The organism is Ruegeria sp. ANG10 (assembly GCF_040705255.1).
Lineage (GTDB): Bacteria > Pseudomonadota > Alphaproteobacteria > Rhodobacterales > Rhodobacteraceae > Ruegeria.
In genome coordinates, this window is sequence record NZ_JBFCVU010000003.1 from 342070 (window position 1) to 572203 (window position 230134).

Annotated in this window: 217 protein-coding genes, 4 tRNA genes, 3 pseudogenes and 1 riboswitch (1 of these 225 cut by a window edge); of the genes and pseudogenes, 95 read left to right on the top strand and 129 right to left on the bottom strand. The window is 56.1% G+C overall.

Annotated features, from left to right (window positions below; translation table 11 throughout):
* Window positions 1-20 precede the first annotated feature (20 nt).
* Entirely contained in the window at window positions 21-962 is a 942-nt protein-coding gene (locus tag AB1A64_RS08780; protein ID WP_366551062.1) for a response regulator, read from the bottom strand.
* 557 nt (window positions 963-1519) lie between these two features.
* Here AB1A64_RS08780 and AB1A64_RS08785 point away from each other — a divergent pair.
* Both AB1A64_RS08785 and AB1A64_RS08790 read left to right on the top strand, forming a co-directional pair.
* Entirely contained in the window at window positions 1520-2260 is a 741-nt protein-coding gene (locus tag AB1A64_RS08785) for an acyl-homoserine-lactone synthase (RefSeq protein WP_366551063.1), read from the top strand.
* 403 nt (window positions 2261-2663) lie between these two features.
* The gene (locus AB1A64_RS08790; protein ID WP_366551064.1) at window positions 2664-3800 is read left to right on the top strand and encodes a response regulator; all 1137 of its coding nucleotides are present in this window, start codon (window positions 2664-2666) and stop codon (window positions 3798-3800) included.
* Window positions 3801-3863: 63 nt separating this feature from the next.
* Here the strand turns inward: AB1A64_RS08790 and AB1A64_RS08795 are convergent, their stop codons facing one another.
* Window positions 3864-5228 carry a cytochrome P450 gene (locus AB1A64_RS08795; RefSeq protein ID WP_170409423.1) on the bottom strand — a complete coding sequence of 455 codons (1365 nt, stop codon included), beginning with the start codon at window positions 5226-5228 and terminating at the stop codon, window positions 3864-3866.
* Between the two features lie 270 nt (window positions 5229-5498).
* Here AB1A64_RS08795 and AB1A64_RS08800 point away from each other — a divergent pair, with 270 nt between their 5' ends.
* Window positions 5499-6932: a HAMP domain-containing sensor histidine kinase gene (locus tag AB1A64_RS08800; RefSeq protein ID WP_366551065.1), complete on the top strand. Its 1434-nt coding sequence runs from the start codon at window positions 5499-5501 to the stop codon at window positions 6930-6932.
* A 990-nt stretch (window positions 6933-7922) separates the two neighbouring features.
* Window positions 7923-8192 (top strand): Arm DNA-binding domain-containing protein, encoded by a 270-nt coding sequence (locus AB1A64_RS08805; RefSeq protein WP_366551066.1) that lies wholly within the window; start codon window positions 7923-7925, stop codon window positions 8190-8192.
* A gap of 424 nt (window positions 8193-8616) precedes the next feature.
* Here AB1A64_RS08805 and AB1A64_RS08810 read toward each other — a convergent pair.
* A tRNA-Leu gene (locus AB1A64_RS08810) sits at window positions 8617-8703 on the bottom strand.
* A gap of 142 nt (window positions 8704-8845) precedes the next feature.
* On the opposite strand from AB1A64_RS08810, the gene AB1A64_RS08815 reads away from it, so the two are divergent.
* Both AB1A64_RS08815 and lipB read left to right on the top strand, forming a co-directional pair.
* Window positions 8846-9505, top strand: coding sequence for a DsbA family oxidoreductase (locus AB1A64_RS08815; RefSeq protein WP_366551067.1), 660 nt, complete (start codon window positions 8846-8848; stop codon window positions 9503-9505).
* A 39-nt stretch (window positions 9506-9544) separates the two neighbouring features.
* Window positions 9545-10201, top strand: a complete 657-nt coding sequence (gene lipB / locus AB1A64_RS08820) for a lipoyl(octanoyl) transferase LipB (protein WP_366551068.1) — start codon at window positions 9545-9547, stop codon at window positions 10199-10201.
* Between the two features lie 288 nt (window positions 10202-10489).
* Here lipB and AB1A64_RS08825 read toward each other — a convergent pair whose 3' ends face one another.
* A complete protein-coding gene (locus AB1A64_RS08825) occupies window positions 10490-11434 on the bottom strand; it encodes a cation diffusion facilitator family transporter (RefSeq protein ID WP_366551069.1) in 945 nt (314 codons plus the stop codon).
* A gap of 83 nt (window positions 11435-11517) precedes the next feature.
* Between AB1A64_RS08825 and AB1A64_RS08830 the strand changes: the two genes are divergently transcribed.
* Entirely contained in the window at window positions 11518-11943 is a 426-nt protein-coding gene (locus AB1A64_RS08830; protein ID WP_366551070.1) for a helix-turn-helix domain-containing protein, read from the top strand.
* Here the strand turns inward: AB1A64_RS08830 and AB1A64_RS08835 are convergent, their stop codons facing one another.
* Window positions 11944-12363, bottom strand: coding sequence for an HIT family protein (locus tag AB1A64_RS08835; protein ID WP_366551071.1), 420 nt, complete (start codon window positions 12361-12363; stop codon window positions 11944-11946).
* Window positions 12364-12667: 304 nt separating this feature from the next.
* Between AB1A64_RS08835 and ctaD the strand changes: the two genes are divergently transcribed.
* The 4 genes from ctaD (at window position 12668) to AB1A64_RS08855 (ending at window position 16756) form a co-directional block, all read left to right on the top strand.
* On the top strand, window positions 12668-14326 hold the full coding sequence (ctaD, locus tag AB1A64_RS08840) for a cytochrome c oxidase subunit I (protein WP_366551072.1): 1659 nt from the start codon (window positions 12668-12670) through the stop codon (window positions 14324-14326).
* A 160-nt stretch (window positions 14327-14486) separates the two neighbouring features.
* Complete coding sequence (locus AB1A64_RS08845; protein WP_366551073.1) at window positions 14487-15515, top strand: bestrophin family ion channel; 1029 nt, start codon at window positions 14487-14489, stop codon at window positions 15513-15515.
* Window positions 15516-15620: 105 nt separating this feature from the next.
* Window positions 15621-16220, top strand: a complete 600-nt coding sequence (locus AB1A64_RS08850) for a DsbA family protein (protein ID WP_366551074.1) — start codon at window positions 15621-15623, stop codon at window positions 16218-16220.
* 44 nt (window positions 16221-16264) lie between these two features.
* A complete protein-coding gene (locus AB1A64_RS08855; protein WP_366551075.1) occupies window positions 16265-16756 on the top strand; it encodes a DUF2244 domain-containing protein in 492 nt (163 codons plus the stop codon).
* Window positions 16757-16781: 25 nt separating this feature from the next.
* Here AB1A64_RS08855 and AB1A64_RS08860 read toward each other — a convergent pair whose 3' ends face one another.
* Window positions 16782-17267 (bottom strand): GatB/YqeY domain-containing protein, encoded by a 486-nt coding sequence (locus AB1A64_RS08860; protein WP_366551076.1) that lies wholly within the window; start codon window positions 17265-17267, stop codon window positions 16782-16784.
* Window positions 17268-17450: 183 nt separating this feature from the next.
* On the opposite strand from AB1A64_RS08860, the gene carA reads away from it, so the two are divergent.
* Both carA and AB1A64_RS08870 read left to right on the top strand, forming a co-directional pair.
* Window positions 17451-18617, top strand: coding sequence for a glutamine-hydrolyzing carbamoyl-phosphate synthase small subunit (gene carA, locus AB1A64_RS08865; RefSeq protein ID WP_366551077.1), 1167 nt, complete (start codon window positions 17451-17453; stop codon window positions 18615-18617).
* Window positions 18618-18701: 84 nt separating this feature from the next.
* The gene (locus AB1A64_RS08870; RefSeq protein ID WP_366551078.1) at window positions 18702-20579 is read left to right on the top strand and encodes a glycosyltransferase; all 1878 of its coding nucleotides are present in this window, start codon (window positions 18702-18704) and stop codon (window positions 20577-20579) included.
* On the opposite strand, the gene AB1A64_RS08875 is transcribed toward AB1A64_RS08870, so the two are convergent.
* Entirely contained in the window at window positions 20580-21227 is a 648-nt protein-coding gene (locus tag AB1A64_RS08875; RefSeq protein WP_170348346.1) for a GntR family transcriptional regulator, read from the bottom strand.
* Between the two features lie 100 nt (window positions 21228-21327).
* Here AB1A64_RS08875 and AB1A64_RS08880 point away from each other — a divergent pair, with 100 nt between their 5' ends.
* The 3 genes from AB1A64_RS08880 to AB1A64_RS08890 all read left to right on the top strand — a co-directional run bounded on the left by AB1A64_RS08880 (window position 21328) and on the right by AB1A64_RS08890 (window position 23580).
* On the top strand, window positions 21328-21972 hold the full coding sequence (locus tag AB1A64_RS08880) for a pyrimidine 5'-nucleotidase (protein WP_366551079.1): 645 nt from the start codon (window positions 21328-21330) through the stop codon (window positions 21970-21972).
* Window positions 21973-22058: 86 nt separating this feature from the next.
* Entirely contained in the window at window positions 22059-22307 is a 249-nt protein-coding gene (locus tag AB1A64_RS08885; RefSeq protein WP_058280926.1) for a hypothetical protein, read from the top strand.
* A 76-nt stretch (window positions 22308-22383) separates the two neighbouring features.
* The gene (locus AB1A64_RS08890) at window positions 22384-23580 is read left to right on the top strand and encodes a UbiH/UbiF family hydroxylase (protein ID WP_366551080.1); all 1197 of its coding nucleotides are present in this window, start codon (window positions 22384-22386) and stop codon (window positions 23578-23580) included.
* Window positions 23581-23590: 10 nt separating this feature from the next.
* Here AB1A64_RS08890 and AB1A64_RS08895 read toward each other — a convergent pair whose 3' ends face one another.
* Window positions 23591-24718: an aminotransferase class V-fold PLP-dependent enzyme gene (locus AB1A64_RS08895; RefSeq protein ID WP_366551081.1), complete on the bottom strand. Its 1128-nt coding sequence runs from the start codon at window positions 24716-24718 to the stop codon at window positions 23591-23593.
* Between the two features lie 233 nt (window positions 24719-24951).
* On the opposite strand from AB1A64_RS08895, the gene AB1A64_RS08900 reads away from it, so the two are divergent.
* Window positions 24952-25653, top strand: a complete 702-nt coding sequence (locus AB1A64_RS08900; RefSeq protein ID WP_366551082.1) for a GntR family transcriptional regulator — start codon at window positions 24952-24954, stop codon at window positions 25651-25653.
* A gap of 6 nt (window positions 25654-25659) precedes the next feature.
* Here the strand turns inward: AB1A64_RS08900 and AB1A64_RS08905 are convergent, their stop codons facing one another.
* The gene (locus AB1A64_RS08905; RefSeq protein ID WP_366551083.1) at window positions 25660-26118 is read right to left on the bottom strand and encodes an Lrp/AsnC family transcriptional regulator; all 459 of its coding nucleotides are present in this window, start codon (window positions 26116-26118) and stop codon (window positions 25660-25662) included.
* Window positions 26115-26570 carry an Lrp/AsnC family transcriptional regulator gene (locus AB1A64_RS08910; protein ID WP_366551084.1) on the bottom strand — a complete coding sequence of 152 codons (456 nt, stop codon included), beginning with the start codon at window positions 26568-26570 and terminating at the stop codon, window positions 26115-26117. Before AB1A64_RS08910 ends, AB1A64_RS08905 begins: the two co-directional genes overlap by 4 nt.
* A gap of 92 nt (window positions 26571-26662) precedes the next feature.
* On the opposite strand from AB1A64_RS08910, the gene ilvC reads away from it, so the two are divergent.
* Entirely contained in the window at window positions 26663-27724 is a 1062-nt protein-coding gene (gene ilvC / locus AB1A64_RS08915; protein ID WP_170349375.1) for a ketol-acid reductoisomerase, read from the top strand.
* A gap of 78 nt (window positions 27725-27802) precedes the next feature.
* Window positions 27803-28705, top strand: coding sequence for a DMT family transporter (locus AB1A64_RS08920; RefSeq protein WP_366551085.1), 903 nt, complete (start codon window positions 27803-27805; stop codon window positions 28703-28705).
* On the opposite strand, the gene glmM is transcribed toward AB1A64_RS08920, so the two are convergent.
* The 9 genes from glmM to AB1A64_RS08965 form a co-directional block, all read right to left on the bottom strand.
* A complete protein-coding gene (glmM, locus tag AB1A64_RS08925; RefSeq protein ID WP_366551086.1) occupies window positions 28702-30045 on the bottom strand; it encodes a phosphoglucosamine mutase in 1344 nt (447 codons plus the stop codon). The two genes, AB1A64_RS08920 and glmM, sit on opposite strands and share 4 nt — an antisense overlap.
* 34 nt (window positions 30046-30079) lie before the next feature.
* Complete coding sequence (gene folP, locus AB1A64_RS08930) at window positions 30080-31078, bottom strand: dihydropteroate synthase (RefSeq protein ID WP_366551087.1); 999 nt, start codon at window positions 31076-31078, stop codon at window positions 30080-30082.
* Window positions 31075-31995, bottom strand: a complete 921-nt coding sequence (locus tag AB1A64_RS08935; RefSeq protein ID WP_366551088.1) for a dihydroneopterin aldolase — start codon at window positions 31993-31995, stop codon at window positions 31075-31077. The genes folP and AB1A64_RS08935 overlap by 4 nt, the downstream gene beginning before the upstream one ends.
* A gap of 102 nt (window positions 31996-32097) precedes the next feature.
* Entirely contained in the window at window positions 32098-33471 is a 1374-nt protein-coding gene (locus tag AB1A64_RS08940; RefSeq protein ID WP_366551089.1) for a multicopper oxidase domain-containing protein, read from the bottom strand.
* A 73-nt stretch (window positions 33472-33544) separates the two neighbouring features.
* The gene (locus AB1A64_RS08945) at window positions 33545-34186 is read right to left on the bottom strand and encodes a cell wall hydrolase (protein ID WP_366551090.1); all 642 of its coding nucleotides are present in this window, start codon (window positions 34184-34186) and stop codon (window positions 33545-33547) included.
* Window positions 34187-34372: 186 nt separating this feature from the next.
* Complete coding sequence (locus AB1A64_RS08950) at window positions 34373-36934, bottom strand: putative PEP-binding protein (protein WP_366551091.1); 2562 nt, start codon at window positions 36932-36934, stop codon at window positions 34373-34375.
* 43 nt (window positions 36935-36977) lie between these two features.
* Window positions 36978-39179: a glycine--tRNA ligase subunit beta gene (glyS, locus tag AB1A64_RS08955; protein WP_366551092.1), complete on the bottom strand. Its 2202-nt coding sequence runs from the start codon at window positions 39177-39179 to the stop codon at window positions 36978-36980.
* A 9-nt stretch (window positions 39180-39188) separates the two neighbouring features.
* Complete coding sequence (gene gltS / locus AB1A64_RS08960) at window positions 39189-40403, bottom strand: sodium/glutamate symporter (RefSeq protein WP_366551093.1); 1215 nt, start codon at window positions 40401-40403, stop codon at window positions 39189-39191.
* 7 nt (window positions 40404-40410) lie between these two features.
* Window positions 40411-40932, bottom strand: coding sequence for a DUF6446 family protein (locus tag AB1A64_RS08965; RefSeq protein WP_366551094.1), 522 nt, complete (start codon window positions 40930-40932; stop codon window positions 40411-40413).
* A gap of 91 nt (window positions 40933-41023) precedes the next feature.
* Here AB1A64_RS08965 and AB1A64_RS08970 point away from each other — a divergent pair, with 91 nt between their 5' ends.
* Complete coding sequence (locus AB1A64_RS08970) at window positions 41024-41656, top strand: MarC family protein (protein WP_058280911.1); 633 nt, start codon at window positions 41024-41026, stop codon at window positions 41654-41656.
* 8 nt (window positions 41657-41664) lie between these two features.
* Here AB1A64_RS08970 and AB1A64_RS08975 read toward each other — a convergent pair whose 3' ends face one another.
* Entirely contained in the window at window positions 41665-42594 is a 930-nt protein-coding gene (locus AB1A64_RS08975) for a glycine--tRNA ligase subunit alpha (RefSeq protein ID WP_366551095.1), read from the bottom strand.
* 205 nt (window positions 42595-42799) lie between these two features.
* On the opposite strand from AB1A64_RS08975, the gene AB1A64_RS08980 reads away from it, so the two are divergent.
* Window positions 42800-44539 carry a serine protease gene (locus AB1A64_RS08980; protein WP_366551096.1) on the top strand — a complete coding sequence of 580 codons (1740 nt, stop codon included), beginning with the start codon at window positions 42800-42802 and terminating at the stop codon, window positions 44537-44539.
* Between the two features lie 50 nt (window positions 44540-44589).
* Here the strand turns inward: AB1A64_RS08980 and AB1A64_RS08985 are convergent, their stop codons facing one another.
* The 5 genes from AB1A64_RS08985 to metZ form a co-directional block, all read right to left on the bottom strand.
* Entirely contained in the window at window positions 44590-46164 is a 1575-nt protein-coding gene (locus AB1A64_RS08985) for a thiamine pyrophosphate-binding protein (protein WP_366551097.1), read from the bottom strand.
* The gene (locus tag AB1A64_RS08990) at window positions 46164-47612 is read right to left on the bottom strand and encodes a TrkH family potassium uptake protein (protein ID WP_366551098.1); all 1449 of its coding nucleotides are present in this window, start codon (window positions 47610-47612) and stop codon (window positions 46164-46166) included. Before AB1A64_RS08990 ends, AB1A64_RS08985 begins: the two co-directional genes overlap by 1 nt.
* A gap of 50 nt (window positions 47613-47662) precedes the next feature.
* On the bottom strand, window positions 47663-48340 hold the full coding sequence (locus AB1A64_RS08995; RefSeq protein WP_366551099.1) for a hypothetical protein: 678 nt from the start codon (window positions 48338-48340) through the stop codon (window positions 47663-47665).
* A 277-nt stretch (window positions 48341-48617) separates the two neighbouring features.
* Window positions 48618-49721, bottom strand: coding sequence for a GTP cyclohydrolase FolE2 (gene folE2 / locus AB1A64_RS09000; protein ID WP_366551100.1), 1104 nt, complete (start codon window positions 49719-49721; stop codon window positions 48618-48620).
* Window positions 49722-49868: 147 nt separating this feature from the next.
* A complete protein-coding gene (metZ, locus tag AB1A64_RS09005) occupies window positions 49869-51059 on the bottom strand; it encodes an O-succinylhomoserine sulfhydrylase (RefSeq protein ID WP_366551101.1) in 1191 nt (396 codons plus the stop codon).
* A gap of 70 nt (window positions 51060-51129) precedes the next feature.
* A riboswitch (SAM riboswitch) is annotated at window positions 51130-51207 on the bottom strand.
* Window positions 51208-51328: 121 nt separating this feature from the next.
* On the opposite strand from metZ, the gene AB1A64_RS09010 reads away from it, so the two are divergent.
* From AB1A64_RS09010 to AB1A64_RS09020, 3 genes are all read left to right on the top strand, one after another.
* Window positions 51329-52027 (top strand): glutathione S-transferase N-terminal domain-containing protein, encoded by a 699-nt coding sequence (locus AB1A64_RS09010; RefSeq protein ID WP_366551102.1) that lies wholly within the window; start codon window positions 51329-51331, stop codon window positions 52025-52027.
* 231 nt (window positions 52028-52258) lie between these two features.
* Complete coding sequence (locus AB1A64_RS09015; RefSeq protein WP_366551103.1) at window positions 52259-52912, top strand: hypothetical protein; 654 nt, start codon at window positions 52259-52261, stop codon at window positions 52910-52912.
* 366 nt (window positions 52913-53278) lie between these two features.
* Window positions 53279-54013 carry an extensin family protein gene (locus tag AB1A64_RS09020; RefSeq protein ID WP_366551104.1) on the top strand — a complete coding sequence of 245 codons (735 nt, stop codon included), beginning with the start codon at window positions 53279-53281 and terminating at the stop codon, window positions 54011-54013.
* Window positions 54014-54017: 4 nt separating this feature from the next.
* Here AB1A64_RS09020 and AB1A64_RS09025 read toward each other — a convergent pair whose 3' ends face one another.
* Complete coding sequence (locus tag AB1A64_RS09025; RefSeq protein WP_366551105.1) at window positions 54018-54389, bottom strand: OB-fold nucleic acid binding domain-containing protein; 372 nt, start codon at window positions 54387-54389, stop codon at window positions 54018-54020.
* Window positions 54390-54516: 127 nt separating this feature from the next.
* Here AB1A64_RS09025 and AB1A64_RS09030 point away from each other — a divergent pair, with 127 nt between their 5' ends.
* Window positions 54517-54840: a 2Fe-2S iron-sulfur cluster-binding protein gene (locus AB1A64_RS09030; protein WP_170348307.1), complete on the top strand. Its 324-nt coding sequence runs from the start codon at window positions 54517-54519 to the stop codon at window positions 54838-54840.
* On the top strand, window positions 54840-55628 hold the full coding sequence (locus AB1A64_RS09035) for a VCBS repeat-containing protein (RefSeq protein ID WP_366551106.1): 789 nt from the start codon (window positions 54840-54842) through the stop codon (window positions 55626-55628). Before AB1A64_RS09030 ends, AB1A64_RS09035 begins: the two co-directional genes overlap by 1 nt.
* Before the next feature lie 92 nt (window positions 55629-55720).
* On the opposite strand, the gene purD is transcribed toward AB1A64_RS09035, so the two are convergent.
* Window positions 55721-56983, bottom strand: coding sequence for a phosphoribosylamine--glycine ligase (gene purD / locus AB1A64_RS09040; RefSeq protein ID WP_366551107.1), 1263 nt, complete (start codon window positions 56981-56983; stop codon window positions 55721-55723).
* Between the two features lie 75 nt (window positions 56984-57058).
* On the opposite strand from purD, the gene xseA reads away from it, so the two are divergent.
* Window positions 57059-58552 carry an exodeoxyribonuclease VII large subunit gene (gene xseA / locus AB1A64_RS09045; RefSeq protein ID WP_366551108.1) on the top strand — a complete coding sequence of 498 codons (1494 nt, stop codon included), beginning with the start codon at window positions 57059-57061 and terminating at the stop codon, window positions 58550-58552.
* Window positions 58553-58559: 7 nt separating this feature from the next.
* On the opposite strand, the gene AB1A64_RS09050 is transcribed toward xseA, so the two are convergent.
* The gene (locus tag AB1A64_RS09050; RefSeq protein WP_366551109.1) at window positions 58560-58955 is read right to left on the bottom strand and encodes a hypothetical protein; all 396 of its coding nucleotides are present in this window, start codon (window positions 58953-58955) and stop codon (window positions 58560-58562) included.
* Window positions 58956-59079: 124 nt separating this feature from the next.
* Between AB1A64_RS09050 and AB1A64_RS09055 the strand changes: the two genes are divergently transcribed.
* The 5 genes from AB1A64_RS09055 (at window position 59080) to AB1A64_RS09075 (ending at window position 63361) form a co-directional block, all read left to right on the top strand.
* Complete coding sequence (locus AB1A64_RS09055; RefSeq protein ID WP_366551110.1) at window positions 59080-59718, top strand: lysoplasmalogenase; 639 nt, start codon at window positions 59080-59082, stop codon at window positions 59716-59718.
* Window positions 59719-59776: 58 nt separating this feature from the next.
* Window positions 59777-60940, top strand: a complete 1164-nt coding sequence (gene ftsY / locus AB1A64_RS09060) for a signal recognition particle-docking protein FtsY (RefSeq protein WP_366551111.1) — start codon at window positions 59777-59779, stop codon at window positions 60938-60940.
* A gap of 87 nt (window positions 60941-61027) precedes the next feature.
* Window positions 61028-61930 carry an EamA family transporter gene (locus AB1A64_RS09065; RefSeq protein ID WP_366551112.1) on the top strand — a complete coding sequence of 301 codons (903 nt, stop codon included), beginning with the start codon at window positions 61028-61030 and terminating at the stop codon, window positions 61928-61930.
* 16 nt (window positions 61931-61946) lie between these two features.
* The gene (locus tag AB1A64_RS09070; RefSeq protein WP_170357834.1) at window positions 61947-62552 is read left to right on the top strand and encodes an inner membrane-spanning protein YciB; all 606 of its coding nucleotides are present in this window, start codon (window positions 61947-61949) and stop codon (window positions 62550-62552) included.
* A gap of 140 nt (window positions 62553-62692) precedes the next feature.
* A complete protein-coding gene (locus tag AB1A64_RS09075) occupies window positions 62693-63361 on the top strand; it encodes a Crp/Fnr family transcriptional regulator (protein WP_366551113.1) in 669 nt (222 codons plus the stop codon).
* Window positions 63362-63578: 217 nt separating this feature from the next.
* Here AB1A64_RS09075 and AB1A64_RS09080 read toward each other — a convergent pair whose 3' ends face one another.
* From AB1A64_RS09080 to rpiA, 6 genes are all read right to left on the bottom strand, one after another.
* Window positions 63579-65015: a DegQ family serine endoprotease gene (locus AB1A64_RS09080; protein ID WP_366551260.1), complete on the bottom strand. Its 1437-nt coding sequence runs from the start codon at window positions 65013-65015 to the stop codon at window positions 63579-63581.
* 185 nt (window positions 65016-65200) lie between these two features.
* Window positions 65201-65395, bottom strand: coding sequence for a DUF2065 domain-containing protein (locus tag AB1A64_RS09085; RefSeq protein ID WP_366551114.1), 195 nt, complete (start codon window positions 65393-65395; stop codon window positions 65201-65203).
* Window positions 65395-66273, bottom strand: coding sequence for a protease modulator HflC (gene hflC, locus AB1A64_RS09090; RefSeq protein ID WP_366551115.1), 879 nt, complete (start codon window positions 66271-66273; stop codon window positions 65395-65397). The genes AB1A64_RS09085 and hflC overlap by 1 nt, the downstream gene beginning before the upstream one ends.
* The gene (gene hflK, locus AB1A64_RS09095; protein WP_170348294.1) at window positions 66273-67415 is read right to left on the bottom strand and encodes an FtsH protease activity modulator HflK; all 1143 of its coding nucleotides are present in this window, start codon (window positions 67413-67415) and stop codon (window positions 66273-66275) included. Before hflK ends, hflC begins: the two co-directional genes overlap by 1 nt.
* Window positions 67416-67487: 72 nt before the next feature.
* Complete coding sequence (gene gor, locus AB1A64_RS09100; protein ID WP_366551116.1) at window positions 67488-68846, bottom strand: glutathione-disulfide reductase; 1359 nt, start codon at window positions 68844-68846, stop codon at window positions 67488-67490.
* A gap of 270 nt (window positions 68847-69116) precedes the next feature.
* Window positions 69117-69902: a ribose-5-phosphate isomerase RpiA gene (rpiA, locus tag AB1A64_RS09105; RefSeq protein WP_366551117.1), complete on the bottom strand. Its 786-nt coding sequence runs from the start codon at window positions 69900-69902 to the stop codon at window positions 69117-69119.
* A 167-nt stretch (window positions 69903-70069) separates the two neighbouring features.
* Here rpiA and AB1A64_RS09110 point away from each other — a divergent pair, with 167 nt between their 5' ends.
* The 4 genes from AB1A64_RS09110 to AB1A64_RS09125 are packed head-to-tail and all read left to right on the top strand — an operon-like array spanning window position 70070 to window position 73534.
* Complete coding sequence (locus AB1A64_RS09110; protein WP_366551118.1) at window positions 70070-70771, top strand: glutathione S-transferase family protein; 702 nt, start codon at window positions 70070-70072, stop codon at window positions 70769-70771.
* A 1-nt stretch (window position 70772) separates the two neighbouring features.
* Complete coding sequence (locus AB1A64_RS09115; protein ID WP_366551119.1) at window positions 70773-72146, top strand: L-serine ammonia-lyase; 1374 nt, start codon at window positions 70773-70775, stop codon at window positions 72144-72146.
* 22 nt (window positions 72147-72168) lie between these two features.
* Entirely contained in the window at window positions 72169-72579 is a 411-nt protein-coding gene (locus tag AB1A64_RS09120; protein WP_366551120.1) for a GFA family protein, read from the top strand.
* A 40-nt stretch (window positions 72580-72619) separates the two neighbouring features.
* Window positions 72620-73534 (top strand): DMT family transporter, encoded by a 915-nt coding sequence (locus AB1A64_RS09125; RefSeq protein WP_366551121.1) that lies wholly within the window; start codon window positions 72620-72622, stop codon window positions 73532-73534.
* Here the strand turns inward: AB1A64_RS09125 and AB1A64_RS09130 are convergent.
* Entirely contained in the window at window positions 73479-74186 is a 708-nt protein-coding gene (locus AB1A64_RS09130; RefSeq protein ID WP_366551122.1) for a thiamine diphosphokinase, read from the bottom strand. The two genes, AB1A64_RS09125 and AB1A64_RS09130, sit on opposite strands and share 56 nt — an antisense overlap.
* A gap of 121 nt (window positions 74187-74307) precedes the next feature.
* Between AB1A64_RS09130 and AB1A64_RS09135 the strand changes: the two genes are divergently transcribed.
* Window positions 74308-75924, top strand: coding sequence for a hypothetical protein (locus AB1A64_RS09135; protein WP_366551123.1), 1617 nt, complete (start codon window positions 74308-74310; stop codon window positions 75922-75924).
* A 77-nt stretch (window positions 75925-76001) separates the two neighbouring features.
* Here the strand turns inward: AB1A64_RS09135 and AB1A64_RS09140 are convergent, their stop codons facing one another.
* The 5 genes from AB1A64_RS09140 to nthA form a co-directional block, all read right to left on the bottom strand.
* Window positions 76002-76244: a DUF2842 domain-containing protein gene (locus AB1A64_RS09140; protein WP_170513242.1), complete on the bottom strand. Its 243-nt coding sequence runs from the start codon at window positions 76242-76244 to the stop codon at window positions 76002-76004.
* The gene (locus AB1A64_RS09145; RefSeq protein WP_366551124.1) at window positions 76244-77539 is read right to left on the bottom strand and encodes an adenylosuccinate synthase; all 1296 of its coding nucleotides are present in this window, start codon (window positions 77537-77539) and stop codon (window positions 76244-76246) included. Before AB1A64_RS09145 ends, AB1A64_RS09140 begins: the two co-directional genes overlap by 1 nt.
* Before the next feature lie 187 nt (window positions 77540-77726).
* Window positions 77727-78065 carry a nitrile hydratase accessory protein gene (locus AB1A64_RS09150; protein WP_366551125.1) on the bottom strand — a complete coding sequence of 113 codons (339 nt, stop codon included), beginning with the start codon at window positions 78063-78065 and terminating at the stop codon, window positions 77727-77729.
* Window positions 78062-78739, bottom strand: a complete 678-nt coding sequence (gene nthB, locus AB1A64_RS09155) for a nitrile hydratase subunit beta (protein ID WP_366551126.1) — start codon at window positions 78737-78739, stop codon at window positions 78062-78064. The genes AB1A64_RS09150 and nthB overlap by 4 nt, the downstream gene beginning before the upstream one ends.
* Window positions 78736-79350 carry a nitrile hydratase subunit alpha gene (nthA, locus tag AB1A64_RS09160; protein WP_366551127.1) on the bottom strand — a complete coding sequence of 205 codons (615 nt, stop codon included), beginning with the start codon at window positions 79348-79350 and terminating at the stop codon, window positions 78736-78738. Before nthA ends, nthB begins: the two co-directional genes overlap by 4 nt.
* A gap of 150 nt (window positions 79351-79500) precedes the next feature.
* Between nthA and secG the strand changes: the two genes are divergently transcribed.
* The 10 genes from secG to AB1A64_RS09210 all read left to right on the top strand — a co-directional run bounded on the left by secG (window position 79501) and on the right by AB1A64_RS09210 (window position 87734).
* Window positions 79501-79866: a preprotein translocase subunit SecG gene (gene secG / locus AB1A64_RS09165; protein ID WP_058280875.1), complete on the top strand. Its 366-nt coding sequence runs from the start codon at window positions 79501-79503 to the stop codon at window positions 79864-79866.
* Window positions 79867-80025: 159 nt separating this feature from the next.
* A complete protein-coding gene (locus tag AB1A64_RS09170; RefSeq protein ID WP_170348279.1) occupies window positions 80026-81669 on the top strand; it encodes a CTP synthase in 1644 nt (547 codons plus the stop codon).
* Between the two features lie 101 nt (window positions 81670-81770).
* Window positions 81771-82544 carry an isocitrate lyase/phosphoenolpyruvate mutase family protein gene (locus tag AB1A64_RS09175; protein WP_366551128.1) on the top strand — a complete coding sequence of 258 codons (774 nt, stop codon included), beginning with the start codon at window positions 81771-81773 and terminating at the stop codon, window positions 82542-82544.
* Between the two features lie 121 nt (window positions 82545-82665).
* Window positions 82666-83115, top strand: a complete 450-nt coding sequence (locus tag AB1A64_RS09180) for a TerB family tellurite resistance protein (RefSeq protein ID WP_366551129.1) — start codon at window positions 82666-82668, stop codon at window positions 83113-83115.
* A 20-nt stretch (window positions 83116-83135) separates the two neighbouring features.
* Complete coding sequence (locus AB1A64_RS09185; RefSeq protein WP_170348276.1) at window positions 83136-83573, top strand: TerB family tellurite resistance protein; 438 nt, start codon at window positions 83136-83138, stop codon at window positions 83571-83573.
* A gap of 5 nt (window positions 83574-83578) precedes the next feature.
* The gene (locus AB1A64_RS09190; protein ID WP_366551261.1) at window positions 83579-84310 is read left to right on the top strand and encodes a PhnD/SsuA/transferrin family substrate-binding protein; all 732 of its coding nucleotides are present in this window, start codon (window positions 83579-83581) and stop codon (window positions 84308-84310) included.
* Between the two features lie 137 nt (window positions 84311-84447).
* Window positions 84448-85224: an ATP-binding cassette domain-containing protein gene (locus AB1A64_RS09195; RefSeq protein ID WP_366551130.1), complete on the top strand. Its 777-nt coding sequence runs from the start codon at window positions 84448-84450 to the stop codon at window positions 85222-85224.
* 33 nt (window positions 85225-85257) lie between these two features.
* Entirely contained in the window at window positions 85258-85971 is a 714-nt protein-coding gene (locus AB1A64_RS09200; RefSeq protein ID WP_366551131.1) for a transporter substrate-binding domain-containing protein, read from the top strand.
* A 72-nt stretch (window positions 85972-86043) separates the two neighbouring features.
* Window positions 86044-86931, top strand: coding sequence for an ABC transporter permease subunit (locus AB1A64_RS09205; RefSeq protein WP_366551262.1), 888 nt, complete (start codon window positions 86044-86046; stop codon window positions 86929-86931).
* A complete protein-coding gene (locus AB1A64_RS09210) occupies window positions 86928-87734 on the top strand; it encodes an ABC transporter permease subunit (protein WP_170348272.1) in 807 nt (268 codons plus the stop codon). Before AB1A64_RS09205 ends, AB1A64_RS09210 begins: the two co-directional genes overlap by 4 nt.
* 307 nt (window positions 87735-88041) lie before the next feature.
* On the opposite strand, the gene AB1A64_RS09215 is transcribed toward AB1A64_RS09210, so the two are convergent.
* The 5 genes from AB1A64_RS09215 to AB1A64_RS09235 all read right to left on the bottom strand — a co-directional run bounded on the left by AB1A64_RS09215 (window position 88042) and on the right by AB1A64_RS09235 (window position 90361).
* A complete protein-coding gene (locus AB1A64_RS09215; protein WP_366551132.1) occupies window positions 88042-88530 on the bottom strand; it encodes a hypothetical protein in 489 nt (162 codons plus the stop codon).
* Window positions 88531-88533: 3 nt separating this feature from the next.
* Window positions 88534-88941, bottom strand: a complete 408-nt coding sequence (locus AB1A64_RS09220; protein ID WP_366551133.1) for a helix-turn-helix domain-containing protein — start codon at window positions 88939-88941, stop codon at window positions 88534-88536.
* Window positions 88938-89330 (bottom strand): hypothetical protein, encoded by a 393-nt coding sequence (locus AB1A64_RS09225; RefSeq protein WP_366551134.1) that lies wholly within the window; start codon window positions 89328-89330, stop codon window positions 88938-88940. The genes AB1A64_RS09220 and AB1A64_RS09225 overlap by 4 nt, the downstream gene beginning before the upstream one ends.
* Before the next feature lie 424 nt (window positions 89331-89754).
* Window positions 89755-89831 (bottom strand) — tRNA-His (locus AB1A64_RS09230).
* A 47-nt stretch (window positions 89832-89878) separates the two neighbouring features.
* Complete coding sequence (locus AB1A64_RS09235) at window positions 89879-90361, bottom strand: GNAT family N-acetyltransferase (RefSeq protein WP_366551135.1); 483 nt, start codon at window positions 90359-90361, stop codon at window positions 89879-89881.
* A 77-nt stretch (window positions 90362-90438) separates the two neighbouring features.
* On the opposite strand from AB1A64_RS09235, the gene AB1A64_RS09240 reads away from it, so the two are divergent.
* Window positions 90439-90627, top strand: coding sequence for a DUF6324 family protein (locus AB1A64_RS09240; RefSeq protein ID WP_170348270.1), 189 nt, complete (start codon window positions 90439-90441; stop codon window positions 90625-90627).
* A 4-nt stretch (window positions 90628-90631) separates the two neighbouring features.
* On the opposite strand, the gene AB1A64_RS09245 is transcribed toward AB1A64_RS09240, so the two are convergent.
* Window positions 90632-91063 (bottom strand): MmcB family DNA repair protein, encoded by a 432-nt coding sequence (locus tag AB1A64_RS09245; protein ID WP_366551136.1) that lies wholly within the window; start codon window positions 91061-91063, stop codon window positions 90632-90634.
* 114 nt (window positions 91064-91177) lie between these two features.
* Here AB1A64_RS09245 and AB1A64_RS09250 point away from each other — a divergent pair, with 114 nt between their 5' ends.
* Window positions 91178-91498 carry a metalloregulator ArsR/SmtB family transcription factor gene (locus AB1A64_RS09250; RefSeq protein WP_366551137.1) on the top strand — a complete coding sequence of 107 codons (321 nt, stop codon included), beginning with the start codon at window positions 91178-91180 and terminating at the stop codon, window positions 91496-91498.
* Entirely contained in the window at window positions 91495-91920 is a 426-nt protein-coding gene (locus tag AB1A64_RS09255) for an SRPBCC domain-containing protein (RefSeq protein ID WP_366551138.1), read from the top strand. Before AB1A64_RS09250 ends, AB1A64_RS09255 begins: the two co-directional genes overlap by 4 nt.
* 216 nt (window positions 91921-92136) lie before the next feature.
* On the opposite strand, the gene AB1A64_RS09260 is transcribed toward AB1A64_RS09255, so the two are convergent.
* The 5 genes from AB1A64_RS09260 to AB1A64_RS09280 all read right to left on the bottom strand — a co-directional run bounded on the left by AB1A64_RS09260 (window position 92137) and on the right by AB1A64_RS09280 (window position 95346).
* Window positions 92137-92442 carry a hypothetical protein gene (locus tag AB1A64_RS09260; RefSeq protein WP_366551139.1) on the bottom strand — a complete coding sequence of 102 codons (306 nt, stop codon included), beginning with the start codon at window positions 92440-92442 and terminating at the stop codon, window positions 92137-92139.
* A gap of 59 nt (window positions 92443-92501) precedes the next feature.
* Window positions 92502-92984, bottom strand: a complete 483-nt coding sequence (nusB, locus tag AB1A64_RS09265; RefSeq protein WP_366551140.1) for a transcription antitermination factor NusB — start codon at window positions 92982-92984, stop codon at window positions 92502-92504.
* On the bottom strand, window positions 92981-93532 hold the full coding sequence (locus AB1A64_RS09270) for a 6,7-dimethyl-8-ribityllumazine synthase (protein WP_366551141.1): 552 nt from the start codon (window positions 93530-93532) through the stop codon (window positions 92981-92983). The genes nusB and AB1A64_RS09270 overlap by 4 nt, the downstream gene beginning before the upstream one ends.
* 2 nt (window positions 93533-93534) lie before the next feature.
* Complete coding sequence (gene ribB, locus AB1A64_RS09275) at window positions 93535-94656, bottom strand: 3,4-dihydroxy-2-butanone-4-phosphate synthase (protein ID WP_366551142.1); 1122 nt, start codon at window positions 94654-94656, stop codon at window positions 93535-93537.
* A gap of 102 nt (window positions 94657-94758) precedes the next feature.
* Entirely contained in the window at window positions 94759-95346 is a 588-nt protein-coding gene (locus AB1A64_RS09280; RefSeq protein WP_366551143.1) for a riboflavin synthase, read from the bottom strand.
* 138 nt (window positions 95347-95484) lie between these two features.
* Here AB1A64_RS09280 and AB1A64_RS09285 point away from each other — a divergent pair, with 138 nt between their 5' ends.
* The 3 genes from AB1A64_RS09285 (at window position 95485) to AB1A64_RS09295 (ending at window position 100006) form a co-directional block, all read left to right on the top strand.
* Window positions 95485-96783 carry a capsule biosynthesis protein CapA gene (locus AB1A64_RS09285; RefSeq protein ID WP_366551144.1) on the top strand — a complete coding sequence of 433 codons (1299 nt, stop codon included), beginning with the start codon at window positions 95485-95487 and terminating at the stop codon, window positions 96781-96783.
* A gap of 92 nt (window positions 96784-96875) precedes the next feature.
* The gene (locus tag AB1A64_RS09290) at window positions 96876-98006 is read left to right on the top strand and encodes a polysaccharide biosynthesis/export family protein (RefSeq protein ID WP_366551145.1); all 1131 of its coding nucleotides are present in this window, start codon (window positions 96876-96878) and stop codon (window positions 98004-98006) included.
* Window positions 98006-100006: a capsular polysaccharide biosynthesis protein gene (locus AB1A64_RS09295; RefSeq protein WP_366551146.1), complete on the top strand. Its 2001-nt coding sequence runs from the start codon at window positions 98006-98008 to the stop codon at window positions 100004-100006. Before AB1A64_RS09290 ends, AB1A64_RS09295 begins: the two co-directional genes overlap by 1 nt.
* On the opposite strand, the gene ribD is transcribed toward AB1A64_RS09295, so the two are convergent.
* The 6 genes from ribD to AB1A64_RS09325 form a co-directional block, all read right to left on the bottom strand.
* Window positions 100003-101103 carry a bifunctional diaminohydroxyphosphoribosylaminopyrimidine deaminase/5-amino-6-(5-phosphoribosylamino)uracil reductase RibD gene (gene ribD / locus AB1A64_RS09300; protein WP_366551147.1) on the bottom strand — a complete coding sequence of 367 codons (1101 nt, stop codon included), beginning with the start codon at window positions 101101-101103 and terminating at the stop codon, window positions 100003-100005. The two genes, AB1A64_RS09295 and ribD, sit on opposite strands and share 4 nt — an antisense overlap.
* Window positions 101100-101570 (bottom strand): transcriptional regulator NrdR, encoded by a 471-nt coding sequence (nrdR, locus tag AB1A64_RS09305; RefSeq protein ID WP_005983889.1) that lies wholly within the window; start codon window positions 101568-101570, stop codon window positions 101100-101102. Before nrdR ends, ribD begins: the two co-directional genes overlap by 4 nt.
* A 121-nt stretch (window positions 101571-101691) precedes the next feature.
* Window positions 101692-102105, bottom strand: a complete 414-nt coding sequence (locus AB1A64_RS09310; RefSeq protein ID WP_366551148.1) for a secondary thiamine-phosphate synthase enzyme YjbQ — start codon at window positions 102103-102105, stop codon at window positions 101692-101694.
* An 18-nt stretch (window positions 102106-102123) separates the two neighbouring features.
* Window positions 102124-102522 (bottom strand): hypothetical protein, encoded by a 399-nt coding sequence (locus AB1A64_RS09315; protein ID WP_366551149.1) that lies wholly within the window; start codon window positions 102520-102522, stop codon window positions 102124-102126.
* Window positions 102523-102600: 78 nt separating this feature from the next.
* Window positions 102601-103149, bottom strand: a complete 549-nt coding sequence (locus AB1A64_RS09320) for a DUF4166 domain-containing protein (RefSeq protein ID WP_366551150.1) — start codon at window positions 103147-103149, stop codon at window positions 102601-102603.
* Complete coding sequence (locus AB1A64_RS09325) at window positions 103150-103587, bottom strand: DCC1-like thiol-disulfide oxidoreductase family protein (protein ID WP_366551151.1); 438 nt, start codon at window positions 103585-103587, stop codon at window positions 103150-103152.
* 322 nt (window positions 103588-103909) lie between these two features.
* On the opposite strand from AB1A64_RS09325, the gene AB1A64_RS09330 reads away from it, so the two are divergent.
* On the top strand, window positions 103910-104914 hold the full coding sequence (locus AB1A64_RS09330; RefSeq protein WP_366551152.1) for an AraC family transcriptional regulator ligand-binding domain-containing protein: 1005 nt from the start codon (window positions 103910-103912) through the stop codon (window positions 104912-104914).
* Between the two features lie 202 nt (window positions 104915-105116).
* On the opposite strand, the gene rpoD is transcribed toward AB1A64_RS09330, so the two are convergent.
* The 4 genes from rpoD to AB1A64_RS09350 form a co-directional block, all read right to left on the bottom strand.
* Window positions 105117-107105: an RNA polymerase sigma factor RpoD gene (gene rpoD, locus AB1A64_RS09335; protein WP_366551153.1), complete on the bottom strand. Its 1989-nt coding sequence runs from the start codon at window positions 107103-107105 to the stop codon at window positions 105117-105119.
* 114 nt (window positions 107106-107219) lie between these two features.
* Window positions 107220-109169, bottom strand: a complete 1950-nt coding sequence (dnaG, locus tag AB1A64_RS09340; protein ID WP_366551154.1) for a DNA primase — start codon at window positions 109167-109169, stop codon at window positions 107220-107222.
* An 80-nt stretch (window positions 109170-109249) separates the two neighbouring features.
* The gene (locus AB1A64_RS09345; RefSeq protein ID WP_170513177.1) at window positions 109250-109546 is read right to left on the bottom strand and encodes a hypothetical protein; all 297 of its coding nucleotides are present in this window, start codon (window positions 109544-109546) and stop codon (window positions 109250-109252) included.
* A gap of 149 nt (window positions 109547-109695) precedes the next feature.
* A complete protein-coding gene (locus AB1A64_RS09350; protein ID WP_366551155.1) occupies window positions 109696-111126 on the bottom strand; it encodes a Glu/Leu/Phe/Val dehydrogenase in 1431 nt (476 codons plus the stop codon).
* A 327-nt stretch (window positions 111127-111453) separates the two neighbouring features.
* Here AB1A64_RS09350 and AB1A64_RS09355 point away from each other — a divergent pair, with 327 nt between their 5' ends.
* From AB1A64_RS09355 to AB1A64_RS09365, 3 genes are read left to right on the top strand one after another with little or no spacing between them, the layout of a single operon-like run.
* Entirely contained in the window at window positions 111454-113253 is a 1800-nt protein-coding gene (locus tag AB1A64_RS09355; RefSeq protein ID WP_366551156.1) for a TadE/TadG family type IV pilus assembly protein, read from the top strand.
* 8 nt (window positions 113254-113261) lie between these two features.
* A complete protein-coding gene (locus tag AB1A64_RS09360; RefSeq protein ID WP_366551157.1) occupies window positions 113262-113783 on the top strand; it encodes a TadE/TadG family type IV pilus assembly protein in 522 nt (173 codons plus the stop codon).
* On the top strand, window positions 113784-114389 hold the full coding sequence (locus tag AB1A64_RS09365; RefSeq protein WP_366551158.1) for a hypothetical protein: 606 nt from the start codon (window positions 113784-113786) through the stop codon (window positions 114387-114389).
* On the opposite strand, the gene AB1A64_RS09370 is transcribed toward AB1A64_RS09365, so the two are convergent.
* Window positions 114346-114843: a hypothetical protein gene (locus tag AB1A64_RS09370; protein WP_366551159.1), complete on the bottom strand. Its 498-nt coding sequence runs from the start codon at window positions 114841-114843 to the stop codon at window positions 114346-114348. The two genes, AB1A64_RS09365 and AB1A64_RS09370, sit on opposite strands and share 44 nt — an antisense overlap.
* A 147-nt stretch (window positions 114844-114990) precedes the next feature.
* Between AB1A64_RS09370 and AB1A64_RS09375 the strand changes: the two genes are divergently transcribed.
* Window positions 114991-115902: a pirin family protein gene (locus AB1A64_RS09375; RefSeq protein WP_366551160.1), complete on the top strand. Its 912-nt coding sequence runs from the start codon at window positions 114991-114993 to the stop codon at window positions 115900-115902.
* Here the strand turns inward: AB1A64_RS09375 and AB1A64_RS09380 are convergent.
* Entirely contained in the window at window positions 115899-116486 is a 588-nt protein-coding gene (locus tag AB1A64_RS09380) for a TetR/AcrR family transcriptional regulator (protein ID WP_366551161.1), read from the bottom strand. The two genes, AB1A64_RS09375 and AB1A64_RS09380, sit on opposite strands and share 4 nt — an antisense overlap.
* 114 nt (window positions 116487-116600) lie before the next feature.
* On the opposite strand from AB1A64_RS09380, the gene AB1A64_RS09385 reads away from it, so the two are divergent.
* The 6 genes from AB1A64_RS09385 (at window position 116601) to AB1A64_RS09410 (ending at window position 121411) form a co-directional block, all read left to right on the top strand.
* Complete coding sequence (locus AB1A64_RS09385; RefSeq protein WP_366551162.1) at window positions 116601-116834, top strand: hypothetical protein; 234 nt, start codon at window positions 116601-116603, stop codon at window positions 116832-116834.
* Window positions 116835-116962: 128 nt separating this feature from the next.
* Window positions 116963-118249: a homoserine dehydrogenase gene (locus AB1A64_RS09390; protein WP_366551163.1), complete on the top strand. Its 1287-nt coding sequence runs from the start codon at window positions 116963-116965 to the stop codon at window positions 118247-118249.
* A gap of 70 nt (window positions 118250-118319) precedes the next feature.
* Window positions 118320-119303, top strand: coding sequence for a class II fructose-bisphosphatase (glpX, locus tag AB1A64_RS09395; protein WP_366551164.1), 984 nt, complete (start codon window positions 118320-118322; stop codon window positions 119301-119303).
* Between the two features lie 93 nt (window positions 119304-119396).
* Window positions 119397-121139, top strand: a complete 1743-nt coding sequence (gene recJ, locus AB1A64_RS09400) for a single-stranded-DNA-specific exonuclease RecJ (protein ID WP_366551165.1) — start codon at window positions 119397-119399, stop codon at window positions 121137-121139.
* Window positions 121140-121237: 98 nt separating this feature from the next.
* Window positions 121238-121312: transfer RNA gene (locus AB1A64_RS09405), tRNA-Glu, on the top strand.
* A 24-nt stretch (window positions 121313-121336) separates the two neighbouring features.
* Window positions 121337-121411 (top strand) — tRNA-Glu (locus AB1A64_RS09410).
* A gap of 9 nt (window positions 121412-121420) precedes the next feature.
* Here AB1A64_RS09410 and AB1A64_RS09415 read toward each other — a convergent pair.
* From AB1A64_RS09415 to AB1A64_RS09445, 7 genes are read right to left on the bottom strand one after another with little or no spacing between them, the layout of a single operon-like run.
* Entirely contained in the window at window positions 121421-123262 is a 1842-nt protein-coding gene (locus AB1A64_RS09415; RefSeq protein WP_366551166.1) for a V-type ATP synthase subunit A, read from the bottom strand.
* Window positions 123259-123951, bottom strand: a complete 693-nt coding sequence (locus AB1A64_RS09420) for a hypothetical protein (RefSeq protein ID WP_366551167.1) — start codon at window positions 123949-123951, stop codon at window positions 123259-123261. Before AB1A64_RS09420 ends, AB1A64_RS09415 begins: the two co-directional genes overlap by 4 nt.
* Before the next feature lies 1 nt (window position 123952).
* Window positions 123953-124630, bottom strand: coding sequence for a hypothetical protein (locus AB1A64_RS09425; RefSeq protein ID WP_366551168.1), 678 nt, complete (start codon window positions 124628-124630; stop codon window positions 123953-123955).
* Window positions 124630-125073, bottom strand: coding sequence for an ATP synthase subunit C (locus AB1A64_RS09430; protein ID WP_170348235.1), 444 nt, complete (start codon window positions 125071-125073; stop codon window positions 124630-124632). The genes AB1A64_RS09425 and AB1A64_RS09430 overlap by 1 nt, the downstream gene beginning before the upstream one ends.
* Window positions 125070-126866 carry a V-type ATPase 116kDa subunit family protein gene (locus AB1A64_RS09435; RefSeq protein WP_366551169.1) on the bottom strand — a complete coding sequence of 599 codons (1797 nt, stop codon included), beginning with the start codon at window positions 126864-126866 and terminating at the stop codon, window positions 125070-125072. The genes AB1A64_RS09430 and AB1A64_RS09435 overlap by 4 nt, the downstream gene beginning before the upstream one ends.
* Window positions 126863-127468: a V-type ATP synthase subunit D gene (locus tag AB1A64_RS09440; protein WP_366551170.1), complete on the bottom strand. Its 606-nt coding sequence runs from the start codon at window positions 127466-127468 to the stop codon at window positions 126863-126865. The genes AB1A64_RS09435 and AB1A64_RS09440 overlap by 4 nt, the downstream gene beginning before the upstream one ends.
* The gene (locus AB1A64_RS09445; protein WP_366551171.1) at window positions 127446-128807 is read right to left on the bottom strand and encodes a V-type ATP synthase subunit B; all 1362 of its coding nucleotides are present in this window, start codon (window positions 128805-128807) and stop codon (window positions 127446-127448) included. The genes AB1A64_RS09440 and AB1A64_RS09445 overlap by 23 nt, the downstream gene beginning before the upstream one ends.
* A gap of 243 nt (window positions 128808-129050) precedes the next feature.
* On the opposite strand from AB1A64_RS09445, the gene AB1A64_RS09450 reads away from it, so the two are divergent.
* The 8 genes from AB1A64_RS09450 to AB1A64_RS09485 all read left to right on the top strand — a co-directional run bounded on the left by AB1A64_RS09450 (window position 129051) and on the right by AB1A64_RS09485 (window position 136616).
* On the top strand, window positions 129051-130790 hold the full coding sequence (locus AB1A64_RS09450) for an ABC transporter substrate-binding protein (protein ID WP_366551172.1): 1740 nt from the start codon (window positions 129051-129053) through the stop codon (window positions 130788-130790).
* Window positions 130791-130874: 84 nt separating this feature from the next.
* Window positions 130875-131924 carry an ABC transporter ATP-binding protein gene (locus tag AB1A64_RS09455; protein ID WP_366551173.1) on the top strand — a complete coding sequence of 350 codons (1050 nt, stop codon included), beginning with the start codon at window positions 130875-130877 and terminating at the stop codon, window positions 131922-131924.
* Window position 131925: 1 nt separating this feature from the next.
* Window positions 131926-132999, top strand: a complete 1074-nt coding sequence (locus AB1A64_RS09460; RefSeq protein WP_366551174.1) for an ABC transporter ATP-binding protein — start codon at window positions 131926-131928, stop codon at window positions 132997-132999.
* Window positions 132999-133862 carry a sugar ABC transporter permease gene (locus tag AB1A64_RS09465; RefSeq protein WP_170348228.1) on the top strand — a complete coding sequence of 288 codons (864 nt, stop codon included), beginning with the start codon at window positions 132999-133001 and terminating at the stop codon, window positions 133860-133862. Before AB1A64_RS09460 ends, AB1A64_RS09465 begins: the two co-directional genes overlap by 1 nt.
* Window positions 133859-134656, top strand: a complete 798-nt coding sequence (locus AB1A64_RS09470; RefSeq protein ID WP_366551175.1) for a carbohydrate ABC transporter permease — start codon at window positions 133859-133861, stop codon at window positions 134654-134656. The genes AB1A64_RS09465 and AB1A64_RS09470 overlap by 4 nt, the downstream gene beginning before the upstream one ends.
* 8 nt (window positions 134657-134664) lie before the next feature.
* Window positions 134665-135069 carry a DUF2160 domain-containing protein gene (locus AB1A64_RS09475; protein ID WP_366551176.1) on the top strand — a complete coding sequence of 135 codons (405 nt, stop codon included), beginning with the start codon at window positions 134665-134667 and terminating at the stop codon, window positions 135067-135069.
* Window positions 135070-135136: 67 nt separating this feature from the next.
* Complete coding sequence (locus tag AB1A64_RS09480) at window positions 135137-135532, top strand: BlaI/MecI/CopY family transcriptional regulator (RefSeq protein ID WP_170348226.1); 396 nt, start codon at window positions 135137-135139, stop codon at window positions 135530-135532.
* Complete coding sequence (locus AB1A64_RS09485; RefSeq protein WP_366551177.1) at window positions 135519-136616, top strand: M56 family metallopeptidase; 1098 nt, start codon at window positions 135519-135521, stop codon at window positions 136614-136616. The genes AB1A64_RS09480 and AB1A64_RS09485 overlap by 14 nt, the downstream gene beginning before the upstream one ends.
* 4 nt (window positions 136617-136620) lie before the next feature.
* Here AB1A64_RS09485 and AB1A64_RS09490 read toward each other — a convergent pair whose 3' ends face one another.
* Window positions 136621-138024, bottom strand: a complete 1404-nt coding sequence (locus tag AB1A64_RS09490) for an MATE family efflux transporter (RefSeq protein ID WP_366551178.1) — start codon at window positions 138022-138024, stop codon at window positions 136621-136623.
* Between the two features lie 311 nt (window positions 138025-138335).
* On the opposite strand from AB1A64_RS09490, the gene AB1A64_RS09495 reads away from it, so the two are divergent.
* Window positions 138336-138800 carry a putative molybdenum carrier protein gene (locus AB1A64_RS09495; protein WP_366551179.1) on the top strand — a complete coding sequence of 155 codons (465 nt, stop codon included), beginning with the start codon at window positions 138336-138338 and terminating at the stop codon, window positions 138798-138800.
* Between the two features lie 29 nt (window positions 138801-138829).
* Here AB1A64_RS09495 and AB1A64_RS09500 read toward each other — a convergent pair whose 3' ends face one another.
* The 3 genes from AB1A64_RS09500 to AB1A64_RS09510 are packed head-to-tail and all read right to left on the bottom strand — an operon-like array spanning window position 138830 to window position 141854.
* Window positions 138830-140365 carry a trimethylamine methyltransferase family protein gene (locus AB1A64_RS09500; protein WP_366551180.1) on the bottom strand — a complete coding sequence of 512 codons (1536 nt, stop codon included), beginning with the start codon at window positions 140363-140365 and terminating at the stop codon, window positions 138830-138832.
* Window positions 140362-141714, bottom strand: a complete 1353-nt coding sequence (locus tag AB1A64_RS09505; RefSeq protein ID WP_366551181.1) for an MmgE/PrpD family protein — start codon at window positions 141712-141714, stop codon at window positions 140362-140364. Before AB1A64_RS09505 ends, AB1A64_RS09500 begins: the two co-directional genes overlap by 4 nt.
* On the bottom strand, window positions 141711-141854 hold the full coding sequence (locus tag AB1A64_RS09510) for a hypothetical protein (protein WP_366551182.1): 144 nt from the start codon (window positions 141852-141854) through the stop codon (window positions 141711-141713). Before AB1A64_RS09510 ends, AB1A64_RS09505 begins: the two co-directional genes overlap by 4 nt.
* 108 nt (window positions 141855-141962) lie before the next feature.
* Between AB1A64_RS09510 and AB1A64_RS09515 the strand changes: the two genes are divergently transcribed.
* Window positions 141963-142841, top strand: coding sequence for a LysR substrate-binding domain-containing protein (locus tag AB1A64_RS09515; protein WP_366551183.1), 879 nt, complete (start codon window positions 141963-141965; stop codon window positions 142839-142841).
* Window positions 142842-142854: 13 nt separating this feature from the next.
* Here AB1A64_RS09515 and AB1A64_RS09520 read toward each other — a convergent pair whose 3' ends face one another.
* The 6 genes from AB1A64_RS09520 to AB1A64_RS09545 form a co-directional block, all read right to left on the bottom strand.
* Window positions 142855-143871, bottom strand: coding sequence for a D-cysteine desulfhydrase family protein (locus AB1A64_RS09520; RefSeq protein WP_366551184.1), 1017 nt, complete (start codon window positions 143869-143871; stop codon window positions 142855-142857).
* Between the two features lie 10 nt (window positions 143872-143881).
* The gene (locus AB1A64_RS09525) at window positions 143882-144616 is read right to left on the bottom strand and encodes a TSUP family transporter (protein WP_366551185.1); all 735 of its coding nucleotides are present in this window, start codon (window positions 144614-144616) and stop codon (window positions 143882-143884) included.
* A 110-nt stretch (window positions 144617-144726) separates the two neighbouring features.
* On the bottom strand, window positions 144727-145467 hold the full coding sequence (locus tag AB1A64_RS09530; RefSeq protein WP_366551186.1) for an aspartate/glutamate racemase family protein: 741 nt from the start codon (window positions 145465-145467) through the stop codon (window positions 144727-144729).
* A 37-nt stretch (window positions 145468-145504) separates the two neighbouring features.
* Window positions 145505-146743 carry an FAD-dependent oxidoreductase gene (locus AB1A64_RS09535; RefSeq protein ID WP_366551187.1) on the bottom strand — a complete coding sequence of 413 codons (1239 nt, stop codon included), beginning with the start codon at window positions 146741-146743 and terminating at the stop codon, window positions 145505-145507.
* Window positions 146744-146747: 4 nt separating this feature from the next.
* Window positions 146748-148961 (bottom strand): TRAP transporter fused permease subunit, encoded by a 2214-nt coding sequence (locus AB1A64_RS09540; protein ID WP_366551188.1) that lies wholly within the window; start codon window positions 148959-148961, stop codon window positions 146748-146750.
* Between the two features lie 81 nt (window positions 148962-149042).
* Window positions 149043-150050, bottom strand: coding sequence for a TAXI family TRAP transporter solute-binding subunit (locus AB1A64_RS09545; RefSeq protein ID WP_170348216.1), 1008 nt, complete (start codon window positions 150048-150050; stop codon window positions 149043-149045).
* Between the two features lie 127 nt (window positions 150051-150177).
* Between AB1A64_RS09545 and AB1A64_RS09550 the strand changes: the two genes are divergently transcribed.
* The gene (locus tag AB1A64_RS09550; RefSeq protein WP_366551189.1) at window positions 150178-151146 is read left to right on the top strand and encodes a LysR family transcriptional regulator; all 969 of its coding nucleotides are present in this window, start codon (window positions 150178-150180) and stop codon (window positions 151144-151146) included.
* Window positions 151147-151256: 110 nt separating this feature from the next.
* Here the strand turns inward: AB1A64_RS09550 and AB1A64_RS09555 are convergent, their stop codons facing one another.
* The 9 genes from AB1A64_RS09555 to AB1A64_RS09595 form a co-directional block, all read right to left on the bottom strand.
* Window positions 151257-152012, bottom strand: coding sequence for an ABC transporter ATP-binding protein (locus AB1A64_RS09555; protein WP_366551190.1), 756 nt, complete (start codon window positions 152010-152012; stop codon window positions 151257-151259).
* Window positions 152013-152021: 9 nt separating this feature from the next.
* A complete protein-coding gene (locus AB1A64_RS09560; protein WP_366551191.1) occupies window positions 152022-152777 on the bottom strand; it encodes an ABC transporter ATP-binding protein in 756 nt (251 codons plus the stop codon).
* 10 nt (window positions 152778-152787) lie between these two features.
* Window positions 152788-153993 (bottom strand): branched-chain amino acid ABC transporter permease, encoded by a 1206-nt coding sequence (locus tag AB1A64_RS09565; protein ID WP_366551192.1) that lies wholly within the window; start codon window positions 153991-153993, stop codon window positions 152788-152790.
* 4 nt (window positions 153994-153997) lie between these two features.
* On the bottom strand, window positions 153998-155029 hold the full coding sequence (locus AB1A64_RS09570; RefSeq protein ID WP_170357737.1) for a branched-chain amino acid ABC transporter permease: 1032 nt from the start codon (window positions 155027-155029) through the stop codon (window positions 153998-154000).
* 112 nt (window positions 155030-155141) lie between these two features.
* A complete protein-coding gene (locus AB1A64_RS09575) occupies window positions 155142-156488 on the bottom strand; it encodes a substrate-binding protein (protein ID WP_170348210.1) in 1347 nt (448 codons plus the stop codon).
* Between the two features lie 512 nt (window positions 156489-157000).
* Window positions 157001-157375: a nuclear transport factor 2 family protein gene (locus AB1A64_RS09580; protein WP_366551193.1), complete on the bottom strand. Its 375-nt coding sequence runs from the start codon at window positions 157373-157375 to the stop codon at window positions 157001-157003.
* On the bottom strand, window positions 157372-158268 hold the full coding sequence (locus tag AB1A64_RS09585) for an alpha/beta hydrolase (RefSeq protein WP_366551194.1): 897 nt from the start codon (window positions 158266-158268) through the stop codon (window positions 157372-157374). The genes AB1A64_RS09580 and AB1A64_RS09585 overlap by 4 nt, the downstream gene beginning before the upstream one ends.
* A gap of 247 nt (window positions 158269-158515) precedes the next feature.
* The gene (locus tag AB1A64_RS09590) at window positions 158516-159193 is read right to left on the bottom strand and encodes a glutathione S-transferase (protein WP_366551195.1); all 678 of its coding nucleotides are present in this window, start codon (window positions 159191-159193) and stop codon (window positions 158516-158518) included.
* A complete protein-coding gene (locus AB1A64_RS09595; protein WP_366551196.1) occupies window positions 159186-160376 on the bottom strand; it encodes an LLM class flavin-dependent oxidoreductase in 1191 nt (396 codons plus the stop codon). The genes AB1A64_RS09590 and AB1A64_RS09595 overlap by 8 nt, the downstream gene beginning before the upstream one ends.
* Window positions 160377-160477: 101 nt before the next feature.
* On the opposite strand from AB1A64_RS09595, the gene AB1A64_RS09600 reads away from it, so the two are divergent.
* Window positions 160478-161095 (top strand): XRE family transcriptional regulator, encoded by a 618-nt coding sequence (locus AB1A64_RS09600; RefSeq protein WP_366551197.1) that lies wholly within the window; start codon window positions 160478-160480, stop codon window positions 161093-161095.
* Window positions 161096-161260: 165 nt separating this feature from the next.
* On the opposite strand, the pseudogene AB1A64_RS09605 reads toward AB1A64_RS09600, so the two are convergent.
* Together AB1A64_RS09605 and AB1A64_RS09610 are read right to left on the bottom strand one after the other, a co-directional pair.
* Window positions 161261-161963 (bottom strand): annotated as a pseudogene (locus AB1A64_RS09605) (IS6 family transposase).
* A gap of 60 nt (window positions 161964-162023) precedes the next feature.
* Window positions 162024-162959: a serine hydrolase gene (locus AB1A64_RS09610; protein ID WP_366551198.1), complete on the bottom strand. Its 936-nt coding sequence runs from the start codon at window positions 162957-162959 to the stop codon at window positions 162024-162026.
* A gap of 280 nt (window positions 162960-163239) precedes the next feature.
* On the opposite strand from AB1A64_RS09610, the gene AB1A64_RS09615 reads away from it, so the two are divergent.
* The 6 genes from AB1A64_RS09615 to AB1A64_RS09640 all read left to right on the top strand — a co-directional run bounded on the left by AB1A64_RS09615 (window position 163240) and on the right by AB1A64_RS09640 (window position 174795).
* A complete protein-coding gene (locus AB1A64_RS09615) occupies window positions 163240-164184 on the top strand; it encodes a hypothetical protein (RefSeq protein WP_366551199.1) in 945 nt (314 codons plus the stop codon).
* A gap of 865 nt (window positions 164185-165049) precedes the next feature.
* A complete protein-coding gene (locus AB1A64_RS09620; protein ID WP_366551200.1) occupies window positions 165050-165946 on the top strand; it encodes a LysR family transcriptional regulator in 897 nt (298 codons plus the stop codon).
* Window positions 165947-166091: 145 nt separating this feature from the next.
* A complete protein-coding gene (locus AB1A64_RS09625; RefSeq protein WP_366551201.1) occupies window positions 166092-167291 on the top strand; it encodes an efflux RND transporter periplasmic adaptor subunit in 1200 nt (399 codons plus the stop codon).
* A gap of 31 nt (window positions 167292-167322) precedes the next feature.
* On the top strand, window positions 167323-170502 hold the full coding sequence (locus AB1A64_RS09630) for a multidrug efflux RND transporter permease subunit (RefSeq protein WP_366551202.1): 3180 nt from the start codon (window positions 167323-167325) through the stop codon (window positions 170500-170502).
* A gap of 932 nt (window positions 170503-171434) precedes the next feature.
* A complete protein-coding gene (locus AB1A64_RS09635) occupies window positions 171435-172829 on the top strand; it encodes an alpha/beta fold hydrolase (protein ID WP_366551203.1) in 1395 nt (464 codons plus the stop codon).
* A gap of 76 nt (window positions 172830-172905) precedes the next feature.
* Entirely contained in the window at window positions 172906-174795 is a 1890-nt protein-coding gene (locus AB1A64_RS09640; RefSeq protein ID WP_366551204.1) for an amidohydrolase, read from the top strand.
* Between the two features lie 53 nt (window positions 174796-174848).
* Here AB1A64_RS09640 and AB1A64_RS09645 read toward each other — a convergent pair.
* The 5 genes and pseudogenes from AB1A64_RS09645 to xylF all read right to left on the bottom strand — a co-directional run.
* Window positions 174849-175430 (bottom strand): annotated as a pseudogene (locus tag AB1A64_RS09645) (IS6 family transposase); the annotation flags it as partial.
* Between the two features lie 62 nt (window positions 175431-175492).
* Complete coding sequence (xylA, locus tag AB1A64_RS09650; protein ID WP_366551205.1) at window positions 175493-176800, bottom strand: xylose isomerase; 1308 nt, start codon at window positions 176798-176800, stop codon at window positions 175493-175495.
* Between the two features lie 8 nt (window positions 176801-176808).
* The gene (locus AB1A64_RS09655) at window positions 176809-177612 is read right to left on the bottom strand and encodes an ATP-binding cassette domain-containing protein (protein ID WP_366551206.1); all 804 of its coding nucleotides are present in this window, start codon (window positions 177610-177612) and stop codon (window positions 176809-176811) included.
* The gene (locus AB1A64_RS09660) at window positions 177612-178910 is read right to left on the bottom strand and encodes a sugar ABC transporter permease (RefSeq protein ID WP_366551207.1); all 1299 of its coding nucleotides are present in this window, start codon (window positions 178908-178910) and stop codon (window positions 177612-177614) included. Before AB1A64_RS09660 ends, AB1A64_RS09655 begins: the two co-directional genes overlap by 1 nt.
* 60 nt (window positions 178911-178970) lie before the next feature.
* Window positions 178971-179990 carry a D-xylose ABC transporter substrate-binding protein gene (gene xylF / locus AB1A64_RS09665; RefSeq protein ID WP_366551208.1) on the bottom strand — a complete coding sequence of 340 codons (1020 nt, stop codon included), beginning with the start codon at window positions 179988-179990 and terminating at the stop codon, window positions 178971-178973.
* A gap of 151 nt (window positions 179991-180141) precedes the next feature.
* On the opposite strand from xylF, the gene AB1A64_RS09670 reads away from it, so the two are divergent.
* The gene (locus AB1A64_RS09670; RefSeq protein ID WP_366551209.1) at window positions 180142-181359 is read left to right on the top strand and encodes an ROK family transcriptional regulator; all 1218 of its coding nucleotides are present in this window, start codon (window positions 180142-180144) and stop codon (window positions 181357-181359) included.
* Window positions 181349-182857: a CRTAC1 family protein gene (locus AB1A64_RS09675; protein WP_366551210.1), complete on the top strand. Its 1509-nt coding sequence runs from the start codon at window positions 181349-181351 to the stop codon at window positions 182855-182857. The genes AB1A64_RS09670 and AB1A64_RS09675 overlap by 11 nt, the downstream gene beginning before the upstream one ends.
* On the opposite strand, the gene AB1A64_RS09680 is transcribed toward AB1A64_RS09675, so the two are convergent.
* The 13 genes from AB1A64_RS09680 to AB1A64_RS09740 all read right to left on the bottom strand — a co-directional run bounded on the left by AB1A64_RS09680 (window position 182858) and on the right by AB1A64_RS09740 (window position 197126).
* Window positions 182858-184156, bottom strand: a complete 1299-nt coding sequence (locus AB1A64_RS09680; protein WP_366551211.1) for a cytochrome c peroxidase — start codon at window positions 184154-184156, stop codon at window positions 182858-182860.
* The gene (locus AB1A64_RS09685; RefSeq protein WP_366551212.1) at window positions 184146-185105 is read right to left on the bottom strand and encodes an aldose epimerase family protein; all 960 of its coding nucleotides are present in this window, start codon (window positions 185103-185105) and stop codon (window positions 184146-184148) included. The genes AB1A64_RS09680 and AB1A64_RS09685 overlap by 11 nt, the downstream gene beginning before the upstream one ends.
* Window positions 185102-186559: a xylulokinase gene (gene xylB / locus AB1A64_RS09690; RefSeq protein WP_366551213.1), complete on the bottom strand. Its 1458-nt coding sequence runs from the start codon at window positions 186557-186559 to the stop codon at window positions 185102-185104. The genes AB1A64_RS09685 and xylB overlap by 4 nt, the downstream gene beginning before the upstream one ends.
* 77 nt (window positions 186560-186636) lie before the next feature.
* Entirely contained in the window at window positions 186637-187791 is a 1155-nt protein-coding gene (locus AB1A64_RS09695) for a Gfo/Idh/MocA family oxidoreductase (RefSeq protein ID WP_366551214.1), read from the bottom strand.
* Window positions 187791-188846: a sugar phosphate isomerase/epimerase gene (locus AB1A64_RS09700; protein ID WP_366551215.1), complete on the bottom strand. Its 1056-nt coding sequence runs from the start codon at window positions 188844-188846 to the stop codon at window positions 187791-187793. The genes AB1A64_RS09695 and AB1A64_RS09700 overlap by 1 nt, the downstream gene beginning before the upstream one ends.
* A 28-nt stretch (window positions 188847-188874) precedes the next feature.
* Entirely contained in the window at window positions 188875-189933 is a 1059-nt protein-coding gene (locus tag AB1A64_RS09705) for a LacI family DNA-binding transcriptional regulator (RefSeq protein WP_366551216.1), read from the bottom strand.
* Between the two features lie 7 nt (window positions 189934-189940).
* Window positions 189941-191563 carry a dihydroxyacetone kinase subunit DhaK gene (locus AB1A64_RS09710; RefSeq protein ID WP_366551217.1) on the bottom strand — a complete coding sequence of 541 codons (1623 nt, stop codon included), beginning with the start codon at window positions 191561-191563 and terminating at the stop codon, window positions 189941-189943.
* A gap of 11 nt (window positions 191564-191574) precedes the next feature.
* Window positions 191575-192567 (bottom strand): ABC transporter ATP-binding protein, encoded by a 993-nt coding sequence (locus tag AB1A64_RS09715; RefSeq protein WP_366551218.1) that lies wholly within the window; start codon window positions 192565-192567, stop codon window positions 191575-191577.
* The gene (locus tag AB1A64_RS09720; RefSeq protein WP_366551219.1) at window positions 192560-193657 is read right to left on the bottom strand and encodes an ABC transporter ATP-binding protein; all 1098 of its coding nucleotides are present in this window, start codon (window positions 193655-193657) and stop codon (window positions 192560-192562) included. Before AB1A64_RS09720 ends, AB1A64_RS09715 begins: the two co-directional genes overlap by 8 nt.
* A 2-nt stretch (window positions 193658-193659) precedes the next feature.
* Complete coding sequence (locus AB1A64_RS09725) at window positions 193660-193848, bottom strand: hypothetical protein (protein WP_366551220.1); 189 nt, start codon at window positions 193846-193848, stop codon at window positions 193660-193662.
* Window positions 193845-194783, bottom strand: coding sequence for a carbohydrate ABC transporter permease (locus tag AB1A64_RS09730; protein WP_366551221.1), 939 nt, complete (start codon window positions 194781-194783; stop codon window positions 193845-193847). Before AB1A64_RS09730 ends, AB1A64_RS09725 begins: the two co-directional genes overlap by 4 nt.
* A complete protein-coding gene (locus AB1A64_RS09735) occupies window positions 194780-195727 on the bottom strand; it encodes a carbohydrate ABC transporter permease (RefSeq protein WP_039524930.1) in 948 nt (315 codons plus the stop codon). The genes AB1A64_RS09730 and AB1A64_RS09735 overlap by 4 nt, the downstream gene beginning before the upstream one ends.
* 79 nt (window positions 195728-195806) lie before the next feature.
* Window positions 195807-197126 (bottom strand): extracellular solute-binding protein, encoded by a 1320-nt coding sequence (locus AB1A64_RS09740; protein ID WP_366551222.1) that lies wholly within the window; start codon window positions 197124-197126, stop codon window positions 195807-195809.
* Window positions 197127-197527: 401 nt separating this feature from the next.
* Here AB1A64_RS09740 and AB1A64_RS09745 point away from each other — a divergent pair, with 401 nt between their 5' ends.
* The gene (locus AB1A64_RS09745; protein WP_366551223.1) at window positions 197528-198307 is read left to right on the top strand and encodes an MOSC domain-containing protein; all 780 of its coding nucleotides are present in this window, start codon (window positions 197528-197530) and stop codon (window positions 198305-198307) included.
* A 547-nt stretch (window positions 198308-198854) separates the two neighbouring features.
* Here the strand turns inward: AB1A64_RS09745 and AB1A64_RS09750 are convergent.
* The 6 genes from AB1A64_RS09750 to gcvA all read right to left on the bottom strand — a co-directional run bounded on the left by AB1A64_RS09750 (window position 198855) and on the right by gcvA (window position 204989).
* On the bottom strand, window positions 198855-199514 hold the full coding sequence (locus AB1A64_RS09750) for an NAD(P)H-dependent oxidoreductase (RefSeq protein WP_366551224.1): 660 nt from the start codon (window positions 199512-199514) through the stop codon (window positions 198855-198857).
* 95 nt (window positions 199515-199609) lie between these two features.
* Window positions 199610-200881: an amidase family protein gene (locus tag AB1A64_RS09755; protein ID WP_366551225.1), complete on the bottom strand. Its 1272-nt coding sequence runs from the start codon at window positions 200879-200881 to the stop codon at window positions 199610-199612.
* On the bottom strand, window positions 200878-201765 hold the full coding sequence (locus AB1A64_RS09760; RefSeq protein WP_366551226.1) for a polysaccharide deacetylase: 888 nt from the start codon (window positions 201763-201765) through the stop codon (window positions 200878-200880). Before AB1A64_RS09760 ends, AB1A64_RS09755 begins: the two co-directional genes overlap by 4 nt.
* A gap of 15 nt (window positions 201766-201780) precedes the next feature.
* Complete coding sequence (locus tag AB1A64_RS09765; protein WP_366551227.1) at window positions 201781-203292, bottom strand: amidohydrolase family protein; 1512 nt, start codon at window positions 203290-203292, stop codon at window positions 201781-201783.
* Entirely contained in the window at window positions 203282-203965 is a 684-nt protein-coding gene (locus AB1A64_RS09770) for an urea carboxylase-associated family protein (protein ID WP_366551228.1), read from the bottom strand. Before AB1A64_RS09770 ends, AB1A64_RS09765 begins: the two co-directional genes overlap by 11 nt.
* 97 nt (window positions 203966-204062) lie before the next feature.
* Window positions 204063-204989, bottom strand: a complete 927-nt coding sequence (gene gcvA, locus AB1A64_RS09775) for a transcriptional regulator GcvA (RefSeq protein ID WP_366551229.1) — start codon at window positions 204987-204989, stop codon at window positions 204063-204065.
* Window positions 204990-205122: 133 nt separating this feature from the next.
* Between gcvA and AB1A64_RS09780 the strand changes: the two genes are divergently transcribed.
* The 4 genes from AB1A64_RS09780 (at window position 205123) to AB1A64_RS09795 (ending at window position 209743) form a co-directional block, all read left to right on the top strand.
* The gene (locus tag AB1A64_RS09780) at window positions 205123-206682 is read left to right on the top strand and encodes an ABC transporter ATP-binding protein (protein ID WP_366551230.1); all 1560 of its coding nucleotides are present in this window, start codon (window positions 205123-205125) and stop codon (window positions 206680-206682) included.
* On the top strand, window positions 206679-207764 hold the full coding sequence (locus tag AB1A64_RS09785) for an ABC transporter permease (RefSeq protein ID WP_366551231.1): 1086 nt from the start codon (window positions 206679-206681) through the stop codon (window positions 207762-207764). The genes AB1A64_RS09780 and AB1A64_RS09785 overlap by 4 nt, the downstream gene beginning before the upstream one ends.
* Window positions 207765-207767: 3 nt before the next feature.
* Window positions 207768-208700 carry an ABC transporter permease gene (locus AB1A64_RS09790; RefSeq protein ID WP_366551232.1) on the top strand — a complete coding sequence of 311 codons (933 nt, stop codon included), beginning with the start codon at window positions 207768-207770 and terminating at the stop codon, window positions 208698-208700.
* An 89-nt stretch (window positions 208701-208789) separates the two neighbouring features.
* A complete protein-coding gene (locus AB1A64_RS09795) occupies window positions 208790-209743 on the top strand; it encodes a BMP family protein (protein ID WP_366551233.1) in 954 nt (317 codons plus the stop codon).
* Between the two features lie 607 nt (window positions 209744-210350).
* Here AB1A64_RS09795 and AB1A64_RS09800 read toward each other — a convergent pair.
* From AB1A64_RS09800 to AB1A64_RS09835, 8 genes and pseudogenes are all read right to left on the bottom strand, one after another.
* Entirely contained in the window at window positions 210351-211361 is a 1011-nt protein-coding gene (locus tag AB1A64_RS09800) for a DUF2955 domain-containing protein (RefSeq protein WP_366551234.1), read from the bottom strand.
* Entirely contained in the window at window positions 211351-212307 is a 957-nt protein-coding gene (locus AB1A64_RS09805) for an HlyD family secretion protein (RefSeq protein ID WP_366551235.1), read from the bottom strand. The genes AB1A64_RS09800 and AB1A64_RS09805 overlap by 11 nt, the downstream gene beginning before the upstream one ends.
* Window positions 212308-212411: 104 nt before the next feature.
* Entirely contained in the window at window positions 212412-213491 is a 1080-nt protein-coding gene (locus AB1A64_RS09810) for an AI-2E family transporter (protein WP_366551236.1), read from the bottom strand.
* 177 nt (window positions 213492-213668) lie between these two features.
* Complete coding sequence (locus AB1A64_RS09815) at window positions 213669-213938, bottom strand: potassium channel family protein (RefSeq protein ID WP_366551237.1); 270 nt, start codon at window positions 213936-213938, stop codon at window positions 213669-213671.
* Window positions 213939-214111: 173 nt separating this feature from the next.
* A pseudogene (locus AB1A64_RS09820) lies at window positions 214112-214820 on the bottom strand (IS6 family transposase).
* Between the two features lie 144 nt (window positions 214821-214964).
* Window positions 214965-215441, bottom strand: coding sequence for a RidA family protein (locus AB1A64_RS09825; RefSeq protein ID WP_366551238.1), 477 nt, complete (start codon window positions 215439-215441; stop codon window positions 214965-214967).
* A 22-nt stretch (window positions 215442-215463) separates the two neighbouring features.
* Window positions 215464-216366 (bottom strand): RNA polymerase sigma factor SigJ, encoded by a 903-nt coding sequence (sigJ, locus tag AB1A64_RS09830; protein WP_366551239.1) that lies wholly within the window; start codon window positions 216364-216366, stop codon window positions 215464-215466.
* On the bottom strand, window positions 216350-216781 hold the full coding sequence (locus tag AB1A64_RS09835; protein WP_366551240.1) for a carboxymuconolactone decarboxylase family protein: 432 nt from the start codon (window positions 216779-216781) through the stop codon (window positions 216350-216352). The genes sigJ and AB1A64_RS09835 overlap by 17 nt, the downstream gene beginning before the upstream one ends.
* Window positions 216782-217056: 275 nt before the next feature.
* Between AB1A64_RS09835 and AB1A64_RS09840 the strand changes: the two genes are divergently transcribed.
* On the top strand, window positions 217057-217809 hold the full coding sequence (locus AB1A64_RS09840) for an SDR family oxidoreductase (RefSeq protein ID WP_366551241.1): 753 nt from the start codon (window positions 217057-217059) through the stop codon (window positions 217807-217809).
* Between the two features lie 107 nt (window positions 217810-217916).
* On the opposite strand, the gene AB1A64_RS09845 is transcribed toward AB1A64_RS09840, so the two are convergent.
* The 5 genes from AB1A64_RS09845 to AB1A64_RS09865 all read right to left on the bottom strand — a co-directional run bounded on the left by AB1A64_RS09845 (window position 217917) and on the right by AB1A64_RS09865 (window position 223197).
* On the bottom strand, window positions 217917-218666 hold the full coding sequence (locus AB1A64_RS09845) for a peptidase (RefSeq protein WP_366551242.1): 750 nt from the start codon (window positions 218664-218666) through the stop codon (window positions 217917-217919).
* An 11-nt stretch (window positions 218667-218677) separates the two neighbouring features.
* Window positions 218678-219475, bottom strand: a complete 798-nt coding sequence (locus AB1A64_RS09850; protein ID WP_366551243.1) for a transglutaminase family protein — start codon at window positions 219473-219475, stop codon at window positions 218678-218680.
* A gap of 3 nt (window positions 219476-219478) precedes the next feature.
* Complete coding sequence (locus AB1A64_RS09855) at window positions 219479-220420, bottom strand: alpha-E domain-containing protein (RefSeq protein WP_366551244.1); 942 nt, start codon at window positions 220418-220420, stop codon at window positions 219479-219481.
* A gap of 2 nt (window positions 220421-220422) precedes the next feature.
* Window positions 220423-221841: a circularly permuted type 2 ATP-grasp protein gene (locus AB1A64_RS09860; RefSeq protein WP_366551245.1), complete on the bottom strand. Its 1419-nt coding sequence runs from the start codon at window positions 221839-221841 to the stop codon at window positions 220423-220425.
* 477 nt (window positions 221842-222318) lie between these two features.
* A complete protein-coding gene (locus AB1A64_RS09865) occupies window positions 222319-223197 on the bottom strand; it encodes a LysR family transcriptional regulator (RefSeq protein WP_366551246.1) in 879 nt (292 codons plus the stop codon).
* Window positions 223198-223272: 75 nt separating this feature from the next.
* On the opposite strand from AB1A64_RS09865, the gene AB1A64_RS09870 reads away from it, so the two are divergent.
* Window positions 223273-224190: a DMT family transporter gene (locus AB1A64_RS09870; RefSeq protein ID WP_366551247.1), complete on the top strand. Its 918-nt coding sequence runs from the start codon at window positions 223273-223275 to the stop codon at window positions 224188-224190.
* 446 nt (window positions 224191-224636) lie between these two features.
* Window positions 224637-224990 carry a glyoxalase superfamily protein gene (locus AB1A64_RS09875; protein ID WP_366551248.1) on the top strand — a complete coding sequence of 118 codons (354 nt, stop codon included), beginning with the start codon at window positions 224637-224639 and terminating at the stop codon, window positions 224988-224990.
* A gap of 57 nt (window positions 224991-225047) precedes the next feature.
* On the opposite strand, the gene AB1A64_RS09880 is transcribed toward AB1A64_RS09875, so the two are convergent.
* Window positions 225048-225944: a LysR family transcriptional regulator gene (locus AB1A64_RS09880; RefSeq protein ID WP_366551249.1), complete on the bottom strand. Its 897-nt coding sequence runs from the start codon at window positions 225942-225944 to the stop codon at window positions 225048-225050.
* 85 nt (window positions 225945-226029) lie between these two features.
* Between AB1A64_RS09880 and AB1A64_RS09885 the strand changes: the two genes are divergently transcribed.
* The 3 genes from AB1A64_RS09885 to AB1A64_RS09895 form a co-directional block, all read left to right on the top strand.
* Complete coding sequence (locus AB1A64_RS09885; RefSeq protein ID WP_366551250.1) at window positions 226030-226473, top strand: PACE efflux transporter; 444 nt, start codon at window positions 226030-226032, stop codon at window positions 226471-226473.
* A gap of 638 nt (window positions 226474-227111) precedes the next feature.
* Window positions 227112-229046, top strand: coding sequence for a PrkA family serine protein kinase (locus AB1A64_RS09890; protein ID WP_366551251.1), 1935 nt, complete (start codon window positions 227112-227114; stop codon window positions 229044-229046).
* Between the two features lie 15 nt (window positions 229047-229061).
* Window positions 229062-230134: the 5' portion of a YeaH/YhbH family protein gene (locus AB1A64_RS09895; RefSeq protein WP_366551252.1), read on the top strand. The gene runs 250 nt beyond the window's last position; the window shows 1073 of its 1323 coding nt (coding positions 1-1073); it begins with the start codon at window positions 229062-229064; the stop codon falls past the right edge of the window.

The following is a 230134-nucleotide window of genomic DNA, read 5'->3' on the forward strand; positions in this document are numbered from 1 at the left end:
CCATCCATATATGCAGTTTTTCAACCGATATTCGCCGCTCGACCTTCCGACATTTCAGCCATTTCGACGGCCTTGTCTATCAAGAACAACGCCTCCATCTTGGTTTTGGCTTTAAGCATAACTTCTTCGCTAACTTGGAAGCCAATTGGCCGACCTGAAGTGGTGTCACCGGAAATTTCTTTCAATGCCTCCGGAAGCGGAGCTCCCAACTGGTCCTCGCTCAAATTAATTTGATTGTCGCAGATCACCAAGAACACGCCATTTCCCCAATAGGTCGCCACTTTACGCCCTTCCTGACTAGCTGACAGAACCGCTTTACCAGCTAAAGTCATGGCACTACGGAATTCACTGACCGTGCTCGTCTCATAGATTTGTTCGGCGCCTATACATTTCACCGCCACAAGCTTTGCAGCCATGGAGTGCATCGTTGAAAGCTGAATTACGTAGTTCTCAAATTCAGCTAACCCAATGAAACCGGGCAAATCTCCGAAGCATTGCGGATCACTTAAGCGAACGTCCGGACTATTGCCAAAACACAACTCAAAATCCGCTTCAGCTTCCAGCACTTCGATTGCGGCTCTGCGTTCCGCTGCCATTCTATAGGCGTCAGACAACCTCTGCTTCAGATCAGAGAACTCAAAAGGCTTTGTAACGTAGTCCGTCGCCCCAACTTCGAATGCTTCGTCGATGTACTCTTTTTGCACCATGGCGGTCACCATGATAATAGGCGTGTAAGTGTACTCTGGTAATTTTCGCACTTCTTCGCAAAGAGTTATGCCGTTCATTTGCGGCATCTGCACATCCAGTAGCAAGCAGTCGAACGCTTCGTTAGGTCGTGACAGTATTTCAATGGCCTCTAGCCCACTTCTGGCGGTGACGACGTCTTTATAACCGAACGCGTCTAGAACTCTATCTAGCAACTCCAGGATGCTAGGATCGTCGTCTACAGCAAGTATACGCATAACTTTTCACCAACCTTTTACACCTCACCAAACGTTGGGCATTGCAGACTTCAGGCAACGGTTGGCTCGCGCATGATACACTCAGGGTTTTCTCATCCTCTCTTACGAAGGCGGCAAAACGGTGACACAAGGTGGGCTTCCTTATGTCTGTGCATTTTTTTTAACTTGCGCAATTCTTCCCGTGCGAGAGCGCATACTGAAAAGCAAATCCCTCCAATTCTTGATGCCAATTTAACTTTGCTCCTATCAGCCGTCACGACTGCCTCGAAATACTATCGGATAGCGAAACCGCGCCTGATCCATCGAGAATTTGAAAGGAATACATAAGAGAAGCTGTATTTTTTCAAAATGTTGCCAGACAAGGGGAAAGAAGTGGAACCTGCGGGAGAAAATAGAAGCCAAGAACTTTCTAAAGTTTTTGGTCAATCAGCGAAGGTAACCAAAGGAAGGGAGGAGATTTAGACACACCTATCCATCTATTCGGGCAACTACCGCATAGGGTTGTGGACTTGCTGAGTTGAATCTTGCCATAAGTGTGTCAGAAATATGAGTAAAATATGGACCAACCACTCAGGTATAAGCAGACATACCCGGTCCCGGAGGGGCTTCCGGAACTGACACCTGCTAACGGCACTTCAGGCGCACCAAATACTTTGGCGCGACTAGAAATTTTTGCTGCCAATAGCAGTCCGCCAATGCCACGTGGCAACATTGGCCATATTCGCGCGACTACACTTAATTTTCGCAATATTTCCGAGCATGGCACCCTTCTGACAAAATACCTTGAAACCAGAAAATCAATTTTCATTGACCAGTTAAAGTGGCAAGTTGGTGAAGCTGACGGGATGGAATTTGACCAATACGACACGCCAGCCTGTCGATGGGTTGTGTTGCATGAATTCGGTGAGGTCTTAGGAGGTGTGCGACTTCTGCCCACGACTGCAGAGTGCGGGGTATACAGTTATATGCTGCGCGACGCGCAAAGAGGTATCCTTAAAGGAATACCAACTGACGTTCTATTTATTGACGCCCCGGTAAAGCGCTCTGTTTGGGAAGCATCCCGTTTCTTCGTGGCAAAGGATGTTGCATCGTCACGCAGGCTTCCGGTTCAACAGGAGTTGTTTCACCAGATGACTACTGTCGCGATGGAAGGTGGTGCAACCAGCATCCTGGGCATCGTCCCCTCAGTCTGGGCACGGTGGTCACGGCGACTGGGCATCAATGCCTCGCCTGTCGGCGCAAAGTTTTCCATCGATGGCACCATCAGTCAGTCGGTTTTATTCAACATCCACAAGTAAATGGAACACCTCACCCACTAGATTGTCTTATTTACTCTTGGACGCCCGACGCATATTTCATTGCAACTAAGGTTGATTTTAAGACTATTGGGAAAACTCGGTTGTATTGCATTTTCGTGGGGTTTCCAGAGTCGATGCTTAGACTTCCAACCGTTGTTCTATTCCGTAGTTTTGCGATCGTAGACTGCCCTTTAGCGCCAACAGATTGCCGAAAAAATAACGTTAAGAGAAAGCGACGCTAGTTCACAACAATAACTGGCAATTCGTTATTGAGGCCGTTGGCGCCAAATAAAGGTCAAGAAAAAGCCCCTTTCTACAAAGACTTTCTCCATTTTTGCCGCTGTTTCGACCCACTCTCCTCATAAGTTTATCCCGTTATGAGGATATCGACGGTTCACCAGTTATGAGACATTCCACATTTGGCAGTGATCGGTTCCAAAGAATTTTAGAGCATCGAGCGCAAAGAAAGACCGCACTTACTGTACTGGCGGTTGATGATGATCCTGACATTTTGAAATTGCTCCAGTCAGCACTTCCTGAATTCGAAAACTGCAATGTGGCTGCTGCCAGTTCAGCTGATGAAGCGCTTGGGATGATAGAAGCAGCAGAATCCCCGTTCGACTGTCTGCTTGTTGACATTCAGATGCCTGGAACCTCAGGGATAGAGTTGCTTTCACAAATCCGAAACCTGCCGGAAAATCTGGAAACACCTGTCATAATGCTGACTGCACTGGATGACAGGCACAACATCGAGAAGGCATTTTTAGAAGGCGCGTTTGATTATGTAACTAAACCCTTCGACTTCTTTGAATTGCGCAGCCGTATGAACGCTGCTCACCTTCTGATGATGGAAAGAAAGAAAACCCAATCCTCATCGGCGTCGATAGAAAATCTTCGCAGTGCATTGGATTTCAACCAGAAATTCAATTTCAAGGATCCTTTATCTATCGACGAGCAGGAACAATGTTTGGGGTATGTCGAATTCGATAACTATGTCGAGCAGCTTTCACGGAGGCGTCGATTTGACACCTGGGTCACCGCAATCAAATTTCGTGACGCCGAGTATCACTTTGATCTGAAGAATTTTGGTGATTTTCGGCGATCTGTTTCCGACATTGGATTCTGCATTGAAAGAACAACACAGGCTGCTGGAGGAATCTATTCCTATCGCGGGAGTGGCGCATTTCTCGTTGTTACACATGGGCGGGAACGCACCCAGAATATTCCGACCGAAGCTTTCCTAAACCAAGAACTAGGGACTGTTCTCAGCAACCGCTGCGCATCTGTCCATCTTAAAGTGGTGAAAGGTACACCGGTATCGCTTCGTTCTTTTACGAAGGTTGGAGCATTCGCCTCTTTGGACATGGCTATCAAAAAAGTGAATCATCGTGAGGCCAATCTCAGAAAGGGTCTGGTTACAACCTCTTCCACATTTTCAGAGCCCACACCGCATCGCAAAGAAATGGTCAACGATAGATTGTTTGATGTAGTCTTGCGTGAACTGTACGGCGATAACACTTACCTCACTCGCCGGCAGTAAGCTAATTCTATCGCCAGGCCTGACGTCGATCAAAGGTCAGGCACTGGAGTTTAGATATCAACTTTATTCGCGAACCCGTTCGGCATTGAGGATGAGTGGGCCACTGGTACGCATGGTGAATGTCAAAACTGGTTCCGGTAATTCAGACTCTGTAATCGAAAAATTTATTCGACGGAGCACCGAAGCCATAAGTACCATGATTTCGGTTTCAGCGTACTGAGCACCAATGCAGATCCTGGGACCATCTCCAAATGGAATGTACTGACCTCTAGGTAGTGTAGATCCCAAGAACCGTTCCGGTCGATAGTGGTCAGGAGCATCCCATAATTTTTCGTTTCTGTGCAAAGAGTAAACTGGGAAGAACAGTGCGTCACCATTTGCAATCTTTACCCCTTTGATTTCAAGGTCGGCAGTTGCGTCTCTAGCAAAGAACGCGGCTGAAGGGTAAAGCCGCAGCGTCTCTTTTACATGGGCGCGCAGGAGTGGCATTGCCTCCAGGTCAGAAAACTCCATTGGACCTTTGGGGCGAACCGACCGAATTTCTTGTCTAACCTTAGCTTGCATATCTTGGTGCAACGCCAGCAGATAATACCCCCAGGCCAGAGCGTTGGCGGAAGTTTCATGACCAGCGACGACAAAGGTTAAAAGGTTGTCAACGGTTGTCGCTTCATCCTCGAAATCTGTTTTCAACGCCTCAATCATGAAATCGAGGAAATCCTGTGGCTCGCTGCGGCATTCGGAGCGACGCTGATCAATAACCTGTCTGGCAAGGTTCCGCATATTAGTCACCGGGGCCAGGCTGCGTAGCCAATTCTTGCGCGGCACCCACTTTGGCAAACCCATTAAATCGAAAAGAGACAAATCAGAAATGTACTCAAAATACTTGATCAGCCCCACGCGTATTTGCTCTGAACTGACTTTCTTGTTACCCGAAAAAATCACCCTGGAAATATTCGTCAACGTTGATGCAGGCGCAATTTGTGCAACATCTACGGGGCCTTCGTGTTCCGCTAATGAATCTGCAATCTCGACACCAGTCTCTGCAAAATGCCGAGCCAGAACCGGGAGGTTCCTGGCGGCGAATAGTGGAGAATACCTACGCCGCTGCTGACGCCATTTTTCCCCTTCAGAGAGTATCAACCCGTTGCCTACAGCCGATCCAATAATGTCTTTAGTGAACTTGGCTTTGGGAAACGAACGGCCCTGCCCGACAAGTAACTCGGTTATTATTTCAGGATCGCAGATATAGTGTATGTTTAAAGGCCCACGAACATAAGTTTCACGCAGAGTTTCGGCCGGGATGACTTCAAACATGTTTCGACCAGCGGACCTTGCAAACTGAAGCAGTGTCACCGGCTTTTTTGCAAGCCTAGCCGAAACAGGAGCGACAGCGCCCTGCCCCAACTTCGTAAATTCAACTGCAGTCAAACCCCAACCCTTTTAGATTTTCTCCTTCTTTATGGCACATTAAGATAAAAAAAATTGCACTTAGCAACGAGATCGTCAATTCTGGGCGCCCCACACTGCATTTGCGCAACAAAATTTTTCAACCTCTCACATCAGAATCTTGCGTGAAACGCCAACAATCACGGTGGCCTTCAAAGGATTAGCGCCAAACTGTGAACCCAATTCAGACCAACTAAGTCCTCATTATGCCGCTAATGGTACTGTCCAAGCGCGAAAAACGAAGACATCTAGATGACAGCCATCGACGCCAATCTGCCGGACCGGGATTCTGGTGAAACGGAAAACCGGCTTCTGCAAAACATAATAGATTATACTGCCATGAGCTTTGCGCTTCTGTGGCAGCGGCAGGCTATTTATCTGGCCACGACCATTTTGACTGCGTTCTTCTTCGATCCCGTTAACGCCATGCTGTTCTATGGGACAATCCTCATATGCGAAGCGCAAGATTTATTGCTGGCCAAACGCGTACCGCGCTTAAAGCCAGATCAGCACAAAGCAATTAGTATGATGGTTGCTTGGATTCTGTTGAACACGATCCTCAGCTCAACTGCAATCTGCCTGTATGCTGTTTCAGTTGCTTTCGCACAACCCGCCGGCGGTCACTTTACTCCAATGTTCTTCTTGTTTGCTGCGGCGTTGTTTGCTGCAATGAACAACCATCAGTTTCTGTGGGCAATGATTATCCGTCTGACCATGTACGGCGTATCGTTCATGTTGATTGTCGTCAAAGATATCTGGACCGAACGCCCCGAGCTTTCATCTGAACTCTGGCTGCACTTCTTCACCGTTATCTTTGTAATGTACTTTCTGATTGACTGTTCGATGGTGTTTCTGAAGCTCTACCGCAGGAATTTGGAACAACTCGAAAAGCTCAAAGCAGAGCACGAAAGAACAAAAGCGGCCTACATTGCGAAAACTCAGTTCATATCGACAGTTAGCCACGAACTGCGTACGCCTCTCACTTCGATCAAGGGATCACTTGACCTAATCAACACAGGCGCATTGGGTGAAGCTCCAGAATCAATGCAAAGCCTCATTCATTTAGCAGGTAAAAACTGCGAACGGCTCGCATCCCTAATCAATGATGTGCTGGACATTCAAAAAATGGAAGCGGGCGAGATGAACTACCGTGAAGGAACTGTTGATGTACATGCGCTGATTCAGGAAGCGATTGCCTGTAACATGGGATACACCAGTGCTCACAACGTAGAAATTGTAGAAGACTTAAGGGGAAACAAGGATCTGTACGTTAAAGGTGATGCCTCCCGCCTTCTTCAGGTGTTGGCCAACATTATCTCCAACGCAGCTAAATTCTCCCTTGATGGAGGCGAGATAACCGTCGGATGCGAGAAAGTAGGCGGGAATATTCGTCTCTTCGTCAAAGACCATGGCATCGGGATACCTGAGGGGTTCCATGACAAAGTTTTCGATCGCTTTTCCCAGATAGACTCCTCCGATGAACGTCACGCAGGCGGTACCGGACTCGGAATGCACATTTCAAAGGAAATTGTTGAGCATTTTGGCGGTACAATAGACTACAGAAGCAAACTTGGTGAAGGCACAGAGTTCTTTGTTATGTTCCCCGCGATAAGCGGGCACGAGGTAGGTTCCGCCGGAGCCGAGCACACCTCACCAACCTGCGCCGTGCAATCCAAGCAACTTTAGCCGAATCCCACTAAGCAGGTCACCATGCTTTTTCGAAGGAATCCCATGGTTTCAGAGCGGATTATTCGCAGTAAAGTTAACGCCAAAACTACATGACCTCATGACAAGCTCGAAACCGCCTGCGGTAAAATGAGGGAGCCTGCATATTGCCAATGCAACTCCAAAAAAAGAAAATGCTGTTCCGGTCATGAGATCGGAACAGCAAACTCGTTACCAGGTACATTTCCGAAGATGCAGTAGATTCACAACTTTCGGCAAATAGGCCTACTACTTGCAGGCCGCGATATTTCAACGAACATCATAAGGGATGAGCTGTCCAAGCACCGAGATTTTCTCGTGTTTTGTTCGTTTCAGTTGTTCTAATTGATGTAAACCGGAAACAAAGAAGCCAATGACCGCCGGACTGTCAACATATTCAGTTTCTTCATCGATTCCGCGCACTCTATTTGAACTAATTCACTCAAGTTTTGACACCCAACTCAGATTGTATGGTCGTCACAGTTCTTAAGCCCGTATTGCACGTTTATCTCAATACTCGCGGCTGATCAGCCTTCACATGTGCGGCAGCTAATTTCGTTGACGCACTCATACAGCCTTTTAACCAGCAGTGGAGATTCATCCTCGATAAACAGTAGTTGGTGGAAGCCATTTATGTACTTGATCGGTTGTCGGGCACTCTACTCGACGATCGGAGGCATCAGCGCACGCGTGCAGAAGCAGCGAAAGCGACTACGTTGCGCTGATAACCAAATCACAAGCCTTTAGGTGGACCAAGATCGTTTACCCCAACATGATAAATTGAAATTACACAACGAAATGAATTATGTGACGCGGTCGAGATGTATTGAAGACCTGAACACGCATATTTCCAACCAGTTCATATTTCCCCAAGAATTCGGCTAAGACACTGCTTTACATAAAAATGTTTTCCATATGCATCAGATTGGTTCACAGTACCTCACTGTACAAGATGGTCCAGAGGGTGGACCAATGCCAGCACTCAACAAACTATCATCATTGCAGGTAAAGAATGCCCAACCCGGTAAATACTCGGACGGCGGGGGCCTCTGGTTGCACAAAAAAGATGGTGATGGCGGCAAGTGGTTCCTTCGGGTTCATGTGCACGGGCGTCGTAGAGAGATGGGATTGGGTGCCTTGTCGCCCGTCTCACTGAAAGAAGCCCGCGAAGAGGCCGAGAAATGGCGGGCCGTAGCCCGTCAGGGCAAAGACCCGATCAAAGAACGGGAACGGATACGCTGAGAAGCTGCGAAAGCTGATCACACACTAACATTAGTCGCGAAGGAAACCTTTGCGGCTCGTCAGGCCGAGTTAAAGTACGACGGCAAGGCTGGACGCTGGTTCTCACCGCTTCAGCTTCACGTCCTCCCAAACTTGGCAATGTGCCGATTGAAGAGATTGACCAACAGGACATAAAAAACACCCTCGCCCCTATTTGGCATTCCAAAGGTGAGACCGCGAAGAAGGCTATGGACCGTTTGGGCATCGTTTTCCGGCACGGTGCAGCGATGGGACTGGATGTGGACCTACAAGCTACGATGAACCCAAAACCCCCCTCTGATTAACAAAATTCCAGAAGTGCTGGCTATAGGGTGGGCTGCAGGGTGGTTCGAATTTTACATAGAGCGTTCAAGCAATTGCAAATAAACAGATTTTTGCTCATTATTGGTGCGGTCGAGAAGACTCGAACTTCCACGGGTGTTACCCCACAGCGACCTCAACGCTGCGCGTCTACCAATTCCGCCACGACCGCACTGCCAGTGACTTGGTAGAGGGGCGTATAGACGCAGATGATCAGGATGTGAAGAGACAAAAACACGCCAGTTTGAATTCCCCGCCTGCATTCATATCTGTATCGGCAACGTATCCTTCATCTTCCGCTCAGGAGTTTGAACATGACTGCCCTAGATCCCCGCCCCGTCCTTCAGATCGACATCATTTCAGACGTCGTCTGCCCCTGGTGTATCGTCGGATTTCAACAGCTTGATCTGGCTCTGAAGCAGGAAAATGTTCTGACGCGTCTCAGATGGCATCCGTTTGAACTGAACCCCACCATGCCGCCCGAGGGTCAAAACCTGCGCGAGCATATCATGGAGAAATACGGCTCAACCGCTGAACAGAGCCAACTGAATCGGGATCGGCTGACGCAGCTTGGGGCCGAGCTGGGGTTTGCGTTCAATTTCAATGAAGACAGCCGAATGGTGAACACCTTTGCGGCCCACCAACTGTTGGACTGGGCCGAAGCTCAGGGCCGCCAGCATCCGCTGAAACTGGCCCTGTTCAAGGCGTATTTTATCGACCAGAAGGATGTGTCGAATGTTGATATGCTGCTTGAAGCGGTTGCAGAGGCCGGTCTGCCCATTGACGTGGCTCGATCTGCACTGGAATCCGGTGCGCATGTCGCAGCGGTACGTAAGAAGCAAGAGTTCTGGACCAGCCGGGGTATTTCCGGTGTCCCGTCAATCGTGTTCGGCGGCAAATATCTGGTGACCGGAGCGCAGGGCACCGACACCTATGCCCAGATTCTGCAAAGGTGCCTGGCCGAGGCCGCCTGACCCCTTCCCCTTGCCGCACCTGCGCGATATGGAACCGCCATGGAATGGAAGATCACCGACGGATTAACTGATTACACCGAAGCCGTCGCCTTTATGGAGGCGCGCGTCGCGGCCATCGCTGCGGGTGAGGCGGACGAGTGCGTCTGGCTGCTGGAACACCCGCCGCTCTATACGGCTGGAACCTCGGCCCGGTCCGAGGATCTGACGGATCCAGATCGCTTTCCCGTCTACGAAGCCAAGCGTGGTGGAGAGTATACATATCACGGCCCCGGCCAGCGTGTGGCCTACGTCATGCTGGACCTGAACAAACGCGGCAAGGATGTGCGGGGCTTTGTCAAAAAGCTTGAGAACTGGGTGATCGCAGCCTTGGCCGAATTCAACGTTAAAGGTGAAATCCGCGACGGCCGTGTCGGCGTATGGGTGCAACGTGATGACAAGCCGCTTACGGTGACCGGCCAGCCAGCCGAAGACAAGATCGCCGCCATCGGATTGCGCCTGCGCAAATGGGTCAGCTTTCACGGTATCTCAATCAATGTTGAACCTGATCTTGAGCATTTTTCCGGCATCGTCCCCTGTGGAATCAGCGAACATGGTGTGACGTCTCTGGTCGATCTAGGCTTGCCTGTAACGATGGCCGATGTGGACGCTGCCTTGCAAAAAACCTTTGCGGATAGTTTCGAAACGGCCATCGCGTAGCCTGAGTTCGAATCGCTAAACGCGGCAAGTCAGATTGACAATTACCCTTCAGAATTCCCTTTGTTTCCGAACCCGTGTGCAATCCGGCATTTAGCCCGTTAAATTTGAGTTTATTTGGCGGAATGCTCACTCAGAACGATACAAAATGCGCGTTAACAGGTAGTCTAACTTTACCGTTCTAGAGTGAGTGGTGTGTTAAACCGGTTATCCCGGAAGACCTGGGTGTCGGAAAAGTGTTTGTTTACGAGTCTGCCGTTCCGACCCCAAAATCGGAACGGCAATTCCTTTTCAGGACCCTTGCAAATTGTCATGTCCAAACCGGGGCAATGCTGCATGCGTTGGACCCGCGCGCTCCATCTCCAATGTGACATGCCCAATTCCGAACTGCGTTTTCAGGGTATTTTTCACGACCAGTCTAATGGTTTCCGCGTCTGTCCAGCTTTGGGCGTCGATCTCAAGATGCGCGGTCAGGGCTGGTTCCTTTTCCTGCATGCTCCAAAGGTGGATATGGTGGACGCCGGCCACGCCTTCGGTGGCTTCGATCGCAGTGGCTACATCTTCGGGCGACAGATTGGGCGGCGCGCCCAGCATCAGCACCCGGATCGTTTCTCCGATCTCAGATTTCACGTGCCACAGGATATAGACCGAGATCAGGATCGTCACCGCAGGGTCGACCCAGGTCCAGCCAAACAGTATGACGGCCGCACCTGCGACGATGACGGCAACCGACCCCAGAGCATCGGCGACATTGTGGATAAAAGCCGCACGGATGTTCATGCTGTCCTTTGACATCGAATAGGTCAGCGCAGCGGTGATAAGGTCGACGACCAGAGCAAGCGCGGCGATCCAGACAACCATCCAGCCGTTGACAGGCTCGGGCTGGAAAAACCGCATGACACCTTCGTACAACAGATACACCGACAACACGATCAGTGTGGTGTAATTGACCAGCGCTGCGACCACCTCAGCCCGGCCATAGCCATAACTCATACGCGGATCGGCAGGACGACGGGTGATCTTGCGCGCAAAAAAAGCGATGATCAGCGCGATGGCATCCGAAAAATTGTGCAATGCGTCTGCAATCAGTGCCAGAGACCCGGAAAGGATACCGCCGATGACTTGTGCCAGGGTCAGCAGCATGTTCACCCCTATCGCCCCTGCGACGCGCATATCGCCTGCGTCTGGGTCGATATGGTGATGGTTATGTCCCTCGTGGCCGTGATGATGTGCCATGATGCCGGTGTTCCTTGTTTTGGCTGCACAGCACATGTAATTCCTCTAGTCACTAGAGGTTCAAGAGAGGTAAGCCGAAAAATATGTACTCGATTGGAGAGCTTTCCCGGCGAACCGGCGTCAAAGTGCCGACAATCCGGTTCTACGAAGACAAAGGGTTGCTACCAAAGCCGGAACGAACGGCTGGAAATCAGCGCCGGTATGACACTGCCGCATTAAATCGGTTGCAGTTCATTCGCCACGGGCGAGACCTTGGCCTGCCCTTGAGCGATATTGAGGCACTGTTATCCCTGGAAGGCGCGCATGGCGATGATCTGAACCGGGCACATGAAATCGCCGAACGTCAATTGGCGGATGTGCGCGAGCGTATCGCCCAATTGGTCAGACTTGAGGCGGAACTGACCCGTATCGCCTCGGCTTGTGACGGTGGGCACGACCATGTTTGCGCCGTGCTCCACACGTTCGGCGACCACCGCGCCTGCCTTGGGCCGCACGACAGCAACGGGTGATCAGGCCAGCGCTGCTTTGATCTTGTCCGCATGCTGGGCGATCAGGTCGAAGTCACCCATCTTGCCCGGAGGCCGCATGGCAACTCCTTCCTGACGCGGCAGGATGTGGACATGCAGGTGAAACACCTCTTGTCCGCCTGCGGCCTCGTTGAATTGCTGAACGGTGACTCCGTCTGCGTCAAACGCCTTGACCACAGCGTTCGCCAGCTTTTGTACGGTTGCAGTCACGGCAGCCAGTTGCGCAGGTGATGCGTCCAGCAGGTTCCGGCAGGGTGTTTTGGGGATCACCAACAGATGCCCGTCGGACCGCGGCATGATATCCATGAAAGCCAGAGTATCGTCATCCTCATACACGCGGGTCGCGGGAATTTCCCCGCGCAGGATCTTGGCAAAGATGTTGTCGGGATCGTAGGCGGCCATATCTTGTCTCCGGTTTCGGGAATTGGGGATAGTTCTGCGACCGACACAACCGGGGGTCAAGGCGGAACTCTGCCAAGCCGCACGAATGGGCAGATGCGGGTTCTTGAAATTTTGACAGCCATCGCCAGATAGGGCGTGACCGAGACCAAGAATTCGCGGGATTTCCTCCTGCCCGCGACAATTATTCTTGATCCAGATCAAACTCGGCCATTGAAGGTGCCCCCTTCGCCCTCTAAAACCAGCAGGAATCCCGCGCGCCAGAGAGGTCTGGCTGCGCGGTGCAGTTGCAACAGGAGGCACCTAAATGGCAGACGCAGCCATTCATGGTCACGAGCATGAAGACAATCGCGGGTTTTTCACGCGCTGGTTCATGTCGACCAACCACAAGGACATTGGGATTCTGTACCTGGTCGTTTCGGCAATCGTCGGCCTGATCTCGGTTATGATGACCATCTATATGCGGCTCGAGCTGATGCACCCCGGTGTTCAGTATATGTGCCTCGAAGGGTTCATGGCCGACCCATGTACGCCAAACGGACATCTGTGGAACGTGATGATCACCTACCATGGTGTTCTGATGATGTTCTTCGTTGTTATTCCCGCGCTATTCGGCGGATTTGGCAACTATTTCATGCCGTTGCAGATCGGCGCGCCGGATATGGCGTTCCCGCGGATGAACAACTTGTCCTTCTGGCTGTATGTCGCCGGTACCTCTCTGGGTGTGGCCTCGCTGCTGTCTCCGGGTGGTAACGATCAGCTTGGGTCGGGCGTTGGCTGGGTTCTGTATCCGCCGCTGTCGACGACCGAAGGCGGCATGTCCATGGACCTTGCGATCTTTGCCGTACACGTATCGGGCGCCTCCTCGATTCTCGGCGCGATCAATATGATCACCACCTTCCTGAACATGCGTGCCCCAGGCATGACCCTGTTCAAGGTGCCGCTGTTCAGCTGGTCGATCTTTATCACCTCGTGGCTGATTCTTCTGTCGCTGCCAGTTCTGGCGGGTGCGATCACCATGTTGCTGATGGACCGCAACTTTGGTTTCACCTTCTTTGATCCAGCCGGTGGCGGAGACCCGATCCTGTATCAGCACATCCTGTGGTTCTTTGGCCACCCGGAAGTGTACATCGTGATCTTGCCTGGCTTTGGCCTCATCAGCCACGTGATCGCCACTTTTGCGCGCAAGCCAATCTTCGGTTACCTGCCGATGGTTTGGGCGCTGATTGCAATTGGTGTTCTAGGTTTTGTGGTATGGGCACACCACATGTACACCGTTGGCATGTCGCTGCGTCAGCAGGCCTACTTCATGCTGGCCACTATGGTCATCGCGGTTCCAACAGGCGTTAAGGTTTTCTCGTGGATCGCGACCATGTGGGGCGGCTCCATCGAGTTCAAGACGCCGATGCTGTTCGCCTTTGGCTTCCTGTTCCTGTTCACCGTTGGCGGTGTAACCGGTGTTGTGTTGTCGCAGGCTGGTATCGACCGTGCCTATCACGACACCTACTATGTGGTTGCGCACTTCCACTACGTTATGTCGCTGGGTGCTGTCTTTGCGATCTTTGCTGGCGTCTACTTCTACTTCTCCAAGATGACTGGTCGTCAGTACTCTGAGTTTTGGGGCAAGGTTCACTTCTGGCTGTTCTTCATCGGCGCCAACTTGACCTTCTTCCCACAGCACTTCCTGGGCCGTCAGGGCATGCCGCGCCGGTACATCGACTATCCTGAGGCATTCGCTCAGTGGAACTTTGTATCGTCGATCGGTGCGTTCATTTCCTTCGCTTCGTTCCTGCTGTTCTTCGGCATCGTGATCTACGCCTTGCTGCGTGGCGCGAAAGAGACCCGTCCGAACCCGTGGAACGAATACGCGGACACGCTGGAATGGACCCTGCCCTCGCCGCCGCCCGAGCATACGTTCGAGCAGCTGCCAAAGCAGGAAGACTGGGACAAAGGCCACGCGCACTGATCCCGCAGTCCGATAACCCCATTAAAGCCCCGCCTTGAGCGGGGCTTTTTTGTGTCCGGTCTCGGTCCCCTGTCCGGCACATGCATAGACACATCCAGCACCATGAGAATAGTATTCAAAAACAGGAATACAGGGCGCCCCGGCGGAAGACACGCAAACCATGATACTTCACGATGGCATTTCGATCAGAAAACTGCTCAAAGGTTCGGTCGGTTTTATCGGTATCGTTCTGGCCTGGATATTACTGGTTCAGGTGGTCGATGAACTGACGCCGATTGACCTGATCTCGAACCCCAGCCCACCAGTGGCGATGTTGGGCTTGGCAGTGGCGTTTTTTTTGGGCTTCAAGAACACTTCCACCTATGGCCGCTGGACCGAAGCCCGCGGGGTTTGGGGTGATATCGCCAATACAAGCCGGGACTGGGGCAATACGATCAGTACCCTGGTTCAACCAAATGGCTCAGTGATCGAAGAAGACCTGCGCGATGAACTGATCGAGCGGCACATCGCCTGGATAAACATGCTGGCCTATCAGCTGCGCCAACCTGCAACTACTGGTCGTAAACGCAGACCATGGATGTTCGGTCACAAGCCCGTATCAGACCGCGAAGACCTGCATCAAAAACCCGAAAGCTGGCGGAACAGTCAACTTGAAGCGGACTTGCCGCTATTAGAGGACAAGGCCAATCGCGCGGCCTGTCTTATCAACCTGCAGGCCCGGCGTTTGTCACATATGGCACAACAGGGAAAGATAGACCCCTTCTGGCACGTGGCGCTGATGGATCGTCTATCCCGGTTTACGACGGCGCAAGGCCAGTGCGAGCGGATCAAAAACACTCCGTTCCCGCGTCAGGTTGCAGAGGTGGGCCGCCTGTTCAGTTGGATATTCATTTTCCTTTTGCCTCTGGCTTTCAACGACGAACGTTCCATCATGATGGGCACCGATGCCTCGATGATAAGAACAGTCCTGTTCGACTGGATGACCTTTGCCCCGGTCGGCGCGCTGGTCTGCTGGATCTTCTTTGTGACCGAACGCGTCAGTGCCTCGATGGAGGATCCGTTCGAAGGGGATGTCACCGACGTGCCAATCTCGGCTCTGTGCCGAACAATCGAGATCGATATGCGCCAGGCGACCGGCTGCGGAGTTGCGCCCCAACCCGCGCAACCTGTCGAAAAAGCCCTGTTTTGAACAAAGTGCCACCACGCTGGTGAACCGCGTGTTTCAGGCAAAATTCGAAATTCCGACCATTTTAGGGTATGATACGAGAAGAAACTCTGAGATCGGAGTGATTACATGCCCGAAATTGATTTTTGGTATTCCATTGGCAGCACCTACAGCTTCCTGACGATCATGCGGCTGGATGATTGGTGCGACGAACATGACGTTGCGGTTACTTGGCGGCCCTTCAACGTACGCACAGTTATGGCCGATCAGAAGAATATTCCCTTTGCAGGCAAACCGGTGAAGTCCGCATACATGTGGCGCGATATCGAACGTCGGGCCGCAAAATACCACATCCACGCCAAGCTGCCCGCGCCCTACCCGATCTCGGACCTGGCGCTTGCCAATCAGGTTGCCTTGCTGGGCATGGGCGATGGCTGGGGCAAGAATTTCACGCTGGCCCTGTATCGCATCTGGTTCGAAGAAAACATCGAAGCCGGCAGTGAAACCGCGATCTCAGAAGCGCTGCACAGATGCCAGCAGGACCCGCGCTTGGTACTGTCCCGCGCCCGCAGCCCGGATACCGTGGCCGCACTTGAATCGGAAACCGAACAGGCCGCCAAGCTGGGTGTTTTCGGCGCCCCCAGCCTTGTCGTCCGCGGCGAGGTTTTCTGGGGAGATGACCGACTGGACGACGCCCTGTCCTGGGTACGCGTTGGCCACGTTGCGTAATCATTTCTCTTCGAAACGCCTCTGCATTGCGCTACATATCAGCCATGCCTTATCGATGGACAAAAACGTCTGAAACAGAACAGGAATTGCGCCTCTGGCCCCATAATTCATTGCCTCCACGTGGGGCGATGATCGTGATTCTGTCCGTGTTTTTGTTTGGACTGATCCCGCTGCTGGCTGTGCTTGGATCCGTCATCCTTTGGGGGCTGTTGCCTTTTCTGCTGCTGACCGTTCTGGGCCTGTGGCTGGCGATCCAGACCAACTATCGCGCGCGCAGCGCGTTCGAGATTCTGACCCTGACCGGCACACGGGCGCACCTCGTCCACCATGACCCGCGCAATGGTCAGCAGGAATGGACCTGCAACCGCTATTGGGCCCGCCCCGAAATGCACGAACGCGGTGGGCCTGTCCCGAACTACGTGACATTGACCGGAGATGGGCGCGAAGTTGAAATCGGGTCATTTCTGTCCGAGGAAGAACGCATCGCGCTATATGACGACCTGATACAAAAACTGCGCGAACCGGTCGCGCAGTAAATGCCGTTTCAGACTGAAAGAGGGTTCAGCAACCGCCGCCTGTTGCCGCGCAAAGCTGATCTTTGACCATCGGCCCGACTTTGCCAAAATCCATCTGGCCGGTGTAGCGGGTCTTAAGTTCACCCATCACTTTGCCCATATCGCGGATCGAACCCGCACCTGTCGCAGTGATTGCCGTTTGAATGGCCTTTGAAACCTCGTCCTCGTCCAACTGTTTGGGCAGGAATTCCTCAATGACCTCAACCTCGCGCAGCTCGCGCTCGGCCAAATCCAGCCGTCCGCCCTCTTCATAGGCGCGCGCGCTTTCCTTGCGCTGTTTGGTCATTTTACCAAGGATTTCAAGAACCTCGGCATCGCCGCAGCCCTTAGCCTCTTCGTTTTCAGCAGCCCGCGAGGCAATATCGCGGTCCTTGATCGCGGCATTGATCAAGCGCAGCGTCGACAGACGCTCGGCATTCTTGTCTTTCATTGCTTGCTTCAGGGCTGAGTTCACCCGTGATCGCATATCCATATGATCTGTCCATCCCCATGGAAAAGGAACCCTGACCATATCGAAACAAAAAGCGTGATACAACAGGGGGTGAATATCTCTAAGTAGTTGATTTTCCACAATAGCCCAAATTTTGAACAGACTTGACCCAGCGCCACAACCCCCTTAGGTATGCGCCGATTTACCCAGCAGGAGAGTCGCCCCATGGCCCAGAACGTCCCGTCCAAGCCCACCGCATGTCTGGCTTTGGCCGACGGAACATTGTTCTACGGGATGGGCTTTGGTGCCACCGGCCAAACGGTGGCCGAGTTGTGCTTTAACACTGCCATGACCGGATATCAGGAGATCATGACCGATCCCTCTTATGCCGGGCAAATCGTGACCTTCACTTTCCCCCATATCGGCAATGTCGGTGTGAACCCCGAGGATGACGAAACCGGAGACCCGGTTGCTGCCGGGATGGTGGTCAAATGGGACCCGACCGATGCGTCCAACTGGCGCGCAACCGAAGAGTTGAAAACCTGGCTGACCAGCCGTGGCCGCATCGCTATCGGTGGTGTGGACACCCGCCGCCTGACGCGCGCCATCCGGCAGCAGGGCGCGCCGCATGTGGCGCTAGCCCATGACCCCGAGGGCAATTTCGACATCGCTGCGCTGATTGCCGCCGCGCGAGGATTTGCTGGGCTTGAAGGCATGGATTTGGCCAAAGAGGTCACCTGCGCCCAAAGCTATCGCTGGGATGAGATGCGTTGGGCCTGGCCCGACGGATACACCCGTCAGGAAGCTCCTGCCCACAAGGTTGTCGCCATCGATTACGGCGCCAAGCGCAACATCCTGCGTTGCCTGGCGTCGGCTGGATGCGATGTAACCGTATTGCCCGCCACCGCGACCGCGGCCGAGGTACTGGCCCACAATCCCGACGGAGTGTTCCTGTCCAACGGCCCCGGCGACCCGGCTGCGACCGGCGAATACGCCGTACCGATGATCAAAGAGGTTCTGGACACCACCGAACTACCGCTCTTTGGCATCTGCCTTGGCCACCAAATGTTGGCGCTGGCGCTTGGCGGCCAGACCGTCAAGATGAACCACGGTCACCACGGCGCCAACCACCCGGTCAAGGACATGGACACTGGCAAGGTCGAGATCACCTCGATGAACCACGGCTTTGCGGTGGATGCGCAATCCTTGCCCGACGGCGTGGTGGAAACGCACCGCTCGCTATTTGACGGGTCGAACTGCGGTATCCGCATGACCGACCGTCCGGTTTATTCGGTACAGCACCACCCCGAGGCCTCGCCCGGCCCACAGGACAGTTATTATCTGTTTGAACGCTTTGCTGAGGCAATGGCGGCCCAGAAAGCACAGGCATAATCGCCAGTTCGATCATGGTTAACTTGCTGTTAACCTAAATTGCGCAACCTTGACGTCTGGTAACCGCGTCAGGGTTGTTTCTTTATGGTCGAATTAAACCTGCAGCATTTCGCGCGTGCCGCACCGATCCCTGCGCAGGACCGTAAGCCATTGGGGGCGTGTCTGATTGATCGAGGTCTGATCACCCGGTCTCAACTGGACGAGGCGTTGTTTCTGCAATCCTGGCAACGGGCGCCACTGGGTGAAATTCTGGTGGCTGAGGGCTGGGTCAATCGTCAGGATATTCTCTGCGCGCTGTCCGAACAGACCGGTTTACAGATTGCCGATCTCAACACCGCGCCCCCGCCCCTGGAACTGTGTCAAATTAAACCGGTTGAATTCTGGCTTAAACATAACGTCATTCCCTGGCGTCGTCTGGGCCCAATCCTGCTTGTGGCAACTGCGCGACCCGATCTGTTCCCCGCCCTGCGCAGCGGGTTGGAGGATGCCGGTTACACGGTCATGCCGGTACTCGCCGCTGCCGATCAGATCGACGACACCATCGCGCGCATTTATGCCTCTCCGCTTGCCCAATCGGCCGAGACGCGCGTGGATCTGGAACAAAGCTGCCGATCATGGACCCCGAAATCTCGTATTGGCCCTACCCTTGCCCTTACAGGGCTTGCGGGGCTGTTTGCTGCTTTCCCCACGACAGGACTGACTGTTCTGGTCGCCGCCGCCGTGATCAGCCTAATCCTGTTCTTTTGTCTGCGCCTTGCCGGGCTGCTGGCCTTTGTCTGGCATTCGGCAATTCACCGACCCAAGGCAAACCCAGCAGCCCCGCCACAAGCGTTACCGTGTGTGTCGATCATGGTGCCGCTTTATAAGGAACGTGAAATCGCCGATGCGCTTATTCATCGGTTGCGACGGCTTACTTATCCCAAGGCGCTATTGGACATTATTTTGGTGCTTGAGGAAACCGACGACGTAACACGCGCCACTCTTGCCCAGGTTGCTCTGCCCACCTGGATCAGAACCGTCGAAGTGCCCGAGCTGAACGGTCTGACCACTAAACCCCGCGCCTTGAACTATGCGCTGGATTTCTGCCGCGGCGATATTCTGGGCGTCTGGGATGCCGAGGACGCACCCCAGCCCGATCAGATCGAACGTGTCGTCCGCCATTTCGCGAATGCGGACGAGGATGTTGTCTGCTTGCAGGGTGTATTGGACTACTACAACCCCCGCACCAACTGGCGGTCTCGCTGTTTTACCATTGAATACAGCAGCTGGTTTCGTGTGGTCCTTCAGGGCGTCGCGCGGCTTGGGCTTGTTGTGCCCCTGGGTGGCACCACGTTCTTTTTCCGCCGCGACAAGCTGTTGGAGTTGGGCGGCTGGGATGCCCATAACGTCACCGAGGACGCCGATCTTGGTGTGCGCCTTTCGCGCGCGGGCTATCGCACCGAAATGGTGGACACCGCCACCTATGAAGAGGCCAATTTCCGCGCCTGGCCCTGGGTACGACAAAGATCACGGTGGCTAAAAGGGTTCATGGTGACCTACCTGGTTCACATGCGGGCCCCCACGCGGCTGCTTCAAGATCTGGGGCTATTTCGGTTTTTAGGCGTGCAGGCCTTTTTCCTGGGAACTGTCGGGCAATTCCTGCTGGCACCGGTTCTGTGGCTGTTCTGGCTGACAAGCTTTGGCCTGGCCAGCCCATTAGACCCTATTCTCTCTGACGCCGTTCTGGCAGCACTGATCGGCCTTTTTCTAAGCGCCGAGATCACCAATATTGCAGTTGGCACCATCGCCGTTTCAGCGCGTGAAAGACGGTTTCTATTGCCATGGGTGCCGACCATGCCGCTGTATTTCCCATTGGGTGTTCTGGCGGCCTATAAAGCCTTATGGGAATTGGTGCTGAACCCGTTCTTCTGGGACAAAACGCAACATGGGCAGGCCAGTGAAGAAAGCCTGCCGCCCGCGTGATCAGTTCTCGCGCAGAACCGCGTCCTGTTTCAGCCGCGTCATGAACGCCACAGAAATGTGATCCTTGAGCGCGCGTGCCGCGGCTTCTTCGTCGCGCGCTGCGATGGCTTCGACAATTCCCTTATGTTCGCTCTGCGCAATCTCACCGCGCCCCTGCACCGCCAGCGACGTCGTAGCCATTAGCGCCATGGTGCGATGCACAAGATCCAGCTGCTGCACCAGATAGCGGTTGTGCGAGGCCAGATGTATCTGTTCGTGAAATCGGCGGTTCGCCCGAGACAAAGCCTGAGGGTCGTCGACCAGCGCGTCATCCTCGGTCACCATTTCCTGCAGCACTTTGATTTCTTCTTCGGTGGCGTGCTTCGCGGCCAGCTTGGCGGCTAACCCCTCCAACTCGCGCCGTACGACGTACAGCTCGGCCATCTGGTTATGGTTCAGCGAGGCCACGATCAGTGACCGCCCGTCCCGCTCCAAAAGGGATTGCGTTTCAAGTCGCTGCAGAGCTTCGCGAATAGGTGTGCGTGACACGCCGAACCGTTCGGCAAGCTCGCTTTCGACCAGACGGTCGCCGGGCTTGTAAACGCCTACATCGATGGCTTCGAGAATTAGGCTATAGGCGTCTTTGGACGGCTGTCTGGACTGGGGCATATGATGGTTTGTCTCCTCGTTCGGATATGTCTATCCGTCACTTGCCCTGCGGATCAAGAGCAGCATTGAAAACCGTACCTTTGCGGCCTAAACAAACCCCATGGTCAAACCTGCTTTTGCTCACGTCACCCAATGGGTGTTCGACCTCGACAACACGCTCTACCCGCCGCATATGCGCCTGTTCGATCAGATCGAGGTGTTGATGACAGATTACGTGGTACAGGCCATCGGCGTTGACCGGGCCGAAGCGGATCGGTTGCGCTCACATTACTGGCGGCAATACGGCACAACATTGGCTGGGCTGATGGCCGAGCATGATCTGGACCCCGATCCCTATCTGGACGCTGTCCATCAGGTCGATATGAGCCACATGGACCCTGATGCCGAACTGGCCGATCACATCCAATCCCTGCCCGGTCGTCGGATCGTGTATACCAACGGCAGCGCGCCCTATGCGGAACGTGTACTTGAGGCACGCGGCCTCAACGGTCTGTTCGATGCGATTTACGGGGTCGAACACGCCGGTTATCGCCCCAAGCCCGAACAAGCCGCGTTCGAGGCAATCTTTGCACAAGACGGAATCGATGCTGCGCAGGCCGCCATGTTCGAGGATGACCCGCGCAATCTGGCTGCCCCACATGCAATGGGAATGCGCACTGTCCACGTCGCGCCCGAGCCGCACGAGGCCGACCATATCCACCATCACACAAACGATTTGACCGCCTTTCTGGCCCGCCTGCGATAGGCTGTCACACTGCGACGATCTGCACATTCTGCAGGTGCAAAATCGATCCTATATGCGCCTCAGCGACGAACAGAATCGGAGACCCCATGAGCGCGATCGAGATGCCTCGGCGCCTGCCTATTTGGCAGCGCCTGTTGTTTGCAATCCCCGTTTTCGGCTGGCTGGCCCGCGATGCCGCCAACGGTACGGCCGAGGATTGGTATTACACGGCTGGCGCAATTTTCAGCATGTGGGGATGTTCGGCGCTGCTCTTCGGCCTGCCAGGGCTATACATCCCGGCCGTCATGATGGTGCCGATGATGTTCATCCTGCTCATCCTGATCTCGCGCGGCTGACACACGGGACAGGATGTCACTTGGCACCGGCCTTGGAACCGAACTAGGTTCTGCCCAAGACTCGGAGACCAAGGCCATGACTGCAAGCTGTGACATCCTGATATCTGGCGGAGGCATCGCTGGGCTGACCGCCGCGGCGGTTTTTGGAACTGCCGGGTTCGACGTGGTTTGCGTCGACCCCGCGCCACCGATTACCGAACGAGATGTGGACGGATCCGACCTGCGGACCACCGCGTTTTTGCAACCGGCGCATAGTCTGTTAGAGCAATGTGGGCTTTGGCAACGGTTGGATGAATACGCCGCACCGCTTCAAATCATGCGAATCGTGGATGCGGGCGGTGATGTGTCCGAACCCCGCGTGGTGCGTGATTTCAACGCCGCCGATATCTCGGACCAACCCTTTGGCTGGAACCTGCCCAACTGGTTGCTGCGGCGCGAGATGGTGGCCCGCCTGGCCGAATTTCCCAATGTTGATTTCCGCCCCGGCACCGGCACCGTCAGCCTGTTTACGCGCACCGCCGAAGCCCGCGTGGGGCTGAGCGATGGCAGCCGTATACGCTGCAAGCTGGTGATCGCCGCGGACGGGCGCAATTCCCCAATGCGTGAGGCCGCTGGAATCAATGTTCACACCACACGTTACGGTCAGAAAGCGCTGGCTTTTGCCGTGACACACCCGATTCCGCACGACAATGTCTCGACCGAGATTCACCGTTCGGGTGGACCGTTCACTCTGGTCCCCCTACCCGACTGGCAGGGGCAGCCTTCCTCGGCGATTGTGTGGATGGAGCGCGGCCCTAGGGCCGTTGAACTACTGAATACCGACCCCGAAGCGTTCGAAGCACTGATGACCGAACGCTCGTGTGGGTTGTTCGGGCCGCTGAAACTGGCCTCACGTCGGACCATCTGGCCCATCATCAGCCAGTCGGTGGAACGGTTGTCGGGTGAAAGAGTTGCTCTGATGGCCGAGGCTGCCCATGTGGTGCCCCCCATCGGCGCGCAGGGGTTGAACATGTCGCTGGGTGATCTGCGCACCTTGCTGGATCTGGCACAAGCCCGCCCCGAAGGTCTGGGCGATGCACAGATGTTGGACGCTTATCACAAGGCCCGCCACACCGAAATCGAGATGCGCGTTAAAGGTATCGACCTGCTGAACCGCGCCTCGATGATCGAGGCGCGCCCGCTGCGGGATGCGCGCGCGATGGGGTTGAACGCGCTCTATTCCCTACCGCCCGTGCGTAAAACGTTGATGCAGATGGGCCTCGGCGTGCGCTGAGGCCCTGCAATCAAAGAACCTGGTCCAATACGCGCTTGAGCCGCGCGATTGTGCCATCAACGTCATAAAGCTTGTCCAATCCGAACAGCCCCAACCGGAACGTGCTGAACCCTTCGGGCTCATCACATTGCAGCGGAACACCTGCCGCGATCTGCATACCCAAAGCGGCGAATTTCTTGCCATTCTGAACTTCGGGGTCCGACGTGTAGGTGACCACAACCCCCGGCGCGCCGAACCCGTCTGCCGCGACCGAGATCAGCCCTTTGTCTTTCAGCATCGCCCGCACCCCGTTGCCCAAGGCCCACTGAGCGTCCCGCAGCTTTTCAAAACCGTAATCACGGGTTTCGACCATGGTGTCCCGGAACGCCTGCAGCGCGTCAGTTGGCATGGTCGCGTGATACGCGTGCCCACCGTTCTCATACGCCTGCATGATCTGCCGCCATTTCTTCAAATCCACAGCGAAACTGTCAGACGTTGTCTCTTCCAGCCGCGCTTCGGCCCGTTCGGACAGCATGACCAGACCGGCGCATGGTGACGCGCTCCACCCTTTCTGGGGGGCAGAAATCAGGACATCCACGCCGGTTGCCTTCATATCAATCCAGGCACAGCCCGAAGCGATGCAATCCAGCACCATCAATGCACCAACCTCATGCGCGGCCTCTGCCATGGCAGTCACATAATCGTTCGGCAAAATGAGGCCTGCGGAGGTTTCCACATGCGGTGCAAAAACCACATCGGGGCGTTGCTCGCGAATTGTTGACACCACCTCTTCAATCGGTGCCGGTGCAAATGGGGATGGGCTGGAGTTTCCGGTTTGCCGCGCCTTGAGTACAGTCGCCGACGCTGTCAAAGCCGCAGATTCGATTATCTGACTCCAACGATAGGAAAACCACCCGTTGCGCACGACCAGAACGTTGGCGTTGCGCGCGAATTGGCGCGCCACAGCTTCCATCCCATAAGTACCGCCACCCGGGATCACCGCCACGCCGTCGGCATTGTAAACACCACACAAGATAGACGAAATATCGCGCATGACAGTCTGAAACCGGGCTGACATGTGGTTTAGCGACCGATCCGTAAAAACAACCGAAAACTCTTCGAGCCCGTTCGGGTCGATACTTTCCAAAAGCGCGGGCATGATGTGTCCTTTCAAACTGTCCAACAGAACTTTGAGGCCTTTTCCGAGAATGGTACAGCCCCAGTCTCGTGCTGATAATTGACGCAACGGAAGTCAAAATCCTAACAAAAAATTAACCACGAAAAGCGCTAATTGAACAACTGGTTGACGCCAAATAGTGTCACCACCCCTTTACACCCAGAGGTGTTTCTGAACAGATACATACACTTTGTACAAGAAAGGTATTGCTTCTCGTGACTGCTCAAAAGCGGATCAGTTTTCAGGTTGTACGTGACGAAGTTAAACGGCGTATTGAAAGCCGGATTTGGCCACAAGGATCTCTGCTGCCGACAGAAACGCAGCTTGCTGAAGAATTCAATTGCGCGCGTGCAACGGTAAACCGCGCCCTGCGTGAGCTTGCCGAGCAAGGATTCGTTGAACGCAAACGCAAAAGCGGCACGCGGGTAAAAAAGGAGCCCAGCAAACACGCCAAGCTGGAGTTTTCCCTGACCCGTCAGTCGGTTGAGAATCAAAATTCAATCTATCGCTATGCACTTGTTGAACGGAATGTCGTATCCAGCCCCGGTTGGTTGGCCTCACAGCTCAGCGTCTCGCCCGATGCGCGGGTGCTGCATGTGATCTGCATGCACTATGCTGACAACCGCCCCTTTCAGCTAGAGGAGCGCTGGATTAACATCGACTCAGTACCTGACGTTGAACATGCGGATCTCAATACGCAGGGCCCCCACGAGTGGCTGCTGAACGTTGCCCCCTTTACCGAGGCTGAGATTGCATTCTGCGCGATTTCCGCTGACGGACGGCTGGCAGAATTCATGGGCACCACTGCTGGCACATCGATGATTCAATTGGAGCGTACTACGTGGAAAGATGGTGTTCCGATGACTTTTGCCCGGATGACGCATCACCCTGGCTATTGCATCCGCACCAAATATTGACCCGGCCTAGCCGATTGGGCCGGGCAAGCGTTCCTCGCTCAACAACACGTTTGCCTCAACCTCACCCGCGCCGGGTAAGGTCATGATCCGCCGTCGCAGCACCCGTTCGAAATCGGACAGATCACGTGCAACTACCCGCAAGCGATAGTCGTAAAGACCCAATACATGCTCGACCGTCTGCACCTCGGGGATGGCGCTGACGGCGCGTTCAAAGTCCTCAAGGCTTACCTGTCCCTTACGCGCCAGTTTGACGCCCAGAAACACGGTCACGCCGAACCCCAGCGCCTCGGCATTCAGACGCAGGCGACGCCCCTTGATGACCCCCGCTGTTTCCAGCCGGCGGATGCGCCGCCAGGTTGCAGGTTGGGACAACCTCAGCTTGCGCCCCAACGCCCCGGCGCTTTGCGTGGCATCCTGCACCAGCGCACGCAGGATTGTCCGGTCGGTTTCGTCCAGTTCGATCATACCGGCAACACCTCGTTCCGCTTGACCCGCGCGATATGCATCAGCGCTTCGATATCAGCTATGTGCGGCAGGGTCAGGATGCGATCACGGTAAATCTGTTGATAGTGGCTCATATCCCGTGCAATCACCGACAGCCGAACGTCCACACGGCCCAGAAAAGTTTGAATCTCAATAACTTCCGAAACACTCCGCGCGGCAACAGTGAATTCGTCAAACGCGCGCGGCTGGGTTTTGTCCAGCGTCACGCGCAGTGAAACCTCGACCGCATATCCCATCGCCGGCCAATCAATAACGACCTCTTGCCCTAGAATGACACCCGAGGCCTGCATCTTTTCAACCCGCCGCCAGCACACACCCTGACTGATCCCGCAACGCTCGGCCAATTCGGCCATGGTCAGGGTCGGTTCGGCCTGTAAGTGACGCAGAATGCGCCTGTCCATATCATCCAGCATGATTTTTCCGGTTAAGTCAGGTATCGCGCATAAATTTTCGCATTTTGCCTCAATAGTCGATTGTAAAGCGCTCGCCAATAGCTTTGGACCCTATTAGAACCGCAGCAACCGCAAATGAAAGGACCGAAAACATGCGCGTCTATTACGATCGCGATTGCGATATCAACCTGATCAAAGACAAAAAAGTGGCGATACTGGGCTATGGCTCGCAAGGTCACGCTCATGCGCTGAACCTGCGCGACTCGGGCGCCAAAAACCTGGTTGTCGCTCTGCGCGAAGGGTCGGCCTCGGCCAAGAAAGCAGAAGCCGAAGGCCTGACCGTCATGGGCATCGCCGAAGCGGCGGCCTGGTGTGACGTCATCATGTTCACCATGCCCGACGAACTGCAGGCCGAAACCTACAAGAAATACGTGCATGACAACATCAAACCGGGCTCGGCCATTGCCTTTGCCCACGGCCTGAACGTCCACTTTGGCCTGATTGAGCCGAAAGAAGGCGTCGACGTCATCATGATGGCCCCCAAAGGCCCCGGCCACACAGTGCGTGGCGAATACGTCAAAGGCGGCGGCGTGCCCTGCCTGGTGGCCGTGGACAGCGACGCAACCGGCAAGGCGCTGGAAATCGGCCTGTCCTACTGCTCGGCCATCGGTGGCGGCCGCTCAGGCATTATTGAGACCAACTTCCGTGAAGAATGCGAAACCGACCTGTTCGGTGAGCAGGCCGTTCTGTGCGGCGGTATCGTTGAGCTGATCCGCTGCGGTTTTGAGACTCTGGTCGAAGCAGGTTATGCACCTGAAATGGCCTATTTCGAGTGTCTGCACGAGACCAAGCTGATCGTTGATTTGATTTATGAAGGCGGCATCGCCAACATGGATTACTCGATCTCGAACACTGCGGAATATGGCCAGTACGTCACCGGCCCGCGCATTCTGCCCTATGAGCAGACCAAGAAGGCGATGAAAGAGACCCTGTCGGACATCCAAACCGGTAAGTTTGTGCGTGACTTCATGCTGGAAAACGCAGTTGGTCAGCCAACCATCAAAGCGGCCCGCCGCCACAATGACGAACACCAGATCGAGCAGGTTGGTAAGAAACTGCGTGATATGATGCCGTGGATTTCTGCTGGCAAGCTGGTCGATCAGGAAAAGAACTGATCCTTACTGTTCTAAGCGAAGGGGCGGCCAAGTGGCCGCCCTTTTTCGTCACAACCGCTTTTGACCCCAAGGCGCCACATGGTTGATCAACCCACATCCCGCGATTGGAGCGGCGTGATCGCTTTAGGCCTCATATGGGGCGGCACGTTCATGGTCGTCGCCATGGCGCTTGAGGGATACGGGCCGGTGACAGTTGCTACAGCGCGCACGACGCTGGGTGCCGTGACATTACTTGGGATGATGGCGTTGACCGGTCGCAAGCTGCCGACGGGCGATCTGAACCTGTGGGGGTTCATCGCCATTATCGGCCTACTGTCCACCGCCCTGCCCTTCATGTTGCTCAGTTGGGGGCAACAATATGTGGCCTCGGCCTTTGCCGGGCTGTCGATGGCGGCGATTCCGTTGATGGTGCTGCCCTTGGCCCATTTCTTTTCGGACGAGCCGCTGAACGCCCGCAGGTTCCTTGGAGTCTCACTGGGATTTTGCGGCGCTTTGGTGTTGATCGGACCGGGTTTAGCGCAGATCGGACAAGGGGCTGAGCCATTGGCCCAGCTGGCCTGCATCGGCGCGGCTTTGTGTTATTCCTGCGCATCGATCTTCACACGGCGTTGCCCGCCGATTGATCCTGTGGTGCTGGCCGCGCTGTCCTTGGTGGTGGGCGCCGTGCTTTTGTTGCCCATCATGCTGGTGACCGAGGGCCTTCCACGTTGGGAAGGTACACGCCCCGGTCTGGCCATTGTCGCGCTGGGGCTGGTACCGACGGCCTTTGCCACACTATTGCGCGTGTCGATCATTCGCAGCGCCGGTTCCGTCTTTCTGACGCTGGTCAATTATCAGGTGCCAATCTGGTCGATGGTCTTTGGCGCATGGATCTTGTCCGAGGCCCTGCCCCTGCGCTTTTACATCGCGCTGATCATGATCCTGACCGGGCTGGCCATCAGTCAGTGGTTCAGCTTGCGCAAGATGCTGATCGGGCGTTAACCAGCGACCGCCTCGACCTCGGCCACGATGCCGTCGACGACCTGCGCTAGCAGCGCATCATCCTCACATTCGGCCATCACGCGGATCAGCGGTTCTGTCCCCGACTTGCGGATCAACAGACGGCCCTGCCCATTCAGGCGTGCCTCGGCATCTGCAATGGCCGCTTTCACGGCACTGGTTTCCAGAGGGGTTTGCCCCTCGCCGTAGCGCACGTTTTTAAGCAATTGCGGAACGGTTTCGAATTGCACCGACAACTCGGACGCCTTGCGACCTGAATGCACCATCTCGGCCAGGAAATGCAGACCGGCCATTAGGCCGTCACCGGTGGTGGCATAATCGCTCATGACGATGTGACCTGACTGCTCACCGCCCAGGTTGAACCCGCCTTCGCGCATCCGTTCGACGACATACCGGTCGCCGACGGCTGTCCGTTCCAGACGCAGCCCCTGAGCGGCAAGGTGCCGTTCCAACCCAAGGTTCGACATGACCGTCGCAACCAGCGCGCCGCCTTCAAGACGATCCGCCTTGGCCCAACAGGTCGCCAGCAACGCCATCAGCTGATCCCCGTCAGCCACCTGCCCGTTTTCATCCACCATCACCACGCGGTCAGCGTCACCGTCCAGGCAGATGCCCACATCCGCGCCGTGCGCGACAACCGTTTCGGCCGCCAGCTGAGGTTTGGTCGAGCCACAATTCAGGTTGATATTCTTACCGTTGGGCGCGATTCCGACCGGAATGACATCTGCGCCAAGCTCCCACAATACCTCGGGTGCCGTGCGGTGGGCCGCGCCGTTGGCGCAATCGACCACCACCTTCAACCCGTCCAGACGCAGATCGCGGGACAATGAGGATTTTACCCGCTCACCATATCGGAACCGCGCATCATCCACCCGACGAGCGCGGCCAATGTTCTGAGCTTGCGCCGGTCTGACGCCCTCTTCGATCAGACGTTCAATCTCCAGCTCAGCCTGATCGGACAGCTTGTACCCGTCGGGGCCAAAGAACTTGATACCGTTATCCTCGGCCGGGTTATGACTGGCCGAGATCATCACCCCCAGATCCGCGCGCATCGAGCGGGTCATCAACCCCACCGCCGGCGTCGGTACCGGACCCAACAGCAGCACGTTCATCCCTGTCGAGGTCAGCCCTGCAGTCAGCGCGTTTTCCAGCATATACCCGGACAGGCGCGTATCCTTGCCGATCACCACCCGGTGCGCACCAGATTGATCGCGGCGAAAATACCGCCCCACGGCAGCCCCAATGCGCAGGGCCATTTCGGCCGTAATCGGATGAGTATTGGCGGTGCCTCGCACCCCATCGGTTCCGAACAGCTTGCGCATTGTCTAACTCCGTAGTTACTCGTCTAGGACGGGATTACCGGACGGCGGCCCACAGACGCAAGGCCTGAGCGGTATGAGCAACGTCATGAACACGCACGATCTGCACGCCTTGCGACAATCCGGCCAGTGCTACTGCGATTGAGCCCGGCGCACGGGCATCCTTGCGCGGCTCTCTCCCGATTTGCCCGATAAAGCCCTTGCGCGAGACGCCCAGCAGAATCGGGCATCCCAAGCCATGGAAAAGGCTGAGATTTTTCAACAAGGTCAAATTATGCGCCTGGGTTTTACCGAACCCGATACCCGGATCGACCAAGATCTGATCGCGGCTCAGCCCGGTCTGCTCCAGCTTTTCAACCTGACCTTCAAGGAAATCATAGACGTCCAGCAACACATCATCATATTGCGGGTCGTCCTGCATCACAGTTGGGTCGCCCTGCATATGCATCACACAGACGGGCGCGTTAACCTCAGCGCAGAAAGGCGCAAGCTGCTGGTCAAAGGTAAAGCCCGATACGTCATTGATCAGCCCCGCCCCCGCCTTCCAAGCGGCCCGCGCAACGCTGGCCTTGCGGGTATCGATGGAAATCAGGGCGCTCGTCTTGGCGCGAATGGCTTCGATCAGGGGTTGCGTGCGGGCGATTTCCTCATCCTCGGGCACGTAGGTAGCCCCCGGTCGGGTCGATTCACCGCCGATATCCAGAATGCTGGCACCATGCTCCACCATCTGCTCAGCAGCGGACACTGCCGTTTCAACCGAGTTGTGTACCCCGCCGTCCGAGAAGCTGTCCGGCGTGGCGTTGAGGATTCCCATGATCTGCGGGCGATCCATCGCCACACCAGCAATCTCGGCGCGTGGGCGCGTCAGACGGTTCAGCGCATCGGCTGGAATATCCTGCGCGGCGACAATCGTCGGCGCATCCGTGCGAGACAGCCGTTCTGCATGGGTGAACCACAATTCCTGCCCGGCAAGAGGAACCGCCCCGTCCGGGCGGGCCGACCCGTGCTGCACCAGCGGTCGAAAATACGCGGTCACAGTTGCGCCTGATCCACTGGAATAGCGCGCAGAGGCGTCTTTGGCGCGTTCGGCAAGGCGCCGCCGATCACCATCATCTCGCTGGCTTCAAAAGTGGCTGCAAACCAGGCTGCCAAGGCTACAGCGTCCGAAGGCGCCGCCGAAGGGCCATCAACTGCATCCAGCACAATCTTGGACGGGGCCCAGACGCAAATCTGCCCATTCTTCATTGCCCAGTCCAATTCCGTCCGCGTCGACACCACCACGCAGCGATGATCCCGTGCGGCCAGAACCCAGGCGTTTTGCTCGATCGCCAACAAATCAATCCGGCGTTGTGTCATCGCGTGACCAGTCTGTGGCACCGTCAGTTCCGACGCGCCGACACACAGGATCAACGGGCGCTGACGGTTCTCCAACTGATCAATCCAACCCGTCAGGTTGGAAGACGAAATGGCCTCGTTCGAGAGGAAAACCAACCGCGGATGGGGGCGTTCTTCTTCGACCACATCGTGGTGGAGCGTGTCCTTGCCGCGCACGATTTCGACACCCAGCGCGCCCGGTCCACGGTCAAGTTTTTCGATGCGAACAAAAGCTCTTACAGCTTGAGGTTCAAGCAAAATGCGCTCCGCGACACGATCCGCCAACGTCTCAAGCAGGTTCAGACGTTCAGCGGCCAGTTCATGGGCAATCGCCTCGGTCACACGGTCGTATGACAGGATACGATCAACATCATCGTCAATCGGATCGGTCAGCGGGCGCACCTCAACCACGATGTTGAAGCAGATACGCTGTGTGGTGCCACGTTCGGCCTGAAAGGCACCGATCTCAACTTCGACGGTATGATCCCTGAGCGAGATGCGATCCAGCGGGCCGCGCGTCGCGGTCGCTTCGGACCGTTCGGACGGGTGCGCAAAGGCAAGGCGGATTTCAGAGCTCATACGGCGAACCTTTTCGGGCTTGGTAAACTAATCTACCAAATTTATAGGATGCGCGCGCATATAGCATCGCAACAAACGCCATTCTAGTCGTTGATTGCGGCGTCAGGTCACGCGAAACCAGCTCATCATCCCGGATGCGGCGTGCCCCAGCATATGGCAATGCAATAGCCAGTCGCCCGGATTGTCGACCACTAGGGCAATTTCACGGGTTTGTCCGCGCTCCACCAGCACCGTATCGCGCCATGGGCCAAGGCTGCCGTCGGGCAGGATCAGCCGAAAATGGTGCCCATGCAGGTGCATAGCATGCGGGAAAGCGGTTTCGTTGACGAACTCGATCCGGTGGGTACTACCGCGCTGTGCATCCAGAAAAGGGTCCAAGGGGCGTTCAGCATACCCGTTCAAGGCCCAGAACCGGCCCAGTTGCGCCAATTCGCGGCCAGAAAGCTGTGTGTCGCCAAGCTGCGCGGATTCCAGCCACCGCATCGCACCGCCTTGCAACGTCATCCGATGCACCGGGGCGTCGTCCAAAACCACTTGAGGCAATGGATTCGCGGGCAAGGGCGCAACGCCTGACCGGGCAGTCGTTGCCGAAGTACCGGAAACCGGGAACCGTACCAGACCAAAGCCCCCGTCCCGCTCGCGACTGATCAGCCCGGCGATGGTGTCAGGTTCTGCTGTTACGTCCACAATCAAATCCGCGCGTTGAGCCGGGGCTAGTGGAAAGCCGTCCTCAACCTCTAACGGGGTTTCAAGCGGCATTCCGTCCAGCGCAACGATCCACCCCGCCACCCCGTCCAAGGCCAGATCGTAGATACGCGCGTTAGAGGCATTGATCAGCCGCAGGCGCAAACGCTCGTGGCGGCGCGCGGGAAAGACAGGATCAAACTGGCCGTTGACCGAGATCAGATTCCCCAACCGCCCGGCATGGCTTTGATCATGACCGTTGTCGAAATCTTCAACGATATGTCCGGTGTCTGGGTCCAGCCGCCAATCATCCAACATCAGTGTCAGGTCTTGGTCGATATCTGGCCCTGTAGCCTCTTCAACGATCAGTGGGCCGTATAGGCCGCGCGCCACCTGCTCGACCGAGCGATTATGCGCGTGATACCAATAGGTTCCCGCGTCTGGAACGACAAAGTCATAATCGAACCCCTCACCCGGTGCGACCACATCCTGCGTCAGGCCCGGCACACCGTCCATCGCATTGTCGATCCGGATGCCATGCCAATGCACTGTTGTTGGCTGAGGCAACTCGTTCGCCAACCTGCGCTGAACCCGCGCGCCCTGAGGCAACCGGATTTCGGCTCCAGGTACACCTCCGCCATAGGACCAGACAGGCGTTTGGGGAAAACCATCAGGGGCGATCTGCTGCATCGCCGTCTTTGCGATCAGATCAGAGCTTGATGCGCGGGCCGAGTGTGGCAGTACCGTCAGTGCGGCTGCTGATTGCAGAAATTGTCTGCGTGTAAAAATCATTGCGGGCCTCCTGGCCCGCAACATAGGTTATAAAACGCCCCGCGCCAGCAAGGTTCCAGCGCGGGTGCGTCAATCAGTTGCTCGCTGTTCGATAGTTGTGCCGGTAGAAAATGTGCACGCCGATCCGTGCGGTTTCCTTATACACACGCGACCAGGACGGACGGACCGCCGTGGTGTGGTAGTGCGTAGCACCTTCGGTCAGTTCTTTGGTGACACCGTCGATGGCCGCACGCGCAACTTTCGATACGCGCTCATACGCCTTCTTTTCGCGGATCACTTCCTTTTGGCCATCACAGGTGTAAGTGAACTGGCACTGGTATTTCTTACCGGTTCCCTGCTTGATTACGCCGCACAGCGAGTCCGGGAACCGGCCACTGTCCACGCGATTTAGGATAACCTCGGCCACGGCAAACTGCCCGCGCACGCTTTCACCACGTGCTTCAAAGTACAGCGCCTCGGCCAGACAATTGAAATTTTCGTCCCCGGTGGCCTTGGGCTGTTGATCCAGCCAATCCTTCGAGTACGATATTTTTTGGGGCTCAAGCTCTTTTCGGGGCTTGAACAGAGTCAGATAGTCGCGAAAATTCTGTCCGGGCACTTCGGTCCGGGTGACAAGTTCGCGTTCGGCAGTATCGGTGGCTTTCTTATCAGCGAAAGACACACTAGGCAGCATGGTTGCCGCCAACGTGGCAGCAGCCAGTATGTATCGTAGCATCAGATAACCTCGCACAGGCACATATCGCGCCGTACCCTCCCCCGGCGGGCGCGACGAGGCATTTAGCGCAGTCCGACGCAGACGTCCAGATCAGAAGAAAACGCAAGTGGAAAATCGCCCGTGGCGAAAATTAATTCTGCCACAAGGTTGCCTAAAAACCACTAATCCTAGGGCAAACACCCTGTGTCAACCCCCAAGTCTGGACGAAATCGCCAGCTGAGCGGAAGCCAGCCGAGCGACAGGCACCCGGAACGGAGAGCATGACACATAGTCAAACCCTAGGTCGCGGCAGATGGCGATTGATTCGGGGTTACCGCCATGCTCACCGCATACTGAAAGGGTAACATCCGGCTGGGCCTGACGTCCACGTTCCGCACCGAGTTTCAGCAATTCTCCGACCCCGTCTGGGTCAAGCACATGGAACGGATCCTCAATGAAGACGCCCTGCCGAACATAATCCGACATGAACCGGCCCGCGTCGTCGCGTGACAGCCCGTAAGTCATCTGGGTCAGGTCATTGGTACCGAAGCTCAGGAACGCGGTTTGAGGGGCTATTTCATCCGCCCGCAAACAGGCCCGAGGCGTTTCGACCATGACACCCAAACGGTATTCAAACTCTTCACCCCGTTCGCTTGCAACCGACGCGGCGACCGAGTCGATACGGGATTTGACCAGCTCAACCTCGCGCTTGGCCGAGACCAGCGGGATCATCACCTCAGGCACGACAGGCGCACCGTCCTTGCTGGCTTCAAGCGTCGCCTCAAAAATGGCGCGGGCCTGCATGTCATAAATCTCGGGTACGGTCACACCCAGACGCACGCCGCGCAGGCCCAGCATCGGGTTATATTCAGTCATCGCCGCAACCCGCCGTTCCACATCTGACACCGGCAGGTCCAGCGCCTCGGCCAGCTCGCGCTGTCCACCGCGCGTGGTCGGCAGGAATTCGTGCAAAGGTGGGTCAAACAAGCGGATACAGACGGGTTGACCTTCCATGATCCGGAACAGTTGAACGAAATCCTCACGCTGCATTGGCAGCAATCGCTCCAAAACCGCCGCGCGCCCTGATGGGGTTTGCGCAAAAATCATCTCGCGCATCACGATCAGACGTCCAGGATCAAAGAACATATGCTCAGTCCGACACAGGCCTATCCCCTGCGCCAAAAAGTTCCGAGCCGTCTGAGCATCGGCCGGTGTATCCGCGTTGGCGCGGATGGCAATGTCGCGCTCATCATCCGCCCAGCCCATAAGCGTTTGAAAACAATCGTCCAGAGCCGCCTCAAGCATCGCAGGCTGTCCGGCCAGAACCTGGCCCGAAGACCCGTCGATCGTCAAAACGTCACCCGTCTTGAACACCCGCCCGTCGGGGGCAGACAGCAGCCGTTTCTTGGTCTGAAACCGCATCTCGGACGCGCCGACGATACAAGGCAAACCCAACCCGCGACCGATCACGGCGGCGTGGCTGGTCATACCGCCCTTTTCGGTCAGCACGGCAACCGCCGCATGCATCCCGCGCACATCTTCGGGCGAGGTTTCACGGCGTATCAAAATACACGGCTCGCCGCGCGCGGCGCTGGCCTGCGCCTCGGCGGCGGTGAACACGATCTTGCCCGTTGCAGCCCCAGGGCTGGCGGCAATACCGGTGGTCAGTACATCCCGCTCTGCCTCGGGATGGACCTGACGGTGCAGCATTTCGTTTAAGGAATGCGGATCGACCCGCATCACCGCCTCTTGCGGCGGGATGATGCCGTCTTCGGCCAGGCGAACGGCAATCCGCATCGCCGCCCGTGCACTGCGCTGTACGCGTACACCGTCCAGAATATGCACATGGCCATTCTCGATCACGAACTCGACCTGCATCTCCTCGCGCAGCTTGGCGCGCATCAAGGCTGCGTGGGCCTTGAGTTCGGCAAATGCCTGTGGGGCGACCTCTTCCAGTGATTTACCGCGCGGGTCTTTTTCCAGATACAGCGCGGCCACATCCGCACCCAGCGCATCGCGGCCTTGGCTTTGACTGAGATACCGACCGGTGATTTGCGGCAATCCAGTTGCAGGATCAATCAGTTGCAAAACACCCGAGCCGCACTCGCCCTGCCCCACGCCGGGGATCATTTCCTGAATGACCAAGCCCAACCCCGCATCCGCCGGCGCTCCCTTGGCCTGTCGCAGCAACCGGGCCGAAGTTCCATCCCACGCCCGCGCCATTGACCGAAGGACGGCAATCAGTTGCTCGCCCCGGTCTTGGGGGAATGCCTCGTCCGTCTCATCCTCATAGGCGCGCAAAGATTGGCTCAGCCCTTCGCTGCCATCCGCGCTGATATCGTCGAAAACATCCGCGTCCAGACGGGCAACGTGAATTGCGTAGCTTTGGACAAAGCGCAAGTACAACGCGGCGGCGGCCTCGGCCCCCATCGAGTCCGACAGATCCACGTAGCGCGCGTCGTTCATACCGATATTCAAGATCGCACCGGGGCCGCCCCAATCGGGGTCTTCCGAGCTTGGCCGGACGCATAGCAACGCCGTCTGTTCAAACTGTTCCAGAACTGCGGCGATATCCGGCACCTGCCCTTCCGCAATCCGATGCACCGCGTCAAAGGACAGCGCCACCGTTCGGGGCACCGGAAGGTCCAAGCGGACCAGACGTTGCAGACATTTCGCCCGTCCGCCATGGGTGTTGGCAGCGACGGGCGCTTCGGTTGTGATCAGAGTGGTATGCGGATTATTCTGCACTGCAGCACCTTTTGGTTTCACCGCAGCATAAGCCCTTGCACCAATGGCGCAAGGGCGTTCTGGATTAACCTTCGATCTTGCTGAGGTCCGCCACGCTGGAACAGACTTGACGGATTTGGCTCAGCAGGTTCAGACGGTTGCGGCGCAGAATATCGCTGTCGGTATTGACCTGAACCTCGTCAAAAAACGCATCGACTGGGCCACGCAGTGCTGCCATTGTCGCCATCGCTTTTGGGAAATCCTCGGCCTTGAGCGCCGGTTCGATCTCGGCCTGCGCGCGATCCAAAGCGGCAAACAGAGCCTTTTCGCTTTCGGTCTCGGCGAATTTCACATCCGCGCCATAAGAGTATTCGACCCCGTCCTTTTCCTCGGCCTGCGTCAGAATATTGTTGGCGCGCTTGAAGCCCTGCACGAGGTTCTCGCCATCCTCGGTCGCGATCACCGCATTTAATGCACGGGCGCGTTTGACCAGCAGGTTCAGGTCATCATTGCCGCCCGTCGCGATACAGGCGTCGATGATGTCGTGACGGATACCCTCGTCGCGCAGGAAAACCTTGAGGCGGTCGTGGAAGAACGACAGCAAATCCGCGGGCACAGATGAGAAGACCGCGTTGGCTGCCTCGACCTGATGCGCCAGATCGTGGACGCGTTTGGCTGCGGCATCCTTTTCTTCGTCGCTTGCCTGTGCTTGCTCGGCTTTGGCACCCAAAAGGGCCGCTTGCCACTCGGGCACTTTCAACAGAACCATCAACGCGGTTTCCAATAGATCGGTCAGGGAAAGGCGCAGATTATTTTCCAGAACCAGCCGGGTAACCCCCAACGCCGCGCGCCGCAATGCAAACGGGTCTTTCGATCCGGTCGGTTTCTCATCAATCGCCCAAAACCCTGTCAGCGTGTCCAGCTTGTCGGCCAGCGCCACGGTTACGGACAGCGGCGCGGTCGGCACGTCATCCGACGGGCCCAACGGCGAGTAGTGTTCCTGTGCTACGGCAGCCACTGCGGCCTCTTCACCCGCCGCTTCGACATAGTAACGACCCATAAGCCCCTGAAGTTCGGGAAACTCATAAACCATCTCAGAGCTCAGATCGGCCTTGGCCAGACGGGCGGCTTTCTCTGCCTGATCCGCATCCGCCCCGGTCACCGAGGCCAGTTCGCGGGCCAGCGCGGCGATGCGCTCGATCCGCTCGGCCTGTGTACCCAATTGATTGTGGAAGGTCACATTCTCCAGCGCGCGGGTCCATTGGGCAATGTCCGACTTGGCCACGCGCAAATCGTTCTCCCAGAAGAACTTGGCATCGGCCAGACGGGCCGACAACACCTTCTGGTTGCCCGCCAGAATGGTCACCCCGTTGTCGGCGGTTTCACGGTTGGCAACGGTAATGAACCGCTCGATCCGGCCTGTCTTCGGATTGCGGACCGAGAAGAATTTCTGATGCTCTTTCATCGAAGTCTGCAGCACCTCGGGCGGCAGTTCCAGAAACTCCTCGTCGATCTTGCCCATCAGAACCACAGGCCATTCTACCAGGCCGGCGACCTCGGCCAGCAGGCCCTTGTCGTCGACCACTTCCAGACCGGCGGCAAAGGCCATGTTCTGGGCGTCGTTCCAGATATGTTCAGCCCGGTCAGCAGGGTTCAGCACGACAAACGCGCGCTTCAGTTTGGCGGCGTAGTCATCGAACGACGTGACCGAGAACCGATCCGGCGCCATAAAACGGTGGCCAGCGGTGGTGTCGCCGGAGGCAATGCCTTCGACCTCCAGCGGCACGACTTGCGCGCCCGTCTCATCGGACAGGATGCACAGGATCGAATGCAGCGGACGCACCCAGCGCAGGGAACCGCCACCCCAGCGCATCGACTTGGGCCAGGGAAAGTTGCGAATGGTTGCCTCAAGCACCTCGGCCACGATCTCGGACGCCGGGCGACCCGCTTTTTCGATGGTTGCAAAATAGACCGCACCTTTGGGTGTCTCGCGTTCTTCCAGTTGGTCGCGGGTCAGACCAGCGCCACGTAGGAACCCTTCGATGGCTTTGTCCGGTGCGCCGACCTTGGGGCCCTTGCGTTCTTCGCGGATCGTCGGGCTTTCGGCCAGCAAACCTTCGATCGCCAGCGTCAGGCGGCGCGGCGTGGTCAGGGCAGCGGCCCCGGCATAGGTCAGACCAGCCTCGACCAAACCGTCGGTAATCCGCTTTTTCAGGTCCTCGCCCGCGCGGGTCTGCATGCGGGCGGGGATTTCCTCGGAAAACAGTTCGATCAGCAGGTCGGGCATTTTCGGTCCTTAGAAATTGACGATCGTCTGAATGACGATGGCATTGGCGATATCCACAAAGAAGGCGGATACAAGGGGCAGCACGATAAAGGCAATAGGCGACGGGCCATATCGCTTGGTAACTGCGGTCATATTGGCGATGGCCGTCGGGGTCGCGCCCAATGCAAAACCGCCAAATCCCGCAGACAGCACGGCGGCGCGATAGTTGCCGCCCATCACCGGGAACAACACCCAAATCACAAAAGCCACTGTAAAAAGTGTCTGCGCGGTCAAGACGACTACGATGGCCAACCCCAGCTCGGCGATGGTCCAAAGCTGCAGGCTCATCAGCGACATGGCCAGAAACGCCCCCAGCGAGAATTCCGAGATCAGCGCAAGCGAAGGTGTGCGGGACACTGGCGGCGCTTTTGGCGCAAAGGCTGCGCGCAGGTTGGCAATGACGATCCCCATGATCAGACAGGGCACGAACGAAGGCAGTTTCAGGCCGGTGGCCAGGATCGCCTCATTCAGCGCCAACCCAAAAATGATCGCCACGTTCAGATGCAACAGAACCCGCATGATGGTCAGGTGGTCGATCTTAGTCTCCGCCTCAGTCGCATCATCGGGCAAACCGACGGTGTGTTCTTCGCCCGGGCGGTCCGGCGTCAGGTTTTTACCCTCGATCAACAGGCGCGCAATCGGTCCACCAACCAGAGCGGCCAGCACAAGGCCTAAGGTTGCCACGGCGACGCCCAACTCGGTCACGCCCGTCAGGCCGGTCGCCGCGCCAACCTCGGGCGCCCAGGCAATCGCCGTGCCGTGGCCACCGATCAGAGAGGCCGAGCCGAACAAAACCCCGGCCTGCGCCGGATATCCAAACGCCACCGCCCCAACCGCACCGACGACATTTTGGGCAACAATCGTCACTAACGTCAAAATAATTAGCAACAGCAGAGGCTTACCGCCCGCAATCAAATCTGACAGGCGTGCGTTCAGGCCAATCCCGGCAAAGAACACAATCAGCAGGAAGTCGCGGGCGGCCAGATCGAATCTCAGTTCAAGACCGGTAGCCAAATACAGAAACAGCAACAGGAACGAGGCAAGAAGACCGCCCGTCACCGGTTCAGGGATATTGAATTGCCGCAGCACAGCCACCCGCGCGTTGATTTCGGCCCCGATCAGGTAAACCGCGATGCCCAGGGTGGCAGTCAGTAAGTTTGAAACCTCATGTACGGCCTCAGTCATGGCGCCCTCAGTTTTCGGGGCGCGGCGGGCATTCCTCGCCCACCACCGTGCCGTCATAGGCCTTTTCACCGCAATTGTTCAGCGCGTGCCAGACATAGCCTTTGCCATCTGCTGTCACGGCCACAATGCGGTCCACGCCATAGTGGATGTTCTTCGCCCCCATATAAGCCTGCGCCTGTCCAGACTTCAGAGCCTCGGCAATGGCAACCGCGTCGTAGCAGTCAAACCAGCCCGGCGCGGTCAGCGGTTCGGGGTTTTCGACCGGTTGAAAAGCCGCAAGATCATCGCTCGTCATCTCGGTCTCAAAACACGCCCGGTATCGGATCGGAGAGCTGTCCGCATCAATCGCCTGAAACGCCGTGTACGGGATCGGCTGAGGTTCCTCTGCCCCCTCAACAAGCAATGCCACGTCCTGCCCCGGTCTAGCTTCGACGTCATAGTAGAACCCATAAACCTGAAGGTAATACATGCCCAGCCCGGCCAAAGCCGCGGAAACAATAAGGATGATTGCAAGCATTTTTCCGGTCATCTTCTCAACATCCCGATCACGCGGCCTCTTTCAACTTGGCAGGAAATAGGCCAGTTTCCAAACTGATACAGGTCGGAGCGAGGCTTTTCGAATGGACATGACCCTTGCCGTTGGGTTCTTCGGCGCGCTGTTTGCGATCATGAACCCGATCACCAACCTGCCCGTTTTCCTGAGTGTCACCGACGGCCTGACGCCCGCTGATCAGCGCAAGGTCGCGGCGAAAACGGCCACGTACTGCCTGATCCTGGGCGGAGCGTTTGCCGCCATCGGCAATCAGACGCTTGGCCTGTTCGGGATCAGTGTCGATGATCTGCGCGTCGCAGGTGGTCTGGTCGTTCTGATGATCGGTCTGAACATGCTGAACGGCAACGAAAGCACCTCGCACCACGGGACCAAGGGGGAAAAGCAAGCCTACCCTGAACCCGCGACGGTGGCGTTTTATCCGCTGGCCTTTCCCATTCTGGTCGGGCCCGGCACGATCACGACGCTGATCCTGTACGCCCACCACATCGCAAAGCCCATGGACGCCATCATCTATGCGGGCGTGTTTCTTGTGGTTCTGTTCCTGCTGTTCATCACTTTCTGGAACGCCTCGGCCCTGGCTAAACGCCTGTCCGACAACGCGCGTGTGATCATGAGCCGTTTCATGGGCATGATCCTGTCGGCCATCGCAATCGGCATGATCGCGGATGGCCTGAAAGTGCTGTTGCCGGGATTGGCCTGAGCGCGCCATCAGGCCTCGAACCCAGCTGCCCCGGTCTGTACAAACGCATCGGCACATTGCTTGGCCAGCGCCCGCACGCGACCAATATAGGCCTGCCGTTCCGTGACCGAGATGACCCCCCGCGCGTCCAGCAGATTGAACATGTGGCTGGCCTTGATGCACTGATCATAGGCCGGGTGCGCCATGATGATACGCTTGCCGGTTTTTGGGTCGTCATGCTCCTGCGCCAGAATAGCGGCGCACTCGACCTCGGCCTCTTCGAAATGACGCAGCAGAACCTCGGTGTTGGCGACGTCAAAGTTCCAGCGGGCGTATTCCTCTTCGGTCTGTTTGAAGATGTCGCCATAGGTCAGCGGGCTGGGCGATTGCGGATCGTTAAAGGGCATGTCCATAACGTGATCAATGCCCAGCACATACATTGCCAGACGCTCCAGACCATAGGTCAGTTCGCCCGACACCGGCGCACAGTCGTGGCCGCCAACCTGCTGGAAATAGGTGAACTGGCTGACTTCCATGCCGTCACACCAAACCTCCCAGCCAAGCCCCCAGGCGCCCAGAGTTGGGCTTTCCCAGTCATCCTCGACAAAGCGGATATCATGCAGGTCCATGTCGATGCCGATGGCCTGAAGGCTGCCCAAATACAGCTCTTGCAGATCCGGCGGGCTGGGTTTGATCAGCACCTGGTACTGATAGTAATGTTGCAATCGGTTGGGGTTTTCTCCGTAGCGCCCATCAGTCGGGCGGCGCGAGGGTTGCACATAGGCCGCCGCCCACGGTTTTGACCCCAAGGCGCGCAGCGTGGTGGCCGGGTGGAACGTACCTGCGCCGACCTCCATGTCATAAGGCTGCAGAATCGCGCAGCCTTTCGAGGCCCAATAGGTTTGAAGTCGCAGGATAATTTCCTGAAAAGAACGTGGTGCGCTGGACGGTTCGGTCATGACATTCCCTTTGGACGCCCCTGCGCCCGGTTCCGGTCGGTTTTGTCCTTCCTATGCAAGGGGCAAAGGGGCGTCAACGGGCCAATCGGGTCAGGCTGTCACTGCACCGCCACACTGGAAATTCCCCGTATTCCAGGCATGGCTTTCTGCGGTTCAATTCGCGTAGTCTGCCGCAAAGCTAAAACACTGCGAACACGGGCAGACAATGACACGCATATTCACTGTAATTTTGTTTCTATTTTCTATCGGCGCAGGCGCCGTATCAGCGCAACAGGACGCTGGGGTCTGGGTTCAGGTCGAGGCGCGCCCTTCGCTGCGCGAGGCACAAGAGCGCGCGCAGGCTTATTCAAACCTCCTGCCGGACGTAAACGGATTTCGCCTGAACTCTGGCTGGTATGCCATTGTTATCGGGCCTTATTTGCGCAGTGATGCCCAGCAGGTACTGGACGTCTACCGGGCCGAAGGGCAGATACCTGCTGACAGCTACATAGCCTTCACCAGCTCTCTGGGTCAGCAGTTCTGGCCGGTCGGGGCGAACATCCTAGACCGGGGCGTGGTGGCGCCGCCCGTCGAAAACACTCCACAACCCGAAGCGACTGTCTCGGGATTGTCGGCTGAGCCCGCAGATGAAACCCGCTCGCAGGCCCTACAGTCCGAACGCCTGCTTACTGCGCAAGAGCGTCGGAATTTGCAGACAGCCTTGCAGGCCGCAGGGTTTTATAACGCCACAATTGACGGTGCCTTTGGTCAGGGCACGCGCCGTTCGATGGGTGACTGGCAGCGTTTCAACGGCTTTGAAGCAACCGGTGTTCTGACAACAGCGCAGCGCAAGTCGCTAATGGATGACTATAACGCGCCGCTGATCAGCGTCGGCATGGCGCGTTATTCAGACCCGCAGGCCGGGATTGATCTGGACCTGCCATTGGATGTTATTGCCTTTGACCGCTATGAGGCCCCCTTTGCGCATTTCAAAGGCACCACTAACTTGGATGCCAAGGCGCTGCTGATCAGTCAGCAAGGCGACAAGGCCACCCTGCGCGCCCTGTACGAGGTGATGCAGTCGCTTGAGATCGTTCCTCTGGACGGGCCCCGACAACTGCGCGGTGATCGCTTTACACTGGAAGGTCGCGGGAACGGAGTTGTCTCGTACACTCAGGCCGCGCTGAAGGACGGTCAGATCAAAGGCTTCACGCTGGTCTGGCCCGAAGGGGATGAGGCCCGCCGAGCACGGGTTCTGGCCGCGCTCAAGGCCAGCTTCACCACAAACAGCGCTGTTCTGGACGCAGGGGCCGGGGCGAATGCCGAGCAACGGATCGATCTTGTTTCCGGCCTGCAAATCCGCAAGCCGCGCCTGTCCCGGTCCGGCTTTTTCACCGATACCAGCGGTACAATCCTGACGGTATCCGAGGCCACCGACAGCTGCACCCGGATCACCCTGAACGACGATCAGGAAGTTCAGGTCGCCTGGGCCGATGCTGATCTGGGTGTGGCCGTTCTGCGGCCCCGGAACAACCTTGCGCCGATCAGCGTCGCGGAATTCGGCACCGATCAACCGCGCATCCAATCCGAGGTCGCAGTGTCGGGCTTTTCGTATCAGGGCGCATTGGGGGCGCCGACGCTGACCTATGGCCAGATTACTGACGTGCGCGGCCTGAACGGAGAAGACGGAGTGAAACGTCTGGCGATGGCCGCCCAGCCGGGCGATGCTGGCGGACCTGTTTTCGATGACGCCGGTCAGGTTGTCGGTATGTTGCTACCCACCCCGTCTGATGGGCGCACCCTGCCCGCCTCGGTCAGTCTTGCAGCCACGGCTGAGCGGTTGAACGCGGCGCTTGAACAGGCGGGCGTCTCGGGCCAACCAGGTCAATCGACTGCCGAGATCTCGCCCAACGAACTTAGCCGCAGGGCCAACGGAATGACCGTTCTGGTGCATTGTTGGGATTAAATTGATCCCAAAAAGTGGAACGCCGCCCCTTTGGGCGGCGTTTTTTGTGGTTACACGATATCAGGCGTTACGCGGATCAGGGTTGGAACCGGCGCATCAAAGGCCGCACGCACTGCGGTCTGCATTTCGGCCAAGCTAGCGGGCGCGGCAGACAGGGCCCCAAAGGCCTCGGCCAATTTGCAGAAATCCGGGTTGTGGGCGATCACCGCGTTCGGCGCAATCTGACCACGGACCATACTGTCCTCGATCTCTTTCAGCTTGCCGTTGTCCCACAGGATAATGGGCAGTGAAAGGCCAAGCTCGACCGCTGCACCAAGCTCCATCATTGTATAGTGAAATCCGTAATCCCCGGCGATCACAGCTGTTGGTTTTCCCCGGCGCGCAACTGCACCGCCGATGCCCGCAGGCAATCCATATCCCAACGTGCCAAAGCCGGTCGGGTGATGCCAGTGATAGGGATAGGCCATATCCCAGACCTCTTTCCCGGCATAGGCGATTTGGGTCATGTCGGAATAGATCATCGTATCCGCTGGCATGGCATCGCGCAGAGCATCAAGCACCGGAACGATCCCTGGCCGCTCGGCATCGACCTCGGCACGCCAGCGTCTGCGTGCCTCGGTGATTTCCTCCGGTGTCCAACCCGTTGCGGGTTTCACCTTATCAATCGCACCCCACAAAGCATGCGCAAAGCTTTCCCCATCAGCCTGCAGCTTGACGCCTGCGCGATGGTGATCAGACAGAACTCTGGGATCAAGATCGACCCGCACCAGATGAGCGCTGTGCCCCAGGTTGTCGCGCCACAGATCGACCTCGCCCAGTTCGGCACCTACGGCGACTACAAGGTCAGCGGACCCTATTACCTCGGCGCTGCCGGGGCGCGTCAGCATGGCACCAAAGTCCAACGCATAGCCCTGCCCGGCCATCCCACGCCCAGCAAAAGTTGTGAAGCAGGCCGCACCCAGTTCCGTCAATATCTGCCGCCACAGGTTAGAGCGCGCGCCACCGCCCAAAATGAACAACGGCCTGCGCGCGATATTCAGCAGTGACATGACCGGAGCAATGTCGGGCGGCAAAACCTTGGTGCGCAGCCCCGGCTGATTGGGAAATGGCGCGGATTCGGCATCGGCCTCAAGCTGGGCAATCGGCACCTGAATATGTTTGGGGCGCGGGCGGGACAGTTCGAATTCTTCAAAAGCACGCTCGACCAGACCATAAGCGGCCTGTGCGGAATTGGCCTGCCGCGACCAGTCGGTCACGGTTTCAGCCGCCCCAAGCTGATCCTTCATCTGATGCAACTGCCCATGCACCGCCTGCGTTTCATCCAGACACGACGACATCACCAGCAGGGGCACCGAATCCGTATAAGCCTGCCCCATCGGTGTCATGATGTTGCACAGCCCCGGCCCGGTGATCACATAGGCCACGCCCGGCTTGCCGGTTGCACGGGCATAGCCATCGGCCATGAACCCGGCCCCCTGTTCATGCCGGGCCAACACATGCGTGATGCCAGCTTCTTCGATGCCGCGATACATTTCCTGATTGTGAACACCGGGAATGCCGAAAATCACGTCAACGCCCCGATCTTTCAACATATGCGAAATCTGGGCCCCCAAGGGTCTTTTCATTAGTTTCTCCAGAATTGGACGGTGAACAACGCGTAGACGGCCAGCAGTTCCAACCGTCCGACCAGCATGCCGACGGACAACAGCCATTTGGCGGTGTCATTCAGACCGGCGAAATTTCCTGCGGGGCCAATCTGGCTACCAAGTCCCGGCCCCACATTGGCCAGTGCGGTCGCAGCCCCAGAAACCGAAGTGATGAAGTCCAGCCCTGTCAGAGCCAACGCCCAGGCCAGCACACCCAGCGACAGCACGAAGAACATGAAGAAACTCATCACCGAGGTCAGGACATCCGTCCCGATGGTGCGCCCGCCATATCGCGGGGCAAATACGCCATGCGGTGACCGAATACGGCGAATTTGCGTTTTGATCGACGCAAACAGCAACTGATACCGGAAAATCTTGATCGAACATGCGGTCGAGCCCGCGCATCCTCCGATCAGACCGATCAGAAAGAACAGCATGACCGGGAAACTGCCCCACGTCATGTAATCAACGCTGGCATAACCCGTACCCGAAATGATCGAGGTGATGTTGAACAGCGATTCCCGGAACGCCTGTTCCCAATGATGCGGAAAGACCACGGTCAGGAACACCGCCATAACCACGACCAGCACCAGGATTGTCGCCAGGAATGTCTGTATCTGGCTGTCCTGCCACAGTGAGTTCGTGTTGCCATTGGCGAATTGAACATAGCGCACGAAGGGCAGCGCCGCGAGGATCATAAAGACCGCAGCCGCATACTCGGTCGGCCCCGAGAAACTACCGAAGGACGTGTCGTAGTTCGAGAATCCTCCGGTCGCGATGGTTGTCATCGCATGCACGACGGCATCGAAAAACCCCATCCCCAAACCGGCGTAGACAAGCGCGCAGACGAAGGTCAAAAAGACATAGATCAGGGAAATCTGCCCTGCTATCTCTTGCGCTCGCGGCAGGATTTTTCCCATGGTTTCAAACCCTTCTGAGCGGAATATTTGCATCCCCCCCACGCGAAGTTCGGGCAGGAAAACCATGGCGACAACAATGATACCAATACCGCCCAGCCATTGCAGCAACCCGCGCCACAACAGCAAACCCTGCGGCAGATTATCAAGCCCGGAAATGACGGTCGAACCAGTGGTGGTCAGCCCCGACATCGCCTCAAAATAGGCATCGACAAAACGCAGCTCGGTCTCGCCGAATAAAAACGGGATTGCGCCGAAAAAGGGCAGCGCCACCCAAACGCCAGTGGTCAGCAAAAAGGTCTGACGAATGGTCAGACCTTCGCCCACTCCGTTCGAACAGCTAATGGACAGGATAACGCCCGTCAGCATGGTGATGACGCCGCTTCCAAGAAACACTGGCCATTCGCCCCGGCCTTCGATGAAATCCGCAAGCATGGGAAGCATCATGGTCGCCCCAAGAATGGCGACCAACAGGCCAATCACATATCCAACCGGGCGCATATCCGTCATGAGGCGCAGCGTTGGCGCGCCTGCACGACAGTGTCAAGCGGATGTCCCGTTTACTTGTCGGTTTTGCTGACGGGTGTGGGCATCGCGGGCGGTTTCGAAGGCGCGCGCGTCCGGTTCTGAGGTGCCGCAGGCTTGGCTGTGTCCGCTAGGGTCGCCACAGGTTTCACCTCGGCTTTGGGTGCCGCAGGCTTGGCAGCAGGTGCAGCCGTTGGTTTTGCCGTGACCGATTTCGCCGCCTGCACTTTGGGCGCGGCTGGCTTGGCTGTGGCCTTGGGTGCCGAAGGTTTCGCAACTGCCTTAGGAGCTACGCGTTTTGTGGCAGGTTTGGGTGCGGCGGGCTTTGCATCGGGCTTGACGGCCGCGGGTTTAGGCGCTGCAACTTTGGCTACTGCTGGCTTGGCGGTTGCATTTGCCACAGCGGGTTTAGGTGATTCGGCCTTTGGGGTCGCTGCCGTCTTGGCCCGAACGCTCGGCTTGGACTTTGGTGTGGCGGTCGTTTTGACCTTGGCTACAGGCTTGGCAACCGCCGCCTTGGATTTGAATTCCGGCTTCTTTTTAGCAGGTGCAGGAACCGACGAAGACGCGTGCAGGGCATGCACTGGAACGAAAGGCAGCTCCATGGCCGAATTCGCCAAAATCTGCATGATCTTCAGTTGGTTGCTGACTGCATAACCGGCCAGTCGAATGGCCGCCGCCTGAAATTCAAGCGGTTGGGTAATCGGATTCATTAGTCATTTCTCCTGTAAAAACGAAGCAACCTTCCAAGAAAAGAACCGCTCTGCCCCACCCCGGTATTAGGGGCGAGTGACCAAGGCCTGAAATCCCCGGGCATCGCACGTCGCGGCTTCCTTTTCAGAGTGGCCCGAGGGCTGACACGCCCTCACACCACGGCTGCGTTCACGGATAGTTTAACGCGAAACACACTGCGCGTGCAGAAAAATTGCTGCAATGCGGCAATATTTCGCCAATTGGATCAAAATGAGACAACAGGATGCTCTTTTCGAGCTACCCGATGTGAAACAGGGTCGAGAACAAGCGCGGATCCAGGCTGGCGGAAACAAAGGTTGGCCCTTCGGTCAGAACCGAAACTGCGTCGTGGCTGTGCAGGCTTTCCTGATGGCTGGCCACCACGCGGAAATCACCGACATGATGATCGGCCAGAAGCTCGGCACAGAACAAACGCGCGGCGTCTTCGACAAAGATTGGGTTGGCTGCGTTCAATTCGGCAAAGGCCTGTTCATCCTCGCGCTTGACCATCACTTGCGTTTCGGTCGGTACGGCGCGGCGGCACAGCGCGATCAGATCCTCAAACCACAGGCAATCCGCTTCGCAATCAACAACAACGGAAATCCGCGCGACAGAACGCTGAGAATGCGGTGTCGCCAGTTGCCCCCGTGTGGACCGCGCATGTTCGCTAAGCTCAAGCGAACATGGGCAGGTGGATGAATAGACATAGTCCAGATGGATGATCTTCTGACGTGCGCCGTTCTGTTCGACCAGTTCCAACGCGATATCGTAATATTGATACCCCGCCAGTCCCGATCGCAAGCTTTCCACACGATCCGGGTAAGAAAAGCGCATTTGGATACGTGCATCAAAACTGTCCAGATCGGTCATGTAGTCGTCCAGCGCGGCCTCCATGACCTCAAAGCTGAACGTGCGTTCGGCATGTTTGTAGAACGAGCGCATGATGCGGGACATGTTGATGCCCTTCTTTTCGGCATCAAGGCTGACCGTTCCGGTCACCGAGGTTTCAAGCGTCAGGTCGTCACCATGTTTACGGTGAAACCGGATCGGCAGGCGGAAGTTGGAAATGCCCACATGCTGAATCTGCTGTTTGGCCCCGCGGATCAGGCTGGACGGTCCGTTTTGAAGGTCTGGCAACGATGCCCGATAGGCCGCGTCGACCTTGAAGTCTTCGGCATAATCACGCGACAGCGAAGGGTAATTCACCGGAACCAGCCCAGGCACCAGGCGCGCGATGGCTGGATCAAGCTGGCTGATTTCAGCTTCGGTCGCGGACTCGGCCCATTTGCGCAGCGTTTTCAACGCTGCGGCGGCGTCATCATTGTCAGGTGCGTCTTCAATGGTGCGGGGGTACACATTCATCGAACGGGGTTCCTCGGTTGGTCGCCGGACTATATACAGGTTCGGCAGATTTTCCAGTTTACCTGTATACGCTCAAAAACAAAGCCTGGATGCATTTTCACACAGGGCGAGGCATTTGCACCCTGTGTGTTTAGGTTAATTGCGGCTTTACCGCTGCGACACGTCCAACGCTTGCTTGATATCAGCCAACAGATCAGTGGCGTCCTCTAGCCCAATGGACAAACGGATCAGACCGGGGGTGATGCCAAGCTCATCTTTCTGCTCATCGCTCAGGCGCTGATGCGTCGTGGTCGCCGGGTGCGTGGCAATCGACTTGGCGTCTCCCAGATTGTTCGAGATCACGGGAATCCTCATCGCATTAAGGAATGCAAAAGCTGCATCCTTGCCGCCTTTGATGTCCAGCGACAGAACTGTGCCACCCTTGCCGCCCAACTGTGTCTGCACGAGGTCACTCTGTGCATGCGTCTTCAGGCCAGGATACAAGGTCCGTACGAGCGCCACATGCCCTTCCAGAGCTTCAGCCACTGTTTGGGCCGTTTCTGCCTGCGCGTTGACGCGAAGCGCCATGGTCTCAAGACCTTTTAGCATGATCCATGCATTGAACGGGCTCAGTGCGCCACCAGTGTGCTTGAGGTAAGGCTCGACCGTGCCGCGAATGAACTCCTTCGTGCCGATGATGACACCACCCAATGCGCGCCCTTGCCCGTCGATGTGCTTGGTTGCGGAATAGACGACCACATCGGCTCCCTGCTCTATCGCGCGTGAGAAGACAGGAGTGGAAAAGACGTTGTCCACAATCACCAGAGCCCCGGCGGCGTGGGCCAGTTTGGCAACTGAGGCAATGTCGATCACCTCAAGCGTCGGGTTCGACATGGATTCGAAGAATACCGCCTTAGTGTTCGGCCGGATCGCTGCTTTCCATTGCTCCAGATCGGTGCCGTCCACAAATGTCACGTCCACGCCGAACCGGGTCAGGATGTTTTCGACAATATACAGGCAAGAGCCAAACAGCGCTTTAGCCGAAACAATGTGGTCCCCGGCCTTCAGCATCGAGGTCAACGCGCCATTTACGGCGGCCATACCTGAAGCAGTGGCAAAGGCATCCTCGCCCCCCTCAAGCGCCGCAATACGCTGCTCGAACATCGACACGGTGGGGTTGCCATAGCGGGCATAGATGAACTCATCCGGGCCACATTCCAGAAACCGGGCCTCGGCCTGTTCGGCGTTCTCGTAGACGAACCCCTGGGTCAGAAAGATCGCCTCGCTGACCTCATTGTATTGGCTGCGGCGGATGCCGCCATGGACGGCTTGGGTGCGTTTGTTCCAGCTTTCGCTCATGTCATTCCTCTCGACCCTTGCCTTGCCTTGCAAAGGCATCAAAAAAACCCCAGACGCGGTCAAGCGAAAGGGGCCTTTCATCCTGACCTTTTAGCGGTGTTGTTTAGCGTGGCCCGCAATCCGGTAACAAATCGCCACGTAGCTCTGCGAGAGGCAATACGCTTCGGGAGGTTTGACGTCAAGCCCGGCTTTCCCTGGTCACGGTTGCGTAATCGGCTCTTGCCGCCTCGTCAGAAACCCGCATGATCCTTTCAACAAAAGGAGGGCACATGGCGGACTCGATTGATCTGTATTTTTGGCCTACCCCCAACGGGTGGAAGGTATCCATCGCGCTTGAAGAAATGGAGCTGCCCTACTCCACGCATCTGATCAACATCGGCAAGGGTGATCAGTTTGACCCCGAGTTCCTGAAGATTTCGCCCAACAACCGTATGCCTGCAATCTTTGACCCTGACGGGCCCGACGGCGCGCCGGTATCCGTGTTCGAAAGCGGGGCAATCCTGATGTATCTGGCCCGCAAGACCAGGCGGTTTTATGGCAATACCGAGCGTGACCGGATCGCGGTCGAAGAATGGCTGATGTGGCAAATGGGTGGCGTTGGCCCGATGGCCGGTCAGGCGCATCACTTCCTGAAATACGCACCCTACATGGACCCACCGCAGGACCTGCCCTATGCCAAAGACCGCTACCGTACCGAGGTCGGGCGTTTGTACGGTGTGCTGGATCGACGGCTGGCTGACTACGAGTATGTTGCGGGAGACTTCTATTCCATTGCTGACATGTCAATCTGGGGCTGGGCAAGTCTATGGGAAGGGCAACAGCAGGAGTTAGAAGGCAAGCCGCACTTTGCCCGCTGGCTGGAGACGGTCAGTGCCCGCCCCGGCGTCCAAGCCGGTCGCGCGCTACACGCAGAATTGCGTGGGGATAACCGGGACAAGCAGGCGCAGGAGACCTTGTTTAAGCGATAAGGCCCGTTGATCCAGTGTCGGCTCTGAGCCCACAATTACCAATGCTGCAGCTTGCCTGAACATCAGAAAAGTGGGCTTCGCCATCCATTTAGCGAAGGGTCTTGGTTTGTCTGAGAAGACCCGATTTGATGACATCGACAGGTAAGGTAAGCCTGACTGGTTAAGTCACGAGACTTTCTCTTAACGTGAGTGACTACTGGCGACACTCTTTTTAATTGCGTGAGCGCACCAATGAACAAGTTCCGAATTGAATTCCTGAGTATCGCATCATCACTCGTATGGTTTTGCACCGGGTATGCGGCTTTGTCAGAGAACGCACCTGAAGACATTTGGGAACACTGCCAGACGAGTGAAACCTGCACGATCGAATATGACCATCTGTCCAACCAGGAAGATGAACCTTACCTGTTTCTCGGATATGTAATGGAGCCCGAGCAGGCCCGGTGGGAGCAGTTTCGAGAAGCCATTCAGACATACCCCGATGTGAAAAGTTGCCTTCTGAAAGATGAACAAAACAAAGAGGTGCCAAATCTACTCAAGTTTGATTGGGCCAGAGTTGGTACGGGCGACGGAGCGGCTGTGTGTGTGTTTCGAGTTACTCGAAGCCTTGGTGATCCAGACAGAATCCAAAATTGGTTTAAATATCACGAATTTGAGGTGGCCGGACCCTACAGGTACTTCAGCGAGGATTTTGTTCCAACAAGTGAGAATCAGCCCGTGGCGACCATGACGGGGTATTGGACGACGGAGCAATACAGACGTCACACCCCTTCGTTAATCGCCAAGCTTGTTGGTTTGGACGCCGTGCGCCGATACGAAATCATCCTAAGCATTTCTTATGAAAACCAAGTGGTTGGCTCAACAACTATACGGATCGTAAAATAGTGAGGTTAAATGGATGGCAAAAGGCTGCTTTGTTCGCATTGCAGACCTATCCCCCGCCCGCACCATCACATCCAGTTCCGCGAGGTATCCTCTACATCTTCTGGGTTCAAATTCGGCATCAACTGCGCACTGCATTTCGATCTGCACTGAGGCAACAAGGGAAAGCCAGCACAGAGCAATTTGTTCAAGCGATGAGAAATCCCTGCTATACTCTGGCTTTGAATAGGAAAAGGATTTTGCAAAACCCAGACCGGTCCACGCCTCGACACCTGTTTTGAGGCTGGTCAGGCGACCACCGGTCGGGCCGGAAATTGAACGAGTTGTTTTATGCGAGTTTTAACCCCTCTGTTTTTTTTATGCGCAGGTATGGCGAGTGCCGCGCCAGATTGCGAGGAGGCTGCGCAGGCTCAACCGCATGAACTGGTGGCCTATGACCCGTCCGCTGAATTGGACGTACTGTTGGAGGAAGACGCCGTCGCAGCCCCCGCCAAGCGCGAACTGACTGTATCCCCCAGACCGCGGCTGCGACCCTGCAAATTCCGTCAGATCGAGGTTGGCCGCGAACGGATGCGCGATCGCGGTGCGGTGTGTGGTGACTGGACCATTCTCGGCGAGAGCCGAAAACCCTTTAGAGGAAAATACCGGGGATGTGGCATTGCCGATCCCGTGCGTATCCGCGTGGTGTCTGATGTCTTTCTCAGCCAATTGGCGCTGATGGATTGCGAAACCGCCATCACGCTCAAGACATGGCTGGAGAACACGGCCAAACCCACCTTTGCGGATCAGGGTGGCGGTTTGAAAGGAATTCGTCTGGCCGGCCACTATGCGTGCAAGACACAGAATAACCAGCCGCGCGCGCGAATGTCGGAACACGCCCGTGGCCGCGCGATTGATATCTCATCCTTTATACTAATGGATGGCACCGTGATCACGGTACGCGACGGGTGGGCAGCTGAAGATACAAGCGAGGCCATGCGTGAGCTTCATGCAGGCGCCTGCGGTCTGTTCGGCACAGTTCTGGGTCCTGACGCCGACCGCTATCACAAAGGGCATTTCCATTTTGACACGGCGCGCCGCCGCAGCGGATCTGTTTGCCGCTAGTGGCCTAACCCTCTCCCCGTACCAATACATCCAGCATTGATGAGATATCCTCGATCTCTTCCGCGATCACATGGGTCACCGAATGCGCCCGCTGCATCCGGCCCGTGACCCGCAACAGGCGCCCGGAAATCACCGCGCGACGGAATTGTTCGTAGATTTTTCGCCAGACGACCACGTTCACGATGCCGGTCTCATCCTCAAGCGTGACAAAGATCACCCCCTTGGCTGTCCCCGGCCTCTGCCGCAGAATCACCAGCCCGGCGACAGCCACGCGCGCGCCTTCGGGCGGGTCGTCCAGCCGGTTGGCTGGCAAGCAGGCCGGCGGGCGCGGCCAGTCCCGGTTTGAAACCGCAGGGTGAACAGGGGCAATAAGCATTAGAACAAAAATAGAACAAACTGTAGGAAAGTCCAGACACGGCGTGTTGAGTCGCAAATGGTACTGGAAAGACCCAAACGCCTTCACTAAGGAAGAATTCGACAATCGAAAAAGGAAGACGCACGCAATGGCAAAGATCACCTATGTCGAGCATGGCGGTACCGAACATACAGTCGAGGTCGCCAACGGGCTGACAGTCATGGAAGGGGCCCGCGACAACAACATCCCCGGCATCGAGGCCGACTGCGGCGGCGCCTGCGCCTGCTCGACCTGCCATGTCTACATCCACCCCGACTGGGTCGAGAAAGTCCCAGGCAAGGATGACATGGAAGAAGACATGCTGGATTTTGCCTATGAGCCCGACCCGACCCGTTCGCGCCTGACCTGCCAGATCAAGGTCACGGATGAGCTGGACGGTCTAGTAGTACAGATGCCCGAAAAGCAGATCTGATGTTTTTCAAAGCGCCGCGTCTGCCTGATCGCCTGTGGCAACATCGGGCACGCGGCGCGCTGATGGCGTTAAGCGTGTGGCTTGCGGGGGTGGAACCCCTTGCTGCAGACACCATCACAAGCGCCCGCTTCACCGAGCCAACGGCACGCTATGCCCACGGCGTACTGGGCGACGACATCGAATATGGCGCGCTTGAACTTAAAGTTTCGAATACGTCAACTAAAACGCTCTTCATCCAGCCGGTCTACAAACGCTCGGTTCTGACCATCAAGTTGCCGCTTGATCGCGTATTCGAAGACATCGCGCCACGTATTGTCGATGTAGATCTCGACGGCAGATTCGAAGTGATCGTCGTGGAATCCAGCGCCCATACCGGGGCACAACTCGCAATCTACAACGCACGTGGAGAAAAGATCGCAGCCACGCCCCACATTGGGACCCGCTTTCGCTGGCTCGCTCCAATTGGCGCAGCGGATCTGGATGGCGATGGTCTAGTCGAAATCGCTTACATCGACCGCCCGCATCTGGCCAAAACCCTGCGCATCTGGCGCTTTCAGAACAGCACACTGACCGAGATCGCAACCCTACCCGGTCTGACCAATCACCGGATCGGCGAAGACTTCATCACCGGCGGCATTCGCAAATGCGGAGGAAGCCGTGAAATTATTGTGGTCAACGCCGACTGGAGCAGCATTGTTAGCGTCAACTACGATGATGGCTGGAAAAAACGGGAACTGCTGCCTTTTACCTCGTCCGCAATGAAATGGGCGCTGGCCTGCTCCAAATAGAGCCAACCGCAGCCCGCGCCAGCGGGCTGCCCGGCCCAAGGCCTTTGGCGGTGCATCTTTGATGCACCGTCAGGGCGCGGGAGGCATTGGGATCAGAGCGCCCGCCAACCGATATCGCGACGGAAAAACCCATCAGGCCAGTCAATGCCATCGACAGCCGCATAGGCCCGGTCCCGCGCCTCTGGCAACGTGTCTCCGCGCGCGGTGACATTCAGAACGCGACCGCCAGAGGCCACGATCTGACCCTCCGACGCCTTGGTTCCGGCGTGAAACACCATACTCCCGCTATCCTCGGGCAACCCTTCAAGGCCGCTGATCACACTGCCCTTTTCGTACTTGCCTGGATATCCATTCGCCGCCATCACCACGGTCAGGGCATGATCATCAGCCCAGTTTACCCGCGCCTCGCCCAACCGGCCTTCGGCAGCGGCATGCATCAAGTCCATCGCCTGCGCACCAAGGCGCATCATCAGAACCTGACACTCGGGATCACCAAAGCGCACATTGTATTCCACCAACCTAGACTGACCATCCTTGATCATCAGACCGGCATATAGGACGCCCTGAAACGGCATGCCGCGACGCTTCATTTCGGCCACAGTGGGCTTGATAATCTCTTCCATCGCGCGTTCTTCGATCTCAGCGCTCAGAACCGGTGCCGGGGAATAGGCGCCCATACCGCCTGTATTCAGGCCGGTATCACCTTCACCCACGCGCTTGTGGTCCTGTGCGGTGCCGATGGACAGGATGTTCTCACCATCGCACAACACGAACAGTGACGCCTCTTCGCCATCCATGAACTCTTCGATGACCACCTCAGCCCCTGCCCCACCAAAGGCGCCGCCGAACATGTCGTCGATGGCGTCCAATGCGGTTTGGTCATCCATCGCCACGATCACGCCCTTGCCTGCGGCCAATCCGTCGGCCTTGACGACAATCGGAGCCCCCTGTTCGCGAATATAGGCTTTGGCTGGTTCAGCCTCGGTAAACCGCGCATAGGCTGCGGTCGGTGCGCCCGACGCATCGCAGATTTCCTTGGTAAAACTTTTCGACGCCTCCAACTGCGCTGCCGCCGCAGAAGGCCCGAACACCAGCACGCCTGCTTCGCGCAGGCGATCTGCCACGCCGGCAGCCAAGGGGGCCTCGGGGCCGACAATCACGAAATCAATCGCGTTTTCTTCGGCAAAGCTGACGACGTCGCCACCGTTTTCGATATCAAGCGCGGCGCAATCCGCGATCTGCGCGATCCCGGCATTTCCTGGCGCTACGATCAGACGGTCACACTTAGGGTTCTGCATCACCGCCCAGGCCAGGCTGTGTTCCCGCCCACCACTGCCGAGAATGAGGATATTCATGAATGCTCTCCGATCTGCTTGGCCTCGCCTTGCGCGCGTTCTAAGCTGGCCGAGCATTTGACACAAGGCGCTGAAATGTCCGACCTGCTTGACGACCCCATTCCCGGCCAAAACACCCCTGAATACACAGTTTCAGACATCTCGGGCGAGGTGAAACGCACGCTCGAAGGCACGTTCGGCCGAATCCGTGTGCGCGGCGAGGTCGGTCGCGTTTTCAAGGCGCGGTCGGGGCATCTGTATTACGACATCAAGGATGACCGGAATGTGCTGGCCTGCACCACGTGGAAGGGTCAAATCTCAGGGCTGTCCGTTGTTCCGGAAGAAGGGTTGGAGGTCGTCGTCACCGGTCGACTGACCGCCTTTGGCGCGCAGTCGAAATACAATTTAAACGTCGATGAGGTCGCGGTTGCCGGTCAAGGCGCGCTGATGGCGTTACTGGAGAAACGCAAGAAACAGCTTGAGGCCGAAGGACTGTTTGCCCCCGAGCGCAAAAAACCGTTGCCCTACCTGCCGCAGGTCATTGGCGTGGTTACTTCTCCTTCAGGGGCGGTCATCCGGGACATTCTGCACCGCCTGCGGGATCGGTTCCCGCGCAAGGTTCTGATCTGGCCAGTCGCCGTGCAGGGGTCGAACTGTGCCCCCGAAGTTGCGAGTGCAATCAACGGGTTCAACAAGTTAACACCCGGCGGAGCCCTACCCCGCCCCGACCTGATCATTGTCGCCCGTGGCGGCGGATCGATCGAAGACTTGTGGGGCTTTAACGAGGAAATCGTCGCGCGTGCCGCTGCGGGATCAGATATCCCGCTGATCTCGGCCGTGGGACACGAGACGGACACGACGCTGATTGACTACGTCTCAGACCGTCGTGCGCCCACTCCGACCGCCGCCGCCGAACTGGCCGTGCCCGTGCGGATAGAGCTGCTGGCCTGGACCGGCGAACAAGGCGCACGTCTGTCGCGGGCCGCAACCGACGCGGTCCAACGTCGGTCGCAGCGCCTGCGCGACCTGTCCCGCGCGCTACCGCGCCCGGACAGCCTGTTGAACACCCCGCGACAACGGCTTGATTTGATTGCAGATCGCCTGACCCCGGCGTTGGAGCGCGGTGTGCAGAACCGCCACCTGCAAGTGGTTAAGCTTTCCGCCCATTTGCGCCCCTCGACCCTGCGCAACCTCGTTTCAAGCCGACAAGAAGCGGTGCGCAACCTGTCGTCACGCCTGTCCTTGCGTCCCATTCAGCGTGAGATCGAGATACAGCGCCAATCCATCACCCGGTTGGCCGAGCGTATGAACGCCGCCCAAACAACGCGTCTGGACCGGATGCGACAACAGCTGGACGCCACCGACCGCCTACGCGAAACGCTCAGCTACAAGGCAACGTTGCAACGGGGTTATGCCGTGGTCCGCGCCGACGATCAGGTTGTCACGACAAAAGCTCAGGCTGCAAAGCATGGCTCACTTGAGATAGAGTTCGCCGATGGCGTGCTGAACACTGGTCAAACAGCTGCCCCACGATCAGCTACGAAAAAAACGACCAAAAAAGACGCGTCTGATCAGGGTTCATTGTTCTGAGCCGGTCTCAGACGCCAACATCCGGCCCATGGCAGATCATCTCTTCGTCAACATCCTCGGCCTCGTAGAGTTCTGTTTCTTCCGGGTCGCCTTCGAATTGCGCGATCAGACCGCCCCCTGAACGGGTGAATACCCAGCATTGCGGATCCAGTCGGTCTTCGTAGATGAAACAGATCTGTGCATCCTTTTCGTACCAGACACCATGCTTGCAATCGCCATCCAGAAACGACCAGATAACGCGGCGATTGGGCAAGTACCGCTCGACGCCATATACCTGCCCCTGAAAACCGTAGAACAGGGTTTTCCCCCGCGTGTAGTCGTCAAAATCCGCACCCGACAGGGCTGATTGAGCCGACACTGAATACGCGGGCAGCAAAAGAAGAATCACAAGATATCTGAGCATAGCCACATTCTGTCAGAAGCAATTGTCCGGCGCCAATCACCATTTCCGCAGGATCGCTGCCTCAACGTCACGGTTGAGGTGAATCAACAACCCGTCACAAGCTGCTGAAAACGGAGAGGTATCTATGACAACTGTACTGTTCTGGCTCGCGACTGTCTGTGCTTTGGCCTACCTGCCGCTGTCACCGCGCCCGGCCAGCACTTTGCGATCCGTGTTGAAAACTGCATCCGTCGCCTTGCTGGCCGTGACTGCCTTGTTGGGTGCAGGTCCGCTTCTTCTGGCCGTCGCTCTCTTATCGTGCGCCATTGGCGACGCACTGTTGTCGCGCGAGACTGAGAACACTTTCATGGCCGGGATTGGGGCCTTTGCCGCCGGTCATCTTGCCTATATCGCCCTGTTTCTCACCCATCCTTCAAGCAATCTTGCCCTGATTTTCGAACAGCCTGGATATTTCTGGTCCCTCATCATTCTGGGCATTGTCGCCGCCACCCTGTTGGCCCCACGGGCCGGGGACCTCAAAGGTCCTGTGCTGGGTTATATACCAATCATCCTGGGGATGGGCGTCGCCGTACTGACCCTGCCTGAAACCGGCGCCCTCAGATGGGCCCTGCCTGCAGCTCTGGCCTTCATTGCCTCGGATCTTATCTTGGCAACCGAAAAGTTCCTGCTGCCTAGCGGCCATCCCGCCCTGAAGATTACGCCTTATCTGGTCTGGCCACTTTATTGGGGCGCTCAGGCGGGTCTTCTGATTGCGTTCCTCTGACCCTTTGCAACTGCCGCAAATCCGCATTAGGTGAGGGGAACACCTGCGGAGACCAAAAATGGCGTTTTTCTCAAAGCTCAAGGACAAGTTGTTCAAATCCTCGTCCCGCCTCGAACAGGGGCTTGAGGCCATTGTCGAAGATGGGGGCGAGGAAACGGCCGCACCCGACCCGATTATCCCAGCCCCAGAGCCGCAGCCAGAACCCGTACCGGAAGTTCCTCAACCAGTTCCCGAAGTGCCCGAACCTGCGCCAGCGCCGCAACCGGTCGAGGTACCCGAGCCCGCGCCTGTTGATCCGACACCTGCCCCCCCGCCCCCCGAGGCAGCACCCTCCAAAGGCGTGTTGGGTCGGCTGTTTGGACGCAGCGAGGCCAAATCCGCCGTGCGCCGCACGCTGGATGACGACATGCTGGAACAGCTCGAAGAGCTGCTGATCGCCTCGGATATGGGCGTGGATACTGCCTTGCGTGTCACCGCCAACATGGCCGAAGGGCGCTTTGGCCGCAAACTCTCGACCCAGGAAATCAAACAGCTTTTGGCGCAGGAAGTGGCCCGCGTAATGGAGCCGGTCGCCAAACCCCTGCCCATCTACGCCAAACGTCCGCAAGTGGTGCTGGTCGTCGGCGTGAACGGGTCGGGTAAGACCACAACGATCGGCAAACTGGCCAGCCAGTTCAAGGCTGCTGGCAAAAAAGTCGTGATCGCCGCCGGTGACACGTTCCGCGCCGCCGCTGTCGAACAGCTGCAAGTCTGGGGCGAACGCGCAGGCGTGCCAGTCCTGACCGCCCCAGAAGGGTCCGATCCGGCCAGCCTTGCCTTTGACGCGCTGACCAAGGCGCAAGAGGACGGAGCCGACCTGCTGATGATCGACACCGCCGGTCGTCTGCAGAATCGCGCCGACCTGATGGAAGAACTGGCCAAGATCGTTCGCGTTATCCGCAAAGTCGACGAAACCGCGCCGCACAACACTTTGCTAGTGCTGGATGCCACCACCGGTCAAAACGCGCTGAGTCAGGTGGAGACCTTCCGCAATCTGGCGGACGTCTCGGGCCTGGTGATGACCAAACTGGACGGCACGGCCAAGGGTGGCGTTCTAGTCGCACTGGCCGACAAGTTCGGCCTGCCTATCCACGCCATCGGCGTCGGAGAGCAGATCGACGACCTCGCCCCCTTTGATCCCGAAGAATTCGCCGCCGCGCTCACCGGTCTTGAGCAATCCTGATCCGCAGCTTCATCTGGCCCCAAATACCTTCCGGGGGTCTGGGGGTGGAAAACCCCAGCCTCTCCCTCCAGCGAAAAGACCTGATACTTGAGCGACTGGCTGATCTCTTTAGAAGGCACGGAAGCAGGCCACCAATTGGCTCTCGGCCTCGCTTTGATGGCCGCCTTCCTGCACGCGGTGTTCGGAGCCTTGCAAAAAGGCCGCCACGATCCCTGGCTGTCACGCGGCGCTATCGACGCGAGCTATTGCCTGATGGCTGCGCCGTTCGCCTTTTTCGTGGTGCCGTGGCCAGAACCCTACATGTGGCCAATCTTTGCCACCGTCTGGCTGATCCATGTCGCCTACAAAGTCCTGCAGGCAATGGCCTATACCAAAGGGTCATACACTGTCGTCTACCCGGTTGTCCGCGGCACCGGCCCCCTGTTCACCGTCATCGGTGCCTACCTGCTGTTCGGAGAAACCTTCACCGGCATTCAGTGGTTCGGCGTGGCTGTCCTGCTGGCCGGTATCTTTGGATTGGCCGCCTATAACTTTCGGTTTCTCGAAACCAACCGCGACACGTTGGGCATTGCGCTGGTATTGGCCGTTGCGACCGGATTGTTCGTGGCGCTTTACACCACCTATGACGCTTATGGCATCCGCGCCACCGCCGATCCGTTCACCTTTCTGGCCTGGTTCTTCATGATCGACGGTGCGACCATGCCGATCTATGCCTTTCTGAGATGGCGCGCGATGATCAATCGCCCGACCATTGGACCTTTGATGCTGCGCGGCCTTGCAGGCGGCATTATCGCCCCCATGTCTTTCGGAGCCATCATGCTGGCTACAAGGCTCGACAAGGTCGGCGAAGCTGCAGTCCTGCGTGAAACCTCAACCGTCTTTGCGGCCTTGATCGGCTGGCTGGTGTTGAAGGAAACCGTGGGGCCAAGGCGGATTGCGCTGATGGCATTGATTGCACTCGGCGCCGTAATAGTTGAAATGGGCGGGTAAGCAGCAGGAAACCACTATGTCAGGCAAAAAAGAGATCAACCCGTTTCTAAAGCAAGTGCTGGAGCTTGGGCCTCCACTGGCTTTTTTCTTCATCTATCTGCGCCTGCGCGATGACAGCTTCCTGATCGGCGGCATCGAGTATTCCGGCTTTATCATTGCCACCATCCTTTTTGTGCCGCTTATGCTGGCCGCGATGGGGGTTCTTTGGTTTCTGACTGGTAAGCTCAGCCGGATACAGATTTTCACCGCATTCATGGTTATTTTCTTTGGTGGCCTGACCGCCTGGTTCAATGACGAGCGGTTTTTCAAAATGAAAACGACGCTAGTCTACGGCTTCTTTTCGATCATGCTTGGCATCGGTCTGCTGCAAGGCAAATCCTACCTCGCCTATGTCCTGGACGAGATGCTGCCGATGCGCCACGAGGGTTGGATGATCCTGACCCGGCGACTCTGCGGTTGTTTCGCGGTTCTGGCGGTGGCCAACGAATTTGTCTGGCGGACAATGTCCACCGACCTTTGGGTCAAGATCGAAACATTCGGCTTTCCCATAGCGCTGATGGTGTTTCTGATGCTGCAATTCAACCTGCTTCAAAGCTACATGGATGACCCCGACCACCAGTAGATGAACCGGTTGGGAAGGCGTTCGCCTCATACGTTTGCGATGGTTTGTCGGCCGATGCCGACAAAAACCTTGGCTTAAGGCCTAACCTGTGGAAAGTTGTGTCACCACCAAAACACTCACAGCCGGAGAATCTGGAACTCATGACGGCTTTCCCAGACAGCGGCTTCCTGTCCGAGGCATCCGACGGGTTAAAAGCCATGCTTTCCGCCCAGGCGACTGAAATCGCACTGGAACGCGGTGATGTCCTTTTTGAACAAGGCGATGAGGGTGACGCGCTGTTCGCCATCCTAGAAGGTACGCTTGAGGTGTCCTTTCTGGCCATGAGCGGCCGCAAGCTGTCGCTGACCCTGATGCGCCCCGGCGAAGTGTTTGGAGAGATCGCATTGTTCGACAGCGGCCCTCGCACCGCCACCATCGCCGCGGCAGAATCCTCGCGCATTTTGCGTGTCCGGCAGGGGGACGTGATGGAGCAAATTCGCCAGCATCCCGATCTGGCGGTCGACTTGATCCGATTGGCCGGTCTGCGCATGCGGTGGATGGGGTCGCAGCTGAATGAGCAGGTGTTCCTGCCGATGCCAATCCGGTTGGCCCGCAAGCTGTTACACCTGTCCGGACTTCAGGATGACCCATCAACCCGGATCACCCTGTCGCAAAGCGAACTGGCCGAATTCGTTGGCGCCACGCGCGAGGCGGTGTCCAAGACGATCTCGACCTGGAAACGCGACAACGTGGTCGAAGCTTCGCGTGGCGGGTTGATGATTCAGGATTTCCAGGCCCTGCGAGAACTGGCAGAATCCGACCTGATCTGACCCCTGTGACCTGCTTCACAGACCTTTTACAACATCAAGACTAATCTCTTAGTTGTTACCGTAGGAGGTCAGAGAATCATCCCCGATATCTGTCCACTGACCTCTCCCTGTATCAGAGCCATGCGCCTCCCCGGCGTGTGGCTCACCTTTTTTCACCCCCAAAAAACGCAAAAAGCCGGAGCGATAACCCCGGCCTTTTGGTTTATTTAGGTGTCAGTTACTCGCCCAGGCTCAGCGCCACAAAGCGCGGTTCACCGCCACGGCGTACTAGCAACAACAACGACTTGCGGCCTGCCTCGCGCGCTTCTTCCATGCGGGCCTCGAGATCTTCAATCGAACTGACCTTCTGCTGGCCAGCTTCGGTAATCAGATCGCCGGAGCGCAGCCCCTTGGAATAAGCTTCGGACGCTTCGTCCACCGCAGTCACAACCAGCCCTTCTGCATCCGCATCCAGATCAAGATCGGTGCGCAACGTATCCGTCAGGGGTGAAATCGTCAGGCCCAGAATATCGGCGTTTTCCTCAGGCGCGGCATCTGGTGTTTCCTCTTCCTCGCTATCCGCGCGTTCCGCTTCCTCACGACGGCCCAGCGTGACCAAAACGGTCTGAGTGCCCCCGTCGCGATGCACCACAACACGAACCGACTTGCCAACCGTAGTCTCGCCCACCTGACGCACCAGACCGCGCGTATCTTCGACCTCGACCCCGTCAAAGCTGAGGATAACGTCACCAGCAAGCAGGCCAGCATCTTTGGCCGGACCGTCCGGTACATCGCTGATCAGCGCGCCGCCGGGTTTGTCCAGCCCCATCGCTTCGGCCATGTCCTCGGTCACATCCTGAATGCGCACGCCCAGCCAGCCACGGCGGGTTTCACCGAATTCGCGCAGTTGGTCGACGACTTTAACGACCACGTTTGACGCCATCGAGAACCCAATCCCGATGGAGCCGCCGTTGGGCGACAGGATCGCGGTGTTCACGCCAATCACCTCGCCGTTCATATTAAACAGCGGCCCGCCCGAGTTCCCGCGGTTAATCGCTGCGTCCGTCTGAATGTAGTCGTCATAAGAACCGCTCAGCGCCCGGTTGCGAGCCGACACGATACCAGCCGAAACAGAAAAGCCCTGTCCCAGCGGGTTGCCCATGGCGATCACCCAATCCCCCACACGCGCAATGTCGCTATCACCGAATTGCACGTATTGCAGCGGACCCGAGGCTTCGACCTTGAGCAGCGCGATGTCTGTTTTTTCATCTGTGCCAATCACCTTGGCGGGCAGCTCTTTCTTGGGCTGGCCGTCGCCTGGGAAGAATTCCACAAGGATTTCATCAGCTTCCGCGATGACATGATTGTTGGTGACGATATAGCCGTCCTCGGAAATCACAAAACCCGATCCCAGCGCATTGCTGCGGCGTGGGCGGTCGCCCTCTTCGCCATCACGGTCCTGAAACTCGCGAAAGAAATCTTCGAACGGAGAGCCCTCGGGCACGATCCCCTGTGGGCCGGTTTGCCCTTCGATCAGGGTTGAGGTGGTGATGTTCACCACTGCCGGGCTGATCTTTTCGGCCAGCGGGGCCAGACTTTCGCTCCGCGCCTGCGCGGCGACGGATTGGGCCAGAACAAGCAACATCCCCGCAAAGGCCAACCACATCAGCCGCATGAAACCAACACTGTCGTCCCTTTGGACGGATATACTGCGCGCTTGTGCCTGCACTTGGGAACTCCTTGTCGAACAACGTCATAAGGGTGCCGCATAGCAACCCCTCTTGGAAACTAATGTAGTCAGTTTACCCAAGCCCGCAACTCGGGATCGCGGGGAATTCACTGGCAATTGAAATCACCGTGTCAAAACCCGAGTTGAAATGCACCCCACAACAGCACCAGACCGCTGACGATACACAGCAGACCGGCCAGACGTCGGGCCTGTTCAGGCAGTGACCGAAGCGCCTCGAGCATACGTTCAATAAGCGAAGGGGCCAGCGCATAGGCCAGCCCCTCGACAATCAGTACCAGCCCGAAGGCCAGAAGGATCAGGCCCATTACCGACCAGCCTGTCCGGTGGGCGATTTCAGGTAGTTAAAGAACTCGGAATCCGGGCTCAGAACCATCGAACTGTTGCTGCCGCCCAACGCATTTTCATAGGCCGACAAAGAGCGGTAGAATTCAAAGAACTCCGGGTCCGCGCCGTAAGCTTCGGCAAAGATCGCGTTGCGTTCGGCATCTGCTTCACCGCGGATGATCTCGGCCTCACGGCGAGCATCCGACACCAATTCGACCACAGTACGATCCGCCTGCGCACGCACACGCTGGGCCGCCTCGTTACCACGGGCGCGTTCATCGGTCGCCTCACGCTCACGCTCGGCTTTCATCCGGTCAAACGTGGCCTCAAGGTTGGCCTGCGGCAGGTCGGTTGCCTTCAAGCGCACGTCGATGACGTTGACGCCCAGCGCCTGCGCTTCGGCAATCGCGCTATTGCGGATGCGCAGCATCAGGGCGGCACGGTCGGAACTCAGGATATCGCGGGACGAAACCGAACCCAGCACTTCGCGGGTTTCGGCGCGCAAGATGCGATCCAGACGATCCTCGGCGACCGGGATACCGCCAACACCGACGGCCTGACGGAAGCGGTTCAGATCGGATATCCGATAACGCGCAAACGCATCGACAACCAGACGACGGTCATCCAGCGGCGTGACTTCCAGCGGCTGCACGTCGATCGATAGGATACGGTCATCATAGCGTACAACTTCCTGAATCAGCGGAATCTTGAACGCCAAACCGGGCTCTTCCTTAACGGCAACGACGCGGCCAAATTGCAGTACCAACGCACGCTCACGCTCGTCCACGATGAAAATCGAGGACAAGCCGATAACGCCCAGGATCACCACCAGAATGAGGAAAATAGGTGACTTACGCATCAGTTGCTCTCCTCAGTCTGATTGCGGCGCAGCTCGTTGAGCGGAAGGTAAGGCACAACGCCCTGCCCCGACCCTGTCGAGTTCTCGTCGAGAATGATTTTGTCTACGTCGCCCAGAACCTGCTCCATGCGCTCAAGATACAGACGCTTGCGCGTCACGTCGGGTGCCTTGGAGTATTCTTCCAGAACCGCGCTAAAGCGGCTGGCCTCACCCTGCGCGCCATTGATCTGCTGGGCGCGATAGGCTTCGGCCTCTTCCAGAACCTGCGCGGCTTCACCGCGGGCTTCAGCCAGAACGCGGTTAGCGTAGGCGTCAGCAACGTTCTGCAGACGGTCACGTTCCTGCGCAGCGGCTTGAACGTCGCGGAATGCTGCAATCACGTCCTGCGGCGGGTCGGCTTTGTCAAAGTTCACACGGACGATGTTTACACCAGAATCGTAGCTGTCCATTGTCAACTGAATCAATTCCTGCAACCGGTCTGCGATAATGCCACGGTCCCTGTTCAGGATCGGTGCCAACTCGCTTTGCGCAATGATCTCGCGCATCGCCGATTCAGAAACGGCCCGAATCGTCTGACGCGGGTCGCGCAGGTTAAACAGATACTTGGCCGGGTCGTTGATATTCCAGACAACCTGATAATCGATGTCGACCACGTTTTCATCGCCGGTCAGCATCAGGCCATCATCACTGCCGCGCGCACCGCCCATGTCTTCATTCTGTTCACGGGTTACCGGGATCACCTCGGCGGTCACAAACGGCCAAGGCGCGAAGTTCAGACCCGGATTCCCAACGGCTGAGAATTCACCCAAGAACAGCTCAACCGACTGTTCTTCCGGTTTGACCGTGTAGAAGCTCGCAGCTCCCCACAGACCCGCGGCAACCAGCAAACCAATCACTACTGTGCCTTTGGTAAAAACCGGACCACCGCCGCCCGCTCCCTGACCGCCGCCACGGCCACCGCCACCGCGACCGCCCATGAGGACGCGCAGTTGCTCTTGGCCTTTTTTCATCAGCTCATCGATCTCGGGGATCTGCGGGCCATCGCCTTCGGGAGGCTTGCGCCCGTCCCCGTTATTACCCCGATTTCCTCCGCCTCCAGAAGAGCCTCCGCCCCCCCAGGGGCCACCGCTGTTGCCCGCCATATGTATCTGTTCCTTCGTGTTGGACCGTGTGATCACGGTGTCCCTTGTAACTTGTGTGCGCGCGCTTGCAAATCAAGCAGTGCGAACAGGTTGCCGCATTGTCACCAGTTCTTCGGCCATAACCGGATGAACAGCAACCGTGCGGTCGAAATCTTCCTTGGTTGCACCCATTTTAACGGCGATTCCGGCCAGCTGGATCATCTCGCCCGCGCCCGGTGCCACAATATGGCAACCCAACACCTTGCGGGTCGCCTGGCTGACGATCAGCTTCATCAGCACCCGTTGCGTTCCACCGGCAAACGCCTTTTGCATCGGCTTGAACGAGGTCGCATATACTTCAACAGGCTCTTGCGCGGCAGCTTCTTCCTCGCTCAACCCCACGGTGCCGAACTCCGGTTGGGTGAAGATCGCAGTCGGGATCAGTTCGTGATCGACCGGCGTCGGGTTGCCTTTGAACACTGTTTCGACAAAAGCCATGCCCTCGCGGATCGCAACCGGGGTCAAATTCACCCGATCTGTCACATCCCCAATAGCAAAGATCGAAGGCACGCCCGTCTGGCTGTATTCGTCCACAACGATCTCGCCCTTGCGGCCCCGTTCAACGCCCACTGCCTCAAGCCCCAGGTTGTCGGCATTGGGCGCACGACCAGTGGCGTACATGACCACGTCGAAAAACTGTTCGGTTCCGTTGGTGGCTTTGACCCAAATCTTGTCGCCCTGCTTTTTCATCTCAAGCACATTTGTGCCAAGGTGCAGGTCGATGCCGTTCTGGCACATCTCCTCGCTGATCAGACCGCGTGCCTCCTCATCAAAGCCACGCAGGATTTGCGCACCGCGGTAGAACTGAGTGGTCTTCACACCCATCCCGTTCATGATCCCTGCGAACTCGCTGGCGATGTACCCGCCACCCACAATCAGGATGGATTGAGGCAATTTCTCAAGATGGAAGATTTCGTTTGAAGTGATGGCCAGATCCGAGCCCGGAAACTCGGGCACGACCGGACGACCGCCAGTGGCAATGAGAATATGTTTGGCGGTCTTACGGGTTCCATCGGCCAGCTCAACCGTATGCGCATCAACCACATGGGCACGCTGATCAAAGCTTTCGACGCCATTGTTTTTAAGGATGTTGCGATAAACCCCTTCAAGCCGATCCAGCTCCGCGACCAGCTTGTCGTGAAACTTGTTCCAATCAAGCCCGCCGGGTTTAACATCCCAACCATAGGCTTGCGCGTCCTGCATGGTACCCGAGAACTCACTGGCAAAGACCATCAGCTTTTTCGGAACACAGCCGCGGATGACACAGGTGCCGCCATAACGATCCTCTTCGGCCAGCGCCACCTTGGCACCATTCTCACCAGCTGCCACGCGCGCCGCGCGCACCCCGCCCGAGCCGCCTCCGATGACGAACAGATCATAATCAAAGCTCATTTACCGTGCCTCTTTCAAATTGCCGCAAGCGCCATCACAGCGACGCCACGGGTGTATCTTATTACTCACCACAGTCCAGACCGTTCTGGTGAGACAGTTGATCTTGCCAGGACGCAAAAAAATCGACCAGTAATGCTCAACCGTCCTTACGAACCGCTCAGATATGGGTTTCGCCATAGATTGCAACTGGAGGGGCATGCTCTCGAATGTGCCGTCCGGTTTTTGGAAACTGACTTCGCCGAATTGTAATGCCGAAAGCTCTGACATTCGTCAGTCAGCCAAATCCGAGAACAGGTTCTCACCACTGTCCACCAATTCGTCCAGCTCGGTGGTACCCGCGTTGATGTCGCGTAGTTCTACCCGGCCGTCGCCGTGGCCGATTACAACCTTGTCACAGATATCGATGAACAACCCGTTCTCGACCACACCTGGCACCTGATTAAGCACCAGCGCCAACTGGCGCGCGTTGCCGATGCGCTGCAGGTGCAAATCCAGAACGTGGTTGCCTTCATCTGTCACAAAAGGGGCTTCACCATCCATCCGCAGCATGGCCGAAGTGCCCAGAACATCCATCGTGTCCAGCGCCTCTTGGATCAAAGTGCGGGTGGTTTGCCAGCCAAAGGGGATCACCTCGACCGGCAAGGGGAAGGCGCCCAGGGTTTCGACCTCTTTGCCGGCATCAGCGATGACGACCATCTGGTCGCTGGCCGTGGCGACAATCTTCTCCTGCAGATGCGCACCGCCGCCACCTTTGATCAGGTTCAGCTCGCCATCGAATTCATCCGCGCCATCAATCGTCAGATCCAGCCACCCCGCCTGATCCAACGAGACCACCTCTATCCCGACTTCGCAGGCCAGTTGCGCGGTGCGGGTCGACGTCGGAACGCCCTTGATCCGCAGCCCCTCGTTTTTGACCCGCTCACCGATGCGACGCACCATCCAGGCGGCTGTTGTCCCTGTCCCCAGACCGACACGCATTCCGTCTTGCACCATATCAGCGGCGTGACGTGCGGCGACAAATTTGGCGTTATCGATGGGTGACAGATCACGGGTCATGGCAGCGTTTCCCTATATTACTGCCAGACTTATACGAAATGCGACCACCAACCGCGAGTGCCAAATCGCCGCCATCATGCGTAAACATGGGTGGAAAATACGCGTTTCCGAAGGGAAACGTCGCAATCGAGGCTTCCAGCATTCGCCCTGCAAGTTACATAGAGGCCATGACCGCGCCCTATCGCCTTCATTATGCCCCCGACAACGCCTCGCTGGTGATCAGACTGGTGTTGGAAGAGATGGGCCTTCCTTTTGAGACCGTACTGGTGGACCGCCGCCGGAACGAACAGGACAGCGTGGCCTATCGGGCCTTGAACCCGAATGGATTGATCCCTGTGCTGGACACCCCGCAAGGACCGATCTTTGAAACGGCAGCCATTTTGTTGTGGCTGGCGGATACGCGCAAGCAACTGGCCCCTGCCCCCAACAGCCCGGATCGGGCAGCATTTCTGAAATGGCTTTTTTTTGCGTCCAACACGCTGCACGCCGATCTGCGCGTTCTTTTCTATGCCGAAAAGTACATCGACCCCGCGCAGGCCGAGACCCTGCGTGAAGGCATCCGCCCGCGCCTGCGTCAACATCTGCGGGTACTGGATGCCGAAGCCCAGAAAGCGCCGGATTGGCTGCAGGCCGACACCCCATCGGTATTAAGCTTTTATCTGGCGTGTCAAATGCGCTGGATGGCGCTGTACCCCGCCAGCGCGGATCGCAGCTGGTTTCAGCTCAGGGACACGCCCCATCTGCAAGACATCCTGACACGGTTGGAATCTCGCCCCGCAACTCAAGCCGCCATCGCGGCTGAGGGGTTGGGGGTTACGCCGTTCACTTCACCACGTTACGCTACACCTGAAGAAGGCTCAGCTACCTGATATGTTTCTATCTGTCTTCGATATGTTCAAAGTGGGCATCGGCCCGTCTTCGTCTCATACCATGGGGCCGATGGTGGCCGCCGCGCGTTTTCTGGACATGATGCGCGCGTCCCCGTTCGAATTTGCGGGGCTGCGTGGGTCACTCCACGGGTCGCTGGCCTTTACCGGCGTCGGCCACGCCACCGACCGCGCCACCATTCTGGGACTGGCCGGGTTCGTGCCTGACACCTACGATAACGATAAGGCCGAGGCCGCGCTGGCCGAGATTTCCGAAACGCATTCGGTCACACCCGAAGGGTTGCCGACGCTTCAGTTCAATCCAAAGACCGATCTGATCTTTGACTATGACAACAACCTGCCCGGCCATGCCAATGGCATGATCCTGATGGCCACCGACGCACAAGGCGATGTGATCCTGCGGCAGGTTTACTACTCGGTCGGCGGTGGTTTTGTCCTGACCGAAGAGGAACTGGCCGAAGGCAAGGCAACCGACGAGGGCGACCCGGTCCCATTCCCGTTCAAATCCGCCGCCGAAATGCTTGAGATGGCAAAGACCAGCGGCAAAAGCATCGCTCAGATGAAGCGCGAGAACGAAATCGCGCGCGGCTGTGCCGACAGCTTTGCCAAGGGCACTGCGCGTCTGTGGGAAGTTATGAACAATTGCATCGAACGCGGGCTAAATACTGACGGCATTTTGCCCGGTGGCCTGAACGTGCGACGCCGCGCCAAGGGCATTCACGATGCTCTGCTGGCCGAGCGGGGCATGAACCTGAACGCGCCGCATACCATCAATGACTGGATGAGTGTCTATGCCATGGCGGTGAACGAGGAAAACGCCGCCGGTGGGCAGGTCGTAACTGCCCCGACCAACGGCGCGGCAGGCACGATGCCTTCGGTGCTGCGCTATTACCTTGATCACGTGCCCGGCGCGTCGGAAAGCCATATCGAGGACTTCCTGCTGACCGCCGCCGCCATTGGCGGACTGGTGAAATATAACGCTTCGATCTCGGGCGCTGAGGCGGGCTGTCAGGCCGAGGTTGGAAGTGCGTCCGCAATGGCTGCGGCGGGCCTGTGCGCCGTCATGGGCGGTACGCCGGAACAAGTTGAAAACGCAGCCGAAATCGCGTTGGAGCATCATCTGGGCATGACCTGTGACCCGGTTGCCGGGCTGGTGCAGGTTCCGTGTATCGAACGCAACGGACTGGCGGCGATCAAAGCCGTTTCAGCGGCATCGCTGGCGTTGCGTGGTGACGGGAAACACTTTGTGCCGCTGGATTCCGTGATCGAAACCATGCGCCAGACCGGCCATGATATGCACGAGAAATACAAGGAAACGTCTTTGGGCGGTCTGGCGGTGAACGTACCCAACTGCTGATGCCGCAATAAGGGGGGATACCATGCGGGGACATTGTTTGTGCGGCACCATCCGGTATGAGGTTACGCCTCCGGTCCTGTCCTGTGTCACCTGCCATTGCGACAGCTGCAGACGCCAATGTGCCGCGCCGATGACCACTTATTTCGGCGTGCGCGACGGCCAGTGGCGCTGGACCAGGGACGAGCCGAAAACCTTTGCCTCGTCGCCCGGTGTCACCCGCAGTTTCTGCCCCAATTGCGGCACTCCGATATCATTCCGATCACAAGCCATGTCGGACGTGCTGCATCTGTACGTGGCAACACTGGAAGACCCGAACCAGTTGGAGCCAACTTTGCACGTGGCGCATGAGGAAAAGCTGAACTGGCTGAAACTGGGTGACGGCCTGCCCACTTGCATCGGTCCAGACTATACCAAGGTTCAACCCCTGCCCTAGACGCTTTCCACAGGGCGACAAACCCCGTAGCGTCGCCTGTATGACACAGGATCGTCCAGTCTTTGGCATCGTCCTGATGCTTGGCTTTTGCATCATCGCGCCGATGGGCGACGCGATGGCAAAGCTGTTGGCGGAAACCACGCCTATCGGCATGCTAGTCTTTGTCCGCTTTGCTGTTCAGGCACTTGTGCTGATCCCGCTGGCCGTACTGACCGGCCGATCACTGCGCATGCGTGGCCGTATCCTGTGGCTGACATTTATTCGCACGGTTCTGCATATCCTCGCTCTCTCAGCCATGTTCAGCTCACTGCTTTTCCTGCCGCTGGCCGACGCGATCGCCATCGTCTTTGTCATGCCGTTCATCATGTTGATCCTGGGCAAATACATACTGAAGGAAACCGTTGGCCCACGCCGCCTGATAGCCTGCGCCGTTGGCTTTGTTGGGACCTTGCTGGTCATTCAGCCCAGCTTTGTACAAGTGGGGGCCGCAGCCCTGCTACCGCTTGTGGTAGCTTTGCTCTTTTCCCTGTTCATGCTGGTGACGCGCCAGATCGCCAAAAATACAGACCCAATCGCCCTACAAGCGGCATCGGGCATGATGGCTATAATCCTAATGCTGCCAGTTCTGATGGCCGGAACAATCGGCGGCAGTTGGGCCGTATCGCTGATCTTACCGCCCCCGGACATTCACCTTTTGCTGATCGCAATCGGGCTGCTGGGCACTGTCGCGCATCTGTTGATGACATGGTCGCTACGCTTTGCGCCTTCGGCGACGCTGGCCCCGATGCAATACCTGGAAATTCCAATGGCCACCCTGTTCGGCTGGCTCGTATTTCATGACCTGCCCAACGGGATTGCGGCCATCGGCATAGCCATCACCATCGCCGCGGGCCTTTACGTCATTCTGCACGAGCGGGCCAACGCTCGGTCCGCCCCGACAGAAACGCCTGCATGATCTGATCCAAGGCGTTGCGCGGAACCATGACCAAAAGGCCGGGCCCGTCCACCTCCAGTTCCACATCAGCCAACGCGCGATTGGAGGTCCCGACGCGACCGCTCGGCTCTAACACCAGATCATCAATAGGCCATTCCAACCCACGGCTGCGCCCCGTTACCCTCTGAGTCGGAAATAGCGAAACCACATCGCCGGGTGAAAGGTCAAAAGCGATCCGCGGTGGGGCGTGGAACACGACTTCATGTTCCCCTAACAAAATGCAGGGACGATCCTGAAGCCGGATCAACGCGCTCAGCACTGCCAACTGGTGATCCAACCGCCCGCCCAGAAACCCGACACCCAACACCAGCGGTGCCTCGACACTGCGCAGGGTCTTGTCGAAATCCGTGCTGTCCTGCTCGCGGATCGGAAATAATCGGTCTGCCGGAATCCGGTCGCGATAGGCGCTGCTGAGCGAATCAAAATCACCGATAACCGCATCCGGCATCCGCCCCGAATCCATCAGCGGGATCGCTCCGCCATCTGCGGCAACGACGGTATTGACGCGAATCAGCACCAAATTTAGGTCTTCGGGACCGATTTCTCCGCCTCCGACCACCGCGATTGGCTCCTCAGACCGTACAATCGACTGATTTTTTTTAAGATTGATCATTTTTCCCGGATTTGGACACATTGAGACCACAAAATGGTAGGTTCATGCAGAGAGTATCGAGCCATAGGTGTGCCCTCTATTGGGTGGGTGGCTCTTGTAGTTTGTAGAGGACGTGCGTCTGATGGTACAGAATAACAAGGTTTTGACCGTTTCTTATGGAACCTTCTCGTGCACTTTGGAAGGCTTTGATGATTCCTTTGAAACGATGAAAGCGATTGCTGAATACTTCCGCGACCTTGCGGCTGATGATCGCTACTTTGGTTCTGAACCCCCACAGCCTGACACCGAAATGCTGACACGGATCGCGCAGCGTGACGCATCCCGCAGGGTCGAAGCCAGTCAGAACGACTCTGGCCTGCTGATCCGCGCAACCGAAGAAAACGCTCCATCCCCCCAACCTGCCGCCAGCGCTCCGGGATTGAATGTTATCGACACGCCGCCCTCTTCTCAGCCCGTTTTTTCTGACGCGGAAACCGTAGAAGATGCCCCGGCACCTGCCGCTGACAGTATTGCCGCCAAGTTGCAGCGCATCCGGGCCGTTGTCTCTCACTCCGAAGAAAACTCGGTCATCTACACGGAAGACGAAGACACGACCTTGATGAAAAGCGCCGCTCCGTCTGATGCAGTGGCTGCCGCCTTCGCAGCCGGTTCGCTTGACCCCGCTGATCTGGACGACACAAGCGAGGCCAGCGCACACGTCGAAACGCAAGAGGAAGCACCGGAAACAGAAGTAGCCGAGGCTGAGATGCCTCAGATCGAAGAATCCGAAGCCCCTGCGCTGGAAGTCGAAGCCGAGGATCTGGATTCAGAGGTGTTGGACGCGACATCTGAAGACCAGACCGAAGCAGAAGAGGAAGACACATCCGACGTGCTGTTCTCGGACCTTGAAGACATTGCGAAAAGCGATTCTGAAGAGGAAGCCAACATTCTCGACGACGCCGGTGCAGATGAAGACGTCGTCGAAGCCACCGACGAAGGTGTGTTGACGGAAGAGGATGAAGTCGACCTGCTGGAAGAGATTTCAAGCGTGGAAGCTGTACTGGCAAAACGCTCGGCCAATACAGACACTGAAACGTCAGATCTGGATCGGGACGTATCGCGCCTGATGGATAAGGCCGGCGAACAGTTGAACGACCCGGACACCAGCGATCAGCGCGAGGCCTACACGCATCTGCGGGCGGCCGTCGCCGCAACCGAAGCTGAACGTGGCGACGGTAAGGCCACAGCACAGGACAGTGAGGAACAGGGCTATCGTGGAGATCTTTCCTCGGTTGTCAGCCCGCGCCGCCCGGAAATTCAGGTCACCAGCATGCGCCCCAGCAGTGACGATGCAGCCCCGCTTAAGCTGGTCGCTGAACAGCGCATCGATAATCAAACCGTGGACGCCGGACCAGTTACCCCTCGCCGCGTCAAATCCGAAACTGAAGCCGAAGACGAAACACCCGAGGAAGGTGGCTTTGCTCTGTTCGCGCAGGAACAGGGCGCGCAGTCCCTACCCGACTTGCTTGAGGCTGCCGCCGCGTACCTGTCCTTTATCGAAGGTCAGGAACAGTTTTCGCGCCCGCAGCTAATGAACAAAATCCGCTCGCTCAAGCAAAATGACTTCAACCGCGAAGAAAGCCTGCGGTCCTTCGGTCAGCTGCTGCGCGATGGCAAGATTGAAAAAGCGGGCGGCGGGCGTTTCGCGGCCTCGACCCAGATCGGGTTCCGCCCGGATGACGAGCGCGCCGCGGGGTAAGCCCCGAACCAGTACAATAGAAAAAGGGCCAGAGGTTTCTCTGGCCCTTTTCTCATCATCACCTGAATTGCCGGTGATCAATCCGAGTTTTGCTCTGGGTCTTCTTTGCCAACACCTTTGAAGACAAATTTGAACGGCAGCGCCCACACGATGCCCAAACCAACATAGACCAGCAGTTCCAACCAGATGGGCGGACGGTCGAGCCAGTTCACCACCGTCACAACCGCCACGATATAGATGGGAAGCCCAATCAACAGCAGCACCAGCGACCAGCGCCGCCGGGCTTTGTAGCTCAGACCGGATTTGCCGTTATCGCTCATCAGTCGGCAAACGGGTCGGTCACCAGAATGGTGTCGTCCCGCTCCGGGCTAGTGGACAGAAGGGCCACGGGACACTCGATCAGCTCTTCGACGCGACGTACGTATTTGATCGCGTTGGCAGGCAGATCGGCCCAGCTGCGTGCGCCTTCGGTGGATTCGCTCCACCCCGGCACTTCTTCGTAGATTGGCTTACAACGGGCCTGCTGATCAGCTGCGGTGGGCAGATAGTCCAGACGCTCACCGTCCAGCTCATATCCCACGCAGATTTTCAGTGTCTCAAACCCATCCAAGACGTCCAGTTTGGTCAGCGAGATACCGTTCACACCGCTGGTCGCACAAGTCTGACGTACCAGACAGGCGTCGAACCACCCACAGCGACGCTTGCGCCCGGTGGTTGTGCCAAACTCGTGCCCACGCTCACCAAGGCGCTGACCATCCGCGTCATCCAATTCGGTCGGGAACGGGCCTTCACCCACGCGGGTCGTGTAGGCTTTGACGATTCCTAGAACGAAATCAATCGATCCCGGACCGATACCCACACCAGTCGCCGCCTGTCCTGCAATCACGTTGGACGAGGTCACAAAGGGATAGGTGCCGAAATCAATATCCAGCAACGCGCCTTGCGCCCCTTCAAACAGGATACGCTTGCCGGCCTTGCGCTTTTCGTTCAGCACCTTCCAGACAGGAGCGGCAAACGGAAGGATTTGCGGCGAGATCTCTTTCAGTTGGGCAATCAGCGCGTCCCGATCAACGGGCTCGATGCCAAGCCCCTTGCGCAGCGGGTCGTGGTGTTGCAGCGCACGATCCACGCGCGCCTCAAGCGTTGCTTCATCTGCCAGGTCAGCAACGCGTACAGACCGGCGCCCAACCTTGTCTTCGTAAGCCGGGCCGATACCCCGACCGGTGGTCCCGATCTTGGTGCCCTTGCTGGCTGCTTCTTCCCGTGCACGGTCTAGTTCACCATGAATTGGCAGTATCAGTGGCGTGTTTTCAGCGATCATCAGTGTCTCAGGCGAGATATCGACGCCCTGCGCCCGGATGGTTCCGATTTCCTTGATCAGGTGCCACGGGTCCAGCACAACACCATTGCCAATGACACTCAGCTTGCCACCTCGTACGACGCCTGACGGCAAGGCATGCAGCTTATAAACTTCGCCATCAATGACCAGCGTATGACCGGCATTATGCCCGCCTTGAAAACGCGCGATCACGTCTGCCCGTTCGCTGAGCCAGTCGACGATCTTGCCTTTTCCTTCGTCACCCCACTGGGCGCCGACAACAACCACATTGGCCATATCCGGTCCTTTTGCGCTGAATTATCAAACTCGGCTCATATAGCGGGGTCAAAGCGGCAGGGAAACCGGTAATTCGCCGCAGATGAGAACCGCGCAATGCGCGGTGCCTCCGGTGGTGTATTTTCGACCAGATGAAGAATGGCTCCCCTGTTCATCCGGCCTCAAACATCTTGGGGGAAGCGCGCGCCTATTCGCTTACCGCCAAATGCACTGGCTGACCGTGTGGCGTCGTCAGATAGGCCTCTTCCCAAGCATTTCTTATGCTTTGAATGTCACCCGGTGCAGCCGAACCTTGTTCGATCAACAATTGCTCCAAGGTCTCCAGCCAAGCGTGGAAATAATCATCCCCGCCGTCCAATTCCTTGTCCAATCCGTGCAATTTCAGCGTCTGTGAAAACCGTTCTGCCCACTTGGACCAGTCGAATCGTCCAGCCTCATTTAACGCAACGGTCACCGCGAAGACCTGCGCATGCCAGGGTACGGCAAAAACAGGCTCTGGCGCGGAATGTGTTGAACAGGAACTCATGCGGGCTCCAGATAGCTTTGCCACAGGTCCAGAACGACCACGTCCTTGGGATGTTCCGGGTCAGCCCACAACTCGGACGCGGCAAACGCCACCGCATACAAGGGCTCTGGTGCTTCGCCCAGACCATGCGCATTTGAATCTGGCAGCACATGCGTACCGTGCAGCCGTAAAATTCGGCCGTTTGCGCCTGCCGCATAGGTAGGTAGCCGCGTATGGCCGCCATTCACCAGGCGATTGGCCGACGGATCCACAGTGCGGACATTCTGCCCGAGCTCGAATCGTACCGGCACATCTGAAGGCCTATCTGCTGGCCCGCCTTTTGCCAACGCTCCTGAGACGGTTCCGGCCTTCAAAACACGGGCTGCCAAGGGGTGTGGGTCGTCGGTGTCCGCGCCCGACAAATCATCCAAGGTCAGCACCCCCTTCTCGACCAGCAGATCGGCCAGGCCGGATATCCACTTTTCATAATAGGAGAATCGCGCGTAGTCCTTGGGCGACAGCCTTTCGCGCGCGTGGCGCGAAACGTCGATATTCCATTGGCCCAGAAATCCGGCGGCTAGCGTTACGGCCAAGGCGCGGCCATGCCAGTCTTCGGCAAAGACCGGGGCGCTTTCGGCCTCGGGCTTAATCGGACCGTCCCCAAACCGACCACCCATATCATGAACACGGGTCATGACGGCACCTTGGGCAGGCCCGTTCCAATCATACTGTCACGGGTGACGAGCACGGTAAGGTCCTCTTCGCCCAGCCGTTCTGAGCCTTCCGGGCGCATGGGAAGCACGAGGTAACGTATTTCTGCGGTCGAATCCCATATCCGAACGGATGATTCTGGCGGCAATTCGACACCGAATTCGGCCAAGACCTTGCGCGGCTCACGTACCGCTCGAGCGCGGTAGGCGTCGGACTTGTACCAGCCCGGTGGAATACCCAGCAAAGGCCAAGGGTAGCAACTGCACAATGTACATACGACCATGTTGTGCTGTTCCGGCGTATTCTCGACCGCCACGATGTGTTCACCCTGCCGCCCATAAAACCCAAGATCAGCGACAACAGACGTCGCGTCCGCAAGTAGGGCTTTCTTGAACACAGGATCACACCACGCCTTCGCGACAACGCGCGCACCGTTTTGCGGACCGATCTTGTTTTGATATGTGTCGATAATCTCATCCAGCGCCGCCGGGTCGATCAGGCCCTTACGGGTCAGAATCGTCTCAAGCGCTTTAACTCGAAGCGCGGGATCGGGCGGCAACAGGGCGTGCGGGTGGTCGTGATCGTCATGAGGCATGGCCGCAGCCTGCGTTACGGATCATCCGCCTGTCCAGTCCCTTTGCTGTGATCTGAAATATCACCTTTCGTGATGCCAACTCATCCCTTGCCCCCGAAGGCAAACTTGCATAAGTACCACGCGATACACGCCACGCTGTACAGGAACACCATGGAAAACGTCGTTCTCATCATCCACCTCCTCTTGGCCCTGGGCCTGATTGCCGTTGTTCTGATGCAGCGGTCCGAAGGCGGTGGCCTTGGTATGGGCGGTGGCGGCGGTGGCGCCATGACAGGTCGCGCGGCAGCGACCGCTTTGGGCAAGGTGACCTGGATTCTGGCAGCCTGCTTTATCGTGACCTCGATCACGCTGACGATTTTGGCGGCTCAGAAGTCTTCGGGCAGCTCGGTTATTGACCGTTTGGGCGTTCCGGCACCCGCGGCAACCGAAGAAAGCACCCCGGCGGTTCCGTCGGCGGATGATCTGTTGCCTCCGGCGCAGGGCGACAACGCGCCTCTGATTCCTCAGGCCAACTGATCCACAAAACCTAGAAATCTGAAAGAGAGCTGCAACAGCATCTTGCGGTTCTCTTGCGCTATTGGCGCGAATCCTTTATACGTGAAGTCCCGTGATGCAGCGGTTTTTCGAAGCCGCCGGGCAGCTGATATTGACGTCTCACGGGAGCAGCCGAAAAACATGGCGCGTTTTATTTTCATCACTGGTGGTGTGGTTTCGTCCTTGGGCAAAGGACTGGCTTCGGCGGCTTTGGGCGCGCTGTTGCAGGCCCGGGGATACTCGGTGCGTTTACGCAAGCTGGACCCCTATCTGAACGTTGACCCCGGCACGATGTCGCCCTTCGAACACGGCGAAGTATTCGTCACCGATGACGGGGCTGAGACTGATCTAGACCTGGGCCACTATGAGCGTTTCACCGGCGTGGCAGCCCGCAAGACCGACTCGGTCAGCTCCGGCCGGATTTATTCCAACGTGCTGGAAAAGGAACGCCGTGGCGACTACCTCGGCAAGACCATTCAGGTGATCCCGCACGTCACAAACGAGATCAAGGATTTCATCGCCATTGGCGAGGATGAAGTTGATTTCATGCTGTGTGAAATCGGTGGCACCGTCGGCGATATCGAGGGCCTGCCCTTTTTTGAAGCCATCCGTCAGTTCAGCCAAGACAAACCCCGTGGTCAGTGCCTGTTCATGCACCTGACTTTGCTGCCCTACATCAAGGCGTCTGGCGAGTTGAAAACCAAACCGACGCAGCACTCAGTCAAGGAACTGCGCTCGATCGGTTTGGCGCCTGACATTCTGGTCTGCCGGTCCGAGGGCCCGATCCCGACCAAAGAACGCGAAAAGCTGGCACTGTTCTGTAACGTGCGCCCCGACAGCGTGATTGCGGCGCAGGACCTTTCGACCATCTATGACGCTCCTCTGGCTTATCACCGCGAAGGTTTGGATCAGGCCGTGTTGGATGCGTTCCAGATCAGCCCGGCCCCCAAGCCCGATTTGACCAAATGGGAAGACGTCAGCGACCGCATCCACAACGCCGAGGGCGAAGTGAAGGTTGCCATCGTGGGCAAATACACGCAGCTGGAAGATGCCTATAAATCGATTGCCGAGGCTTTGACCCACGGCGGCATGGCCAACAGGGTCAAGGTCAAGGTCGAATGGGTTGATGCCGAGGTGTTCGATACCGAAGACGCCGCCCCGCATCTGGAAGGCTTCCACGCGATCCTTGTGCCGGGTGGATTTGGCGAGCGCGGCACCGAAGGCAAGATCAAGGCGGCGCAATATGCGCGTGAACACAAGGTGCCCTACCTGGGCATCTGTCTGGGCATGCAGATGGCCGTGATCGAGGCTGCGCGAAATGCGGCGGGGATCACCGAAGCCGGGTCCGAGGAATTCGACCATGAGGCCGGTAAAAAGCGTTTCGAACCGGTAGTTTACCACCTGAAAGAATGGGTGCAGGGCAACCACAAGGTCGAACGCAAAGTCGGTGACGACAAGGGCGGCACCATGCGTTTGGGCGCCTATGACGCGGTACTGGCCGAGGGCTCGAAAGTGGCCGAAGTTTATGGTGGCACCAATATCGAAGAACGTCACCGTCACCGCTATGAAGTCGACATCAAGTACCGCGAAAAGCTGGAAAAGGCAGGCCTCAACTTTTCGGGCATGTCACCGGATGGCCGGTTGCCCGAGATTGTCGAATGGTCAGATCACCCTTGGTTCATTGGTGTGCAGTATCACCCCGAATTGAAATCCAAACCGTTTGACCCCCACCCACTGTTTCGCGACTTTGTGCGCGCGGCCAAGGACAGCTCGCGGCTGGTCTGACCTCGGACAAATCACTGTATTGTGTAGGTCGGCGCGAAACATCTTTACGCGCCGACGGTTTGCACGGTTAACTGCCGCCATAGCAGCGACAGGAGACCGGCATGACCAACCAGAATACCCAAGCAGAAGAATTCGCCGCCCTACACAAAAAGGGCGAGCCGGTCATCCTGTACAATATCTGGGATCCGGGCAGCGCTGGGGCCGTGCGCGATGCGGGTGCCAAGGCGATTGCAACCGGGAGTGCTCCGGTCGCAATGGCGCAGGGGTTCGGGGACGGGCAGAAAATCTCACTGGATTCCGCCCTGGACAATGCACGCCGGATCGTTGCAGCGGTAGACCTTCCCGTGACACTGGATTTCGAAGGTGCCTATGCCGAAGATGTGCTGGGTGTCGCCGCCAATGTTCGACTTGCGCTGGAAACCGGTGTCATCGGTTTTAATTTTGAGGACCAGATCGTTGGCACGAGCGACCTTTACGACATTGAAACGCAGGAAGCGCGCGTTCGTGCGATGCGTGAAGGCTGCGATGCTGCTGGTATCCCGGCCTTCATCAATGCCCGAACGGATATATTTCTGAAAGCCAAGCCTGATACTCATGACAATTCGATGTTGGACGATGCGATCGCACGGGCCAAGGCCTATGCCGATGCCGGGGCCAGCGGGTTCTTTGCGCCGGGTCTCAAAGACGAAGGGCTGATCGCTCGGCTCTGCGAATCGACCGAGTTGCCCGTCAACATTATTGCCCTGCCCGGCACCCCCGATACGGCCACTCTGGCGTCACTGGGCGTGGCGCGGGTCAGCTATGGCCCTGTCCCCTATCGGCAGATGCTATGCTGGCTGCAAGAGCAAGCAAAACAGGTGCTGCAGTCGGGTTGATCCATCCACAGGCAAATCACGCTCAGCGTGTTTCTGCCAAATCCGACAGTCTTGCGACCATTCTGCCTATGACGGGTGGTCTGTGCTTGGCGGCCCACAAAATATGGAATAACCTAAGCGCATGTTGAAGAAATTCTTTCAGGCTTTTCGCCCACCGCAGCACGATAAACTGCCTGACCCGGATGCCGAGCTGGCATTGGGTGCGCTTATGGTGCGTGTGGCGCAGGCGGATCGCGACTATAAGCTCGAGGAAATCAGCCTGATCGACCGAATCCTGGCGCGGCTCTATCAGCATAATGCGATCGAAGCTGCCAAGGTTCGCGCGACCTGCGAAAAGCTGCACGCCGCTGCACCTGAGACGGACACATTCGGCAAGCTGATCCGCGAAACCACCGACCTTCACGAACGCCTTGCCGCGTTGGACGCCCTATGGGAGGTCGTTCTGGCCGATGGCGACACAGACGAAGGTGAGATTAAGATCGTGGAAGAGGCGCGCATCGCCATGGGCCTTAGTTTCAATGACAGCCAGACCGCCCGCGAGCGTGTTCAAAGAACCTTGGAAGAGCATTAAGCCCCGTCTATATCTAACCCATGTTTAGTGATTTCCTGTCCCGGCTGACACAGCCCGCCCCCGACCCACTTGCCGATGATGATGCCCGTCTGGCCCTGACGGCCCTGCTGGTGCGCATCGCCAGGTCCGACAACGACTATGCCGATACCGAGATGGCCCGAATCGACAAGATTTCGGCCGAACGTTATGGCCTGTCCCCGTTCGAGGCCGCCGCCCTGCGCGCCCGCGCCGAAGACCTTGAGTCTGAGGCCCCCGACACCGTCCGCTTTACTCGCGCGATCAAAGAGGCCGTGGCCTATGACGACCGTTTGGCAGTGGTGCAGGCGATGTGGTCCGTCGCTTTGGCCGACGGGCAGCGCTCGGGCGAAGAGGATTCGCTGTTGCGGCTGGTGGTCAGCCTGCTGGGCGTCAGTGACGTAGATTCCGCCCTGGCACGTCAAAAGGCCGCTAAGTCGTGATCGCGATGCTGGGCATGTATGACATGCCCGCATTGCAGCCTGCGAATGATCGGTTTTGGGCGTCGATTCGCGATCACCTGGGCTTTGGCCCGGATCAGCTAACGCGAGGCACCGATTTCTGGGATGTATGGCAACACCCCGACCTGACCTTTTCCCAGACCTGCGGCATGCCTTACCGCACCCGCCTACATGGTAACGTACAGCTGGTCGGCACCCCGGACTATGGGCTTGAGGGGTGCCCGCCCGGTTATTACCGCTCGGTTTTTGTGGCCCGGAAAAATGATACGCGCGATCTGCTGGAACTTTCGGACGGCACGTTTGCCTTTAATGAACCCCTGTCGCAATCGGGTTGGGCGGCGCCAATGGTTCATCTGGAGGCGCTCAACCAGTGCCCCAAAACCATACTTGAAACGGGTGGGCATGCGCGTTCTGCCAACGCTGTGGCCGATGGCCAGGCTGATTACGCGGCGTTGGATGCTTTGACCTGGGAATTGCTCAAGACGCATTCCGACCTTGGCGCGCCCCTGCGCGAAGCTGGAACGACGCCGCCGACACCCGCCCTGCCCTATATCACTGCCAACGGGCAGGATGCGCCGGGCATCGCCCGCGCCGTTCGTGCAGCAATTAACGAACTTAACCCGCAAGATCGCGACTTGTTGCATCTTCGCGGCCTGATAACCGTCCCGGCCGAGGACTATTTGTCAGTCCCCAATCCGGCCAGGGAATATGTCATCTGACCCAATCGCTGACCATTTTGGTCAATACGTTTGGTCAATTTGACGGTTTCAGCACCCGATGATGTCAATTGCGCATTGCATTGCCCCGATTTTTGCGCCCTATTACCGCACCAACACCGACAACACATGGGCCACCCGTGACAGATTCCACTCCCGTTATCGAAATCAAAAACCTCCACAAAAGTTTCGGCCATCTCGAAGTGCTGAAAGGGGTCGATATTACGGCAAGACGCGGGGATGTGGTTTCGCTTATCGGATCGTCCGGGTCGGGCAAATCCACACTGTTACGCTGTTGCAACCTGTTGGAAGACAGCCAGCAGGGCGAGATTCTGTTCAAGGGTGAACCCGTACGCTGGGCTGGAGACCTTCACCATCGCCGCCCCGCCGACCCGAAACAGGTGATGCGCATCCGCACCAACCTGTCGATGGTGTTTCAACAGTTCAACCTGTGGGCCCATATGACCATCCTGCAAAACGTGATGGAGGCCCCGGTAACCGTTCTGGGCCGCGACCCGCAAGAGGTCGAGGATAGCGCCCGCAAATATCTGGCGAAGGTTGGCATTGGTGATAAGTGCGATGTCTACCCGGCGCAGCTTTCGGGTGGTCAGCAACAGCGCGCAGCCATCGCCCGCGGCCTGTGCATGGAGCCCGAGGCGCTGTTGTTCGACGAACCCACTTCGGCACTGGATCCGGAATTGGAACAGGAAGTGATCAAAGTGATCAAGGATTTGGCCGCAGAAGGGCGCACCATGATCATCGTGACCCACGACATGAAAATGGCGGCCGACATCTCAAGCCACGTCGTGTTCCTGCATCAAGGCTTGATCGAAGAAGAGGGCCTGCCGGAAGATATCTTTACGTCCCCCGAATCCGAACGGCTTCGGGGCTTTCTATCCGCCACTCAGGCGGCTTAACTTCAGGACAGAAAACAAACTGGGGAGTATCCAATGAAAAAACTGATTCTGACCACTGCAGCCCTGGCGCTGAGCGCTGGAATGGCCATGGCGGACACCGTCCGTCTGGGCACGGAAGGCGCATATGCGCCGTGGAACTTCGTCAATGACGCAGGCGAGATCGACGGGTTTGAGCGTGAGCTGGGCGACGAGCTGTGCAAGCGCGCCGACCTGGAATGCGAATGGGTCAAGAACGACTGGGATTCGATCATTCCGAACCTGGTGTCGGGTAACTATGATGCAATCATCGCAGGCATGTCGATCACCGACGAGCGTGATGAGGTCATCGACTTCACCCACAACTACACCCCGCCGGATCCGTCGGCCTATATTGCCATGTCCGACGGCGTTGACCTGACAGGCGGCGTGATCGCAGCGCAGACCGGCACCATTCAGGCGGGTTACGTTGCTGATTCCGGTGCGACTCTGGTTGAGTTCGCAAGCCCGGAAGAAACCATTGCCGCCGTACGCGGTGGTGAAGCGGATGCAGTTCTGGCAGACAAATCCTTCCTGGTGCCTTTCACCGAAGATGGCTCGGGTCTAGTCTTTGTTGGCGACGAAGTTCCGCTGGGCGGTGGCGTCGGCATGGGCATCCGTGAGTCCGACGGTGAACTGAAAGAAAAGTTCAACTCCGCCATCCAGTCCATGAAGGACGACGGCAGCCTGAACGAACTGATCACCAAGTGGGAAGTGTCCTCGACCTTCTGATCTTACATTCAGCGGCGCGCCTGATCTTTGGGCGCGCCGCCCATGCGCCCTTGCCAGTCAAAGAGGCCCGCCATTTTCTCGTTCTGCACTGATCCCGAAACACTCGGCACGTTCCGTTGGTTCTCGTGTTATCTGACCAACGGTGTGCATTGGGTGTTCTACCTGTCCTTCTTCAAGGTCTTGCTGTTGCTGGCTATTACTGCGCCGGTGGCACTAGGTTTTGGCTTTATGGGCGCAATGGCTGCCAGGTCGCATTTCTTGCCGCTCAGCCTGCTGGGCAAGGGCTATATCGCGATTGTGCGCGGCGTGCCGGATATTGCCTTTTTTATGTTCTTCGTGATCGCGCTGGATCAGGCATTCGAATGGACCCGTCACCAGATACTGTGTCCGGAATGGACTGACCCGATCCGACAGGGCAATGACTTTATCGTCTGTCAGGCCGCCAAGCTGCCCCTGGGCAGTGCCCCTGAATGGGTACACGAAACTTACGGCTTCTTTCTGGCCGTCATAACGTTCTCTATCGTTTTCGGCGCCTTTGCCGCGAACGTGTTGTTTGGCGGTATGCGCGCTGTCCCTCGCACTCAGCTGGAAACGGCCGAGGCCTATGGGATGACCCGTCGCCAGACCTTCTGGCGCATTTTGGTGCCGCAAATGTGGGTTTACGCCCTGCCCGGCCTGTCGAACCTTTGGATGGTGCTGATCAAAGCCACACCGCTACTGTTCCTGCTAGGCATTGAAGACATCGTTTATTGGGCGCGTGAACTGGGCGGTTACAAGAACCCGAAATTCACCCAATACCCGCATGGCGACTGGCGCATGTGGTACTTCCTAGCCCTTCTGGTGTTCTACTTGGGCATGACCCGCGTCTCGGAAATCGGTCTGGAAAAGCTGATGCGCCGCCTGTCCCATGGCCAGGCAACCTCGGGCGGAGAGCTGCTGCGCAAGGAGACCACCGCATGAGCTGCTTGCAAACGATCCAGGACTACGGCCTGCGCTCGATCGGGATTGGCGAGCGTCTACTGCCGCGGAACGATTTCACCCTGTGCGAGCAGTTTACCCTGATCGGCTCGGGCATGATCTGGAACATCTATTTCGGGATCATGGCGCTGGTGACCGGTTTCTTTCTGGCCACCGCGCTTGCCATGGGCAAAGCTTCCACGAATAAGTGGCTGCGTAAGCCGGCGGAATGGTTCATCTTCCTTTTCCGAGGCTCACCGCTGTTTATCCAGTTCTTCTTCGCCTATTTCTTCTTCCTGTCGCTGAAGCAAAGCTATCCGTTCCTCGACGCGCTCACCTCGGCCTGGCTTGGCGCACTGATCGTGCTGTTCTTCAACACCGCTGCTTATTCCGGCGAGATCTTCTATGGCGCGCTGCGGTCGATCCCCAAGGGTGATATCGAGGCTGCTGACGCCTATGGCATGACCGGCTGGGCGCGTTTCCGCCGCATCGTGTGGCCAACCATGCTGCGGCTGGCCTGGCCCGCCTATACGAACGAGGCGATCTTCCTGTTCCATGCCACTACGCTGGTGTTCTTCTCGGCCTTCCCGGTCTGGCAGCAACGTGGCGATGCGCTGTACTATGCGGGCTATTTTGCGGACAAAACATTCAACCCGTTCATCCCCTATCCGATTCTGGCCTTCTACTTTATCCTGCTGACCCTTGTGGTCATCTGGAGCTTTGGTCGCGTGAATAAGCACCTGAACCGACATCTGCCCGCAGAAAAGCGGAGCAAAATGAAGCTAAAATTGAACCTGGCGCGCTAATCACAGGCGCGCCAGCCGTCAACTCTGCCAACAATACAGCAAAATCAGTCACTGCTCTAAGCAGCACATTTTGCACGTTTTTTCAGACTATATTGAGGGAGATGGTACCGCCTCCCTGGCTTGAACAGGGGACCTCTGGATCCACAATCGACAAAAAATCGTTTAGAAACAAAGGCCGGTTTACTCAACAAAGTCGACCAAACAGATGAATTTGAGATCAGAGATGCAGATTCATAACTCGGACTTCATAGCGCCCTCTAGCGAGTGCTTCGCTAGAGAAATCTGCACCTAGATAGCGTTGGGTCAGCTAGTCCACACGGTCATTGAGTGAAGGCAAAGGGTCCAGCGCCAAGCTGGAATTAGTCGCTGACAATGCAAACAAAGCACGAAAATAGGGGTATGAAGTGAAGCGCGCGATCTTGTTGAAGTACAGCTTTGCGTATTCCGGATCGCAAGTTTCCAACCCATCATAGACAAGCATGTACTCTGCATCCAGCTTCAACAGCTTCTTGCGACCAAACTTGATTTCAGCTTTCCACGCATATCCGCCAACAAGAACTCCACTATCCTCGTGGAGACGATGTCCACTAGGTTTGCCGAGAAATTGCTGTTTTAATTTATGAGGTTCTGCCTCTGCTTCCCAGAACCCATCAGGCTTCATGTCATACCGTTGCTTGACCAACGACAACTCCATCAAGTTCGCCGCAACTGCAACTTGATTGTACTTCTCGTTGTCAAAATCAGGGCTCGAAAAGGAGAGCGGTTTCACGCTCTCCTTCGTAACTACGTTGCTCATTCGTCAAGCGGCCTTTTCAAACGGAAATCTGTTTTCGTTCGCGGTGGTATCACTCCACGCTTTCCTTCTCGGAGCCTTCATAAGCGATTTCACTTGCACATCTTGCGCCAGAGAGGGTTTGGTATGCAGCACTTCAGCTTCTTCTTTCGTGACCAATTCGAAAACCTGATCGAGGGCATGAGCAATTTTTCCCACGGATCGCAGGGTCAAATTGCTACCTCCAGAGGAAAGCATTTGAGAGACTCGTGCTTCACTCACAGACAAAGCGTCAGCCAACATCTTTTGGCTGTACCCTTTAGACGTCATAGCTTTCTGAAGAGCGATTTGGATCGAAAGCAACAAATTTTCGACCGCAAACTCTTCCGCTTCTTCATTGCTGTTAGGCTTCAGAAGTTCATTCAAGCTGGTCATTGTAACTCTCCAATAATACGCGCCACTCGTTTCAACTGTTGCTGATCAGCGCGGTTCTTCTTTTTCTTTGCGGCTTCGATGCAAACGAACATACTCTTGCCATTTCTGCGTACGAGCCCGCCATAGACCCGCAGCTGAAAAGCTTTGACCACGTAAACTGAGACATCGCCTCCGCGTACATTACCTGTCGGAAATTTTCCCTCATGCTTGAACTGTTCGGTGTTGTTCAAGTGAAGTGGCCCATACACAGAGAGTTTCTCTAATATTTGACCAATTTTCGCGACATGTCTCCTATCCGATTTATTTTCCTTAACAAGGAACTCAGTGACTGAAGGGGCAACTAGAACCGGGCAGAAGCTTCCGCTGCCAAAACTCTCGAACCCATCCAATGTCACTGCTTCCTTACCTCTGGACTTAAGTTATAGGTTAAGTCTTTACAACCACCTAATAGAACTGCTGGAAATTGCAAATAGTTTTCCTTCAAACACAATATATTGTGGCGTCACCTTCCGCCTAGGCGATTCAGTATCGCGCTAAAGTTGATTCTCCAAGGTCCATGGCGGGATTTCACTAATTGATTCGTGCAAATGGCAGGCTTGCAAATCCAAGTTTGAAATATGTCGTTGTCTCGCCCAGGACACACAAGTTCTACGATCCCCGGGTGTTAGAAACTACAGTAATTTCGTTTCAATGAACTTAATGACGCATAACCAAAACCATGCTGAGTAAGCTTGTGTAAACCATCGAGTAAACCAAGCCTTCTCACAGCGCAATCAGGATGCCGTTTTTTTAATTATTTTCAATGATTTAGGATGGTACCGCCTCCCTGGCTTGAACAGGGGACCTCTGGATCCACAATCCAGCGCTCTAACCAACTGAGCTAAGGCGGCACTCGTGAGGGGCGATGTACCGAACGCGTCCAAGGAATGCAAGAGGATTAAAGCTGAATTTTCCAGCTTTGTTCGACAAGATCGACACCAAAGGAATGCACTGGCTTACTGTCCAGCAACTGCCATCCATTCGCACGATACAGCGCGCAGGCCGCCCTGTGACTTTCGTGGGTCCAAAGCCGCATTTCCGCGTACCCTGCACTACGCGCATAGCCCATACATGTGTCCAGCATACGTTTTCCCAGGCCCCTCCCCCGTGCTTCGGGCAGCAACAGAAAGAGCCGTAGTTTTGCGGTTTGTTCGTCCAATGCGACGCAGAATATGCTGCCAAGTCTTTGGCCGTCAGATTCCGCTATCCAGCCGCGTTCACACGTCGGATCATGGCTGGCCACAAATTCCTCCAGAATGCTCTGCACCAAAGCGCCGAACGAGGAATCAAACCCCTCGTCGCGCGCGTAAAACCGACCATGCTGCTCTACCAGCCAGGGTGCATCGGTGGCGCGAAAGGGTCTGATCTGAATATTTTCCATACCTCATCAGACCGCAAAGGCAGCTTGATTCTCAACCCTTTGCGCGTTAGCACGAACGCCTAGTCCCGGAGGCGAACATGGGCATCAATACCGAACGCGACATTCAGGCAAACCTGCAGATCGGGCCCACTGATCACGGCATGGTGCGGCTGTTCATCGAGGCAGATAACATCGAAATCCCAATGGATTTCGATCCCGAAGAGGCCGAGGAAATCGCGGATGAAATTCGCGCTGCTGCTCAGGCCGCCCGCGCTGTCCAAAGCTAATCGCTTAAATCCTGGGATCACGCAGCGCTTGTAGCCTGCGGGCAGCGTCGGTTGCGAATTTCTGGATCATCTTCTTGCGCCGCGCCGGGGCAACCTTGTCTTCGGGGGCCATGCGCACAATCTCGGCGTCATAAGCGTCGGCGATGATCAGGCCGGCTTCCGCAGGCAGCAGATCGGTTGGAAAGTCGATATCGACGGCCCAGAAGAAACGATCACACCACTCCAGATAGCCCTGCCATTTGGAATCGGACTGATAATCTGCCCGACTGGATTTGCACTCGATCACCCAAAGCTCGCCCTTAGGACCCAGCCCCATAACATCGACGCGCAGTCCGCGCATCGGCACGAATTCTTCAACTGAAACAAACCCATGCGCCGACAAATGGCGGGCCACGCCACGGGCCAGTTTTTGTCCGGGTTGCAGATCGAGTGTCATTTAGAGAATGTGAACAATTCGTGAACAAAAATCAAGAACCACTTCAGGCTTGACATGATACCATTTGGTACCGCATTAATATGATACCAAAAGGTATTACGAATGGTGAAGCACATGCAGCCTCAAACCCAAAACGCATTTCGTGCGCTGGCCGATCCAACCCGCCGGGACATCGTTCAGATGCTCGCCGCGCAGGACATGACCATCGCTCAATTGACCGAACGGTTCGATATGACCCGTGCCGCCGTCAAAAAGCACCTGACTGTCTTGTCGGATGGTGGCCTGATCACGGTCGAAACACGCGGGCGGGAACGTATCAACCGACTGGAACCGCAGGGGATGGCTCCTGTTCTCGACTGGTTCAGCTATTTCGACCGGTTCTGGGACGACCGCCTGAGTAAACTGAAAGAAGCCATTGAAAGGAAAGACACATGACACATGCCGTTCTACAAAAAACGATCTTTCTACGGGCCGAGCCCACAACCGTCTGGGCCTATTTGACGGATCCTGACCGTCTGTCCGAATGGTTTCACAAACCCGAACGCCCGCTGGCCGCCGGACAAAAGCTTGAGATGTTCGGAACAACCAGTGGTGATCTGTTGATCTGGGGAGAAGTGCGCGTTGCCCGCCCGCCAGAGTACTTGGAATACACTTTCACCGTCAAACCCATGGGGGATGCCGTCAGTGTGGTGAAATGGACGCTCGACCCTGTTCCAGGCGGCACACGGCTTGCATTGCAACACGAAGGCCTGCCTCAGAGTGCCGAAGCCTTTGGTCTTATCCTGTCGCTCGATAGCGGCTGGGATGAGCATTTCGGCAAAATGCGCACGGCCTTGCACGAAACAGTCGATGCGTGACCCCTTGTGCAAACCCGCCGCAACCCCTACTTAGGCGCGTGGCGGGTTCTGCCCTTCTTGTGATAGGTAGCATTCTGGTGGCCTTAAGCAATTCCGAGGGGGCTGGCTCTGTTCAGGTCCTGGCCTGATTACCTGGCGCCCACCTGTACATACAGGTCCTCGGGAATCACACCGCACGGTTGACTGGCGGTCCCGCCACATTTTTCTGAAGCGAAATTACTTCGGCGCAGGCGCGTCCTGTTGGACTACAACTGGTTCAAAGCTGTGTACGACGGGTGAACCGCGACGCGGACCACCCGGTTTCTCTGCCATGCTCATGATCGAATAGGCAAACTGAACACCCGCGAAGACAATACCGTTCATGAACCAGATCATGAACAGCGCGATCAGACCGATATCTGATCCAGTGATCAAACCGCGCAAATTGGCCACGTTCAGTGCCAACAGCACCCCGACAAAGATGGCCGAGATGACAAATCCCCAGATAACCTGAGTGATGTACAATCGGATCAGTTTGGGCATGGCGGACCTCATTGCGCTTGTTCAGTTAATCTAGCGCGTGTCGGTCCATGGTAAAGGCGTCAGAACGCCTCGGGCTGGGCCTCGCGCGCCATGTGATCCAGCACCGCGTTGACGAACTTCGGCTCTTTGCCTTCCGGAAAAAAGGCACGGGCTACATCGACGAATTCGTTGATGACCACTTTGGGCGGTGTGTCGCCTTGAGTCAGTTCCGCCCCGGCAGCGCGGAACGCGGCGCGCAGGGTCGGATCAATGCGCGCAATGGGCCATTTGGCGACCAGAGCACGGTCGGTCATCTGATCAATTGGCGCCTGATAGTTCACGGCGTCCTCGACCAGTTTGCGGAACACGCGGATATCACCGTCCAGCATCTCTTCGCCCTCATAGACAGCGCCGAACCGATGATCCAGAAACTCATTCACAACCTGTTCGGTCGTCTGACCCGACTGCTCCATCTGGAACAGCGCCTGCACAGCATAAAGCCGGGCGGCGGATTTCATCAGGCGTTTCTGGCTGGCCGGTTTCGGCGCGTCTGTCTGGGTCATGCTGTCGTGGGTCCGTTGCTGTCGCCCGCCACAAGGATGGACTCGGACGGGGGCTTGAAGCCAACGCCCTTTTGTGAGGCGCCCCACTTACGGCTGAGCGCGATCAAATGCAAGGCCGCAGCGGCTGCCCCACCGCCTTTATTCATCTTTGCGGGATTTGCGCGAACTTCGGCCTGGTCGTCATTTTCTACGGTCAGAATACCATTGCCGATAAGCAAGCCTTGCAGGCCCATCAGTTGGATGGCGCGGCTGGAGTCATTGCACACCGTTTCATAATGCGTCGTCTCACCACGAATGACGCAGCCCAGCGCAACATAGCCATCGAAATTGCACTGTCGGTCCGCCATCGCGATAGCCGTTGGGATTTCCAGCGCTCCGGGCACCTCGACCACTTCACAAGTGCCGCCTGCCGCTTCGATCTCGGCCTTAGCACCGGCAACCAGATTGTCGGCGATGGCGCGGTAGAACGGGGCGACCACAATCAGCAGTTTTACTGGTTTTTCGAAGGTCGGTGTCGGCAGGACGCCGTGTTTGTCTTGTTCAGCCACGATCAGTCATCCTTGAGGATTGAGCGGGTGCCGACGATGGACAGGCCAAAAGCGTCGAGCCCCAAATATACGGTTTCCGGTGAATCCGTCAGCAGCACCAGCTCCTGAATACCCATCTTGGACAGGATCTGCGCGCCCAGACCGGTTTGCTTGATGGTGCGCGGACCTTCGTCCTCGACTGCATAAAGCGAGTTGCGCGGCTGACGGAACAGGCACAACACGCCACGGCCCTCTTCGGCGATCTTTTCCATTGCCCGCGGCAGTTCGCGAGAGGATTTCGGGCCCAGACCCAGAATATCGGGTGCTTCGTGCAGGGCATGTGTGCGGGTCAGCACCGGGTCGGGTGTGGTGATGTCACCTTTGATCATGACGACATGTTCGATGCCATGAGTCTGATCGGTGAAAATACGCAGCTCCCACTCTCCGCCATATTCCGAGGTAACAGTCTCGCGCGATGTTTCGACCACCAGATTGTCATTGCGAGAACGATACGCAATTAGGTCGCTGATCGTGCCGATCTTCATGTCATGTTCTTTGGCGAATTCAACCAGATCAGGCAGACGCGCCATGGCGCCGTCAGCCTTCATGATCTCACAGATCACGCCCGAAGGGTTCAGCCCAGCCAGACGCGAGATATCCACGGCGGCTTCGGTATGGCCCGCGCGCACCAGCACCCCGCCCCGCTTGGCGCGAAGGGGGAAGATGTGACCGGGGGTGGCAATCTGCGCCATGGTGTTCTGTTCGTTGATTGCTGTTGCAACCGTCAGCGCCCGGTCAGCGGCAGAGATACCCGTCGACACGCCCTCGCGCGCTTCAATCGAAACGGTGAACGCGGTTTCATGGCGGGACGAGTTGTTCACGGCCATCATCGGCAGATCCAGGGCGTCCACCCGTTCGGCCGTCATCGGTAGACAGATCAATCCGCGTCCATGGGTGGCCATAAAGTTGATCGCGTCGGCGTCGGCAAATTCAGCGGGGATCACCAGGTCGCCTTCGTTTTCGCGATCCTCGTGATCAACCAAAATATACATCCGGCCCTTGCGCGCCTCGTCGATGATGTCTTCAATCGGGCTGATCGCGTCTCGCAATTGGGCTTCGACGGGTCCGGGGGTTTCAAAGCTCATGAGGCAGCCTTTCACAGAGCGTGTTTGACCCGGTGGATAGACTACCAGAGGATCAAAGACCAGAGTACTTGCGGCACCACGCGGTCCCGACGCGACGTTGTGTCAGGACATCTCGGCCAGGCGCGCGACGTAACGGGCCAACGTGTCGATTTCAAGATTCACCCTATCGCCGACTTTGACATCACCCCAGGTCGTGACTTCCTTGGTATGCGGGATGAAATTGATGCCGAAATCGCAATCTGCCACATCATTGACGGTCAGCGAGGTTCCGTTCAATGCAACTGATCCTTTCGGTGCGATAAATCGGGCCAGTTCCTTGGGTGCGCGCAGGGTAACGCGGGTGCTGTCGCCTTCGTCCTGCACGGCGACCACTTCGGCCACGCCGTCCACATGACCCGATACGATATGTCCGCCCAATTCGTCACCGACCTTCAGAGCGCGTTCCAGATTGACGCGCTTGCCGACCTGCCAACTGTCCAGATTGGTTTTCGACACGGTCTCGGCACTGATCTGTACATCATACCAGTCATCGCCCAGCGCGATCACGGTCAAACACACCCCATCGCTGGCGATCGAGGCACCGATATCGATTCCCGCCGTGTCGTAATCTGTTTTGATCCGGGCCCGCAGATCGCCCTGCTGATCCAGCTCGGTGACGGTGCCGATATCGGTGACGATCCCTGTAAACATTCCGCTAACCCTCAGCTCTTAACCTGATCCAGTGTTCCAAGCCGAGGTAAGCGCAAGCGGCGTGACGGGCAAGCCCCACCTTGCCGGGAAAGGTCGAAACAGGCATAATTTCCTGAACAAAAGGCAAGAGCAGTAGTGATGTCACCCGACACCAAAGGCCTGAACCGCCGTGTCTTCCTGTTTTTGCAGGGACCGCATGGCCCGTTTTTCAACGGGCTCGGGCGTATGCTGCGTTCTACGGGGGCCGAGGTCTGGCGCGTGGGGTTCAATGCCGGGGATCAGGCGTTCTGGTTTGACAAAGCCTCGTACATCCCATTCCTCGACGCGCCCGAGCTTTGGCCGGACAGGTTGTCCGAACTGATCACTGATCGGGGCATCACGGATATTGTCCTGTACGGCGACACGCGCCCAATTCACGCCAGCGCCGTTAAGATTGCCCAAGCCAACAGCGTCACTGTTCACGTGTTTGAGGAAGGTTACCTACGCCCCTGGTGGGTAACGTACGAGCGGTTCGGCTCAAACGGAAACTCACGCCTGATGTCTTTGGGCGTCGATCAGATGCGACATGCATTGAATCAATCCACGGCACAAACACCACCACCCCCGTCGCATTGGGGGGATATGCGACAGCACATTTTTTATGGGGCGCTCTATCATTGGTTCGTACTGTTTCGGAACCGACGTTATCGCAATTTCCGGCGGCATCGCGACCTACCTGTCTCAAAGGAATTCGGGTTGTATTTCAAACGGCTGGCGTTGATGCCGTTTCACCGGCTTCAGCGCCGCTGGGCCACAGCGCGCGTTCTGGGGAGCAGTCATCCTTACCATCTGGCGCTGCTGCAACTGGGGCATGACAGCTCGGTTCAATCCCATTCGGACTATTCCTGCATGTCCGACTTTCTTGCGGACGTAATCCGTGGTTTTGCCAACGGCGCGCCCGCGCATCACCGGCTGGTGGTGAAAGAACATCCGCTGGAAAACCACCGCGAACCACTACGCCACCGTGTGTATGCGTTGGCTCAAGCGCAAGGAATTGCGGATCGCGTACATTATGTGCCCGGCGGCAAGCTCGCCAAGCTTCTGGATGGTGCGAGTTCTGCCGTGACGATCAATTCTACTGCCGGGCAGCAGGTTCTGTGGCGAGGCATCCCGCTGCGCATCTTTGGTAAATCGGTCTATGACAAACCCGAATTCGTATCGCGCCAACTGTTAGCGGCGTTCTTTGCCGACCCGATGCCCCCGGATCAGGATGCCTATCGGACCTATCGCCGGTTTTTGTTAAAAACGAGTCAGATACCCGGAGGATTCTATTCACGCCGGGGCCGGCGCCAGCTTTTGCGCGGAGTGGCGGATATGATGCTGAACGCCGCAGACCCCTATCAATCCGTCCTTTCTAACAAAGAGGCGCAGACGCCACAGTTAAAGCTTGTTGAGTAAAACTGGCCGGTTGGCGCTAGAAGTTATCGCGCGAAACGGGTAGCCTGCGCCCAACAAAAGACCACAACAAAAACGACCGAGGATTACCGGCAGTGCAGCGCTTTCCAATCCGATGGATACGGGGGATATCCCTTGTGGCCGCAATTGGCCTGTTGGCCGGGTGTCAACTTCCGAAATCAGGGCCCAACAAGTCTGAAATTTTGGCAGGGTCCACGGAAAAAGGCGGCAATGCTTTTGTGGTCGAAGTTGATGACCGCGTCGCAAAGGCCACTTCGGCCATCCCTCAATACGGGTTTTCGTCCTCTTTCCGCAGTGCGCAACGACTGGCGGCAGACACTGTTCGCCCCGGTGACGTCCTTGGCTTGACGGTTTGGGAAAACGTCGATGACGGCTTGCTGTCCAGCGAGCTTAGCCCGTCTACCAGCCTTGAGCAGATACAGGTGGATAGCGACGGGTTCATCTTCGTACCCTACGCCGGACGCATTCGGGCCTCAGGCAACACGCCAGAACAACTGCGCCAATTGATCACCAACGAATTGCAAGAACAGACGCCCGATCCACAAGTCGAAGTCCGCCGTGTCGCAGGGGATGGCGCGACCGTATCACTTAGTGGGGAAATCGGGGCAGCGGGCATTTATCCAATCGAGCGGCCAAGCCGTACCCTGTCCGGAATGCTGTCGCGGGCCGGCGGCGTTGTCGTAGGTTCGGACATCGCGCTGGTGACGCTGATCCGCGGAAATGACCGCGGGACGGTCTGGTATGACGATCTGGTGCGTAATCCCCAGTTGGACGTCGCGCTGCGCGGCGGAGACCGCATTCTCGTCGAAGCTGACAGCCGATCCTACATCGCGCTTGGGGCCACCGGACAGTCGCGTGTGGCATTCGACACACAAGACTTGTCGGCGTTGGAAGCTCTAGCACAGGTGGGCGGTTTGCAATCCCTGTCCTCGGACCCGACCGGTATTTTCGTACTGCGAAAGGAACGGCAGGACATCGCGCGCAACGTCATGGGGCGCCAGGATCTGCAGGGCGATCAGCGCATGATCTATCTGTTGAACCTGACCGCGCCCAATGGATTGTTCGTCGCTCGGGACTTCGTCATCCGTGACGACGACACGATCTATGTGACCGAAGCCCCGTATGCGCAGTGGAGCAAATCGATCTCTCTGATCGCTGGTGGCCTGACACCAGTTGCAAACGTCGCCACGCTGACGGGCGGCTGATGCAACTTGACCTAACAGCCGGGGCACAACGGACCCGGTTGCTTGTCTATAACGGTGGTTTTCTGACCCAACACCGCATACGGCGCATCCTGCACCTCAAGGGTTACGACATCCGGCTGGGCCTTCCCCGCGACGGAGACGTAGTGGGTATTTGGGGCAACAGCCCAACAGCGCATCGCGGCTTTAGCATCGCCGCCCGATACAACGCACCGATTCTGCGCGTTGAAGACGCCTTTTTGCGCTCGTTACATCCCGGGCGGACGGGTGAGCCGCCGCTGGGCCTGTTGCTTGATCGGTCAGGGGTTCATTTCGATCCTGCGCAGCCTTCGGACCTTGAAACCCTACTGGCCACGCATCCGCTGGACGATACCGCCCTGCTGAACCGGGCCCGGTATGGGACCGAAAGGATGCGCGAATTGCACCTCAGCAAGTATTCTGCTGTCGATCCCACACTGCCTCCACCAGAGCCGGGTTACGTTCTGGTGGTCGATCAGGCGCGAGATGATGCCTCGGTCACGGCCAGCGCGGGTGATCACGCGCGATTCCGCGAGATGCTTGTCATGGCGCAAGAGGAAAACCCTGGTGCCCGTGTTCTGATCAAGACACATCCTGAAACCACTGCCGGACACCGCAGCGGGTACTACTCGGATCAAGATATGACCAACCGGGTTTCGTTCGTTACTGAGCCCATCAGCCCATGGACGCTGCTAGAGGGTGCGGTCGGCGTTTACACCCTGTCATCGCAGTTGGGGTTTGAGGCCATAATGGCTGGCCACAAGCCGCGTGTTTTTGGCCAGCCCTTCTATGCCGGATGGGGGCTGACACAGGATGAGGTCTATTTCCCTCGCCGCCAGCGCAACCTGACCCGGGCGCAGTTATTTGCCGCGGCGATGATCCTCTATCCTACATGGTACGACCCCTATCGGGATCAGTTGTGCGAGTTGGAAACTGTGCTGGACACGCTTGAGGCTCAAACGAGGGCGTGGCGTCAGGATCACAAAGGCTGGACAGCATCCGGCATGCGGCTGTGGAAGCGCAAACACCTGCAAGAGATGTTCGGTCGCGAAAAGAAGATTCGCTTTACTCCGACCCCGCCCAACACAACCGACTGCCCGCATATGGTTTGGGCTAACCACGCCCGCGATGCGGAAGACGCGATCAGGATCGAGGACGGATTTCTGAGATCCCGCGGGCTTGGCGCCAACCTAGTGCCGCCCCTGTCTTTGGCAACGGACGATCTGGGCATCTATTATGACCCCACGCATCCAAGCCGGTTGGAGGAATTAATCACCGCACGTGAAACCCTGCGCCCGGATCAGGAATTGCGGGCCGAACGGCTGGTGGCGCAGATAGTTTCGGGTCAGCTCAGCAAATACAATACCGGCGGGGCGCCCCCCGAATTGCCCGAAGGGCATCGCATTCTGGTTCCGGGCCAGGTCGAGGATGATGCCTCGATCCTGCTTGGTACGACGACTGTTCGCACCAACACCGATCTGCTGAGGGCCGCTCGTGAGGCGAACCCAAATGCGATCCTGATCTATAAGCCACATCCTGATGTAGAGGCCGGACTGCGCGAAGGGTCGATTGACGACGAAGGCCTTGCCGACGTGATCGCCACAGACACCGATCCAGCCGCGCTGCTTGCACAAACACAAGAAGTCTGGACGATGACCTCTCTGCTTGGGTTTGAGGCCATGTTGCGCGGGGTCCATGTGACCACGCTTGGGGCTCCGTTTTATGCTGGATGGGGGCTGACGACCGATCAGGGAACGGTACCGGCGCGGCGTGGCGCAAGACCGCCCTTGCTGGGTTTGGTTCATGCCGCGTTGATCGATTATCCACGATACCTCGATCCGCTAACCGGTTTGCCCTGCCCTGTCGAAGTCGCGTTGCAACGCCTGACAGAGGGCAATGAACGCAAGGGCGGTATATCTCTGCGCTTGTTATCGAAACTACAAGGCGCGCTTGCCACGCACGCTCGCCTATGGCGTCGCCGCTAACGCAGCGCCCTCGCCCAGCGATGCAAAACATCCGGCCCGATGGCGCGGGTTTCCACCAGGTCAAACCGGGGGGCTGCGTCCAGCTTATCCAACCCCATTGATCCAATGGCGGGTAGACCCTCGGCACCAATTGTCAGCCCCGCGCTAAAGCCCACCAGCTCGTCCACCAGATCATCGGCCAGCAAGGACGCCGCCAGCGCCGATCCCCCTTCGCAGAAAACGCGCGTCAACCCTGCCTGCCCAAGTTGTTGCAACAGGTCAGCGGCATCTATGTGATGTTCCTGCAGCGCACAGGGGATAAGACGTGCGCCCAACCCCTCCCATGCGCGGGCCCGATCGGCATCCGGGGACGGACCGTGGCATAACCAAACCGGTATCTCGGTAGCCGTGCGCGCCAATTGACCCATCAGCGGAATATCCAGATGGCGTGATACAACCACTCGCACCGGCTGCGCCTCGACCCCCAGATCGCGAACTGTAAGAGAGGGATCATCAGCCCGTGCCGTCCCTGCCCCGACCATCACCGCGTCATGACGCGCGCGCATCGCGTGGACCGCGCGCCGCGCTTTCGGTCCCGTGATCCACTTACTGTGCCCGGTCGACGTGGCAATGCGCCCGTCAAAACTGCTGGCCAGTTTGAGCGTCACAAACGGACGCCCCTGTTCCGTCTTCAGGAAAAACCCCGCGTGATCGTGTGCAGCTTGTTCAGCCAAAACACCGGTGGTGACCTCAATCCCAGCCTCGCGTAACATGGCAAACCCCTGCCCTGCGACGCGCGGATCGCTATCCTCGATCGCGGAAACCACCCGTGACACACCTGCCTTGATCAGCGCCTCGGCGCATGGCGGTGTTTGACCGTGATGAGAACAAGGTTCCAGTGAGACATACGCAGTTGCACCGCGCGCGGCCTCGCCCGCTTGGGCCAGCGCTTGCGTTTCTCCATGCGGACGACCACCGGGTTGGGTCCAACCGCGCCCGACGATCCGACTGTCGCGCACGATGACGCACCCCACCGCAGGGTTGGGCCAACACGTGCCCTGACCGCGCTGCCCCAATGACAAGGCCAGCGCCATATATCGCTTATCTGTGTCGCTCACTCGTCCGTCGAAGGCTGCGGCGGGCGCAGTTCGTGGACAAACTCCTCGAAGTCATCGGCCGCCTGGAAATTCTTGTACACACTCGCAAAGCGAACATAAGCCACGGTGTCAATCCGCGCCAGAGCTTCCATGACGATCTCACCAATTTTGCTGGACGGGATATCGGTCTCACCCATGCTTTCCAGACGACGGACAATGCCGGAAATCATCTGGTCGATCCGGTCAGGATCAATCGGGCGTTTCTGCATCGAAATGCGGATCGAACGTTCCAGCTTATCCCGGTCGAAATCTTCTCGTTTTCCGTTGGTTTTGATCACCACCAGATCGCGCAATTGCACGCGTTCATAAGTGGTAAAACGCCCCCCACAAGCGGGACAAAACCGACGTCTGCGGATCGCAACGTGATCCTCTGCCGGGCGTGAATCTTTGACCTGAGTGTCGATATTACCGCAAAACGGGCAGCGCATTCGCCCTCTCCTCGTCCCTTGTTCCGCTTCTTATTGTAAGCGCAGTGGCTTAGTTATCCACAACTATAGGGCAGCCGCTAGGATTTGGGTAGTCGGAATTTTTAACCGCTAGATCATGAATCTACGCGAAATGCGCCGCAACCTTTCGGTGATGCGGCGCAGTGCGATGTTCAAACATATAGATACCTTGCCAAGTGCCCAGAACGGGTTGCCCGGACACCACAGGAATCGACAGGGAAACCGGCAATAGCGCGGCTTTGATATGGGCTGGCATATCATCGGGACCTTCATAGGTGTGCCGCAGATATGCCATCGACGGGTGGTCCGACGACGGCACCAACCGGTCGAAAAATGCCCGCAAGTCCGTCTGTACTTCGGGGTCGGCATTTTCCTGAATGACCAGCGAACACGAAGTATGCCGCACAAACAACGTCAGCAACCCATCGCGTTCGACCGAGTTAAGCCAGTGACGCACATCCGCTGTGAACTCGTACAGGCCCGGCCCTTGTGTGGAAACTACAAACTCAGTCTTCATGCGATCGTCAGCCCTGAATCAGTCGACCAAAGGTCGCGTGCTACACCGTCCATTGGCCGCCGAAACGGACATGCTGAAACCCGGCCGGAACCCCGTCGAAAAACCACTGCTTTGCTGCGGAACGCCCTCGGGTGCCGTAAGCGAAAACTGCACTGCTGTTCTGCGCCCCGTGGCCTCGCTTGGACCGTAACCACGCTTGACATAAATCTGCTGTTTCCAGTCAGCGCCCAGTGTTCTGCGGGCAAAATCAGAGGCCGCGCACCAATACCCGTCTATATCGGTCCGTCCGCGCGGGATCACCTCAAAGACTGTGTTGCTAAGCGCTACGGTCTGATAGCCAAACCGAGCGAACGTCGCTGACGCCGGCGTGGTCAACACCAAGGCCGCGAATACGGCGTAAGTCATAACCTTTTTCATAATCACACTCTTTCCTGTTTCGAGGTAGGTATTGACCTAGTGTACTCTGAAATCAAACAAAGCCGGTTCACGATGAATTCAATCCGGGCCCGTCTGTACGTGAACAGCTTTCAACCAGCCGCGATACCGGATCAATACCCCAAGACCCGGCATCTTGGCCGAGACATTAAAGCAAAAATCACCTGTTTCGTTCTGCCATTCTACCGTTGACGAGCGTGGCAACAAAAATGCGGGACAGCGAAGACCCAAAATGCTCAGGCCTCGAATGTGGATCAACAAGCGTCCCGCTTCGACCTCGGGCTCCAGCCACAGCGCCAGCCAGCCCAGCTTTTCACGAACGCAATCTGCACCGTGATCAAATGTCAGGAGGGATCGAGTCGTATGGCCGTCAAAGTCCCGCACCCACTGCCATGTGTGACCTTCCCGGTCTATTCTGACATGCACCGGTAGGTCGTCGGCACTTCGGGGAAAACGCCCGAGGCGCAGGGCAAGCCTGATCAGCCACCCTCGTCCCTCGACAATATCGCACCGTCCCGCGTAGTGACCTGTGTTGGAATGCAACTGCTGCAGGGCCAAAGGCACTTCTACCCCGGCAGGAAGGGATTGCAAAAACGGATCAGGTTCCACTCAAAACCCCTCGGGCAAAAAACGGGATCGAAGTGCGGCATCTGGGATCATACAGGTCGGATTGCGCCCGAGTATCTTGTACCTGTTGCGCGCAATGGCATGATACAGCGGGTCTTTGATCCATCTGGGCAGGAACCTGCAAAAAGACAAGATCGGCCAAATCCCCGGCAGCGCGCCCATCGCCGCGGCGAAGGCATCCAGACGTTGATGTACATTGCCATTCACGATCACCAGGTTGGTTTCAAAATCCTGCGCGGGCAATCCAAGCTCTTGGTACAGCCTTTGCCCAAGCGGCGACTGCGCCGTTGCGAATTTAAAACGCTGCGCTTTATCCCGCATCGTCATGAATTGAAAAAAACCTGAACACAGAACACATTCCCCATCAAAAACAATGGCATCCTGAGCACCCACCAAATCTGAGACGGCAAAGTTTGGCATATCTGTTGCGCCTGTTAGCTTTCCTGCCCGCACCCTTTCACCATGGCCCGAATCGGGCAATGCGACATGAGGCCGTCTGTTTCAAACGCGTGAATGTGCCGGGGAGCCACCGGTTTTGGTGGTTTTTATCCAGGGCTCTGACCTCATCCCCACAAGGTGCTAACCCGACAACGGACGGGAAATACAAAATGTCTGACCTTGGGTCTTGTGTTTGCCAGCCAAAACCATTCGAATTCCAGACATTGAAGCAATACATGAGATCGACAAACGCCCAATACGCAACAACGGCATCAAACACGATTGAAAACACGGTGGAATAGCCATGGAAGTTGATATCGCCCGCATTCAGTTATTGACCAAAGCGCTTGATCAACGAACAAACGGTACCGACGCTTCTGACCGTATACTGGAAAAGTGTGAACTCTCCCGAGATAGAATTGCAGCTCCAACAACAACGTGCAGCGCCCATCAAGAGGCCCTGTTTGCACGCTATGCCTGCGATACCGTCGGAGATATTACCTTTGCCGCGCAGACCGGGTTGCAGTTTTCGTCATCCTCTAGCCTGACGGCGTATATCAGTAAGTATTCGCGCGACCTGCGGCAGGTGATCGAGAATACCTCGCGTTTTCATATGTTCATCGACCCGGCCATAGCCTTTGCACTGCGCCTTGCCGGAAACTTTGCCACCATTGAGGCCGAATGGAAGGATGCCAGTTTTGCCCGGTATCACCGCCGGACCGAATTCCTCATGTTCGCCGGATTGGCCCGCATGCGCACCCTGACGCAATCGAATTTCCGTCCGATTGAGATACGGTTTCAGCACGAGGTTGGGAGAAACAGGGAAAAATTTCAGAAACTTGCAGGGTTTCCCGTTGTTTTCGGCGCAGAGAGACTGGAAATCGTCTTTGCCGTATCCTCGTTGGATTTGCCGGTTCCGACCTACGATTCAAACCTGCGCGCGCACCTTCTGGAATATGGAGAACGTGTCCTCGCCGAACGGCGTTCGCCCAAGCAAAAACTCAGGGCGCAGGTCGAAGGGTTGATCACCCGATCATTGCCCGGCACGGTCATTCACGCTGACGAGGCTGCTGCCAACTTGGGGATGAGCCCGCGTACGTTTACCCGAAGGTTGAAAGAGGAAGGGGCCAGTTATCGTGATATCGTAGACGACCTCAGATGCGATCTGGCGCAAACCTTTATCACCAACGGCATGGCGCTGTCCGAGATTGCCTATTCGCTGGGCTACGCCGATCAACCGGCCTTTTCGACCGCTTTCAAACGCTGGACCGGTCAGGCCCCAAGCACATTCCGCAGCCGTCTGGATTAATAAGATGCGCTCTAGCGTAAGTGGCCGGGGGTCATAAGCCGCAAAGCCTCGCCCCGGCCTGTCCCATGAGTGGACAATGCGGATATAAAGAGGTGTGGGGATCTTGCCTTGTGACTTCCCGCCAATTTGATCTTTGAAGCGGACAATGTGAATTCGCGTGGGGTGAAAGAAAAAAGGCGCCTCTTTCGGGGCGCCTTTGGTTTTATTGATCCAGGAAAGATCGCAGTTTGCGCGACCGGCTAGGATGTTTCAATTTCCGCAACGCTTTCGCTTCGATCTGACGGATACGTTCGCGGGTCACGCTGAACTGCTGACCGACCTCTTCCAGCGTATGGTCGGTGTTCATACCGATACCAAAACGCATCCGCAGCACCCGTTCTTCGCGCGGAGTGAGTGAGGCCAGAACCCGTGTGGTCGTTTCCTTGAGGTTTTCCTGAATGGCACTGTCCAACGGCAGCACGGCATTCTTGTCCTCGATGAAATCGCCCAACTGGCTGTCTTCCTCATCGCCAATCGGCGTCTCAAGGCTGATCGGCTCTTTGGCGATTTTCATCACCTTGCGAACCTTTTCCAGCGGCATCTGCAGCTTTTCAGCCAGTTCTTCTGGCGTCGGCTCGCGGCCGATCTCGTGCAGCATCTGACGACCGGTCCGAACCAGCTTGTTGATTGTCTCGATCATATGCACTGGAATACGGATCGTACGGGCCTGATCCGCGATCGAGCGCGTGATCGCCTGACGGATCCACCATGTTGCGTAGGTTGAGAACTTATAGCCGCGGCGGTATTCGAACTTGTCCACCGCCTTCATCAGGCCGATGTTACCTTCTTGAATAAGATCAAGGAATTGCAAGCCGCGGTTTGTGTACTTTTTGGCAATCGAAATCACCAAACGCAGGTTTGCCTCGACCATTTCCTTCTTGGCTTGACGCGCCTCTTTTTCGCCCTTTTGAACCTGCTGCACGATGCGGCGGAATTCGGGGATATCGAGACCGACATACTGCCCGACCTGAGCCATATCGTTGCGCAGTTCCTCGACCTTGGCAGTCGAGCGTTCGATGAACATCTGCCAACCCCGACCGGGTTTTTCAGCCATCTCGGCCAGCCAGTTCGGGTCCAGTTCGCGACCGCGATAGGCGTCGATGAATTCGCGACGATTGATACGGGCCTGGTCCGCCAGCTTCACCATCGCGCTGTCCAGCGACATGATACGGCGGTTGATGCCGTAAAGCTGGTCGATCAGCGCTTCGATCCGGTTGTTGTGCAGGTGAAGGCCGTTCACCAGTTCAACAATCTCGGCCCGCAGCTTCTGATAGGTTTCTTCGTCCTTTGCGCTAAACGATCCATCCTCATTCAGCGTGGCCGAAATCCGGCTGTCCTGCATTTCGGACAACATCGAGAAGTCGGTCGAAATCCGCTCCAGCGTGGTTAGCACCTGTTCTTTCAGGGCTGCTTCCATAGCAGCCAGCGACATGTTGGCCTGATCATCATCGTCATCATCGTCATCATTGGCGATCGGGTTGCCATCCGCATCCAGTTCAGGGCCAGTGTCCTTGGCTGGCTTTGCCGCCTGTACGGCTGACGTATCGACAACAGGCTCTTCGACATCCCCGTCTTCGTCCATCTGGTTGCCAAAGGTGGCCTCCAGATCAATGACGTCGCGCAACAGAATGTCTTCGGACAACAATTCGTCGTGCCAGATGGTGATCGCCTGGAAGGTCAGCGGGCTTTCGCACAGACCGGCAATCATGGTGTTGCGACCGGCCTCGATCCGCTTGGCGATCGCAATCTCGCCCTCACGGCTCAGCAGTTCGACACTGCCCATCTCGCGCAGATACATGCGCACCGGATCGTCGGTGCGGTCCAGCTTTTCAGTTGCCGCACCGGACAGCGCGACCTCACGGTTGCTTTCCGTGGTGGTCAGTTCGGTCGAGCCTTTATTCTCTTCCTCTTCGGCCTCTTCATCTTCGATGATGTTGATGCCCATTTCGGACAGCATCGACATAACGTCTTCGATCTGTTCCGAGCTGACCTGATCAGGCGGCAGCACCTGATTGAGCTGGTCGTAGGTGATGTAACCTTTCTCGCGGGCCTCGGCGATCATCTTCTTGACGTTGGCCTGGCTCATGTCCAACGAGATTTCCTGTTCCTGCTCGTCGGATTTGCGGTCTTCGTTCGTATCCTTGGCGGCCATTCAATGCTCCTGCAGGGATGGGTGATTCGTTTCAACCGAATCATTAGCGCGTAGAAGTGATTCGGCCACCCGTTTACCTGTTTTTCTTTTCCAGTGCCTTACGAAAACACCACTTCACCGGCGTTTCCGTTCAAAATTGATGCCCGACATGATTGCCTTGAACGCATCTTTCTCGTCGCGGTTGATCCGCGCGCCATTGTCGGCGATGTCGAAAACGGCCCTGTCCTCATTCTGGCTGCGGCTTGTGCGGTTGCGCTCTTCGGCGGCTTGCGCCAGACGGTACGTCAACGCCTCATCGGCCAGATCGGACAGTTCCTCTGCAGCTTCGGCAATCTCAGCATCCAACCCCCGGAGCGCTTTGATCTTTGCGAGTTCCTCGGCCAGAGTCATCTCGGCCTTTTCAACGTCGCCTGGTTTGTACACACAGGGGATTACTGCGACATGGCGAAGGGCCAGCAGGTTTTCAAGGGCTTGGGGCCCCAAAGTTTCGGCTATGTGATCTTTCAGGTTGTCAGGATCATCAATCGCGTGGCGCAGGATCGCATGGCGCAGGGCCGCGTGGTCGGGATCGCGGCACTCCATATCCTCCAATTGATGCTCGAATTGTACAACGACTTCGGGGTTTAGCGCGGCAATGGCCAGAATAGCCGCTTCGCGAAGTTGAATCTCGGCACCTTCGGACGAGGCCAAAAACGATGCCCGCGCGTCAGGCGTTGCTGGCTGTTTCTGCGGTTGCCATTTGCCCCGAGGTTGCCATTGGCGGTTCCCTGATTGCCGCTGCGGGCGGAACAATTGCCACCGCAGATCCTTGATCTCTTGCCCGTAATGCGAGCGGATCGAAGGATCACGGATCAGTTTGATTTTGTCCCTCAGCACCTTATCCAACGCTGCCTTACGTTCCGGGCTGTCAAAGACCTTGCCTTCGGTTTCGCGCTGCCACAGCAATTTGACCATCGGAATGGCCCCATCCAGCACGGCCTGCACCGCCCCTGCCCCTTCGGCACGCAACAGGTCGTCGGGGTCCTTGCCTTCGGGCATCAGGGCGAAGCGCAGGGATTTCCCGGCCTCCAGCAACGGCAGAGCCAGATCAACCGCGCGCATGGCGGCCCGCAGACCCGCGGTGTCGCCATCCAGCGCAATGATAGGTTCGTCCGAGATACGCCACAGCAACTGCAACTGATGCTCGGTAATCGCGGTACCTAGCGGCGCGACCGAGGCACCAAACCCGGCCTCTGCCAGAGCAATCACGTCCATGTACCCTTCGGCCACGACCAAGGGCAGCCCTTTGCCCGCAGACTGCCGTGCGGGCCCGTGGTTATAGAGGCTGCGCCCCTTGTCGAATAAATCGGTCTCGGGCGAGTTCAGATATTTTGCCTTGTCGGCCGGGTCCATCGCCCGCCCGCCAAAGGCGATGCAACGTCCGCGCGGGTCGCGGATCGGGAACATGATCCGATTGCGGAACGTATCATAAGGCTTTTTGCCCTTGTTCGACGGCTTGGCCAAACCCGCGCCAAGGATCAGATCCTCGGCCACATTCTTACCCCGCAGATGATCCCAAAGCGCCTGCCAACCGTCGGGGGCAAAGCCAATTTCCCACCGCTCCAACGCCTGAGCATCCAACCCGCGGCGTGATAGGTAATCGCGCGCCGCACCTCCTGCCCCAGTCTTCAGCTGCAGGCGGAAGAACTGCACCGCCTGCTCCATCACCTCGGCCAGTTGCGAGCGGCGGTCCTGCTTTTCCTGTGCTTTGGGGTCGCGTGCGGGCATCGGCATCCCGGCCTCGCGCGCCAGAATCTCAACCGCTTCGATGAACGAGACATTCTCGGTCTCTTTCACAAAGCTGATCGCATCGCCTTTGGCGTGACAGCCAAAACAGTAATAGAATCCCTTTTGGTCATCGACATGGAAGGATGCGGTCTTTTCGTGATGGAACGGGCATGGCGCCCACATGTCGCCCTTGCCCTGATTGGACTTGCGGGCATCCCACATGACCTTGCGCCCAACGACCTGAGACAAGCTTAGGCGGGTGCGCAGTTCATCTAGAAATCCAGGGGGCAGTGACATGGGTCAAACTTGGCAGAAATGAAAACGCGCGCCAAGGGGAAGGCGCGCGGTTGTCCACAGAGAAATTGTGATCCTGTGGATTATTGCTGCAAGCACAGCTCTAACCAGGCGGCACCCAGGTCTTTTTTGCGAACGTCGCGCATCTTTTGCTCATAGACCCAAGGAGCGATCAACGGGATGGCGGCGTTGTAGTTTTCGGGCCAAGCCGGGCTTGTATCAGCGACCGCTTGCGGCACGTCGCGCTCCTTGACCTTATCCAGCCGGGCTTTTTGGATCGCTGCAACGACATCGGCTTGGTACTGGCAACTTTGTTCTTTGGTTTCCTCAGCAGCCAGAGGTGTAGCCAACAAAAGGGCCGCGATGGCGGTACGCAACATGGGGATCTCCCGGAATCGTTTCTTTCGCGGCAGCTTACCTGTCAGGCGCACTGCCTGCCATCTTACTTTTCACCGCTTGAGGTCAATTTAGGCCGGACAGCAACAGGGGCAATCGGATCGTGGCCCGACCGCCCCTATAAAGCAAAGGATCAAAGCCCCTTGGCGCGATAGCTTTTCGAGACGCGATCAATGGCCACGATATAAGCCGCCGTCCGCAGATCTTCGACATCATCACGGCTGTGCCAAACCTCGCGCATGGATTGGTAGGCAATGCGCATCGTGTCATCGAGGCCCGAACGAACCAATTCCAGCTCATCCGCACCTTTGAGGTATTTGGCCTTGAAGTTCGGGGACATCGACCAGGCATCACCCAGATAACGGTCAAGCCGCTCCAGCTCGCTGACGATCAATTCGTGACGCGCTTCTTCCTGACGACGCTGCATCCGGCCAAAGCGGATATGGCTGAGGTTCTTCACCCATTCAAAGTAAGATACCGTCACACCACCGGCATTCGCATACATATCCGGAATGATTACAGTGCCCTTCTTGCGCAGGATTTCATCCGCGCCAGCCGTCACAGGACCATTCGCCGCCTCGATGATCAAGGGTGCCTTGATCCGCTCGGCATTCGTCAGGTTGATGACCCCTTCGAGAGCCGCCGGAATGAGGATGTCGCAGTCTGCTTCCAAAACCTCGGCACCTTCGGCAGAATGCGTTGCATCCGGATAATCGCTTACACCGCCATGCTTGACGATCCACTGTCGGACCGATTCAACGTCAATCCCGTCGGGATTATAGAGCGCACCATCCCATTCGACGATGCCGACAATGCGAGAGCCATCCTCTTCACTCAGGAACTTTGCGGCGTGATATCCCACGTTGCCCAACCCCTGCACGACAACGCGCTTGCCGTCCAGCTTGCCGGAGAGGCCTGCCTTTTGCACGTCCTCAGGGTGGCGGAAGAACTCACGCAATGCGTATTGAATGCCCCGCCCCGTGGCTTCGACACGTCCGGCGATACCGCCGGCATTCAGCGGCTTCCCGGTGACACAGGCACGCGCATTGATATCGGTTGTGTTCATCCGTGCGAACTGGTCCGCAATCCACGCCATCTCGCGCTCGCCCGTGCCCATATCGGGCGCAGGCACGTTCTGAGACGGGTTGATCAAGTCGCGCTTGGCCAATTCATAAGCAAAACGCCGCGTGATCTGTTCCAGCTCATGCTCTTCATATTTCCGGGGATCGATGCACAAGCCACCTTTCGAGCCGCCAAACGGCGTCTCAACCAAAGCACACTTGTATGTCATCAGTGCCGCCAGAGCTTCGACTTCGTCCTGATTCACCGCTAGGGCGTAACGAATACCGCCCTTGACCGGCTCCATATGCTCGGAGTGAACAGACCGATATCCGGTGAAAGTATGAATCTCACCCCGCAGGCGAACGCCGAAACGCACAGTGTAGGTCGCGTTGCAGACCCGGATTTTCTCCTCCAACCCCGGAGGCAGGTCCATCAGGGACGCTGCCCTGTTGAACATGAGGTCCACACTCTCGCGAAAGCTGGGTTCTTTAATGGCCGTCATTTAATCCTCCGTGCCAGCGAACGGTCTACGTTCTGACGTTTTGTCGCACCCATTGGGTAAACGATCAATAATTAAGCAGAAATAAAACTCGAAAAACGCATCAAAAATACTGCGGCGGTCGCTGAGTCGCCCAATTCGGCACCCAGCATCGAAATTGTCGCCCAATTGAAAACAGAGACGCGTGTTGCCCGCAAATTATCCCACTTTCACCCGCAAACCAGCCGACTCTGCGGCATTTCCGCCTAAATCCCGCCACGATTCGGCGTTAATTTTCGAGAGTTAATATTTCCTTAGCAGTTTGGATGTCTGCTCAGCGAGGTCATCAATATGAAGAAACGCGCATTTAAAAACGGCAGTAATATATTTGAGCAAGCCGTCTCATCGGCTGATCGTTTTTCGCGAGACGAAGATGGCGGAGTGTTCACGATCTTCGTAGCACTCGGCTTTCTCCTCATATTTGCGACAGCCGGTATCGGCGTGGACATCATGAATTTTGAGCGCGACAGGGCGAGCCTCCAAGGCGCGCTGGATCGTGCTGTTCTTGCAGCGGCCAACGTAAAGCAGGAACTCCCCCCGAAAGATGTTGTCCTCTCTTATATTGAAAAGTCCAACGTCCGAGGCGAGCTTACGGGAGAGCCTATCGTTGAAGACGAGCCTGACATTGGACAAAGAAAAGTTACGGCGCACGCTGCAGTCGACGTAAAGACGCACTTTATGTACTTTTTCGGATATCCCACGTTGAAGGCATCGGTCACGAGCGTCGCGGAAGAGGCCATTGGGTCTGTAGAAATCTCTCTAGTTCTGGATATCTCTGGGTCGATGGGCCAAGATTCAGCAACGAAGGTCACAATGGAAGATGGCTCAGAAAGAACCTTAACAAAGCTCGAAGCGCTTCAAGACGCGGCCACACAATTCGTTACGACGATGTACGAAAAAGAAAACCCGGACAAGATTTCGATTTCAATCATACCTTACAACAATCAGGTGAACGCTGGACCAAATATCCTCGACAACATGCCGGGTGTAACCACTGAACACAATTATTCGCACTGCGTAGATTTTTCGGACACTGCTACGGATAATGATTTCGAGGAATACTGGATCGATCCGGCAGAGAGTCTTAACAGAGCGGCGCATTTCGACCTTTGGAGCCGCGGGGACGATTACAGATCTGAAGCACGCACAAATCAGGTCTGCACCACCCGAGCGGGCAGTTCGATTACGCCGGTGACGAACGTTATTTCTGACCTGCACGATCAGATCGCAGCCATGACACATGGTGGAAACACATCGATTGATATCGGAGTCAAATGGGGTGCCGCACTGCTGGACCCGCAGTTCCAGCCTGTAATAAACAGTTTAACCAGGCAGGATGCGAATCCAGGAGTGAGCACAAAGAAGGTGGTTCCGACAACCTTCGACAACCGTCCGCTGGAATACGAATCCAATGTCAAAAAGGTCCTGGTCGTCATGACCGACGGCCAGAACACTGAAAATTGGGTGCTGGACGACGAATATCGTAGTGGACTTTCGGATGTTTGGTACAACCCCAACTATGAATATACTGGAAGGGTTTATTGGAGAGATTCGAGGGGTCGAAGTCGTTCTAGTAACCGTACCTGGCGTGGCGAATACAGCGTTCGCATCTCAGAAGATCCGCCAGTGTACCACTGGACCCGGCATAACCAGCAAAATAGCTCTTATGCTGATACCAATGACAATTCAGTACCCTTTGGAGGTGAAGCGGACGATCAATCTGTGCGCCTTACCTATCCCGAACTGTGGAATCGCGTAAATCTGGACTGGAATGCCGCGTATAACTATTCTTGGCAGGACAACCATGATAACACTTGGCATTGGAACGCCTTTACTGAAATTAGCAGGACTACAAAAGACACTCGGCTGCAGGAAATCTGCGGTGCCGTCAAAGGCAAGAATGTAGATATCTATGGCATTGCCTTCGAAGCACCAACCAATGGCGTTACGGCAATTAACAATTGCTCCAGCGGCGAAGGTTTCTTTTTCGAAGTTAACGATGGTGGCTCGCTGGGAACTGATAATCTTTCGCTGGCACAGGTGTTTCAAACCATCGCTGCGTCGATCAAACAACTGAGGCTGACGCAATGATCCGTAAAATGCTGAAAAAGGCGGTGCGGATAAAGCGCTCGGAAGACGGGAATATTACCGTCGAGTTCGTCATCCTGTTCCCTCTTTATATGTTCTTCATTCTGGGCGTCATCGAATACGCGATGGTTTCAATTCAGCAAGCGATGCTGGATCGGTCCATGGACTTGGTCGTGCGTGATATTCGCCTTGGGATCAATTTGGAAGACACGCAGCACGATACCATCAAGGATGCCATCTGCGATAATATGGTTGTGATGCAGGGATGCTCCAATAACTTGTTGCTCGAAATGATTGTTCAGGATCCGTACAGTGGGGTGAATCTTCCTGAGGAAGCAACCTGCGTTGATCGAGAGGAAGAGGTTCAGCCTGTCACCGAATTCCAAAGCGGTGGGTCGAACGCACTGATGATTTTGCGCGCATGCGCAAAGATCGATCCGATTTTACCGACAACAGCAATGGGGCGCGCTGTGTCCGGCGATGATGGTCTGGTTACGCTTACGTCGTTGACCACTTTTGTTCAGGAGCCTTAAATGAAACGCCTTTCTTCATGTATCCGGCATCTATTTAGCTCTTTCATAAGTCGTGAACGTGGCAGCCTGTCTATGGAGACAGCTCTGATTTTCCCTGTCTTTGTATGGAGCATCACGCTGACATACACGTATTTTGACGGTTTTAGCGAAAGCACAGCCAACGTTAAAGCTGCGTACACGGTAAGCGACTTGATCTCGCGTGAGGGTGAAATAGACCTGACCGACAACTACGCGCAGTCCATGTACTCGATTTTCAATCGAATGGTGCGAGACAATTCTCCCCTGAATATGCGTTTGTCCTTTGTTAGGTTTGAGAAGGGAGGGGACGGCGAAGAAGATACCCATACCGTCGTGTGGACCACACGTTGCGGGTATGACAGTGCTTGGTCCAATGACAATATCGCCGACTTGGCCGACCGTCTTCCTGAGATGGCGGACCTAGACACTTTGATCGTCGTTGAAACATCGAAAGCCTATGTTCCCCTTCTCAATACGGGCTGGCTGAACAGAGACCACGAATTTGAAAACATCGTTTTCACACGGCCGCGTTTCTCCCCTCAAATCACGGAAGATTTTTCTCCTGTGTTTTGTCAGCAGGATGTATAACCAAAGCCTGCAGTATTTCGCACATGAACTTGGTTTCGGCGGCCGTTGTTACCCCGCCGACACCCACCCGGCGTCCCAATCGCCACCACAGGCCAGGCGCCCAGCTATTTTCCGCACTTTCCCGTGTCTTAAGAAGAAACCCGTTTGAGGGTTTGAACGCAAAGACACCCCGGTCAATGCTCTCGATATCTTCGACCTTGGCAATCAGTTGCCCTGCCCCGGTTCTGAGTTCGGTTTGCGTCAACTCGATCGCATCATCGGTCGCGAACCACATTCGGTAGGCCAGCCAAAAAGACGCACCACCCACCACAAGCAGGAAAACCAGCCATATCGGTTCTGATGGATGCGACAACGCGACATACAGAACAAGCACACCGACACAGCCCAACATTCCCGTGCCCAGCCAACGTCTGGCGATTGAGGGCCTGATGGTGGCCAAAACCTCTTGTTGCATGTGACTCCCCGATATTTTCGTCACGGTTTAACGGTTTTGTTCTGGGAATGACAGAGGGGTAGATTTCCGCACAGCACCCGTTCTTTTCTGCTGATTGACCCGACCCGCGCTTATCATACATGCAAGCCAAAGCTATTGGAGGTCACAATGTCCCTACGACCAGTTTTGGAAACCCGTAAATCCACACCAACGCTTGAGGGCGCGGGCGTAAAACTGCATCGCGCGTTCGGGTTTCAGGACCCGTCTGAACTGGACCCCTTCTTGCTGTTTGACGACTTTCGCAATGAGAATCCGCTGGATTATCAGGCGGGTTTCCCATGGCACCCTCATCGTGGCATCGAAACGATCACCTACGTTCTGGCGGGCACCGTTGACCACTCGGATTCGCTGGGCAACAGCGGGACATTGGGCGCCGGAGATGTGCAGTGGATGACAGCCGGGTCTGGGATTTTGCATCAGGAAATGCCGACAGGTAACCCTGCGGGCCAAATGCACGGATTCCAGTTGTGGGGCAACCTGCCCTCGGCACAGAAAATGACTGCGCCGCGCTATCAGGACGTACAAAGCAAGGACATCCCGGAAATCACCGATGATGACGGGACAATTGTGCGTGTGATTGTAGGCGAGTTCTGGGGAAAGACCGGCCCGGTCGATGGGATCGCGGCCGACCCGCAATATCTGGACATTCAGATCCCCGCAGGGGTCAAAAAAACATTCCGGATAGATACCTATCGCCGTGCTTTCGCATATGTGTTTGAAGGTCAGGCTGCGTTTGCCGACGCCTCGCAACCAACCGGCGTCCTGCTGGAAAAAGAGTTTTCAGGGCAAGAGGTTAACATTCGGGACATGTCCGGTGATCGCACGCTTGTCCGCTTTGGCAGCGGCGATGAGATCACGGTGCAGGCCGGGGCTGAAGGTGTGCGATTCCTTTTGATCTCAGGGGCACCGATTGCCGAACCCGTAGCCTGGCACGGGCCAATTGTCATGAACACACGGTCCGAATTGGAGCAGGCCTTTCGCGAATTACGCAATGGCACGTTCATTCGACCGGCTCACTAGGTCGAGACCGATCTGCGCACCATGTCCCAATAGACCTGCTCGACCTCGTCCAGCGACAAACGTCCACCCACGCGATACCAGGTCATAACCCCATTCAGCATAGCAATGACGGCAAGGGTGGCGATCTTGGTGTCCGCGATATCGAACGCCCCACCCTGCTGCCCACGGCGCAAGATAGTTTCAAGCGCGTTTTCATAGCTGCGCCGCAGGGCTTCGATTTCCGAGAAGTTTTCGGGTGTCAGGTTGCGCAATTCCATATAGGCAATGAACACCTCATCCGGGCGTTCCAGGTGAAAGCGGATGTGGAACCCCACGAACTGGCGTAAGGCATCGGACGCATCGGCAGGATGGTTAAGGTCATCATAGGCCGAAAGCAGATCCTGCATGTGTTCGTGCATCAGGCGGAATAGCAGGCTTTGTTTGTCCGGCGTGTAATTGTACAGCGCCCCGGCCTGCACCCCAACCTCGGACGCGATCTGGCGCATCGAGACCGCCGCATAGCCGTGACGGGCGAACAAACCCAGCGCCGCCTTGCGAATGCGTGGGCCGGTAATATCGGAATGTGAACCTTGCGTGCGTGCCATCCCCACACCGTATCTGAACGTTTGTTCAGATAGAACCCCGCTTGAACCAAACTGCCAAAAGGTGCATCACAGTTTCAGTCGATGTTGAATGAGTTTTGCATGAAACCCCTGCCTTTGCTGATCCTGATGCTTGCCTGTGCGGGATGCGCCGATTTTCCAGAGCTGGAAGGGCGCGAGTTGCCGGATCTTGAATCAGCACGCTATCCCAAGCTTATTCCGCTGCAGGAAAATCTCGGCCCGGCCGTCGATCCGGTGAATGAGGCCGCTGCGGTCGAAGAAGACTTGATTTCGCGGCGTGAGGAGCTTGAGAAAAAATCAGAAGAACTCCAGAACGCGGAAATCAACTAAGCCCCTACGATTAAGCCCCGTCCGGGACCGGTACGCATTGCGCCCTAGCGCTGAACCCGCTAAGGCAGCGCTGAACGGGCAAAAGGCCCGATACCACGGAAATTTTCGAGCGGAAAGGAACCCACGGGATGACACAGGCGCTGCGGCTGGGAATTGCGGGCTTGGGAACGGTTGGCGTGGGTGTCGTAAAGATCATCCGTCGCCACGCAGACCTGCTGCAGGCGCGCACGGACCGATCTGTCGAGATCGTTGCCGTATCGGCGCGCGATGCGAACAAGGATCGCGGTGTGAACCTGTCGGACTACGCCTGGGAAACCGATCCCGTGGCGTTGGCGAAGCGTGATGACATCGATGTGTTTGTCGAACTGATCGGCGGCGAAAACGGCCCGGCCAAAGCCTCGGTCGAGGCGGCGCTGGCCACCGGCAAGGACGTGGTAACTGCGAACAAGGCGCTGCTGGCGATCCACGGTCAGGACCTGGCTGAAAAGGCCGAAGCAGCCGGTCGTGTGATCCGGTTCGAGGCCGCTGTTGCAGGCGGTATCCCGGTGATCAAGTCGCTGACCGAAGGACTGGCCGGGAATGAGATCACCCGCGTCATGGGCGTGATGAACGGCACCTGCAACTATATCCTGACCCGCATGCAATCGCAGGAACTGGGCTATAACGCGCTGTTCGAGGAATGCGCGCAGCTTGGGTACCTTGAGGCCGATCCGAACCTCGACGTGGGCGGCATCGACGCGGCGCATAAGCTGGCGTTGCTGTCCTCGATCGCCTTTGGCACCAAGCCGAACTTCGATGGAATCCAGATCGAAGGCATTCAGCAGATAACCTTGGAAGACATTCATCAGGCCGCCGATATGGGCTATCGCATCAAACTGCTGGGAGTCGCGCAACGTTCGGCCCGTGGTTTGGAACAGCGGATGCAGCCTTGCCTGGTGCCCAGCAGCTCGCCCCTAGGGCAGTTGGAAGGCGGCACCAACATGGTGGTGATCGAGGGCGACGCGGTCGAGCAGGTCGTTCTGCGCGGCCCCGGTGCCGGCGAAGGCCCCACAGCCAGCGCCGTAATGGGCGATGTCTGCGATCTGGCACGCGGGCTGCAAATCCCGACCTTTGGCCGGCCCGCAACCTCGTTGCAGGATGCCAAACCCGCCGTGACCGGCCTGCCCGCCCCCTATTATCTGCGCCTTGCCCTGTTCGACAAACCCGGTGCGCTGGCCAAAGTGGCGGCCATTCTGGGCGATGCAGGCGTTTCGATCGACCGGATGCGCCAATACGGTCACACCGAAAGCACCGCTCCGGTTCTGATCGTCACCCACAAAACCACACGCGCCACGCTGGACGTTGCTCTGAACGGGTTGCGGGAAACGGATGTGGTGGCGGATGAGCCCGTTGCATTGCGCATTGAAGAGGTTTGACCCTTGCGGCCTGCCTAATACGCAGGCTATGCCGAAGAAAACGCCGATACTGACCTGAGGATAGTGAAAAATGAGTGCTGCCAAGATTGATTTCAACGACCGACTGTTGTCTCTGGGCCTTGCGCGGGTCGCAGAACAGGCCGCACTGGCGTCCGCCTCTCTGGTTGGGCGTGGCGACGAAAAAGCCGCCGATCAGGCAGCAGTAAACGCCATGCGCGAACAGCTGAACCTGCTGGATATCGCAGGCGTCGTTGTTATCGGCGAAGGCGAACGCGACGAGGCGCCGATGCTGTATATCGGCGAAGAAGTCGGCACCGGAAACGGCCCCGGCGTGGATATCGCGCTGGACCCGCTGGAAGGCACCACCTTGACTGCCAAGGACATGCCGAACGCCCTGACCGTGATTGCCATGGGCCCGCGCGGTTCGATGCTGCATGCGCCTGACGTTTACATGGACAAGCTGGCCATTGGTCCGGGTTTCCCCGAAGGTGTGGTCAATCTGGACATGTCGCCCCGCGAACGGGTCGAAGCACTGGCCAAGGCCAAGGATTGCAAGCCCGCAGATATCACCGTGTGCATTCTGGAGCGTCCCCGTCACGAAGCGATGATCGCTGAGGTCCGCGAAACCGGCGCTTCGATCCGCCTGATCACCGATGGTGACGTGGCCGGTGTCATGCACTGCGCCGAAAGCGAAGAAACCGGAATCGACATGTATATGGGCCAAGGCGGCGCGCCCGAGGGCGTTCTGGCGGCTGCTGCACTGAAATGCATGGGCGGGCAGATTTTTGGCCGTCTGTTATTCCGCAATGATGACGAACGCGGGCGCGCCGCCAAGGCAGGCATCACCGATCTAGACCGGGTTTATTCGCGCGACGAAATGGTCACCGCCGACGTGATCTTTGCCGCAACCGGTGTGACCGGCGGCTCGCTGCTGCCGCGCATCAAACGCGAACCTGGCTGGGTCGAAACCACCACGCTGCTGATGCGGTCGAAAACCGGTTCGGTCCGCCGCATGTCGTACCGCACTCCGATGTGGCCCCACGACAAGGCGTGATGGCTTGCGCCATTGCCTTCGGCGAGAGTATTTGGAAAAAGATGAAGAGGCCGGATCCGAGAGGGTCCGGCCTTGGCGCATAAGAGGCACACCATGAGTTATCTTGGGGTTGAGCAGTCACTATCCGGGCGACGTTGGGTCGGCCCTGCGCCCGACGTTGAGCGGGCCGCTGAAATGCTGATCCAACAGGCCGGTCTGCCCCGCGCGGTGTGTCAGGTTCTGGCGCGGCGCGGTGTCTCTGCTATGGAGGCGTCCGGGTTTCTGGAACCCAAACTGAAAGAACTGCTGCCCGACCCGCGCGACATGAAGGATATGGAAAAAGCCGCGACGCGATTCCTGTCAGCGGTCAGGAACAAGCAGCGGATCGCAGTGTTCGCGGATTATGACGTGGATGGCGGCAGTTCTGCGGCTTTGCTGCTGGTTTGGCTGCGGCAGATGGGCCTGCAGGCTACTTTGTACGTGCCCGACCGAATTGACGAGGGCTATGGCCCCAACGTGCCCGCCATGCAGGAACTGGCCGCCACGCATGACCTGATTATCTGCGTTGATTGCGGCACGCTGAGTCACGAACCGATTGCAGCCGCCAAGGGAGCGGACGTGATCGTTCTGGACCACCATCTGGGCGGCGAAACTCTGCCCGACTGTGCCGCCGTGGTGAATCCGAACCGGCAGGATGAAAGTGGCGATCTTGGTTACCTCTGCGCCGCCGGGGTCGTGTTTCTGATGCTGGTCGAAGCCGGACGTCAACTGCGTGAGGCAGGTGTAAAGGGGCCTGACTTGATTGGTCTGCTGGATCTCGTGGCGCTGGCGACCGTGGCTGATGTGGCCCCGCTGATCGGGGCAAACCGGGCGCTAGTGCGACAAGGCCTGAAGGTTATGGCCCAACGGCAAAGGCCCGGTCTTGTGGCGCTGTCGGATGTGGCGCGCATGGATTCTGCACCGAACAGTTATCACCTAGGGTTTCTGCTGGGGCCGCGCGTAAACGCGGGCGGACGCATTGGTCAGGCGGACCTGGGCGCACGGTTGCTGAGCACAGAATCGATGCATGAGGCGCAGGCACTCTCTCAACGCTTGGACGAATTGAACACCGAGCGTCGTGACATCGAAAACGCCGTGCGTGCCGCAGCGTTGGAGCAGGCCGAGGAACGCGGTCTGGATGCGCCGCTGGTATGGGCTGCGGGCGAAGGCTGGCACCCCGGTGTGGTCGGCATCGTGGCCTCGCGTCTGAAGGAAAACGCCAACCGCCCCGCGATTGTCATCGGCTTTGACGGGGATGAGGGCAAAGGCTCGGGCCGTTCGATCTCGGGCGTTGATCTGGGTGCGTCCATCCAGCGGCTTGCCGCCGAAGGGTTGCTGGTCAAAGGCGGCGGCCACAAGATGGCGGCGGGCCTGACCGTGATGCGCGACCAGTTGGAACCTGCCATGGCGCGGCTCAGTGAATTGCTGGCCAAACAGGGTGCGGGTGAAGGCGGTCCGGCCGATTTGAAACTAGACGGCACCCTGATGCCCGGCGCAGCTACTATTGATCTGATCGAACAGATAGAAAAAGCAGGCCCGTTTGGGGCCAGCGCCCCTGCCCCGCGATATGCGCTGCCCGACCTACAGGTGCGCTTTGCCAAACGCGTTGGTGAATCGCATCTGAAACTGTCCCTGTCCGACGGGATTGGTGGCGGTCTGGATGCGATCGCCTTTGGGGCCTTTGACGGTCCGATGGGCGAAAAGCTGTCAAATCACGGCGGCGCGCGCTTTCATTTCGCCGGGCGGCTGGAAGTGAACTCATGGGGCGGACGCCAAAGCGTGCAACTTCGGCTTGAAGACGCGGCAGAGGCGATTTAAGCCCGATTTCGGGCCTGGGAAAAAACTTTCCCATCCTTGCATTTTTCGGCTTGCGGGGGTCCGGGCGAAACCGTAAAAGGCCCTCCACAAGCCAGCGTGGCCCGTTCGTCTATCGGTTAGGACGCCAGGTTTTCAACCTGGAAAGAGGGGTTCGATTCCCCTACGGGCTACCACTTGTGCATATGCCATTGGCAAATGGCCCGTTCGTCTATCGGTTAGGACGCCAGGTTTTCAACCTGGAAAGAGGGGTTCGATTCCCCTACGGGCTACCACTTCTTTCGTTAGATACCAAACTTCTCATGGCACAGATTTTGTATCTGCCCCCAGATTGATTTGAATTCCGGTGTGTTTTCCGCCGCATAGTGAAAGTTCTTCATCAATCCGGTGAGCTGCGTAAAGACCTGCCGAACCTCGGCCTTGTCAGCGAACTCCGCATTAGATTGGGTCACGTCATAGACCAGCTTAAAGGTCATCTTTTGACGTTCCAGCGGCACTGTCGCGTCCACTTTGTCAAACGCGTCCTGCTGCAGGTATACCATATCAACAAACAGCGCTTTTTGCTGGGTTACGAAATCTTGGATCGTGACGCCCTCTTCCCCGGTCACCTGCATCATCTGATCGACCTGTTCGCCTTTTTCGATCAGGGCCAGCAAATCGCGGACCTTGCTGGTCCAACCCGGTTCGGCGTTTTTGTCGTACCAGTCGGACAATTGGTCCGTATATCGCGACCAACTGAGCATCGGATCGACCGCAGGATAAAACCGCTTGTACGCGCGTTCCGAAGACAGGCCGAGGAAGCATTTCACCGTGGACAAGGTCGATTGCGTGACTGGCTCGTCAAAGTTACCGCCGGCGGGCGAGACGGTTCCGATCAAGGTAAGGCTGCCCAAATCGCCGTCATTGGTTTTCACTGCCCCGGCGCGCTCGTACAAACCCTTGATCGAGCTTTCAAGATAGGCTGGAAAGCCCTCTTCGCCCGGGATTTCTTCAAGTTTACCTGATGTTTCTCGCATCGCCTGCGCCCAGCGGCTGGTGCTGTCGGCGATCAGCAACACGTCATACCCCATCTGTCGATAGTATTCGCCAAGAGTGATGCCGGTGAAGATCGAGGCCTCGCGCGCGGCAACCGGCATGGACGACGTGTTGCAGATGATGATCGTACGATCCATCAGACTGCCACCCGTGGTCGGGTCGGTCATCTTGGGAAACTCGTGGATCGTTTCCACCACTTCACCCGCCCGTTCGCCACAGGCCACGACAATGACGATATCCACCTTAGCATTGCGCGCGATCAGGTTTTGCAAAACTGTTTTACCCGCCCCGAACGGCCCAGGAATACAGGCCGTCCCCCCGCGCGCTATGGGAAAGAACGTGTCGATCAGACGCTGAGAGGTCAGGACCGGTTCGGTCGGATACAACCGCTCTGACAGCGCGCGCTTCAGAATGCTTTCCGGCAAGGGCCGCCGAACTGGCCACTTCTGACATAAGGTCAACGTGTGTTCGCCGCCTTGCTCATCTTCCAGACGGGCCACTATGTCGTGGATCGTGGCCGCGCCCTTTTGTACCCAGATGACCTTGTAACCGCCCATCCAGTTAAACGGCAGCATGATCTTATGGGTGAAGTGTCCCTCGGGGACCGTTCCGATGCTGTCACCGGCCGTCACCGTATCCCCGACCTTGACCGACGGGCTGAACGACCATTTCGCCTGATCGTCCAGCGGTGCCACATCCGCCCCGCGGGGCAGGAAGGTGCCAAAATCAGCCGCTACTTTGGGCAAAGGCGATTGCAACCCGTCGAACACCTGCCCCAACAAACCCGGCCCCAGCTCGACCGACAGCAATTGGCCGGACTGTTCGACCGGATCGCCCACAGCAACCCCGTCGGTGCTTTCGTAAACCTGTACATCCGCCGTATCGCCACGCACCCGTAGCACCTCGGCCTTCAGGCGTTCCTGTCGCCCACCCGGCCCGGGGCGTGTCGGCAGGATAAAGACCACTTCGTTCTTGACCAACTGCCCGGGCTGGCCCGAGGCGTCATGGTTGGCCTGTATCTGAACCAGCCCCTCTTGCACCGAGACGACGCGGGCAGTGGCGGTCTGTTTGGCTGAGGTTGGGGCGGTCATGAGTTTGCTCCGTCAAAATCGATCTCCGCGACATTGGCCATGGCCTGCTTGGCCAGATGCTCAAATCTCTTGGCCGCCTCCTGCGCATTGCTTTGCGCCCAGCGGTCGAAAATGTTCCAGATCAGCACGTAGATCACCACTGCTTCGAAATCGAAATAATGGCGGGCAGCGTGGCGTTTCAGTTGCTTGTGGCTGACCGACAAGAGCAGCCGTTCCAAGCCCAAAGGATCTGCAGCGTCCAGTAGTTGCTGGGCTTCTTTGATCCAAGGCATCGAACCTTCCAGTCGAAAGCTCGGGTCGTTCCAATTGGCCGGGATATGGCGGGCCCAACGCCCCATACCGAAAGACCCGGCAGGCGGGTTGCCCCCTTGTTTGCGCAGGCGCAGCGCGGCCACCACAGTACGCAAGTCCATCCGCTCAATAAGCATCTTGCGCAAGGTAGGCTGCGAAATATCGCGCAACGCCTCCTTGCAGCGCCCAATGGCCTGCGCGTCGGTTACCCCCATGTCGTAATCGCCCCAGTTCAAAGCATGTTCCAACACCTTCAAAACGCGCGCATCCTCGGGTGTCAGCGCCGTCAAACGTCGATCCAGCCGCAACCGAGACAGGGGCGGCTGTTTGGCGACAAACAACCGCTCCGACCCCGGTAAACTGCTGATCAGCGCGATATAGGCGTCAGGGTTTGGCATCCTAACGGATCACCCCCTCTAGAACGGCCCGGAAACGCGGTTGTAGATGCTCCATCAGCAACGAGGCCACCGCTTTTTCCGTCAGGTCCAGAGCAACGCCTTGATCGTCCGCCCGCACCCGTATGCCACCCTCGGCATCATCCGAGGCATGCAGTTCGACCTGCTCGCGCAGCATTTCCGCGGTCAGGCCCAGTACATATTTGGTGAGCTTGCCAGATTGGATATCGTCGGCGTTCTGTTTGATATCCTCTTGCGTGGCGATCTTGGCGGGCAGAATTACCTCTACTTTTCCGTCCAGATTGGCGCCTTCTCCCGCACGGCCCACAACCTCGAGTATCATCTGCTTCAGCAGGCCTGGGTCAGCCATTTCCTTGGTGACTAGACGTTCGACATCTTCACGGAACCGGTCCGTCAGCCCGGCTTTCATGGTCAGCACCGCATCCCGCATGGCAGTGTTCAGCGCCTCTTCGCCCGCTGCGCGGTAGTTGTCAGAATCCGTGCGGGCTTTCTTTTGATACGCGTCCGCCTCGCGTTTTGCGTCGGCCAGTATCTTCGCCGCTTCAGCCTTGGCGTCAGCGCGCAGTTTCTCAGCATCCGCCTGGCCAGCGGCCACCCCATCATTGCGCAGCTTGTCGATCAGCGCGTCAACACCGTGAGAGATCATGCCATCCTGCGCCATCAGCTTATCCCCGCGCTAATAACCAAGGCAAAGACGAAGGCAAAGACGCCAAAGCCTTCGATAATTGCAGCAGGTGCCAGCGACAGCCCAAAGATTTCCGGCTTTTCCTTGGTTGCGTTGATTGCTGCGGCACAGGCCCGGCCCTGCCAGATTCCGCAATACATCAAGGCGATGCCCGACAAGATGCCGATCCCAAACAACCCACCCGCATTTTCAGGCGTCACCTCACGGTTCAGGGTGAACATGATGACAATGCCATAGATCACCATGGTCGACGGAAAGGCCGAAACGCCGACGAACCGGCCATAGCCCCCCTCGGTCTCGGTCATGGCACCGATGCTGGCCATTCCGGCAATCGAGCAGCCAATAGCGCTTGCCGCCGCCCCCAGTGCCATCGGTGCGTAAATCCCCAGCCAACCCAATGTAAGAACAAGCTCATTCATTCCTGAACCTCCTTGCGGGCAAACGGGCGAAAGACGATGCCTTCGTCCGGCAAACCCCATTTAAAGAATTCGATGTAATTGAGACGCAACCCGTGGACGACGCCGCTCATCATCGCGAGGGCAAAGTTCAGGGCGTGACCGACGATCAGGATAAGCAGCGCGAATAGGATGCCGGGCCCCTTCAGCGCGTGCATCACTGACACCGCCAGATCGTTGAACGTGATCGCCAGCGAGGCTGAGGCCAAGCCCAGCGCAAACAGGCGCATATAGCTGAGGACATCACCAAACGCGCCCATGGCTCCGGCCAGGGCTTGGATGCCGCCAATCAGACGCCATAACCAATCGATTGGCCTGTTGATCTGACGGTCGCTGGAAAACCAAAGGATCGCCAGAACGCCCGCGCCAAGGATCACCGCACCCGGTGTCGCAGAGTTCCCTTTCATATAGCTGAGCCACAGAACAAACCCGCCGATCAGCGCGGCAATCCAACCCAAATTGGCAATCGCCTTGCGCTGCCCCCAGGCGGCGTGGGCGGCCAGTGCATTGGCCAGCACCAGATGCAGAACTCCCACAACGATCGAGACCATCATCATGGCACCAAAATTGTTCAGATCGAGCAGTTTCACCTTGGCGAGGATCGACCCTTCCGGCGGTGACACACCGAAATAACTGCCCACCAGAACGCCATATACAATCGTCGCGCCCGAAATGATCAATCCGTACCGACGCCATGATTTCAGACCGGCGGTTCCGTTCATTCGTTTCCAAAACAGCAGCAAGCCCAACAGTATGATCGCACCGTACCCCGCATCAGCCACAATCATGGCAAAGAAGAACGCGAAGGACACGGCGACGATAACGCTTGGGTCCCAATCCTTATAACCCGGCACTTGATAAAACAGCGCCAAGTCTACGGCAGCGTTACGTATTTCTGGCTGTTCTAACAGCGTGGGTGGTGAGTCTTCGGGGCCTGGGTCCTCGATCAGAATAGCAGCGTCCTTGCCCTTCGCCATGTCCAGCACGGCATCAACGCGATCTTCTGGCACCCAGCCCTGAAGGGCAAACATCGCCTCTTCGTCACGCACTTTCTGTGTCGCATGGGCAAGCTCTGCCGCGCTCTCGGCCACTGACAAGTTTTGGCGCATCAGTGTCAGATAGCGGGTTTGGGCGACCCGTTCTGCCTCAAGCGCTTCGATGGCAATTTCTGCCTCTACCAACTGGGCTTCAAGCTCATGAATCGGCAGTGAACCCGTATGGGTGCGCGGTACTGGCAGAATGTCGTCGGCTGGCTCATCCGACGAGATCAGGACGGCATAGATAAACCTATGGTCCTGCTCCAGAATCGCCCAGGGCAGCGTCAGGTCATTCAAAGCATCACGATGCTTTAAAGGCAGTTGGTAGAACCAAAGCCGGTTGCCTGCCAGAACGTCATCGGGGGGAAAATCCAGATCGCCCCACGGCCGCACCTTCGCAATGCGATCGGCCAGAAAATCACGCCTGTCTGTCATGTCGCGGCTGCGCTGCATCAGGTCGCGCACATCCTTGACAAACTGATCCATATTAAAGTCCGTGCCGCGCTGGATTTGGCGGCGTGGCTCAGGCACTTCTGTCAGGAATCGCAATGCCTTATAGGCATCTCTTGCACCACGCGCGTTGATCTTTTCCGGCTCAGTTGGCGGCGGGGCCAGTTGCAGGACATGCATGCACCCCAGTGCTTGCAACGCCTCAAGCGTTTCGGTTTTCTGCGCCGCCCGTCCTACCAGCGAGAGCTTTTTGAGGCGCGCGATACTCATGTCGCCGCCTCTTGCGCATGTTTGCGCTTGGAAATTTTCGAGCGGACGACGGCCTGCATCTGCTCGTCACTCAGGTAGATGCGAATTTTCTTGATATTGGCCTTGGCGCGCGGGATCAAAACCTTTTCGAACAGGTTCACCCGCTGCGTAATCGTGGCAACGGCCTTGTCAAAAATCCTGACCCGCTCTTCGGATACTTTGACCCGCAGGCGCGCCTCGATCATGTCATGCAGCAACTGCGCCGCGGCATCGACCCAATGGGGTTTTGCCAACAGCGAATAGGGGCGCACAGCAACCTCTATCCGGTCCAGATCAGGCATCTTGACGCCGACCACGTTGACCTCTTTGATCTTGTAGTCTTTCAGTTCCACCAGCCCGTCCAGATCAATGCCTTGCTGCGCGAGCATTGGCAGCTTTGCCCCCACCTGCTGGGCCAACTCTAATACCTCGTCCTCTAGTCGCCTCACCTCCTCACGGGCTTTCACACGTTCCGCCATCAACTGCTGGCGCTTGAGGTCCAGTGACGGCAGGAACCGCTCATAGCTTTTTAGCTGAGTCTGCTCGCGGGCGAGCGACGACTTATTCAGCTGCAACCGGGCCATCGGCATCCTTTGGGAAATACTTGTCGACCAGAGCTTGCTTCATCAGCAATTGTTCCGGAGCAAAACACTCGGCCAGGGTTTTCCAGCCCAAATCCAGCGCGTCCTCAAGTGGGATCGAGACATTGAAATCCATGAAGCGCTTACGGAACAGCGCACCGAATTTCAGCAGTTGGTGATCGTAATCCGACAGATCGAACGCCATCGCCTGCTTCTGCGCGGCGTCGCGGCTTTCTGAATAAAACCGGATCATCGTGTTCATGATCTGCCCGTGGTCTTCGCGGGTCGTCTTACCAACTACGTTCTGCTTGAGGCGCGACAGGCTGCCGAACGGGTCGATCACACCCGAATGCAGGTAAATCTGGCCTTCGGTGATATAGCCCGTGTTGTCCGGCACCGGATGGGTCACGTCATTGCCCGGCATTGTCGTCACGGTCAGCACGGTGACCGAACCGCCCTTGGCGTAATCGCACGCCTTTTCGTACCGGCGCGCCAGTTGTGAATAGAGGTCACCCATATATCCGCGCTGCGACGGTACGCGTTCCTGACTGATGCCGACCTCTTTCATCGCATCGGCGAAAGCGGTCATGTCAGTCATCAGAACCAGCACACGCTTGCCCTCTTCCACCGCGAATTTCTCGGCCACGGCCAACGCCATATCCGGCACCAAAAGGCGTTCGACCAGTGGGTCCATCGCCTGATTGACGAACATTACCGTGCGAGAGAACACACCCGCATCCTCAAAGGAGGTGCGGAACGTGTGATAGTCATCAAAGATCAGCCCCAGCCCGCCGAACACCACGATATCGGCATCGGCCTGAATACCGATTCGGCTGAGAAAGGCGTTGAACGGCTCACCTGAGACCGAAAATATCGGAATCTTCTGACTTTCGACAAGCGTGTTGAACACGTCGATCATCGGCACATCCGTGCGTATCATCTTGTTCGGAACCGCACGCTCGGCCGGGTTTACGGTGGGACCACCGATGTCGATGCGCGGCTCGGCAGACAGGTCCGGCCCACCGTCGATCGCCACCCCCGCCCCATCGAACACGCGCCCCAATATGTTGGCCGAATACGGCGTCTGCATCGGGTGGCCAAGAAAGGTCGCTGTCGCCTCGGTGGATATGCCCTTGGTGCCCGAGAACACTTGCAACGTCACCACGTCCCGGTCGATTAAGATCGCCTGCGCCAGAGTTTTGCGGCCATCCACCGTCTCGATCACAGCCAGATCGTTGAACCGAACAGCCGGGTCGCGAGAGCCATCAATCGGCACCCGAACCTTGATCGTGTCTCCGACAATTTCCAGAACACGCGTGTACTTCAACAGGCTTCGGGACATTACCTACCCCCATGCGTCAAAGAGATTTTCAGCAAATTCGCCACGGTGGTCAGTGGCATTTTTTGTAATTGTAATGACAGCTTACAACGAATTCAAAAATTGGCAACCGAGGATAACTTCACCCATCGAAACCAGCGGAATTTTCATTTACTAAAAATTTAGTTTGACAGCTGCGCAGAAAATCGCTGATGCTGTCCGTCATCCGGTTAGCGCCGGACAACCATAATTTTTGGGAGGAGACAGATGCGGAGACATCTACTTTCCGCAGTGGCGGCGGCTGCCGTCATTGCGGGGCACGGTCCTGTTTGGGCCGACGAAGCCGCAGCACAACGTTGGATCGACGACGAATTCCAGCCATCGACCTTGTCGAAAGACGAACAGATGTCGGAAATGCAGTGGTTCATCGAAGCTGCACAGCCTTACTCTGGCATGGAAATCAACGTCCTGTCCGAAGGCATCCCGACACACTCTTACGAATCCGAGGTCCTGACCAAGGCGTTCGAGGAAATCACCGGCATCAAGGTCAACCACCAAATCCTTGGTGAAGGCGAAGTGGTTCAGGCAGTTCAGACACAGCTGCAAACCGGTCGGAACCTGTATGACGGCTATGTCAACGACAGCGACCTGATCGGCACCCACTCGCGCCTGCAACTGGCCTACCCGCTGACTGACATGATGGCTGGCGACTGGGCGGCGACAACCTCGCCGACGCTTGATCTGGATGACTTCATGGGCATTCAGTTCACCACCGGTCCGGATGGTAAGCTGTATCAGCTGCCGGACCAACAGTTTGCAAACCTATACTGGTTCCGCAAGGACTGGTTCGACGACGAAGCCAACAAAGCCGCGTTCAAAGAAAAGTACGGCTATGACCTGGGCGTTCCGGTCAACTGGTCGGCATACGAAGACATCGCCGAATTCTTCACTGAGGATGTGAAAGAGGTCGACGGTGTAGCGATCTATGGCCACATGGATTACGGCAAGCGCGCGCCTGACCTTGGCTGGCGTATGACCGACGCCTGGCTGTCGATGGCCGGTGCCGGTGACGTCGGCGAGCCGAACGGTGTTCCGGTCGACGAATGGGGCATCCGCATGGAAGCGGGCACCTGTAACCCTGTCGGTGCTTCGGTGTCGCGCGGTGGTGCTGCAAACGGTCCGGCTGCGGTTTATGCGATCCGCAAATGGGACGAATGGCTTCGCAACTATGCGCCTCCGGGTGCGGCGTCTTATGACTTCTACCAGTCGCTACCGGCGCTCAGCCAGGGCAACGTCGCCCAGCAGATCTTTTGGTATACCGCCTTTACCGCCGACATGGTGAAGCCGAAGTCCGAAGGCAACAACACAGTGGATGACGAAGGCACGCCGCTGTGGCGGATGGCGCCCAGCCCGCACGGTCCCTATTGGGAAGAAGGCCAGAAAGTTGGCTATCAGGACGTGGGGTCTTGGACTTTCCTGAAATCGACCCCGGCGGATCGCGCTCAGGCGGCCTGGCTCTATGCCCAGTTCGTGACGTCCAAGACTGTCGATGTGAAGAAGTCCCACGTGGGTCTGACCTTCATTCGCGACAGCTCGGTCAACCACGAGTCGTTCACCGAACGCGCACCCAAGCTGGGTGGTCTGGTCGAGTTCTATCGCTCGCCTGACCGTGTGGCATGGTCGCCCACCGGCATCAACGTGCCGGACTATCCGAAGCTGGCCCAGATCTGGTGGCAGCAAATCGGTGACGTGAACTCGGGCGCGTTCACCCCGCAAGAGGCGATGGACCGTCTGGCTGAAGAGATGGACATCACCATGGCCCGCATGCAGGCCGCGGACGAAAGCGCCGGTGTCTACGGTGGTTGTGGTCCACGCTTGAACGACCCGCAGGATCCTGCCTTCTGGCTGGAAAAAGAGGGCTCGCCAAAGGCCAAGCTTGAGAACGAAAAGCCGCAAGGTCAGACCGTCAACTATGACGAACTGGTTCAGCGCTGGCAGGCTCAGTGAACCATTGAAACCTTGGGGGTGCCGGTTCAGGCATCCCCACCCTAAAGACCAGTGCGATGCACTGAAGAACCGGAACTCACGGACATGATCGAATTACAAGATGCCACCAAACGGGTTGGCAACGTCATCCATATCAAACCCACCAACCTGACGCTGCAAACGGGCCATTTCAACGTGCTGTTGGGCGCGACGGGCTCGGGCAAGACCTCTCTGATAAAGATGATGGCCGGGCTGGACCCGATCGCCTCGGGCAAGGTTCTGATGGATGGGCAGGATGTGACACGGCTGAACACGCAAAAGCGGCAGATCAGCTTGGTACACCAGTTCTTCGTGAACTACCCACATATGAGTGTTTTCGACAACATCGCCTCTCCCCTGCGCGTGGCTGGTATGGCGCAATCCGAGATCGAGGGCCGCGTGGAAGAGGCCGCCGACCTGTTGCAGCTGCGCCCGATGCTGCACCGTCGCCCGCATGAGCTGTCGGGCGGGCAGCAACAACGGACCGCGCTGGCCCGCGCCATCGCAAAGGAAAGCCGCGCCGTGTTTCTGGATGAACCGCTGGCGAACCTTGACTACAAGCTGCGTGAAGAACTGCGTGAGCAGCTGCCCGATCTGTTCGCAGGTCGCGGTGCCGTCGTGGTCTATGCCACCTCGGAACCCGAAGAGGCCCTGCTGTTGGGTGGCTACACCGCCCTGATGGAAGATGGCCACGTTACGCAGTTCGGCCCAACCGCTGATATCTATCGCAATCCTGAAAACATCGCCGCTGCGCGCGTGTTCTCGGACCCGCCAATCAACGTAGCCCGCATTTCGGTATCCGGCGCTCAGGCGCAACTGGCGGGCGGGGGCGGCTGGACCGTTACGGATATGGCCGACGGAGAATATATGGTCGCTGTGCGTCCGCATCGCGTGACCCCGGTCCGCACCTCGGACGCAGATGTGGAACTGACCGGTCGTGTGATTGTCACTGAACTGTCCGGTTCCGATTCCAGCGCGCATTTCCAACATGGGGATGAGGCGTGGGTCTCGCTGGCTGCTGGTGTGCATCCCTATCAGGTCGGTGAGGATCACAGCTTTTACATGAACCCGGCGCATTGCCGGTATTTCGGCCAAGACGGCAAAAGGGTGGCCTGACATGGCACAGATCAAGCTTTCAAACCTACGACACAGCTATATGCCAACGCCAAAAGGCCCGGAAGATTACGCGCTGAAGGAAATCGATGTGACCTGGCGCGATGGTGGGGCCTATGCGCTGCTCGGCCCTTCGGGCTGCGGCAAGTCCACTCTGCTGAACATCATCTCGGGTCTGTTGACCCCGTCCGAGGGGCAGATTCTGTTCGACGACCGTGATGTGACCGCCCTGCCCCCGGATCAACGCAACATTGCGCAGGTTTTCCAGTTCCCGGTGATCTACGACACGATGACTGTGGGTGAAAACCTTGCCTTTCCCCTGAAAAACCGGGGCGTCGATGCCGCAACGATCAAACGCCGGGTCGATGAGATTGCTGAAATGCTGGACGTCACGGATATGCTGGACACCCGTGCATCGGGCCTGAGCCCGGACAACAAGCAGAAAATCTCGATGGGTCGCGGTCTTGTGCGCGATGACGTAAACGCGGTCATGTTCGATGAACCGCTGACAGTGATCGACCCGCATCTGAAATGGAAGCTTCGGTCCAAGCTGAAAGAACTGCACCAACGCGTGCAGGCCACGATGATCTACGTGACTCATGACCAGACCGAGGCGCTGACCTTCGCGGACGAAGTCGTGGTGATGCAGGAAGGCGAAGTGGTTCAGATCGGCACTCCTGTCGAACTGTTCGAACGCCCCCAGCACACATTTGTTGGTCACTTCATCGGGTCGCCTGGCATGAATGTCTTGCCCTGTGAGGCGAAAGGCGACCGCGCCCTGTTCGAAGGCCACGAGGTGATGCTGGAAGGTCCCACCCATGGTGACGGAGGCCGTACAGACCTGGGCATCCGCCCTGAGTATGTGGGCTTTGGGGACACTGGCATCCCGGCGCATGTGACCAAAGTGGCTGATATCGGTCGCCACTTTGTGGTCAGCGCGATGGTCGGCAATACGCCCCTCAAGGCTGTGACGGAACACAACGCACCCAATCCGGGATCGCACGTGTTCCTGCAATTCAAACCTGAACAATCCCGCGTCTATCGCGACGGCTGGATCGCAACCGAGGAGCGGGTGTAATGAGAACCGAAAACCAAAAGGCATGGTTCTTTGTCTTGCCCGTTCTAGCGCTGGTCGCGTTCAACGCGCTGGTGCCGATGATGACCGTGGTCAACTACTCGGTGCAGGAAACCTTCGGCAACAACCAGTTCTTCTGGGAAGGTCTTGGTTGGTTTGAACAAATCCTGCGATCCGACCGGTTTCAAGCCGCGCTGGGGCGACAGTTCCTCTTCACCTTCTTGATCCTGATCATCGAGGTCCCGCTGGGCATCATCGTGGCCCTGTCGATGCCGCGCAAAGGGTTCTGGGTGCCGGTTTGTCTGGTGCTTATGGCGCTACCGATGCTGATCCCGTGGAATGTGGTCGGCTCGATGTGGAATATCTTCACCCTGCCCCAGATCGGCCTGCTGGGTTATTTTCTGAATGACGTTCTGGGCATTAATTATGACATGACCCAACAGCCAATCTCGGCTTGGATCACTGTCGTCGTCATGGATGTCTGGCACTGGACATCGCTGGTTGTCTTGCTGTGCTATGCGGGGCTCGTATCGATCCCCGATGCGTACTACCAAGCCGCCAAGATCGACGGTGCCACCCCGTGGTCGGTGTTCCGCTATATCCAGTTGCCCAAGATGAAAACGGTTCTGACCATCGCAGTCTTGTTGCGGTTCATGGACAGTTTCAACATCTACACCGAGCCATTCGTTCTGACCGGCGGCGGCCCCGGCAACTCGACCACACTGCTTTCGATCGACCTTGTGAAGATCGCGCTGGGGCAGTTCGACCTCGGCCCTGCGGCCGCAATGAGCCTGATCTATTTCGCCATCACGCTGCTTGTGTCGTGGCTGTTCTACACTCTGATGACAAAGGATGACGCAGAATGAAAAAGCGTTCCATCATCCCGATCCTATACATCGCGTTCCTGATGCTGCCGATCTATTGGCTGGTGGCGATGTCCTTCAAAACCACGAATGAGATCTTGTCGGGCTTTTCCCTGTTTCCCCAGACCTTTACGCTGGAAAATTACATCACCATCTTCACTGATCCGACGTGGTATTGGGGATACATCAACTCGATCACCTATGTGACTCTGAACACAGTGCTTTCTGTCTGCGTGGCTCTGCCTGCGGCCTATGCGTTCTCGCGCTATCGGTTCTTAGGTGACAAACAGCTGTTCTTTTGGCTGCTGACCAACCGTATGGCCCCTGCGGCGGTGTTCGCGCTGCCTTTCTTCCAGCTCTATTCCTCCATCGGCCTGTTCGACACCTACTTGGCCGTGGCGCTCGCGCATACGCTGTTCAACGTACCGCTGGCGGTATGGATCTTGGAAGGTTTCATGCGTGGCATCCCGAAGGAACTGGATGAGACGGCTTATGTCGACGGCTATTCCTTCCCACGTTTCTTCGTGACCATCTTCCTGCCCAACATCAAAGCGGGCGTGGGCGTCGCGGCGTTCTTTTGCTTCATGTTCTCATGGGTTGAGATGCTGCTGGCCAAAACCCTGACCGCGGTCGAGGCCAAACCCATCGCGGCCGTGATGACCCGCACCGCGTCCAGCGCGGGGTATGAGCTGGGCCTGCTGGCCGCTGCCGGAACGCTCACCATCATCCCCGGCGCCATCGTCATCTGGTTTGTCCGCAACTACATCGCGCGTGGTTTCGCGATGGGTCGTGTATGAGGTTCGAAATGCGAAAACTGCTACTCATCCTTCCCTTCCTGCCCTCGACGGCTTTTGCACAGGCTCAGGCCGGATGGGGCAATGTCGGCCAGCAAGAGGAAAAAGGCTTTTCATGGACCGCACCCCTGTGGCCCGATTTCTGGATGGCCTGGACCCCGGCCACATTAGCCCTATTCGTAGGCATCTTTTCGGCCATTGCCCTGATCGGCGTTCTCGAAGGTTTCAAGTACCGCGACGGCATCGAACGACGGGGTGTTTTGGGCCTGACTACCACGCTGGGCGACCGGCTGTTCATCACCCTGCTGGGATCAGCCTATATCTTTCTGGCCTGGCTTGGTCTGGTGGGTCAGCCGGTCTGGACACCACTTTTTCTGTCCATCGGCTGGGGCATCTTCGTCTTCTGGAAAGTTTAAGCTTTGCGAAACAGCGAAAGGATGCTTGTCTGTCAGGCATACTAAAAAAATGCGACACGAAAGACCGATGCGAAAGAAAAAAACAACAAACCTGCTGACCGAAGTAGAACTGGAGTTCATGAACGAGCTCTGGGCGCTGGGTCAGGGCTCGGTCCGTGACGTGCTTGATCGCCTGCCAGCCGAACGCAATCTGGCTTATACATCTGGCGCCACCATCCTGCGTATTCTCGATGAAAAAGGATTTGTCGAAAGCCGCAAGGATGGAAAGACGCTGATCTATACGCCGCTGCTGGAGAAAGACAGGTATCAGGCGCGGTCGCTGCAAAACCTGTCGCGGACCCTGTTTGACGACACGCCCGCCACACTGGTCGCGCGTCTGGTTGACGACGCAGGGCTCAGCGAAGCCGATCTGGAGGAAATTCGAGCACTGGTAGAGAGGAGACTGCAAAATGACAGCGGTTAAACCGGTTCTCGACGCGTACCTGGAATTGAATCTGGTCCTTGGACTGGCCGCGCTTGTGTGGCTGGTCGCGCGGGGCATTCTGTCCAGGACATCCTTCAGCCACGGATTTGTGGCGCAGCTGCGCGCGCTTAAGGCGTTATGCCTTTGTGTTGTACTCAGCCCTCTATTGGCGTTGGGTGTGTCCGTGTTGGCCACACACACCCCGGCCAAGGGTACTGTGGCCATCGGTGACATCGCTGTGGCGGCCTATCTGCGTGGTGACATTGCCATGCCAGCCACCCAGTTCGAAGCCTTGCTGAACACACGCCAGCGTTGGGTTGATGTGTTGTTCAGCGGTGATCACCCCGTTGTTTCGGTGATCCTTGCGCTGCTGGCGCTGGCGGCGCTGGTTTATACCTTGCGCGTTATCCGCGACGGGCTGTCGATCCGCGATACGGTGAATACCAGCTTTCTATGGCGACGCTCTGCCAAAGTGGATATCCGCTTGTCTGATCGCATCGCCGTGCCCTTTGCCGTTCGCGGCCTGCGCCGACGCCATGTGGTGCTGCCCAGCCATCTGCTGGATTCCCCACACGAAATGCGCTTTGCCCTTGCGCATGAGCTGCAACATATCCGCGCCGGTGACGTAGAGTGGGAACTGGGGTTCGAACTGCTGCGTCCCCTGCTGTTCTGGAACCCCGCCTATCTGGTCTTGAAATACCAGTTCGACCGCCTGCGTGAGCTGGCCTGTGATCAGTCCGTTGTTGCCCGCAAAGGCATCGACACGCAGGACTACACCAGCTGTCTTTTGGACTATTGCGCCCGAACCGTTATGCGCGGCAGCCCGCGTGTGCTGAACGTCGCTCTGGTCACGGGCGGTAAGGCCAAGCGGGTTTTGCGGCAACGCGTAATCGCCCTGGCCGATGCGCCGTCGGTTAACTCATCCATGCCGTTCATGTTCCTTGGCCTGACCATCTTTTTTGCACTGGTGCTGGGCCTCGGTGCCGCTTCGATCCAACAGACCGAGGATTGGAGCCACGATCGGCTGATGTTGTCGACTGTCGTCAACCTGGAACGGCTAGAGGCGCGCAATCAGGGCAACTGATTACCTACCAACCCCGCCGCCCAAACAGCGCTTGCAACCGCGTCTGCCCGGCAAACGGGTCCATCGGTTGCGGCGTAGCCAGCTTTGATACGACCCGGCGGACCAGAACCCAGCAGACCCCCGCAAAGATCACGCCGCCCAGGGCCTGCCCCAGCAGAACGCCGGGTGCCCCCGCGATATAGGCACCCGCTACAGCAAACGGCCATGTGCCCAAGGTATGCCGCCCCCAGTTCACCCAGGTCGAATACACAGGGTGACCCAGATTGTTGAAACTGGCATTCGCAACAAAAATCACACCGTTAAAGAACGATGCCAAGGCCAGCGGCCCACAAAACAGGTAAATCAGTGCGCGCGTTTCCCCCTGCGCCTGAAACAGATCGGCAATCGGCGCGCGCAACAAGTATAGGGTGGCGGCCATCAGGCAGACATAGACAGCGGTAAATTTCACTCCGGCCAGAAAACTCTGCTTTACGCGGTCGAACTGCCCCGCCCCGAAATTCTGCCCGACAATAGGTCCGATGGCCCCGGACAGAGCAAAAATGACCGAAAATGCCACCGGCAATAGCCGCCCGATCACAGCCATGCCAGCCACCGCATCCGTTCCGAACTGTGCAATCTCGCGAATGACGATGGCATTGCCGATGGGGGTGGCGATATTGGTCAGAACGGCAGGTACGGCAATTGCACTGACTGGACGATTATCCGCCCCAAGCTGCTGCAATGAGGGCCGGCCAAACCCGCGGTGTACCCGCACCGCCGGTCTGATCGTTGCAATTAGCATGCAAATACGCGCAATGACTGAGGCTATGGCTGCCCCATCCAGCCCCAACCCGACCGCAAAAATTAGGATCGGGTCCAGCACGGCGTTTGCCACCCCGCCATAAATCGTGGCCAACATCGAACGCCGGGCATCTCCGTAGGCGCGCAGAACCGCCATACCTGTCATCGCCACGGCCATCACCCACATGGTCGGCAAAATGATCGAGGTATAGCGGGCAGCCAACCGCAGCACCTCGCCTTCTGCGCCCAGAAGCGACAGAAAGAACGTCAGATTGAACAGGACGATTACAGACACAATTAACCCGACGACGGCACCCAGAACGGCCACACTGGTGCCGAATTGGCGCGCTTGTTCATTCCGCCCGGCGCCAAGTTCCCGCGCGACCAGGGCCCCTGCCGCAATCGACAGGCCAACATTGACCGAGTTGGTGAAAAACAAAAGCGTCCCGGCATAGCCAACAGCCGCGGCCAGCGCGTCGTTCCCCAACATCGAGATGAAAATCATGTCGACGAAATCAACGGCGAAAATCGCCATAAGACCAATGCTAGTGGTCAAGGACATACGGGTCACGTGCCCCATCAGGCTGCCCGTCAGAAAGACCGCTTTGCTGTCGGATTGTGTCGCCATGCCTTATTAGCCTCTTTGTATGCTCGGAATTCTCTGGTTCAGCTGGGGGAACTGCCCGCTTAGCCCCAGGTTCCTCTTGCACTACCTGATAGCCCGGCAGGAACTACAAGACAAATTCGGACCACTCTGACCGAACGGCATTTGCGTCCAAGGCGACAAACCGACCTTCAGGTGACAGTTTGACGATCCCATGAACCGCTCAAAATCCGTCTCGCGCAAGGGGTGAATACCTCTAGCCCCTTGAATTTCGCCGGTTTGCGGTACCCCGGCAACCTGACTAATCTAGACCACAACAAATAGGGGCATGGGTCATGAAAATCGTCTCGGGTGGACAGACCGGCGTGGATATGGCTGCTTTGGAGTTCGCACGCCAAAACGGTTTTGTTTACGGTGGCTGGGTCCCCAAAGGACGGACGAACGAGGATGGAAGGATTCCGGCCCAATTCGACGGCCTGACCGAAACGCAATCCGAAAACGTTGTGGAACGCACCCGCTGCAATGTCTTATCAAGCGATGCGACCTTGATTTTCGTGGATGGCTCAATCAGTCCCGGCACACAGCAAACTATTGTTTTCGCAGAAGAGGCTGGAAAGCTGCATCTAGTCGTCGACGTCAGAAAAGGAATTTCTGCCTGCTCTGAACATGTAAGTGAGTGGTTGCAGGCAAACCCGGTGTCGGTTCTGAACATCGCCGGCCCTCGCGCCTCGGAAGCACCACAAATCGGGGCGCAGGTCCGGGCGGTGCTGGATCGGATTTTGATTGAACTTAAGAAGTGAAATCCAAGGTTTAGTTTCGTCGCCCATTCTCATGGAAAATACCTGCCAATCTCGGGAAATCGCTGCGCGATGTCGGTTGCTGTTTTTGCCCCGAACACGGGCGTTGAATCACCGGCAAGAATTGCGTCGGTCTGGGCGCGTGCGGCATCGATCAGGCTGGGTGATCCCGCATCCGACCACGCCTGTGGCGTCGTCCGATCCGCAAGTGCGGGATAGTAATAGTCGCTTTGCATGCGACCCAGCGTTTGACCTGCGCCCAGAAAATGCCCCGGCCCGTTCAGGCACATGTCGCGGATCACATCGAAGGCAAGCGCATCCTCGGTAATCTCAAACCCGCGTGTCGCACGCATCACCGATCCAATCAGGTCGTTATCCAGGACAAAGCTTTCCTTGCTCGCCGCCAGAAGCGAGCCGTACATGCCAGCAGCTTCATAAATCAGATTGGCCCCCGCCAACGCGCTGAGCAGTTCGGTGATGCCCTTTTCATACCCCGCCTGAAAGTCTGGCAGCTTGCTGTCTGTCATCCCCGCGCTCACCGCACAGGGAACGCCATAATATTGCGCCATCTGCGCACAGGCCGCCATCAGCACGCCTTGCTCGGCACTACCACCTGACATCGCGCCGGTGCGTAGGTCGCTGACAAAGGGCAAGGCACCAAATAACGCCGGGTGCCCGGGACTCAGCAGGTTCAGATAAACAAGCCCAGCCAGAACCTCGGCCGTTTGCTGAGCGACAGCGCCAGCCAAAGGCGCGGGGCTTGTCGCGCCCGCCTGCCCCGCTGACACCAGCTTTAGCGGTGTCCCGGTCTCGGCTGCGCATTCAATAATGCCCAGAGCTTCGGCCGCAAAAGTTAGGGGCGGCACGACAAAACACGTGGAAACACAGCAGAACGGCCTTGCCCGCCAGGTCTCCTCGCCGCCCGCAATCATATGGAACATCTCTATCGCTGCTCGCATTGTTTCGGCAGAACTGAAGGACGTTCCGATTGGCTTGGCGGTACCCGCTGCGCAGGCGAAGGCTGTGTTCATCTCCATTGCATGCGTGTCCGGAATATCCCGGGCGACCACCGTGCGCTGAAACATGTGAATGTTGGGCAGCGCTTCGGCCAACCGCGCCATGTCATGCAGGTCCTTTAGCGAGCTATCGCGCACCTTACCTGTCGCGCTGTCAACAATATGAACCGCCGCGCCTGAGGTACCAAGGTGGATGCGTGTACCGCTTGGATCAACGTCGTATTCCGGCCGTTGACCGTACAATGTGAAACCCCGGCCAACGGTTCTTAACACTTGCTCCACCAACTTGGACGGAAACAAAAGCCGACCAGCATCCGAAACCACCCCCCCGGCAGCAACGACGGTGTCGACACACCGAGGGGTCGCGTTGGCCATGCCAATCTCGGCCAGAATACGAAGTGCAGTTTTGTGGATGGCCGCAATTCCGTCAGATGAGATCGGGCGATATCGCCCGCCTTCAATACCCGGCCAGATCGCGGTGGTTGGACCTGTTCCCGCCCCACCCACTCGCTGAGATCTGCGGGCGGCCCGTCCTGACCTTACGCGGCTCATGCGTATTCTCCATGACGGCAAAACAGCGAGGACACGGCCGGTAGCTCGGGCCAGATCCGCAACTTTTCAACCCAGCTGTCGGGCACCGACCCAGCATTGGCCGCAAACTTCTCCCAAAGCTGCGATTGTGACATCGGCGACTGCGGCGCACCTGTGGGGAAGCTGCAGCTTTCCTCGATGATCTGCCCATCTTCGAACGTTACCACAAGCCGGTCCGGGTCCTTGGACGAATAGTTTTGACCGGGCTGATCGGGCGCAAAAGCATGCATGCGCGACTTGCCAATCAGGCGTTCAATCATCGGTTCATTCCACGCCTTCCGCGTGAGATCGGCAAGCGTCAAATTACCATTCACCAACCCCATAGCCGCCACAAATGGCAGGCTGAACAGCGCCTCTGGGATGGACTTAGGTTGCCCGAATGGCAGAACGGCGGCGTGAAAATCGGGCACATAAAGGTCAATCGCGGTGATCTTCGTCGGATCAATCCGGCCACAAAGGCGACGTGCGCAGGTCATGATCCGATGGGTATATCCGCAGCTTGGCCAGGGTTTTAGAACCAGCCCATATTCGGCCAGAGCGTAGCCTTTTCCCAGCTTGCCCAGCGCCGCCTGCAACCGATCAGGCACAAGCCCGCCCATCAAAGCCGCCTGCCCCCGCTGATGATCCAACACATGTGCCTGACCGGTAACACCCGCGCGGGCCAAACAGGCGGCCTCGACCCCTGCACGCGCAGCGAGCCCTGCCTGAACCGGTTTGGCATTAGAGCCGAACTGACAGGTATATCCACCGATCGCACTGATTGAGAGGGACATCGCATGGGTCGTTTCCGATGCGTCCAGCCCCATCAATCGCGCGCAAGCAGCCGCCGCCGCCGGAGCCCCCAAAGTCGCGGTAGAATGCCACCCCGCGTCGTAATGTTCGAAATTCAGCGCCTCACCCAGACGTGCGATGACTTCGAACCCCGCTAGATAGGCTTGCGCCAGATCACGACCCGTTGCCTTGGACCCCATGACGGCAAGCATCGCGGGAAACAAGACAACGGTCGGGTGCGTGTTGCCGGGCAGTTCCCAATCGTCAAAGTCCAGCGCGTGTCCCGCAACTGCATTCAGAAACGCGGCATGCGGGCGCGAGGTTGTCATTTTGGTACCCAGCACCTCGGTTCTGCCGTCCACTGACATAGCTTGCACCGCTGCACGAGTTTTACAGGCCACCTCGGCTTCTACACCTGCCAGAATGCAGCCCAGCGTATCGATCACCCCATCGCGCAGCACGGCCAGGGTATCCGGGTCGGGTACAAGCGGATCGTCGGTCACAAAGCGGGCCAACCGGCAAAGGGCGGGTCGAGTCATGGCACACTTTTGTTGAACAGGAAAACGCTGGTAGTTTTCAAAAATACAAATTCTTCATCCAGCATCTGGCGCAGCAAATCCAACGCCTCGCCCCGTAACCGTGCTTGCGGATCGTAATGAACTGCTATCCGCCCTTTCATGACCCACCTCCTTCTGGGAATGCTGCCTTTCTACAACGATGCTAATTCCGCTTGTTTTTTCTAGGAAGATCGAAAAACCTTATACTCGGCATTCCATTGGGGAATGATATGGCCACGCCAAACTGGAAATTGCTGACCGCTTTTGAGGCAGCCGCACGGCACCGTAGCTTTACGCGTGCCGCGCAAGAACTGAATGTTCAACAACCGGCAATCAGCCGCCGCGTTGCCGCGCTTGAAACGGAACTTGGCGTCAGCCTTTTGAAACGGACACGTCCCAATGTTTCATTAACACGCGAAGGCGAGGTCCTGTTCCGTGCGGTCGCCGGCAGCATTCTACAGGTCAGCAGCGCGGCAGAACAGATTTGCTGTCCTCCGGACAAAGATGTTGTCACCGTCAACACCACCATCGGCTTCGCCAGTTGTTACTTGATGAAGCGCCTGCCCGCCTTTCGTACCGCGCATCCCGAAATCTCGGTCGAGTTGATTTCTCGGGACCAAAACAACGCCTATGGACCTGACGCCGATATCATCATTGCGTTTGACCATCCAGACAGGTTGCCGGGGGTCAGGCACCGCCTGATCTTTCAGGAAACCATGATTGCAGTGGCGCATCCAAAAGTCGCGAACACCATCCCTGACACCCCGGCGGCCCTGGCGCAAAGTCCGCTTCTCCACCTTACAATGGGCAATCACACAGACGACTGGAATACGTTCTTCGCGGGCACTGGCCTCAAACCGCCCCCGCCAGTGTCCGAGCGGAAATTCACCAGTTTCATGGTCTACCTACAGGCTGCTTTGAATGGGGACGGTGTGATCCTTGGATGGCAAACACTGTTGCAGGACCATTTCGACCATGGACAATTGGCGACCGTGACGACGCGGCGCCTAAGTACCAAACGCGGATATTTCGTATGCCTGACAGAGCGCGCGCAAAGCAATGCGGCTGCTTTGAAAATTATGGATTGGCTTGCAGACGCCACCCCCTAGGCAGTAGGCCGGCCTACTGTAGGCTGCCCAATAACTCGCTTTGGTAACCAAACAGCGCAGGCAACCCTCCGGTATGCAACATGACAACCTTCTGTCCTTGTTGGATTTTCCCTGTCTCAACCAAATGCAACAATCCCGCAAAGGTCTTTGCGGTATAAACGGGATCAAGGAATATTCCTTCGGTCCGGGCCATCCTATGCAATGCGGCTTGTGTCTTGGTGCTCAACTTGCCGTACCCCGGGGGCAACGCCTCGTCCAGAACCTCGATCCTGTCTTTCAGAGGGTCCGCTTCGATGCCCAGCAAATCTGCCAGCTTTTGCAGGACAGTTTCCATGCGCGCGTGCTGTTGGGTTTTGTCGCGACGCACGCAGACACCAAATACCGGCGCGGACACCTCTGACAGCGCGACGCCGGTCAGCAAGCCACTATGTGTCGCCCCACTGCCCGACGGCACGACAACCGCATCAAAATCACGCATCTGCTGGCACAGTTCGTGACCCGCTGCGACATAGCCCAAAGCACCCAAGGGCGGGTGATGCAAACCCAGATGAATAACGTAAGGCTTACGCCCCTGCGCCTTTAACTCATCCGCACGCGCATGCAGGGCTGCATCAGCCCCGGCTTCGTCCTCGCCCAGAGGATAGCTCATATGTTCTGCCCCCAGGATTTTGGCCAACAGAACATTCCCCGAGGTGTAATAGTCGGGCCCCATATCCGGCACACGCTCTTCCAGTTGCAGGACCGACAGCATGCCCAACCGTGCGGCTGCCGCGGCGGCGGAACGCACATAGTTGGATTGGACCGCACCTGTGATCAGGACAGTATCAGCGCCTTGCTGTAACGCGTCACCGAAATAGAATTCGAGCTGCCGTGTCTTGTTTCCCCCAAATCCAAGCCCTGTCAGGTCATCGCGTTTCAGCCACAGATCAATGCCCAGTTCGTCGGACATCCTGTTGAGACGTTCCAGCGGCGTTGGGCCGGACATGAGCTGAGCGCGTGGGAATTGGGCCAGTATATCAGTGCGTGTCATCATTTGCCCCTCAGAGATAGGCCATCGCATAGGCACGTTGAAAGAGAACACAGCAGGCAATCAGCGAAACCAGGCGAATTGCTGCCGTGATAAGTGGTTGCGGCAGGTAAGGGCCGATGGCCCGGCCAATCAGGCTGCCGACCAAAGTGACCAAAGCGAACGCCCACAACTGCGGTCCGAACGGGATTGCCTGTGCGGATGACAGGCTGTGCAGCAAAAACGCAACACCATAGGCGACCAGAGCAATGGGTTGGACCAGCTTCGCGACTTCCTTGGCTGGGTGACCTTTCGCTATCAGGCCGAATACCATCAGGGGTCCGGGCGTCGCTGCCCAAACGGTTGCAAGCCCGGATAGCCCTGACACGGCTGAGAAACCCGCCGTACCAATGGCGCGGTGAAACGGGAAAAGGGTTGTAATCAACCCGATCAATAGCAGACTGGCCGTCAGGGACAGAACGAACACCTCGCTTAGAAACGGGTAGACTGCCAAGCCAGCGACCACACCGACAAGGCACCCGGCAATGCCGATGAGGATAGTCTTTCGTTCGATCGCAAGGATGCGCCGGTCAGTGGCGATCACGGACACTATAGTATTCAAAAGCAACAGAACGGGCACGGCTGTCGATGTACCCAACATGATCATCATCGGCGGGCCCGCAATGATGCTGAACCCGATTCCTACCCCGACCTGAAGTACTGCGCCTAAGCAGATGGCGACCATCAGGATGGATAGCTCGACGGTCACTTCAAACCCCCTTGGTCATTGTCACCCCTTGCAAGGATTGGCATATCCGCAATTGCAGACCGGGGTCCATGCCTTTCCGATACAGCATGCAACGCCCGGCCCGCAGATTTTTACGTCCAGGGCATGATCCCGGAATACGCGCTACGCGTGGCAACGGAATGCGCCATCTGAGCCAATGTCGTCAGATCGAATACTGGCAGGCTAAGCTCTTGCTGAATCTGTGCGGCGTATGGGGGCAGATCTGTGCATTCCAGAACGATGGATCGGATATCTGGCGATTGCCGCTTGAGGTTGCGAACCGCGTCCATCAGCTCGGCCTCGATCAGATCGGTGTCCATGCGGGTTCTTGTATTCCGCAGGATCACCTCGGCGAATTCGCTGGTGTGCTCCAACCCTTGTACTGCGACGGGAATACCTGCCGCGCCGACACCTTCGAAATGCCGCTCGGTCAGGGCCGACGCATCAGCAGTCACCACGCCCACCGGCGCGCTGGCCCCAGTCATGTGATAGGCCAAAGGCACCTGGATCAGGCTGGATGCAAAAACAGGAACGGACACCGCCGCTGCCAGTTCCTTTTGAAACAGGGCCAGAAAACCACAGCTGCCAGTGATGGCCCGCACGCCTTCGGCCTCAAGCCGCTGCGCGCCTTTGATGAATGGATCCAGCAATTCGGGTGTGGGGTTGCTCAGCAAGGTCGGGACAGTAACGCCGTCGATCATTTCATAAAGAACCGGAAACGGCAGGCTGGACGGGTTCTTGATATGCCCCGGAGGTTTGGGAAAATAGCTCTCAAGACAAAGAACGCCTATTGAGGCCCCGCAGATATTCTGACCGCCTTCGTAAATCGGCATGGTATTCAAATCCTTTCAAGGTGAGTGTGCCGCAGGTTTAAAACCGGTTCAGTGAAAATGGCGCCAGATCGACGTTCGGCTTTCGGCCCGACACAAGATCGGCAACCAGTTCGCCGGTTTTAGGGGCCATCATCAGGCCATAATGGGAATGCCCGAACGCCGTATAAAGCCCGGCCTGCCCGTCAAGTTGCCCAATCGCGGGAAGGCTGTCAGGAAAGGAAGGCCGCCGACCCATCCAGAACTGTGCCTGGCTGGTATCAAGATCCGGCACCATCGCCTTGGCCTGGTCTGTCAGGATCTTTTCCTTGCCCGGATCGGCGGGCGCGTCGATGCTGGCAAACTCGGCCGTCCCGGCAACCCTAAGCCCATCCAACATCGAGCTTGCAACCACCTTTGCATCCACATCCATGACCGAATTGTTCAGGCTGGCAGCAGGGTTCTGAAACTGAACATGGTATCCCCGCTCGGCGACAAGCGGGACGGTTAGACCCAGCGGTTTCAAAAATTCAGCAGACCATACGCCAGCCGCCAGAATGATGTTGCGCGCGTGCAGCGTTTCTTGCGGTGTGGACAGATGCCATCCGCCACCTTGGGTAAAGGTCAGCCCCGTGACCTCGGTTTTTACGATCTCGGCCCCCTGCTGGCGCGCTTTTTCCGCCAGAACCGCACCAACGCGCCCGGGCGAGGTTACGCGGGCTTGCCCCTTGATCAGTACGGCCGCTTTGAACTCGGGCGTCAGCGCGGGTTCAAGACGCCGCAGTTCGTGCCCGTCAACACGCTCAAGATCACCACCCTTTTCCTGACGGATAAGATAGTCGAGACCTTCCAAATCAGCCTGCTCGGGGCGACGGAACGCATGGACATAATAGCTGTCGGTAATCAGATCTTCGTGCCCAGTGCCGTCCAGATGCCGACGGTACAGGTCAATTGATGGACGGCACAAAAGGTCCATCGCATCCGACACTTCGCGAACGGTCTTTTCACCGGAATTGCCCAGAAAACGTAAACCCCAGGGGATCATCTTTGGCCAGAAATTAGGCCGCACCGAAAGCGCGCTTTTCGGGTCCAGAAGCATCTGGGGAAGTTTCTTCCAGATCCCAGGCATCGCCTGAGGGATAATCGACCAGGGCGACACCACACCCGCATTCCCGAACGATGTTTCCTGACCCGGCTCGCCCCTATCGACAAGCCGGACCGGAATGCCACGCTCTTGCAGCGACAAGGCGCAGCAGATGCCGACGATGCCGGCACCGATGATGGTGACTTGTTCTGTCATTTCATCAAGCCGCCGAGTGACTGCGATTGCGGGCGATCAACTGCGTGATGATAACTGGCGAAGCCACGGCCAGCGCAACCAGATCGGCAGTCAGGGTCGGCGCCACGAAAATGACCCCGGCGACTGCCATCAGTATACGCGACACCATATTCAACGGGCTCAGCCAGTATCCCACGACGGCTGCAGACAGGGCGATGACACCGGCGATACAGCTTGATGCGGTATAGGTGAACTCCCACAGGTCAAACCCGGTCGAAGACACAAACAAAAGAACTGGCGCGTAGACAAAAGCCATCGGTGCAATCACCTTGCCCAACCCGAGCGTAAAGGCAGACAGCCCGGTGCGGAACGGGTTCGAATTCGCAATTGCCGCCGCCGCATAGGCCGAGGTACAGACCGGGGGCGTGATTTCCGAGACCACCCCGTAATACAGTACAAACAGGTGGCTTGCGATTGGTGGCACGCCAAGCTGCGCCAGCGCAGGCTGAGCAACAGACACCAGCATGATGTACAGCGCCGTGGTCGGAATGCCCGCCCCCATCAGGATGCAGACGATGGCGATAAAGACCAGCGAGATGAACAGTTGCAGGTCTTCCATGGCAAACAGTTGGAAGCTGCCGAACGAGATCATGTTGTACAGATCCGATGCCAGATTGCCTGCGCCCTGCGTCACCATAAACCCAATGCGGAACCCAATACCGGTGGTGTTGATCACCCCGACCACGATGCCCACTGCTGCAGCAGCGGCACCCACGGCCAGCGAATATTTCACGCCCAGCTCGACCGCTTGCAGCATCTCGGGCACTTCGATCCGTTTTTGCGGATTGAGCGTTGCGACAACCGAAAGGCCGCACAGAATGGCCGTCATGGTCAGATCAAATCCGCCATCCGAGAACTTCCAAAGGACAAAGGCCAGGAAGGCGGCTGCGTAGATCAAAGTAGGAGGTTGCTTGATCCGCGACATGCCCGCAATCACTGCCAGCGAAATACCGCAGAAGGCCGACATGAACGGCGTGTAACCGGTGAAAAGAACCACCAGCAGACCGATCAGAGGCACAATGTTCGCCCACCCTTCGGCCCAAACGGCCTTGAGTTGCGGCAGTTGCTCTTTGGTTAACCCCTTCAGGTCCAGCTTGCGCGCCATCAGATGCACAACGGCAAAGACGCCGACATAGTGCAGAATGGCCGGGAAGATCGCCGCAATCACGATGGTCGTGTACGGAACCTCAAGGAACTCGGCCATGATAAAGGCAGCAGCGCCCATGATTGGCGGTGTGATCTGCCCACCCGCCGAAGATGCGGCCTCGACCCCCCCTGCAAAATGGCCGGGGTATCCAAGGCGCTTCATGTTGGGAATTGTCAGCGCGCCGGTTGAAACGGTGTTGGCCACCGAAGAACCCGAGATCGTGCCGAAGAAGGCCGAGGATACCACCGACACTTTTGCCGGACCGCCAGTATAGCGGCCCGCCAAAATCGTGGCGTTGTCGATGAAAAGTTGTCCCAGACCTGTGCGCTGTGCGATCACGCCGAACAGGACAAAGTGGAACACGATGGTCGAGACGACCCACAGGGTGACACCATAGATGCCTTCCTGCGGGAAATACATCGACGACACGAAGGTTTTAAAGTTCACACCGGGATGCTGCAACAATCCGGGGAAATACGGCCCCAGCAGCGCGTATGAGATGAATACGCAGATAATCAGCGGCAGAACCCAACCCAGCGTGCGGCGCGCGATGTCCAGCACCAGCAGAATGATGACGACACCCAGGAACACGTCATACCCGTTCGGGTTACCCATTCGGAACGTCTGCTCCTCGATCCCCAGAAAGGGAATGCCACGCCAGGCGAAACCGACGTAAAGCGCCGCGATGATGCCAAGCGCCATGAAGACCAGATCATAAAGGGGGATGTTACCGATGCGGAACCGGCTGACCTTGAGCGCATACAGGTTTTTCGACCCGATAACCGGAATGGTCGCGTAGACCAGAATAAACAGCAGGGCCAGATAGATGCCCATGTGCCAATGGTCGGCTGGCAGGCCGAAACCGGCAGTAAAGAATTCGTAAAACGCAAAGATCAGGGCAACAACGCGCAGGACCTTACCGGTGGTTGGTGTGACCTGCCGAACAGCGGCACCTTCATCGAACTGTTCTTCGATAGCCGCAAGTTCCTCGGCCGTCAGTTCGTGGTCATCAAGTTTCTGGGTCTCGGTCATGATGGCCCCCTGATTTCGCATAATTCAAGTGTGCGGTGCCCCGATAAGGGGCACCGGACGATAAGTTACGGTGAGATTTGATTACTGAAGAAGCCCAGCTTCTTTATAGAACTTCTCGGCACCCGGATGCAGCGGAACGCCCAGCGCTTCGACGCCGTCCAGCGCAGTATCAGGCGTGATCTGCTTGCCTTTGGCATGGCCATTGTCCAGCAGTTTTCGTGTGTTGTCGTTCCACATCGCCTTGGTCAGTTGATAGACCAGATCATCCGACAGGTCCGAAGACACAACCAGCATCGCGCTGACCGCGGGGGTCTTGGTTTCGCCATCGATACCTTCATAAACGCCACCCGGAATGGCCGAGGGGATATAGGCCGGAATGATCTCGTTGATCTTAGCCAGATCTTCGTCGCTGAAGGAATGCAGGTTCATACCCTTGGTCGAGGACAGCTGCACCATCGCGGCAACGGGCCAGCCCGCAGCGTAGAAATAGGCGTCCAGTTGACCGTCCGCCAGGCGCTCGGCGCTTTGGCTGTTGTTCAACTCGGCTTCATCCATGTTGTCACGGTTGACGCCCCAGGCGTCCAGCATCTGCAGCACGGCAACCTGCGTGCCCGATCCCGCCTGCGCGATACCGACGCGCTTGCCTTCCAGATCGCCCAGATCGTTGATCGTCGATCCGGCTGGCAACACCAGGTGCAGGTCTTCGGGGAACAGATTGGCGACAATGCGCAGTTTGGGGTGCGGCTTGCCTTCGAACTTGCCCTCACCCAGATACATCGAGCGAGTGACGTCCGCCGCCGCAAGGCCAGCTTCCAGCTCGCCGTTCTGAACGGCAGCGTTGTTGAACACCGATGCGGTGGTCGATTGTGCAATCGCGATCAGGCCTGGAACACCGCACTGGCCGCCTTCTTCACAGGGGCGCGAACCCGGAGGGGCCGAGATACCGTTTGCGATGGTACCGCCAATGGGGAAGTAGGTTCCGCCAGCGCCACCGGTGCCGATGCGGAAAAAGGTCGGGTCCTGCGCCAACGCCGGTGCGGCCAGCGCGCCAGCCAAAGCCAGTCCAGTCAAGCATTTCACTAGTTTCATTGTCATCTCCCAAGTTGGAACGTCGGATTCGGTTCGCCCGACTTCGATCCTGCAAGCGTAAAGGCAATTCTCATAAATACAAATTTGTTATATTTCACAAAACTAAATTTTAACTTATACATTAAGCATGAACCTCACCCAGCTCACTGTTTTTCGCGAGGTGATGGAGTCCGGCTCCATCTCTCAGACCGCCAAGAAATTGCATCGGACGCAGCCCGCGATCAGCCTTGCCCTCAAGAACCTCGAAAAATCTTTGGGCCTGACGTTGTTTGAACGTAAAGGACGTCGGCTGGTTCCGGTCCCCGAGGCGCATTACCTTCTGGCCGAGACCACAGGCATTCTGGATCGCCTGTCAACGATCTCAAACACAATGGAGGGTTTGATCAAAGGGCATTCCGGCAGCCTGAATATCGCAACGATGCCGGGCCCTTCGGCTTTTTTGTTCCCACGTTTCATCAGTCAATCAGTGGGTGAGAACCCGGACATTCAAATCACGTTGTCCTCGCGGAGTTCTCCGCAAATTATGGAACTTGCGGGAACGCAGAATATCGATTTCGGCTTTGCTGATTTCGAGCATTCAGCCGGACGAAAAGCACAATATTCGGTCGAACTGATCCAGGCAGACTGTTTCTGCGCGATAGATTGCGATCATCCACTTGCATCCCAGGACAGCATTACGATTTCCGATTTGGACGGAACGCCGATGGGCGGGCTATACGCAACCCACCCGTTTCAGCGCAAAGTCCGGCGGGAGTTTCAGGACATGTCAGCTAACTATAACCCGACCGTGACCTGTCAGTATTTCCTACCGCTTATTCCGTTTGTAAGTTCGGGCCAGTGCTGCACAATCGTTGATCCGCTGACCGTCGCAACGGAACGTGAGATGAACCTGTCCAACGGCAAGGTTGTGTTCGTACCTTTGGGCAATCCTCTCAGGTATGAATATGCGATCCTTGAACCCGCTCATCGCCCGCCGTCTCAGTTGGCCTTAAAGATCAAGGCTGGATGGAAAGCAGAAGTTTTGAAAATGCTCGAGGAAGTGAAGGCCAACCCCCACACAGAATGGGTTGGTGACGTGCGTGGCCAGCAGGTTTGACTGTCTTTGAAAAATCGGCAATGGTCTATCAGAAACCGCCCACATCAGCGGATTTCAAGCACCTGAAAAGCCTAATATCTTTAGGCTTTTCATGCGGTTAAACAGTAGACTTAAATCGCCAGATACTCTTCCCGAAGATTGGTGTCTTCCAGCACCTCGTTCGCGGCCCCGTCAAACACAATGCTCCCGGTATCCAGAATAATCGCCCGGTCCGCCAGTTCCAAAGCACGAACGGCGTTCTGTTCAACGATGATCGTGGTCATGCCTTGTTGCTTGACATGAATAAGCGTTTTTTCGATCTCGTCGACGATGACAGGCGCCAAGCCTTCGTATGGCTCATCCAAAAGCAGAACCTTGATGTCTCTGGCCAGCGCCCTGGCAATTGACAGCATCTGCTGTTCGCCGCCGGACAATGTAATTCCCTCTTGTTTGCGGCGCTCGCCCAAGCGCGGGAACAACTCGTATAACCTTTCCAGCGACCACCCTACCGGCGGCGCAATTTGTGCAAGCTGTAGGTTTTCCTCGACGGTTAGGCCCGGAATAATACGTCTATCTTCCGGGACAAGACCAAGACCCGCAGCAGCCGCTTCGTAGCTTGTCATATTGTGCAGCGGTTGATGATCCAGCCAGATTTCCCCATGCCTTACTTCCGGCTCTCCGACCCTTGCGATGGAACGGAGTGTCGAGGTTTTGCCAGCGCCGTTTCGCCCAAGAAGAGCTAGAATCTCGCCTTCGTGTACATTGAAGCTGACGCCCTGAACTATGTAACTTTCTCCGTAGTATGAATGCATATCCCACACCGAAAGAAACGCAGGTGCGGTGCTGGCCCTGTTCGCGTTTTTCGAAAAGTCAGGTTTCTCGTTCATAGCTTTTCCTTACGCTGCTTCGCCCAAATAGGCTTCTCGGACCTTTGGGTTGCCACGAATATTTTCAGGCGTGTCTTCAACCAGGGGGGTGCCCTGCGCCAAAACAGTGATGCGTTCGGCCAGGCTGAAGACCACGTGCATGTCATGCTCAATGATCGCGATAGTGATGTCGCGCTCGTCCTTGATCTGTTTCAGCAGATCAATGGTATTGTTGGTATCAGCCCGCGCCATGCCCGCCGTGGGTTCGTCCAACAGCAACAAGCGAGGGTTCTGACTGAGGCACATGCCGATCTCAAGCCGCCGCTTGTCACCACGGGACAGCGAAGCGGCGTGCATTTCACGTTTGTCGGCCATGTTCATTTCTTCCAGCATCGCCTCGGCCTGTTCCACAACCGCCTTTTCATTGGCGATGGTCTCATAGGCGTGCATCCGAAAAGCCCCATCCCGCATTGCGAAGATCGGGATCAACATGTTTTCCATCACCGTCAACTCGCCGAATATCTCGGGCGTCTGAAACACGCGGCTGATGCCCATCTGGTTGATTTGGAACGGCTCCAACCCCAAAACCGAATTGTTGTTGAACAAAACGGATCCGGTGTCCGGCAGCAACTTGCCCACCAAACAATTCAACAGCGTCGACTTACCTGCACCGTTGGGACCGATGATAGCGTGGACCGAATTCTCTTCGACGTTGAGATTTACGTCCGTTAGTGCCTTGAGGCCACCGAAGCGCTTGCTGACATCTTTGACTCGTAGAATTGCCATGGTTCGCCCCCTACTCGGCCGGTTCTGTTTTGCCCGACGTTGCATCGTCGGTATTAGATTTCTTGCGCTTGAAGCGGTTGAGCAATCGTTGGCCACCTTCGACAAGACCGCCCGGCAGATAGATGACGACCAGCATGAACAGGATGCCCAGCGTCAAATGCCAACCTTTACCGATGAACGGATGGATCACGAAGACAACCGCATCCTCCAGCCCATCAGGCAGGAATGCGAACCAGCTGTGCAGGACGTTATCGTTGATCTTCGAGAAGATGTTCTCAAAATATTTGATGAATCCAGCACCCAGAACCGGGCCGATCAGTGTTCCGGTGCCGCCAAGGATAGTCATCAGGACCACCTCTCCTGAAGCTGTCCATTGCATCCGTTCAGCACCAGCCAGCGGGTCCATCGCGGCCATCAGACCACCGGCCAGACCGGCATACATGCCCGAGATTACAAAGGCCGCCAGCGTGTAAGGCTTCGAGTTCAGGCCTGTGTAATTCATCCGCTGTTGGTTTGACTTCACCGCCCGCAACATCATGCCAAAGGGCGAGCGGAAGATGCGGATCGACAGGTAGAACACCACCATCAGGACAATCGCACACAGGTAATAGCCCGCGTTGAAATCAAAGCTCCACGCGCCCACGTCCATTGTGTAGGTCGCACGCATCGGCAGGCCGAACAGGTGCGGCAGGTCCGGCGCATTGGCGCCCTGCAGGATCTGCGGATCATCTGCATAGACTTGCAGGCCGGTTTCCCCGTTCGTCAGGTTAAATTTGGGGTTGGACAGCACCGAGTAAGCCAACGCAAAGCTCATCTGCGCGAAGGCCAGTGTCAGGATTGAAAAGTAAATCCCCGACCGGCGCAGGCTGATAAAGCCGATCAGCAGCGAAAACAACCCGGCGACGACCACACTAAGTGCAATGGCCGGAATGATGTTGTAGCTGAGTAGCTTGAACATCCAAACGGCGGAATAGGACCCCACCCCCAGAAAGGCCGCGTGACCGAAAGACAGGTATCCCGTCAAGCCGAACAGGATGTTGAAGCCGATGGCGAAGATGCCGAAGATCACGAACCGCTGCATCAGATCCGGATACCCAGCATTGAACTGCGCCATGGCGCTGCCTTCGGGGAATGGGTTAAGGATGAAGGGGGCCAGCAATGTCAGGATCGCAACGATGATCAGCAGGCCGGTGTCTTTTTTGTTTAGTCCCAGCATGGGCTTATTCCTCCATCACGCCCTTGCGGCCCATAAGCCCGCGTGGACGTGTCAGCAGCACGATGATGGCGACAAGGTAGATGATGATCTGATTGATGCCCGGGATCGTAGTGGTTGCCCAGGTTGTCGAGGCAAAGCTTTCGAGAATACCCAGCAAGAACCCGGCCAGCACCGCGCCTGGCAATGAACCCATGCCGCCCACTACGACCACAACAAAGCTGAGAACCAGAAAATCCATGCCCATATGGTAATTCGGCGGATTAAGCGGGCCGTACATCACCCCAGCAAGGCCGGCCACGGCGGCGGCGATGCCGAACATGATAGTGAACCGGCGGTCGATGTTGATACCCAGCAGACCCACAGTTTCGCGGTCCGCCATCCCGGCACGCACGACCATACCAAACGTGGTGAATTGCAGGAATGAGAACACCGCACCGATGATACCCACCGCAAATCCGAAATAGACCAGACGCCAGATCGGATAGATGATCGCGTTGGGGTCGAAACCTACCATGATGCCCAAATCGACCGACCCGCTCAGCGCATCTGGCGGTGGAGTCTGGATCGGGTTAGCGCCGAAGAAATACTTGACGATTTCCTGCAGCACGATGGCCAGACCAAAGGTCACAAGGATCTGATCCGCATGAGGGCGCTTGTAGAAATGCTTGATCAGCCCACGCTCCATTACATAGCCAACCAGCAACATGATGGGGATCGCAAAAAGGATCGCCAGCGGAACGGACCAGTCAATGATGGTGGCTCCGACCTCGGGGCCGAACCAGGCCTCGACATAAGGCGTTTCAACTTTCAGCGGGTTGCCCAGAAAGTCCTTCTGGGTTTCGTCAACCGTTTCGAAACTCAGGTTCAGAAGCTTCTGTAAGGTCACCGCACAGAACGCTCCGATCATGAACAGTGCCCCGTGGGCAAAGTTCACAACGCCCAGCGTTCCGAATATCAGCGTCAGGCCCAGCGCGATCAGCGCATAGGCCGAGCCCTTGTCCAGCCCGTTGAGAATTTGCAGTAGGATGGCGTCCATCGGCCCCACCTTAAGATTAGTCAGTGTAATTGAATGGTCGTGACCGGGTTTTGGCGCCCGGCCACAAGGGGTCTGGCCGCCGAGACCGGCGGTCAGACATCAGCCAAAGGCCTTAAGCGCCTGGGTTGCATTTACCCAATTCACCACCGGCAAACATCGGGTGTTCCGGATCGTATTCGACCTGCGCACGTGGCGTGATCTCGACGATTTCCAGCGTGTCGTACTCGTTGGTCGGGTTCTCGTTGCCCCGCACGACCAGCACGTCTTTGAAACACTGGTGATCCGCACCGCGATACCAAGTCGGACCATTGCCCAGCCCGTCGAACTCAAAGTCCTCCAGAGCTTCAACAATACCGCATGGATTGAAGGTTCCTGCCCGCTCACACGCATCCGCATAAAGCAGAACTTGCGCATAGCAGGTCTGGGCCGAGTTGGACGGAGGCTTGCCGTACTTCTCGCCAAAGGATTTGACGAAGGCTTTGGTGCCCTCATCCTGCAGTTGCCAGTTCCAGTTCATCGACCCCAAGACGCCCTTGATGTTTTCACCCGCACCAGCTGCCATCAATTCGGAATACAGCGGCACGACGATCTTGAAGTCCTTGCCATTGGCGACCTTGTCCAACAGGCCGAATTGAATTGCGTTGGTCAGCGAATTCACCATGTTCCCGCCGTAATGGTTCAGAACCAGAACATCCGCGCCCGAGTTCAGAACCGGGGCGATATAGGACGAAAAGTCCGTTGACGCGAGTGGTGTCTTGACCGTGTTGACCGTTTCCCACCCCAAGGCTTCGGTCGAGGCAACGATCGACTCTTCCTGGGTCCAACCCCAGTTATAGTCGGCCGTCAAATGATAGGCGCGACGTTCTTTGCCCATCTCAGCCGCCAACACCGGTGCAAGCGCTGCACCTGACATGTAAGCGTTGAAGAAATGACGGAACCCGTTTGCTTTTTTATCCTTGCCTGTGGTGTCGTTCGCGTGGGTCAGACCCGCCATAAAGATCACGCCTGCCTCTTGGCACAGGCCCTGAACCGCGACGGCTACGCCTGAAGACGAGCCACCGTTGATCATGATAGCGCCGTCTTTTTCAATCATCGATTTGGCAGAGGCACGCGCGGCGTCCGATTTGGTCTGCGTGTCACCCGTGACGAACTCGACTTTCTTGCCAAGGATGCCGTTCCCCTGAAGCGCCTTGGATGTGAAGGTATTAAGGCAACCCCCGTCCCCTTCACCGTTCAGATGTTCGACCGCCAGTTGCTGAGCAAGCAGTTCGTCATTGCCTTCTTCGGCGTAAGGTCCGGTTTGCGGAACATTGAAGCCCAATGTGACAGATGCGCCTGTCGGCTCGTTGGTGAAAGCAGCAGCCGACGAAGCCGTAAAGATTGTAGGCAGGGCCAGACCGGTACCTGCAACGGCACCAGACTTCAGCACGCCGCGGCGTGTGACAGATTTGTTGGTCATTCATTCCTCCCATTTTCGTTCTTTCGCCCTCTGGCTCCTCTTCCAGCGGACAAAAGCGCACTTTTGTGCATCTCAATAATGGAAAGCGGAATGAAAATTCCTCAATAAATTCCTATTTTTGAAACAAAATTTTGTAAAGAAATTCACGAACTATAATATTTTTTGTAAATAATTTGGTGAGCCACCATTTAGCATTTCCGGTTTTCATATGCTTAGGTGTGAATTTCAATTGCGACAATTTTCGGCCTTCACCACCCGATAGATCCGCAATCATACATCTCGGCTGAGCGTTCAATCCGGCCTCGCCCTAAGATTGCATCCAGTGGACACATGACGTTCAAAGGTCGGGATTTCAACACCTGAATTTCTACGCCAAAAGCGCTTAACCCCAATCTGGAAATGCCGCCTGGCTTTCGAAGTCACAGCCGCCCGGGCCAGCAACCCCAGCGGCACCAAACTGGGGCAGGTTCGGTAAAACGACTGCGTGTCTGACTGCGTCCGAGACTGTCGGATCAGCTTGTGCGTTGCTTATAATACGTGTCTTTGTGAACGATCAGCCCATCGCGGTAGGTCAAGATGTCGACGCTTAGAAACTCTTCCTTGGCGCCATCCTTGTGCGTGGCCGTGCGGCGATATTCACAACATGCTTTGTTTCCAGAAATGGTGCAGTCAAGTGTTTCCCAATGCACGTTCGCAACCTTTTCAAACAGGGATGAAAAGGCGTTGCGAATGGCCTCTGCACCTTCCAGACGTATGCCATGTTCTTCGGGGCCAACGGCATGATCAAATGTCGCGTCTTCTGTAAAATGCTTCATCACAGCGTCAATATCGTTCGCGTTAAAAGCGTCGCCCACCGAGTCGACAAGGTCACGGGTCAAAGCGGTCATGATTGCAGTCCTTTTCCTTGAAGCATGTCGCAAGTGTGTTTGAAGAAGGGGCTTGCCGGGTCGACAAGCACATTCAGTTCGTCAAAGTGATCCACGCCCGGCACGAAATAGAGACCCACCTTGCGGTCTGCCGTTTCGTATTTTTCGACATACATGCGTGCCTGTCGGTGGAATTCCTCGGTTTCCGCACCACCGACCACAACCAGTTGAGGCGCATTGGTGACCGGGGGGTGGTTGGTCATCGGGCTTTCAGCCTCGGCTTCAGTTGGGTCCATGCGGATGCCCGCATTCAGCGCCTCGGTCAGACGGACCGGCTCCAGATAGCTGAGCGGTGACACCGGGATACCGGATTTTATCAGGTCCGCGGGAAGATCATCACCAAACGCAGGCCAATCAGTCGCCATCATCATCTGGGTGATATGTCCGCCAGCGGAATGACCCATCACGGTGATGCAGTCTGGATTGATGCCCAGATCGCCCGCGTTGCGCCAGATATAGGCCATGGCCTCACGGGCTTCTTCTGAAATACGCGTAATGGTCACGGATGGGCAAAGATCATAGCCGACGACAACAACGTTAAATCCCGCGGCAACAAAGGGTGGCGCTATGAAACTGTAGATCGATTTGTCACCACGCTGCCAATAGCCGCCGTGGAAATAGACCAATGTCGGCGCAGCCGCGTCCGAGCAGCGGAAGACATCCAACCTTTGCTTCTCGCCTTCCCCATAGCGGAGATCCAGGCTGCAATCGCAGGTGGCACGCGCTGTCTCGCTGTCGCTGCTCCAACCGGGAATGACGGTCACTTCATAGTCCGGCCGCCCTGCCCTTAGATTATATTGAGCGTCGAATTCATCAGGGCTGAACCGGGTGTGGTAGGTCAGATGGTTGCTCATGACACAACCTCTCGGCAAAAGACAAAGACTGCAGCAGGCGCGCGAACGTCTTTCATTATACAACCCAAGAGGATTTCATGATCGCTCGCGACACGCAGTTTATGCACAGCACACTCCCGATGCGTCGAAGCGCCGGGGATCAGTGGCATCACGGCCCCTGTTGCCCAATCCGGTTCCTCACACATGGCCACAATGGTGCCCCGTGTCGAAAAGGCGCCAAACACGCGGTGATTATCACGCGGGCCCATCACAGAATCCCTTCGCTGACGCACGCCTTTTCAATGGCTGCCCATTCGTCCGGATTTGTCCCGAAATGGCGCATAACATGATCTTTGTAGGCCGGGCGCCCGGCCAGGCGTTGATACCAGGCCTCGACATTCGGCAGCGGTGGTCGGTCGACCTCGACATTAAAATAGCGATAGACTACGCAACCCAGCGGAATGTCGGCCATCGTGAAACTGTTGCCACAAATATACGCGCGGTCCGCTAGGTGATGATCCAGAACAGTCAGCGCTTCATGCGCCTCATCGCGCAGTTTGGCGATCTTTTCCGGGTCGCGGTGTTCTGGCTGTGTGCGCACAGTTGCGAAGAACAGGTATATCACTGGTCCAAAGGCGCGACTGGCCGACCACTCCATCCATTGATCCGCAATCGCGCGGGTCTGTATGTCCGAGGGGCTAAGCGTTCCCGCGCCGTAACGGTCGCAGAGATACCGCACGATGGCCAGGCTTTCCCACAGCGCAAAATCCCCGTCCCGGATCGCCGGGATCATTCTGTTGGGGTTGATCTGCGCGTACATTTTGGTGTCGAGCTTGCCAAAGCTGCCCCCGGCAAGTTGCAGGGTGTAGTCTAGTCCCAACTCATTCGCTGTCCAGATCACCGGAATGACGTTTGATGAATAGGGGCGTCCCCAAATCTCAAGCATGTTCCAGCATCCTTTTCTGCGCGATGGACTGTGTACCGAATTTGGGAACGACATGCTCGAACAGGCGATGCCAACTGGCCAGGATTTTCTCGTATGACACCCCCGTGTATTGCTGCATTAGCATAAGGTGGTCGAGGCCGATGGCTTCTTGCCGTTCTGCAAAACAATCCGCCACATATTCGGCATCACCCACCACAATGATCCCGCGTTTGTTGAGGAAATCAAACCAGTCCATGTCCTCATCTTCGGGGGTCATCTCTTCGCCGACATCAAGATAGCCATGTTTGGTCCATTCGCCTTTGGGGCGCGACCCGCCGAGGAATTCGTAATAGGCATTTATCGGGCCACGGATGGTGTTCTTGGCTTCCTCCATGCTTTCGCCAACATAAAAGGCCGTACAGACACCGACACCTTCGCCGCGCTTCACAATGCGCCCCTCGCGTTTTGACAGGGCTTCGCGATAGGGTTCCCAACACGCCAGCGTCGCCTTGGGACCGGCGGCCATGGAGATCACACCCCAACCGCGTTCCCCGGCCAGTTTAAACGTGGGCGGCGCGTTCGACATCAACCAGACCGGCGGGTGAGGGTCGGAATAGGGGCGCGGATGGACATACATCGCTTTGTATTCGCCATCTTCGTTATGATAGCGCGCATCCAGTGGATCAAAGAAGTGATTGGTCTCTTTCCAACCCGAAACCGGAAACTGATAGAACTCGCCTTGATGTGTAAAAGCCTCGTTGGTCCAGGCTTTCAGAATGATGTCTAAGCTCTCCTGATATAGCCGCATCACCTTGGCGTTATCGCGCCGATCCGCGTCTTTGTTGAACTGGATGGTCGAGCGTTCATTGATACCCTTGGCAACGCCAAAATCGAACCGGCCCAGCGTCATATTATCAAGCATAGCTGCATCTTCGGCGACCCGAAGTGGGTGCCAGTCCGGCAGGACAATAGGTGCGGTTCCAACGCGCAACTTTTGGCAATGCGCCGCTACGTGGGTACACATCTGGATCGGGTTCGGAGGCGCGTTCATATAGCCGTTATGCGCAAAATGATGCTCTGTGAACCATGCGGTCGTGAACCCTGCCTGCTCGGCCAGCGAACACTGTTCGAGGATCATCTCCAGCGTTCGGGCCCAGGGAATCGTCTCACCCGGGCTGAAATTGGCAATCAAATCAAAGCGCATGGCGTCCCCCGAGGTATGTGTGGTCAGTTGAATTTATCCGCACTTTTCAACTAAGTTGAATTTTCCTCGGAAAATCAACAAAAATCATCTATCCCGAATGCATGAATGACAATGTTTCTCAGACCGATCCCCAGCAACTTGGCAGCGAAATCCGCGAAGTACGCAAGGCGCGTGGCTTAACGTTAAAAGATCTGTCTGAAACGGTGTCCTGCTCGACAGCGTATCTGAGCCGCATTGAACTGGGTTCAGCAAAGGTATCGGCAGAGCTTTTGCAACAGATCAGCAAGGCGCTGTCCGTTGACCCCAACTGGTTCTTTCCCAAGCAAGCAGGTGACGGACCACTAGAGCGAAAGCACGTTGTTCGCGCAGAGAACCGTCGAACGCTATCTGGCATGTACACGCGTACAACCGAAGAGTTGGGCTTCGAAGATGAGTTACTTTCCAGCACCCTATCTGGCCAATGCTACCTGATACTGTCTCGCTTTCGCCCAGGGGCAGGCACGCCGCCGGAACCCCTGGAAGGTTATTCATTTGAAGGCGAACAACATGCCATCGTCCTGAGCGGTGAAGTCGAGCTGCGCCTTGGCGATGAAATCATTGTCCTTCGCAAAGGCGACAGTTTTTCCTACCCCTCGATGATCGCACACCGCTTTCGCAACCGAACAGACAAAGAGGCCACAATGGTCTGGGCGATGTCACCGATACGAATTACTTGGTGAGTGTTGGCCAGAGGTTACCAAAGCGAGAAATTTTTAATGTATTGTGAGAAATCGGCACACTGGCCGGTTCAAAAGGCAGTCAGAAGGTGGTCGATTTCGCCTTTTATATGGCGGTGTTGTCAGACGAATTCGAACCAGTCTCAGCTGGGCCAGAATAGCTGCCCTTTATGCAGCACCAAGTTCTCGCCACTCGGCGAGAGCCGCGGTGCGTGTCAGCTTGAAGGTATCTCTGCTGGCAAGCGATCTTTCCTGATTGAAGTGGTTGTATTCGGAGGAATGGACGGAAGCGAATTTCCGTAAACTTCGCATGCGCCTGAACCGTTGCATCGCGCGTTCGCGTCGTCGAAAAGGAAGGTGTGAATTCTCGACGCGGTTGTTGAGCCACCTTCCCGTCTGTTGTTTTTCGAGCACGCCCATTTCTCTGAGCGTAGCCTTGTAGGAAGCGATCCGTCACGATCTCCCGTGCACAGCCATGACGCTTCATCAATTTCTTGAGAAATTTCAATGCTGCAGCTTTGTTTCGGCGTTTTGTGACGACTGCTTCCAGCATTTCGCCCTCATGATCCACGGCCCGCCAGAGGTAGGGTCTGTTGCCATTCACCTTCACAAAAACCTCGTCCACGTGCCACATCCATTTGGAGAACGCGCGCAGTTGCTGAACTCGCTTTCGTTTGATCTCGGAGACAAACGTCGGGCCGAACCTGTTCCAGCAATATCGGACTGTTTCGTCGCTCACCTCAATTCCCCGTTCGTGCAATAGGTCTTCCACGTTTCGAAGTGACAATGGGAACCGAGCGTACACCATCACTGCCAGACGAATGACCTCTGGACTGGTCTTGAAGTACTTGAAAGGCGATTGTTTAGCCATGCGCGAAGGCTATGAACGCACCCTGCCCGCCTCAACCCAAGTTCTTCTGGCAAGGCCGGTTTAGGTGACGTTCAAGATCGGACCATCCAACAATCTGACCAATTCTCCAAAATAACCTCCAGAACGCGCGGGACGCGTGGGATCAGATGTAATCGCGATAGCAAGGTTTCGATCAGGATGGGCCGCTATAATTTGCCCCCCATACCCACGCGCCAATGCATAGCCTGAAGGGGACAGAAACCAGCCATAGCCGTAATCCAATCCAGAGAAAGGCGAACGGCCGTGTGGCTTGCTCGATTCCAAGACCCAACGCTCAGGAATGATTTGCCTGTTGGCAAAAGCCCCGCGGTCCCGAAGCAACACCGCGATCTTCAACATTGACCTCGGCGTAATCGCCATCTCATTCCCACCCAAGTAGTAACCCTGCGGATCCTTGGTCCAAGCAGGTATTTCGATACCAAGCGGTACACCCAGCCTCTCACGCGTCAGTCTCAAAAGACTTTGTCCGGTAGCCACGGTCAATGCTGCGCCAAGCACATGGGTCGATCCAGTAGAATAGAGCATCTGCTGCCCGGGCTCAGCAACCATCGGTCGTGTCAACGCATCCGCGATCCAGTTGGGAGAGTTGATCCATTCTCCGTAGTTGCTGCCCGAGGTTCTTTCGAGACCTGCCCGCAGCGTCACCAGGTCCTCCATCGTAATACTTTCAGAACCGGGTGTCGCGTTAGCGGGCAAAAGTCGCGGCGCGACCTCCTGCAAGGTGGCATCTACAGACGGGATTTCCCGCCGGCCAATCGCCGTCCCAAGCAACAAAGCCACTATGCTTTTCGAACATGACTTTATATTGGCCGGCCTATCCAATCCTGCCCCCTGTCGGGCCTGAGCGAAAATGACCTCGTTTCCACGTTGAATTTGAAGTGAGTGCAACTGCGGCAGGTGGCTTATCGCATCACTCAGAGCCGCAGTTTGTCCCCGTGCAATATACGGAACGGCCATTGCGGTTGCAGTGACCAACAGAAACTTTCGACGAGTAGTCATAGGCTTCATTTGGACGCGTTTCTCCGAATGTCCAGAGACTGAAGCAACATCGCAGCTAATTTGTTCAGAATGTTCGATACCCCCCCAAACGTAACGTGGGATTTGAGGCAACAGGAAGCTTGGTTCGTAAACGTGATTGGCACCTCGCGCGTTAGATCTGTGATAAACTGACCCTGAGGACATTCTAGCAGGAGATCTCCAATTGCTAACGAATTCACTCCGTTTCGCATTCTCCGCCATGACAATTGCCATCTCGGCAGGTGCCCTGCCCGACCGCGTCGAAGCGATATCGCCAGATGTTCCGGCGTGGCTACAAAAGCATGTGGGTACGGGTGATGGGCAAATCGCGCCGATCGTCCTGAAAAGGGCTCGCGCGCTTTACAAAGAGAAACTACGCCGAGGCGAAGTAAGGAACCCCTGCTATCTTGCCAAAGACGCAACCCGTCCCAGCACTGCAAGAAACGGCAATCCGGGCAGGCGATTTTACGTCATTTGCGAGTCACAAAAGTCTTTCCGGGCGGTCTCGTCCGGCTATGGAAATGGACGAAAACTCAAGGGCGCCAATTTTTCGAATGGTCGGCAATGCGCGAAGAATTTCAGCAATGCAGAAGGATCCAAACTAACCGCCGGAGGTGCCTATGTGACGGCTGAAACCCGCACATCCTTCAAAGGTTACTACAGTCGATCCGGAAAAACGCAGCCGTTCTACAGAACATTCCTTTTGTTTGATGGTGAAGGTGAAACGAGCAATGCCCGAGAACGCGCCATCGGTGGGCATCCCGCCGTTTTCCTTAAGTGGCAATGCAGGTTCAAAAGCCCACAAAGCACTCATGCAGACAACGGCGGTTATGTCCCCTACGGAAGACTTGTGAACTACACTGGCGGTCGCAGCAATGGTTGCACAACCTGGTCACAGTCCGCCTCAAAGGAGATTTTGGCGCTTGTTGAAGGGAACCCGACGACCCTCTACATCTACCCGGAATCCAAAGACATCAACGCTGTGGCCAAGGCGGTGAAAAAAGGGAAGTCACTGTCGCGCGCTGGGATTTACTGGAACGCAACCTGCCTCCAAGCAATTGGCGCACCAAAATTCTGGCCCAAAAGTAACCTCCAACCGATAATAAACAGTTGGAGAGCATCTTTACCCAAGCAACCGCCGCTGGAATTGCCGATCTGCAAGTAGATAACACTGCGCAAGAGAACCCAAGCGCGCTGCATACCACGCCTTTCTGCTTTCGGCTTCAAGCTTCAAACGTCGCGTCGCTACCTTCCCATTTTGTGTGAATACCGGTCCCCATCCCGAAGTGCGGCCTCGTGCACTCATTCAATACGTCCTGATGGGAATGAGTGTCTGTCCTAAGACCCGGCTACTCAAGACATCTGGCGATCACAATTCAACTTCACCATCCAGAAGCAGTGCTCATTTTGAGGCCAAGCGACCATGAAAAACGGATTTTTGCTGAGACACTGGCATTGGCGAAGCCGTTTTCGATGCCGTCTGGCATCCATTCGATTGTTGCATGAAGACTCCGGACAAAATTTCTGCTGACCGGTTTTCCACGCTGCCTGCAGACTTAGTTTTTGTAGGCACTATCCGCTGCAACGTGAAGTGACACTGCCGAAACCGATAGCGGTTGAATCGCGGCTTGGGTTCCCGAGCGAAACCCTGCCCCCTACGTAAGAAAAGCAAAACCATGTTTGTACACACAGGATATCTAACTGACATATCCGAATACGAAAAGTGCGCCACACGCGCACTGCCCCATCTGAAACCCGAAGACAAGGCCATCGCCACTCCGGAACGCGCAAGATTTTCGCCATTGCGAAGTTTCTGGATCAGCTTGGGCTCAGCATTCGAAATACGCCATTTTACATCCTCTGAGTGTGGATAGCCCTTGATCTTCAAAGCAGCACCTGATTCTTCCTGTACGACCCTTGTTTCAAAGGCTTAGCGTTCTCAAGAGCGGGTCAAGTTACTGCAATCCATGGTATGTTGCGGGGCTATCAAGCATTGACAAATATTACTTCGGTGACGGCAACTACCAAAGATGGATAACTTATCGGACCTCAGACTATTTGTTCGGGTTGCTCTGACTGAGAGCTTCGCTGCTGCGGCACGTATTGAAGGCATGACCAGCTCTGCCGTTTCAAAGGCCGTTCAGCGTGTCGAAGCAGAGGTCGGGGCAAAGCTCTTCTCGCGCACCACACGCTCTGTCGCGTTGACCGTTGAAGGAGAGAGACTCTTGGAAGGCGCTCGCAAATTGCTGGATGAAGCAGAGAGCCTCAAGTCCGAGTTCACGGATAGTCTGGATGAACCGAGAGGGAAACTCGTCATTTCTGCATCAGCCGTGTTTGGTCGGTTGTGGCTAACGCGGCGCGCCCTGTCCTTCATGTGCCGCTACAAACATGTCGAGGTGGAACTGAGGTTCGAGGATCGTATCGTCGATCTTGCGTCCGAAGGTATCGATGTCGCGATCCGCATCGGCACGTTAGGCGACAGCGCCAACCTTGTCGCTCGAAAGCTATTTAGTGATGTCATACATACCGTTGCAGCTCCATCTTACATAGAACGCTACGGGCACCCACAGCGGATAACTGATCTGGAAGGGCATCGCGGCATCCACTATCGGGCCCAAAACACCGGACGTCTGTTTCCCTTCCTTTTCGAATGCGAAGGTAACCCCATACGTCGCACGTTGGACCCTGTTCTTGTCGCCAACGACATAGACGCCATTCACCAAGCTACGGAAGCCGGACTTGGGATTGCACAACTACCAACATACTTAATCCTTGATTCATTGGCGCAGAACCGACTGGTAAAAGTAATGGAAGACGTACGCGTGGACAGCTTTCCTTATTCGATTGTTTATCTAGATCGCAGGCTTGTTGCGCCCCGGGTAAGGGCATTCGTCGATTTTTTGGTGTCAAATCCACCAAGTTTCTGAGTTAAACCATTATTTTGAATTCATAATTTAATTAGGTCCTGACAGGAAAGATTGATCATCCTGCCACCGGGGTACTCGATCCAAAATTAAACAAGACATTCTGACCATAGCCCCGGGCGCGTTGCCCAATGGTGAGGACAGAGTAATGGCATACAAAGAATACCTGTTTTCCGGTATCGCAGTTGGCGCAGTAGTCGCCGGCGGTCTGTGGTACGCGGCAAACACAATGCAAATATCCAGCTTCGTCGGCACGGCCGAAGCGTCTGCCCCGGCGGTGTCTCCCCCAGCGCCCACGGTTGAGGTTTTCCCAGCGGAAGTTCGCGAAATAACGGATTGGGATGAATTCACTGGCCGTTTTGAAGCCGTGGATGAGGTCTTGATCCAAGCAAGAGTGTCTGGGCACTTGGACAAAGTACACTTTGCGTCCGGGCAAATCGTCAATGAGGGCGATCTACTATTTTCAATTGACCCGCGTCCTTACCAAGCTTTGCTTTCAGAATCCGAAGCGCATCTGGCCGAAGCGCAAGCAGCTGCCAAACTGAGTCAATCAGAACTTGAGCGCGCCGAGTTACTGCACGAACAGGGTCATATCAGCCAGTCTATTCTGGACACGCGACGCCAGAATGCTGCGATAGCCGAGGCCAGTATCGCTTCGGCCAAGGCCGCTATTGAACGTGCGCGGCTGGACCTTGAGTTCACACAGATCCATGCTCCCGTCACTGGGCGGATTTCCGATGATTTTATCAACGAAGGTAATCTGGTTTCCGCAGGGTCCGGCTCAGCGGCGCTGACGTCGATCGTATCTATTAACCCAATTCACTTCGTGTTTGACGTGACCGAGCAGCAGTATCTTGAGTACATGCGACTGAACAAAGACATCGGTTTTCGTGGCATTGCAGGTGACCTGCCAGTCGAGATCAAGTTGACCGGTGGCGCAGACTTTGAGCATTCCGGCCAGATCGATTTTGTCGACAACCGTCTGGATGCCGGCACCGGGACCCTCAGGGGACAAGCTGTGCTGGAGAACAAAAATGGCCTGCTTGTTCCCGGAATGTTTGGGCGTATGCGCCTTGCGGCTGAAACCGATGCGAACGGCATCGTCATTCCCGAAAAGGCGATTAACTCGGATCAGGCGACCAAATTCGTTTGGGTTGTAAACGCAAACGGCACGATTACCCGCCGCGACGTCGTCCTCCACGACCGCCACGATGGTTTGCGCGCCGTCGAAGGTCTGGAAGCGGGCGAACAGGTCGTTGTCAGTGGGCTGCACATGGTCGCTGCCGGTGCAAAGGTCCAGGTTCGCAATTCATCGGACACCGAAACGACCGAGGTCGCGCTGCGTTAATCGCAGCGTTCTATTAGGTGAGGACAATCCAATGAAACTGCCCCATTTCTTCATTGATCGACCGATCTTTGCGATCGTGATCTCCGCATTTTTCACTATCGTTGGTGCGCTGAGCTACTTCACATTGCCAGTGGCGCAATACCCGGAAGTTGCTCCGCCGACAGTTCAGGTCACTGCGCAATACCCGGGTGCCTCTGCAGAAACAATCGCGCAAACCGTAGCAACACCGCTTGAACAACAGATAAACGGTGTTGAAGGGATGCTGTACCTCTCGTCCCAAGCGACAGGTGACGGCAATCTGACGATCACTGTCACATTCGAACTGGGCACTGATCTGGATGCGGCACAGGTTCTGGTTCAGAACCGTGTCGCCATCGCCGAACCTCGCCTGCCGGAAACTGTGCGGCGCCTTGGTGTTGTCACTCAGAAAGCGTCTCCTGATCTCTTGTTGGTTGTCCACATGTTCTCGCCCGACGCATCGCGCGATGCTCTCTACATCACCAATGCAGCACAACGGGTGCGCGATGAGTTGACGCGTCTTGGCGGCGTTGGCGACGTAGCCCTCTTTGGTGCGCGGGATTACTCCATGCGTATCTGGCTGGACCCCGAGCGTATTGCAGCGCTTGATATGACCCCGGGCGAAGTGATTTCGGCCCTGCGCAGCCAAAACGCGCAGGTCGCCTCGGGCCTTTTGAATCAACAGCCGACCCCAGATGCCACCGACTTCGAAATCTCAGTGCAGACAGCAGGTCGGTTGTCGGATGTATCCGAGTTTGAACGGATCATCGTAAAACGCGGTGAGGAAGGACGGATCGTGCGTCTTTCTGACATCGCGCGGGTCGAGCTTGGGGCCGCGAACTATACGACGCGTGCCTACCTGAACACAGACGCCGCTGTCGCAATGGTCGTGAACCAGCGCCCCGGAACCAATGCGTTGGAAACGGCAGCAGATGTTCTAGAAACTGTCGAACGGCTGAGCCAGGATTTCCCCGAAGGCCTTGCATATGATGTCATCTACAATCCAACCGAATACATCCAGGCATCGATTGATGCGGTCGTCAAAACCATGCTCGAAGCGGTTGTGTTGGTGGTGGCTGTCATCTTGCTGTTCCTAGGCACTTGGCGCGCGGCTGTAACCCCAATTCTGGCAATCCCGGTTTCGCTTGTGGGCACTTTCGCGGTCATGTCGGCGCTCGGGTATTCGATCAACAACTTGTCTCTGTTTGGCCTTGTCCTTGCAGTTGGTATCGTCGTCGATGACGCAATCATTGTTGTCGAGGGGATTGAAAAACATATCCGCAACGGCGCCTCCCCGCGCGAAGCCGCCCGTAAGACGATGAGAGAAGTCTCGGGCGCGTTGATTGCCACCTCTCTGGTTCTCGCTGCTGTGTTCATCCCGACGGCAGCCGTCGCCGGTATCTCGGGTGAGTTCTATCGCCAATTCGCTGTGACCATTACTGCAGCGACAGCAATCTCGCTACTGGTGTCGCTCACACTGTCACCGTCTCTCGCGGCGATGCTGCTGCGGCCGCATGGCGAACACAAACCTGGCCTGTTGATGCGTCCAGTGACTTACGCGCTGTCCAAGTTCGATGCTGGCTTTGATCGCGCTTCGAACGGCTATGCCTGGGCCACGCGCCGACTGGTGCGCGTGCCGGCCATCATGCTGAGCCTGTTTGCCGGGTTGCTGCTGCTGACCGATGCCCAATTCTCGAAAGTACCGGGTGGATTCGTTCCTGAACAGGATCAGGGTTACTACATCACCGTCGTCCAGCTGCCCCCGGGGGCATCGCTGGAACGAACGGACAAGGTCGTGCGTCATGCAGTGCATGAACTGCTTGAGATCAATGGCGTTGAAAACGCTGCTGTCTTTTCGGGCTTCAACGGCGCCACTTTCACCACCGAGTCCAACACCGGCGTGATTTTCTTTGCCACGACACCGTTCGAGGATCGCAAGGCACAGGGTATCAAGGCCGAAGAGGTTCTGGCCGAAGCCCGTCAGCGCATGGCAACCATCGACGATGCAGCAATCTTTGTTATTGCACCCCCGCCCGTGCGCGGTATCGGAACTGGTGGCGGCTTCAAGATGATGCTGCAGGACACCGGTAACGTTGGCCCCGTCGCTCTGGAACAGGCTGCACGCGCTTTGTCAGCCGAAGCGAATGCGGATCCGGGTCTTGTCGCGGTCTTCTCACTCTATTCCACCGGCACCCCGCGTGTCTGGGCCGAGATTGACCGTGAGCGCGCCGAGATGCTCAACGTACCGGTTGCAAACGTCAACGAGGCTCTGGAGGTCTACCTTGGGTCGTCCTACGTGAACGACTTTAACCTGTATGGCCGGACATACACCGTGGTTGCACAGGCTGATGCTCAGTTCCGTGAGACCGCCGAAGACGTCGCGCGCTTGCGCACTCGGTCCGACGACGGTGCAATGGTGCCCCTCGGCGCGGTGGCGAGTTTCGAAGACACAACAGGTCCACTGCGTCAACCGCGGTACAACCTCTTCCCGGCCGCTGCTGTGCAAGGTCAAACTATGCCCGGCGTGTCCTCAGCAGAAGCCTTGGAACGTATGGAGACACTGGCCGATCGCATTCTGCCCGCAGGTATCAGCTATGAGTGGACGGAACTGAGCTATCAGGAAAAGAACACCGAGGACACGGCCCTGATTGTGTTCGGGTTTGCCGTGCTCTTTGTGTTCCTGGTTCTGGCCGCTCAGTACGAAAGCTGGGCCTTGCCCGCTGCCGTCATCCTGATCGTTCCAATGGTTCTATTGTCTGCGATCACCGGGGTCTGGATCGCAGGTCTGGACAACAACATTCTCGTCCAGATCGGGTTTGTGGTGCTGGTTGCGTTGGCCTCAAAGAACGCGATCCTGATTGTCGAGTTCGCGCGACAGGCCGAGGATCAGGGCCTTGATCGCTGGCAGGCCGCGGTTCAGGCCGCCCAAACAAGGTTGCGTCCGATCGTCATGACCTCACTTGCCTTCATTCTCGGTGTGGTGCCCCTTATGATGGCAACCGGTGCAGGCGCTGAGATGCGTCAGGCGCTTGGTGTCTCTGTCTTCTCAGGGATGCTGGGCGTTACTGTATTCGGCCTACTCTTCACACCGCTATTCTATGTTGTGCTACGCGCAATCGAACAACGTGCCTTCAACAAAGGGGCCGCCGAAACTTCGCAGGCGGAGAACACTGCGAAGTATCAAAGCGTTTGATCCCTCACCTTCCGACGCCTTGACGAAGCCCGCCACACAACGTGGCGGGCTTTTCTGTTGAGAGTATATTTCAACTCAGGGTACCCACCTGTTCTAGAAAACGACTTCCTGAACGGCTGCATGCTACTTGAGAGGTGAAACGTGTCAGGTTGAATGTGTCTCGGCTGCTGAGGGCGCTTTCTTGGTTGAATTAATTGTAGACGCAGGAGTGAACGCAGGCGACTTCAAACAAACCCCGAATGCGCCTGAAACACTGCATTGCAGCCTGTCTTCATCGGAATGGGAGTTGTGAGTTCTCACCCGCAATTGTTGAGCCATTGCCCCCAGTTCACTTAGCGCGAACCGATACAAGGCGAAGCGCATCCCTGACCAACTCGTTCGTTATGCCATGTCATTTCATAAATTTCTTGAAAGTTTTTAACGCCGCCTGCTTGTTCCGGCGTTTGTGCACCACTGCTTGCAGCACCTCGCCCTCGCGATCGATCGAGCACCGCAGTTAGCAGCGCTTGCCGACTATCTTCCCGTAGGCCACGTCAATATGCCACATTTATTTCTACTATGCACATAGGTGCTGCACTCGACTTCACCTGATCGAGGAGGCGAACATTGGACCAAAACAGTTCCACTAGCTGCGCACAGTTTCGTGGCTCACGTTGATCTCCCGCTCGTGCAGTAGGTCTTCTTCAATCTGCAATGAAAGCTAAAGCCGAAGGTACAACATCACCGCAAGGCGGATGAAATCCAGACTGGTTTTGAGTATTTGAATGAGGCAGGTTTGCCCATCCCTCAAAGCTGCGAAAGCCCCTTGCCGCTTAAGCAAAGCTAATCCGAGAAGACCGCTCGGGTGTTTCCGGCTATACTCACAGCAATGCATCGCGCCAGCGCGTGAACAACAATTACCAAAACAACCGCTGGCGCAGAGGGGGATTACCATGGAACAACGCCTCTCAGCTATACTGGCGGCCGATATGGTCGGGTACTCGCGCTTGATGGAAGTCGACGAGTTGGGTGTTTTGTCACGTCAAAAGAAACACCGGCGCGAGCTGATTGATCCGGAAATAATCCGTCGACGCGGAAGCATCATCAAAACGACCGGAGACGGCATGCTGGCCTCGTTTGAATCAGTTCAGGACGCGGTTCAATGCGCCGTCAACATTCAACAAGCCATGAGTCTAAGAGAAACCGAACTGGAGGACGACAAGAGAATTCGATTTCGCGTGGGCATCAATCTGGGCGATGTCATTTTCGACGACGGCGATATCTTCGGAGATGGTGTGAATGTCGCCGCGCGGCTCGAAGGTTTGGCAGAACCCGGAGGCGTTTGCGTCTCAGATATCGTGCATCAGGCGATTCAGGACCGGGTCGACGCACCGTTTCGCGATATGGGTGGCCAACGCGTAAAGAACATCAGTCGCCCCATTCGAGTCTGGCAATGGTCCCCTCAGGCGGCACCCGTACGTGTTGCTCCAGAGATTTCTCTGCAGCAACGCGTGAAGTTCTGCAAATCGGCAGATGGCGTTAATCTCGCCTGGGCGTCGACCGGAGAAGGCACCCCTCTTCTGAAAGCCCCCAATTGGCTTAATCACATCGAGTATGAGTGGAGCAGCCCAGTCTGGGGGGACTTCCTGTCAGAAATGTCCAAAATATGCCAATTAGTTCGGTTCGATCAGCGAGGGAATGGGCTTTCCGATTGGGATGTCGAGGACATATCAGAAGATCGCATGATCGACGATATGATTGCCGTAGCCGATGCAGCCGGGCTGGATCGTTTTGGCCTGTTCGGCATAAGCCAAGGGGCTGCTTTTTCAATTCGATTTGCAGCAAAACACCCCGACCGTGTGAAATTTCTTATCCTGCTCGGGGGGTTCGTGCGGGGGCGCATGATGCGGGGAAACCCGGACGCCGAAAAGTTTTACGAGGCTGCTCGTGCCATGGTATCGGCCGGTTGGGGCTCACCGAACCCCGTTTACCGCCATTTCTTTACGTCTTGCTACATGCCTGATGCGACATTGGAAGAAGGGGCAAGTTTCGACGAAATGCAGCGCATTTCCGCCAGCCCTGAAACGGCCTTGCGGATCGTGGAAATGAACGCCTACGTGGACGCGCGCGCGGCTGCTCAGCGCCTGAAGGTTCCAACTTTGGTGCTGCATGTCCAAGGAGATATGGCCGCTCCCATAAGTGAAGGCCGTGAGACAGCCCGATTAATCCCGGCGGCTGAATTTGTTGAACTTCCCGGTGCAAACCATTGCATGATCCGCGGCCATTCGGGATTCGATGAATTCTTTCAGGAAATCGAGCCGTTTCTGAAAGAACATGCAGATTTTTAAACAACTTACGCTAAGGTGAGCCTGTAGTTCTTTTGTACTCGCTGTTTCCTGCACACCGCATTTTTCGGAGGACGTGATGACTGATTTTTCCAGAAGACGTTTCCTAAAATTCGCCCTGATCAACTCAACCGCCTTGGCTTTGGCCGGACAGGCAATGGCTCAGGCAACCTCTCTCTCGGACGTTGGTGGTGCAATTTTGGGATTGGAAACCGCAACGGTGTTTACTGCGCGAGAAATCGTAACGCTCGATCCGGACCGACCGTTAGCTCAGGCCGTTGCAGTCGTAAACGATCGGATCCTTGCAACTGGAACACTGGACGAGGTCAAAGGCATCCTTGGAGACAAACCGTACGATGTAGACACAACTTTCGAAGACCAGGTCATCGTTCCTGGTTTTATTGCCCAACACGACCATCCGATTTTGGCTGGCCTGACGATGTCATCCTTGATCCTGTCTATTGAGGATTGGGAACTGCCCGATGGCACGGCGATTGCCCTGAAAGACAAAGATGATTTCATGACTCGCCTCGCGGCAGCCGAAGCTGAACTGGGCGATCCTTCCGAACCGCTCCTCACATGGGGTTATCATGCGGCGTTTTACGGCCCTCTGACACGGGCCGACCTCGACACTATCAGCGACGAGCGCCCGATATTCGCGTGGGCCCGGTCCTGTCACGAATTCGTTCTGAATTCAGCTGCGATGACACAGGCAGGCATTACCGAGGAAATGATCGCAAGCTGGTCCGAAACTGAGCAATCGCAATCCAATTTTGAGGAGGGACACTTCTGGGAACAGGGGTTGTTCGCGGTTTTACCGAACATCGCACCGATGGTCGCAAATCCAGACAAGTTCCGCTCGGGCTTGCTGACAATGCGTGATTATATGCACGCAAAGGGAGTGACCTTTGGAAATGAACCTGGCGGTATTCTTGCGAAACCTATTCAGGATGCCGTCAATGCGGTGATGTCAGCACCGTCGATGCCATTCCGATGGACGTTCATTCCCGACGGGAAAAGCCTGGTTGCCGCGTACGACTCGGATACCGAAGTTATTCGCCAAACCGAGGCATTAGTCGACTGGTACGGCGGGATGACCAGCATGGCGCAAAGGAGCGTCAAATTGTTTTCTGACGGTGCCATTTATTCCCTCGCCATCCAGCTTCGCGACCCCGCCATTGGCGATTACCACGGCGAGTGGATGATGGATCAGGATGCTTTCGAGCGTGCTTTTCAGGTATATTGGGACGCGGGCTACCAGATTCACGTACACGTCAACGGCGATGCCGGTCTGGACCGCGTGCTAAACACGCTGGAGTCTAATCTGCTCCGCAATCCACGCTTTGATCATCGTACGGTGATCGTCCATTTCGCCGTCAGCGCATCCGACCAGGTCGAGCGTATCAGACGATTAAGCGCGATCGTCAGCGCTAACCCTTACTACGTCACAGCGCTTTCAGATCGCTATAGCGAAACCGGTTTAGGACCGGAGCGCGCTGACGAAATGGTCAGACTGGGAGATCTGGATAAATCAGGTATTTCGTGGTCCTTGCACTCTGATATGCCTATGGCACCGGGCGACCCGCTGTTCTTAATGTGGTGTGCAGTGAACCGGGTAACGAGCTCTGGTCGCGTAGCCGGCAGTGACCAAAAAATATCTGCCGAACAAGCGTTGCGTGGGGTGACGATCAATGCGGCGTATTCTCATCGACTTGAGGAGGAGCGAGGCAGCATTGAATCAGGCAAGCTGGCCGACTTCACAATTCTCGATGAGAACCCCCTGAACGTCGATCCAATGAAAATCAAGGATATCGTAGTTTGGGGCACAATCGTGGAGGGGCGCATTCAGAAAGTCGGCTATAATCTACAAAAAGAAACAAATAATAATAGCGACGACTTCCCAGGCGAAACTGATTTCGCCGAGAAAGCGCTGAATCACGCTGTCTCCGTCGTTCACGCGCACCTGTGAAACTTGCTCAGTTTTAACGCTGGTTCAAAACCAAACGCCGGACCTGACTCATTTTTCTTTGAACTTTGCATGCGCCTGAAACGTTGCATCGCGTTCTCGCGTCGCCGAAACGGCAGGTGCGAATTCTCAACGCGGTTGTTGAGCCACCTGCCCGTCTTCTGTTTTTCGGAAGCACCCAATTCTCTAAGGGCAGCCTTGTAGAAAGCGAAGCGGTCGGTGAAGATTTCATTGGCGCAACCATGGCGCTTCAACAATTTCTTGAAGTATTTCAATGCCGCCTGCTTGTTTCGGCGTTTGGTGACGACTGCTTCCAGCACTTCGCCCTCATGATCTACGGCCCGCCAGAGGTAGTGTCTTTTGCCATTCGCCTTCACAAAAACCTCGTCCACGTGCCACCTCCATTTCGAAAATGCCCGCAGTTGCTGGACTCGCTTTTGTCTGATCTCGGAGGCAAACATCGGGCCGAACCTGTTCCACTAATATCGGACAGTTTCGTGGCTCTCGTCGATGCCTCGCTCGAGCAGCAGATCTTCGACATTCCGAAGAGAGAGCGGTAAACAGATGTGCAGCATCACCGCCAGACGGATGATTTCGGGACTGGTTTTAAAGTATTTGAAGGGAGCTCGCCTTTTCATGAGTGGAGGCTACGAAAGCCCCCTCTCCGCCTAATCCCAAGTGCTTCTGACAAGAACTATTTTCACACAAACCTGTTCACGTAGTTTTCCAGAATTTCCTGGCGACCAGACTTCGGTGTCGGGTTAATACCCTCATCTATGACCCGGTTGGATACTTGCTCCAGACTGCTTTCTAACATTGACGCCGCCTTTGGAGTGTTCCAACCAGAATACCTATCCGAAAGAGCGGCATCCAAGCCACCATCTTCAATCATTGCCGCGGCAGCTTTCAAACCGCGTGCACATATGTCCATTCCACCGATATGAGCCGCCACCAGATCGACGGCGTCAATCGATTGTCGGCGAATTTTGGCGTCGAAATTTGTGCCGCCGGTGGTAAAACCACCCGCCTTCAAGATGTAATAGTAAGCTAGGGCAACTTCCGGTGTATTGTTCGGGAACTGGTCTGTATCCCATCCAGACTGGTAGTCGTTGCGGTTCATATCAATCGAACCCAGCATCCCTTCGGCAGCCGCGACTGCAATTTCATGCTCAAAGCTATGCCCGGCAAGGATCGCATGGCCCTGCTCGAGATTCAGTTTCACTTCGTTCTCCAACCCGTACTTCCTGAGAAATCCGATGCAAGTCGCTGCGTCATAGTCGTATTGGTGCTTGGAAGGCTCCTGAGGTTTCGGTTCTACAAGAATTGTGCCTGTGAACCCGATCTTGTGCTTGTACTCTACGACCATGTTCAAAAACCGGCCCATGTGGTCCAGTTCGGTTTTCAGATCCGTGTTCAACAGGGTCTCATAGCCTTCACGCCCGCCCCATAGAACATAGTTTTCGCCGCCAAGCTTGTGGGTCGCGTCTATACAGGATTTTACTGTCGCTGCGGCGAATGCAAAAACGTCAGGGTCTGGATTCGTACTGGCGCCAGACATCCAGCGACGATGGCTGAACATATTGGCCGTACCCCAAAGAAGCTTGGTGCCTGAAACCTGCATCTTTTCACCGATGTAATCGGTGATCTCTTCCAAGGTATTGAGGTTTTCAGCAAAGTTGCCCTGCTCGGGACGGATGTCAGCGTCGTGCCAGCAAAAATAGGGTTGGCCCAAAAGGTCAAACATCTCGAAAGCGATATCTGCCTTCATGCGAGCCCGTCCCATGTCGTCCTGCGGATGCCATGGGCGCTCCAGGGTGGGTCCTCCAAAGGGATCTCCCCCTTCCCATGCGAAGGAATGCCACCAGGCCACTGCAAACCTCAGATGGTCTTCCATGCGTTTACCCAAGATCATTTCATCGGGGTTGTAATGCCGGAAGGCCATTGGGTTTTGACTATCTACGCCCTCATATTGGATCCGTTCGATCCCATTGAAAAATCCGCTTGTCATACCTGACCCTATTCTGCTTTTTGCGTTGGCTGCTTGCCGAGAATGATCATCGACAACAGATCGTCATCCGTTACGTCGGCCATATCGACAGTCCCAACTAGTTTTCCATTTTTCATCACCGAGGCGCGGTCACACAAATCCATCACTGCGTGAACGTCATGGTCGATCAGAAAGATCCCAATTCCCTGTGCTTTCAGTTGGTGAATCAGGTCCGCAACCATCTGAGTTTCATGCGGACCCAGTGCCGCTGTGGGTTCATCCATAATCAGGATGCGGGCATTGAAATAGACGGCCCGCGCAATCGCCACAGACTGTCTTTGACCTCCCGACAGTGCGGAAACAGGATCGTTGAACTTCTGAAAATTCGGATTGAGCTGGGCCATAATCTTACGGCATTCAGCCTCCATCGCGGCGTCGTTGACCAGTCCAAACGGCGTCGTCATTTCACGCCCTAGGAAAAGGTTTGACGTCGCATCCAGATTGTCGGCCAAGGCGAGCGTCTGATAGATGGTTTCGATATTATTCGCGCGGGCATCACGGGGATTGCCTATCTCGACTGGCTTGCCATCAATCAGGATCTCACCGTGATCCATCTGATAGGCGCCGGACAGAACCTTGATCAGAGTGGACTTCCCGGCCCCATTATGGCCAAGCAGGCCAACGACTTCACCCGGATAGAGATCGACCGACACATGGTCGACGGCCTTAATTCCACCGAAGGAAATCGAAATATCGCGCATCTCGACCAATGGCGGCGCGCCCGAACCGCGTCCCGAATTGGAGGGTACTTTCTGCGTGTCCTGAGCTTGCATCACTTAGCCCCCAGTCGCTTGCGGTAGACGATGTCGATATAGACGGCCAGCACCAGAACGCTGCCGACGACGATGTTCTGAAACGGCGCGTCCACGCCAACCATTGCCATGCCCGATTGCAGCGCCTGCATGATCAATGCGCCAAGGATCGCGCCATAGATGGTGCCGATGCCGCCCGACAATGCGGTTCCTCCGATCACTGCAGCGGCTATGACCCGAAGTTCGTCGAGCGTACCAATGTCGTTCGAGTGGTTTGCCAAGCGGGCCGAGGCGACCACCGCGGACACGGCGCACAAGAAACCCATTAAAGCAAAGATTTTCACGGTCAGCAGCCGAGTGTTGATACCTGAAAGCTCTGCCGCATCCGGGTTTCCGCCGGTGGCAAAGATGTAGCGTCCAAACCGGGTTTTCCGTGCCACGATCGTCAGGGTAACCGCTACTATGATTAGTATGAGGACAGAAATCGGTATGCCGTATCCTACAACCAGCCCTTCTGGCATTGTCTCGCCGCGCGCTTCGAACATACGTTGCAGCCGGCGCGTCGGAATGGCGTAGCTGTTTACGATGTAAACGTACCCAAGGATAGCAATTGCGATTATCCCGGCCAGAGTGGCTTCGGCCCAAACAGGTTTTACCGGGAAACCATGTGACGCTTTTGCGCGGCGACCACTCCACAAAGCCCAGATCGCGATTGCGGTAGCAAACAAGCCGAACAGCCAGCTTGTTGTCGTTCCCAATGTTCCGTTGGTCCCGCCAAACATCAGGAATGTGCTATCCAGAGGACCAATCGTCTGGCCGCTGGTCAAATACCACGCCACGTTTCGCCAAACCAGAAACCCACCAAGCGTAACGATGAACGCTGGTATCGTCAGATATCCGACCAACCAGCCATGAAACGCACCAATCAGCGCGCCAACAACCAGCCCGACGACAATGGTGATCGCCCAGGTCGCCGGATTATTCAAACCCATCCCAAGTACTTGCGGTAAAAGCTCGGTTTGCGTCATTGCCATCACTGCAGACGTTGTTGCAAGCAGTGCTCCGACAGACAAGTCGATGTGCCGAGTAACGATGATGAACACCATCCCGCATGCCATAATGGCAACCGAAACCGTCTGGATAGACAGGTTGAACAGGTTCCGAGGTGTCAGGAACCGCCCATCTGTGAAGATGTTGAACCCAATGCACAGGATGACAAACGCGCCGATCATTCCCAAAAGCCGCATATCCAGTTCCAACTGCTGGAACAGGCTGGGTTTCGCTTTTTCAGGTACCGGCTGAGACGAAGTTTCGGTCATTTCCGATCTTTCATATTCAGCAATGGTCCCCGGCCCAGACAGGGCCGGAGACTTTGGAGTTTAGTTACAAGGAGCAGGTCCGTTTTCAACGCCCTGGCACAGATCTTCCAACGGGATCCATCCGGCGTCCACAACGACGGACAGGTTGTCCTTGGTGATAGGAACGGGCGCGAGGAAGACCGAGTTCATCTCGGTGCCACCGGGTGATGTCCAGCTAATTGCACCTTCGACATCAGCAGGGCTTGTCCCGCCACTCAAAGCAACCGCGATCTCGCCAGCTGCTTTACCAAGCTCACGGGCATCTTTCCAAACCGAAACGGTCTGAGTACCCAGCGCAACGCGGTTGAGTGCTGCGTGATCTCCATCCTGACCTGACACTGGAATACCTTCCATGCCCTGCGCAGTCAGCGCCGCAACAACGCCGCCCGCTGTCCCGTCATTTGACGCAACAACCGCATCCACGTTGTTTTCATTTGCGGTCAGAATTTGCTCCATGTTCCGTTGGGCGTTCGCAGGTAGCCATCCATCAGTATATGCTTCACCAACAATCACAATGTCACCGCTGTCTACGGCCGCGCCGATGATCTCTTGCTGACCACCTCGTAGGAAGTCCGCGTTCGGATCAGTAGGAGAACCCTTGATCATCACATAATTGCCCTTGGGCATGGCTTCAAAGACAGCGCGCGCTTGCATTCTGCCCACCTCGACATTGTCGAAGGTCAGATAAAATGCACGGTCGTCTTCGATCAGGCGGTCATAAGCTATTACAGGAATACCTTCGTCCGCCGCTGCCTGAACAGCCGGTCCGATAGCCTGCGCGTCCTGCGCCAAAATGATAAGCGCGTCCACGCCTTGCGCAATCAGGCTTTCTATATCTGAAAGCTGCTTTGCAGAAGACGACTGCGCGTCTGATGAAAGGTACTCGGCACCTCCTGCTTCAAGCGCAGACTTGATGGCTGCTTCATCCGTTTTCCAACGCTCTTCCTGAAAATTCGACCAGCTTACGCCGACCACAGGCTCCGCGAATGCCGTCGAGGCCAGCAAAGTGGCCACAGCTGAAACGCTGAGAATTCTTTTCATGATTTCCTCCCATTTGCCGAGCCATCGTTTCTCGATTCGCGGCTCTCCCAATTTTGAATAGCATATTTATTTCAGCCGGTAAAATATTTAGCCTACAAGACACCTCTAAATTCACTTAAGTTGGGTCCAGAGTAAGATTCGCGAGGGCAAGATGCTGAAAAGCAAAGCGTCTGTGGTTTCTTTAGACCAAAGAAACGCAACCCGCTTGCGGGTGTTGGAACAGATCAGAAGCAGGGGATCCGTCTCGCGGATTGATATCGCGTCAGCCTTGGAAACCAGTCCTGCCACGATCACCTCAGCGACGGCTGATCTGATCTCGGCCGGACTAATCAAAGAGATTGAAGGCGAAGCACAGTCAAAGTCAGGAAAAAGAGGGCGACCCAGAGTTTTGCTGCAATTGGACGGCCAGTCGTTCCTAGTCGCGGGCCTGAAGATTGCACGTCAGATGATCTCGGTCATTCTCGTGGATTTTGAAGGCAACGAGGTGACGTCGCACAAGGTCCCGCTTAAAGATGCCCGAATGTCGCCGGCAAACCTAGTATCGACTGTTCGCGTGGCCCTTGAAGACACATGCCAACAGGTCGGTCTGTCAATCGGACATTTGGCTGGCATTTCAATCGGATTGGCTGGGCAGATTGATGCAGCTAGAAACTTTGTCCACTGGTCGTCTTCGGTGACCGAAAGAAACTTTGATTTCAACCCTTTACTTGCGAAAGAGCTCCCCTGCCCTGCCTTCGTAGAAAACGACGCCAACCTCGTCGCAAAAGCCGAACAGCTTTTTGGGCTAGGCAAAGGGTTAAAGAACTTTCTTGTTGTCACGATCGAACATGGTGTTGGCCTGGGTATCGTTTTGGACGGCAGGCTCTACCGCGGGAAAAGAGGCTGCGGGGCCGAGTTTGGGCATACCAAAGTGCAACTCGACGGCGCTCTGTGCCAATGCGGTCAACGGGGGTGCCTGGAAGCCTATGTTGGGGACTATGCCTTGATCCGGGAAATGACTGTCACGGGTCACGCCGACGACATACAAACGGTCTCGGACATCCACACTCGCGCCAATTCCGGTGATGACAGAGCCGCCTCGGTGCTTGCACGTGCGGGGCAGATGTTTGGTCTTGGAGTGTCCAATCTGATCAATCTGTTCGATCCCCAATGCATAATTGTGTCAGGTGCGCAAATGAGCTTTGAACACCTCTGCTCAGCCGAGGTTATGACGCGCATTCGAAATGGTGTCGTGAATGTCGACGCACCCTTGCCTGAAATCAAAGTGCATCACTGGGGCGATCTGATGTGGGCCAAAGGTGCGGCCGCGTACGGGATCGAACAGGTCTCGATCCTGAAGGTAAAGGAGCTCGCGTCGAATGCGTCCTGAATTTGCGGCATTATTCGTTCTTGCTACAGCTGCTGATGCCGGTTCAAAGCCTCAATTCATAAGCATCGACGTGCCCGTTCATATCTACGATGGCGGTTGGGAGCACTTTGTTGGCGGCGGTGTAGCGGTTTTCGATTGTAACGGAGACACGTTGCCCGAATTGTTCGTCGCAGGCGGGTCCAATCGATCTCAGCTGTTCAAAAACACCTCTGAGGGCGAGATTTCTTTTCATATTGAGACACCGGATCAGCTGTCCTTAACCGGAGTAACCGGCGCCTACCCATTGGACGTTGACGGCGATGGTTTGATGGATCTGGCCATATTGCGTGTGGGCGAAGATGTCCTGCTTCAAGGTCAGTTGGATTGTCAGTTCCGTCCCTTCGATAACATCGAGTTCCAAACCGAGGATCACTGGACCACAGGGTTTTCGGCCACATGGGAAGACGACCAATCCTTGCCAACTTTGGCATTTGGAACTTACGTCGATCGCTTCGACCCGGAAGGCCCGTTTGAATCCTGCGAGCCAACCCTACTCTATCGCCCGAACGAGGGCAGCTATGGCCCCCCCCAGCAACTGGAACCCAGCTTCTGCTCGCTTTCCATTCTGTTTTCCGACTGGGCACGAACCGGACGCGCAGACCTTCGTGTCAGCAATGACCGCCACTACTATGTACGCAATGGGCAAGAACAGCTATGGGCGATGGAGCCTGAGCCGCGATTATACTCGTCCGAAGACGGGTGGCTGCCCTATTCGATCTGGGGAATGGGTATTGCCTCTCGCGATCTGACCGGAGACGGCTATCCCGAGGTCTATCTGACTTCGATGGGCGACCAGAAACTTCAGGTGTTTGACCCGGATACCAACGGCCCGACGTGGCGCGATGCAACCTACGAAAAAGGCACAACAGCCCACAGACCGCATGTCGGCAACGACGGAAGACCGTCGACCGGCTGGCACGCGCAGTTTGGAGACGTCAACAATGACGGCCGAGACGATATCTTCGTGACCAAAGGCAATGTCGAGCAAATGCCGGATGCTGCACTGAACGATCCAAATAACCTGTTGGTTCAGCGCTCGGAAGGTCAGTTTATCGAAGCCTCGGCAGAGGCTGGTGTTGCTTCGATGGCGAAGTCTCGCGGTGCAGCGCTTGCAGATCTGAACAACGATGGGCGGCTCGATCTGGTGGTAATAAACCGTGGATCAAAACTTGAGGTCAGTCAAAATATCTCAACAGGCGGCAATTGGCTGTTGGTTGATGTTGCTCAGGGCAAATCCAACCAGGCAGCGGTCGGTGGATTTGTCGAGGTTCAAACCGCGCAAGGTTTGCAAACCCGAGAAATAACCATTGGCGGCGGACATGCTGGTGGCGTGGCCGGATATCATCATTTCGGTTTGGGGCACGAAACTCAAGTGCAGCTTCGTGTGATCTGGCCGGATGGAGAAGCCAGCACGTGGCAGGACGTGGCACCGAACCAGATTGTACAAATGTATCGGTGACTATTGATCTACCGGCAGACCGCTTGGAACTTGGGCAGGCACACCCAGCCTCTGCGCCGGGTCCTCAAGGCTTGCCAGAAAACTTAAAAGAGCGTCGACCTCGTGATCCGTAAGAGTAATTTTCGACAAGCTGTTGCTGTTGGCAATGGCGTCCAGATGTTGCTGCTCCAGCAACGGAGTTTCGTCTTCAGAGCCGGGGAAATCTGGCAACAAAGCCATGTCCACCGTGTAGTGTCGCAAGGATGTAACCGGGTCCAGATGGTGGCGCACGATATCTTCGAGACGCGCAAATGCTCCGTTGTGCCCGTACGGCGCGGTCAGCGTTACATTGCGTAGAGATGGTGTGCGAAACGTGAACGCATCTTCTGCACGACCTGTAACACGAAGTCGCCCATCATCGCGAACATGACTCTCAAACCGCGCGGCCTTTCCAGGCCCGATTTGCGGCAAACCGATCGAATGAAACTTGTGATCCGTCTGGAACCAGCCCGCGTGGCAACTGCTGCACCCAGCCTTGCCGTAAAACAGGTTCATGCCGATTTCGGCGTTTTCAGATAATGCGTCTTCGCCTCGCATCGCGCGATCAAAGGGGCTGTTGTCGGCGCGCCATTCGAATGCGATGAAATCTGCGATCACGTTTGCAATGGCCGTGAATGAAATCTCACTACCCGGCGTTATGGCATCAAAGCGCTGCTTGTATTCCGGGATGGCGGCAACACGGGCCGCAATCAGGTCCCACGCTCCACCTTGTTGTGTCAATAGCCCCAATCGAACCGCTTTGCTGACGTCATTTTCAGAGTAATGACCGGCCATTTCGTCTGGTGAAAGCACCGGGAACATCGCCTGTGCCGCCAACGCCGACTGAAACCCGGGCCGCATATGTGTCCCCAAAGGTGTTCTGATCCCGTTTGGTTGCGTTGGATCGGCTTCAAGACGCCCATCATGGAAAAACGTCGCGAACTCCGTCGCACCAAGATTCCAAAGCGCCGGTGAGTTTCGAGGGATACGTTGCTCCGGCGTATTCTGAGGATCCAGCGTGCGTTCAGTGCCCAAGCCGATCCCGCCTTCCCCGATGCCGAGCGAAAGGCCATCCGACGTGCCAAGCCTAGGGTGATGACAAGTCGCACAACTGATGTTCTTGTTGCCGGACAAAACCGGATCGTAGAAAAGCAACTGTCCCAATTCAACGCGGTCGAAATCAGGCTCAAGGAAAGTCGGAGGTGGTCCAAGTTCCTGAGCATTGGCGCTGGTGCCAGCAATCAAAAAGCTGATGATGGGAATGAGTAAACTAGCTCTCATTGCCGCCTCCCGAGATCTCAAGAGTGAGCACCTGCCTGTACGGTTTCTCGGGCGTGCAAATGATCGAGGGAAACGAAGGTATGTTGGGTGCGTTTGGATAGTCCGATGGCTCGATGCACAAACCAGCTGAACCGCGTAGGGGTTTTGCCAGTTGGGCACCCGAATAGACCTGTGCTCCGGGTTGGTCAGAATAGACGGCCAGAGAAAGACCGGACGGCGCGGTGAATTTTGCGACCGGATCTGCCGGATCACGATTTTGGTCAAAGCAGAAATAGTGGTCGATCGTCATCGGAACATACCCGATCGATCTAGGCGTGGAGAAATCCAACTCGCTGTCCTTGGTTGAACACAGCTCGCCAGACGGAACTCCTTGTTCGTCAATATCCAAGTACCGGCCTGAGTCGAGTTCCAGCTTGTGTGCATCAACGCCCTTTGAACTGCCCAAAGTATAGTAGTTGTGTTGTGTAAGACTGATCGGCGTAGGGCGGTCAGGATAGCCTTGTAGTGTGTAGGTCAACCGTGGGTTTCGCAGCGTGACGCTGACCTCGAACCGGACATTCGCCGGAAAGCCGCTTTCCCCGTCGCGTGAAAGGTAGTGCAATATCACTTCGTTTGGTGCGGTCTGCTCAAGGTTCCAGAATTGATTGGAAAGCCCTTCCGCTCCCCCATGTAGAGTGTTTTCACCTTCATTGGCGTTAAGCTCAAAACCTGCGCCTGCCAACTCGAGCCGTGCGCCGCCGATCCGGTTCGCAACACGGCCAACAATTGCGCCCATGTAGGTTGTATCGGTGAAGTAATTAATTGGGTCATCAAACCCGAGAATAAGCTGCGCACCCTTGTACCACCAACCTTGAGTGATTGCTCCATAGTTCAGGACGGTGGCCCGCATGTCTCCATCAGTCAGTATAACCGTTTCGAACCGAGAAGGTTTTCCAACTTCAACCATCATCCAGCCGCCAAGGGCGCCAGCGCCTTATAGTACTGCCGATATTGCTCGTATTCCCTTTCATAGAGTTCGACCAGATCGTTGCGTGGGTCGATGCTTTCCTGAATATTAGGCGGTTTCATAATGGCGCCGGGCTTTGCGTTGTTGGCGGCACAGATTGCGAGGCGTGCAGCACCCATGGCCGCTCCGAATTCGCTGCTTTTCGGCACGTCCAGCGGCACTTGCAATATTGTCGCCAGTGTTTCTAACCAGAACCTAGACCTTGCGCCTCCGCCGACGGCCATCAGGTTGGTCGGCGCGGTTCCAGTGCTTTTCAAGGCTTCAAGACAGTCCCGCATCGCAAAGGCAACGCCCTCCATCACAGCTTGGGTCAGATCAGCAGGGCCAGATGCGACGTCTACGCCCAAAAATGCTGCTCGAATCCGGCTGTCGTTATGCGGCGTTCGCTCGCCTGAAAGATACGGCAGGAACGCAATCGAAGAGGGTCCGGCAATGCTGTCAGGTACCAGCGACGCCAGTTTTTCCACAGGTTGGCTGAGATTGCGCGACAGCCAATTCATACTGTTTGTTGCCGAGAGTATAACCCCCATTTGTATCCACATTTCGGGAACAGCATGGCAAAAGCAGTGCACGGCAGTTTCAGGCGCAGGGCCATATGCATCCCGAGCAACAAGAAGAACACCGGACGTTCCCAACGAAACGAAACCCGCACCATCCTGTACGCTCCCGATACCGCAGGCAGCGGCTGCATTGTCGCCGGCGCCACCTGCCACGACAACCGAACCAGAAAGCCCCCATGCCTGCCGTAGCTCGGTTTTCAGTTCACCAGCCGGCTCGTTCCCTTCGACAAGACGAGGCATCTGTGCAGCTTGCATATGACCCAAACCCAGCGCCGCTTCTGACCACTGCCGTTTGTTTACGTCCAACCATGATGTGCCGGCGCTATCTGACATGTCCGAGATGTAATCACCCGTCAGCCAAAACCGCAGATAGTCTTTCGGCAGCAGAACCTTGGCTGTTTTTAAGAACACGTCCGGCTCATGCGTCCGCACCCATTCCAGTTTCGGAGCTGTGAAACCCGGGAAGACAATGTTGCCCGATATGGTCCGCATCTGTGGCGTCTGATCGAGCGTTTTTGCCTCGTCAGCAGACCGTGTATCATTCCATAGAATGCAGGGCCTTAGGGTTTCACCTTCGGCATCCAGCAGGGTGGCACCATGCATGTGCCCGCTCAGACCAATGCCGCGCAGTTTTGCAAATGCCGATGCGTTGTCTGCACGGAGCTTCGCAATAACCTTTGTGCACGCGTTAATCCAATCTGAGGGGTTCTGCTCGGACCAACCGGGTTTTGGCGTCGATGTGGAAATGTCGGCTTCTGCGTCGCTGACGACGAGACCGGCATCATCAATCAGAATTCCTCTGAGACCCGACGTTCCCAAATCCAATCCAAGATACATTCGGCGTCACCTTTTGGCATTTTATTTTAGTTGGTAAAATTAATTACAGAAGGCGCCGTGTCAAGGCGGCTATCTCGCTACTCCAGCTTTATCCAAGCTGCATTTCTTGCAGAGCTTTGCACACAAGCTGCGACGAACCTGACACCATTCAACCCATCCTGAACGGTTGGATAGATCACTGACGGATCAGGCGAATTGCCACTTCGAAACGCTATTATGGCGTCCGCAGCTTCACTATAGATGTTTGCAAACCCCTCCAGATACCCTTCCGGATGGCCCGGAGGTACCCTGCTTAGCCGATTGGCGGCATCCCCGGCTCCGACCCCATTTCGGGTGATCAGACGTTTTGGTTCGCCATAGGGCGTAAACCAAAGATAGTTCGGGTCTTCCTGCGCCCACTCAAGCCCACCCTTTTCTCCATATACACGCAATCGCAGGGCGTTTTCGTTGCCTGGGGCAACTTGGGACGACCACAGCATCCCGCGCGCGCCGTCTTCGAACCGCAGCAGAACATGCGCGTTGTCATCGACTCTGCGTCCTGGCACGAAGGCCTGCAAATCAGCCGCAAGGCTTTCCGCTTTCAGGCCTGTCACAAAGCAGGCGATGTTATAGGCATGGGTTCCGATGTCACCCGTCGATCCCCCTGTGCCGGAACGTTCAGGATCAGTTCGCCATTCGGCTTGTTTGAAATCCTGCTGCTCGGTCAACCAATCCTGCGGATATTCAACCTGAACCACGCGGATTTTGCCGATCTCTCCATTGGCGACCATCTCACGCGCCTGACGGACCATTGGGTAGCCGGTATAATTGTGGGTCAGAATGAACAGCGCACCTGAACTCTCTGCCGCCTTGACCAGCTTCTTGGCATCCCCAAGGGTCGAGGTGAGGGGTTTATCGCAAATCACATGAATGCCGCGCTTCAGGAACTCGCGCGCGGCGGCGTAGTGAACGTGATTGGGCGTGACGATCGAGACTGCCTCTATCCCCGATTTTAATCGCGCCTCTCTGATCGCCATCTGCTTGAAATCGTCATAGACCCGGTCGAGTCCCAACGCTGCGCCGCTTTCCCGGGATTTCTCCGGCGTTGAAGACAAGGCACCTGCGACCAGCTCGAACTTGTCGTCCAAGCGAGCGGCAATTCGATGCACACCGCCTATGAACGCATCATTGCCGCCGCCAACCATGCCAAGGCGAATACGGCCAGATGTTTCTTCACTGCGTCCAGTTACCATCAGTCTATCCCCAGCATTTTCCGATTGGCCGCCTCATCCGCGCCACCATCTGCAAAGTCGTCAAATGCTTTCTCGGTCACGCGGATAATGTGATCGGACACGAACTGCGCGCCTTCACGCGCCCCGTCCTCAGGGTGTTTCAGACAACACTCCCATTCGACCACAGCCCAGCCGTCAAAATCGTTCGCCGCCATTTTGGAGAACACGGCCCCAAAGTCGACCTGACCATCGCCAAGCGACCGGAACCGTCCTGCCCGATCGACCCAGCTTTGATAACCGGAATAGACGCCCTGCCGACCGGTCGGGTTGAACTCAGCGTCTTTGACATGAAACATCCGGATTCGGTCTTTATAGATGTCGATATTGTCTAAATAATCAAGACATTGCAGGACGTAGTGCGACGGGTCGTATAACATACAAGCCCGAGCATGATTGCTTGTCCGTTCCAGGAACATCTCAAAGGTCACGCCGTCATGAAGGTCTTCGCCCGGGTGGATTTCATAGCACACATCGACGCCGCAGTCTTCCGCGTGATCCAGAATTGGAATCCAACGGCTTGCCAGTTCATCAAACGCCGTTTCGATCAGGCCAGCAGGACGTTGCGGCCAAGGGTAGACATAGGGCCAAGCCAATGCGCCAGAGAATGTCGCGTGCGCTGAAATCCCCAAATTCTTGGAGGCTGACAGCGCTTTCTTAACCTGATCCACTGCCCATTCCTGCCGGGCTTTCGGGCTCCCTCTAACGCTTTCGGCGGCGAAGCCGTCGAATGCTGTGTCGTATGCGGGATGCACGGCTACAAGTTGGCCCTGAAGATGCGTGGACAACTCGGTGACGTCTACGCCGTTCTCTTTGGCCTTACCCTTGAACTCGTCACAGTAGTCCGTGCTTGAGGCGGCGGTTTCAAGGTCAAACAACCGGCCATCCCAACTGGGCACCTGAACGCCTTTATAGCCGCAATCCGCCGCCCATTTAGTGATGGCGTCCCACGAATTGAAGGGCGCTTCATCTCCGGCAAACTGTGCCAGAAACAACGCCGGGCCCTTTATATTTTTCATAATGTCTCCTCCCCAAAAACCGATGCCACTATGGCGGCAAATTTTCCTTCAGATAGATGTCGATACGAATGCGCTCTTGCGCCTTGTTAAAAGGAACCTTGTCTGATGTTGCGCGCAGCAGGCGGACCGTAGATCGGACCAGGTGGCCTGAATCTTGCGATATCAGCGCATCAAAAGTCCCGCGTCTCAGCGCTTCGCGGCTCAGCGGCGTAAGCTCGTGAGCAATAATCACAAGATCTTTGCTGATATTGCCGTCGGACAGAAACTGGATCAGTCCAGCATTGCCAGCAGCGGAAGAGTAGATCCCGACGAGATCCGGGTAGGTCTCAAAAATCTCGGGCATCATCTTGTAGATCAGCTCAGGGTCGTCGCGACCTTCGACCGACGCCACGACTTCGAGATGCGGAAAATCCTCGGCGATAACCAGATCAAATCCCTGGCGCCGTTCCAAATGATCTCGCGCCAGGCGCGAGCCTGTCAGCACCAGCACTTTTCCCTTGCGATGCACAAAGCGCCCCATCAGTTGAGCTGCCGTACGACCTGCCGAAACGTTGTCAATTCCGATGAAATGGTCCCTGTCCGAGCTGGGCAGGTCAGACACCAAAGCCACCACCGGAACGCCTTTGTCTCGGACTCTTTTCACGGCATCCCGGACCGAAGGCGTTTCGGGGCCGAAAACGGCGACGCCATCAATATCGCGACTGTCCAGCGCATCCAGAATCTCGACAATTTCCTGAGGGTCAAACGGAGCCACCCGCTGAATTTTCATACGCGTCCGCTCAATGAACTGATCGCGTGACTGTTCAACGATCTGCTTGCTGAGCGCTTCGACAAACTCGTTGTCGGTATCGGGCAGCACGAACAAGAAGTTATAGACACGCTGTCGCGCGAGGTTGGCTGCAGCGGTGTCGCGGACATAGCCAAGCTCATCGATTGCCTGTTGAACCTTTTCTACGGTCACGGCCCGAACGCCGGGTCGCCTGTTCAAGACCCGATCAACAGTTGCCAAGCTAACCCCCGCAACGCGCGCGATGTCATTCACAGTTGGCTTATTTACCAATTTTAGTGTGTGCTTTTGGTCTTCCACGAGTCGTTCAGCCTTTAATCTCCTGAGCCAGCCCCTCGAACAGCAAGGCGACGGCTTCAGCGCCAGGATCGTTGTTTCCCATTAGGTTTTCCTCGGGAACATAGGCAGCCCGACCGGCCTTGGCACGGTGAATATTTGCCGTACTGTCCGCACCTTCGCGTGCCGACTGTGCAGCTTGAGCCAAACCCGAAGGCAAAGCGTCCAGCGCGGGTGCCAGCGCATCGATCATCGTTCTGTCCCCAACTTTGGCCCCGCCAACCTGGCTAACGCGGTTCAAACCTTCCACAAGAGATTTCGGGATCGACGCGCCACTGGCGCAGGCGTCTCCGGCAGCATTGAAAAAGATGGCAAGGATCACGCCTGACGAGCCCCCCATTGTCTGGCTTAGTTCATTACCCAGGGCCGGGAATAACTGTGTCAGATCGGCAAGAGGCATCCTATCAAGGCTACCCTGCAACGCCCTCGCCGCTGCTGCCAATGTACTGCCAGTGTCACCATCACCGGATTTGGCGTCCAATTCGTTCAGGTCTTTCTCTGCGTTGATCAGCAATTCGGCCAATCGAGTGATCGTTTCCTTCGTTGCTGGATTGTTCGAAGGAATAGGATCGATGGGGGTCAGGCCATCTGGCAAGGGGGCAACTTGAATTGGGCCAATAGAATTGACGCCTGGCCAAGCTACAAGGTCAACCTGTGCCGCAAGCGCCGACAATTCGTCGTGATTGACAGGAAGCACAGAAACGGAGAACCCGTGCATGTCCAGCGATGTCATCATTGGCGCGGGTCCGATGATGTGTCGCGCCAGCCCGGTCTCGGACAAAGCGTGCGTTAGCACGGACATTTCCAAAGGGGTTGTCGACCCGAGGTTGTTGACCAACGCAACACACTCCCCTGCACCGACCCGTTGTTTTAACTTTTCCACAACGGTCGACATTGCTGAGACCGCATCGGCAAATTCCACCTGCTCGACACCCGGTTCGCCATGGATACCTAAGCCCAATTCAGCTTTACCAGGCGCAATCCTGTCCTCCTTCGGAGACCCCGGTACAGTGCAGGTGTCCAGACTCATCCCGATGCTGACCACTTTGTCGATGACGCTTTTCGCAGCCTTGGTAACAGTGTCCAGATCGGCGCTATCCTCCGCAAGCGCGCCGGCAATTTTGTGTACGAACAAGGTCCCTGCCACACCGCGCGGCTGCGGCAAGTCCGGCAAGGCGATATCGTCATCCACCACTACCATCTCAACCTTGCGCCCCAAGGCGCGGGCACGTTCCGCAGCGAGCCCGAAGTTCAACCGATCGCCCGTGTAATTCTTGACGATCAGCAAACACCCCGCCTCGCCGGTCACGGCGAGAATACCAGCAAGAACCGCTTCGACCGATGGGGATGCAAACACCTCTCCGCAAACAGCGGCGGTCAGCATTCCAGCCCCGACAAAACCCGCATGAGCCGGCTCGTGACCGGACCCTCCACCAGAGACCAACGCCACCTTCGATTTGTCCCAGTCTGAGCGGTAAACCACTTTGATATGCGGGTAACCGTCCAACCGAGTCAATGCGCCGCCAGAAGAGGCCAAAAGGCCGTCTATCGCCTCTGTTACAAGGGTTTCTTTTGTGTTGAGGAACTGGGCCATGCTTTTGCTCCTTAAGCCACGCGCGCACCGGAGGCGTCGAAATACAAGGGGTTATGCGGGCGAATTTTTATCGTTCGCCCGGCAGGGTAATCCTGATGAACATCAATCAAGGTGACGACCGTGTGGCCATTCAAATCCAAGTGCAATCGCGTCTGGTCACCAAGGTGTTCGGCGCGGATCACACGAGCATCACTGCCCTCGCCTTCCACGATATTCTCGGGACGCATGCCAATCTGAGGGCCTTTGTGATCCCCGCCAAACAAGTTGGATGGCAGAATGTTGATGCGCGGCAAACCCAACCGGCTCGCGACGTAGACGCTGCGGGGGTTTTCATAGATATCTCGAGGCGTGCCGTATTGCACCAACCTGCCCTCTTCCAGCACACCGATATGCGTAGCCATCGTCATGGCCTCGACCTGATCATGGGTCACATACAAAAGCGTGGACCCCAGATCCGCTTGAATTCTTTTTAGCTCCACACGCAAATCCGCCCGCAGCTTGGCATCCAACGAACTGAGCGGTTCGTCCATGAGAAATATCTGTGGATCACGCACCAGCGCTCGCCCAATTGACACTCGCTGCATTTCGCCCCCGGACAGTTCGGTGGCTTTGTTGTCCAGCTTATGCGGGATCTGTAGAATTTCTGCGACTTCATCCACCTTCTTGGTGATCTCATCTTCCGGCGTCTTGAGGATCGGAGATCGCAGCGGAAACGACAGGTTTTCGCGCACCGTCATGTGCGGGTACAAAGAGTATTGCTGGAACACCATCGCCACATCACGCTGCGCGGGCGTTTCAAGCCCGACGTCCCGGCCAGCAATGCGAATTGAACCGGAATCCAGTTTCTCAAGCCCTGAAATCAACCTCAGCGTGGTCGTCTTTCCCGCTCCTGTTGGACCCAGTAGTACTACAAAGGCACCGTCCGGGATCGTCATCGAGATATTGTCGACTGCCTTCAGGCTGCCGAAGGACTTAGAGATTTTTTCCAGAACGACTTCAGCCATGGCCAAGCACCTCCTTGTTCAGAACAGAGCTGAGGGCTTTACCTGTGGACTGCTCGAAGAGCGTGATTGTCGGAGATCGAAACTCCAGGCCCACAGTTTCGCCTGGACTTACCGTTTCGCGCGCATCTATCCGTGCCTTCAGCTCGCCATTCGGGCTCTGCAGCGTCACGATCTGGGTTGTCCCCAGATATTCCGCTGCCAGAACTTTGGCTCGGTAGCCACTTACGTCAGATAGAAACACATGCTCGGGTCGGACACCAAAGACCAGATCACCCTCAGCCCCTTCCATCAGTTTGGGAACAGCCTCATCGTGCCCGTTGAGCCGGACAGATTCAGAGCCGGGCGCGACCTTACCCTGAAACGGTAAGAAGTTCATTGACGGAGACCCAATGAAGTCTGCGACGAACATTGTCGCTGGCTTGTCGTAGATTTCCTGAGGCGTGCCAAACTGCTCAATTACGGCATTGTTCATCACCACGATTTTGTCGCCCATCTGCATAGCTTCCAACTGGTCGTGTGTGACATACACCGTGGTCGCGCCCATACGATCATGCAGGGCGCGCAGTTCCTCAGCCATATGCTCACGAAACTCTGCATCCAGTGCGCCAAGAGGTTCGTCCATCATGAAGGCTTTGGGTTCGCGCACAATCGCGCGCCCGAGCGCTACCCGTTGTCTATCTCCTCCCGAAAGCCCTCCAACGGGGCTGTCAAGAATGTCTTTTATCCCCAGAATTCCGGCGACTTCTTCTACCTTGGCTTTGACCGCGGCACGTGGCATCCCCTGCGAAATCAACGGATAGCTGATGTTCTTACGCACGTTCATATGCGGGTACAGCGCGAACATCTGGAACACGAAGGCAATGTCTCGCTCTGAAGGTGGCCGTTGACTGATTTCTTCACCGTCGAGGTAAATCTCGCCAGATGTTGGAAGTTCCAAGCCCGCGATCATCCGTAATGTCGTTGTTTTTCCGCAACCGGATGGCCCCAGCAGCATGAAAAACTCACCGTCCTCAATCGTGAACGAACTTTCGCGGACAGCGGTGAAATCGCCGAACATCTTTTTTACGTTTTTGACAATGATCTGGGCCATTTCTACTCCGGAAAATGGCTGACGATGATGAACATGACGGTTCCGATCAATGTGACGATGAAGGAATAGGTGAATGCCCAAAGGACGAACGGTTGCATTAACATGAACACTCCGACCGCGATGAGGATGGTCGCGACCATCTCCCATGGGCCTCGGCGCAATCGCATTAATCCTGATAGAAAATCGCTCATTTGCGTACTGCTCCGAAGGTTATCCCGCGCAACAGGTGCTTACGCATCAGGATGGTGAAAATCATAACCGGGATCAGGAAGATCGTGGCGCCAGCGGCAACTGCGGGCCAATCCAGCCCACCGATCCCGATGATGGTTGGAATGAAGGGCGGCGCAGTTTGCGCATTTGCGGATGTCAGCAAAACTGCAAACGCATACTCGTTCCATGCAAAGATCAGGCAGAAGATCGCGGTTGACGCGATACCCGTGGCAGCCTGTGGCAGCACAACTTTGTAAAACGCCTGAAACCGGGTGTAGCCGTCAATAAGAGCTGCTTCTTCGTACTCTCGCGGGATTTCGTCGATGAACCCTTTCAGCAGCCAAACCGCCAGCGAGATATTCACCCCCGTATAGAGCAGGATCATCCCCAGATGCGTGTCGCTGAGGCCAAGGTTTCTAAACATCAAGAAGATCGGGATAGCAACCGCAACCGGGGGCATCATTCTCGTACTGAGAATGAAGAAAAGAAGGTCATCCTTGAGCGGCACCTTGAACCTGCTAAACGCATATGCAGCCAAGGTGCCAAGGAAAATACTTAGAAACGTCGATCCAAACCCGATTATCACCGAGTTCATGAACCGCTCACCGAACTTGGATGGCCCGACGATTACCATGTCGTATTGGCGCACGATTTCATCAGCCCAGTTCTGCGGCGGGTTGGACTCCAGAAATTCCTGCGTCTGCCGCGTGCGTGTGGTGAAGAGGTTAACATAACCTTCGAGCGTTGGGTCAAAGACCACTTTGGGCGGATAGCTGATGGCATCGGCTGGGGACTTAAAGCCAGTCAGCAAAATCCACACCAGCGGGATCATCGTGATCAGTGCATAAGCGATAACCAGAAAACCTGCGATCCACTTGGACCGGTTCGAAGGTTCGGTGACGGAAAAACTGCTCATCTCTGTTTCACCTTGTTCAAGGCTTTGACGTAGATCGACGCAAGGCCGAACACGGTGACGAAAAGGATGATCGCATAGGCCGAGGCATAACCTGTACGCCACTTCTCAAACGCCTCCCGCTTGAGATTGATCGAGGTGAGTTCCGTAACAGACCCCGGCCCGCCGCCGGTTAGCTGAACCACCAGGTCGAACATCTTGAAGTTCTCGATCCCTCGAAACAGTACTGCGAGCATAAGGAACGGCAGCACCATCGGGATGGTGATCGTGAAAAACTGCCGTAGTTTGCTGGCCCGGTCGATCTCGGCGGCCTCATAGATATAGTCGGGAATGCTACGCAACCCGGCCAGACAAATCAGCATCACAAAGGGAGTCCACATCCAAGTGTCAACGATCACGATCGCCCATGGGGCTAGGGTCACTGAGCCCAGCATCTCAAAGCTAGAGGGGTCTTTGCCGGTGAACCACGACACGATGTAGTTGAAAAGGCCGATCTGCGGCTGGTAGAGGAACTTCCAGAAGTTCCCGACGACTGCAGGAGACAGCATCATCGGCAGCACGATGATCGTTGTCCAAAGGTCGTTGCCTTTAAATTTCTTGTTGATCAACCACGCCAGCGTGAATCCGATCAACACCTGGAAGAAGATCGTCCAGAACAGGAAGTGCGCCGTCGCCTGCATATTCAACCAGGTGTCAGAGTCCGTCAGGATACGCTCGTAGTTCCTGAAACCAACGTCTTTGACCTCACGCCCAATCCGATTGGCTTTGTAGTTCGTAAAGCTAAGCTGGATCGTCCAGATCAACGGGAAAATGTTGATTGCAAGCAGCAGGAAAATCGTAGGGGAGATGAAAATCCAGGCGATCGCCCGATCCGATAATCCCCTGATTTTGCGCGCAACTCGCACGGGCGTTGCTTGCGCAACGCGGTCTATGGTCCTGTCAGACATTTCTTGGCCAGTTCTTGTCGGTTTCGGACTCGCGGGTATTGGTGGAGCGGTTTTGCGCCCGCTCCTGCCTACGCCCTGGTTACAGCTTGCCTTCGTCTTCGAAGACTTCCGTCCAGTCTTCGATTAGAAGATCAAGCGCTTCTTGAGCCGTGCCTTGATCGGCAACCACGTAATCGTGGATGCGTTTCTGCATTGCCAGCAGCAGTTCCGCATACGCAGGCTCCTGCCAGAAATCCTGTACGCCAGCCATCGCTTCGAGGAAGTCACCGGCGAAGGGCTGGCTATCCACGAAACCAGGATCTTCCAACACTGAGTTATGTGCCGAGTAACCGCCAAGCTCCCACCATTTGGCCTGAACTTCTGGCTGCGCGAACCACTTTATGTACTCAAGTGCGGCGTCCTGTTTATCAGAGTAGCTGACAACAGAAATTCCTTGTCCGCCCAGTGTTGAGCCCGCCTGATTTTGCGGTGGGTTCACAAAGAAGTCGATCTTGTCACCGCCGGTATTGGGATCGGCATAAAGACCCGGGAAGAACGCGAACCAGTTCATAGCCATGGCGACCTGACCGGACTTAAAAGCGTCTAAGCTCTCACCCATGTAAGAGTTAGTATATCCCGGAGGTGTCGCCGTTTTGTAGAACTCTTTGTAGAATTCCAAAGCCTCAACCGCTTCCGGTGAGTTTACAGCACCTTCCATATCATATGAGCCAGGAGTGTTTTCGTATTTGAAACCCCACGGATACAGCGCCCCGGTGACACCCATGGTGATCCCTTCCGAGCCGCGCTCGGTAAAGATTGCAGCCCCATACACTGTCTTGCCGTCGATCTCACGGCCCTGGAAGAACTGGGCGATCTGCAATAGTTCTTTTTGGGACTCGGGCTCGCGTAAATCCTGACCAGTTGCTTCTTTGTATGCGGCTTGGATTTCAGGGTTTTCGAACCAATCCTTGCGATAGAACCAACCATTTGCGTCACCCATCGCAGGCAGCGCGTAGTAATTTGGTGTACCCTTGGGCCAGGTTGAATAAGCGTAAACTGTGGCAGGTGCGAAGTCGTCCATGCTGATGCTTTCAGCGTCGAAAAAGTCGTTCAGTTGGACATAATGACCGTTTTCAGCTCCACCGCCGATCCATTGGCTGTCACCAATCAGCAGGTCGCAGAGCTTACCGCCTGAGTTCAGTTCGTTCAGCATCCTGTCCGCAAAATTTGGCCAAGGAACAAACTCGAAATTCATCGTGTGGCCGGATTCTGCTTCGAATTCCTTTGATAGCTCGACAAGCGCGTTGGCCGGGTCCCATGCCGCCCAACACAGTGTCAGATCTTCAGCATTTGCCTTAGTAGAAAGAGTAGTAGCGGCAAGGACTATTGCGCTGGCCGAGGCCAGTTTTGTGTAAGTCATCCATTCCTCCCTTTTTTGCGCCGCCAATCGAGGATGTGCGAATCGCGGCATACCTCCAAGGCTATTTGAGGTACGCACCTCAAGTCCAGAAATTTTTGAGGTTCGTACCTCAGAACTGCTAAATTCACTTTGATAATGGCCAATAGTAATTTGCTTTTATTGCATATTTCACCGACCCACTTCCTCAGATTCATCGTGCGAAAAGGGAGAAGAAATTCGAGATCGAACGCGTCTATGCTTCAAATCAAGACGCCGACGGCTTTAGATTGCCAACCCGAACCCACCTATCATAGTGCCGAAACCAAATTCTTGCCGTTCAACCAAGGAGCTAACGCGGGATAGTTTAAAGGGCGCTAGCTAGCCCCACCGCGGGAAAATCTCGACAAATCAGGATCCCACGAATGAACGAACTCACCATTGTACGGATGAACCGCTACCCTATCAAAGGTTTGAGCCCTGAACCACTAAGTACCGTTAACCTGCAGGCGGGAGAAGGCATTCCTGGTGACCGCCTATTCGGTTTTGCTCGCTACAATTCCGGTTTCGACCCCCTAGATCCGAAACCGTTAGAAAAAAACCGCTTTGTTGTGCTTTTGAATGAAGCAGGTCTGGCCGGCCTCCAAACCAAATTCGACACTCGAACTCAACTGCTGGAAATTAAGGTAGGAAGGAGAATTCACCGCTTCGAAATGCGTGAGCCTAAGGCGCAAAGGGACGCGGCAACTTTCCTCTACAACACACTCGATTTAAGAGACCCCGAGCCGCCAGTGTTTGTCTCGTCTTACCCACATCGATTTACGGACGTTTCGGTCGTGTCGCCAAAAATGATGAACGCTATTTCCGTTCTCAACCTAGCTTCTGTCGACGCACTTAGTAGACAGCTAAACGTGAAATTACACCCGGCAAGGTTTCGCGCGAATATTGAATTGGACGGGCTACCACCGTTTTCCGAGTTGGACTCTGTTGGCTCTACTTTGGCGTTTGGCGATGTGAAACTAAAAATAATCTCGCGAACAAAAAGATGCGCCGCTACTGAAGTTAACCCAGAAACAGCCGAACGAGACCTGAGAATCCCGTTCCTAATTCGAAAACAATTGGGCCACATGGATATGGGCGTTTACGCAGAGGTGAACGAAAGCGGAGTCCTAAATGTAGGACAACATGGAAAGAGGTCGCAGTAGGACAAATTCGAAACAGTCTAAGCGGTGCTTTCAGACAAGTTTAAACCAATCTCAGCTAAGCCAGTAAGGCTGCACAATATGCCGCGCCAAATCCGCGCAACTCGGCTTGAGCGTTGGACCGAGTCAGCTTGAAGGTGTGTCGTTTTAAGAAGCCATCGCGCACTGCCTTCGCTTCATCGGTGTCTTCAAACATCCAAGCCGTCAAAGGTGAAAAGAATATCGTCGGCGCGACCGCGTTCAGCAGAACTCAGTGAATGACTGCTGAGCGGACAAATCTACCATTCAAACGCATCGTAGCAAAGTCCGCTTTCGAACCAGGAGTTCGAATAAGGGGATGTCGATTCAAGAAATTGGCTAAAACTGTCTGCCAATCCGAAATGAGGTTTACAACTACATTCGCTGCCGTTTCGTATCTTTAGCGACTTGAACCACTCAAGTAAGGGCGCAGGACACAACCACCTGCCTCACACAATTTGAGCTGTGACCAGTTGGAAATGTAGAACCTGTTCATTTCATCAGGTTCTACTTTCCATAAACTGGTTAACGGTTAGGCAAGCTCACGCGCAATGTGACGTGCCTGGGCCTGAGCCGACGTGACCGAAGCTTCATGACGCTCATCAGCGAATTCTTGGTACTCAGCCGCAGCTTCGAACATGCGTTCTGCGCCCAGGTACTTGCGCAATGTGCTGATATGCGCAGAAAGGTGACCCGAGTCATTGCGAATCCCACCGTCCTCAAAGCCGAATTCGCCAGCCGATGTCAGCAGCACCAGTGTTTTGCCGGACATGATCGGTTCCAAGGGGAAGTCGCCGCGCGCCAAATCAAACGTAAATGTCTTGTTGATCCGGATGATCTGATCAAACCAAGCCTTCAGGGCTGCGGGCATGCCGTAGTTGTACATGGGCGTCGAAATCAGAAGGATGTCGGAACGGTCGAGCTCGTCAATCAGCGTATCAGACAAGCTGACCAAAGCGCTTTGTTCAGGAGTGCGTTCCTCTTCTGCTGTAAAGACGGACGCGATCCAGTCGTTGGAAATGAAATCCGGCGGGGTCATTCCGACGTCACGCACAATAACTTCGACGTTCGGATCAACCGTTTTCCATTCTTCCACGAAACTGTCCGCCAAAGCACGGGAAATGGAGTTATAGGCCGCAACAGGGTTGTCGGTGCGGCGCACGCTGGCGTCAATTCTCAGGATTGTGGTCATCTTGTCACCTAGTCAGTTTGCAATGAACCATTCAAAGGTGACGCCAGAGACGCGCAGGTACAAATGAAGAGAATTCTGAATAGAGTGAACTGACCTCAGCCATCTCTAATCGCTGAAAAAATCTTCTCCAAATGAGACGCCGTCGCAAGTACATCCGCGTCTCTGTTTGCACCGCCGCTCAAGGATAGGCTGCTCCCCGGTTTCCGTTCTCCAAATGGAATGGAAATTGTTGGCGCATTGAGGAAAGCGGCTTTCATCGATACCGACAGGATAAGGGCGTTTTCCTGTACAAAGACCCCTTTATCGCGGGTCACGGCCTGAACAGACGGCGGGTACGACGGCAATGTCGGGTAAAGCAGCATCTTCCCTTCCAGTTCCCTGCCAAAGTCCGGGATGAGGGCCCGCCGGATTTCCAGCAATGCCTGCAGATCTGTGCCAAGGATTGAAGCCGCCTGAGCAAGGCGATCCTGCACATTTGGGTCCAGTCTGGCCTGCTGGTCTCCGACCAAACTTGGCAGAAGACGAAAGGCTTCGGCACTCACCAGCGTTCCATAGGTTTGGAAGACCTCCGTGACACGAGTAAAACTTTGGATATCAACCCTTTCCAATTCGACGCCGTGCTCGGACAAATGCTGCAAGACCTGTTCGTACATTGTCTTGATTTCAGGCGTAAATCCCACGAGGGCATCTTCCCTCAGGCACAGAATTTGACGGCAGGCGTGCCCGGTTTCTTTGCAATCCGACAAAACACAATCCACAGCGCATATCTGACTGACGTTTAAAGCGAGTGAGCCTGGCGTATCCAGAGAAGGTGCCAGAGGTAAAATCCCGGCGCCTTCATAGCGGTCCATAGTTGGGCGAAACCCCACCAGGCCCTGACAGGCGGCCGGAATGCGCACGGAGCCGGAGGTATCTGTGCCCAAGGCGATGTCGGCCAAGCCCAAGGCAACGGCTGATGCCGATCCGCTCGAGGAACCGCCAGGCACCATTGTGCTGTCCAACGCATTCAGAGGGGTGCCGAAATGCGGATTAACTCCGAGCCCGGAGAAGGCGAACTCCGACATGTTCACATGGCCCAGAATGATCGCGCCCGCAGAACGGAGCCTGGCCACGATCGGGGCGTCATTGTCTGCTGGTTGAGGATCGATGGCCAAAGATCCCGCATGGCTTCGGAGCGCTTGCACGTCGATATTGGCCTTCACTGCAAGAAACTGGCCGTCCAACGGGCCAAGCAGCCTCCCTGCGGCCCGCCGCGCGGCGGCAGATCGGGCATCCTGCAACAGTCTATCTGGCGCAACGCTAAGGAATACCTCGCGCTGCATGTCGAGGGAAGCCAGGAAGTCGCGCGCCCGTTGAAGGATATTCATGCCGTCAGGACCGGAGCCTGATAATAAGGCAGTTCTTCAACCCGTACGCTTTGCCGGTCTGCCTCATATTGCGCGCGCACGTGCTGCGCGATCTCTCCGAGAGTGGCGAACCAGACGTCACCCCTCTCCAAGATGGTTTCCATCCAGTCTTCCACCTGCCGCCATCGCGCCAAACGCCCGGTCAGGAAGGGATGCCAGATGCCGATCCAGAAGCCACCTTCTTCGTATTGGGCTTCGAATTCCTCCCAAAATGGGGTCAGCCCGGCGCGTGGCCCGGCGACGGGCATCATGTAGCCGATCTCCTCAAAATGGGCGAATTGCGGCCAGTCGTCGGTCCCCCAATGCGATGGAAGTTCGACCAAAGTCCGCCCGCCGGATCGCATGAGATATGGTACATCATCCGCCATCAGCGAACTGTCATAGTCGAATTCATGCTTGTTCAGCAGGTCGATGACCGCTTGCGTCACATTGTAAACCGGTGCGCGATAGCCTTTTGGCACATTGCCCAGAACCCGCTTATGTGACTCCAGCGCGCGTTCAAACCAATAGGCTTGTTCAGACGCCCTGTGATTTGTCGGGTCTTCGTGCAAATAGCCATGATGGCCGATTTCATGACCATCTTTCAGGATGGCTTGCATAGCATCTGGATATTGCTCCACGACCCATCCGGGGGCGAAGAAAGACTGTCTCAGCCCAAGACGTTTGTAGGTTTCTAGAATCCGAGGGATGGCAACCGTCGGCCCGTAGCGCCCCATGGAAATCGGATAGAGGCGATCATGCCCGTCGACCGGCTTTGCGATATGGATCAGGCTGTCCGCATCGATATCAAAGGTGATCGCACAGGCGCATCGCGCGCCGTTTGGCCAGATTATCTTCTTCTGCATGGTCTTGCTCCTCTGTCACAATTGCGGGGCGTTGTTCGTTAGCCAATCGTCATACCAGCGCTGCAATGCGGATTTGACGGCGGCATATTCACTGGCGCTCAGCCTTTGATCCGCGGCGCGCTGCATGACTTCGGTGATGTTTTGAAGAATTGTCTTTTCGTCGCACTTTTTGGCCTCGCCGTGTGAAACGGCCAGTTGTCCGCCGGTGAAGACGCTATGGATATCCGTGGATTTTGCCGAGCTGACCAACAGCTCAACCGGATCAATGCCGGGGTCCAACCAAGGCCCTTCAAGACGGTCCAGTCGCAGGATCACAAAGTCGGCGCGTTTGCCGACGGACAGGCTTCCGATGCTGTGATCCATACCCATCAAACGCGCGCCACCCATAGTGGCCATGTCGAAAACATCCTTCGCGGTCAGGCTGGGGTTCGCCCGATCACTTGACCAATAGAGGCTTTGCGCCAGACGCATTTCGGCGAACATATCGTCATCGCCTGCCAGGCTGGTCCCATCCATCCCCAGTGCGAGGTTGATGCCCATCCGCTTCATCAATGGCGCGGGTGCGATGCCGGACCGCAGCCGCAAATTGGAGCTAGGATTACACACGATATGCGCGCGCGCCTCGGCCACTCGCGCCAGATCTTTTTCGTCTACCCAGACCATATGCGCCAAAGACAAGCCGTCAGTGAGCAGGCCAGCTTTGCCCAATTCTGCGATGGCGCCCTTAAAACTCCAGGCTGTAGCCGACAGGTGCTGCAGCCGAGACTCTTCGGCATGGGTGTGAATGCGCTGGCCGCTTTCGCGAACCTCCCTGGCGATGTCGCGCAGGGTCTCTCGGCCCGTCCAATGCGGTGCCGTGGGGCCAAACCACACATCAGCGCATTCAGAAGCCACGTATTCGCAATGCATCCGGAACAGAAGCCGCACAAAGCTTTGCGGTTCAATACGTGTGCGCGCAACGTGCTGGCGTTGCAGTTTGCATCGCAGAACCTCGGGCAAAGTGTTCAGAAACGGCTGGCTTTGCCCATATGGATGCACAAGCTGGTTGCGCCATCTCTCGCCCGGCGCGATGGCACAGGACAGGCCAAGCCCATTATATACGGCGATTTTGTCCCTTATCTTCGCTTCGGCAATGGCCGCTGTCTGACCCGCGCTGCAGGCATCCACAACAGCCGTTACCCCATTCTTCAGCAAGCGCATTGCCGCGTATTCGGTGGCTAGGCGCGGCGCAACGTCGGCTGCGCCAGCGGAGGCGAAAATCCAAGGCTCTAACAGGTCATCCCGTATCCCTTGGTTGATCAGGTTCACCCCATAGCAATGGTGATGCGCATTCACAAACCCGGGCAGGATTGCCGTGTTTGTGTCCGAGTGCACCCTTGCGCTGGGATAACGTGACTTTAATACTGCCTGAGGCGCCAACCCACCTATTCTGCCGTCTAGAACATAAAGCGCGAAGTCGTTGTGACTGTGAACGGCATCTTCGATGATCCAGCGGGCAGAAAATATGTCGCCGCCATTAGCCGTCATGAACAACAAATTCCAGCGCGCTGGGTTTGCCTTCGTCCCCATTGACTGGAGTGATATCTTGCGGGCAGGCCGACATCACGGCGTAGACTGGCATCTCAGCTTTGAATGTCATGCTATCCCCCGCCTTTGACACCGGCGCAGCCCAGGCAAGGCTGCCATCAGGGTGAACTGGGACGTTCATCCACAGATTGAAGGGCGCTGGCACATGCGGTGCTTTTTTCCCGATAGCAAGCAAGGCCTGCCTCAAGTTGTCGGCGCAATTGTCGTGGTAATCTGTAACGCCCAATTGCTTGTACCTGTTGGCATCGCAAGCGGCGACCGTTGTGTCATGCACACCCGGCGATGTGTCTTGGGTCAGCGTCAGAAGAGGATTGCGCAGATTGCTGACCAACCTGTCACCAACCTTTGGGAAAACAGACAGAAGATCCGTATGCACATGCGGCATAGACAAATATTCATGCAGCTCTGCCGCATTGAACGCCCAGAAATCGCAGACTTGCCAGCCGGTCGGATTGGTGATGGTCAATGTCTGCCCGGCTGTCAAACGCACCGCGGCACCGCAACGTGCTGGCACTGTATACCGTTGTGCAATGACCGGGACGCCGTCGGCAGAGACCGTGCTTTCCAGAGTTTGATTGAAACCATGGGGTTGGGAAGGGTCAAAACTTTGCATGTGCAAGAACTCCTGGTTAGGGGTTCAGAAACGCATGCTTCTCGGCAATTTAGAAATGACAAAAATTCAAGCGACGGATTAGATCGTTGCGGACGCGCTAATCTTCAAAAAACCTTTGACCGACGGCGCTGTCGCGGAACTCATCTGCTTGGTCCAATAGCCATTCCCGGAACACACGAACGCGTGCACGATTGGCGTAAGTTTCCGGGCAGACGAGAAAATAGCTCTTGTTCTTCAATGCCGTATCAAAGGGGGCGACCAGCATATTACGTTCCAGAAAACGCGCGGCGGCCAAAAGGCTGACCAGGGCCACACCATGACCATCGCTTGCCGTCAGCAGGCAGATGTGTTCCTCGGAATAAGTGACATAGGGCTCGACATCACCAGTCTGCAAGCCAGCCGCGTCCATCCAGCGCTCCCAACTCGGATCCGCATCGGAAAACCCGCTCCATTGGTATTCGATCAGACGAGACTTCAGAAGCTCTTCGGGGGAACTCAGTGACTTCGCCTTTTCCACGCTGCAGACAGGGGCTACCCAGTCATTCAAGACCCAAGCCACATTGCTGTCAGGATAATCGCCAAAGCCATACCGAATGGCCACATCCACATCACTGGATTTGAAATCCACCAGTTGATCGCTTGACAGAACCCTTACCGAAATCTCCGGGTATTTCTCGTAAAAGCCTCGCAGCCGCGGGCTCAGCCAGTTGGCGGCAAAGGACCCGGTGGTTGAGATTGTCAATGTGCCCGCAAGGTCGTCTTCCTCCAGCGCGAGAGAGGCGGCTTCGATGTTCTTGAAGGCCTCAATAATGTGGGGCGCGTAATTGGCCCCATCCTCCGTCAATTTCAAGGCGCGGGTCAGCCGGTGGAACAGGGGTACCCCAAGTTGATCCTCCAGCGATTTGATCTGATGGGAAATGGCAGTCGGAGTGACGCATAATTCATCGGCAGCATCCTTGAAACTCAGATGCCGGCAGGCTGCTTCGAAGGCCTGAATGCTTTTCAACGACGGTATCTTCGCCATGACGCGCGTCTTTGCTCTCCTGATGCGATGCTATTTCGTCGTTCCACTCTAACCCGATTGCCAGTTCTCATGTGGACGAATTTCTCAGCTATGAGGTGAAAACATCTAATTTGAGAAGATAGGACATTCTCTCTTGAATTTGCGTGAAAGTTGGGAGGTTGTCTTGGATCCATTTTTGAAAGTCACCGGCATCGACAAGTCGTTTGGCGCCGTTCGTGCATTGCACGATGTCAATCTGCTGGCCTCGAAGGGCGAGTGCATTGCGATTCTGGGCGAGAACGGAGCGGGGAAAACCACGTTCGCAAGCGTTTTGATCGGCCTGTATCAGCCCGATAACGGCGAAATCAAACTAGGCGGAACACCTGTTTCGGTGACCAGCCCAGCAAAAGCTATTGAGCATGGGATCGGTATGATCCACCAGCATTTCAGCCTGGTCGGCGCGATGAACGCCGAAGAGAACATTCTGATCGGCTTGCCCAGCACAAAGAGGGGTGCCGAAGCGCGGGCGCGCATTCGGAAGCTTTGCAGCGACTTTGACTTTAACGTCGATTTCGACATCCGCGTCACGGAAATGCCTGTGGGCATGAAGCAAAGGGTGGAGATCCTTAAGGCGCTGTTTCGCGATGTATCGATCCTGATCCTGGATGAACCCACCAGCGTTCTTGCCCCGACCGAAGTTACGCCGTTTCTCAAAGGGGTGCGCAAGCTAGTTGCCAACGGCTGCCTCGTCTTTTTCATCAGCCACAAGCTCGATGAAATCCGCGAAATTGCCGATCGCGTCATGATAATGCGACATGGGCATGTCGAGGGAGTCCTTCCGGTTGCGACCACGCCTATGGCCCAGATGTCAGCGCTTATGATGGGAGACAAGCCGACCGGCGAAACGGTCGAGACGCCCAAGGTCAAAAAGGCGCGCAACGACACCAGCTCAGCACCGGACGCTCTGGTTGTCTCTGATGTCTGCCTGATCGATCCAGGCGGCGCGGAAATCCTGCAGGATCTGACCCTCTCCGTGAAGGCTGGCGAAATTCTTGGAATCGCTGGGATCGACGGCAATGGCCAGACGGAGTTGAGCGAGGTGATCACCGGCCTCAAAAGACAAACCAGCGGCGCCATCCACCTTTATGGCACGGAGATATCAAGCGCCTCCATCGCTTCGCGCATTGCAGATGGCATAGGCTTCGTTCCCGAGGACCGCCATGCAGAAGGCTTGGTCCTGTCGCTCAGTGTCGAAGAAAATATAGCCTTTCGATCCATTGGCGAAGACAGGTTCATGTCTGGCGGTCTGATTTCCCGGCGCGCGATGCACGAGATCGCAAGCGACGTGGTCGCGGCCTTTGACATTAGGCCCCCTGACCCGAAATTGAACGCCTCGGCTCTATCCGGTGGCAATCAACAAAAGATCGTTCTGGCCCGTGAAGTGGCCCGGGCACGCAATCTTTTGGTCGTCGTACAGCCGACTAAAGGGCTTGATGTCGGCGCAACGGAATTTGTTCAGAACAAGATCCGTGCCGTCGCCCAAAGCGGCGTGGGGGTTCTCTATATCTCCACTGAACTTGAACATGTGCTCGACATCTCTGACCGCGTCGCCGTGATGGCCTTTGGCCGGATCACGGGTGTTGTCGATCCAGAAAACACAACTCTTCAAGACATCGGGCTCTTGATGACCGCAGCGCCGGAGGAGGTACAATGAACAGATTTACCATGCAACGCCGGATTGCGATTGCTTTACTTTTAGCGCTGAGCGTTGGCGGCGTGCTGATCCTGCTCGACGGGCACAACCCGTTTGAGGCCTATGAGGTTCTGTTTCTGGAATCCTTCCTGAATTACTGGGGTTTCTCCAATACTTTGGTCAAAGCCTCGCCGATGCTTCTAGCGGGGCTGGCCGTGATCATTCCGATGCGTGCCGGTGTGTTCAACATCGGTGGCGAGGGGCAGATCTATATTGGTGGGTTGTTCGGCGCCGTCTTTGCTTTGGCGATCCCCGATCTGCCCGGTCTATTGGGCGTGCCGCTGATATTTATCGCCGCCGCCGCCGGTGGGGCGTTCTGGGCGGCAATTCCTGCGTATCTCAAAGCCTATCGGGGCACGAATGAGGTCATTGTCACACTGCTGATGAATTTCATTGCGATCCACATCGTCAGCTACGCCGTGGCTGGGCCGCTATTGGCCGAAGGTGCGCCATATCCTTATTCCGAGGAAGTCTCAGAAGCCTATCGTCTGCCTATTCTGATACCGCGATCTGATACCCATGTGGGCATTGTATTTGGGCTGGCAATGACGGTTATCTTGTATTTCTGGCTGCGCTTCACGCCATCGGGCTTCCACCTAGACCTAGTGGGGCGCAATGCGCGCGCTGCGGCCTATGCCGGCGTGGACCAGAAAAAGACCATCATTCGCGCCATGTTGATTGGCGGCAGCCTTGCAGGCACGGCCGGCGCAATCGAGGTGATCGGGTTGAAGTACCGCCTGTTTCACCTGTTTAGCGATGGCTACGGCTATGACGGAATTGTCGTCGCCTTCCTTGCGGCTCTTAACCCAATCGTCGCGCCTTTGACCGCGCTGTTCCTTGCCGGGCTTTCTGCTGGCGCGGGAACGATGCAACGTGCCGTCGGGGTCGACAGTTCCGTCATCGAAGTGGTCGAGGGGCTCGTTGTGGTTCTGGTCGCCGCCGCCCTCGTGACACCGCAAACCAAGTCAACATCCATACTGAAACCCCTGGCAAAAAACCTGCGGCTGCGCCGCCAAACACAACGACAAAAGAAAGAGGCATAGGCTATGATTGATCTTGTTTTGCTGGGCGACGTCCTTGCCGGAACCGCCCGATTGGGTACGCCAATTGCTTTTGCGGCCGTTGGCGGGGTGATTGCGGAACGTGGCGGGCTGTACAACATCGGCCTCGAAGGTCAGATCCTCGTCGGAGCGCTTGGCGCCGCTGCTGGTTCTTTCGCAACGGGCTCTGCCTTAATCGGGCTCGGATGCGGGATCATTTGCGGCCTGATCTCAGGCCTGCTGCTTGGGTACATGTCGATCCGGCTGCGCATCAACCAGCTGGTTGGCGGTATCGCGCTCAACCTGCTGCTGGCCGGACTCACAGCTTTTCTGTCCCGTCAAATATTCGGGGCTCAGGCCGGAGGGGCGCGGGTAAACGGATTCTCGCAGATCGATATTCCCTTCTTGTCAGATCTTCCCGTCGTTGGCCCGTCCCTGTTTTCCCAGGATCCGCTGTTCTACCTATTGATCGGATTGGCAATAGCAGCCTGGTTCTGGTTGATGAAATCCCACAAGGGTCTGGACCTGCGCGCCGTTGGCGAAAACCCGAAGGCCGCGGACTTGGCCGGGGTTCCTGTCTTTCGCATGCAATATCTCGCGATTGCAGTCAGCGGAGTCCTCGCTGCGCTGGCAGGGGTGCATCTGGTCTTGTCGCAAGTCTATGTGTTTGCGGAAGGCATGAGCGCGGGCAAGGGCTTCATTGCGCTTGCGGCAATCATCTTAGGACGTTGGTCGCCCATCGGCGCGATCTGCGCGGCGCTTTTCTTCGGCTTCTGTGATGCGGTGCAATTTAAACTGCAATTCACCTCGCCAGAGATTCCCTATCAGCTCTTCCTGATCTTGCCTTACCTCGCATCGCTCATCGCACTCGTGGTCCTCGGTGCCAAGGCCAGCGCACCTGCAAGCGTCGGACTGCCCTACGACCGAGAGCATCGATAAATCTCAGCCGTGACGTGAGAAACCATCGTTTTTCACGTCGCGATCCTCCCGTCACCCTGACAACACATATCCAATATGGGAGAACAACAATGCAATTGAAGTCCAAACTATTGGCTGGGTTTGCGGCACTGATGTTGGCCGGGCCAGCGGCCGCTGAGGGGATCGAACGCGCCGCGATCGTTATGCCCGGATCGATTTCTGATAATGGCTGGAACCAGGCCGGATTCGAAGGTCTTACTAAGGCAGGTGAAGCGCTCGGCTTTGAAGCCGCATTTTCCGAAAGTGTGCATCAGCCGGAACAAATCGAAGTTCTGAGTGACTACGCACGCCGGGGGTATGACCTTGTGATCGGTCACGGCGGAGAATTCCAGGACGCAGTGGAACGTGTCGCAGCACGCTTCCCGGAAACCATGTTCATGGTGAACAACGGGCTGGGCACCAAAGACAACATTGCCAACGCGGATTTCTATTTCAGCCAAATCGCTTATCTGATGGGCTACGTCGCAGGCTCTATGTCAGACACAGGCACCATCGGCATCATCGCCGCGCAGCAGTTCAAATTCACGACCGACACGGTCGCCGGCTACGAAGCGGGCGCCAAAGCGGCCAATCCGGAGGTCCGAGTTCTGGTTACCTGGACTGGCGACTGGGATGACATCGCCAAAGGCAAGGAAGCTGCCTTGAACCAAATTTCCCAAGGCGCCGATGTTGTCTGGCCGACAATGGACAGTGCGACGCTGGGCTCCATGCAGGCCGTTCAGGAAAAAGGCGTCTATGGCATCGGCATCTATCGCGATGCGATCAACGAATGGCCGAAAATCCTGCAGTCCGCTATTCTGGATGTCCGAGGCAACATGCGGTCCTACCTGGAACTGGCAGCTGCTGGCAAACTGGAAGGTGCGCTCTACCGGGCGGATATGGGCAATGAACTGGCCATGCGGATCGGGTCGTTCCACCCAGATATCCCGGTGGGCGTTGTGGATGAAGTCAACAAACTGATCGACGCCATGAAGTCCGGCACTTTGGTTGTGCATCCACAATAAGGCATCCCTAATAATCGCTCCTCTTAATACTCTCGCCCCCAAGTCTGGGGGCATTTTTTATTGTTAGAGAAATCAATGATTGAAGCCTTTCGCTTGTACCGCGTGGGATTGCGTTACCCCCAATTTCTCCGGATTGGCTATGCTTTCTATTCCTGGTTATCAGTTCGACAACACCGGAAAATGAACAAATCCAGGTCTGCCTAAGATCCAACCATGCAAAACGCTCAATCAACGTCATCCTTGCAAAATCTGTGACCAGACATCCATGCGCATTGCAACATCGGTCAAACTGGGCTCGAATCAGACGTTCCTCGCGCACAGGATCAATGACTGCTATCCGGCGGATTGAGTTGCTGGTTCGTCTGGTCCGCAGGGGAGTTGATCACTCAACCTGAGATCACTTCACATAACACCCATGCAATAAAGTTCGCAATTTGCCACGGTATCGCCAATCACCCGGTGGTTGCGAAACTTGCCATTCAAGATGCCTTTACGCGACAAGCGCAACGCGGACAAAGCTGACTTCTTTCGGACCGGAAAAATCAAATAAATGTAGTCACACTGGAAACTCTACTTCTTTCAGAACCACGCCACATCGCAACTAACTTCATTGAGTCGCCTGGCGCTCTTTTTCCGGCCAGAATTCATCCACCACGACATATGCGATGATTACAAAGAAGGCGGCGCTGGCAACTTGCAAAACTCGAGTGATGCTCTTGACGTCAGCCTCGTCTGAAAACGGTGCAACCGACCCGCCGTATACAATCAGAGCCGTTGTAATAGCGGAGCCGGCGGCGGCGGCGAGCGGAACTTGAGATTTTCCAAGTGCTCCGAGTGTCAAGCAAAAGAAAAAACACAGCAAAATGGGGGTGAGAATAACCGGAGCTATTACGTTTATTTCATAACAAATGATGGATACTGCCGCCCCAAGAAGGTTTGCCGTCAGCATAGCTTTTGCAACTGTTTTGCCTGCAGCGGGCATTGCCGCAAGTTGCTGGCTCAGTAGGGCGACAAAAAACAGAACTAGTAATGCAGATGCGCCGGAAACAAAAAACGCCATGGCAAACGGCACTGTTACAAGCGACATCCTGACGATTCGGCGATGTGGGTCGAAGTTCGGCGACGATGCGGCCTTCTTTTGAGCGGGCGTTTGAGGTTCAGCGGGTATCAACACGAACATCAGCGTCGATACAAAGCCCGCAAACAGCAGGTTCAACGGTATCCAATACACGAGCACCAAGGCCAGATCCTGTGATTGCAAAACCAAGTTCGGGATCATCAGTGCACCCATCAGGGCAATGACGCCCGGTAAAACTCCGGCTCCGGAAACCGACCACATGAAAGACAGGATTATTCCTATGGCCACCAGAATGAGAAAAACAAGAGGATATGGTGAGAAGATTGACGACACCAGGAACGAAATGAACATCAATCCAATCGAAAAGACAAACAGCTTAGCAAATGCTGCCAGAGGCAATGCGGCTGGCGCCTGCAAAAACAGTGCAGTGAACACCGCCCCAACGACGGCAAGTGGCCAGCCAAGAAACAAGCCCAAGGAAAAGACGCCGGTAACACCCACCGCAAGCCGGGCGACAGAGCGTTGGTCCTCAGTACGCATAGGACAGTATTGAAACCACGCGGATGTAGGTGCGGCCTACGAGATTCAGCAACGAGTTGTCACTTAGATACATGATCACATCGGCCTGCCCGTTCAGCTGAAAGCGAAGATCATCTTCTGCACTTCCAGCTTCATAGCCTGGCAATACGATCCTGACTGGGAACCTTTCCGGCTCCCGCAAGAAACCTTTGGTACTGGGCGGACTCGCCAGTTGCCCGGGCTCATCACCGCCACTTAGGGAAACGGCCGCGCTAAAGCTCTCAATGACGCCAGGAACAATCTGGCCGGGATGCATATCCAACACCACATCAACCGGAGACCCTATCGAAGCTCTTCCTAGGTTATTCTCGGTAAAATACGCCTCGATCCAGACGTCAGTTGCGTCCAGAAATGTCAACAGATCCTGACCGGATCGCGCATACGTTCCAGGGGCTATCAACAGATTAGAGATCACACCTGTCGCCGGAGCACGCAGTTCAGTCCATTCAAGGTTCAGTTCCGCATCCGCCAAGGCCGCCAACGCGCGCTGGATTTTCGGGTTTTCAATCCCATCTTCACCAAGCCTCTGCCTTGCTTTTTCCAGATCCGCTTTTGCATTCTCAAAGTTTGCCTCGGACTCTGCCAGTTGCCCTCGAGCATCATCGGCCTTTGAGACGGCAATCAACCCTTTCTTTTCAAGCGCAAATACGCGTTCCGTCTGAATGCGCATCGTATCCAGATCGCTCTGCGCCCTTGCTAATTTGGCCTGTGCCGCTCTTACCTCTGCCGAAGATGCGCCCACTTCTTGAGTGGCTGCTTCGAGATCAGCTTCCGCCTTGTCGCGCTGAATTTCGTAGGGTCGCGCGTCGATCCGGACGAGGACATCTCCGGCCGAGACGATTTGACCATTTTCGACCAAGACTTCAGTCACAGTTCCAGTCACCTGCGGGACGATCTGGGTCGCCACGGCTTTTACTCTGGCGTTCCCGGTAAATGGCGTTTTCCGATCAGCGACCAGGTACCAGACAAGAAAAATCAGAATGACCGCCAGGGTTGTCCAAATTGTCTTCCTCATTTCGCCGCGCCTTCAGCAGTGCCCTCGGCTTCGGGCGAGGTATCAATCCAAACCTTGAACAGCTCATAGAAAACAGCGAAGAGAACCGGCCCCATAAAGACGCCAATCAAACCGTACGCCATCATACCTCCGAGAACACCGATGAGGATGACCAACATGGGAGTCTCAAGGCCTTTTGAAATGAACACGGGTCTTAGGAAACTGTCCATTATCATGACGGGAACGGCCAATATGGTGAAGATCAAAGCAGTTCCGCCGGACATGGAACTCCATGCGTAGATAATAACCGGTATTAGAACCAATCCGGGCCCGATTTGGATAATCGAGAGTATCAGGCAGATAAATGCCAGAGTGGCGGCAGAAGAAATCCCGAACAAAGCCAACAGTATCCAAACGAAGACTGCCTGAATGGCTGCTACGCCGATCACGCCTTTTGTCACGTTCCGGATCGTTGCGCCTGCCAGCGTTACGAATTCACCGCCGCGTGGTGCAAAGACGCGGTTGGCAAAGCGCTGAAGACCCTGGACCAAACTTGGCCCGGGGCTGAACAATGCCCCCATAATCAGTACGGACAGAGCTAAGCCAAGAAGCCCTATTCCGATGCCCAGCACCTTTCCGAAGAGCGATTTGGTGATCTCAAGGATTTGCGCGCCATATTTTGCAAGCGCGCCGTCAAGATTGCGCTCAAACATTCCCCAGACATCGGCTATTTTGTCTCCCACCAAGGGCAACTCCTTGAGCCCTTCGGGCGCAGGTGGGACTTTCAACTCACCCTTGTCTGCTTGTTCCGCGAATTCAGACCCAAGTTCTGCGGCACCAGATACCGCCGTAGCAACTGGCCCGAGGGTCAGAACAAGGCCCAACAAAACCAAGATCGTCGTGGCAAGTTTTTTCCGCCCTCCCAGCTTGGACTGAAGCCAATCAAATGCTGGGTAAAGCGCCACACAGAGGATCGTTGCCCAGATAACCACGCTCGCAAGCGGGGCCACCATGACCAGGGCGCTGTAGAGGAATAGTCCGAGAAAGAGCAATCGTATCGCCAGATCGACAATCTTTGCGTCCTGTGTCTTTTCCATTCCATCCCTCCATATGATTTTCGAATGATACACTCAAAAAACATAATATGTATATTTTTTTGAATTTTAGTGATCATCTATCAGCTTGAAGACACAAATGAAATCCGGGCCACAGCTTGAGAGGCCCAGTCAAACCAATGCCTAGGCATGAACTCGATTTGGCCAAATTGGGATAATCTATTTGTCCGCTTTTTCGTCGTCTTGGGACAAGATTGTATCTGCAACTGTGGTCGCCGCGGTCACGAAGACACCGAGACCTACAATGATGTATACCATTGTGAAGATCTTCCCTGCCGCGGTTTCAGGTGAAAAGTCACCAAACCCCACGGTCGAAATTGTCACCACAGAAAAGTAGATTGAGTCGAGCCAACTCCAACCTTCGACAAAGTGATAAAAGATCGAGGCCCATAAAATCATTCCAATTGTGAAAGCAAGAATGCCTTTCACTCTACCGTCCTGGAAGGCGACGCCTATCCCTCTTGTTATTCTGGTAAGTGAGTTCATTGTGTCCTCGTCGATTAAAGAATTCACATATAGCAGTAATTAGATGAATGTGGGAAATAGAAGGGTGCTGTCAGACAAATTCGAACCAGTCTCAGTTTGCCGCGGAAACCGTGAACCTATCCGGAACAGAGTTGACGCCACTCAGCGAGAGCGGCGGTGCGCGTCAGCTTGAAGGTGTCTCGGCTGGCTAGCGATCATTCCTGGTTGAATTTGTTGTAGAGGGAGGAGTGGACGGCCGCGAACTTCTGCAAACTTCGCATGCGCCTGAAACGTTGCATCGCGCGTTCGCGTCTTCGAAACAGGAGGTGCGAATTCTCAACGCGGTTGTTGAGCCACCTTCCCGTCCTTTGTTTTTCGATAGCACCCAAATCTCTGATCGCCGCCTTGTAGGAAGCGAAGCGGTCTGTGATTACTTCCTCTGCACAACCGTGGCGCTTCATCAATTTCTTGATGAATTTCAGTGCTGCAGCTTTGTTTGGGCGTTTGGTGGCAACGGCTTCCAGCACCTCGCCTTCGTGATCCACAGCCCGCCAAAGATAATGCCGCTTGCCATTCACCTTCACAAACACCTCGTCCAGATGCCACTTCCATTCAGAGAATACACGAAGCTGTTGTACGCGTTTTCTTCGGATCTCAGAGGCGAACACTGGGCCGAACCTGTTCCACCAGTAGCGGACAGTTTCATGGCTGACATCAATGCCTCGCTCGTGAAGCACGATCTTCGACATTTCGCAACGAAAGTGGAAACCTGATGTACAGCATCACCGCCAGGCGGATGATCTCGGGACTGGTTTTGAAGCACTTGAAGGAGGCAGGTTTGGTTATTCCTAAATGCTATGCAACCGCCCTACCCCGCTCAAGCCAAGTTATTCTGACAAGACCCAACTGAGAACCAAGGCGCGAGCCCTTCGCTTGATAGGGAGGCACCTGCACAGGGCCTCCCAGCGATTTCAGTTGTGGCTGGACAAGTCAGCGCTGCACGTTCCCAGAATCCAGAACGGCAATGGCATCGACCTCAAAGAGCATTCCGTCGAGGGCAAGCCTTGGTACCGGCACTAACGTCTGCGCCGGCAGATGATCTCCGAAGACCGACTTGAGTTGACGTGTTAACACCGCCAATTTCGTCTGATCGTGATCAACGACGTAGGTGGTGAGTTTGACCACTTGCTCGGGGCCTGCTCCGGCAGCCGCAAGCGCTATGTCAAGGTTCTGGTAAGCTTGGGCGACCTGCGTCTCGAAATCAGGCGCGAGATTGCCTTTCTGGTTCTCACCGCCTTGACCCGCAATAAAAACAAGACCGTTTGATACCATCGCGTGACTGTATCCGTTTGGCGCAGGATCATAGAGCGCCGACGGGTTGATGGTTTGAATTTCACCGGCCAAACCCGGGTTGGTTGAAAGTGTATACATCGCAATGGCTCCAATGGCTTGGACAACGTTTCGCATGAATAGTCTCCGATTTTGCGGATCAGTGGATATGAACCGCGTCGAGATGGGTGAGTTTGTCTGGGTTTCGGACGATGTAGATTTCCTGAACCTTCTCTGCATCGTCGAACGCAAAGGAGAGCGCCGCCGTCGTCGTTTCCCCGAGCTTTAGCAAGGCACCGTGCATGCCGTTTAGATTGACGAGCACCCATTCGTGATCAACCCAGTATCGGTGTAGGTTGGAGGAGACGAAATTGCAGAGTGGCGTAGCGCCTTCAATCGCTTCGAGGATTGCCGGGACCTTGCCGCCGCCATCTGCGCTCAGACGAGCATCTGCGGCCAGCATCTGGGAAAGTTCGTCGATCCGACCTTCCGTAACGGCCGTCTTGAACGCCGTCAGGAAAGCCATCTGCCGCTCTGGGGATGCCTTGTGGCGAGTAACCGCTCGGCCAACGTTTCCACGCGCCCGAGATACCAGCTTTCTGCTGCTAATTTCGGAGGTGTCGAGTGTTTCCGCGACGGCGGCATGAGACATTTCGAAAATGTCGTGAAGCAGGAAAGCCGCCCGCTCCTTTGGGGTGAGCCGTTCAAGCATCATCAGGAAAGCCATTGAAAGACTGGAGGTTAACTCCGCTTCCTTCTCTGCATCATTCTCGCTGGAAATCTGTATCGGTTCCGGCAGCCAGGCCCCCACGTAATCCATGCGTGCCCGGTCGCCCGAGCGTCGCATGTCGAGGCAGCGCCGAGTGCAAGCGGTGACAAGCCAACCACTTGGATTCTCAATCGCTGCACGGTTCGTGCCCGCCCATTTGAGAAACGTGTCTTGCACCGCATCCTGAGCATCGCTTAGAGACCCCAGAATTCTGTAAGCGAGGCCCGACAGTCTTGGACGCATGCTTTCGAAAGCATCAAGTTCCGACTTTGTGAGTTCAGTGCTTTGATACATTTATCCGGTTCCACAGATTGATCATGGCGATTTCGGCAGTCAGCGCTCCGATCTCAGCGTCGGAAAAATGCCTGCTCAAACGTGCGCGCATGGCCGCAAGGTCTGATTTCAAGTGCAGGCTCGTCAAAGCCTCTGTCCATTCCAGCGCCGCTTTCTCTGCGTCGGTGAAATCACTCACCTGGTCCCAAGCAATCACCCTGTCCAGACGCTCGGTGGTCTCGCCGTTTTGCCGAGCCTCTTTCGTGTGCATTTTGATGCAGAAACCACAGCGATTAATCTGAGATGCCCGAAGTTGAACGAGGTGGCGGACTTTCAGATCAAGACCATGGTTGTCGAGCACCTGATGCACGCTGCCCATTGTCTGGAGTACGTCGGGGATCGTCTGTTCATATTGAGTTGCGGTTGAAGTACTCATCGTCACTTTCCTTTGTTTGACTATCCTATGCACTAGTGACGATTGTCGGTCAGGTTTTGTGACGCGCCCATCAGTGAATTTTCTTAGGGCACTGTTCTAAAATGATTTTTTGCATACAACTCGCTTGTGGGAATAAAGCGTAAGTCTTTCTGTCATCCGGCCGACCCGAATCTTGCGCTTTCAATTCTGCCAGTTGGGCATGCGCATGAATCGGGTCGAAGAACAGTTCGTCGCCACCTTAGTGGAGTGTCATGCAAATAAGGAAAGGCATGGCAATGAAACTCGAAAACAAGACCATCATCATCACTGGTGCCAGCAGCGGGATCGGCGCTGCTGCAGCTTTTCTCTTTGCCAAAAGCGGAGCAAACGTTGTTCTGGGCGCGCGTCGTAAAGCTCAACTGGATGATATTGTTGGGCAGATACGGCAAGGCAACGGCAACGCTGTTTCGCTTGCGGGCGATGTCACGGACGAGGCTTACGCTTGTGCGCTCGTTGAATTGTCGGAAAAGAGTTTTGGTGGCTTAGACGGAGCATTCAACAACGCCGGCACCACTGGCGACTTGGGTTCTATTCCAGATATGGGAAGTGACAACTGGCACAAAGTGATAGCTGTTAACCTGAACAGTGGTTTTTTTGCTGCAAAGTTTCAGGTTCCAGCGCTGCGCAAGAGAGGTGGTGGTTCTATTGTGTTTACGTCGTCATTTGTCGGGCACACTATTGGTCTTCCTGGAATGGGAGCCTACGCTGCTGCGAAGGCAGGCTTGATCGGCATGACACAAGTGCTGGCGGCTGAGCATGGCTCGGAGGGCATCAGAGTCAATGCACTTCTACCCGGTGGAACGATGACCGCTATGGCAGGTGAAGACGCCTCTTTCCATGAGGTTGTCAGGGGGCTTCATGCGCTCAAGCGCATGGCTGAACCCTCCGAAGTCGCCGCAGCAGCTCAGTTTCTTCTGTCGGACGACGCCTCATTTGTTACCGGAAGTGCGATGCTTGTCGATGGGGGCAACTCCATCAGCAAGTTCTGAAGGCAAAGAACAGACATTGGTTCGAGTTGAATCGATGTCTGATCAGTTCCAAGAGCCGACGTTCTACAAAATCCGCGCAACGACCGAGTTGCGGACAAAGCGGACACTCAATCGTTTGATTTTCGCCCCGATCTGTATTCTGGAAGTTTGGCCAAGGCCGATTTCAGCGCGTCACCCCATCCATCGGAAACAATGCGAAAGTATTGGTCGTCGGCTTCGAATCTTGACCGCGTACCGCCGTCAAGGCTGTCTTCATCGTAGAGAAGCAGGTCAAGCGGAGCCCCGACAGACAGGTTGGCCTTAATCGTGGAGTCAAAACTGACAAGCAAGAGTTTTACAGTTTCTGAAAAACTCATTTCCGGATCATAGGCGCGCACCAGAATTGGGCGACCATATTTTGTCTCACCAATCTGAAAGAAAGGGGTGTCGGCGCCGGCCTCGATAAAGTTACCTTCAGGGTAGATCAGAAACAGGCGAGACGGGCCGCCTTTGATCTGGCCTCCAAGAATGAGTGTCGCATGAAAGGCGCTGTCGGCTTGCTGACCGGATCGGGAATGCTCTTCTATAACGTCGTTCAACGTAGCCGCAACCAATTGCGCGACTTGGAACATTGTTGGTGCTTCCAGTATAGAAGGCGAGCGATCTTTTGGCGCTTTCGTTCGCTCTTCCAAAAGGCTGATTGTGGCCTGAGTAGTTGCCAGATTTCCTGCCGCTAGGATCGTGATCGAACGGTCACCTTCGACCGTCCAATTGAACATTTTGTTGAACGTAGAAATATTATCGAGGCCTGCATTCGTGCGCGTATCGGACATAAACACCAGCCCGCGATTCAGCCGCATACCCACAGCATAGGTCATCAAATTCTCCGTTACTGCTGTGCGACCTGCAACTGCACTGTCAATTGCTCACCCGCTGCCCCAATTCTGTTCCCTATTACTGGTGCAGCTTGGGAATAGTCCAGACCAGTCGCGACGCGTACGTATCGATCGTCGGGTGATATCCCGTTTGAAACGTCGAAACCTACCCACCCAAGCCCGTCCAAATGCACTTCCGCCCAGGCATGGGTCGCGTCCTGCAGTTCTGTTTCGTTCATCATCAGGTAACCCGATACATAGCGTGCTGGCACTCCGATCTTTCGTGCGCAGGTGATGAAGATATGAGAGTGGTCCTGACACACGCCGCACCCGGCGCTGAGAGCGTCTTCTGCGCTCCACCCCGGGTGCGAACTTCCAACCTCGTACGCGACCAGAGTGCGAATTCTTTCGGATAGGGCATGCATCTTTTCCAGCGGCTCGCCTTTGGGTAACGCCTCTACCACATCGGCAACCCCTTTCCCCGGCGTTGTTTGAGATGTGCTCCTTTTGAATAACCACAACGGCGTCGACCCTTCGTGATGGCCCAAGACGCCATGTGTGTCTTCCACCTCAATTACGCCTTCAGAAATCAACGAGATTCGCTGGGTATTTGCTTCAAAACTGATCAATTCCACGGTGTTGCGGTGATAGTCTTCAAAAGTCAGTTCTTTGCGCCCGCCGGTGATTTGGGTGCTCCAACTTACAATGCTCTGATTGCGGAATGACTTTGGTGTCTTCCTCAGCTGCTGCAGCCCGAAGGGAACTGGCGCGTCGTAGTCGTATAGTGTCTCATGTCGAATGTGCAGTTTCATTGGCTACTCGTAAAACCGATAATCGATTTCTATCTGACGGCTTAAGTTGCCGAGATCTGTCAGAAAATCCTGAATGTACTCATGCAGTCCGAGCTCGAAAATATCGGAGATTTTCTGATCCAGGTATTTCTCGTAGAGAACTTTAGACGCCTCGCACGAAGGCCCGGCAAAGCCATAGTCTTTCTGCAGGTATGACAGGTTCTCCTGAATTTTTCTGCAGCAAAAGTGCAGGCTGCGAGGCATGCGCTGATCCAAGATCAGAAACTGGGCAATATCAGACGGCCGCGTTTTCTCTCCATGGGTCATTCGATACCCGCCACCCGCACCAACAGAGCGGAGGATGCTTTCCCATTGTATATTGTCCAGTGATGAACCCACTGAAAAGGCCGTGGGCAAAAGAACATAGTACTTAACGTCCAGAATGCGCCCGGTATTGTCGGCCCGTTCGACAAACGTACCAATACGGGTGAAGTCGAAAATGTCATTGCGCAGCATGGTTCCTAATGTGGCACCACGAACCAAAGCCGCCTGTTGGCGGATAAGTTCCAGCGTCGCAGGCAAATCACGCTCATTCACACGGCGCTTCATTATCTCATCGATCTGCATCCAAGTGGAGTTTACTGCACTCCAGACGTCATGGGTCAACGCGGTTCGAACAAGGCGCGCGTTGTCTCGTGCCTGTTTGATGACTGACTTGATCGAGGATGGATTGTCAGCATCGCGCAGCACCCAATCCACCGCATTGTCTTTTGAAACATCATCGTATTTGGCGAAGTACGCATCCAGAACGCCGGCCGTTTTCAGAACAGAGCCCCATTCCTCGGCGGAGTTCTTAGTACGGGTCAACGCCATCCGCTGACCTGTTTCAAGCAGCCTGGCCGTGTTTTCCGCCCTCTCAAGGTACCGGGACATCCAAAACAACCCACCTGCAGTTTTTCCCAGCATGGTCAGTCCTCCAGAACCCAGGTGTCTTTGGTCCCGCCACCCTGGCTTGAGTTCACGACGAGAGATCCCTTCTTAAGCGCCACGCGGGTCAAACCGCCGGGCGTGATCTTGATCCCTTCGGGTGACACCAAAACGAACGGCCTTAAGTCAACATGTCTGGGCGCAAGTCCCGAGCGCGCAAAGATCGGAACCGTCGAAAGCGACAGCGTCGGCTGAGCAATGTAGTTCCCGGGCCGCGATTTGAGCTTGTCGCGGAAAGCTGAAATCTCTTTCTTGCTGGCAGTCGGGCCGATCAACATCCCGTAACCGCCAGACCCGTGCACTTCTTTCACAACAAGGTCGGACAGATTGTCGAGAACGTAGGACAGAGACTGGGGATCGCTGCAACGCCAAGTGGGAACATTTTGAAGCAGGGGCTTTTCACCAGTGTAGAACTCAACGATTTCAGGCATGTAGGAATAGATCGCCTTATCATCAGCAATACCCGTTCCCGGCGCGTTTGCGATCGTGATACCGCCAGCGCGATAGACGTCCAGAATACCCGGCACGCCCAATGCGCTGTCGGGGTTGAAATTCAGCGGATCCAAGAAGTCGTCATCCACTCTGCGATAGAGAACGTCGATGGGTTTATAGCCTCTGGTGGTGCGCATGCAGACACGCCCGTCGACAACCCGAAGGTCGTGGCCTTCGACCAATTCCACAGCCATCTGATCTGCGAGGAACGCATGTTCGTAGTAGGCCGAGTTATAGATGCCCGGGGTTAAAACCGCGACGGTTGGTTCCCCGTCGGCGCAAGCTGGCGCGCAGGCAGCAAGAGATCGTCTCAGATTGCGGGGGTAGTCCGAAACATTCCGAACATTAGTCGCGCTGAAGAGCTCGGGGAACATCTTTAGCATCGTTTCCCGGTTCTCCAGCATATAGCTGACCCCAGATGGCGTGCGGGCGTTGTCTTCCAGAACGAAAAACTCGTCCGGTCCGGTTCGCACTAGATCGACCCCGACAATGTGTGTGTAGACCTGACCGGGAGGCGAGACGCCAAGCATCTGCGGCAGGAACGCTTCGTTCCCGGCAATCATCTCGGCCGGCACACGCCCGGCACGCACGATTTCTTGGCGGTGATAGATATCGTGGAGAAAGGCGTTGATTGCCCGCACCCGCTGTTCGATACCGCGCTCCAGCCGCTGCCATTCCCGCGCTGAAATAACTCGTGGTACGATATCAAACGGTATCAGACGTTCCTCGGCCTCGGCCTTGCCGTATACATTAAAAGTGATGCCTGTCAGTCTAAAGACTTCTTCGGCTTCGCGCTGTTTCGCCCTCAGTCGTGATGCGTCTTCAGCATTGAACCAGCGGCCGATCTCTTCGTATGGACCCCTGAGTGATCCATCGCCGTTGAACATTTCATCAAAAAACTCACTCATGCTTTAAGTTTCACGCATAAATCAGAATTTTCAAGGCATTCAGGCTTGGTTGGATGCTGCCTTGGGAAGGAACGTCTAATTATTAGGCTAGCGGGGTAATGTGATGATCTTAAAAACATGGCGTTATTCGTGTTTCCAGTTGAAGTCACATTCAATGTATTGCGCTCAACAGTATCTGGTTTTGTGCTGCATCTAAACGTCCGCATTGGGCTCATTCCGGACCTCGGTGCCTTTGCAGCGCAGGCCCCTGCCCCGCCGTCACCTGATCGCGCAGACGGCCCAAAGCCGACATTCGTCACTTTCCCGGCGCTGCGGTGCGGCCTTCCCAGACCGGCCATTCGCTGCGTGCGCAAAATCTCGGGCTGGTCGAATTCACATATTACGCAACAAACCAGCCATTCACGAAGTGTTTTCTAATGTTAGGTTCGAACTTAAAAGTTCAAATCGAAACTTCGCTTCTTTCCCTTGCACACGTCGTCAAAGATCGTCTCTACTTTTTTCCACGACCTCAACAAAAGCGACCGCCGCGGGGGATGGTGTTGCGTGCGGATGCATCGCGAGGCCAATTTTCCGTGTCCTGACTGAATTCAGCGGTTTGCTGACCCAGCCTTCTTCACCATTCGTTGGCGGCAAGGCCATCTCGGCCACGACCGAGACGCCTTGGCTGCGTGCCACCATGGTCAAAGTACTTAGCATCTGCGATGTCCGATATCGCACATTTGGACTAAGACGGGACTGCGTGAACAGACGGCGAATGATCCGGGCAGAACCAGATTCCGGCATGATGAAAGGCATTTCGCACAGCTCTTCCAATCGGATTGAAGATTGCCTGGCCAAAGTACTGTCAGCGGCAACCAAGGCGACAAACTGGTCCTGTGCCACAGGCCAGGTCCGGAAGCGTTCATCTGGTAACACGACAAAACCAAGATCAATGCGCCGGTCTTCGATCCAACGGATAATCTCATCGTCAGCGGCTTCTTCAATCAGCACTTCGATACCAGGATGGGCTGCGTGAAATGCTTCGAGAAGGCGCGGCAATATCTGCAATGATGACGTCGCACCGAAAGACCCGATGCGCAGTCTGCCGGTCTGCACTCCACGATATTCCGACGCCTCCTGATGCATTGCATCGGCCAGCCCAATAATTTCACGCGCGCGGGATAGAAGTCGTTCGCCCAACGGGGTCAGTTCGATTGGGGACACGGTGCGATTAAAAAGCGTGACGCCAAGTTCATCCTCGAGACCTTTGAGGGCATGAGACACAGCGGGCTGGCTGATCCCAAGGCGCAGGGCAGCGGCCGTAAACCCACGCGTTTCGGCAAGAGCGGCGAAAATTTCAAGCTGACCAAAAGTCATAAGTAAATACTCATTTGACTATAACACAATATAACTGAAATTCGACATGGGCAATCCGATGTTTTAGGTGTTTCCATGTCCCAAGCCCTGTCATATCCCATAGCGCCGCAGAACGCTTTGCTTTACGTCCGGCTCTCAATGGTGGCCTTCCTGTGGGGCGGCACATTTGTTGCCGGTCGCGTCGTTTCGGGTGAAATGCCCCCTCTGGTCGCGGCAACCGCTCGGTTTGGCCTGGCATCGCTGGCATTGCTTTATCTCGTGTGGAAAACGGAAGGTGGCTTGCCCCGCCTCACCTGGCGGCAGAGCGTGTTGACGGTGCTTCTGGGACTGTCAGGCGTCTGCCTTTACAACCTGTTCTTCTTTGCCGCTCTTGCGGAGATGCCAGCTTCGCGAACGGCACTGTTTGTTGCCTTTAATCCGATAGCTGTGGCTTTGGCCGGGGGGCTGATTGCGCGGCGGCTTCTACCGATTGGGCAAGTTGCCGGGATTTGTGTAGCACTAGCCGGGGCCGTGATCGTGATTAGCGGAGGGGACGTTACCGGACTGATAACTGACGTCCGGCAGAGTTTTGGGCAGGGAGAACTGTTCATGCTGGCTGCGGTAGGCAGTTGGGTGGGCTATACGCTTCTTGGACGCAAAGTGCTTGGAAGCGTCTCGCCACTGGCGGCAACCACTTGGGCTGCGCTGATCGGTTTTTTACTTCTGGCATTGGGGTTGCCGCTGGCCGGTCCCGTGCAACTGCTGCAACTGCCCACGTTCAACTGCACTTTGGCCATCATCTACCTGGCCATTGGTGGAACAGTCGTGCCATTTGTTTGGTACTATCGGGGGGTACGAACGCTTGGGCCTGAACGTACTGCGGTATTCACCAATCTCGTCCCTGTCTTCGGGGTGGCCCTTGGAGCTGCTGTCTTGCACGAACCGGTTGAGGCTTCCATGCTGCTGGGTGGTACGTTGGTGATTGCCGGAGTTTCACTCACCAACCGAGGATGATGTCAAATGCCCAGAAACAGTCGGTTAGACAGGTTATTGTAGGTCTATTGCCGGCTTTCACTGCGGACCTGAACGTGTTTAAAATCCGCGGCAATGAAGACAGGCCAATGCTGAGCCGAATTCGGATGCGGTGCAGCAACTCGCGTCCACTGATACAGTACCCAAGCCAGAACGCCCCCAAGGAAACATTGGACCGGGGGTTCAAATGCTGCGGTTGCGCCCGCATTGCCGACCTTCGTACGCTGTGCAGCATTTCAACTGGGGATACTAGCGGCAGTAGCGGACAAATCTGCCGGCGGAGCTTCGGATCACATTCACCCAAGTTGCCTCGAAGCCCACCCAACCAATCCAGCACCGAAACCGAATCAACGATATCGTTAGAATCTTCATTCAGGGCTTTCTCGACGAAGCGCCCACGCGCATGCTCGGAAAAAAGGAGATGTGCCATGATCCGTTCAGCAACACCGGTCGTGCGGACCGGAGACTATCCGAGGGCCCATGCGTTTTATACCGAAGTTCTTGGGTTCACTTGTGTTGAAGAGGGCGGTGAACCTGCTAATTTTGGAATCTTCGAGCGCGATGGGGCCGTCATTTTCGTCAATGGTCACAATGGGGCTGAAGCCCCATACAACCACTGGCGTGCCTACTTCCACGTGGATGATGTCGACGGCTTATCGCAGGAAATTCGCGACTCAGGTAGCGCCTTGTCGAAAGATATATGGACGACTGTCTACGAGATGCGGGAATTTGAGGTTACGGATCCTGACGGTAACGTCCTCTGTTTCGGTGCTGATGCGTAATCGGTTCACTCCTACTGCTTCCAAACATTCGCAAGCGCGGGAATGTCTCAAATGGTCTCAATCCTTCCACACATTTTGCGGGATGTTAAAGAATTGCCTCTGAACCCACTGACCTGCTTTGCCCAGAACGTGTTGCTCCGTCCAGACAAGGTCAATGCCTTCCAGTGCGTCACTTTGCTGGAACGTATAATCCATTTGAGCCAGTTTGTTCGATCTTACCAGTTCTCTGACAACTGGTAGTGGTAGTTCTGCCCATCCCAATCCACGCAAAACCAATTCGACGATCATGTGGGGGTTTTCTGCATACCATATTGAAGCGCTCTTGATTTCACCGACCTGGCCAGGGACATCACGTGAGCGGCTTCTGAGCACTAATTGCCGATGTTGCCTAAGGTCTCGGTGAGCAACTTGGTCCAGTCTGGTCAGCGGATGCGATGTACCACAGACCGGAACCAAGGCCGAATATCCGACACCCCGAAACTGAAAGCCGGTCGGGTAACTTTCCTGTTCCGTCATGAGACCGAGTGTTGCACGCCCCTCTTTGAGCAAGGTCGCCGTATCGTTTGGGCCGGTGGTCAGAATTTCAAGCGAAACGTCAGGAAACTTATTTGAAAAATCGCTCAACACATCCAAAACCGGTGTCAGGTTGACCCCCTGTTCGATTGCAATGCTAATCTTGTCCTCTATCCCTTCCGACATAGATGTCGCCTTGGCGTGAAATTCCTGCTTCCCGAGCAAAATACCCTTGGCATAGGGTAACAGCGATTGGCCCGCCTGCGTAAGCGTCGGGGACCTGCTGCTTCTGTCAAAAAGCTGAAGATCCGTATCGATTTCAAGGTTAGCGATTGCAGTTGATACCGCAGACTGGGCTTTCTTCATCTTCCGCGCGGCCGCAGAGAAGGAGCCAAGCTCTGCGGCAAGTACAAAGGCCTGCAAACTCTCAGGTGACGGCATAGTAAACCTATCTGAATTTCAGATAGTAATTAACTACTAATATCTAATAATTTCAATAGAACACAATCCAGCAATGGAGTTGGACGTGTCGGAAAAAGTCATTCTAAGAACGGGCAAAGATCGTCTTCGTTATACAATCAGCTTTGAACTGTTGTTGATGGCATTTTTGGTGCCCGTCGGCGCTGCTTTCTTCGACAAACCGGTTGCTGAAATTGGTGCGCTTGGAGCCGTCCTCGCGGTCAAGGCGATGGTTCTAAATCTTGTCTATAACTGGGCTTTTGACAGAATTGATGCCCGTGCCAGGCGCGTTGCAAGTCAACGCTCGCATTTTGGGCGAATATTGCACGCGATAGGATTTGAGGCTTCGCTGGTAATAACGTCACTTCCTATCTACGCTTGGTGGCTAGGCATTGGTTTGCTGGAAGCTCTGATGACAGATGTCGTCGTCACGTCCTTCGTTGTTGCCTATACCTATGTTTTCACATTGGCGTATGACAGGTTGTTCCCACTGGAAATCAAACCGGCTTAGTTGGCTCTCTAACGGCGGGTTTCCGACATTTGTTCATCTAGCAGCGGTATGCGCATTGAGCTCATTCCAGACTCTGGATGCAGCGCTGCATTTGACCTGTGGAAGGCTGTCTGCACAATCAAGGACGGCCCATAGCCGACCTTGAGTACATCGTTTGATTTCTGCAGTCGCATCTCGCAATAAACCAGACATTCAACTTGCCAAATTGAATGTCTGGTTATTACTTTAAGCTAAGCATGGAATTTGGCGTCTTCCGTGCTGTGATGTGTACCCCCAAATGCGAGTACATGAACAGTTTGATCGCAATTGTTTTACCGTAATGCAGTCTCGACTGAGTCTGCCGCCAGCTCAAGTGAAATTAGTGCTTCCGGGTCTGCCAGGAGTTCAGGATACGGCGTCTGCTTACCGGCCGGGGTAAACCCAAATCGAGGATAGAACGTCGGCGCGACCAAGCCGGCAAAAAGGGTCGCGTAGAGGTAGGTATTGCAGGCTTCAAAGAATACTAGTTTCAACGGAGCAACGAACGGGAAACAAATTGTGATTAGAAATTAGACAATTACGGACCAGTTTTGTGGTAGACTAGGATGAACTTAGCGCGCTGGGACGAAGGAGTACGAAACCTAGAGGAATTTTTGAAAATGGAGATTTTCGAGCAGTTTGCAGAAGAGTATGGGCGGACAAAGCTCATCGAAATGACATTGCAGGACTATTTGCTGGAATGTCGTGAAGACCCAACTATGCGGGCTACCGCAGCCGAGCGGATGATCGCTGCGATTGGCGAGCCCGAGCTTATTGATACCAGTCAGGATGCTCGGCTCAGTCGCATATTTCTTAATCGAACAATCAAGCGATACAAGCCCTTCCAGGACATATATGGCGTCGAAGAAACCATCGAGCGCATCGTTGGCTTTTTCCGCCATGCCAGCCAGGGTCTCGAAGAACGCAAGCAAATCCTCTATCTGTTGGGCCCAGTCGGTGGGGGCAAGTCAACGCTTGCCGAGATCCTTAAGAACCTGATGGAGCGGCAACCGATTTATGTACTGAAGGCGGATGACCAGATCAGCCCAATATTTGAGTCGCCGCTTGGCCTTTTCGACCGTGCGCGGATGGGGGATCTTCTAGATAACAAATACAATATCCCCAAACGGTTGTTGAACGGATTGATTTCGCCCTGGGCTGTCAAACGCCTGCAGGAGTTTGACGGCGATATTTCCAGATTTTCGGTTGTCAAACTCTACCCGTCGAAACTGCGCCAGATTTGCGTTGCGAAGACTGAACCGGGCGATGAAAACAACCAGGACATCTCTTCGCTTGTCGGGAAACTCGATATTCGCAAGCTGGAGGAATTCAGCCAGAACGACCCGGACGCCTATTCCTATTCTGGTGCTCTGAACCGCACCACGCAGGGGTTGATGGAATTCGTTGAGATGTTCAAGGCGCCGATCAAGGTCTTGCATCCGTTGCTGACCGCCACGCAAGAGGGGTCTTATGCTGGTACGGAGAATATCGGTGCTTTCCCCTTCCAGGGTGTGATAGTTGCGCATTCGAATGAAGCGGAATGGCAGCAGTTCAAAAACAACAAGAACAACGAGGCCTTTCTGGATCGGATCAGTCTGGTCAAGGTTCCCTATTGCCTGCGTGCCTCGGATGAATCCCAGATTTACGAGAAGTTGCTTGAGGAAAGCAGCCTAGGTGAATCTCCCTGCGCACCCGAGACGCTGTCTATCCTGAGCCAGTTCAGTGTTTTGACTCGGCTGAAAGAGCATGAAAATTCGCCAACATTTTCTAAGCTCCGCGTCTATGATGGTGAAACACTGAAGGATACCGATCCCAAAGCGCGATCAGTGCAGGAATATCGGGATGCGGCCGGGGTGGACGAGGGGATGACGGGCACATCGACCCGCTTTGCCTTCAAAGTGCTGTCCGAGACCTTCAATCACGACACCGAGGAAGTGGGCGCCGACCCGGTTCATCTGCTTTATGTTCTTGAACAGGCGGTAAAACGCGAGCAATTCCCCGACGAGATTGAAAGCCGGTATCTATCTTTCATGAAAGACGATCTGTCGCCGCGATACGCGGAATTTATCGGCAACGAGATCCAAAAAGCCTATCTGGAATCCTATTCTGACTTTGGTCAGAACCTTTTTGACAGATACATCTCTTTTGCTGATGCATGGATCGAAGATCAGGACTTCAAGGATCCGGATACCGGCCAGATTCTCAATCGCGGCGTTCTGGAACAGGAGCTTGAAAAGATCGAAAAACCGGCCGGAATTTCCAATCCCAAGGATTTCCGAAACGAAGTGGTCAAATTCGTGCTGCGCGCGCGGGCCAACAATCGCGGTCGTAACCCTGACTGGCGCAAATATGAAAAGTTAAGAAGGGTTATCGAAAAGCGCATGTTCGGCCAAATTCAGGATCTTCTGCCTGTCATCAGCTTTGGCGCCAAGCGGGACAAGGAAACCGAAGCCAAGCATAACGAGTTCATTGATCGCATGATCGGCCGCGGCTACACGCGCCGTCAGGTCAGGCGCCTGGTTGAATGGTACATGCGGGTCAACAAGGCAGGATGAGGAGTCTATGCTCAAATGGCCCATTTCATCGATCGAAGGCTAAACCCCAAGGATAAGAACCTTGGGAACCGTAGGCGGTTTTTGCGCCGGGTTCGCTCTGCCGTCAAAGAGGCGGTTGACGAAAGTGTCCGGCGCCGGAAAATCGCTGATGTCGACCAGCAGGAAAATATCTCGGTATCGTCAGAAGGGATCGGGGAGCCGCATTTTCAACATGACAGCAAAGGTGGTTCCAGACACCGGGTTCTAACCGGAAACAAGACGTTCAAGGCAGGTGACCGGCTTAAGAAACCTCCGTCGGGTCAGGATGGGCAAGGTGGACGTGAGGGGACACCCGATGGGGAGGGCGAGGACGAGTTCATGTTCGTCCTGTCGCGGGACGAGTTTCTTTCCATGTTCTTCAAGGATCTCGAACTGCCCGACATGGTAAAACGCAGTCTGAAAGAGGTTGCCGTCTCCAAACCGCACCGCATGGGATATACTGCCGCTGGGACGCCTGCCAACCTCAGTGTTTCGCGAACAATGCGCAATGCGTTCGGGCGACGTCTCGCAATGCGGCGCCCGACAAACACAGAGATACAGGCTCTTACGCAACAGGTTGAAGAACTGGAGGCGTTGGAAAAACCAGATACGGCGCGAAAGACGGAAAGGCGGTTGCTGCGCGAGCAACTCGACAAGATGCTACGGCGACGCAAGATCATTCCCTACATTGATCCGCTGGACGTACGTTACAAGTATTTCGAGATGCGCCCCGAACCGGCAGCTAATGCGGTGATGTTCTGCCTGATGGACGTTTCGGCCTCGATGGGAGAGCGGGAGAAGAGCCTTGCTAAGCAGTTCTTCGTCCTGCTGCATCTTTTCCTCAAGCAACGCTACGACAAGATCGAACTTGTATTCATCCGCCACACCCAGATTGCCGCGGAAGTCGATGAAGACACCTTCTTTCACTCCCGCCAAACCGGTGGGACGGTCGTGAGCAGCGCGCTTAACGAGATGAAAAAGATTATCGAAGCCCGCTATCCGTCCGCACTGTGGAATATCTATGCCGCGCAGGCATCGGATGGTGAAAATTTCAGCGGAGATTCGCAACT

Coding starts and splice junctions, on each gene's coding strand:
- AB1A64_RS09050 (WP_366551109.1), bottom strand. CDS start 58,955: ATGCTCAGATATCTTGTGATTCTTCTTTTGCTGCCCGCGTATTCAGTG.
- AB1A64_RS09845 (WP_366551242.1), bottom strand. CDS start 218,666: ATGACCTATGCTGTGGGTATGCGGCTGAATCGCGGGCTGGTGTTTATG.
- AB1A64_RS09880 (WP_366551249.1), bottom strand. CDS start 225,944: ATGCCGTCACCTGAGAGTTTGCAGGCCTTTGTACTTGCCGCAGAGCTT.
- nusB (WP_366551140.1), bottom strand. CDS start 92,984: ATGACCCAGACAGACGCGCCGAAACCGGCCAGCCAGAAACGCCTGATG.
- AB1A64_RS08835 (WP_366551071.1), bottom strand. CDS start 12,363: ATGGCCGCCTACGATCCCGACAACATCTTTGCCAAGATCCTGCGCGGG.
- AB1A64_RS08870 (WP_366551078.1), top strand. CDS start 18,702: ATGGTCGAATTAAACCTGCAGCATTTCGCGCGTGCCGCACCGATCCCT.
- AB1A64_RS09875 (WP_366551248.1), top strand. CDS start 224,637: ATGATCCGTTCAGCAACACCGGTCGTGCGGACCGGAGACTATCCGAGG.
- nrdR (WP_005983889.1), bottom strand. CDS start 101,570: ATGCGCTGCCCGTTTTGCGGTAATATCGACACTCAGGTCAAAGATTCA.
- gor (WP_366551116.1), bottom strand. CDS start 68,846: ATGAGCTTTGATTATGATCTGTTCGTCATCGGAGGCGGCTCGGGCGGG.
- AB1A64_RS09865 (WP_366551246.1), bottom strand. CDS start 223,197: ATGACTTTTGGTCAGCTTGAAATTTTCGCCGCTCTTGCCGAAACGCGT.
- AB1A64_RS09220 (WP_366551133.1), bottom strand. CDS start 88,941: ATGACCAGCTTGAATGAACTTCTGAAGCCTAACAGCAATGAAGAAGCG.
- AB1A64_RS09785 (WP_366551231.1), top strand. CDS start 206,679: ATGAACAGATTTACCATGCAACGCCGGATTGCGATTGCTTTACTTTTA.
- AB1A64_RS09245 (WP_366551136.1), bottom strand. CDS start 91,063: ATGACACTCGATCTGCAACCCGGACAAAAACTGGCCCGTGGCGTGGCC.
- AB1A64_RS09255 (WP_366551138.1), top strand. CDS start 91,495: ATGACACATGCCGTTCTACAAAAAACGATCTTTCTACGGGCCGAGCCC.
- AB1A64_RS09485 (WP_366551177.1), top strand. CDS start 135,519: ATGACAGCGGTTAAACCGGTTCTCGACGCGTACCTGGAATTGAATCTG.
- AB1A64_RS09365 (WP_366551158.1), top strand. CDS start 113,784: ATGAAACGCCTTTCTTCATGTATCCGGCATCTATTTAGCTCTTTCATA.
- AB1A64_RS09140 (WP_170513242.1), bottom strand. CDS start 76,244: ATGAGCGATAACGGCAAATCCGGTCTGAGCTACAAAGCCCGGCGGCGC.
- AB1A64_RS09135 (WP_366551123.1), top strand. CDS start 74,308: ATGGTACAGAATAACAAGGTTTTGACCGTTTCTTATGGAACCTTCTCG.
- nthB (WP_366551126.1), bottom strand. CDS start 78,739: ATGACCCGTGTTCATGATATGGGTGGTCGGTTTGGGGACGGTCCGATT.
- AB1A64_RS08945 (WP_366551090.1), bottom strand. CDS start 34,186: ATGCTACGATACATACTGGCTGCTGCCACGTTGGCGGCAACCATGCTG.
- AB1A64_RS09850 (WP_366551243.1), bottom strand. CDS start 219,475: ATGAAACTGCACATTCGACATGAGACACTATACGACTACGACGCGCCA.
- AB1A64_RS09075 (WP_366551113.1), top strand. CDS start 62,693: ATGACGGCTTTCCCAGACAGCGGCTTCCTGTCCGAGGCATCCGACGGG.
- AB1A64_RS09505 (WP_366551181.1), bottom strand. CDS start 141,714: ATGACTCGACCCGCCCTTTGCCGGTTGGCCCGCTTTGTGACCGACGAT.
- AB1A64_RS09700 (WP_366551215.1), bottom strand. CDS start 188,846: ATGAAAAATATAAAGGGCCCGGCGTTGTTTCTGGCACAGTTTGCCGGA.
- AB1A64_RS09420 (WP_366551167.1), bottom strand. CDS start 123,951: ATGCCAAACCCTGACGCCTATATCGCGCTGATCAGCAGTTTACCGGGG.
- AB1A64_RS09325 (WP_366551151.1), bottom strand. CDS start 103,587: ATGCCAAACTTTGCCGTCTCAGATTTGGTGGGTGCTCAGGATGCCATT.
- gltS (WP_366551093.1), bottom strand. CDS start 40,403: ATGACTGAGGCCGTACATGAGGTTTCAAACTTACTGACTGCCACCCTG.
- AB1A64_RS09540 (WP_366551188.1), bottom strand. CDS start 148,961: ATGACCGAGACCCAGAAACTTGATGACCACGAACTGACGGCCGAGGAA.
- AB1A64_RS09510 (WP_366551182.1), bottom strand. CDS start 141,854: ATGAAAGGGCGGATAGCAGTTCATTACGATCCGCAAGCACGGTTACGG.
- AB1A64_RS09415 (WP_366551166.1), bottom strand. CDS start 123,262: ATGACCGCCCCAACCTCAGCCAAACAGACCGCCACTGCCCGCGTCGTC.
- AB1A64_RS09710 (WP_366551217.1), bottom strand. CDS start 191,563: ATGGCCCAGTTCCTCAACACAAAAGAAACCCTTGTAACAGAGGCGATA.
- AB1A64_RS09640 (WP_366551204.1), top strand. CDS start 172,906: ATGACTGATTTTTCCAGAAGACGTTTCCTAAAATTCGCCCTGATCAAC.
- AB1A64_RS09520 (WP_366551184.1), bottom strand. CDS start 143,871: ATGACACGCACTGATATACTGGCCCAATTCCCACGCGCTCAGCTCATG.
- AB1A64_RS09330 (WP_366551152.1), top strand. CDS start 103,910: ATGGAAGTTGATATCGCCCGCATTCAGTTATTGACCAAAGCGCTTGAT.
- folE2 (WP_366551100.1), bottom strand. CDS start 49,721: ATGAATGTGTACCCCCGCACCATTGAAGACGCACCTGACAATGATGAC.
- AB1A64_RS09125 (WP_366551121.1), top strand. CDS start 72,620: ATGACACAGGATCGTCCAGTCTTTGGCATCGTCCTGATGCTTGGCTTT.
- AB1A64_RS09555 (WP_366551190.1), bottom strand. CDS start 152,012: ATGAACGAGAAACCTGACTTTTCGAAAAACGCGAACAGGGCCAGCACC.
- AB1A64_RS09630 (WP_366551202.1), top strand. CDS start 167,323: ATGAAACTGCCCCATTTCTTCATTGATCGACCGATCTTTGCGATCGTG.
- AB1A64_RS09870 (WP_366551247.1), top strand. CDS start 223,273: ATGTCCCAAGCCCTGTCATATCCCATAGCGCCGCAGAACGCTTTGCTT.
- AB1A64_RS09180 (WP_366551129.1), top strand. CDS start 82,666: ATGTTGAAGAAATTCTTTCAGGCTTTTCGCCCACCGCAGCACGATAAA.
- AB1A64_RS09455 (WP_366551173.1), top strand. CDS start 130,875: ATGATCGAATTACAAGATGCCACCAAACGGGTTGGCAACGTCATCCAT.
- AB1A64_RS09695 (WP_366551214.1), bottom strand. CDS start 187,791: ATGGTAACTGGACGCAGTGAAGAAACATCTGGCCGTATTCGCCTTGGC.
- AB1A64_RS09215 (WP_366551132.1), bottom strand. CDS start 88,530: ATGAGCAACGTAGTTACGAAGGAGAGCGTGAAACCGCTCTCCTTTTCG.
- glmM (WP_366551086.1), bottom strand. CDS start 30,045: ATGCGCAAGCTGTTCGGAACCGATGGGGTGCGAGGCACCGCCAATACT.
- AB1A64_RS09295 (WP_366551146.1), top strand. CDS start 98,006: ATGCAACTTGACCTAACAGCCGGGGCACAACGGACCCGGTTGCTTGTC.
- AB1A64_RS09600 (WP_366551197.1), top strand. CDS start 160,478: ATGAATGACAATGTTTCTCAGACCGATCCCCAGCAACTTGGCAGCGAA.
- AB1A64_RS09175 (WP_366551128.1), top strand. CDS start 81,771: ATGACCAACCAGAATACCCAAGCAGAAGAATTCGCCGCCCTACACAAA.
- AB1A64_RS09350 (WP_366551155.1), bottom strand. CDS start 111,126: ATGACGGCCATTAAAGAACCCAGCTTTCGCGAGAGTGTGGACCTCATG.
- AB1A64_RS09550 (WP_366551189.1), top strand. CDS start 150,178: ATGAACCTCACCCAGCTCACTGTTTTTCGCGAGGTGATGGAGTCCGGC.
- recJ (WP_366551165.1), top strand. CDS start 119,397: ATGAGTTATCTTGGGGTTGAGCAGTCACTATCCGGGCGACGTTGGGTC.
- AB1A64_RS09680 (WP_366551211.1), bottom strand. CDS start 184,156: ATGAGAGCTAGTTTACTCATTCCCATCATCAGCTTTTTGATTGCTGGC.
- ftsY (WP_366551111.1), top strand. CDS start 59,777: ATGGCGTTTTTCTCAAAGCTCAAGGACAAGTTGTTCAAATCCTCGTCC.
- AB1A64_RS09795 (WP_366551233.1), top strand. CDS start 208,790: ATGCAATTGAAGTCCAAACTATTGGCTGGGTTTGCGGCACTGATGTTG.
- AB1A64_RS09310 (WP_366551148.1), bottom strand. CDS start 102,105: ATGAAGACTGAGTTTGTAGTTTCCACACAAGGGCCGGGCCTGTACGAG.
- AB1A64_RS09170 (WP_170348279.1), top strand. CDS start 80,026: ATGGCGCGTTTTATTTTCATCACTGGTGGTGTGGTTTCGTCCTTGGGC.
- AB1A64_RS09610 (WP_366551198.1), bottom strand. CDS start 162,959: ATGGCCGTTCCGTATATTGCACGGGGACAAACTGCGGCTCTGAGTGAT.
- xylB (WP_366551213.1), bottom strand. CDS start 186,559: ATGTATCTTGGATTGGATTTGGGAACGTCGGGTCTCAGAGGAATTCTG.
- xylF (WP_366551208.1), bottom strand. CDS start 179,990: ATGAAAAGAATTCTCAGCGTTTCAGCTGTGGCCACTTTGCTGGCCTCG.
- AB1A64_RS09620 (WP_366551200.1), top strand. CDS start 165,050: ATGGATAACTTATCGGACCTCAGACTATTTGTTCGGGTTGCTCTGACT.
- AB1A64_RS08935 (WP_366551088.1), bottom strand. CDS start 31,995: ATGAGCTCTGAAATCCGCCTTGCCTTTGCGCACCCGTCCGAACGGTCC.
- AB1A64_RS09025 (WP_366551105.1), bottom strand. CDS start 54,389: ATGCTTATTGCCCCTGTTCACCCTGCGGTTTCAAACCGGGACTGGCCG.
- AB1A64_RS09810 (WP_366551236.1), bottom strand. CDS start 213,491: ATGGAAAAGACACAGGACGCAAAGATTGTCGATCTGGCGATACGATTG.
- AB1A64_RS09430 (WP_170348235.1), bottom strand. CDS start 125,073: ATGAATGAGCTTGTTCTTACATTGGGTTGGCTGGGGATTTACGCACCG.
- AB1A64_RS09655 (WP_366551206.1), bottom strand. CDS start 177,612: ATGCAAGCTCAGGACACGCAGAAAGTACCCTCCAATTCGGGACGCGGT.
- AB1A64_RS08910 (WP_366551084.1), bottom strand. CDS start 26,570: ATGCTGGATGATATGGACAGGCGCATTCTGCGTCACTTACAGGCCGAA.
- AB1A64_RS08895 (WP_366551081.1), bottom strand. CDS start 24,718: ATGCCCGCGCTTTTGGAAAGTATCGACCCGAACGGGCTCGAAGAGTTT.
- AB1A64_RS08880 (WP_366551079.1), top strand. CDS start 21,328: ATGGTCAAACCTGCTTTTGCTCACGTCACCCAATGGGTGTTCGACCTC.
- ribB (WP_366551142.1), bottom strand. CDS start 94,656: ATGAGCTTTGAAACCCCCGGACCCGTCGAAGCCCAATTGCGAGACGCG.
- AB1A64_RS08975 (WP_366551095.1), bottom strand. CDS start 42,594: ATGACCGAACCGTCCAGCGCACCACGTTCTTTTCAGGAAATTATCCTG.
- AB1A64_RS09260 (WP_366551139.1), bottom strand. CDS start 92,442: ATGCCCAAACTGATCCGATTGTACATCACTCAGGTTATCTGGGGATTT.
- AB1A64_RS09790 (WP_366551232.1), top strand. CDS start 207,768: ATGATTGATCTTGTTTTGCTGGGCGACGTCCTTGCCGGAACCGCCCGA.
- AB1A64_RS09495 (WP_366551179.1), top strand. CDS start 138,336: ATGAAAATCGTCTCGGGTGGACAGACCGGCGTGGATATGGCTGCTTTG.
- AB1A64_RS09535 (WP_366551187.1), bottom strand. CDS start 146,743: ATGACAGAACAAGTCACCATCATCGGTGCCGGCATCGTCGGCATCTGC.
- AB1A64_RS09585 (WP_366551194.1), bottom strand. CDS start 158,268: ATGAGCAACCATCTGACCTACCACACCCGGTTCAGCCCTGATGAATTC.
- ctaD (WP_366551072.1), top strand. CDS start 12,668: ATGGCAGACGCAGCCATTCATGGTCACGAGCATGAAGACAATCGCGGG.
- AB1A64_RS09715 (WP_366551218.1), bottom strand. CDS start 192,567: ATGGCTGAAGTCGTTCTGGAAAAAATCTCTAAGTCCTTCGGCAGCCTG.
- AB1A64_RS09390 (WP_366551163.1), top strand. CDS start 116,963: ATGACACAGGCGCTGCGGCTGGGAATTGCGGGCTTGGGAACGGTTGGC.
- AB1A64_RS09435 (WP_366551169.1), bottom strand. CDS start 126,866: ATGAGTATCGCGCGCCTCAAAAAGCTCTCGCTGGTAGGACGGGCGGCG.
- AB1A64_RS09445 (WP_366551171.1), bottom strand. CDS start 128,807: ATGTCCCGAAGCCTGTTGAAGTACACGCGTGTTCTGGAAATTGTCGGA.
- AB1A64_RS09010 (WP_366551102.1), top strand. CDS start 51,329: ATGGCGGACTCGATTGATCTGTATTTTTGGCCTACCCCCAACGGGTGG.
- AB1A64_RS09750 (WP_366551224.1), bottom strand. CDS start 199,514: ATGACCACAATCCTGAGAATTGACGCCAGCGTGCGCCGCACCGACAAC.
- metZ (WP_366551101.1), bottom strand. CDS start 51,059: ATGAGCGAAAGCTGGAACAAACGCACCCAAGCCGTCCATGGCGGCATC.
- AB1A64_RS08970 (WP_058280911.1), top strand. CDS start 41,024: ATGGACATGACCCTTGCCGTTGGGTTCTTCGGCGCGCTGTTTGCGATC.
- AB1A64_RS09130 (WP_366551122.1), bottom strand. CDS start 74,186: ATGATCAATCTTAAAAAAAATCAGTCGATTGTACGGTCTGAGGAGCCA.
- AB1A64_RS09030 (WP_170348307.1), top strand. CDS start 54,517: ATGGCAAAGATCACCTATGTCGAGCATGGCGGTACCGAACATACAGTC.
- AB1A64_RS09380 (WP_366551161.1), bottom strand. CDS start 116,486: ATGGCACGCACGCAAGGTTCACATTCCGATATTACCGGCCCACGCATT.
- secG (WP_058280875.1), top strand. CDS start 79,501: ATGGAAAACGTCGTTCTCATCATCCACCTCCTCTTGGCCCTGGGCCTG.
- AB1A64_RS09035 (WP_366551106.1), top strand. CDS start 54,840: ATGTTTTTCAAAGCGCCGCGTCTGCCTGATCGCCTGTGGCAACATCGG.
- AB1A64_RS08890 (WP_366551080.1), top strand. CDS start 22,384: ATGACTGCAAGCTGTGACATCCTGATATCTGGCGGAGGCATCGCTGGG.
- AB1A64_RS09565 (WP_366551192.1), bottom strand. CDS start 153,993: ATGCTGGGACTAAACAAAAAAGACACCGGCCTGCTGATCATCGTTGCG.
- AB1A64_RS08940 (WP_366551089.1), bottom strand. CDS start 33,471: ATGATTTTTACACGCAGACAATTTCTGCAATCAGCAGCCGCACTGACG.
- xylA (WP_366551205.1), bottom strand. CDS start 176,800: ATGACAAGCGGATTTTTCAATGGGATCGAACGGATCCAATATGAGGGC.
- dnaG (WP_366551154.1), bottom strand. CDS start 109,169: ATGTCACTGCCCCCTGGATTTCTAGATGAACTGCGCACCCGCCTAAGC.
- AB1A64_RS09465 (WP_170348228.1), top strand. CDS start 132,999: ATGAGAACCGAAAACCAAAAGGCATGGTTCTTTGTCTTGCCCGTTCTA.
- AB1A64_RS09755 (WP_366551225.1), bottom strand. CDS start 200,881: ATGAATATCCTTCAACGGGCGCGCGACTTCCTGGCTTCCCTCGACATG.
- AB1A64_RS08995 (WP_366551099.1), bottom strand. CDS start 48,340: ATGAATCCGATTACCCAACCGCTTGAATTTCAGGCGGCGGCCATTCGA.
- AB1A64_RS09765 (WP_366551227.1), bottom strand. CDS start 203,292: ATGACGGCTAATGGCGGCGACATATTTTCTGCCCGCTGGATCATCGAA.
- AB1A64_RS09120 (WP_366551120.1), top strand. CDS start 72,169: ATGCGGGGACATTGTTTGTGCGGCACCATCCGGTATGAGGTTACGCCT.
- AB1A64_RS09835 (WP_366551240.1), bottom strand. CDS start 216,781: ATGAGTACTTCAACCGCAACTCAATATGAACAGACGATCCCCGACGTA.
- xseA (WP_366551108.1), top strand. CDS start 57,059: ATGTCCGACCTGCTTGACGACCCCATTCCCGGCCAAAACACCCCTGAA.
- AB1A64_RS08885 (WP_058280926.1), top strand. CDS start 22,059: ATGAGCGCGATCGAGATGCCTCGGCGCCTGCCTATTTGGCAGCGCCTG.
- AB1A64_RS08990 (WP_366551098.1), bottom strand. CDS start 47,612: ATGACGGATATGCGCCCGGTTGGATATGTGATTGGCCTGTTGGTCGCC.
- AB1A64_RS09020 (WP_366551104.1), top strand. CDS start 53,279: ATGGCGAGTGCCGCGCCAGATTGCGAGGAGGCTGCGCAGGCTCAACCG.
- AB1A64_RS08920 (WP_366551085.1), top strand. CDS start 27,803: ATGGTTGATCAACCCACATCCCGCGATTGGAGCGGCGTGATCGCTTTA.
- AB1A64_RS09235 (WP_366551135.1), bottom strand. CDS start 90,361: ATGGAAAATATTCAGATCAGACCCTTTCGCGCCACCGATGCACCCTGG.
- AB1A64_RS09450 (WP_366551172.1), top strand. CDS start 129,051: ATGCGGAGACATCTACTTTCCGCAGTGGCGGCGGCTGCCGTCATTGCG.
- AB1A64_RS08825 (WP_366551069.1), bottom strand. CDS start 11,434: ATGGCACATCATCACGGCCACGAGGGACATAACCATCACCATATCGAC.
- lipB (WP_366551068.1), top strand. CDS start 9,545: ATGGAATGGAAGATCACCGACGGATTAACTGATTACACCGAAGCCGTC.
- carA (WP_366551077.1), top strand. CDS start 17,451: ATGGCCCAGAACGTCCCGTCCAAGCCCACCGCATGTCTGGCTTTGGCC.
- AB1A64_RS09670 (WP_366551209.1), top strand. CDS start 180,142: ATGCTGAAAAGCAAAGCGTCTGTGGTTTCTTTAGACCAAAGAAACGCA.
- AB1A64_RS09530 (WP_366551186.1), bottom strand. CDS start 145,467: ATGCCGATTTACGAAGGCGGTCAGAATATCTGCGGGGCCTCAATAGGC.
- AB1A64_RS09345 (WP_170513177.1), bottom strand. CDS start 109,546: ATGTTGCGTACCGCCATCGCGGCCCTTTTGTTGGCTACACCTCTGGCT.
- AB1A64_RS09015 (WP_366551103.1), top strand. CDS start 52,259: ATGAACAAGTTCCGAATTGAATTCCTGAGTATCGCATCATCACTCGTA.
- AB1A64_RS09360 (WP_366551157.1), top strand. CDS start 113,262: ATGCTGAAAAAGGCGGTGCGGATAAAGCGCTCGGAAGACGGGAATATT.
- AB1A64_RS09285 (WP_366551144.1), top strand. CDS start 95,485: ATGTCACCCGACACCAAAGGCCTGAACCGCCGTGTCTTCCTGTTTTTG.
- AB1A64_RS09355 (WP_366551156.1), top strand. CDS start 111,454: ATGAAGAAACGCGCATTTAAAAACGGCAGTAATATATTTGAGCAAGCC.
- AB1A64_RS09440 (WP_366551170.1), bottom strand. CDS start 127,468: ATGGCCCGGTTGCAGCTGAATAAGTCGTCGCTCGCCCGCGAGCAGACT.
- AB1A64_RS09475 (WP_366551176.1), top strand. CDS start 134,665: ATGCGAAAACTGCTACTCATCCTTCCCTTCCTGCCCTCGACGGCTTTT.
- AB1A64_RS09315 (WP_366551149.1), bottom strand. CDS start 102,522: ATGAAAAAGGTTATGACTTACGCCGTATTCGCGGCCTTGGTGTTGACC.
- glpX (WP_366551164.1), top strand. CDS start 118,320: ATGAGTGCTGCCAAGATTGATTTCAACGACCGACTGTTGTCTCTGGGC.
- rpoD (WP_366551153.1), bottom strand. CDS start 107,105: ATGGCCGCCAAGGATACGAACGAAGACCGCAAATCCGACGAGCAGGAA.
- AB1A64_RS09560 (WP_366551191.1), bottom strand. CDS start 152,777: ATGGCAATTCTACGAGTCAAAGATGTCAGCAAGCGCTTCGGTGGCCTC.
- AB1A64_RS09500 (WP_366551180.1), bottom strand. CDS start 140,365: ATGAGCCGCGTAAGGTCAGGACGGGCCGCCCGCAGATCTCAGCGAGTG.
- AB1A64_RS09890 (WP_366551251.1), top strand. CDS start 227,112: ATGGAGATTTTCGAGCAGTTTGCAGAAGAGTATGGGCGGACAAAGCTC.
- AB1A64_RS09240 (WP_170348270.1), top strand. CDS start 90,439: ATGGGCATCAATACCGAACGCGACATTCAGGCAAACCTGCAGATCGGG.
- AB1A64_RS08805 (WP_366551066.1), top strand. CDS start 7,923: ATGCCAGCACTCAACAAACTATCATCATTGCAGGTAAAGAATGCCCAA.
- AB1A64_RS08785 (WP_366551063.1), top strand. CDS start 1,520: ATGGACCAACCACTCAGGTATAAGCAGACATACCCGGTCCCGGAGGGG.
- AB1A64_RS08780 (WP_366551062.1), bottom strand. CDS start 962: ATGCGTATACTTGCTGTAGACGACGATCCTAGCATCCTGGAGTTGCTA.
- AB1A64_RS09375 (WP_366551160.1), top strand. CDS start 114,991: ATGTCCCTACGACCAGTTTTGGAAACCCGTAAATCCACACCAACGCTT.
- AB1A64_RS09855 (WP_366551244.1), bottom strand. CDS start 220,420: ATGCTGGGAAAAACTGCAGGTGGGTTGTTTTGGATGTCCCGGTACCTT.
- AB1A64_RS09055 (WP_366551110.1), top strand. CDS start 59,080: ATGACAACTGTACTGTTCTGGCTCGCGACTGTCTGTGCTTTGGCCTAC.
- AB1A64_RS09575 (WP_170348210.1), bottom strand. CDS start 156,488: ATGACCAACAAATCTGTCACACGCCGCGGCGTGCTGAAGTCTGGTGCC.
- AB1A64_RS08815 (WP_366551067.1), top strand. CDS start 8,846: ATGACTGCCCTAGATCCCCGCCCCGTCCTTCAGATCGACATCATTTCA.
- AB1A64_RS09515 (WP_366551183.1), top strand. CDS start 141,963: ATGGCCACGCCAAACTGGAAATTGCTGACCGCTTTTGAGGCAGCCGCA.
- AB1A64_RS09590 (WP_366551195.1), bottom strand. CDS start 159,193: ATGCTTGAGATTTGGGGACGCCCCTATTCATCAAACGTCATTCCGGTG.
- glyS (WP_366551092.1), bottom strand. CDS start 39,179: ATGCCCGACCTGCTGATCGAACTGTTTTCCGAGGAAATCCCCGCCCGC.
- AB1A64_RS09770 (WP_366551228.1), bottom strand. CDS start 203,965: ATGCAAAGTTTTGACCCTTCCCAACCCCATGGTTTCAATCAAACTCTG.
- AB1A64_RS09370 (WP_366551159.1), bottom strand. CDS start 114,843: ATGCAACAAGAGGTTTTGGCCACCATCAGGCCCTCAATCGCCAGACGT.
- AB1A64_RS08905 (WP_366551083.1), bottom strand. CDS start 26,118: ATGATCGAACTGGACGAAACCGACCGGACAATCCTGCGTGCGCTGGTG.
- AB1A64_RS09760 (WP_366551226.1), bottom strand. CDS start 201,765: ATGCAGAAGAAGATAATCTGGCCAAACGGCGCGCGATGCGCCTGTGCG.
- AB1A64_RS09740 (WP_366551222.1), bottom strand. CDS start 197,126: ATGACTTACACAAAACTGGCCTCGGCCAGCGCAATAGTCCTTGCCGCT.
- AB1A64_RS08800 (WP_366551065.1), top strand. CDS start 5,499: ATGACAGCCATCGACGCCAATCTGCCGGACCGGGATTCTGGTGAAACG.
- AB1A64_RS08985 (WP_366551097.1), bottom strand. CDS start 46,164: ATGAAAAGACCCTTGGGGGCCCAGATTTCGCATATGTTGAAAGATCGG.
- AB1A64_RS09070 (WP_170357834.1), top strand. CDS start 61,947: ATGTCAGGCAAAAAAGAGATCAACCCGTTTCTAAAGCAAGTGCTGGAG.
- AB1A64_RS09115 (WP_366551119.1), top strand. CDS start 70,773: ATGTTTCTATCTGTCTTCGATATGTTCAAAGTGGGCATCGGCCCGTCT.
- AB1A64_RS09200 (WP_366551131.1), top strand. CDS start 85,258: ATGAAAAAACTGATTCTGACCACTGCAGCCCTGGCGCTGAGCGCTGGA.
- AB1A64_RS08790 (WP_366551064.1), top strand. CDS start 2,664: ATGAGACATTCCACATTTGGCAGTGATCGGTTCCAAAGAATTTTAGAG.
- AB1A64_RS09210 (WP_170348272.1), top strand. CDS start 86,928: ATGAGCTGCTTGCAAACGATCCAGGACTACGGCCTGCGCTCGATCGGG.
- AB1A64_RS09080 (WP_366551260.1), bottom strand. CDS start 65,015: ATGCGGCTGATGTGGTTGGCCTTTGCGGGGATGTTGCTTGTTCTGGCC.
- AB1A64_RS09800 (WP_366551234.1), bottom strand. CDS start 211,361: ATGCGTACTGAGGACCAACGCTCTGTCGCCCGGCTTGCGGTGGGTGTT.
- AB1A64_RS08965 (WP_366551094.1), bottom strand. CDS start 40,932: ATGACCGGAAAAATGCTTGCAATCATCCTTATTGTTTCCGCGGCTTTG.
- sigJ (WP_366551239.1), bottom strand. CDS start 216,366: ATGTATCAAAGCACTGAACTCACAAAGTCGGAACTTGATGCTTTCGAA.
- AB1A64_RS09470 (WP_366551175.1), top strand. CDS start 133,859: ATGAAAAAGCGTTCCATCATCCCGATCCTATACATCGCGTTCCTGATG.
- AB1A64_RS09280 (WP_366551143.1), bottom strand. CDS start 95,346: ATGTTTACAGGGATCGTCACCGATATCGGCACCGTCACCGAGCTGGAT.
- AB1A64_RS09635 (WP_366551203.1), top strand. CDS start 171,435: ATGGAACAACGCCTCTCAGCTATACTGGCGGCCGATATGGTCGGGTAC.
- AB1A64_RS09110 (WP_366551118.1), top strand. CDS start 70,070: ATGACCGCGCCCTATCGCCTTCATTATGCCCCCGACAACGCCTCGCTG.
- AB1A64_RS09545 (WP_170348216.1), bottom strand. CDS start 150,050: ATGAAACTAGTGAAATGCTTGACTGGACTGGCTTTGGCTGGCGCGCTG.
- AB1A64_RS09570 (WP_170357737.1), bottom strand. CDS start 155,029: ATGGACGCCATCCTACTGCAAATTCTCAACGGGCTGGACAAGGGCTCG.
- hflC (WP_366551115.1), bottom strand. CDS start 66,273: ATGCGTAAGTCACCTATTTTCCTCATTCTGGTGGTGATCCTGGGCGTT.
- AB1A64_RS09185 (WP_170348276.1), top strand. CDS start 83,136: ATGTTTAGTGATTTCCTGTCCCGGCTGACACAGCCCGCCCCCGACCCA.
- AB1A64_RS08860 (WP_366551076.1), bottom strand. CDS start 17,267: ATGGATATGCGATCACGGGTGAACTCAGCCCTGAAGCAAGCAATGAAA.
- AB1A64_RS09625 (WP_366551201.1), top strand. CDS start 166,092: ATGGCATACAAAGAATACCTGTTTTCCGGTATCGCAGTTGGCGCAGTA.
- AB1A64_RS09595 (WP_366551196.1), bottom strand. CDS start 160,376: ATGCGCTTTGATTTGATTGCCAATTTCAGCCCGGGTGAGACGATTCCC.
- AB1A64_RS09730 (WP_366551221.1), bottom strand. CDS start 194,783: ATGAGCAGTTTTTCCGTCACCGAACCTTCGAACCGGTCCAAGTGGATC.
- AB1A64_RS09480 (WP_170348226.1), top strand. CDS start 135,137: ATGCGAAAGAAAAAAACAACAAACCTGCTGACCGAAGTAGAACTGGAG.
- AB1A64_RS09725 (WP_366551220.1), bottom strand. CDS start 193,848: ATGAGCGATTTTCTATCAGGATTAATGCGATTGCGCCGAGGCCCATGG.
- AB1A64_RS09675 (WP_366551210.1), top strand. CDS start 181,349: ATGCGTCCTGAATTTGCGGCATTATTCGTTCTTGCTACAGCTGCTGAT.
- AB1A64_RS09425 (WP_366551168.1), bottom strand. CDS start 124,630: ATGGCGCAGGATGGCATGATCTCTCACGGTGTTGACGCGCTGATCGAC.
- gcvA (WP_366551229.1), bottom strand. CDS start 204,989: ATGGCGAAGATACCGTCGTTGAAAAGCATTCAGGCCTTCGAAGCAGCC.
- AB1A64_RS08845 (WP_366551073.1), top strand. CDS start 14,487: ATGATACTTCACGATGGCATTTCGATCAGAAAACTGCTCAAAGGTTCG.
- AB1A64_RS09145 (WP_366551124.1), bottom strand. CDS start 77,539: ATGGCCAATGTGGTTGTTGTCGGCGCCCAGTGGGGTGACGAAGGAAAA.
- AB1A64_RS09745 (WP_366551223.1), top strand. CDS start 197,528: ATGAACGAACTCACCATTGTACGGATGAACCGCTACCCTATCAAAGGT.
- AB1A64_RS08850 (WP_366551074.1), top strand. CDS start 15,621: ATGCCCGAAATTGATTTTTGGTATTCCATTGGCAGCACCTACAGCTTC.
- AB1A64_RS09190 (WP_366551261.1), top strand. CDS start 83,579: ATGCTGGGCATGTATGACATGCCCGCATTGCAGCCTGCGAATGATCGG.
- AB1A64_RS09580 (WP_366551193.1), bottom strand. CDS start 157,375: ATGACCGCTTTGACCCGTGACCTTGTCGACTCGGTGGGCGACGCTTTT.
- AB1A64_RS09735 (WP_039524930.1), bottom strand. CDS start 195,727: ATGTCTGACAGGACCATAGACCGCGTTGCGCAAGCAACGCCCGTGCGA.
- hflK (WP_170348294.1), bottom strand. CDS start 67,415: ATGGCGGGCAACAGCGGTGGCCCCTGGGGGGGCGGAGGCTCTTCTGGA.
- AB1A64_RS09250 (WP_366551137.1), top strand. CDS start 91,178: ATGCAGCCTCAAACCCAAAACGCATTTCGTGCGCTGGCCGATCCAACC.
- AB1A64_RS09615 (WP_366551199.1), top strand. CDS start 163,240: ATGACAATTGCCATCTCGGCAGGTGCCCTGCCCGACCGCGTCGAAGCG.
- AB1A64_RS08875 (WP_170348346.1), bottom strand. CDS start 21,227: ATGCCCCAGTCCAGACAGCCGTCCAAAGACGCCTATAGCCTAATTCTC.
- AB1A64_RS09825 (WP_366551238.1), bottom strand. CDS start 215,441: ATGCGAAACGTTGTCCAAGCCATTGGAGCCATTGCGATGTATACACTT.
- AB1A64_RS09085 (WP_366551114.1), bottom strand. CDS start 65,395: ATGGGCCTGATCCTTCTGGCCTTCGGGCTGGTACTGATTGTCGAGGGG.
- nthA (WP_366551127.1), bottom strand. CDS start 79,350: ATGCCTCATGACGATCACGACCACCCGCACGCCCTGTTGCCGCCCGAT.
- purD (WP_366551107.1), bottom strand. CDS start 56,983: ATGAATATCCTCATTCTCGGCAGTGGTGGGCGGGAACACAGCCTGGCC.
- AB1A64_RS09150 (WP_366551125.1), bottom strand. CDS start 78,065: ATGAGTTCCTGTTCAACACATTCCGCGCCAGAGCCTGTTTTTGCCGTA.
- AB1A64_RS09660 (WP_366551207.1), bottom strand. CDS start 178,910: ATGACCGAAACTTCGTCTCAGCCGGTACCTGAAAAAGCGAAACCCAGC.
- AB1A64_RS08980 (WP_366551096.1), top strand. CDS start 42,800: ATGACACGCATATTCACTGTAATTTTGTTTCTATTTTCTATCGGCGCA.
- AB1A64_RS09460 (WP_366551174.1), top strand. CDS start 131,926: ATGGCACAGATCAAGCTTTCAAACCTACGACACAGCTATATGCCAACG.
- AB1A64_RS08855 (WP_366551075.1), top strand. CDS start 16,265: ATGCCTTATCGATGGACAAAAACGTCTGAAACAGAACAGGAATTGCGC.
- AB1A64_RS09720 (WP_366551219.1), bottom strand. CDS start 193,657: ATGGCCCAGATCATTGTCAAAAACGTAAAAAAGATGTTCGGCGATTTC.
- AB1A64_RS09860 (WP_366551245.1), bottom strand. CDS start 221,841: ATGAGTGAGTTTTTTGATGAAATGTTCAACGGCGATGGATCACTCAGG.
- AB1A64_RS09490 (WP_366551178.1), bottom strand. CDS start 138,024: ATGGCGACACAATCCGACAGCAAAGCGGTCTTTCTGACGGGCAGCCTG.
- AB1A64_RS09840 (WP_366551241.1), top strand. CDS start 217,057: ATGAAACTCGAAAACAAGACCATCATCATCACTGGTGCCAGCAGCGGG.
- AB1A64_RS08830 (WP_366551070.1), top strand. CDS start 11,518: ATGTACTCGATTGGAGAGCTTTCCCGGCGAACCGGCGTCAAAGTGCCG.
- AB1A64_RS09685 (WP_366551212.1), bottom strand. CDS start 185,105: ATGATGGTTGAAGTTGGAAAACCTTCTCGGTTCGAAACGGTTATACTG.
- rpiA (WP_366551117.1), bottom strand. CDS start 69,902: ATGACCCGTGATCTGTCACCCATCGATAACGCCAAATTTGTCGCCGCA.